Origin of the sequence: Saccharopolyspora sp. NPDC000359 (genome assembly GCF_040300525.1) — a bacterium.
Taxonomy (GTDB): domain Bacteria; phylum Actinomycetota; class Actinomycetes; order Mycobacteriales; family Pseudonocardiaceae; genus Saccharopolyspora.
In genome coordinates this window covers 1-215909 of sequence record NZ_JBEPDU010000003.1, presented here as the reverse complement: position 1 = coordinate 215909, position 215909 = coordinate 1, and the positions used below count along the sequence as shown (strand labels likewise).

191 protein-coding genes, 4 tRNA genes and 5 pseudogenes are annotated in these 215909 nt (G+C 71.1%); 85 read left to right on the top strand and 115 right to left on the bottom strand.

Annotated features, from left to right (window positions below; translation table 11 throughout):
• Nucleotides 1–89: pseudogene (locus ABT324_RS04090) on the bottom strand (hypothetical protein); the annotation flags it as partial.
• On the opposite strand from ABT324_RS04090, the gene ABT324_RS04085 reads away from it, so the two are divergent.
• The 5 genes from ABT324_RS04085 to ABT324_RS04065 all read left to right on the top strand — a co-directional run bounded on the left by ABT324_RS04085 (nucleotide 63) and on the right by ABT324_RS04065 (nucleotide 6767).
• Nucleotides 63–710: an arabinosyltransferase C-terminal domain-containing protein gene (locus tag ABT324_RS04085; RefSeq protein WP_351171253.1), complete on the top strand. Its 648-nt coding sequence runs from the start codon at nucleotides 63–65 to the stop codon at nucleotides 708–710. The pseudogene ABT324_RS04090 and the gene ABT324_RS04085 overlap by 27 nt on opposite strands.
• A gap of 190 nt (nucleotides 711–900) precedes the next feature.
• Nucleotides 901–4086, top strand: coding sequence for an arabinosyltransferase domain-containing protein (locus ABT324_RS04080; protein ID WP_351171250.1), 3186 nt, complete (start codon nucleotides 901–903; stop codon nucleotides 4084–4086).
• A 2-nt stretch (nucleotides 4087–4088) separates the two neighbouring features.
• Nucleotides 4089–5102, top strand: coding sequence for a glycosyltransferase family 2 protein (locus tag ABT324_RS04075; RefSeq protein ID WP_351171247.1), 1014 nt, complete (start codon nucleotides 4089–4091; stop codon nucleotides 5100–5102).
• Nucleotides 5089–5496: a GtrA family protein gene (locus tag ABT324_RS04070; RefSeq protein WP_351171244.1), complete on the top strand. Its 408-nt coding sequence runs from the start codon at nucleotides 5089–5091 to the stop codon at nucleotides 5494–5496. The genes ABT324_RS04075 and ABT324_RS04070 overlap by 14 nt, the downstream gene beginning before the upstream one ends.
• Nucleotides 5493–6767, top strand: a complete 1275-nt coding sequence (locus ABT324_RS04065; RefSeq protein WP_351171241.1) for an NAD(P)/FAD-dependent oxidoreductase — start codon at nucleotides 5493–5495, stop codon at nucleotides 6765–6767. Before ABT324_RS04070 ends, ABT324_RS04065 begins: the two co-directional genes overlap by 4 nt.
• Here the strand turns inward: ABT324_RS04065 and ABT324_RS04060 are convergent, their stop codons facing one another.
• Together ABT324_RS04060 and ABT324_RS04055 are read right to left on the bottom strand one after the other, a co-directional pair.
• Nucleotides 6768–7526, bottom strand: coding sequence for an SDR family NAD(P)-dependent oxidoreductase (locus tag ABT324_RS04060; protein ID WP_351171238.1), 759 nt, complete (start codon nucleotides 7524–7526; stop codon nucleotides 6768–6770).
• Nucleotides 7527–7543: 17 nt separating this feature from the next.
• Nucleotides 7544–8293, bottom strand: coding sequence for an SDR family oxidoreductase (locus ABT324_RS04055; protein ID WP_351171235.1), 750 nt, complete (start codon nucleotides 8291–8293; stop codon nucleotides 7544–7546).
• Nucleotides 8294–8394: 101 nt separating this feature from the next.
• On the opposite strand from ABT324_RS04055, the gene ABT324_RS04050 reads away from it, so the two are divergent.
• Entirely contained in the window at nucleotides 8395–9228 is an 834-nt protein-coding gene (locus tag ABT324_RS04050; RefSeq protein ID WP_351171232.1) for a helix-turn-helix transcriptional regulator, read from the top strand.
• A 42-nt stretch (nucleotides 9229–9270) separates the two neighbouring features.
• Here the strand turns inward: ABT324_RS04050 and ABT324_RS04045 are convergent, their stop codons facing one another.
• The 5 genes from ABT324_RS04045 to glf form a co-directional block, all read right to left on the bottom strand.
• Nucleotides 9271–10851 carry an alkaline phosphatase D family protein gene (locus ABT324_RS04045; protein WP_351171229.1) on the bottom strand — a complete coding sequence of 527 codons (1581 nt, stop codon included), beginning with the start codon at nucleotides 10849–10851 and terminating at the stop codon, nucleotides 9271–9273.
• A 196-nt stretch (nucleotides 10852–11047) separates the two neighbouring features.
• Nucleotides 11048–12007, bottom strand: a complete 960-nt coding sequence (locus tag ABT324_RS04040) for a decaprenyl-phosphate phosphoribosyltransferase (protein ID WP_502949687.1) — start codon at nucleotides 12005–12007, stop codon at nucleotides 11048–11050.
• A gap of 211 nt (nucleotides 12008–12218) precedes the next feature.
• Nucleotides 12219–12800 (bottom strand): phosphatase PAP2 family protein, encoded by a 582-nt coding sequence (locus ABT324_RS04035; protein ID WP_502949684.1) that lies wholly within the window; start codon nucleotides 12798–12800, stop codon nucleotides 12219–12221.
• A 22-nt stretch (nucleotides 12801–12822) separates the two neighbouring features.
• Nucleotides 12823–14784: a glycosyltransferase gene (locus tag ABT324_RS04030; RefSeq protein WP_351171223.1), complete on the bottom strand. Its 1962-nt coding sequence runs from the start codon at nucleotides 14782–14784 to the stop codon at nucleotides 12823–12825.
• Between the two features lies 1 nt (nucleotide 14785).
• Nucleotides 14786–15973 (bottom strand): UDP-galactopyranose mutase, encoded by a 1188-nt coding sequence (gene glf, locus ABT324_RS04025; protein ID WP_351171220.1) that lies wholly within the window; start codon nucleotides 15971–15973, stop codon nucleotides 14786–14788.
• Between the two features lie 289 nt (nucleotides 15974–16262).
• Here glf and ABT324_RS04020 point away from each other — a divergent pair, with 289 nt between their 5' ends.
• Entirely contained in the window at nucleotides 16263–17510 is a 1248-nt protein-coding gene (locus tag ABT324_RS04020) for a glycosyltransferase 87 family protein (protein ID WP_351171217.1), read from the top strand.
• 304 nt (nucleotides 17511–17814) lie between these two features.
• Nucleotides 17815–18834, top strand: a complete 1020-nt coding sequence (locus ABT324_RS04015) for a peptidoglycan recognition protein family protein (RefSeq protein ID WP_351171214.1) — start codon at nucleotides 17815–17817, stop codon at nucleotides 18832–18834.
• A gap of 203 nt (nucleotides 18835–19037) precedes the next feature.
• On the opposite strand, the gene ABT324_RS04010 is transcribed toward ABT324_RS04015, so the two are convergent.
• Nucleotides 19038–19850: an HAD family hydrolase gene (locus tag ABT324_RS04010; RefSeq protein WP_351171211.1), complete on the bottom strand. Its 813-nt coding sequence runs from the start codon at nucleotides 19848–19850 to the stop codon at nucleotides 19038–19040.
• 122 nt (nucleotides 19851–19972) lie between these two features.
• On the opposite strand from ABT324_RS04010, the gene ABT324_RS04005 reads away from it, so the two are divergent.
• A complete protein-coding gene (locus ABT324_RS04005) occupies nucleotides 19973–20845 on the top strand; it encodes an LLM class flavin-dependent oxidoreductase (protein WP_351171208.1) in 873 nt (290 codons plus the stop codon).
• Here the strand turns inward: ABT324_RS04005 and ABT324_RS04000 are convergent, their stop codons facing one another.
• A complete protein-coding gene (locus ABT324_RS04000; protein ID WP_351171205.1) occupies nucleotides 20846–21442 on the bottom strand; it encodes a helix-turn-helix domain-containing protein in 597 nt (198 codons plus the stop codon).
• Between the two features lie 110 nt (nucleotides 21443–21552).
• On the opposite strand from ABT324_RS04000, the gene ABT324_RS03995 reads away from it, so the two are divergent.
• Entirely contained in the window at nucleotides 21553–22188 is a 636-nt protein-coding gene (locus ABT324_RS03995) for an endonuclease (protein ID WP_351171201.1), read from the top strand.
• 47 nt (nucleotides 22189–22235) lie between these two features.
• Here the strand turns inward: ABT324_RS03995 and serS are convergent, their stop codons facing one another.
• The 3 genes from serS to ABT324_RS03980 form a co-directional block, all read right to left on the bottom strand.
• Nucleotides 22236–23498: a serine--tRNA ligase gene (gene serS / locus ABT324_RS03990; RefSeq protein ID WP_351171198.1), complete on the bottom strand. Its 1263-nt coding sequence runs from the start codon at nucleotides 23496–23498 to the stop codon at nucleotides 22236–22238.
• Between the two features lie 79 nt (nucleotides 23499–23577).
• On the bottom strand, nucleotides 23578–24747 hold the full coding sequence (locus tag ABT324_RS03985; protein ID WP_351171195.1) for a glutathionylspermidine synthase family protein: 1170 nt from the start codon (nucleotides 24745–24747) through the stop codon (nucleotides 23578–23580).
• Nucleotides 24748–24750: 3 nt separating this feature from the next.
• Nucleotides 24751–25437 (bottom strand): hypothetical protein, encoded by a 687-nt coding sequence (locus tag ABT324_RS03980; RefSeq protein ID WP_351171192.1) that lies wholly within the window; start codon nucleotides 25435–25437, stop codon nucleotides 24751–24753.
• Nucleotides 25438–25554: 117 nt separating this feature from the next.
• On the opposite strand from ABT324_RS03980, the gene ABT324_RS03975 reads away from it, so the two are divergent.
• Together ABT324_RS03975 and ABT324_RS03970 are read left to right on the top strand one after the other, a co-directional pair.
• Entirely contained in the window at nucleotides 25555–26556 is a 1002-nt protein-coding gene (locus tag ABT324_RS03975) for a septum formation family protein (protein ID WP_351171189.1), read from the top strand.
• A gap of 17 nt (nucleotides 26557–26573) precedes the next feature.
• Nucleotides 26574–26924 carry a metallopeptidase family protein gene (locus tag ABT324_RS03970; RefSeq protein WP_351171186.1) on the top strand — a complete coding sequence of 117 codons (351 nt, stop codon included), beginning with the start codon at nucleotides 26574–26576 and terminating at the stop codon, nucleotides 26922–26924.
• On the opposite strand, the gene ABT324_RS03965 is transcribed toward ABT324_RS03970, so the two are convergent.
• Both ABT324_RS03965 and pheA read right to left on the bottom strand, forming a co-directional pair.
• Nucleotides 26921–27568, bottom strand: coding sequence for a histidine phosphatase family protein (locus tag ABT324_RS03965; RefSeq protein WP_351171183.1), 648 nt, complete (start codon nucleotides 27566–27568; stop codon nucleotides 26921–26923). The two genes, ABT324_RS03970 and ABT324_RS03965, sit on opposite strands and share 4 nt — an antisense overlap.
• Nucleotides 27569–27677: 109 nt before the next feature.
• The gene (pheA, locus tag ABT324_RS03960; protein WP_351171180.1) at nucleotides 27678–28601 is read right to left on the bottom strand and encodes a prephenate dehydratase; all 924 of its coding nucleotides are present in this window, start codon (nucleotides 28599–28601) and stop codon (nucleotides 27678–27680) included.
• A gap of 130 nt (nucleotides 28602–28731) precedes the next feature.
• On the opposite strand from pheA, the gene ABT324_RS03955 reads away from it, so the two are divergent.
• From ABT324_RS03955 to ABT324_RS03945, 3 genes are all read left to right on the top strand, one after another.
• Complete coding sequence (locus ABT324_RS03955) at nucleotides 28732–29331, top strand: macro domain-containing protein (protein ID WP_502949683.1); 600 nt, start codon at nucleotides 28732–28734, stop codon at nucleotides 29329–29331.
• Between the two features lie 69 nt (nucleotides 29332–29400).
• Complete coding sequence (locus ABT324_RS03950) at nucleotides 29401–29910, top strand: DoxX family protein (RefSeq protein ID WP_351171174.1); 510 nt, start codon at nucleotides 29401–29403, stop codon at nucleotides 29908–29910.
• Nucleotides 29911–29966: 56 nt separating this feature from the next.
• Nucleotides 29967–30608 (top strand): response regulator, encoded by a 642-nt coding sequence (locus ABT324_RS03945; protein WP_351171171.1) that lies wholly within the window; start codon nucleotides 29967–29969, stop codon nucleotides 30606–30608.
• 224 nt (nucleotides 30609–30832) lie between these two features.
• On the opposite strand, the gene ABT324_RS03940 is transcribed toward ABT324_RS03945, so the two are convergent.
• The 4 genes from ABT324_RS03940 to ABT324_RS03925 all read right to left on the bottom strand — a co-directional run bounded on the left by ABT324_RS03940 (nucleotide 30833) and on the right by ABT324_RS03925 (nucleotide 38443).
• Nucleotides 30833–31987: a GAF domain-containing sensor histidine kinase gene (locus ABT324_RS03940; RefSeq protein WP_351171168.1), complete on the bottom strand. Its 1155-nt coding sequence runs from the start codon at nucleotides 31985–31987 to the stop codon at nucleotides 30833–30835.
• Nucleotides 31988–32403: 416 nt separating this feature from the next.
• Entirely contained in the window at nucleotides 32404–35658 is a 3255-nt protein-coding gene (gene cydD / locus ABT324_RS03935) for a thiol reductant ABC exporter subunit CydD (RefSeq protein ID WP_351171165.1), read from the bottom strand.
• Between the two features lie 254 nt (nucleotides 35659–35912).
• On the bottom strand, nucleotides 35913–36923 hold the full coding sequence (gene cydB, locus ABT324_RS03930) for a cytochrome d ubiquinol oxidase subunit II (RefSeq protein WP_351171162.1): 1011 nt from the start codon (nucleotides 36921–36923) through the stop codon (nucleotides 35913–35915).
• 20 nt (nucleotides 36924–36943) lie between these two features.
• The gene (locus tag ABT324_RS03925; RefSeq protein WP_351171159.1) at nucleotides 36944–38443 is read right to left on the bottom strand and encodes a cytochrome ubiquinol oxidase subunit I; all 1500 of its coding nucleotides are present in this window, start codon (nucleotides 38441–38443) and stop codon (nucleotides 36944–36946) included.
• 650 nt (nucleotides 38444–39093) lie between these two features.
• Between ABT324_RS03925 and ABT324_RS03920 the strand changes: the two genes are divergently transcribed.
• Nucleotides 39094–39798 (top strand): GOLPH3/VPS74 family protein, encoded by a 705-nt coding sequence (locus tag ABT324_RS03920; RefSeq protein WP_351171156.1) that lies wholly within the window; start codon nucleotides 39094–39096, stop codon nucleotides 39796–39798.
• A gap of 41 nt (nucleotides 39799–39839) precedes the next feature.
• Here the strand turns inward: ABT324_RS03920 and ABT324_RS03915 are convergent, their stop codons facing one another.
• From ABT324_RS03915 to ABT324_RS03900, 4 genes are all read right to left on the bottom strand, one after another.
• Nucleotides 39840–40223, bottom strand: coding sequence for a four-helix bundle copper-binding protein (locus tag ABT324_RS03915; RefSeq protein WP_351171153.1), 384 nt, complete (start codon nucleotides 40221–40223; stop codon nucleotides 39840–39842).
• A 174-nt stretch (nucleotides 40224–40397) separates the two neighbouring features.
• Entirely contained in the window at nucleotides 40398–41090 is a 693-nt protein-coding gene (locus ABT324_RS03910) for an IclR family transcriptional regulator (RefSeq protein ID WP_351171151.1), read from the bottom strand.
• Between the two features lie 4 nt (nucleotides 41091–41094).
• Nucleotides 41095–42300: a fumarylacetoacetate hydrolase family protein gene (locus tag ABT324_RS03905; protein ID WP_351171149.1), complete on the bottom strand. Its 1206-nt coding sequence runs from the start codon at nucleotides 42298–42300 to the stop codon at nucleotides 41095–41097.
• Nucleotides 42297–43163 carry a hypothetical protein gene (locus tag ABT324_RS03900; protein ID WP_351171146.1) on the bottom strand — a complete coding sequence of 289 codons (867 nt, stop codon included), beginning with the start codon at nucleotides 43161–43163 and terminating at the stop codon, nucleotides 42297–42299. The genes ABT324_RS03905 and ABT324_RS03900 overlap by 4 nt, the downstream gene beginning before the upstream one ends.
• Before the next feature lie 280 nt (nucleotides 43164–43443).
• On the opposite strand from ABT324_RS03900, the gene ABT324_RS03895 reads away from it, so the two are divergent.
• Nucleotides 43444–44217, top strand: coding sequence for a DUF2470 domain-containing protein (locus ABT324_RS03895; protein WP_351171143.1), 774 nt, complete (start codon nucleotides 43444–43446; stop codon nucleotides 44215–44217).
• Between the two features lie 73 nt (nucleotides 44218–44290).
• Here the strand turns inward: ABT324_RS03895 and ABT324_RS03890 are convergent, their stop codons facing one another.
• A complete protein-coding gene (locus ABT324_RS03890) occupies nucleotides 44291–44650 on the bottom strand; it encodes a hypothetical protein (RefSeq protein WP_351171140.1) in 360 nt (119 codons plus the stop codon).
• Between the two features lie 122 nt (nucleotides 44651–44772).
• Here ABT324_RS03890 and ABT324_RS03885 point away from each other — a divergent pair, with 122 nt between their 5' ends.
• The 3 genes from ABT324_RS03885 (at nucleotide 44773) to ABT324_RS03875 (ending at nucleotide 47727) form a co-directional block, all read left to right on the top strand.
• Nucleotides 44773–45582: a CPBP family intramembrane glutamic endopeptidase gene (locus ABT324_RS03885; protein WP_351171137.1), complete on the top strand. Its 810-nt coding sequence runs from the start codon at nucleotides 44773–44775 to the stop codon at nucleotides 45580–45582.
• 124 nt (nucleotides 45583–45706) lie between these two features.
• Nucleotides 45707–46915 carry an arginine deiminase gene (locus ABT324_RS03880; protein WP_351171134.1) on the top strand — a complete coding sequence of 403 codons (1209 nt, stop codon included), beginning with the start codon at nucleotides 45707–45709 and terminating at the stop codon, nucleotides 46913–46915.
• 254 nt (nucleotides 46916–47169) lie between these two features.
• Entirely contained in the window at nucleotides 47170–47727 is a 558-nt protein-coding gene (locus ABT324_RS03875) for a ferritin (protein ID WP_351171131.1), read from the top strand.
• A gap of 68 nt (nucleotides 47728–47795) precedes the next feature.
• Here the strand turns inward: ABT324_RS03875 and ABT324_RS03870 are convergent, their stop codons facing one another.
• The 6 genes from ABT324_RS03870 to ABT324_RS03845 all read right to left on the bottom strand — a co-directional run bounded on the left by ABT324_RS03870 (nucleotide 47796) and on the right by ABT324_RS03845 (nucleotide 52204).
• Nucleotides 47796–48281 carry a hypothetical protein gene (locus ABT324_RS03870; RefSeq protein ID WP_351171129.1) on the bottom strand — a complete coding sequence of 162 codons (486 nt, stop codon included), beginning with the start codon at nucleotides 48279–48281 and terminating at the stop codon, nucleotides 47796–47798.
• Nucleotides 48281–48856 carry a SigE family RNA polymerase sigma factor gene (locus ABT324_RS03865; RefSeq protein WP_502949686.1) on the bottom strand — a complete coding sequence of 192 codons (576 nt, stop codon included), beginning with the start codon at nucleotides 48854–48856 and terminating at the stop codon, nucleotides 48281–48283. Before ABT324_RS03865 ends, ABT324_RS03870 begins: the two co-directional genes overlap by 1 nt.
• A 237-nt stretch (nucleotides 48857–49093) precedes the next feature.
• On the bottom strand, nucleotides 49094–50044 hold the full coding sequence (locus ABT324_RS03860; RefSeq protein ID WP_351171126.1) for a DUF5926 family protein: 951 nt from the start codon (nucleotides 50042–50044) through the stop codon (nucleotides 49094–49096).
• Nucleotides 50045–50065: 21 nt separating this feature from the next.
• Nucleotides 50066–50908, bottom strand: a complete 843-nt coding sequence (locus ABT324_RS03855) for a glycerophosphodiester phosphodiesterase (protein ID WP_351171124.1) — start codon at nucleotides 50906–50908, stop codon at nucleotides 50066–50068.
• 73 nt (nucleotides 50909–50981) lie between these two features.
• A complete protein-coding gene (locus ABT324_RS03850; protein WP_351171121.1) occupies nucleotides 50982–51890 on the bottom strand; it encodes a DUF4328 domain-containing protein in 909 nt (302 codons plus the stop codon).
• Nucleotides 51887–52204 (bottom strand): rhodanese-like domain-containing protein, encoded by a 318-nt coding sequence (locus tag ABT324_RS03845; RefSeq protein WP_351171280.1) that lies wholly within the window; start codon nucleotides 52202–52204, stop codon nucleotides 51887–51889. Before ABT324_RS03845 ends, ABT324_RS03850 begins: the two co-directional genes overlap by 4 nt.
• 358 nt (nucleotides 52205–52562) lie before the next feature.
• Between ABT324_RS03845 and ABT324_RS03840 the strand changes: the two genes are divergently transcribed.
• Nucleotides 52563–52781 carry a hypothetical protein gene (locus tag ABT324_RS03840; RefSeq protein ID WP_351171118.1) on the top strand — a complete coding sequence of 73 codons (219 nt, stop codon included), beginning with the start codon at nucleotides 52563–52565 and terminating at the stop codon, nucleotides 52779–52781.
• Between the two features lie 58 nt (nucleotides 52782–52839).
• On the opposite strand, the gene ABT324_RS03835 is transcribed toward ABT324_RS03840, so the two are convergent.
• The 10 genes and pseudogenes from ABT324_RS03835 to ABT324_RS03790 all read right to left on the bottom strand — a co-directional run bounded on the left by ABT324_RS03835 (nucleotide 52840) and on the right by ABT324_RS03790 (nucleotide 63171).
• The gene (locus ABT324_RS03835) at nucleotides 52840–54444 is read right to left on the bottom strand and encodes a monocarboxylic acid transporter (protein WP_502949685.1); all 1605 of its coding nucleotides are present in this window, start codon (nucleotides 54442–54444) and stop codon (nucleotides 52840–52842) included.
• Nucleotides 54445–54716: 272 nt separating this feature from the next.
• Nucleotides 54717–55061 (bottom strand): annotated as a pseudogene (locus ABT324_RS03830) (DUF485 domain-containing protein); the annotation flags it as partial.
• Between the two features lie 305 nt (nucleotides 55062–55366).
• Nucleotides 55367–57109 carry a sodium/solute symporter gene (locus ABT324_RS03825; RefSeq protein WP_351171115.1) on the bottom strand — a complete coding sequence of 581 codons (1743 nt, stop codon included), beginning with the start codon at nucleotides 57107–57109 and terminating at the stop codon, nucleotides 55367–55369.
• A 44-nt stretch (nucleotides 57110–57153) separates the two neighbouring features.
• Nucleotides 57154–57561, bottom strand: a complete 408-nt coding sequence (locus ABT324_RS03820; RefSeq protein ID WP_351171112.1) for a DUF485 domain-containing protein — start codon at nucleotides 57559–57561, stop codon at nucleotides 57154–57156.
• 16 nt (nucleotides 57562–57577) lie between these two features.
• Nucleotides 57578–58408, bottom strand: coding sequence for a LytR/AlgR family response regulator transcription factor (locus ABT324_RS03815; RefSeq protein ID WP_351171109.1), 831 nt, complete (start codon nucleotides 58406–58408; stop codon nucleotides 57578–57580).
• Nucleotides 58409–58739: 331 nt separating this feature from the next.
• Nucleotides 58740–59645: a S49 family peptidase gene (locus ABT324_RS03810; RefSeq protein ID WP_351171106.1), complete on the bottom strand. Its 906-nt coding sequence runs from the start codon at nucleotides 59643–59645 to the stop codon at nucleotides 58740–58742.
• 9 nt (nucleotides 59646–59654) lie between these two features.
• Nucleotides 59655–60908, bottom strand: a complete 1254-nt coding sequence (locus ABT324_RS03805; protein WP_351171103.1) for a histidine kinase — start codon at nucleotides 60906–60908, stop codon at nucleotides 59655–59657.
• A 168-nt stretch (nucleotides 60909–61076) separates the two neighbouring features.
• On the bottom strand, nucleotides 61077–61928 hold the full coding sequence (locus ABT324_RS03800; RefSeq protein ID WP_351171100.1) for an Fpg/Nei family DNA glycosylase: 852 nt from the start codon (nucleotides 61926–61928) through the stop codon (nucleotides 61077–61079).
• 37 nt (nucleotides 61929–61965) lie between these two features.
• The gene (locus ABT324_RS03795; RefSeq protein ID WP_351171097.1) at nucleotides 61966–62403 is read right to left on the bottom strand and encodes a DUF983 domain-containing protein; all 438 of its coding nucleotides are present in this window, start codon (nucleotides 62401–62403) and stop codon (nucleotides 61966–61968) included.
• A gap of 171 nt (nucleotides 62404–62574) precedes the next feature.
• Nucleotides 62575–63171, bottom strand: a complete 597-nt coding sequence (locus tag ABT324_RS03790; RefSeq protein WP_351171094.1) for an RNA polymerase sigma factor — start codon at nucleotides 63169–63171, stop codon at nucleotides 62575–62577.
• Nucleotides 63172–63601: 430 nt separating this feature from the next.
• On the opposite strand from ABT324_RS03790, the gene ABT324_RS03785 reads away from it, so the two are divergent.
• The 3 genes from ABT324_RS03785 to ABT324_RS03775 all read left to right on the top strand — a co-directional run bounded on the left by ABT324_RS03785 (nucleotide 63602) and on the right by ABT324_RS03775 (nucleotide 65406).
• Nucleotides 63602–63674, top strand: a tRNA-Gly gene (locus ABT324_RS03785).
• 533 nt (nucleotides 63675–64207) lie between these two features.
• The gene (locus ABT324_RS03780; RefSeq protein ID WP_351171091.1) at nucleotides 64208–64564 is read left to right on the top strand and encodes a hypothetical protein; all 357 of its coding nucleotides are present in this window, start codon (nucleotides 64208–64210) and stop codon (nucleotides 64562–64564) included.
• A gap of 257 nt (nucleotides 64565–64821) precedes the next feature.
• The gene (locus ABT324_RS03775; protein ID WP_351171088.1) at nucleotides 64822–65406 is read left to right on the top strand and encodes a hypothetical protein; all 585 of its coding nucleotides are present in this window, start codon (nucleotides 64822–64824) and stop codon (nucleotides 65404–65406) included.
• A gap of 7 nt (nucleotides 65407–65413) precedes the next feature.
• Here the strand turns inward: ABT324_RS03775 and msrA are convergent, their stop codons facing one another.
• Nucleotides 65414–66082 carry a peptide-methionine (S)-S-oxide reductase MsrA gene (msrA, locus tag ABT324_RS03770; RefSeq protein ID WP_351171085.1) on the bottom strand — a complete coding sequence of 223 codons (669 nt, stop codon included), beginning with the start codon at nucleotides 66080–66082 and terminating at the stop codon, nucleotides 65414–65416.
• A gap of 21 nt (nucleotides 66083–66103) precedes the next feature.
• Entirely contained in the window at nucleotides 66104–67957 is a 1854-nt protein-coding gene (locus ABT324_RS03765; RefSeq protein ID WP_351171082.1) for an acyltransferase family protein, read from the bottom strand.
• A 228-nt stretch (nucleotides 67958–68185) separates the two neighbouring features.
• Here ABT324_RS03765 and ABT324_RS03760 point away from each other — a divergent pair, with 228 nt between their 5' ends.
• Nucleotides 68186–69427 carry a hypothetical protein gene (locus ABT324_RS03760; protein WP_351171079.1) on the top strand — a complete coding sequence of 414 codons (1242 nt, stop codon included), beginning with the start codon at nucleotides 68186–68188 and terminating at the stop codon, nucleotides 69425–69427.
• 172 nt (nucleotides 69428–69599) lie between these two features.
• Here ABT324_RS03760 and ABT324_RS03755 read toward each other — a convergent pair whose 3' ends face one another.
• Complete coding sequence (locus tag ABT324_RS03755) at nucleotides 69600–72857, bottom strand: glycosyltransferase (RefSeq protein ID WP_351171076.1); 3258 nt, start codon at nucleotides 72855–72857, stop codon at nucleotides 69600–69602.
• 228 nt (nucleotides 72858–73085) lie between these two features.
• Between ABT324_RS03755 and ABT324_RS03750 the strand changes: the two genes are divergently transcribed.
• The 4 genes from ABT324_RS03750 (at nucleotide 73086) to ABT324_RS03735 (ending at nucleotide 76486) form a co-directional block, all read left to right on the top strand.
• Complete coding sequence (locus ABT324_RS03750; protein WP_351171073.1) at nucleotides 73086–73322, top strand: hypothetical protein; 237 nt, start codon at nucleotides 73086–73088, stop codon at nucleotides 73320–73322.
• On the top strand, nucleotides 73312–74790 hold the full coding sequence (locus ABT324_RS03745) for a sensor histidine kinase (RefSeq protein ID WP_351171070.1): 1479 nt from the start codon (nucleotides 73312–73314) through the stop codon (nucleotides 74788–74790). The genes ABT324_RS03750 and ABT324_RS03745 overlap by 11 nt, the downstream gene beginning before the upstream one ends.
• 226 nt (nucleotides 74791–75016) lie before the next feature.
• Nucleotides 75017–75676 carry a response regulator transcription factor gene (locus ABT324_RS03740; protein ID WP_351171068.1) on the top strand — a complete coding sequence of 220 codons (660 nt, stop codon included), beginning with the start codon at nucleotides 75017–75019 and terminating at the stop codon, nucleotides 75674–75676.
• A 69-nt stretch (nucleotides 75677–75745) separates the two neighbouring features.
• Nucleotides 75746–76486, top strand: a complete 741-nt coding sequence (locus ABT324_RS03735; protein WP_351171065.1) for a hypothetical protein — start codon at nucleotides 75746–75748, stop codon at nucleotides 76484–76486.
• A 9-nt stretch (nucleotides 76487–76495) separates the two neighbouring features.
• Here the strand turns inward: ABT324_RS03735 and ABT324_RS03730 are convergent, their stop codons facing one another.
• Nucleotides 76496–77611, bottom strand: a complete 1116-nt coding sequence (locus ABT324_RS03730) for a baeRF11 domain-containing protein (protein ID WP_351171062.1) — start codon at nucleotides 77609–77611, stop codon at nucleotides 76496–76498.
• A 292-nt stretch (nucleotides 77612–77903) separates the two neighbouring features.
• Between ABT324_RS03730 and ABT324_RS03725 the strand changes: the two genes are divergently transcribed.
• From ABT324_RS03725 to ABT324_RS03715, 3 genes are all read left to right on the top strand, one after another.
• Nucleotides 77904–78803 (top strand): DMT family transporter, encoded by a 900-nt coding sequence (locus ABT324_RS03725; RefSeq protein ID WP_351171059.1) that lies wholly within the window; start codon nucleotides 77904–77906, stop codon nucleotides 78801–78803.
• A 181-nt stretch (nucleotides 78804–78984) separates the two neighbouring features.
• The gene (locus ABT324_RS03720; RefSeq protein ID WP_351171056.1) at nucleotides 78985–80490 is read left to right on the top strand and encodes an SLC13 family permease; all 1506 of its coding nucleotides are present in this window, start codon (nucleotides 78985–78987) and stop codon (nucleotides 80488–80490) included.
• A gap of 24 nt (nucleotides 80491–80514) precedes the next feature.
• Nucleotides 80515–81663 carry a glycerate kinase family protein gene (locus tag ABT324_RS03715; RefSeq protein WP_351171053.1) on the top strand — a complete coding sequence of 383 codons (1149 nt, stop codon included), beginning with the start codon at nucleotides 80515–80517 and terminating at the stop codon, nucleotides 81661–81663.
• 693 nt (nucleotides 81664–82356) lie between these two features.
• Here ABT324_RS03715 and ABT324_RS03710 read toward each other — a convergent pair.
• Together ABT324_RS03710 and ABT324_RS03705 are read right to left on the bottom strand one after the other, a co-directional pair.
• Nucleotides 82357–84165, bottom strand: a complete 1809-nt coding sequence (locus tag ABT324_RS03710; RefSeq protein WP_351171050.1) for a gamma-glutamyltransferase family protein — start codon at nucleotides 84163–84165, stop codon at nucleotides 82357–82359.
• Between the two features lie 72 nt (nucleotides 84166–84237).
• Nucleotides 84238–85536: a UDP-glucose dehydrogenase family protein gene (locus tag ABT324_RS03705; protein WP_351171047.1), complete on the bottom strand. Its 1299-nt coding sequence runs from the start codon at nucleotides 85534–85536 to the stop codon at nucleotides 84238–84240.
• A 156-nt stretch (nucleotides 85537–85692) separates the two neighbouring features.
• Here ABT324_RS03705 and ABT324_RS03700 point away from each other — a divergent pair, with 156 nt between their 5' ends.
• The 4 genes from ABT324_RS03700 to ABT324_RS03685 all read left to right on the top strand — a co-directional run bounded on the left by ABT324_RS03700 (nucleotide 85693) and on the right by ABT324_RS03685 (nucleotide 88998).
• Nucleotides 85693–86649 carry an aldo/keto reductase gene (locus ABT324_RS03700; RefSeq protein ID WP_351171044.1) on the top strand — a complete coding sequence of 319 codons (957 nt, stop codon included), beginning with the start codon at nucleotides 85693–85695 and terminating at the stop codon, nucleotides 86647–86649.
• 219 nt (nucleotides 86650–86868) lie between these two features.
• On the top strand, nucleotides 86869–86991 hold the full coding sequence (locus tag ABT324_RS03695) for a hypothetical protein (protein ID WP_351171041.1): 123 nt from the start codon (nucleotides 86869–86871) through the stop codon (nucleotides 86989–86991).
• Nucleotides 86992–87095: 104 nt separating this feature from the next.
• Entirely contained in the window at nucleotides 87096–87854 is a 759-nt protein-coding gene (locus ABT324_RS03690) for an SDR family NAD(P)-dependent oxidoreductase (RefSeq protein WP_351171274.1), read from the top strand.
• Between the two features lie 97 nt (nucleotides 87855–87951).
• The gene (locus ABT324_RS03685) at nucleotides 87952–88998 is read left to right on the top strand and encodes an NAD(P)-dependent alcohol dehydrogenase (RefSeq protein ID WP_351171038.1); all 1047 of its coding nucleotides are present in this window, start codon (nucleotides 87952–87954) and stop codon (nucleotides 88996–88998) included.
• On the opposite strand, the gene ABT324_RS03680 is transcribed toward ABT324_RS03685, so the two are convergent.
• Nucleotides 88999–90630, bottom strand: coding sequence for a TM0106 family RecB-like putative nuclease (locus ABT324_RS03680; RefSeq protein ID WP_351171035.1), 1632 nt, complete (start codon nucleotides 90628–90630; stop codon nucleotides 88999–89001).
• Between ABT324_RS03680 and ABT324_RS03675 the strand changes: the two genes are divergently transcribed.
• Nucleotides 90515–91705: a DUF6474 family protein gene (locus ABT324_RS03675; RefSeq protein WP_502949682.1), complete on the top strand. Its 1191-nt coding sequence runs from the start codon at nucleotides 90515–90517 to the stop codon at nucleotides 91703–91705. The genes ABT324_RS03680 and ABT324_RS03675 overlap by 116 nt on opposite strands.
• 388 nt (nucleotides 91706–92093) lie before the next feature.
• Here ABT324_RS03675 and ABT324_RS03670 read toward each other — a convergent pair whose 3' ends face one another.
• The 6 genes from ABT324_RS03670 to ABT324_RS03645 all read right to left on the bottom strand — a co-directional run bounded on the left by ABT324_RS03670 (nucleotide 92094) and on the right by ABT324_RS03645 (nucleotide 99223).
• Nucleotides 92094–93092, bottom strand: coding sequence for a glycine betaine ABC transporter substrate-binding protein (locus ABT324_RS03670; protein ID WP_351171029.1), 999 nt, complete (start codon nucleotides 93090–93092; stop codon nucleotides 92094–92096).
• Nucleotides 93089–93856 (bottom strand): ABC transporter permease, encoded by a 768-nt coding sequence (locus ABT324_RS03665; protein ID WP_351171026.1) that lies wholly within the window; start codon nucleotides 93854–93856, stop codon nucleotides 93089–93091. Before ABT324_RS03665 ends, ABT324_RS03670 begins: the two co-directional genes overlap by 4 nt.
• Nucleotides 93856–95031: an ABC transporter ATP-binding protein gene (locus tag ABT324_RS03660; RefSeq protein ID WP_351171023.1), complete on the bottom strand. Its 1176-nt coding sequence runs from the start codon at nucleotides 95029–95031 to the stop codon at nucleotides 93856–93858. The genes ABT324_RS03665 and ABT324_RS03660 overlap by 1 nt, the downstream gene beginning before the upstream one ends.
• Complete coding sequence (locus ABT324_RS03655) at nucleotides 95024–95671, bottom strand: ABC transporter permease (RefSeq protein WP_351171020.1); 648 nt, start codon at nucleotides 95669–95671, stop codon at nucleotides 95024–95026. Before ABT324_RS03655 ends, ABT324_RS03660 begins: the two co-directional genes overlap by 8 nt.
• Nucleotides 95672–95674: 3 nt before the next feature.
• The gene (locus tag ABT324_RS03650) at nucleotides 95675–97309 is read right to left on the bottom strand and encodes a BCCT family transporter (RefSeq protein ID WP_351171271.1); all 1635 of its coding nucleotides are present in this window, start codon (nucleotides 97307–97309) and stop codon (nucleotides 95675–95677) included.
• 303 nt (nucleotides 97310–97612) lie between these two features.
• Nucleotides 97613–99223, bottom strand: coding sequence for a BCCT family transporter (locus tag ABT324_RS03645; RefSeq protein ID WP_351171017.1), 1611 nt, complete (start codon nucleotides 99221–99223; stop codon nucleotides 97613–97615).
• A 372-nt stretch (nucleotides 99224–99595) separates the two neighbouring features.
• Between ABT324_RS03645 and ABT324_RS03640 the strand changes: the two genes are divergently transcribed.
• From ABT324_RS03640 to ABT324_RS03630, 3 genes are all read left to right on the top strand, one after another.
• Nucleotides 99596–100120, top strand: a complete 525-nt coding sequence (locus tag ABT324_RS03640) for a hypothetical protein (RefSeq protein ID WP_351171014.1) — start codon at nucleotides 99596–99598, stop codon at nucleotides 100118–100120.
• A gap of 67 nt (nucleotides 100121–100187) precedes the next feature.
• Nucleotides 100188–100922 carry a YcnI family copper-binding membrane protein gene (locus ABT324_RS03635; protein ID WP_351171011.1) on the top strand — a complete coding sequence of 245 codons (735 nt, stop codon included), beginning with the start codon at nucleotides 100188–100190 and terminating at the stop codon, nucleotides 100920–100922.
• Nucleotides 100919–101446: a copper resistance CopC family protein gene (locus ABT324_RS03630; RefSeq protein ID WP_351171008.1), complete on the top strand. Its 528-nt coding sequence runs from the start codon at nucleotides 100919–100921 to the stop codon at nucleotides 101444–101446. Before ABT324_RS03635 ends, ABT324_RS03630 begins: the two co-directional genes overlap by 4 nt.
• A 54-nt stretch (nucleotides 101447–101500) precedes the next feature.
• On the opposite strand, the gene ABT324_RS03625 is transcribed toward ABT324_RS03630, so the two are convergent.
• The 4 genes from ABT324_RS03625 to ABT324_RS03610 form a co-directional block, all read right to left on the bottom strand.
• Nucleotides 101501–104056, bottom strand: coding sequence for an L-tyrosine/L-tryptophan isonitrile synthase family protein (locus ABT324_RS03625; RefSeq protein ID WP_351171005.1), 2556 nt, complete (start codon nucleotides 104054–104056; stop codon nucleotides 101501–101503).
• A 365-nt stretch (nucleotides 104057–104421) separates the two neighbouring features.
• A complete protein-coding gene (locus ABT324_RS03620; RefSeq protein WP_351171002.1) occupies nucleotides 104422–104751 on the bottom strand; it encodes a hypothetical protein in 330 nt (109 codons plus the stop codon).
• A gap of 122 nt (nucleotides 104752–104873) precedes the next feature.
• Nucleotides 104874–105785 (bottom strand): phosphotransferase enzyme family protein, encoded by a 912-nt coding sequence (locus tag ABT324_RS03615; protein ID WP_502949681.1) that lies wholly within the window; start codon nucleotides 105783–105785, stop codon nucleotides 104874–104876.
• A gap of 38 nt (nucleotides 105786–105823) precedes the next feature.
• A complete protein-coding gene (locus ABT324_RS03610) occupies nucleotides 105824–107191 on the bottom strand; it encodes a helix-turn-helix domain-containing protein (protein WP_502949680.1) in 1368 nt (455 codons plus the stop codon).
• A gap of 222 nt (nucleotides 107192–107413) precedes the next feature.
• Here ABT324_RS03610 and ABT324_RS03605 point away from each other — a divergent pair, with 222 nt between their 5' ends.
• Complete coding sequence (locus tag ABT324_RS03605; protein ID WP_351170996.1) at nucleotides 107414–107665, top strand: hypothetical protein; 252 nt, start codon at nucleotides 107414–107416, stop codon at nucleotides 107663–107665.
• A gap of 13 nt (nucleotides 107666–107678) precedes the next feature.
• Entirely contained in the window at nucleotides 107679–108017 is a 339-nt protein-coding gene (locus tag ABT324_RS03600) for a hypothetical protein (RefSeq protein ID WP_351170993.1), read from the top strand.
• Between the two features lie 328 nt (nucleotides 108018–108345).
• Here ABT324_RS03600 and ABT324_RS03595 read toward each other — a convergent pair.
• From ABT324_RS03595 to ABT324_RS03575, 5 genes and pseudogenes are all read right to left on the bottom strand, one after another.
• A pseudogene (locus ABT324_RS03595) lies at nucleotides 108346–108606 on the bottom strand (GtrA family protein); the annotation flags it as partial.
• Between the two features lie 101 nt (nucleotides 108607–108707).
• Nucleotides 108708–109001: a hypothetical protein gene (locus tag ABT324_RS03590; protein ID WP_351170991.1), complete on the bottom strand. Its 294-nt coding sequence runs from the start codon at nucleotides 108999–109001 to the stop codon at nucleotides 108708–108710.
• 21 nt (nucleotides 109002–109022) lie between these two features.
• On the bottom strand, nucleotides 109023–110120 hold the full coding sequence (locus tag ABT324_RS03585) for a glycosyltransferase family 2 protein (protein WP_351170988.1): 1098 nt from the start codon (nucleotides 110118–110120) through the stop codon (nucleotides 109023–109025).
• A 14-nt stretch (nucleotides 110121–110134) separates the two neighbouring features.
• Nucleotides 110135–111664: an ArnT family glycosyltransferase gene (locus tag ABT324_RS03580; RefSeq protein ID WP_351170985.1), complete on the bottom strand. Its 1530-nt coding sequence runs from the start codon at nucleotides 111662–111664 to the stop codon at nucleotides 110135–110137.
• Nucleotides 111665–111985: 321 nt separating this feature from the next.
• Nucleotides 111986–115420 (bottom strand): L-tyrosine/L-tryptophan isonitrile synthase family protein, encoded by a 3435-nt coding sequence (locus tag ABT324_RS03575; protein WP_351170982.1) that lies wholly within the window; start codon nucleotides 115418–115420, stop codon nucleotides 111986–111988.
• 429 nt (nucleotides 115421–115849) lie between these two features.
• Here ABT324_RS03575 and ABT324_RS03570 point away from each other — a divergent pair, with 429 nt between their 5' ends.
• Entirely contained in the window at nucleotides 115850–116539 is a 690-nt protein-coding gene (locus ABT324_RS03570) for a TetR/AcrR family transcriptional regulator (protein WP_502949679.1), read from the top strand.
• Here the strand turns inward: ABT324_RS03570 and ABT324_RS03565 are convergent.
• On the bottom strand, nucleotides 116509–117684 hold the full coding sequence (locus ABT324_RS03565) for an amino acid deaminase/aldolase (protein ID WP_351170979.1): 1176 nt from the start codon (nucleotides 117682–117684) through the stop codon (nucleotides 116509–116511). The two genes, ABT324_RS03570 and ABT324_RS03565, sit on opposite strands and share 31 nt — an antisense overlap.
• A gap of 83 nt (nucleotides 117685–117767) precedes the next feature.
• Here ABT324_RS03565 and ABT324_RS03560 point away from each other — a divergent pair, with 83 nt between their 5' ends.
• On the top strand, nucleotides 117768–119126 hold the full coding sequence (locus tag ABT324_RS03560) for a D-arabinono-1,4-lactone oxidase (RefSeq protein WP_351170976.1): 1359 nt from the start codon (nucleotides 117768–117770) through the stop codon (nucleotides 119124–119126).
• A 6-nt stretch (nucleotides 119127–119132) separates the two neighbouring features.
• Here the strand turns inward: ABT324_RS03560 and ABT324_RS03555 are convergent, their stop codons facing one another.
• The 5 genes from ABT324_RS03555 to ABT324_RS03535 all read right to left on the bottom strand — a co-directional run bounded on the left by ABT324_RS03555 (nucleotide 119133) and on the right by ABT324_RS03535 (nucleotide 122863).
• The gene (locus ABT324_RS03555) at nucleotides 119133–119789 is read right to left on the bottom strand and encodes an SDR family oxidoreductase (protein ID WP_351170973.1); all 657 of its coding nucleotides are present in this window, start codon (nucleotides 119787–119789) and stop codon (nucleotides 119133–119135) included.
• Nucleotides 119790–120012: 223 nt separating this feature from the next.
• Nucleotides 120013–120645 (bottom strand): hypothetical protein, encoded by a 633-nt coding sequence (locus tag ABT324_RS03550; protein ID WP_351171262.1) that lies wholly within the window; start codon nucleotides 120643–120645, stop codon nucleotides 120013–120015.
• Nucleotides 120646–120876: 231 nt separating this feature from the next.
• Nucleotides 120877–121665 (bottom strand): IclR family transcriptional regulator, encoded by a 789-nt coding sequence (locus tag ABT324_RS03545; RefSeq protein WP_351170970.1) that lies wholly within the window; start codon nucleotides 121663–121665, stop codon nucleotides 120877–120879.
• A gap of 91 nt (nucleotides 121666–121756) precedes the next feature.
• The gene (locus ABT324_RS03540; RefSeq protein WP_351170967.1) at nucleotides 121757–122206 is read right to left on the bottom strand and encodes an HD domain-containing protein; all 450 of its coding nucleotides are present in this window, start codon (nucleotides 122204–122206) and stop codon (nucleotides 121757–121759) included.
• 574 nt (nucleotides 122207–122780) lie between these two features.
• Nucleotides 122781–122863, bottom strand: a tRNA-Leu gene (locus ABT324_RS03535).
• 212 nt (nucleotides 122864–123075) lie between these two features.
• Here ABT324_RS03535 and ABT324_RS03530 point away from each other — a divergent pair.
• From ABT324_RS03530 to pknB, 7 genes are read left to right on the top strand one after another with little or no spacing between them, the layout of a single operon-like run.
• The gene (locus ABT324_RS03530; protein ID WP_351170964.1) at nucleotides 123076–124416 is read left to right on the top strand and encodes an FhaA domain-containing protein; all 1341 of its coding nucleotides are present in this window, start codon (nucleotides 123076–123078) and stop codon (nucleotides 124414–124416) included.
• 44 nt (nucleotides 124417–124460) lie between these two features.
• Nucleotides 124461–124922 (top strand): FHA domain-containing protein FhaB/FipA, encoded by a 462-nt coding sequence (locus tag ABT324_RS03525; RefSeq protein ID WP_150065858.1) that lies wholly within the window; start codon nucleotides 124461–124463, stop codon nucleotides 124920–124922.
• On the top strand, nucleotides 124919–126343 hold the full coding sequence (locus ABT324_RS03520) for a PP2C family protein-serine/threonine phosphatase (protein WP_351170961.1): 1425 nt from the start codon (nucleotides 124919–124921) through the stop codon (nucleotides 126341–126343). Before ABT324_RS03525 ends, ABT324_RS03520 begins: the two co-directional genes overlap by 4 nt.
• The gene (locus tag ABT324_RS03515) at nucleotides 126343–127767 is read left to right on the top strand and encodes an FtsW/RodA/SpoVE family cell cycle protein (RefSeq protein ID WP_351170958.1); all 1425 of its coding nucleotides are present in this window, start codon (nucleotides 126343–126345) and stop codon (nucleotides 127765–127767) included. Before ABT324_RS03520 ends, ABT324_RS03515 begins: the two co-directional genes overlap by 1 nt.
• Nucleotides 127764–129221 (top strand): peptidoglycan D,D-transpeptidase FtsI family protein, encoded by a 1458-nt coding sequence (locus ABT324_RS03510; RefSeq protein WP_351170955.1) that lies wholly within the window; start codon nucleotides 127764–127766, stop codon nucleotides 129219–129221. The genes ABT324_RS03515 and ABT324_RS03510 overlap by 4 nt, the downstream gene beginning before the upstream one ends.
• Before the next feature lie 3 nt (nucleotides 129222–129224).
• Nucleotides 129225–130508 (top strand): serine/threonine-protein kinase, encoded by a 1284-nt coding sequence (locus tag ABT324_RS03505; RefSeq protein ID WP_351170952.1) that lies wholly within the window; start codon nucleotides 129225–129227, stop codon nucleotides 130506–130508.
• A gap of 37 nt (nucleotides 130509–130545) precedes the next feature.
• Nucleotides 130546–132507, top strand: coding sequence for a Stk1 family PASTA domain-containing Ser/Thr kinase (pknB, locus tag ABT324_RS03500; protein ID WP_351170949.1), 1962 nt, complete (start codon nucleotides 130546–130548; stop codon nucleotides 132505–132507).
• Between the two features lie 58 nt (nucleotides 132508–132565).
• Here the strand turns inward: pknB and ABT324_RS03495 are convergent, their stop codons facing one another.
• The 3 genes from ABT324_RS03495 to ABT324_RS03485 all read right to left on the bottom strand — a co-directional run bounded on the left by ABT324_RS03495 (nucleotide 132566) and on the right by ABT324_RS03485 (nucleotide 134243).
• Nucleotides 132566–133207, bottom strand: coding sequence for an aminodeoxychorismate/anthranilate synthase component II (locus tag ABT324_RS03495; protein WP_351170946.1), 642 nt, complete (start codon nucleotides 133205–133207; stop codon nucleotides 132566–132568).
• Between the two features lie 68 nt (nucleotides 133208–133275).
• Nucleotides 133276–133431, bottom strand: a complete 156-nt coding sequence (locus ABT324_RS03490) for a hypothetical protein (RefSeq protein WP_351170943.1) — start codon at nucleotides 133429–133431, stop codon at nucleotides 133276–133278.
• Nucleotides 133431–134243 (bottom strand): class E sortase, encoded by an 813-nt coding sequence (locus tag ABT324_RS03485; RefSeq protein WP_351170940.1) that lies wholly within the window; start codon nucleotides 134241–134243, stop codon nucleotides 133431–133433. The genes ABT324_RS03490 and ABT324_RS03485 overlap by 1 nt, the downstream gene beginning before the upstream one ends.
• A 198-nt stretch (nucleotides 134244–134441) precedes the next feature.
• Here ABT324_RS03485 and crgA point away from each other — a divergent pair, with 198 nt between their 5' ends.
• Both crgA and ABT324_RS03475 read left to right on the top strand, forming a co-directional pair.
• Nucleotides 134442–134708, top strand: a complete 267-nt coding sequence (gene crgA / locus ABT324_RS03480; RefSeq protein WP_351170937.1) for a cell division protein CrgA — start codon at nucleotides 134442–134444, stop codon at nucleotides 134706–134708.
• 163 nt (nucleotides 134709–134871) lie between these two features.
• Nucleotides 134872–135279: a PH domain-containing protein gene (locus tag ABT324_RS03475; RefSeq protein WP_351170934.1), complete on the top strand. Its 408-nt coding sequence runs from the start codon at nucleotides 134872–134874 to the stop codon at nucleotides 135277–135279.
• A 2-nt stretch (nucleotides 135280–135281) separates the two neighbouring features.
• On the opposite strand, the gene ABT324_RS03470 is transcribed toward ABT324_RS03475, so the two are convergent.
• Nucleotides 135282–136211 carry a rhomboid family intramembrane serine protease gene (locus ABT324_RS03470; RefSeq protein ID WP_351170928.1) on the bottom strand — a complete coding sequence of 310 codons (930 nt, stop codon included), beginning with the start codon at nucleotides 136209–136211 and terminating at the stop codon, nucleotides 135282–135284.
• A 34-nt stretch (nucleotides 136212–136245) separates the two neighbouring features.
• Entirely contained in the window at nucleotides 136246–136794 is a 549-nt protein-coding gene (locus ABT324_RS03465; RefSeq protein WP_351170925.1) for a peptidylprolyl isomerase, read from the bottom strand.
• Between the two features lie 287 nt (nucleotides 136795–137081).
• On the opposite strand from ABT324_RS03465, the gene ABT324_RS03460 reads away from it, so the two are divergent.
• The 4 genes from ABT324_RS03460 to ABT324_RS03445 all read left to right on the top strand — a co-directional run bounded on the left by ABT324_RS03460 (nucleotide 137082) and on the right by ABT324_RS03445 (nucleotide 139064).
• Entirely contained in the window at nucleotides 137082–137654 is a 573-nt protein-coding gene (locus ABT324_RS03460; protein WP_351170922.1) for a hypothetical protein, read from the top strand.
• A 105-nt stretch (nucleotides 137655–137759) separates the two neighbouring features.
• Nucleotides 137760–138254: an SRPBCC family protein gene (locus ABT324_RS03455; protein ID WP_351170919.1), complete on the top strand. Its 495-nt coding sequence runs from the start codon at nucleotides 137760–137762 to the stop codon at nucleotides 138252–138254.
• 52 nt (nucleotides 138255–138306) lie between these two features.
• On the top strand, nucleotides 138307–138516 hold the full coding sequence (locus tag ABT324_RS03450; protein WP_351170916.1) for a helix-turn-helix domain-containing protein: 210 nt from the start codon (nucleotides 138307–138309) through the stop codon (nucleotides 138514–138516).
• A complete protein-coding gene (locus ABT324_RS03445) occupies nucleotides 138513–139064 on the top strand; it encodes a Clp protease N-terminal domain-containing protein (RefSeq protein WP_351170913.1) in 552 nt (183 codons plus the stop codon). Before ABT324_RS03450 ends, ABT324_RS03445 begins: the two co-directional genes overlap by 4 nt.
• Nucleotides 139065–139067: 3 nt before the next feature.
• Here the strand turns inward: ABT324_RS03445 and ABT324_RS03440 are convergent, their stop codons facing one another.
• Complete coding sequence (locus tag ABT324_RS03440; RefSeq protein ID WP_351170910.1) at nucleotides 139068–140309, bottom strand: MFS transporter; 1242 nt, start codon at nucleotides 140307–140309, stop codon at nucleotides 139068–139070.
• 143 nt (nucleotides 140310–140452) lie between these two features.
• Here ABT324_RS03440 and ABT324_RS03435 point away from each other — a divergent pair, with 143 nt between their 5' ends.
• Complete coding sequence (locus tag ABT324_RS03435; protein WP_351170907.1) at nucleotides 140453–141004, top strand: TetR/AcrR family transcriptional regulator; 552 nt, start codon at nucleotides 140453–140455, stop codon at nucleotides 141002–141004.
• A 74-nt stretch (nucleotides 141005–141078) separates the two neighbouring features.
• A complete protein-coding gene (locus ABT324_RS03430; RefSeq protein WP_351170904.1) occupies nucleotides 141079–142023 on the top strand; it encodes an NAD-dependent epimerase/dehydratase family protein in 945 nt (314 codons plus the stop codon).
• Nucleotides 142024–142585: 562 nt separating this feature from the next.
• Here ABT324_RS03430 and ABT324_RS03425 read toward each other — a convergent pair.
• From ABT324_RS03425 to dnaA, 11 genes and pseudogenes are all read right to left on the bottom strand, one after another.
• Nucleotides 142586–142658, bottom strand: a tRNA-Ala gene (locus ABT324_RS03425).
• 105 nt (nucleotides 142659–142763) lie between these two features.
• Nucleotides 142764–142871: pseudogene (locus ABT324_RS03420) on the bottom strand (DLW-39 family protein); the annotation flags it as partial.
• Nucleotides 142872–142937: 66 nt separating this feature from the next.
• Nucleotides 142938–143011, bottom strand: a tRNA-Ile gene (locus ABT324_RS03415).
• Between the two features lie 116 nt (nucleotides 143012–143127).
• A complete protein-coding gene (locus ABT324_RS03410; protein WP_351170901.1) occupies nucleotides 143128–143907 on the bottom strand; it encodes a DUF3566 domain-containing protein in 780 nt (259 codons plus the stop codon).
• Nucleotides 143908–143959: 52 nt separating this feature from the next.
• Nucleotides 143960–146455 (bottom strand): DNA gyrase subunit A, encoded by a 2496-nt coding sequence (gene gyrA, locus ABT324_RS03405; RefSeq protein WP_351170898.1) that lies wholly within the window; start codon nucleotides 146453–146455, stop codon nucleotides 143960–143962.
• A 51-nt stretch (nucleotides 146456–146506) separates the two neighbouring features.
• Complete coding sequence (gene gyrB, locus ABT324_RS03400; protein ID WP_351170895.1) at nucleotides 146507–148480, bottom strand: DNA topoisomerase (ATP-hydrolyzing) subunit B; 1974 nt, start codon at nucleotides 148478–148480, stop codon at nucleotides 146507–146509.
• 354 nt (nucleotides 148481–148834) lie between these two features.
• Nucleotides 148835–149380, bottom strand: a complete 546-nt coding sequence (locus tag ABT324_RS03395) for a DciA family protein (RefSeq protein WP_351170892.1) — start codon at nucleotides 149378–149380, stop codon at nucleotides 148835–148837.
• An 82-nt stretch (nucleotides 149381–149462) separates the two neighbouring features.
• Nucleotides 149463–150638 carry a DNA replication/repair protein RecF gene (recF, locus tag ABT324_RS03390; RefSeq protein WP_351170889.1) on the bottom strand — a complete coding sequence of 392 codons (1176 nt, stop codon included), beginning with the start codon at nucleotides 150636–150638 and terminating at the stop codon, nucleotides 149463–149465.
• Between the two features lie 198 nt (nucleotides 150639–150836).
• Complete coding sequence (gene gnd, locus ABT324_RS03385; RefSeq protein WP_351170886.1) at nucleotides 150837–151784, bottom strand: phosphogluconate dehydrogenase (NAD(+)-dependent, decarboxylating); 948 nt, start codon at nucleotides 151782–151784, stop codon at nucleotides 150837–150839.
• Nucleotides 151785–152021: 237 nt separating this feature from the next.
• A complete protein-coding gene (dnaN, locus tag ABT324_RS03380; protein WP_351170883.1) occupies nucleotides 152022–153146 on the bottom strand; it encodes a DNA polymerase III subunit beta in 1125 nt (374 codons plus the stop codon).
• Nucleotides 153147–154551: 1405 nt separating this feature from the next.
• Nucleotides 154552–156300: a chromosomal replication initiator protein DnaA gene (dnaA, locus tag ABT324_RS03375; protein WP_351170880.1), complete on the bottom strand. Its 1749-nt coding sequence runs from the start codon at nucleotides 156298–156300 to the stop codon at nucleotides 154552–154554.
• Between the two features lie 609 nt (nucleotides 156301–156909).
• Here dnaA and rpmH point away from each other — a divergent pair.
• The 8 genes from rpmH (at nucleotide 156910) to ABT324_RS03335 (ending at nucleotide 162354) form a co-directional block, all read left to right on the top strand.
• Complete coding sequence (gene rpmH / locus ABT324_RS03370; RefSeq protein ID WP_093150693.1) at nucleotides 156910–157053, top strand: 50S ribosomal protein L34; 144 nt, start codon at nucleotides 156910–156912, stop codon at nucleotides 157051–157053.
• 12 nt (nucleotides 157054–157065) lie between these two features.
• Nucleotides 157066–157509: a ribonuclease P protein component gene (rnpA, locus tag ABT324_RS03365; protein WP_351170877.1), complete on the top strand. Its 444-nt coding sequence runs from the start codon at nucleotides 157066–157068 to the stop codon at nucleotides 157507–157509.
• The gene (gene yidD / locus ABT324_RS03360) at nucleotides 157509–157835 is read left to right on the top strand and encodes a membrane protein insertion efficiency factor YidD (RefSeq protein ID WP_351170874.1); all 327 of its coding nucleotides are present in this window, start codon (nucleotides 157509–157511) and stop codon (nucleotides 157833–157835) included. The genes rnpA and yidD overlap by 1 nt, the downstream gene beginning before the upstream one ends.
• A 5-nt stretch (nucleotides 157836–157840) precedes the next feature.
• Entirely contained in the window at nucleotides 157841–158782 is a 942-nt protein-coding gene (gene yidC, locus ABT324_RS03355) for a membrane protein insertase YidC (protein WP_351170871.1), read from the top strand.
• A gap of 32 nt (nucleotides 158783–158814) precedes the next feature.
• Nucleotides 158815–159348 carry a Jag family protein gene (locus ABT324_RS03350; RefSeq protein WP_351170868.1) on the top strand — a complete coding sequence of 178 codons (534 nt, stop codon included), beginning with the start codon at nucleotides 158815–158817 and terminating at the stop codon, nucleotides 159346–159348.
• 323 nt (nucleotides 159349–159671) lie between these two features.
• Nucleotides 159672–160364 carry a 16S rRNA (guanine(527)-N(7))-methyltransferase RsmG gene (gene rsmG / locus ABT324_RS03345; protein ID WP_351170865.1) on the top strand — a complete coding sequence of 231 codons (693 nt, stop codon included), beginning with the start codon at nucleotides 159672–159674 and terminating at the stop codon, nucleotides 160362–160364.
• A gap of 101 nt (nucleotides 160365–160465) precedes the next feature.
• Nucleotides 160466–161362 (top strand): ParA family protein, encoded by an 897-nt coding sequence (locus ABT324_RS03340; RefSeq protein WP_351170862.1) that lies wholly within the window; start codon nucleotides 160466–160468, stop codon nucleotides 161360–161362.
• Nucleotides 161359–162354 carry a ParB/RepB/Spo0J family partition protein gene (locus tag ABT324_RS03335; RefSeq protein ID WP_351170859.1) on the top strand — a complete coding sequence of 332 codons (996 nt, stop codon included), beginning with the start codon at nucleotides 161359–161361 and terminating at the stop codon, nucleotides 162352–162354. Before ABT324_RS03340 ends, ABT324_RS03335 begins: the two co-directional genes overlap by 4 nt.
• A gap of 141 nt (nucleotides 162355–162495) precedes the next feature.
• On the opposite strand, the gene ABT324_RS03330 is transcribed toward ABT324_RS03335, so the two are convergent.
• A complete protein-coding gene (locus tag ABT324_RS03330) occupies nucleotides 162496–163446 on the bottom strand; it encodes a D-alanine--D-alanine ligase family protein (RefSeq protein WP_351170857.1) in 951 nt (316 codons plus the stop codon).
• Nucleotides 163447–163523: 77 nt separating this feature from the next.
• Complete coding sequence (locus tag ABT324_RS03325; protein ID WP_351170853.1) at nucleotides 163524–164849, bottom strand: aminotransferase-like domain-containing protein; 1326 nt, start codon at nucleotides 164847–164849, stop codon at nucleotides 163524–163526.
• 262 nt (nucleotides 164850–165111) lie between these two features.
• On the opposite strand from ABT324_RS03325, the gene ABT324_RS03320 reads away from it, so the two are divergent.
• Entirely contained in the window at nucleotides 165112–165738 is a 627-nt protein-coding gene (locus tag ABT324_RS03320) for a GNAT family N-acetyltransferase (protein WP_351170850.1), read from the top strand.
• Nucleotides 165739–165822: 84 nt separating this feature from the next.
• On the opposite strand, the gene ABT324_RS03315 is transcribed toward ABT324_RS03320, so the two are convergent.
• From ABT324_RS03315 to ABT324_RS03275, 9 genes are all read right to left on the bottom strand, one after another.
• Complete coding sequence (locus ABT324_RS03315) at nucleotides 165823–166971, bottom strand: N-acetylmuramoyl-L-alanine amidase (protein WP_351170848.1); 1149 nt, start codon at nucleotides 166969–166971, stop codon at nucleotides 165823–165825.
• A gap of 311 nt (nucleotides 166972–167282) precedes the next feature.
• Nucleotides 167283–167609 (bottom strand): thioredoxin, encoded by a 327-nt coding sequence (gene trxA / locus ABT324_RS03310; RefSeq protein ID WP_351170845.1) that lies wholly within the window; start codon nucleotides 167607–167609, stop codon nucleotides 167283–167285.
• 23 nt (nucleotides 167610–167632) lie between these two features.
• Nucleotides 167633–168619, bottom strand: a complete 987-nt coding sequence (gene trxB / locus ABT324_RS03305; protein WP_351170842.1) for a thioredoxin-disulfide reductase — start codon at nucleotides 168617–168619, stop codon at nucleotides 167633–167635.
• Nucleotides 168620–168816: 197 nt separating this feature from the next.
• Complete coding sequence (locus tag ABT324_RS03300) at nucleotides 168817–169611, bottom strand: RsmA family anti-sigma factor (RefSeq protein WP_351170839.1); 795 nt, start codon at nucleotides 169609–169611, stop codon at nucleotides 168817–168819.
• A complete protein-coding gene (sigM, locus tag ABT324_RS03295; protein ID WP_351170836.1) occupies nucleotides 169608–170216 on the bottom strand; it encodes an RNA polymerase sigma factor SigM in 609 nt (202 codons plus the stop codon). The genes ABT324_RS03300 and sigM overlap by 4 nt, the downstream gene beginning before the upstream one ends.
• A gap of 63 nt (nucleotides 170217–170279) precedes the next feature.
• A complete protein-coding gene (locus ABT324_RS03290; protein ID WP_351170833.1) occupies nucleotides 170280–171845 on the bottom strand; it encodes a protein kinase family protein in 1566 nt (521 codons plus the stop codon).
• A gap of 99 nt (nucleotides 171846–171944) precedes the next feature.
• The gene (murJ, locus tag ABT324_RS03285; RefSeq protein ID WP_351170830.1) at nucleotides 171945–173795 is read right to left on the bottom strand and encodes a murein biosynthesis integral membrane protein MurJ; all 1851 of its coding nucleotides are present in this window, start codon (nucleotides 173793–173795) and stop codon (nucleotides 171945–171947) included.
• A gap of 101 nt (nucleotides 173796–173896) precedes the next feature.
• A complete protein-coding gene (locus ABT324_RS03280; RefSeq protein ID WP_351170827.1) occupies nucleotides 173897–176119 on the bottom strand; it encodes a DUF6049 family protein in 2223 nt (740 codons plus the stop codon).
• Complete coding sequence (locus tag ABT324_RS03275; RefSeq protein WP_351170824.1) at nucleotides 176116–176673, bottom strand: NUDIX hydrolase; 558 nt, start codon at nucleotides 176671–176673, stop codon at nucleotides 176116–176118. Before ABT324_RS03275 ends, ABT324_RS03280 begins: the two co-directional genes overlap by 4 nt.
• 241 nt (nucleotides 176674–176914) lie before the next feature.
• On the opposite strand from ABT324_RS03275, the gene ABT324_RS03270 reads away from it, so the two are divergent.
• Nucleotides 176915–178411, top strand: a complete 1497-nt coding sequence (locus ABT324_RS03270; protein ID WP_351170821.1) for a CCA tRNA nucleotidyltransferase — start codon at nucleotides 176915–176917, stop codon at nucleotides 178409–178411.
• Nucleotides 178412–178567: 156 nt separating this feature from the next.
• Nucleotides 178568–179140, top strand: a complete 573-nt coding sequence (locus ABT324_RS03265; protein WP_351170818.1) for a YqgE/AlgH family protein — start codon at nucleotides 178568–178570, stop codon at nucleotides 179138–179140.
• A 133-nt stretch (nucleotides 179141–179273) separates the two neighbouring features.
• Here ABT324_RS03265 and ABT324_RS03260 read toward each other — a convergent pair whose 3' ends face one another.
• Nucleotides 179274–179690 carry an SdpI family protein gene (locus tag ABT324_RS03260; protein ID WP_351170815.1) on the bottom strand — a complete coding sequence of 139 codons (417 nt, stop codon included), beginning with the start codon at nucleotides 179688–179690 and terminating at the stop codon, nucleotides 179274–179276.
• A 340-nt stretch (nucleotides 179691–180030) separates the two neighbouring features.
• Between ABT324_RS03260 and ABT324_RS03255 the strand changes: the two genes are divergently transcribed.
• Complete coding sequence (locus tag ABT324_RS03255) at nucleotides 180031–181098, top strand: esterase-like activity of phytase family protein (protein WP_351170812.1); 1068 nt, start codon at nucleotides 180031–180033, stop codon at nucleotides 181096–181098.
• On the opposite strand, the gene ABT324_RS03250 is transcribed toward ABT324_RS03255, so the two are convergent.
• Together ABT324_RS03250 and ABT324_RS03245 are read right to left on the bottom strand one after the other, a co-directional pair.
• Nucleotides 181079–183271 (bottom strand): N-6 DNA methylase, encoded by a 2193-nt coding sequence (locus ABT324_RS03250; protein WP_351170809.1) that lies wholly within the window; start codon nucleotides 183269–183271, stop codon nucleotides 181079–181081. The two genes, ABT324_RS03255 and ABT324_RS03250, sit on opposite strands and share 20 nt — an antisense overlap.
• Complete coding sequence (locus tag ABT324_RS03245; protein WP_351170806.1) at nucleotides 183271–183933, bottom strand: hypothetical protein; 663 nt, start codon at nucleotides 183931–183933, stop codon at nucleotides 183271–183273. The genes ABT324_RS03250 and ABT324_RS03245 overlap by 1 nt, the downstream gene beginning before the upstream one ends.
• A gap of 458 nt (nucleotides 183934–184391) precedes the next feature.
• On the opposite strand from ABT324_RS03245, the gene leuS reads away from it, so the two are divergent.
• The 3 genes from leuS to ABT324_RS03230 all read left to right on the top strand — a co-directional run bounded on the left by leuS (nucleotide 184392) and on the right by ABT324_RS03230 (nucleotide 190841).
• A complete protein-coding gene (gene leuS / locus ABT324_RS03240) occupies nucleotides 184392–187256 on the top strand; it encodes a leucine--tRNA ligase (protein WP_351170803.1) in 2865 nt (954 codons plus the stop codon).
• Nucleotides 187257–187499: 243 nt separating this feature from the next.
• A complete protein-coding gene (locus ABT324_RS03235) occupies nucleotides 187500–189425 on the top strand; it encodes an acyl-CoA dehydrogenase family protein (RefSeq protein ID WP_351170800.1) in 1926 nt (641 codons plus the stop codon).
• A gap of 489 nt (nucleotides 189426–189914) precedes the next feature.
• Nucleotides 189915–190841 (top strand): hypothetical protein, encoded by a 927-nt coding sequence (locus tag ABT324_RS03230; protein WP_351170797.1) that lies wholly within the window; start codon nucleotides 189915–189917, stop codon nucleotides 190839–190841.
• Here the strand turns inward: ABT324_RS03230 and ABT324_RS03225 are convergent.
• Nucleotides 190766–191668, bottom strand: coding sequence for a GOLPH3/VPS74 family protein (locus ABT324_RS03225; RefSeq protein ID WP_351170794.1), 903 nt, complete (start codon nucleotides 191666–191668; stop codon nucleotides 190766–190768). The genes ABT324_RS03230 and ABT324_RS03225 overlap by 76 nt on opposite strands.
• Nucleotides 191669–191797: 129 nt before the next feature.
• Between ABT324_RS03225 and ABT324_RS03220 the strand changes: the two genes are divergently transcribed.
• On the top strand, nucleotides 191798–193924 hold the full coding sequence (locus tag ABT324_RS03220; RefSeq protein ID WP_351170791.1) for an ATP-binding protein: 2127 nt from the start codon (nucleotides 191798–191800) through the stop codon (nucleotides 193922–193924).
• Here the strand turns inward: ABT324_RS03220 and ABT324_RS03215 are convergent.
• From ABT324_RS03215 to ABT324_RS03205, 3 genes are all read right to left on the bottom strand, one after another.
• Nucleotides 193914–194021 (bottom strand): DUF397 domain-containing protein, encoded by a 108-nt coding sequence (locus tag ABT324_RS03215; protein ID WP_351170788.1) that lies wholly within the window; start codon nucleotides 194019–194021, stop codon nucleotides 193914–193916. The two genes, ABT324_RS03220 and ABT324_RS03215, sit on opposite strands and share 11 nt — an antisense overlap.
• A gap of 107 nt (nucleotides 194022–194128) precedes the next feature.
• Complete coding sequence (locus tag ABT324_RS03210) at nucleotides 194129–194323, bottom strand: DUF397 domain-containing protein (RefSeq protein WP_502949678.1); 195 nt, start codon at nucleotides 194321–194323, stop codon at nucleotides 194129–194131.
• A complete protein-coding gene (locus ABT324_RS03205; protein ID WP_351170785.1) occupies nucleotides 194320–195192 on the bottom strand; it encodes a helix-turn-helix domain-containing protein in 873 nt (290 codons plus the stop codon). Before ABT324_RS03205 ends, ABT324_RS03210 begins: the two co-directional genes overlap by 4 nt.
• A gap of 186 nt (nucleotides 195193–195378) precedes the next feature.
• Here ABT324_RS03205 and ABT324_RS03200 point away from each other — a divergent pair, with 186 nt between their 5' ends.
• Nucleotides 195379–195609, top strand: coding sequence for an HC3 family zinc finger protein (locus ABT324_RS03200; RefSeq protein ID WP_351170783.1), 231 nt, complete (start codon nucleotides 195379–195381; stop codon nucleotides 195607–195609).
• Nucleotides 195610–195648: 39 nt separating this feature from the next.
• A complete protein-coding gene (locus tag ABT324_RS03195; RefSeq protein ID WP_351170781.1) occupies nucleotides 195649–196053 on the top strand; it encodes a hypothetical protein in 405 nt (134 codons plus the stop codon).
• 33 nt (nucleotides 196054–196086) lie between these two features.
• Here the strand turns inward: ABT324_RS03195 and ABT324_RS03190 are convergent, their stop codons facing one another.
• A complete protein-coding gene (locus ABT324_RS03190) occupies nucleotides 196087–196782 on the bottom strand; it encodes a TetR/AcrR family transcriptional regulator (protein WP_351170778.1) in 696 nt (231 codons plus the stop codon).
• Nucleotides 196783–196947: 165 nt separating this feature from the next.
• On the opposite strand from ABT324_RS03190, the gene ABT324_RS03185 reads away from it, so the two are divergent.
• Nucleotides 196948–197277: a glutaredoxin family protein gene (locus tag ABT324_RS03185; RefSeq protein WP_351170775.1), complete on the top strand. Its 330-nt coding sequence runs from the start codon at nucleotides 196948–196950 to the stop codon at nucleotides 197275–197277.
• Nucleotides 197278–197556: 279 nt separating this feature from the next.
• On the opposite strand, the gene ABT324_RS03180 is transcribed toward ABT324_RS03185, so the two are convergent.
• Nucleotides 197557–197811 (bottom strand): hypothetical protein, encoded by a 255-nt coding sequence (locus ABT324_RS03180; RefSeq protein ID WP_351170772.1) that lies wholly within the window; start codon nucleotides 197809–197811, stop codon nucleotides 197557–197559.
• A gap of 281 nt (nucleotides 197812–198092) precedes the next feature.
• Here ABT324_RS03180 and ptsP point away from each other — a divergent pair, with 281 nt between their 5' ends.
• Entirely contained in the window at nucleotides 198093–199733 is a 1641-nt protein-coding gene (gene ptsP / locus ABT324_RS03175; protein WP_351170769.1) for a phosphoenolpyruvate--protein phosphotransferase, read from the top strand.
• A 141-nt stretch (nucleotides 199734–199874) separates the two neighbouring features.
• On the opposite strand, the gene ABT324_RS03170 is transcribed toward ptsP, so the two are convergent.
• The 6 genes from ABT324_RS03170 to macS all read right to left on the bottom strand — a co-directional run bounded on the left by ABT324_RS03170 (nucleotide 199875) and on the right by macS (nucleotide 204982).
• The gene (locus ABT324_RS03170) at nucleotides 199875–200648 is read right to left on the bottom strand and encodes an AfsR/SARP family transcriptional regulator (RefSeq protein WP_351170766.1); all 774 of its coding nucleotides are present in this window, start codon (nucleotides 200646–200648) and stop codon (nucleotides 199875–199877) included.
• Nucleotides 200649–200877: 229 nt separating this feature from the next.
• A complete protein-coding gene (locus ABT324_RS03165; protein WP_351170763.1) occupies nucleotides 200878–202236 on the bottom strand; it encodes a hypothetical protein in 1359 nt (452 codons plus the stop codon).
• Nucleotides 202237–202357: 121 nt separating this feature from the next.
• On the bottom strand, nucleotides 202358–202552 hold the full coding sequence (locus ABT324_RS03160; protein WP_351170760.1) for a hypothetical protein: 195 nt from the start codon (nucleotides 202550–202552) through the stop codon (nucleotides 202358–202360).
• Nucleotides 202553–202637: 85 nt separating this feature from the next.
• Nucleotides 202638–202838: a hypothetical protein gene (locus ABT324_RS03155; RefSeq protein WP_351170757.1), complete on the bottom strand. Its 201-nt coding sequence runs from the start codon at nucleotides 202836–202838 to the stop codon at nucleotides 202638–202640.
• 309 nt (nucleotides 202839–203147) lie between these two features.
• On the bottom strand, nucleotides 203148–203807 hold the full coding sequence (locus tag ABT324_RS03150; RefSeq protein WP_351170754.1) for a response regulator: 660 nt from the start codon (nucleotides 203805–203807) through the stop codon (nucleotides 203148–203150).
• Entirely contained in the window at nucleotides 203804–204982 is a 1179-nt protein-coding gene (gene macS, locus ABT324_RS03145; RefSeq protein WP_351170751.1) for a MacS family sensor histidine kinase, read from the bottom strand. Before macS ends, ABT324_RS03150 begins: the two co-directional genes overlap by 4 nt.
• A 215-nt stretch (nucleotides 204983–205197) precedes the next feature.
• Here macS and ABT324_RS03140 point away from each other — a divergent pair, with 215 nt between their 5' ends.
• Nucleotides 205198–206394 carry a GGDEF domain-containing protein gene (locus ABT324_RS03140; protein WP_351170748.1) on the top strand — a complete coding sequence of 399 codons (1197 nt, stop codon included), beginning with the start codon at nucleotides 205198–205200 and terminating at the stop codon, nucleotides 206392–206394.
• A gap of 330 nt (nucleotides 206395–206724) precedes the next feature.
• Here ABT324_RS03140 and ABT324_RS03135 read toward each other — a convergent pair whose 3' ends face one another.
• Nucleotides 206725–207894 carry an AI-2E family transporter gene (locus ABT324_RS03135; RefSeq protein ID WP_351170745.1) on the bottom strand — a complete coding sequence of 390 codons (1170 nt, stop codon included), beginning with the start codon at nucleotides 207892–207894 and terminating at the stop codon, nucleotides 206725–206727.
• Nucleotides 207895–208099: 205 nt separating this feature from the next.
• Between ABT324_RS03135 and ABT324_RS03130 the strand changes: the two genes are divergently transcribed.
• The gene (locus ABT324_RS03130; RefSeq protein ID WP_351170742.1) at nucleotides 208100–208888 is read left to right on the top strand and encodes a hypothetical protein; all 789 of its coding nucleotides are present in this window, start codon (nucleotides 208100–208102) and stop codon (nucleotides 208886–208888) included.
• Nucleotides 208889–209036: 148 nt separating this feature from the next.
• Nucleotides 209037–210359 carry a hypothetical protein gene (locus ABT324_RS03125; protein WP_351170739.1) on the top strand — a complete coding sequence of 441 codons (1323 nt, stop codon included), beginning with the start codon at nucleotides 209037–209039 and terminating at the stop codon, nucleotides 210357–210359.
• A 57-nt stretch (nucleotides 210360–210416) separates the two neighbouring features.
• Here the strand turns inward: ABT324_RS03125 and ABT324_RS03120 are convergent, their stop codons facing one another.
• Nucleotides 210417–211718 carry a glycosyltransferase 87 family protein gene (locus ABT324_RS03120; protein WP_351170736.1) on the bottom strand — a complete coding sequence of 434 codons (1302 nt, stop codon included), beginning with the start codon at nucleotides 211716–211718 and terminating at the stop codon, nucleotides 210417–210419.
• 299 nt (nucleotides 211719–212017) lie between these two features.
• Between ABT324_RS03120 and ABT324_RS03115 the strand changes: the two genes are divergently transcribed.
• Nucleotides 212018–212869, top strand: a complete 852-nt coding sequence (locus tag ABT324_RS03115) for a sensor domain-containing diguanylate cyclase (RefSeq protein WP_351170734.1) — start codon at nucleotides 212018–212020, stop codon at nucleotides 212867–212869.
• Between the two features lie 75 nt (nucleotides 212870–212944).
• On the opposite strand, the gene ABT324_RS03110 is transcribed toward ABT324_RS03115, so the two are convergent.
• Complete coding sequence (locus ABT324_RS03110) at nucleotides 212945–214042, bottom strand: inositol-3-phosphate synthase (RefSeq protein WP_351171256.1); 1098 nt, start codon at nucleotides 214040–214042, stop codon at nucleotides 212945–212947.
• Nucleotides 214043–214062: 20 nt separating this feature from the next.
• Nucleotides 214063–214632, bottom strand: coding sequence for a PadR family transcriptional regulator (locus ABT324_RS03105; protein WP_351170731.1), 570 nt, complete (start codon nucleotides 214630–214632; stop codon nucleotides 214063–214065).
• Between the two features lie 222 nt (nucleotides 214633–214854).
• Here ABT324_RS03105 and ABT324_RS03100 point away from each other — a divergent pair, with 222 nt between their 5' ends.
• Together ABT324_RS03100 and ABT324_RS03095 are read left to right on the top strand one after the other, a co-directional pair.
• Nucleotides 214855–215259 carry a DUF5318 domain-containing protein gene (locus ABT324_RS03100; RefSeq protein WP_351170728.1) on the top strand — a complete coding sequence of 135 codons (405 nt, stop codon included), beginning with the start codon at nucleotides 214855–214857 and terminating at the stop codon, nucleotides 215257–215259.
• Nucleotides 215260–215362: 103 nt separating this feature from the next.
• A pseudogene (locus ABT324_RS03095) lies at nucleotides 215363–215909 on the top strand (hypothetical protein); the annotation flags it as partial.

The window sequence follows — 215909 nt, the reverse complement described above, 5'->3', positions numbered from 1 at the left end:
CCGAGCCGGTGCGACAACAGCGCGGCGTTGTAGCCGGTGCCGGTGCCGATTTCCAACACCCGGTGTCCGTCGCGCACGTCGAGTGCTTCGCCGCCGCAGGCCGCTCGCTGGGCGTCCGCGAACTGCACGACCCGCCGCCGACGGAGCTGCCGTTCGAGGACCCGCGCCACGGGCGCCCCCTCGACTGGCGCGACTTCCGCGCCTGGCGGCTGCACAACATCGACGCCCGCGACCTCCCGCGCGGCGCGGACCGCGTGCGCATCCTCGCCGAGGACCGCACCACCGACGCGCAGGGCTGGCTGTCGGTGAGCGGCCCGGTGGTGCGCGACGTGGTGCCGCTGCGGCAGGCGCTCGACGTCCAGCAACCGGTGCTGATCGACTGGACGATGAGCTTCCTGTTCCCGTGCCGCGACTCGTACCCGCAGGTGGCGGGTGGTGTGGCGAGCAGCCCGCGGCTGATGGTGACCCCGCCGCCCGGCGACTGGGGGATGGCCGTCGACCCGGACTGGGGCGGGGTCTTCGCGGGCGCGACGATGCAGTCCCGCCGCATCGAGGTGCCCACCCGCCTCCGCGACGCCCCCGGCCACACCTGGGGCCACCTCTACGCGGTCAACTACGGGATCCAACGGGACGCCTACACCACAACCCGCCACCGGGACCTGATCAGCGGCACCCGGGGCGACCCGCCGTACCCCTTCGAAGAGCACTGAGTGGCACCACGTCCGGGTGCACGCACCTCGCAGTTTCAATTGAAACTGCGACCACGCCCCCTGGGAATCCGCAGTTTCAATTGAAACTGCGGGCTCCGGGTGGGGACGTCCCGGTCAGCTGCTGCGGGAAGCGGTCGGCTGGCTGAAACTGGTTCGCATTGCGTTTTCAGCCAGTTGACCGGGGGGCATCGTGGCGGACGGGGTGGGGCAAGCAGCAGAACTCGACCGGCCCCTGCCCGCACCGCCCCCGCGCCAGCGCCGGAAGCTCCGCGTCGTCGGGCTGGTCATCGGGCTGCTCGGCGTGCTGGTCGCCCTCGCCGTGCCGTTGGCGCCCGTGATCACCCAGCAGGTCACCGTGACCTGGCCGAAAGCCGGGCAGCTGCCCGAGAGCACGTTGGCGTTCGTGGTCCCGTACCACCCGGCCGAGGTCCACGTGCGGGTCCCGTGCCCGGTGGTCCGCAACGGGCAGCAGCGCGACTCCCCGACCACGCTCGTCGCCGGGCGCCCGCCCGGCCAACCCACCGAGAACTTCGCCGTCACCACCGCGAACGACTACGTCATCGCCCTGGTCGGCGGCCGCGAGGCGCTGCGCGCGCCGATCACCGCGGGTTGCGACGTGACCATCGACGGCGACACCGCGGGCAGCCGGGCCCGGATCGGCGACCGGGTGGTGGAGCTCCCCGGCGTGCGGATGCGCGACATCGTCGCGTTCGCCACCGACCTCTCCCCCGCCGAGGCGGCGGGCCTCGAAGTGCGGGTGACCACGGCGAACTGGTTCGAGAACTCCTCCACCAGCTTCAAGGAACTCCTGGTCATCGCCCAGATCGCGCTGGTCGTCCTGGCTTTCGCCGCCCTCCTCGCCCACGACCGGGCCCGCCGGGAGCGAGCGATTCCAACGGCGACCAGACATCCGATTTCCCTTGAACTCGCGGAACTCACCACCCAGGACCACCCGACCGGGGGAATCCACGCACGACCTCCCACCGGAGGTCCCCCGGACCTCGGATCGTCGGCGGGGCCAGGACCGGAGTCGTCGACCAAGCCGAGCTCGGGGCCTCGGCGGGGATCGCTGGCCCTGGCGAGCTTGGTCGATTTCGGGGTCCTGGTCATGCTCGGCGGGTGGTGGGTGCTGGGGCCGACGACGGCGGATGACTCGTTCGCCGCGATGACGGTGCGCAACGGGCTCCTGACCGGGGACATCGGCAACTACTACCGCTGGGAGAACTCCTCCGAGGCCCCGTTCACGCTGGTCCAGCACCTGCTCGAGCCCGTCGCCGCGTGGAACATCAACCCGCTCGCGATGCGCATCCCGAGCGTGGTCGCGGCCGCGCTGACCTGGTTCGTGCTCAGCCGCGGCATCCTCGGCGCGGTGCTGCCGGGGCTCGCCCGGCGCAGTTCGGTGCGGTTGTTGGCCGCGGTGAGCTTCTTGGCCTGGTGGCTGCCGTTCGGCTTGGGCGTGCGGCCGGAACCCTTCGAGGCGTTGGGCTTGGCCGCGGTGCTGGCCAGCGTCCTGCAGGCGGTGCGGCGCGAGCGGGTCGCGTGGCTGGGCCTCGCCGCGCTCGCCGCTGGGTTGTCGGTCGCGGTGAACCCGATGGGCATCACCGCTGTCGTCCCGTTCGCGGTGCTCGCCCCGCAGTTCCGTCGGTTGCTCAGCGCGCCGGTCGTGGCGCTGCTCGGCGGCATCGCCGCCGTGGGCGTGGTGGCGATGTTCGCCGACCAGTCCCTGTTCGGCGCCCGCCAGGCCACCGAGCTGCACGCCCACTACGGGCCGGACGTGCCGTGGTTCCAGGAAGTGCTGCGCTACCAGTACCTGCTGGGCTTCGACCTGCAGGGCGACGTCGCGCGCCGCGCCCCGGTCCTGCTGACCGCGGTCGTCGTGGTGTTCAGCGGGGTGCTGCTGCTGCGCGGCGCCCGGCGGCTGCCCGGCATGTCCCTGGCGCACGTGCCACCGCTCTGTCTGCTGCTGAGCGTCCTGCTGATGACCGCGACACCCTCCAAATGGACGCACTACTTCGGCGCGCTCACCGGGGTCGGAGCCGCTACCCTTACCGCGGGTGCGGTGCTGATCACGCTCGGTGCCCGTCGCTTCGCCCACGACCGGGTGGTGCTGGTCGCGGGTGCCCTGTGCACCGCCCTCGCCGTGCTCGCCGCGGCGCTGGCGTTCGCCGGGAAGAACAACTGGTTCCTGCACTCCCAGTACGGAGTGCCTTGGGGAGAGCAGCCGGTGCGGCCGCTGAACAGCCCGCTGTGGTGGCTGGTCGCGGTGGCCGCGCTGTTGGCGGCGTCCGTCCTGCTGGGACGCGGAGCCGCGCGGCTGCTCATCCGGATGCCCGCGCTGGTCGGCGTGGGCGCGGTGGGGGTGACGGTGGCGCTCGTGCTCGGTTCGTTCGTCGTCGCGCCCATCCGCCAGCTCGGCGCCTACTCCATCGGCGGCCAGGGCCTGGCCGCGATCGCCGACGGCAGCTGCGGCATCGCCGACCACGTGGTCGCCACCCCGGACGTCCCCGGTGGCGCGCTGGTCGCGCGCGGTCCCGCCGCGGCCCACGGCTTCGCCGCCGGGACCGGGCACGCGCGCGAGTTCGCCCCGCCGGAGGGGGTCCGCGAGTTCTGGGGCAGCCTCGGCGGTGGGCAGATCGCCACCGGCGAGCTCACCACCGGCTGGTACGAGCTGCCCGAGCTCGCGCCGGACCAGGAGCTCGCGGTGGCGGTCGCCGGGCGCAGCGGGGACGGCAACCGGGTGGTGCTGGAGTTCACCTCGCCCACCGGTCCGCTGGGCGGGCGCGTCCTGGACGACACCTGGCTGGACGCCGACGAGCGCCCCGCCTACCCCACCGACCACGCGGTGCCGGACCGCCCGCAGGACCACCCGGCGTGGCGCGACCTGCCGGTGCCCGCCGGGGAGGTCCCGGCCGGGGCGACCGCGGTGCGGATCCGCGCGGTGGACGGCACCACCGACCCGGCGGGCTGGGTCGCGGTGGCCGGGCCGCGCATCCGGGATGTGGTGCCGCTGCCGGAGTACCTGCGGGGCAAGGCGCCGGTCCTGGTCGACTGGTCGATGACCTGGAACGCGCCGTGCCTGCGGGACATGCCGCGGGTTTCCGGCGGGCTGGTCGAACCGCCCGCCTACCTGGTCACCCCGCCCAGCGGGATGGGTTTCGGCGGCACCGCGGCTTTCGCGCGCGGCATCGGCGGGACCTTCGCCGCGGTGAACGAAGTCGGTCACCGGAAAGAGGTGCCGACCCGACTACTCGGCGTCGAGAAAGCCCCTGATTACCCCGAATGGGGACACCTGATCGAAGTGGATTACTCGATGCCAGGCAACGAATACGACGTGCGGAGCGTTCCTGCTCCACGGTGGGGTTGGCGAGGGGAGTGACCATGGCCGACACGATGCGCCAGCAGGTCCGGATTCCGGTGCCGCAGCAGCAACCGCGCAACGACGCCGCGGACGGCCCCCCGCTGGTCTCCTACGTGCTGCCGGTCTACAACGAGGTGGACGGAATCCGCCGCTTCCACGAGGAGCTGTCCACGACCACCGCCACCCGGCCCGAGTTCGACTACGAGTTCATCTACGTCAACGACGGGTCCGCGGACGGTTCGCTGGGGGTGCTGCGCGACATCGCCAAGAACGACCCGCGGGTGCGGGTGGTGGACTTCGCGCGCAACTACGGCCACCAGATCGCCATCACCGCCGGGCTGGACCACGCCCGGGGCGACGCGGTGATCGTGATGGACACCGACCTGCAGGACCCGCCGCAGGTCAGCCTGGAGCTGATCGACGCGTGGGTGGCCGGGGCCGAGATCGTGTCCGCGCGGCGCCGCACCCGCCAGGACACCCGGTTCAAGCGCGCCACCGCGGCCGGGTACTACCGGCTGCTGCGGCGCTGCGCCGAGGTCGACATCCCGGTGGACACCGGCGACTTCCGGCTGCTCAACCGGCGCGCCGCCGAGGAGCTGCGGGGGTTCCGGGAGCGCAGCCGGTTCATCCGCGGCATGGTCGCCTCGATGGGCTTCAAGCAGCACGAGGTGCTGTTCGACCGGGACGAGCGGGTCGCGGGCGAGACCAAGTACCCGATGCGCAAGATGCTGCGGCTGGCCGCCGACGGCGTCACCGGGTTCTCCACCGTCCCGCTCAAGATGATCACCCGGATGGGGTTCATCACCCTGGGTCTGGCGCTGCTCGGCATCATGTACGCGGTGACCCTCCGGCTGTTCTTCCCCGCGGTGACGGTGTCCGGGTGGACCATGCTGATGGTCGCCATGCTGTTCCTCGGCGGGCTGCAGATGCTCTCGCTCGGGGTGATCGGCAGCTACGTCGGCCGCATCTACAGCGAGGTGCAGCAGCGGCCCCTCTACATCGTGCAGGATGTGATCCGGCATGACGCGGACTGAGCAGCTGGCGCGGCGCGAACCGCTGGTCAGCCGCCAGCTGCTGCGCTACGCGCTGATCGGCGGCAGCGGGGTGCTGCTGGACTACCTGTTGTTCCTGCTGCTGTTCAACGCGGTCGGGATGCACGAGCAGCTGGCCAACGCAATCAGCACCACCGCAGGGATCACCAACAACTTCGTGCTCAACGCGCTGTTCAACTTCCGCAAGCGAGACCGGATCGTGGTGCGGTTCCTGCGTTTCTACGCGGTCGGGCTGACCGGCATCGCGTTGACCTTCCTGCTGCTGCAGGTGTTCTCCGGCTGGCTGGGCATCGACCCGAACCTGGTCAAGGCCGGTTCGCTGCCGGTCGTGCTGCTCCTCCAGTACACCATCAACAAGAAGTGGAGCTTCGGATGAGAGTGGGCATCGTCGGTGCGGGTGCGACCGGGTTGACCGCCGCCTACGACGCGGTCAAGGCCGGGCACGACGTGACGGTGCTGGAGGCCTCCGCCGAACTGGGCGGGCTGGCCGCGTCGATCGAGGTCGGCGGCACCCCGCTGGAGCGGTTCTACCACCACAGCTTCCGCACCGACCGGGCGATGATCGGGCTGGTCGAGGAGCTCGGGCTCGGCCACCTGCTGTGGTTCCACCGCCCCACCACCGGGGTCTACGCCGACGGGCAGCTGCACGACTTCGGCACCCCGCAGGAGATGCTGCGGTTCCCCGGCTTCTCGGTGCTGGACAAGCTGCGCTTCGGTGCCTCGGCGGCGGCGCTGAAGGCGGTGCGCGACGGGCAGCGGTTCAACTCGGTGCGGGCGCTGGAGTGGATGCGCCGCTGGGCTGGTCGCCGCGTCACCGAGAGCATCTGGGAACCGCTGCTGGTGGGCAAGTTCGGCATGCACGCCGAGCAGATCTCGATGGCCTGGCTGTGGGCGCGGATTCACTACCGCACCTTCGAACTCGGGTACGTGCACGGCGGTTTCGAGCAGGTCTACCGCGCGCTGCTGGACGCGGTCACCGAGCGCGGCGGGAAGGTCGAGTTCAACAAGCCGGTGGCCACCATCCGCCAGCCCGGCGCGACGGTCCTGGTCGGCGCCGGGGACGGCAGCAGCTACGAGTTCGACCAGGTGATCGCAACGGTTCCGCAGCCGGTGTTCGCGAAGGCCGCCGGGGTGGAGACCGACGACGTGCTGTGGCGCAACCAGTACCTGGGCGCGACGTGCTTCGTCCTGGAGTGCGACCGCAGCGTGATCCCGCACTACTGGCTGAACATCAACGACACCGCGTTCCCGTTCCTGGCGGTCGTGGAGCACACCAACATGGTGGACCGCGAGGAGTACGGCGGTCGGCACATCGTCTACGTCGGCAACTACGTGCCGCGCGAGGACTGGCGCTTCACCACCGACCCGGCGGAGCTGCTGGAGCGCTACGTCCCCTGGCTGCGCAAGCTGAACCCGGACTTCGACCGCTCCTGGATCCAGAAGTGGCACTTCTCCAAGGCACCCTTCGCGCAGCCGATCGTGACGCCGGAGTACCGCGCCCTGATCCCCGGCCACCGCACCCAGATGCCCGGCGTGACCCTGGCGACGATGTCACAGGTCCACCCCCAGGACCGGGGCCAGTCCTACGCCATCGCGATGGCCCACGAGGTGACCGACCGCCTCGGTCTCAGCAACCGGCGCCCGTAGTCACCGGGCCGTCCACCCGCCGTCGACGGCCACCAGCGCGCCGGTGATGAAGCTCGCCGCGTCGGAGGCCAGGAACGCCACCGCCTCGGCGACCTCGTCGGGCCGTCCGATGCGGCCAACCGGGTGAGACGGGCCGAAGGAGGCGAGCATCTCGCGGCCGTTGTCGACGACGCCCTCCATGATGTCGGTGTCGATCACGCCGGGCAGCACGGCGTTGGAGCGGATGCCCTTCGGCCCGCCCTCGATGGCGAGCACGCGCGTGATCTGCGCCAGAGCGCCCTTGGACGCGGCGTAGGCGGTCTGGGTCTCGAAGGCGACGACCGAGGACACCGAGGCGATCGAGACGATCGAGCCACCGCTGTCCATCGCCCGGAACGCCTCGCGCGCCTGGACGAAGTTCCCGCGCGCGTTGACCCGCATGATGGCTTCGAAGTCGTCGGTGGTGGTCTCGGTGACCGGCTTGTTCAGGGTGCGGCCCGCGTTGTTGACCAGGATGTCGAGGCGGCCGAACCGGTTCCGGGCCAGTTCCGCGGTCCCGCGCGCCAGGTCCTCGTCGGCGACGTCGCCGACCAGGGCGGCCACGCCGTCGGGGTCCGCTTCGGCGAGCTGCGTGACGGCCTCGGCCTGGTCGGTGACGACCAGCCGGGCGCCGCGTGCCCGGAGCAGCTCGGCGGTGGCCCGGCCGATGCCGCGGGCGGCTCCGGTGACGACCGCCACCCGGCCGGTGAGGTCCCAGCTCGTGGGGAGTGCGTTGGTCATGATGGCTTCTCCTCGGTTCAGCGCTGTCGGGTCGGGCGGACGACGACCTCGTTCACGTCCACGTCGTCGGGCTGGTCCAGCGCGTAGGACACGGCACCGGCGATGGCCTCCGGCTCCATGGCGTGCTGGCGGTAGGTGCGCATCGCCGCGGCCGCTCCCCGGTCGGTGATGGAATCCGCGAGCTCGGAGGTGACCACGCCCGGCGAGATGGTGGTGACGCGGATCGTGGGATCGGCTTCCTGGCGCAGGCCCTCGGTGATCGCCCAGGCCGCGTACTTCGTCCCGGAGTACACGGCGCTGGTGGGCACTACTTGGTGGGCTCCGATGCTCGCGATCGTCACGAAGTGCCCGGAGCCCTGCGCGGTGAAGTGCGGCAGCGCCGCGGCGATCCCGTGCAGCAGGCCGCGCACGTTCACGTCGACCATCCGGTCCCACTCGTCGACGAGCAGGCTGTCCAGCCGCGACAGCGGCATCACCCCGGCGTTGTTGACCAGGACGTCGACGCGCCCGAACCGGTCGCGGGCGAACTCGACGAACGCGGCCACCTCCGCCCGGTCGGTGACGTCGAGCCGCACCGGGTGCAGGCTCCCGCCCGCGCGACGCGCCTCCGCCGCGGTGCGCTCAGCGAGGTCCTGCAGCCGGTCCTCGCGCCGCGCACCGGCGACGACGTGGTGCCCGCTGCCGAGCAGGCGGGTGGCGATGGCCTCGCCGATCCCACTGCTGGCCCCGGTGACGAGCACGACCTTGCGCTTTTCGTTGTTCGGCATGCCCCGACGATGGCCGGGCCCGCCGCCGCGCGGGAGGCCGCGCCGTCCCTGGGAGTAGCGCACCCAGGACAGCTGCCGCTGCGCTCACCTACGCTGCTGACGTGGGACGATCCGAACTCGGCGAGTACCTCAGCGGGCGGCGGGCGCAGCTCGGCCCGGGCGAGGTGGACCTGCCCAGCACCGGCCCGCGCCGGGTCCCGGGGCTGCGGCGCGAGGAGGTCGCCCTGCTGGCCGGGGTGAGCGTCGACTACTACATCCGGCTCGAGCAGGGCCGCGAGCGAACACCGTCGGCCCAGGTCGTCGATGCCCTCGCCACCGCGCTCCGGCTCGGCGAGGACGGCCGCCAGCACCTGTTCCGGTTGGCCGGGCTCAGCCCGCGCGCCCGCGCGGCCGCGGTGCCCGACCGGGTCGACCCGAGCCTGCTGGAGCTGATGTCCGCGTGGCCGCACAACCCGGCCATCGTCTACAACCGGGCGTTCGACGTGTTGGCGTCCAACGCCATCGCGGACGCGCTGTTCCACGACTGGACGCACTCGCGGAACCTGATGCACGTGGTGTTCACCGACCCGGCGGCGCGGACCTTCTACCGGGACTGGCCCGAGGTCGCGCGGAACTCGGTGGCGGGCTTCCGCCTCGGCCACGGCAAGGCTCCCGACGACCCGCGGATCCAGCGGGTGCTGGCGGAACTGCTCGACGCCAGCCCCGCGTTCGCCGAGCTCTGGAGCAACCACGACGCCCGGGGCAAGGCGTTGGCGCGCAAGAGCTTCGAGCACCGCGACGTCGGCCCGCTGACGCTGACCATGCAGACCTTCGACGTGCGGTCCAGCCCCGGCCAGGAACTCGTCGTGTACCACGCCGAACCCGGCTCACCGAGCAGCGAAGCCCTGGCGCTGCTCGGCAGCCTCGCCGCCACGCGCCAGCGCACCGACTCGTGAGCGGCGATGGTGGCCCTAACGACCATCGCCACTCACGAGTGGTCAGGCCTTGTTGAGGCCCGGCTTGCCGTCCTCGATCACGAAGGTGGCGAGAGTTTCGACCGGCGCGCCGGGCTTGGAGACGTACGGCAGGACGCGGTAGTCCGCCCGCAGCGAGTCCGGCGTGATCTTGGTGCTGATGTAGCCGCGCTGGTTGCGGTAGAGGCGGACGTGCGGGTTCTCCGCCAGGTAGGCCTCCTCCCGGTCCGTGAGCTCGGCCGAGCCGTCGCCGCCGCTGGTGATGGACGTCGTGGTCAGCTCGGTGCCGACGACCTCGTCCCGGTAGTGGATGTCGTTGGCCCAGTGGGTGTGCACGTCACCGGTCAGCACCACGGGGTTGCGCACCTTGGCCCGCTGCCAGCCCTGGATGACGCGCTCGCGGGAGCCCACGTAACCGTCCCAGGCGTCCGGGTTGAAGCCCTCCCCGTCGCCCTGGAGGTAGTCGATCTCGGCGAACATGACCTGCTGGCCGAGCACGTCCCAGCGGGCGTGCGACCGCTGCAAGTTCTTGAGCAGCCAGCGCTCCTGCTCCGCGCCGGTGAGGCTGCGCTTCGGGTTCAGCCGCTCCGGGTCCTGGGTGGGCACCTCGTCGCCGCCCACCTGGTCGTCGCGGTACTGGCGGGTGTCGAGCATGTGGAAGTTCGCCAGCCGCCCCCACTGGATGCGGCGGTGCAGGCGCAGGTCGATGCCGCGCGGGACCTGCGCGCGGCGCAGCGGCATGTTCTCGTAGTACGCCTGGAAGGCGGCCTTGCGGCGCTCCAGGAAGTTCGGCTGCGGGACCTCCGGCTTCTCGGGGACCTCGTCGGCCCAGTTGTTGTCCACCTCGTGGTCGTCCCAGACCACGACCCACGGGGCCGCCGCGTGCGCGTGCTGGAGGTCCGGGTCGGTCTTGTACTGGGCGTGCCGCTGCCGGTAGTTGGCCAGCGTCTCGGTCTCCGGACCGGCGTGGTCGCGCGGGTTGCCACTCGGCGCGACGTAGTCGCCCGCCTGGTACTCGTACTGGTAGTCGCCCAGGTGCAGCACCAGGTCGGGGTGCTCGTCGGCGAGGTGGCGGTAGGCGGTGAAGTAGCCGTGCTCGTACTGCGCGCACGACGCGAACGCCATCGACAGGCTGGTCAGCGCGCCGGGCAGCGGCGCGGTGCGGGTGCGGCCGGTCGGCGACAGCGCACCCTCGGCGCGGAAGCGGTAGAAGTACTCGCGGTCCGGGCGCAGCCCGGTCAGCTCGACGTGCACGCTGTGCCCCAGCTCCGGCGCGGCCTGCGCCTCGCCGCGCTGCACGACGCGCGTGAACTTCGCGTCCTCGGCGACCTCCCACTGCACCGGGAGGGTCTTGTTCGGCATCCCACCCATGCCGTCCTCGGCCAGCGGATCGGCGGCCAGGCGGGTCCACAGCACCACGCCGTCCGGCGCGGGATCACCAGACGCGACGCCCAGCGTGAAGACCTCACCGCGCCGGGCGGCACCAGCACCGGGCAGCGCGGCGACCGGCAGCGCGGTGGCAGTGGTCAGCGCGGCAGCACCGGCGAGCGTTCCACCCAGCAGCACACTGCGCCGCGAGAGGGATTCGGGCACGACGACCTCCATGGTTCGGGAACGGGAACCACCCTCACCCCGAACGATGAAGCTCCGCTGCCCTCCGGGTGATCGCCAGGTGAACAACCCGCCACTCACCGCGGCAGCAGTGCCGACGGGTCGACGGTCAACCCCGCAGGAGTCTGGCCAGCGGGGTTGGACGCGACAGCGCCCCCGGTCCGGGGACCGGGGGCGCTGTTCGGTGAGGTCAGAGGTAGAAGGCGAGGAAGAGGCAGCCCGCCAGGATCAGGCCGAGGACCATCAGGACCTTGTCCTTCAGGACCACTTCCTCCGGCTCGCCCGCCACGCCCTTGTCGATGTCCACCGCGTACCGCAGGATCGCCACCACCATCGGGACGATCGAGATCAGGCCCCAGCGCGACATCTCGAACTCGCGGATGTCGTAGGCCCACAGGGCGTAGGACATGATCGTGATCGCGGCCGCGATGGCCCACACGAACCGCAGGTAGGACGGCGAGTACGCCTTCAGCGACTTGCGGATCTTCGCGCCGGTCTCCAGCGCCAGCTTCACCTCGGCGTAGCGCTTGCCCGCCACCATGAACAGCGAGCCGAACGCGACGATCAGGTAGAACCACTGCGTGATGACCAGCCCGGCGGCGGCACCACCGGCGATCGCGCGCAGCAGGAAGCCGGACGCCACGATGCACAGGTCGATCACCGGCTGGTGCTTCAGGCCGAAGCAGTAGCCCAGCTGCACCGCGATGTAGACCGCCATCACCACCAGCAGCGGGGTGCTGGTGAAGGCCGAGATCAGCAGTGATCCGCCGAGCAGCAGCACGCACACCGCGTAGGCGATCGGCACCGGGATCAGCCCGGCCGCGATCGGGCGGTTGCGCTTGGTGGGGTGCTGGCGGTCCGCCTCGACGTCGATCGCGTCGTTGACGAAGTAGATGCCGGAGGCGGCCATCGAGAACACGATGAACGCCACCACGGCGTGCCAGAGCACGACCGGGTCCAGGATCTCGCCCGCCGCGAACGGCACGGCCAGCACCAGGACGTTCTTCACCCACTGCTTGGGGCGCAGCTCCTTGACCAGCCCGGTGACCAGGCCCGCCGTGGTGCCGGCCTTCGCGGTCACCTTCGCGTGGTAGGCGTCCGAGGACTTGTCCTTGATGTCGTCGGACTTCTCCGGCGCGGGCTCCAGCACCTCGTCGCCGAACTCGGCGCCGATGGTGCCCTCCGCGTCGGTCTCCACCTCGACGCGCTTGGCCGCGGCCTCCGCCGACTCGGCCTCGCCGTCCGTGCTGGCCACTTCGCCGTTCCCGCTCAGCAGCGCATCGCCGACGTGGGCACCGTTGCTGCCGTCGGCCTCGGCCGACGCATCGGTCCTGCCGGTGTCGGCCTCGGTTTCGTTCTTGTCAGCCACGGTTCCTCCGCCGTCTCATGAATCGCCGCACGCCCCACGCCACGGCACCGCCCAGCGCAGAACCGGCGACCACATCGCTCGGATAATGAACCCCCAGGACAAGGCGGCTGACCATCATCGGCGGCACCAGCGCCGGGGTCAGCTTCTTGCCCGTCAACCCGCCGTAGAGCACCGCGGCGGCCGTCGTGGACGTCGCGTGCGAGGACGGGAAGCTCAACTTGCTCGGCGTGCCGACCAGCACCTGCACCTCGGGGTCGGACGGCCGACGGCGCCGCACCACGCGCTTGACCGCGATCGAGGCCGCGTGCGCGGCGGCGACCCCGGCGGCGGCGGTCAGCCACTCGCCGCGGCGCTCGCGGTCCACCAGCGCGCCGACCGCGCCGATGGCCAGCCAGCCACCGGCGTGCTCGCCGAACAGCGACATCGCCCGAGCGGTCTTGACCACGGCCGGCTTGGCCAGCGCGCCCTGCACCTTGCGCAGCGCGACGGTTTCGGGCGTGACCGTCGCCGGTGCTTCGTCGGCGGATGCGGCGACCGCTTCTTCGGAACCGGTCGCCGTCGTCAGCTCTGCCACATCGTCTCCGGGTGGATCGGGGTCACTTCTGGTCGAAGACCTGTTTCCAGGACTCCGGGCTGGTCAGCTCGGGCAGCGCCGCACGGTAGACGGCGCACAGCCTGGTCCACTCCTGCCCCAGCCGCTTGTAGTTGGCCAGGGCCCGCATGCCGAGGCGGCGGAACTCCTCCGGGTCGCGGCGCCGGAACGCCACCCCGCTGCCGTCCGCGTTCGACACCGTCGCGCTGTCGAGGTTGCCCAGCAGGAACCACCGGGCGCTGGCCGCGGGCACGTTCAGCTGCGGCCGCTCGCCCGCGTCCTTGGCCGGTTCCTTGAGGTTGTGCAGCAGCGCCTTGGACGCGCGCGCCGCGATCACCGCCGGGTTCACCGGCGGCTTGAGCAGGCCCTCGGCCATGATCGGGTTCGCCGTGGGCGGCGGGAACTCGCGGGCGGACGGCAACGTCTTGGCGTCGTCGTAGCCCTTGCGCAGTTCCCGGACCTCCGGCAGCGCCGTGCGGAGGCTGTCGAACAGGCCCTCCGGGCCCGCCATGAAGTCCTCCAGCGCCTTCTGCTGCACCGCCACCGTGGAGTACTCCATCGACAGCAGGTGCCGCAGGGTGAGCTTGAGGCCCTGCTTGATGATGTTGGCCTTGACCTCGTCCGGGCTGTGCAGCGCGGCAAGGATCAGCCGGTTGCGGGTGTGGAAGTACGCCGTCCAGTCGGTGGCGTCGTTCTTGTCCGTCCACGGCATGTGCCAGATCGCCGCGCCCGGCAACGTCACCGTCGGGTACCCGCGCTCACCCGCGCGCAGCGAGTACTCCGAGTCGTCGTGCTTGATGAACAGCGGCAGCGGCAGCCCGGTGCGCTCGATCACCTCGCGCGGGAACAGGCACATCCACCAGCCGTTGTAGGTGGAGTGGATGCGCGGGTGCAGCTTGGTGGTCTTGCGCAGCGGCTTCTTCGCGAAGTCGTGGTCGGTGACCGCGCCCGGCGCGGCCCGCCAGATGCCCTGGCCCAGGTCCACGACCTCGCCCATGGTGTGCAGCCGCGAGCGGGCCTGCAGGTTCAGCATCTGGCCACCGACGATGACCGGGTTGGTCGCGGCGCGGGCGAAGGCGTTCGCCCGCAGCACGCCGTCCGGCTCCAGCGCGATGTCGTCGTCGATGACCATGACCTGGTCGGCGTCGGAGTTGTGGATGCCCTCGTACATGACGCGGCCGAAGCCGCCCGAGCCGCCGATGTTGTCCTGCTCGATCACCTGCAGCTTGTCGCCGATGCGGCGGGCCGCCTCGTCGAAGCCCTCGGTGTCGCGAATCTTCTGCGGGCCCTGGTCGGCCACCACGACGCGCTGCACGACCTCCATGACCTGCGGGTCCTCACCCAGCGTCTGGAGCGCGAGCACGCAGTCGGCGGGCCGCATCGTGGTGGTGCCGATGACGACCTTCTGGTCCGGCAGCGGCACGTCGGTGGTCCACGCCGCCTCGTCGACCTCCAGCGGCGCGTCGTTGGTGAACAGGTCGAACCAGATCCACCCGCCGTCCTCGAACGGCGTCAGCGACACCCGGAACTCCAGCGAGGTCCAGTCCGCGCTGTCCACCGGGGTGCCCTGCAGGTGGACGCTGTCGCCGTTGGCCTTCGAGCGGTAGACGTCGAGCCGACCGGCCCCCTTGACCTTCAGCCGCAGCACGACCTCGTCGACCTTGGTCCAACGCTTCCAGTAGCTGGCCGGGAACGCGTTGAAGTAGGAGGCCAAGGAGATCTTGCGGTGCGCGGGCACCAGCAACCGGCGCCGCGACACCACGGTCGCGGCGCTGTCCAGCGACGCCGGCTCGTCGATGTACAGCGGGCGCACGTCCAGCGGGTCCTCACTGCGCGGGAACACCACGCGCTGCAGGACCTGCTGGTTGGGCACGTCCGGCGTACCGGAGCGCATCGACGTCACGTCGCTGAGCTTGCTCTCCCCCGCGGCGGGAGAACGGTCCTCTCGGGGGGTCCGGTCGGTCACGTCAGTCCTCCAACGAGCCGTCCAGCGAACGACCCTCGGTAAAGTAGGGGGCGATCTTGTTGTCGAACATGCTCAGCGCCGAGCCGATGGCCATGTGCATGTCCAGGTACTTGTAGGTGCCCAACCGCCCACCGAAGATGACCTTGTGCTCCTTGGCCTCCTTCTTGGCCAGCTCGCGGTAGGCCTCCAGCTTGCGCCGGTCCTCCGGGGTGTTGATCGGGTAGTACGGCTCGTCCCCGCTCTCCGCGGACCGGGAGTACTCGCGGACGATGACCGTCTTGTCCTTCGGGTAGTAGTCCCGCTCCGGGTGGAAGTGCCGGAACTCGTGGATCCGGGTGTACGGGACCTCTTCGTCGGCGTAGTTCATCACCGAGGTGCCCTGGTAGTCGCCGGTCTCGACGACCTCGGTCTCGAAGTCCAGGGTGCGCCAACCCAGCTCGCCCTCGACGTAGTCGAAGTAGCGGTCCAGCGGACCGGTGTAGACGACCGGGACGTCGGCGGGCAGCTCACCGCGCACGTCGAAGAAGTCGGTGCTCAGCCGCACGTCGATGTTGTCGTGGGCGGCCATCTTCTCCAGCCACGCGGTGTAGCCGTCGACCGGCAGGCCCTCGAAGCTGTCGTTGAAGTACCGGTTGTTGAACGTGTAGCGGACCGGCAGGCGGGTGATGATCGACGCCGGCAGTTCCTTGGGGTCGGTCTGCCACTGCTTGGCGGTGTAGCCGCGGAACAGCGCCTCGAACAGCGGGCGGCCCACCAGGGAGATGCCCTTCTCCTCGGCGTTGTCCACCTCGCCCTGGATCTCGGCGGCGTGCTCGGCCACCCACTCGCGGGCCTGGTCCGGGCTCAGGTACCGACCCGCGAACTGGCTCATGGTCGCCAGGTTCGGCGGCATCGAGTAGACCTGCCCCTGGTACTGCGTGAACACCCGGTGCTGGTACTCCGTGAACTCGGTGAACTGGTTCACGTAGTCCCACACGCGCTTGTTCGAGGTGTGGAAGAGGTGCGCGCCGTAGCGGTGCACCTCGATGCCTGTTTCGGGCTCCGCCTCCGAGTAGGCGTTGCCCCCGATGTGGTCACGTCGGTCCAGCACCAGCACCCGCTTGTCCAGCTGGGTGGCGGCGCGCTCTGCGATCGTGAGGCCGAAGAATCCGGAACCAACAACGATCAGGTCATAGCCTGCGAAGCTCACAGCCGTCGAGGGTAGCGGGGGCAGAACGCCACCCCGAAACCGCGTTGACGTTCGCCACTACGCATCGCTACAGGGCGTGTCGATATCGCCGCAAATGGCAGTTTGTCCGCCTTCACCGGGGGACGGCGGGTGAACTCCGGGTGAATGCGGCGGTACAGCAAGCAACTATTCGCCACTGTTATTACTCGTCAGGCGACCCGCCCGGCGTGTCGTGCGCCAAGTACGATCGCACCTCACGTCGACGCGCCCTGCTCCTGCACGCGAGCGCGGGCGCAAGGATCCTGGGGTGGTGAGCATCGGGTTGGCACGTGCTCGTGACGGGCGGCACCTGCTTGTCGTGGCGATCGTGATCGAGATCCTCGCGATCTACTACGTGCAGTGGAACAACTCGCACGGCTTCCTCGACACCGACGTCTACCGCCTCGGTGCCCGCGCCTGGCTGCTCGGCTACGACGTCTACGGCGACGACCTCACCCCGGAGTCACCGGACTCCGGCACCCTGCCGTTCACCTACCCGCCGTTCGCGGTCCTGCTGTTCGTGCCGCTGAACTGGCTGTCGGGCGAGGGTGGTGGCATCGCCGTCTCCGTGCTGTCGCACCTGTCGATCCTGGTCACGGCGTACGCGCTGGCCCGCTCCTCGCACCACCTGGCACCGCGGGCCGGGCAGGTGGCGGTGGCCACCGCGCTGCTGCTGCCGTGGTTCACGCTGATCGAGCCGACCCGCGAGACGATCGGCTACGGGCAGATCAACCTCATCCTGATGGCGCTGGTGGCGGCCGACTGCCTGCTGCCGCACACCCGCTGGCCGCGCGGCCTGCTGGTGGGCATCGCGGCCGGGATCAAGCTCACGCCGCTCGGGTTCCTGCTGCTGTTCCTGCTGCGCCGGGACTTCCGCGCGATGGCCGTGACCGGCGTCACCTTCGCGGCGACCATGCTGGTCGGGTTCATCGCCATGCCGAAGGACGCGGCGGACTGGTGGCTGCGCGCCATGTGGAACAACGGCGACAACCTCGGCACCGTCTACGTGGGCAACATGACCCTGCGCAGCACGCTGGCCAAGCAGGAGCTGACCGGCTTCGCGCTGAACTCGCTGTGGGTGCTGGGCTCGGTGCTGCTGCTGGTGCTGGCGGTGCTCGGCATGCGGTACGCGCTGAAGGTGGCCAACGTGCCGCTGGCACTGTGCCTGAACGCGATGTGGGTGCTGCTGGCCTCGCCGATCTCGTGGTCGCACCACTGGGTGTGGGCGGGCCCGACGCTGGCGCTGCTGTTCGCCATGGCGGTGCGGCACCGCTGGTACGGAGTGCTCTACGCGGTGGTGATCTGCGCGTTGAACGTGGTGTTCGCGCCGCAGTGGTACCTGCCGAACACCAACGACCGCGAGCTGGACTGGACGTTCTCGCAGCAGGTCGTCGGCAACTCATACACGCTGATCGGCATCGGGTTCCTGGTGGCCGCCGCCGTGGCGTACGCGCGGTTCCGACCCCGCGCCGACCGCACCCCGGAGCCCGTCGCCGCTGCGCCGCAGGAGATCCGCTGAGCACTGCGCGCTCCTGGACTGAGTCGCGCGAGTCGTCCACCGGTGTGTCGGGTCCCGGCGCACCGAAGACCCGCGATCTCCACTGAAATCGCGGTGACCCGGTCAGGAAGAATTGCCCCCGAACGGTGCGCGGGGCGGAAAGGCGTGGCGGAGCGAGGGAAGCCCGGGGCCACAATGGACGGCGGCGGGTCACCCGGAAAGAGCAGTTGACCGGCGGCCGATCGGAGTCGCCCGCATACTCGCTTCGGCCCCCGAACCGGTTGGCGGTTTTCGGCCGGTCCCCCTGCTCGGAAGCGAGGTACGCATGCGCCCACGGCTGGGTTTCCCGATCGCACTGCTGCTGGCCGCCGCGGCGCTGCCCGCGGCCAGCGCCGCCACCCCGGAGTCCAGCACCCGGATCCCGCTGCGCGACGTGCCGCTGGACCGCTCGCAGACCCGCGAGGTGCACACCCCGACGTCGTTCGACCTGGTCGGGTTCAGCTGGCGCGGACCGGCACCGGACGAGGTCGAGGTGCGCACCCGCGGCAGCGGGGGGTGGAGCGAGTGGACCGAGCTGGAAGCGACGGCGGGCGGCAGCGAACCGCTGTGGACCGGACCGGCCGACACCGCGCAGGTGCGCGCCACCCGCGGCGGCGCGGACGCGACCGCCGACCTGGAACTGATCGTGATCAACCCCGGCGCCCGCCCCGCCCCGGATGCGGACACCCGGATCGACGGGTCACCGCCGGTCGTCAGCCGCGCGCAGTGGGGCGCCGATGAAGGCCTGATGACCTGGGCACCCGAACCGACCCGGACCAGGGCGGTGGTCGTGCACCACACCGCGGGCACCAACGACTACGACTGCGCGCAGTCCGCCGACATCGTGCGGGCCATCTACCGCTACCACGCCGTCGAGCTGCAGTGGGGCGACATCGGCTACCACGCGCTGGTCGACAAGTGCGGCACCGTCTTCGAGGGCCGGGCGGGTGGACTGCGCGGCGACGTCGTCGGGGGGCACGCGCGCGGCTTCAACCAGGAGACCTTCGGCGTGTCGATGCTCGGCAACTACGACCGGGTGACGCCGAGCAGCAAGGCGGTCGAGTCGGTCGCGGAGATCAGCGCGTGGAAGCTGGGCACCGCGGGGGTGCGCGCCGACGGCCGGACCGAGCTGGTCGCCGGACCGGCGAACAACTCGCACCACCCGGCCGGTGCCGTGGTCGCGCTGCCGACGATCTTCGGGCACCGCGACGTCAGCAAGACGATCTGCCCTGGCCAACGGGGCTACGAGAAGCTCGGCCTGATCCGCGCCCGCGCGGCCGTCCTGCAACGCCACGCCCTCCCCTGACCCAGCGGTCCCGCAGTTTCAATTGAAACTGCGATTCCCACCCACGCCAACTCGCAGTTTCAATTGAAACTGCGGACCCCACCCACGCCGAGCCGCAGTTTCAACTGAAACTGCGGGGTCACCACCTCACGTTCAGTTACAGTTTCAGTTGAAACTGTGGTCCCCTGCGGGCGACGAGGTTACAGTTTCAGTTGAAACTGTGGTTACCACCAGCGGGTGAGGAGAGTGGCCACGCCGTCGTCGGAGTTGCTGGTGGTCACCTCGTCAGCAGCGGCCAGGGCCGCCGGGTGGGCGTTGCGCATCGCCACGCCGTGGCCCGCCCAGGACAGCATCGGCACGTCGTTGGGCATGTCGCCGAAGGCGATCACGTCCGCCTGCGTGACGCCGAGGTCGGCGGCCACCGCGGCCAGGCCGGTCGCCTTGTCCACGCCCGCCGCGGAGAGCTCGATCAACCCCGCCGACGTCGAGTAGGTCAGCTGCAGCTGGGAGCCGATCACCGCACCCGCCGCCTCGGCCATCTCCGCGCTCGTCATGTGCTCGTGCAGCACCAGCAGCTTCACCGCGGGCCTGCCGGTCAGCTCGTCGACCTCGGCGACCCGGATGTCCGCGTTCGGCCACACCCGGCGGAAACCGGTCTCGGCCAGGAACTGCTCGTGCGGCCGGTCGTGCGCGCCGTCCGTCGTCCGCTCCACCGCGAAGGCGCAGCCCGGCAGCTCGCGGCGCAGCTCGCGGACCACGTCGTGCAGGTCGAGGGAGTCGATCACGTGGCTCTGCAGGACCCTGTCGGCCGCGGCGTCGTAGAGCACCGCGCCGTTGGCGCACACCGCCACCCCGGCCACCCCGAGGCCCGCCACCACCGTCGGGACCCAGCGCGGCGGACGGCCGGTGACCAGCACGAACGGGGTACCGGAGGCGACCACCCGCTGCACCGCGCGCGCAGTTCGCGAGCTCACCCGCTCCATCGGGTCGAGCAGGGTTCCGTCCACGTCGGATGCCACCAGGCCGGGTTTGCGCACCCCGCCATCCTGCCTCCCGGGCTGCGCGGACCCGCCACCCAGCACCCGTCAACGCGACCCGCGCCACTCCGCATCACCTGATCGGGTCGATGCCGGTGGCACTCGACCAGTACGGTCGACATGTGCGAGTTGGGATCGTGATTCTGCCGGAGCACCGTTGGTGGGCCGCCGAGCCGATGTGGCGGATGGCTGAGGAGTACGGCTTCGCCCACGCCTGGACCTACGACCACCTGGGGTGGCGGTCCCTTGTGGACAAGTCGTGGTTCGACGCGGTGCCGACCTTGACCGCGGCCGCCATGGCCACCTCGACGATCCGGCTGGGCACCCTGGTCGCCTCGCCGAACTTCCGCCACCCGGTGCACTTCGCGCGCGAGCTCACCGCGCTCGACGACATCTCCGACGGCCGGATCACCCTCGGCGTCGGCGCGGGCGGCCTCGGCTTCGACGCCCAGGTGTTGGGCCAGCCGGAGCTGACCTCCGGCCAGCGCGTCGACCGGTTCGCCGAGTTCCTGGAGCTGCTCGACCTGATCCTCACCCGCGACAGCACCGACTACTCCGGCACCTACTACTCGGCGGTGCAGGCGCGTCGGCACCCCGGCTGCGTGCAGCTGCCCCGCCTGCCGTTCGTGGTGGCCGCCAACGGTCCCCGCTCGATGCGGCTGGCTGCCCGCTACGGCAGCGGCTGGGTGACCACCGGCCGCGGGGCGGAGGACGAGGAGTCGTGGTGGCGGTCGGTCGCCGAGCTGTCGCTGCGGTTCGCCGAGACCCTCGCCGAGCAGGAGCGGGACCCGGCCAAGGTGGCCCGCTACCTGCAGGCCGACGCCGGTCCGGTGTTCTCGATGTCCAGTGTGGAGCACTTCCGCGACGTGGTGGGCCGCGCCGCCGAGCTCGGGTTCACCGACGTGATCACGCACTGGCCCCGCGCTGACGGCCCGTACGCGGGCAAGGAGTCGACGGTCGAGGAGGTCGCCTCCGAGGTGCTCCCGGAGCTCTGATCACACCTCGCCGCGCGGCGTGGCGAGCAGCGTCGCCCCCACCGCCAGAAACTCGGCGGGCTCGCCGCCCAAGGCCGAAAGCCGGTGCGGGACGCGGGCGCTGAAGCTGACGCTGTCCCCGGCGTGCAGCGTCGTCGCGCCCTGCTCGAAGTCAACGTGCAGCTGGCCGCTGAGCACGTAGAGCCAGTCGTGGCCCTCGTGCTTGACCGGCCGCACACCTTCGCTGGTCGGGGAGATCCGGTAGCGGGCGGCGTAGAGGCCGGGGATCACCGCGCGCGGCGTCAGCACCTGCAGCGCCATGCCGTCGGTGTCGACCGTCGGGACCTCGTTGCCGCGCAGCACCATCGCCGCCGGGCCTGGCTTGCCGTCGGTGAACAGTTGGGACAGGCCGACGTCCAGCGCGGTGGCCAGCTGCGCGAGCACATCCAGCGGCGGTGTCGCGTCGCCCTGCTCGATGTTGACCAGGTGCACCACGTCCAGCGACGCGCGCTCCGCGAGCTCGCCCTGCTCCCAGCCGCGCGCGACCCGCAACCGGCGGATCCGGTCGCCGAGCCCGGCGAGGGCGAGCGCACGCGCGCTACCAGGGGAATCGGACACGCCCCCACCATAAGAGCAGGTTCGTGGACTCGCCTCGCGTGGAGATCTCGCGCGCAGGTGTGCGGTCGGGGGTGGGCGGGTAGCCCTCACCGCGAGAGGTGGTGGTCGAGATGTCGAAGCGCAAGGTCGTCGAAGCGCTGCTGGACGAGGCAGGCACCACCTACGCGGCCGAAGCGGGCATCAAGCTCGAGAACAAGCCCGCGCCGCTGTACCGGCTGCTGGTGATGTCCGTGCTGCTGTCGACCCGGATCAAGGCGGGCATCGCCGTCGACGCGACGCGGGAGCTGCGGGAGTTCGGCACGGCGCAGCGGATGCGGGACGCCACCTGGCAGCAGCGGGTCGACGCGCTCGGCCGGGCGCACTACGTGCGCTACGACGAGAGCACTTCGACCGCGCTGGGAAAGGGCGCGCAGCTGCTGCTGGACCGCTACAACGGCGACCTGCGGAAGCTGCGGGCGAAGGCCGACGGGGATCCGGACGAGGTCCGGGAGCTGCTGCAGGAGGTCCCGCGGCTGGGGCCGGTCGGCGCGGACATCTTCTGCCGTGAGGCGCAGGCGGTGTGGCCGGAGCTGCGGCCCTACTTCGACGAGAAGTCGCTGGCCGCGGCGAAGAAGCTGGGGCTGCCCGCCGATCCCGGCAAGCTCGGCGAGCTCGTCGAGGGCTACGACCTCGCCCGGCTGGCAGCGGCGCTGGTGCGCGTGACCCTGGACAAGGGCCTGGCGGAGGAGATCACCCGAGCGGCCTGACTCGTGAGCGGCGATGGTGGTTCTCGCCACCACCGCCGCTCACGACCTCACTTGGGCTCGAGGACCTCGCGACCGCCCAGGAACGGGCGCAGCGCCACCGGGACGCGGACCGAACCGTCGGCCTGCTGGTGGTTCTCCAGGATCGCCACGATCCAGCGGGTGGTGGCCAGCGTGCCGTTGAGGGTCGCCGCGATGCGGGTGCGGCCCTCCTCGTCGCGGTAGCGGGTGTTCAGCCGCCGCGCCTGGAACGTGGTGCAGTTCGAGGTGGAGGTCAGCTCGCGGTAGGTCTGCTGACTGGGCACCCAGGCCTCGCAGTCGAACTTGCGGGCCGCGCTGGCGCCGAGGTCACCGGCCGCGGTGTCGATCACCCGGTACGGCACCTCGATCTTGGCCAGCATGTCCTCCTCCCAGGCCAGCAGGCGCTGGTGCTCCTCCCGCGCGTCCTCCTCGCGGCAGTAGACGAACATCTCCAGCTTGTTGAACTGGTGCACGCGGATGATGCCGCGGGTGTCCTTGCCGTAGGAGCCCGCCTCGCGGCGGAAGCAGGTCGACCAGCCCGCGTAGCGCAGCGGGCCGTCGGAGAAGTCCAGGATCTCGTCCGAGTGGTACCCGGCCAGCGGCACCTCGGAGGTGCCGACCAGGTACAGGTCGTCGGCCTCCAGCCGGTAGACCTCGGAGGAGTGCGCGCCGAGGAAGCCGGTGCCGTCCATGATCTCCGGCCGCACCAGCACCGGCGGCACGACCAGGCTGAACCCGGCGGCGGTGGCCTGCGCGGCGGCCATGTTCAGCAGCGCCAGCTCCAGCTGGGCGCCGATGCCGGTGAGGAAGTAGAACCGGGCGCCGGACACCTTCGCGCCGCGCTCCATGTCGAAGGCCCCGAGCGCGTTGCCCAGGTCGACGTGGTCCTTGACCTCGAAGTCGAACTCGCGCGGCACCCCGACGTGCTTGAGCACGGCGTAGTCGTCCTCGCCGCCCGGCGGCACGTCCGGCTCGACGATGTTCTGCACGGCCTTCTGCGCCCGCAGCAGCTCCTCGTCGGCCTCCGCCTGCGCGGCCTCGGCCTCCTTCACCTGCGCGGAGAGCTCCTTGGCCTGGGCCAGCAGCGCCTCGCGCTCCTCCCCCTTGGCCTTGCCCACCTTCTTGCCGAGCTGCTTCTGCTCGGCGCGCAGGGTGTCCGCGCGGGACACCGCGGACCTGCGACGCTCGTCGGCGGACAGCAGCGCGTCCACCAGGGACGCGTCTTCACCGCGCGCACGCTGCGAAGCGCGCACGGCCTCCGGGTCATCGCGTAGCGTCTTCAGGTCGATCACAGCTGGTCAGCGTAGCCCTTGCCACGGCTGTCCCGGACACCTGGGTGGCCCAAGCCCGGCTACCCAGGTGCGCGGGCGCTCAGCTGCCGCCGGGGATGCGGTGCGGGACGAAGGCCGCGCCGTCGTCGGTGATCAGGCCCGCGGTCTCGCGGATGCCGAGGCCCGCCGAGGAGTCGCCGACCACCCAGGCGCCGAGGGCCGGGCGCATGCCGTCGAACTCCGGCAGCGGGTCGAACGCCTGGTAGACGTAGCCCTCCTCGCCGTAGATCCCGGCCGTCTCAGTCTCCCAACCCGGCGCCACCACGGAGATGTTGTTGCCCTCGCGGCCCAGCCGGGGCTTGCGGACGTACTCGGTGAGCAGGCCCGGCTGGTCCAGGAACGTCGGCAGCAGGTTCGGGTGCCCGGGGTGCATCTCCCACAGGACGGCCAGCAGCGCCTTGTTGGACAGCAGCATCTTCCACAGCGGCTCGACCCACTGGGTGGCGGGCAGCGTGCCCACCGCGTGCTTGCCGAACTCGTCGTCGACCATCCACTCCCAGGGGTAGATCTTGACGACGGAGTTCATCGGCGCTTCCTCGAGGTCGACGAAGCGCTCCAGCAGGCTGTCCCAGCCGATCTCCTCGATGGCCAGGCCGACGGTGTTCAGGCCCGCCTCCGCCGCGGTCTCCTGCAGGTAGGCGGCGGTGATGTTGTCCTCACCGGTGGTGTCGGCCGAGGACCAGGTGAAGTGCACCTCGGTGGTGGCCAGCTGGTCCTTGATCTCGGCCCAGCGCTCCACCAGCTTCTCGTGGATGGAGTTCCACTGGTCGTCGCCCTCGTGGCACTCGGTCAGCCAGTGCCACTGCACGACCGCGGCCTCCAGCAGCGAGGTCGGGGTGTCGGCGTTGTACTCCAGCAGCTTGGCCGGGCCGGTGCCGTCGTAGCGCAGGTCGAAGCGGCCGTACAGGTGCGGGTCGCCGCGCTTCCAGGACTCCGCGATGTGCGGCCACACCCACTCGGGGATGCCGAAGTCCCGGTACCGCTCGGTGGTGATCACGTGCTCCACCGCGCCCAGGCACATCGAGTGCAGCAGTTCGACGTCGGCCTCCAGGGAGAGGACCTCGTCGAGGCTGAACTCGTAGTGCGCGCCCTCGTCCCAGTAGGGCCGCGCCGAGCCGTCCGCCGCGCGGGCGGGGGTGCCGAAGACCAGCCCCAGCTCCTCGACCTTGGCCTGCCAGTCCGGCCGCCGCTCGGTTGTCCTGCGTCGCACCCGTCAGCTCCCGCTGCTACCGCTCTTGTTGTTGATGCCGAACCCACCGCGCTGGATGGTCTTGCCGCTGGTGTCCTTGATCGTGGAGCCTGACGGCTTGGTGAAGGACGACCCGGTCGCGGGCGATCCCACCGGCGGGGCCGACACACCGGCAGGCGTGTAGGCGTAGCGGTAGGAGTTGTACTGCCCGGAGGGCATGCCGCTCGGCAGGAAGATCGGCATGAAGAACATGCCGCCGGTGACGTGCCCGCCGTGGCTGTGCACGTACTGCTCGTCGCAGAAGTCGTCCTGGTCGCGGACGCCCGGCTGACCGGACTGATCGGTGGCGCAGTACTGCTCGCTGGCGTTGGCCTCGTTGCTGACCTCGGACGCCGAGTACATCGCGGCGACCAGCGCCACCACGCCGACCGTCACGCCACCGCCGATCATCACGCGGCGGCGCTTCTGGCTCTTCTGCTCGGCCGCCTCCAGCTCGGCGCGCTGCTTCTCCTCGCGCCGCTTCTCGGCCGCGATGCGAGCGCGCTGCTCGGCCAGCGTCGGTTCGCGCGGGGTCGTGCTGTCCGGATCCTGGTACCGGATCTGACCACGCGCCGATTCCGCCGTCGACCGCTCGGGCTGCTCCGGGGGGGTCGGCGACGTCCCCCCGCCCGACTGCTCGTCGTCTGCCACTGGCTTGCCATCTTCCGTCATAACCCCACTCCCGGAAGCAACATTACCCATCCTGCAGACGGCCCCGGCAACGAATCGGTTCCGAACCGGCCGCAGGTAGCCGCGCACCGGCCTGTCGGACCAGGCATCATGTCCTCGATGGCCGCGCCCGATGCACCCCAGAGCTCCAGCCGGAAGAAGCCCAACACCCGGCTGGTGATGATCTGCGCCGTGCTCGGCGCCCTGCTGGTCCTGGTGGTCAGCGCGCTGCTGAACTGGCCGAGCGGCGGGACCTCGCAGAGCGGTCGACCCAACCAGCTCGGCTCCGCCCCGCTGCCCCGGGAGGTGTTCACCGCGCCGCCCGGCAGCTGCCTGAACTGGGCCGAGCCCGGCGCGGCCGACATCCGCAAGGTCACCTGCGCCGAGCCGCACCTGTTCGAGGTCACCGGCACCGCCGACCTGCGCCCGCAGTTCGGCGACGACGCCCCGTTCCCGGGCACCGAGCAGTGGCAGCAGATCAAGCAGGAGCGCTGTGTGGAGGTCTCCACCGGGTTCCTGTCCGGCCGGTTCGACCCCAACGGCCGGTTCAGCGTCGGCGCGTTCACGCCGAGCGAGGACGGCTGGGCCGACGGCGACCGGACCCTGCACTGCGGCCTCCAGCAGCCCGGACCGTCCGGCAAGCTCTACCCGATCACCGGCAGCGCCTCGACGACGGACCAGTCCAACGTCTACCCGGAGGGCCGCTGCCTGGGCATCAACGGCACCGCGGTGTGGGACCCGGTGGACTGCGCGCGGCCGCACTCGGTGGAGATCACCGGCGTGGTGGACCTCGGCGACCAGTTCCCCGGCGGCTACCCGGCCGAGCAGGACCAGGACGGCTTCCTGTTCGGCCGGTGCGAGGAGCTGACCGCCGGCTACGCCGGGAGCCCCACCGCGGCCAGGGACAAGGGCCTGGTCGTCTACTGGGACACCCTGCCGCAGGAGAGCTGGGATGCCGGGTCGCGGCAGGTCAACTGCAAGGTCAGCGCGCAGCTGCCGGACGGCAGCGGGTTGGCCCCGGTGACCGGCAGCGTCAAGGGTGACGTGTGGGTCGGCAAGGAACCCGCGCCGCGCCTCACCGCCCCGGGCGAGCCCGGCGCACCCGCCACCGCACCCCGCTGAGCTGGTAGAACGGCACCATGCCGGTGGAGATGACCCGCGCCCGGTTCGAGGAACTCGTCGCGGACGCCCTGGACCTGCTGCCCGCGGAGTTCGCGGCCGCGATGAACAACGTGGTGGTGCTGGTCGAGGACGCCAACCCCGAGGACCCGTCGCTGCTCGGGCTGTACGAGGGCATCGCGCTGACCGAGCGCGACAGCACCTACGCCGGGGTCATGCCGGACCGGATCACGATCTACCGCGAGCCGCTGCTGGACATGTGCGCCGACGAGGCGGAAGTGGTCGACGAGGTCGCGGTGACGGTGATCCACGAGATCGCCCACCACTTCGGCATCGACGACGACAAGCTGCACGCCCTCGGCTGGGGCTAGGCGCTGGGCAGGCCGTCCCAGCTGGTGCAGGTCCAGCCCGTTGCGGAACCGGGGTCGGATTCGAGGGTGATCACGCCGGTGTTGGGCAGGTAGACCGAGTTCGCCATCGAGCCGTCGACGTTCGACGCCAGGACCGACACCGCCAGGCGGAGCATCGCGCCGTGGCTGACCAGGGCCACCGAGCCGTCCCCGGAGCCGTCGATCGCGGTGCGCGCCCCGGCCACGAAGCGGGTCACCGCCTCGCGGCCGGTTTCGCCGTTCGGCATGGGGACGTCGAGCTCGCCCCGGTGCCAGAGCGCGTAGACCTCGTCGAAGGTGCGCAGGGCCGCCGGGTCGCCGCGACGCTCCAGGTCGCCGACGTAGACCTCGTGGGTGCCCTCGACGACCTCGACGGGCAGGTCGTGCCGCTGCGCCAGCGGCTGGGCGGTCTGCTGGGCGCGGAGGGCGCGGCTGGCGTGGATCGAGACGATCTTCTCTTCCGCCAGGCGCACCGCCAGGTCCACCGCCTGCTGCGCGCCGAGGTCGGTCAGCCCGGGACCCGGCGGCAGGGTGTCGAGCACGTGGGCGACGTTGGCCGGGGTCTGCCCGTGGCGGATCAGCACCAGCCGCATCCCGGCGGGGGCGTCCAGTTCGAAGTCGCTCATGCCGTTGGTGCCTCCCCGCGATGCGCAGTGGTGGTTTCGACCGGGATCGAACCCGCGTTCCTCCGGTGGCTGGCTCGCGTCGCGGTGCGGGACCGTGATCCAGAGGTGCTCATGCCAGCCGCCCCGCTCGGACGTCCTCCACCCACTGCGCCGAGGCGCGGAACGCCTGCTCCGAGGCGGTCGGGCGCACGGCGGCCGGGGCCCGGTCGGCCTTCGGGTAGGAGCCGAGGAAGCGGACGGTGCTGCACCGGCGGCGCAGGGCGGTCAGCGCGTCACCGATCCGCGCGTCCGCCACGTGCCCGTCGAAGTCCAGGAAGAACCGGTACTCGCCGAAGCGGTCCTTGATCGGCCGCGACTCGATGCGGCTGAGGTTGATGCCGCGCAGCGACAGCTCGGCGAGCAGGTCGGCGAGCGCACCGACCTCGTCGCTGATCACCGCGCACAGCGAGGTGCGGTCCGCGCCGGTCGGCTCCGGCAGCTTGCCGGGGCGGCGCACCAGCAGGAACCGGGTCACCGCGTCGCACACGTCGGCGATTCCGCCGACCAGCCGCTGCAGCGACGGGTAGTGCTCCAGGGCGACTGGCGCGGAGATCGCGGCGTCGAACTCCCCGGCCGCCACCGCTGCGGCACCGGCCGCGGTCGAGCTGGTGGCGCGCACCTCCGCGTCCGGCAGGTTCTCGGCCAGCCAGCCGCGGACCTGCGCCAGCGCGTGCGGGTGGCTGGCCACGGTGCGAATCGTGCCCAGCTCGGTGCCCGGCCGGACCAGCAGGTCGAACTGCACCGGCAGCAGGGCCTCCTGGACGGCGACCAGTGGTTCGTCCACGGTCAGCGCGTCCAGCGTCGCGGGCACCGAGCCCTCGACGGAGTTCTCCACCGGCACCCCGGCCGCCAGCACCGCACCGCTGCGCACCGCGGCCAGCGCCAGCGGGACGGTCTCGCAGGGCACCAGTTCGGCGTCGAAGTCCCCGGTGAGCGACCTGGTGGCCTGCTCAGTGAAGGTGCCCGCCGGACCGAGGTAAGCGATTTGTGCCACGCGACCAGCCTAGAGAAGCCCGGGACCGGCACGAGCCAGGGCACCCGGGGACCCGCCGAAGATTTCCAACCGGCAAAGGTGTGACCTACCCGATGCCACCCGGACGGGCTTTCCTGCGATGCTGTGTGTCGTGACCGCAGATTCGGAGCGCTCGTCGGAGGGAGCGGAGCCGGAGCTGCAGCTCGTCCTGTGCGCGTTGGACGAGCCGCTGGCCGCAGCCTGGCAGGAGATCGCAGACGACCGCGCCGGACTCGCCGTGCACCGCGGATCGGTGCTGGACCTGTCGGTCGACGCGGTGGTGAGCCCGGCGAACTCGTACGGCTGGATGCGCGGCGGCATCGACGCCGTGTACGCGCAGACCTTCCCGGACGTGGAGGAGCAGGTGCGCAGCGCCGTGCTCGCCTACCACGGCGGGGAGCTGCCGGTCGGGGAGGCGCTGCTGGTGCCCACCGGGGTGCCGAACCCGATCTGGCTGATCAGCGCGCCGACCATGCGGGAACCCGGGGAACTGCTGCCCACCGACACCGTGCACCCCTACCTGGCGGCGCGCGCGGTGCTGCGGCTGTGGGCCGACGCGGTGCTGGAGAGCGGCCCGCCCGTGCGGGACGTGGTGCGGTCGATCGCGATGCCCGGCCTGGGCACCGGCGTCGGCGGGGTGCCGCCGGAGCTGTGCGCGCGGCAGGTCGCCGCCGCCTGGGACGAGGTGTTCACCCGCGTGGACCAACGCTGACGATCAAGCGGATCCGGGCGGCAGTGAGTACCGTCGGGCGCACCGGTCGACCACCGAGGAGGTTCCCCGATGCTGATTCGCCGTTTGGCCCGACCGATGCTCGCCGCGGTGTTCATCTACGGCGGGATCGGATCGCTGCGCGACGCGCCGAACCACGCCAAGGCGGCGGCCCCGCTGCTGGAGAAGGCCGGACCGATCAAGGACTCGCTGCCGGACAAGGTCCCCACCGACCCGGAAACCCTGGTGCGCATCGACGGCGCGGTCAAGATCGGGGCGGGCGCGATGCTGGCGCTCGGCAAGTTCCCGCGCCTGGCAGCGCTGCTGCTGGCCGGGAGCACCGTGCCGACCACGCTGGCCGCGCACTCCTTCTGGGAGATCTCCGACCCGCAGGAACGGGCGAACCAGCAGGTGCACTTCCTGAAGAACGTCGGCCTGCTCGGCGGCCTGCTGCTGACCGCGGTGGACACCGGCGGCAAGCCCTCGGTCGGCTACCGGGCGAAGCGCCGCGCACGCAAGGTCGCCGCGCAGACCCACCACACCGTCGACACCGTCAAGGGCGCGGCGAAGATCAAGAAGTAGCGCGGGATCCGACCCTCCGCGCACGTGCTGGCGAACACCTCCGTAGCGTGGGAGTTGTGCCAGTCAGCGTGCTGCTAGTCGATGATCATGAGGTGGTCCGGCGCGGTCTGCGCGACCTGCTGGACACCGAGGAGGACGTGTCGATCGTCGCCGAGGCCGGGGGTGTCGGCGAGGCCCTGGTGCGCGCCCAGGCGAGCCGGCCGGACGTCGCCGTCATCGACATGCGGCTGCCCGACGGCGACGGCCTGGAGCTGTGCCGACGGCTGCGGGAACTGCCGGAACCGCCGTACTGCCTGGTGCTGACCGCGTTCGACGACGAGAGCGCGCTGGTCGGGGCGATCAACGCCGGGGCCTCCGGCTACCTGCTCAAGCAGGTCCGGGGCCAGGACCTGGTCAACGCGGTGCGCGAGGTGGCGGCCGGTCGTTCGCTGCTGGACCCGGTCACCACCGGGCGGGTGCTGGCCCGGCTGCGCCAGTCCAGCAACCCGGAGCAGGACGAGCTCGCGGCGCTGACTGAGCGGGAGCGCCGGGTGCTGGAGCTGATCGGCGAGGGCCTGACCAACCGGCAGATCGCCGAGCAGCTGTTCCTGGCGGAGAAGACGGTGAAGAACTACGTGACCTCGGTGCTGGCCAAGCTCGGCATGGAGCGCCGCACCCAGGCTGCCGCCTGGGTCGCCCGCCGCCAGGGCCAGCTCTGAGCCGATCCCCGGCTCGACCCCCCGGGGCGGCCCCCGGGGCGGCCCCCGGGGCGCAGTTTCAATTGAAACTGCGAAACTCCAGGCGTGTGGTTCGCAGTTTCAATTGAAACTGCGGTTTCGGCGTGCGGTCCGCAGCGTTGGTGGGCACCGTGCCCCGGTGGTTCTACAGTTTCAACTGAAACTGTATGTCTACTGTGGACGGGCCGGGGTGAGCTGGGGTGGGTTCAGGTGGTGGTGAGGGGGACTTCCCAGGTGACTGTGGTGCCGCTGTCGGGGGATGAGGTGATCACGCAGCGGCCTCCGGCGGCGACCGCTCGTTCTTCGAGGTTGCGCAGGCCCCGCTTGCTCACGTCCCGGGGGATGCCGCAGCCGTCGTCGACCACCTGGAGGAGGAGTCCGGACTCCGAGCGGCGCACGCGCACCAGGACCGTCTTCGCGCCCGAGTGGCGGACCACGTTGGACAGCGCTTCGCGCAGGGCGGCGCGGGCGTGGTCGGCGACCTGGACCGGCACGTCCGCCAGGTCCCCCTCGATCTCCAGGCGCGGGGGACGTCCCATCAGCTCCCCGGCGATCTGCACCTCGGAGCGCATCGAGTCGTCCAGCGCGGGCGCGTGGTGCGGGGTCTCCGGGTCGGCGGAGCGCAGCGTGCGGGCCGTGGCGCGGACCTCGGCGATCGCCTGGTCGATCTGCTCCATGGTCTCCGACAGCCGGGTCGCGTCGGCCGGCTCCAGCTGGCCGGACAGCCTCCGCTCCAGCACCTCCAGCTGCACGCCCGTGGCGTAGAGGCGCTGCACGATCACGTCGTGCAGGTCGCGGGCGATGCGCTCGCGCTCCTGGTACACCGCGATCCGCTGGCGGGCCGTCGACCCCTCGGCGAGCACGAGCGCCAGCCCGGCCTGCGCGGCGAACGAGGTCAGCACGTCGACCGCGACGCGCGTGAACGTGCTCGCGCCGCGCCTGCGGTACACCGCCAACGCCCCCAGCCTGCGCTCGCGGGTCCCGAACGGGGCGACCGCGAACGGGCCGTACACCCGCAGCGAAGCGGGGACGTACGGGGCCGTGAGCGGGTCGTCGATGAGGTCGTCCACCACGACCGGGACCCCGCTGCGGGCGACGCGGGCCGCCGCCGACCGGGAGGACAGGACGGTGCCGACCGGGTCGGCGAGCGGGCCGATCGCGGACGGCGCGCCGTAGGCCGCTTCGACGGTCAGGCGCCCGTCGTCGGCGCGCACGGTGACGACGCCGAGGTCCGCCTCGGCTAGTTCGGCGGCGCGGCGGACGACCAGCGGCAGCACCGCGTCGGGATCCTCCGCGGACAGCGCCGCGCGGGTGATCTCGGTCGATGCCGCCAGCATTCGCCGGGCGAGGGAAGAATCCATGTCATGCACGAGGCTATAGCTCCCCACCGGTTGCTGGCGCCTCCTGACGACGCAGGTCACAGGCGGTGCACCCCGCCGTCCGCACGATGATCACGACCCGAGTTCCTACCGCGAGCCCACCAACCGGCCCCAACCGCCCTCCCCGAGTCCCCAACCCCGAGCAGCACCCGACCGAAGTCATCCCATCCCCACGAGCCCCCGACCCCGCCCCACCACGCGATTTCGATGGAGATCAGACGTCCAAGTCCCATTCGAATCGCACCCAGAACCGCACGAGGACGAGCGAGGCGGGTCGAGACCTGCCGCCCCAACCGCAGGACGAACCCTCCGACCGGGCTCCGCTGGCCTCTCCCAGGCGATCTCCATGGACATCGCGTCCAGGACGGGGCGGCCGAGGTGGGCAGGACGGGCCGCGCTCAGCGGCTGGCTGCCGTTGGGGTGGTGGTGGTCAGCCTGCCGTTGTCGACTCGTAGGACGACGTCGGCTCGTTGGGCCTCTGACCAGCGGTGTGTCACGTGCACCAGGGTGCGTCCGCGCAGTTCGTGCGACAGGCGGTCCAGGAGGGCTTCGGCCGTCGGGACGTCCAGGTGCGCCGTGGGCTCGTCGAGCAGCACCAGTTCCGCGTCCCGGACCAGCAGCGCTCGGGCGAGCGCCAGGCGTTGTGCTTCGCCGCCGGACATCGCGGTGCTGCCGACCACGGTGCCAAGCCGGTCGGTCCAGTCCGGCAGCCCGGCCGCCCGGAGCGCTTCGGCGAGCTCGTCGTCGCTGGCCCCCGGCGCGGCCAAGCGAAGGTTCTCCCGCACCGTCGTCGACACCAGCTGCGGGTCCTGGGGGCACCACGCGACCCGTCCTGGCGCGCGGACCTCGCCGCGTTCCGCGGGCAGGAAGCCCAGCAGCAGGGACAGGAGCGTCGACTTGCCGCCGCCGGAAGGTCCGACGACCGCCACGTGCGCCCCGGCGGGCACGTGCACGTCGACGCCGCGCAGCGCCGGTTCCACCGCTCCTGGCCAGCGCACGTCGACGTCGGCGAGCTCGACCTCGCCCGCCGACCGGGCGGCCTGTTCGCCGGGAAGGTCACCTGTTCCGGCCGCGAGCAACGGCTCCAGGCGGTCCTGCGCGGAACGCAGCGAACGCCACTGCTGCGCGGCCGGGGGCAGCAGCGCGACCGCCTCGGCGACCGCGAGCGGCACCAGGCCGAGCAGGGGTGCCAGTTCGGGCGCCAACCGCCCTTCGGACACCGCTGCCGCGCCGAGCCACGCACCGCCGAGCACCGCGACTCCGATGAGCAGGGTGATCACCGCCGTGGCCGCACCCGCGCCGAAGGCGGCGCGCCGTGCCCGCGCGGCCAGGCGGGCGTCCTCCGCGGCCAGTTCGGCGCGCTGCCTGGTGTGCGCGCCGAAGGCCAGCAGTTCCGCCGCACCGTCGAGGAGTCCGAGGACGCGGGCCGAGACCCGACGTCGTCCTTCGGCCACGGCGGTCGTCGCGCGGCGTTCTGCCGCGACGGCCGCGAGTGGGCTCGCCAAGCTGGCGATGAGGAGCACGACGCCGAGCAGGACACCGGCTTCCGGCAGCACCAGCGCCTGCAGGACTACCGCGACGACCATCACGGCCACGGCCACCACCGGCGGGAAGACCACCCGCGGCACCAGGTCGCGGACCGCGTCGACGTCGTCGACGAGCCGGGCGACTCCCTCGCCTCGGCGGAACCCGGAAGTGCGCACCGGGCCGAGCCGCACCAGGGCGTCCCACAACCGGCGCCGCATCCGGCCGGACAGCCGGAACGCGGCATCGTGCGTGACCAGCCGCTCCACGTAGCGCAGCACCGCGCGCGACAGGGCGAAGGTGCGGACCCCGACGACCGCGACCGACAGGGTCAGGATCGGTGGCTGCTGCGAGGCGCGGGCGATCAGCCACGCCGAGGTCGCGGCGAGCGCGAGGCCGGAGAGCAGCGACAGCGCGCCGAGCCCGGTGCCGACCAGCAGGCGCGGCGACAGCAGGTCGCGGAGGCGCCCTCGGGCCGTGGGCAGGTCAGGTGCCGCAGCCGGGGTTGCGGCGAGCAGCGGCTCGGAGGGCTCCCCAGCGGCTTCCGGGCGGTGGCTGGCCAGCACCACGATCGCGCCCTCGTCGGCGGCACGGCGGATCGACGCGTTGACCTGGTTGGCCGTGGCCGTGTCGAGGTGGGCGGTGGGCTCGTCGAGCAGCAGGACCGCCGCGTCACCGCGGAGCCTGAGCAGGGCCCGCGCCACCGCGACGCGTTGACGCTCCCCTGTGGACAGTTCGTCGGTGCGGCGGTCCCGCAGGTGCGTCGCCGCCGCAGCGGCCAGCGCCTCCTCGACGTGCGCTGAGAGGTCCGGCTGGTCGGCCGTGGCCACGTCGAGCTCGTCCGCGACGGTGCCGCCGGAGAACGTCGGGCGCTGCGGCACCCAGGCGGTGCGGCGGCGCCACTCCCCCGGCGCGAGCTCCGCGATGTCCACGCCGTCGCAGGTGACGCTGCCGCTGTCCGGTTCGGCGAACTTCAGCAGGACCGCCATGGTGGTTGACTTGCCGCTGCCGCTGGGGCCGATGCCGTCGAACCCCTCCAGCCGCACGACCTCGCCCGCCCGCGCGGTGAAGCTCAACCCGTCCGGCGCGAACCCGTCCCGCCGCCGCACCCGGAGCCCCGCGACGCGCAGCTCCCGGACGGGCAGGTCGTCGCTGCGGCGCGCGGGTGGGCGGTCGTGGGAGCCGCTGACGACCTCGTCGACCCGGCGGACCGCCTCCACACCGTCCTCGCTGGCGTGGTGCGCGGCGCCCGCCGCCCGCAGCGGCAGGTAGCACTCCGGGGCCAGGACCAGCACCAGCAGTCCGGTGGCCAGGTCGAAGTCGCCGGAGACCAGGCGCAGCCCGATGCCCACCGCCACCATCGCCACCGACAGCGCCGAGAGCAGCTCCAGCACCAGCGCGGACAGGAACGCGACGCGCAGCGTGGCGATCGTGGTCCGGCGGTGCGAGTCGCTGACCCGGCCGACCACCTCGCCCTGCGACCGCGCCCGGCCGAACGCGGTGAGCACCGGCAGCGCCCGGATCAGCTCCAGCAGCTGCCCGGACAGCCGCTGGACCGCGTCGGCGGCCTTCGAGGTGCGCTGCTCGGTGTACTTGCCGACCAACCACGCGAACAGCGGGATCAGCGGCACGGTGATGAGGATGACCAGCGCGGACACCCAGTCCGACCACAGGATCCAGGCGCCCACCAGCGGCGGGACCACGGCCGCCGTGACCAGTGCGGGCAGGTACTTGGTGAAGTACGCGTCGAGGGCGTCGAGCCCCTTGGTGGCCAGCGCGGTCAGCTCCGCGGCACCGCGCCGCTGGACCCACTCCGGGCCCCGGCGCAGCGCGGAGTCCAGCAGCAGGCCCCGCAGCTCCTCCTTCGCCCCCGCCGCGGCGCGCGCCGACACCGACTCCGTCGCCCACCCCAGCACGGCCCGCGCCACCACGGCACCGGCCAGTACGACCAGGTAGTCGCCGATCTCGCCCGGCGCGGCACCGCGCGCCACCACGGCCGCGAGCGCGCTGCCCAGCGCCCAGGCCTGCACGATCAGGGCGACCGCGTTGCCGACCGACAGCACGGCACCCACGGCGAGGGCTCGTCGAGCCGACCCCGACAACCGCGGCAACGCACCCAACGGCCCCATCACCTGCTCCTCACCTCCTGCGTTCTCCGCCACCCAGTGTCGGGCCGATCGCCGATACCGCGGTCGTCGACATGCCGCGGCGTGTCGGGCACCCGACACGCCGAAAACCCCGCAACTTCAGTGGGAACCGCACGTCCAACTCCCATTGGGACCGCGTGCCCCGGGTCGACGCGGAACCCGTGCTCCGGCGAAGGCAGCGGGGATTCGGCGGTCCTGCGGAACCCTGATCTCCCTTGGCGGCGCTTGGGTCCGGGTCATGTGGGGGCGTGGATCGGGGGGATGTGCTTGGTGCCGATGCGCTTGCGGAAGACCCAGTAGGTCCAGCCCTGGTAGACCAGCACCGCCGGGGTGCCGAAGGCGGCGACCCAGGTGATCACCGCCAGGGTGTACGGGCTGGACGCGGTGTCCGCGACCGGCAGCGACCACGCGGCGTCCAATGTGGACGGGATGACGTTCGGCCACAGGGCGCCGAAGAGCGTCACGACCACCCCGGCCAGCGCCACGCCCTGCAGCGCGAACGCCTGCCCGTCGCGCCAGCGGACCAGCCGGGCGAGCCCGACCAGCGCCGCCACCAGCGCGATCACCAGCGGCACCCAGGTCCAGGCGGCCCCACTGGTCAGCTGCGCGAGGAACAGCAGCGCGACCACCGGCAGCAGCAGCGGCACGCCCATCCGCAGCACGAACCGCCGCGCCCGCTCGCGGATCTCGCCCTCGGTCTTCAGCGCCAGGAACACCGCGCCGTGCAGCAGCGAGAACCCGCACACCGCAAGGGCACCGACGACGCTCGGCACGCTGAAGATCGTCCACCAACCGCCGACCCGGTCACCGTTGGCGTCCAGCGGCAGCCCGAAGACGTTGGCCGACAGCACCAGCCCCACCACCAGCGGCGAGATCCAGGAGGCGGCCACGATCACCCGGTCCCAGTTGCGCCGCCACCGGGCGGAGTCGACCTTGCCGCGGTACTCGAACGCCACCCCGCGCCCGATCAGCGCCAGCAGCAGCACCAGCAGCGGCAGGTAGGCGGTGCTGAACAGCGAGGCGTACCAGCCGGGGAAGGACGCGAACATCGCGCCACCGGCCACGATGAGCCAGACCTCGTTGCCGTCCCACACCGGGCCGATCGTGTTGATCAGCACCCGCCGCTCGACGTCCCTGCGGCCCAGCACCGGCAGCAGCATGCCGACGCCGAAGTCGAAGCCCTCCAGGAACAGGTAGCCCAGCCACAGCAGGGCGATCACGCAGAACCAGAAGGTGGGCAGATCCATCGCAGGTCCTCTTCAACTCGTCAGTACGCGAAGGTCAGGGCTTCGTCGGCTTCCTCGCCCTCGGGCGGCTTCGGCGGCATCACCGCGTCGAACCCGCCGCGCACGTAGCGCACGATCAGGAAGACCTCCACCACCGCGAGCACCCCGTACAGCGCGGTCAGCGCGATCACCGAGGTCAGCAGCTCGCCCGGGGTCACCCCGGCGGACACCGCCTGCGCGGTGTACATCCACACCCCGTCGACCCCCGACGGGTCGGGGTTGGGCACCACCACGAACGGTTGGCGGCCCATCTCGGTGAACACCCAGCCGGCGATGTTGCCCGCGAACGGCAGCCCGATCGCCGCCACCGCCAGCGGCGCCCACCAGCGGCCCGTGGGGAACTTCTGCTTGCGGGTCAGCCACAGCACCGCCACCGCGCCGAGCGCGGCCAGCGCGCCGAAGCCGATCATGAACCGGAAGCCCCAGTAGGTGACCGGCAGGTTCGGCGTGTAGTCGATGGGCTGCCCGGCGAACCGGCCCAGCCGCGGGTCGTCCGGGTAGTGCGTGCCGTACTTCTCCTGGTACTCGGGGATGAGCGCCTGGACGCCCTTGACCTCGCTGCTGAGGTCGCCGTTGGCCAGGTAGGACAGGATGTAGGGCACGGTGAAGCTCTTCACGCTCTCGCAGTCCTGGCGAGTCACGTCGCCGACCGCGAAGACCGAGAAGCTGGCCGGTGCCTCGCTGTGGCACAGCGCCTCGGCGGAGGCCATCTTCATCGGCTGCTGCTGGAACATCAGCTTGCCCTGCACGTCGCCCGAGATGGCCAGCCCGGCGAAGGCGATCACCGCGACCCAGGCCCCCAGCCGCATCGAGCCGTGCCAGGCCTTGCGGTCCTCGTCGTCGACGTCGGAGTGGCGGTGGTGCCGGGCGATCTGCCAGGCGGCGATGCCGATCAGGAACGACCCGGCGACGGCGAAGCAGCCGAACACGGTGTGCGGGAACGCGGCGAGCACCGTGTTGTTGCCCAGCAGTGCCCAGATCGAGTTCAGCCGCGGCCGCCCGTCCACCACCTCCACGCCGACCGGGTGCTGCATCCAGGAGTTGGCGGCCAGGATGAAGTACGCGGACAGCACGGTGGCCAGTGAGAACGCCCAGGCGCAGGCCAGGTGCACGCCCTTGGACAGCCGGTCCCAGCCGAAGATCCACAGGCCGAGGAAGGTCGACTCGACGAAGAACGCGAGCAGCCCCTCCATGGCCAGCGGTGCGCCGAAGACGTCCCCGACGAAGCGGGAGTAGGCGCTCCACGCCATGCCGAACTGGAACTCCTGGACGATGCCGGTGACCACGCCCATCGCGAAGTTGATCAGCAGCAGCTTGCCCCAGAACTTGGTCATCTTGAGGTAGCGCTGCTTGCCGGTGCGGTACCAGGCGGTCTGCATCCCGGCGACCAGCACCGCCAACCCGATGGTCAGCGGAACCATCAGGAAGTGGTACACGGTCGTGATCCCGAACTGCCACCGGGCGATGTCGAGCAGATCCACGCCCCCACTCTCGCCGCGCGCGCGGAACGTCCGCAGGGGGCGAGGGGCCTCTTCCGACCGGACGAGGGTCCTGCTGCGGGTAGGACCTTGGTCCTGTCGACGCAGCGGGTTGGTCCCTCCGGGCGGATTACTTCTTACCAGCGCTGCGGGGAGGAAGGAAGGTGTTCCGGCGGAATCCGCCTACCCGCGGCGTGCGTACTACCGGGCAGCTCCGATCGAGAGGAGCTGCCACGCGCGGTCCGCGCGCCAGCCGCAGCAGGTGCTCCACCTCGGCGGCACCCGCGAGCACCCTGCCGCGGTCCTCCCACGACGTCCGCCCACCAACCACTGTGGACACCGAACTTCTGGTGCCCACCTGCTGCGAGGGCACCAGGGTCTGGCTGGCCAGCGGCCCGCGTGCGCCGTGGCCGCGCTTCCAGCGCATGGGGATCTCCGACGGGACGACGGGTGCCGGTTCGAGCCTCCCCAGGGTGGCCTGAGGGGGTTGCGCCGTCATCTGGCGGCACAGTGGTCATCGTCCGCATGGGCGCCGTCACCGGGTCCACCAGGACCAAGCGGAACTGCCCGGCGCGGTGACCGCGGGGACGGGAAAGGCAGCAACTTCCGTTGAACGAGCACCATTCTCGGGGCGAGCTGCGAAACTGAGTCGCGTGGACGAGCCCTTGCCGCTTTCCCTGCCAGAGGAATTCCTCCTGCTGTCCCACCTGGACACCGGGAAGGTGAGCCACGAGCACGCGACGAGCCACGGCTGCGCGGCGGCCGAGCTCGGTGAACTCCTGATCCGCGACAAGATCGGGATCTGGCACCACGAACGCCGGTTCTTCGGCCTCACCGTGCAGCTCGGGTCCGGCAAGATCGACGTGCGCGACTCCGGGAGCACCGGGCTCCGCTGGGCCGAGGACGTGCTGAACGCGCTGGTGCGGCAGCAGGCCGCCAGGTCCAAACCGGTCTCCGTGCCCAGCTGGGTCCGCCGCCGCAGCTCGGAGGCGCTGCACCGGCACCGGTCCGGGCTGATCGCCCGCGGCCTGATGCTGCACGCGCCGACATCCCGGTGGAAACCCGACCGCTACTTCCCGCACCGCCCAGCGCGGGAGGCACTGCTCGCCGAACTGCACGCCGCCATCACGGGTCGCCGCCCGCACGACGGCCGCACCTACGTCCTGTCCGAGCTCGCCACCGCCAACGGGCTGGGCGAGGAGTTGCGGGGCGGGCTCAGCGCCTGGAGCGTCTTCAAAGCCAGGCGGGAGGGGATCTTCAACCCCAGCTTCGTCCAGGCCACCAGTGCTCTCACCAGCGCGATCCCCAGGCCTTCGGGCGGCGGGGACGGGGGCGGCGACGGCGACGGCGGTGAATGACAGCCCGGGCCGCGTCCACGAACGCGGCCCGGGGCTGCCGGTCACGCCGACTGCATGGTCTGCGTGGTCATCTGGCGGCACATGGCGGCGCAGCGGGACATCGTGTCCGCCAGCTCCGCCATCTCGCTCGACCCCATGCGGCGGCACATCTCCGCCGTCATGTCGCACATGTCGGCGCACATGCCGCACATCCGCACGCACATCTGCACCATGTCCGAGCTGGCTTTCGCCATGCTCGAACAGCGCATCATCATGTCCGCGCACATCCGGCACATGTCCGCGCAGGAGATCATCACCATGCTCATCCGCATGGACTCCTCGCTGCGCTGCTCCATGCAGTGCGAGAGCATCTGCTCGCACATGTCGTGGCACTTGTGGCACATCTCGATGCACTGCTGCATCTCGGTGGTCATCTGCCGTGTCATCGTCGACTCCCAACGTCCGCAGCGGGGCGCCGCCGGTCCCGGCGCCCCAGCGCTCGGAGTACCCCTGGCCTGGCGAGATCGCACGCCGGTCAGGGTTCGGAAGTCGGGCTCGGCGGTGTGCTGAGCGCCCGACGACGGGCGCACCCCACCCAGCCGTCCTCGCCCCGGCGAACCTCAGCGGAGCGCTTCGGCGACCGATTCGGCCGTCTCCAGGACCAGCGGTCCGACCTCCTCCGGCGCCAGCGGCTGCAGCGCCACCACGCCGACGCTGGCGCGCAGACCGGGCACCCCGCGCACGGGAGCCGCCACCGCGAACGCGCCCGGCTGCAGGTCGCCGCTGCTGGCGACCCACCGCGGCCCGCCCGGCGGCAGGTCCACCGCTCGACCGGCCGCGCCGCGCTGCACCGGGTGGCGGCTGCCCACCCGGTAGGACACGTGGTAGCTGGTCCAGGACGGCTCCACCACGGCCACCGCCTGCGCCTCGCTGCCGTCGGCGACCGTCAGGTGCACCGTCGCCCCGACGCGCTCGGCCAGCGCGCGCAGCGACGGCAGCGACGCGACGCGCAGCTGCGGCAGCACCCGTCCGGCCAGCCACAGCACGCCCAGCCCGAGCCGCACCTTCGAGCCCTCCCGGCGCACCAGGCCACGGCTCTGCAGCGGGCCGAGCAGCCGGTACACGGCCGCGCGGCTGACGCCCACAGTCGCCGCCAGGTCGCTGATCGTCGGCGCTTCGCTCTCCGACTCCGCCACCGCCTGCAGCAGGCTCAGCCCGCGCTCCAGCGTCAGCGAGCTCTCCTTCGTGCTGGGCTGGGGTTCACCGGGCACCAGCGGGGTGCGGATCGGTTCCGGGGTGGGTGGTGGGGCCATCGGGTCACCTCCGAGCGGCGGCCAGCACCGTGCCGGTCACCTCACCGAGCCCGACCACCGTGCCCCCAGGTCCGGGCGCGCTCCCCCGCAGTGTCACCCGGTCCCCGTCCTGGAGGAAGGTGCGCTGCTCGCCGTCCTGCAGCGTGATCGGCTCGGCCCCGCCCCAGGTGAGCTCCAGCAGGCAACCGCGCTGGTCGCGCTCGGGCCCGGACACGGTGCCGGACGCGAACAGGTCACCCGGGCGCACCTCGGCCCCGTTCACGGTCAGGTGCGCGAGCTGCTGCGCGGGCGACCACGTCATGTGCTCGAAGCGCGGGCGGGCCAGCACCGTCTCGTTGCAGGACACCTCCAGCCGCAGGTCGAGGCCCCAGGGCTCGGTCTCCACCAGGTAGGACTGCAGCACGTGCTCCGGCCCCGGCAGCGGGATCCGGGCGTCTTCGAGGGCCGCCAGCGGGGTGATCCACCCGGCGACCGAGGTGGCGAAGGACTTCGCCAGGAACGGGCCCAGCGGTTCGGACTCCCAGGCCTGCACGTCCCGCGCCGACCAGTCGTTGACCAGCACGACGCCGAACACGTGCTCGGCGAAGTCCGCGGTGGCCACCCGGCTGGCCGGTTCCCCGCCGCAGACGAACCCGACCTCCGCCTCGAAGTCCAGCCGCCGGGTCGGCCCGAACGCGGGGTGCAGGTCCCCGGCCGCCTTGCGCTGCCCGCTCGGGCGGTGGACGTCGGTGCCGGAGACGTGGACCGTGCCGGAGCGGCCGTGGTAGCCGACCGGCATGTGTGTCCAGTTCTCCGGCACCGCCGCGGTGGTGCGGCGGAAGATGCGGCCGACGTTCTCCACGTGGTGCCGCGAGGAGAAGAAGTCGACGTAGTCGGCGACGGTGAACGGCAGCACCAGGGTGTGCCAGTCGGTGCGCACCAGGTGCGCGCCCTCGGGCGCGCGGTCCGCCGCAACGATCTCGGTGAGCCGCTCGCGCAGCTCCTGCCAGCAGTCGCGACCGGCCGCCAACAGGGGGTCGAGGGAGTCACCGGAGACCAGCTCGGCGAGTCGAGGACCGAGCGCCCCGGCGATGCCGCGCAGCGGCAGCGCGTGCCGCCCGACCCGCACCGCGACGACGGGACCGTTGCCGGTCACCAGCACCCCGTAGGGCAGCGTCTGCGGGCCGAACGGCTTGTCCGGGGCGAACTCCGGATCCTCGATCCAGGTCAAAGCAGCCCCAATCCCTCGAGGTCGACCACCGGGTCCTTCAGCGAGCGGGCGCCGTAGGAGGCGAACACGTCGCGCACCGCGTTCGCCGCGTCGTCGGACAGCGCGCGGGCCTCCGCGGCCAGCGCGGCGCCGTCGGTGCTGGCCAGCGCCTCCCGCACGTCCTTGCCGGACAGCGAGCGCGCGGTGGCGACCAGCAGGTTGAGGAAGCCGTGCGTGGTGAAACCAGTTTCCGGGTCGGTGCCGCGCACCGCCGTGTGCAGGCCGGTGGTGGCCTTGAACGGCACGTCCAGGCTGGCGGCGACGGCGAGGAAGTCGGTGACCACGTCGACCGAGGGCACCGATTCGGCGGTCTGCCCACCGCAGCGCAGCTTCGGCCAGCAGCCGTGTTCGGCCACCCGGCGGATGCCGTCCAGCCAGCCGTCGCCACCGCGCCGCGGCTCGACGACCCGGATGATGTCCTCCGGCACGAACTCCGACACCCGCTCCAGCCAGATGTCGTCGACGTCCGACGGCGCGGGCATCTCGACCATTCGCAGCGCCAGCAGCTCCTGGCGGCCCTCGATGATCGACAGCGCCTTGGGCACGCCGCCGAGCCCGGTGTCGCACACCAGCGACAGCGGCACCGGCGCGCTGGGCTTGGCCTTGGCCAGCTCGGTGATCAGCTCGGCGAGCCGCGAGGCCTGGCACAGCATCGGCCCCAGCAGACCGGTGAGGGCGCCGCTGCGCGCGTCGAGGTGGTCGGCGACCACCTGCGGGACGGCCGGTGCTCCCGGTGGGAACAACGAGGCGTCGTCGACCAGGCGGGCGAACAGAGGCGGGATGCCGCGCGGACCGGGCGCGCGAAGCTCAACAGCGCTTGACACGGCTGACACGCTAATGCCGTACCAGCCAGTGAACAAAAGTGCCCGATAAACGGACGGCTGGCGGGGTCATCGGCTCCTCCTCGCCTGGTTCAGACCTCATCATCCACCCAGCGCCGACAGCCGCCGGATGCACCCTCGCCCACTGGGCCGGATCGGCTCCCACCGCAGCGCCGCAGCTGGTACTAAGAGCATGTCGGCGACTTCGGGTCGAGATCCCCCGAGCGGACGACTTCCACACCCCAGCAAGATAAGTTAGGCTTACCTAAGTTGGAGGTGAGCGGTGAGCGAGACGACGACCCGGAGGCCCGCCACGCCGAGCCCTGCGGAAAGGGCCAGGAGCATCGCCAAGCGCGGTGGCCGGGCCGCACTCCTGCCGTCCAGCGAGACGTCGGTGCGCGTCGCTCCGCTGCTGCACCACGTGCACGCGGACGGCTCGGCCACCGTGCTGCTCGCCGACGACCACCCGCTGGTCTCCACCGCCTGGCAGGCCCCGCGCAGCGAACTCGCCGCCGTGCTGGAAGTCGCGGACCCGACGCCGGTCCGGCTCCGCGAACCGGTGCGCGGACTGCTGTGGCTGACCGGCTGGGTCCGCCTGCTGCACGGCGCCGACGCCCGCGCCGAAGTGCTCGCGGTCGCCGAGGAGCGCCCGGACCCGCGGCTGCTGGACGCCGGGCACGGCGCGACCGTGCTGAAGCTGGAGGCGGCGTCGCTGGTGCTGGCCGACGCGGAGGGCACCAGCTCGGTCGACCCCACCGAGTTCCAGGCCGCCGCCCCCGACCCCTTCTGCCTGCACGAGGACTCCTGGCTGCGGCACCTGGAGCTGTCCCACCGGGACGTCGTCGGCCTGCTCGGCAGGCACCTGCCGGAGCAGCTGCGCGGCGGCCACATCCGCCCGCTCGGGCTGGACAAGTACGGCCTGCGCCTGCGCGTGGAGTCCGCCGACGGCGACCACGACATCCGGCTGGCCTTCTCCCGCCCGGTCACGACCACCGAGCACCTCAGCGCGGAACTGCGCCGCCTGGTCGGCTGCCCCTTCCTCGCCCAGCAGCGCTGAGCCGCCTGGATCGGGTACCGGGGCCTGAGCCGCCCTCGACCCGGGAAGGGCTGCGACCGGCCGTTCTGGCCTGTCAGTCGTCTTGGACGGGTTCGGAGTCCAGGGGTTCGAGGTGGTGGATCCGACCGTCGCGGAAGCGCAGCAGCGTCTCCCCCGGCCCCACCAGCAGCGCCTCGTCCACGCCATCGCGGCGGGTGATCATCCACAGGAACGAGTGCGCCACCACCGCCGCCCGGCCGGGCCGGGTGCCGTCGACGAACCGCACCAGCAAACCGCCCGGGTCGCTGCGCCGCAGCTCCACCAGGACCCCGTCGCGCACGCCGAACAGGTCGGCCGCGCCCACCGGCCCGTCGAGCACCTCGAACTCGCGCACCGCCCGCAGCACCTGCACCGCGCGTCCGGTGTCGGCCGAACCCCACACGAACACGTCCATGCCCACCTCCGCCGGGCCGTCACCGGTCCGACGCCACCACCGCGCGGCCAGTTCCGCCAGCGGGTTTCCCGGTATTGCCAGACCGCGCGAGCGCTGTCAGCGGTCCGGGTAGGTTCGTCCGGGTGAGCACCCTGCGCGCCTGGCTGACCCCTGCCCGCCCCGGTGACCCCGCCGTCGTCACCGACCGCCAGGAGCGCAAGGCGATCCTCGTCGAGCTGGTCGTGGTGTTCACCGTGACGCTCGGCCTGTCCGGCCTGCAGAGCCTGCTGTCGCTGCTGGACGCGCTGATGCGCCCGGAACCGCTGGCCGACCAGCACGCCGCGATCAACGTCCCGCGCGCAGAGCTGGGGCTGCTCGACATGTTCCAGCAGCTGACCAGCGTGACCCGGCTGATCGCCTGGGGCGCGTTGGGGGCGTTCCTGCTGTGGCGTGGCGGGATCGCGCTGTGGCGGGTCGGGCTCGACCGCACCCAGCCGGGTCGCGACGTCCTCCGCGGCATGGGGCTCGCCGCGCTGATCGGCATCCCCGGCCTCGGCCTCTACCTGACCGCGCACGCGCTCGGCCTCAGCCTGACCGTGCAGCCGTCCACACTGGACGAGGCCTGGTGGCGGGCCCCGGTGCTGGCGCTGGCCGCCTTCGGCAACTCCTTCGCCGAGGAGGTCCTGGTGGTGGCCTACCTGCTGACCCGGCTGCGGCAGCTGGGCTGGTCGGAGAACCGGGCGCTGTGGTTCTCGGCGGTGCTGCGCGGCAGCTACCACCTCTACCAGGGCATCGGCGGGTTCGTCGGCAACGTGGTGATGGGCCTGGTCTACGGCCGGATCTGGCAGCGCTCGAACCGGCTGTGGCCGCTGATCGTCGGCCACGCGCTGATCGACGTGGTCGCCTTCGTCGGTTACGCCGCGCTCCGCGGCCGCGTCGGGTGGCTCCCGTAACCACCTTCCCGATTCCGATGTCTCGCACAACGAATCGCTGCAAAAGACCTCGTTCTCGTTAACGTTCCATCGAAAACAGCGCTGACTGCGGATGTTTTGGTTCGTCCTGGCTACGCTGCTCAACGTGACCGAACCACACGTCCAGAGCGAGGTCGGGCCGCTGCACGCGGTGCTGCTGCACCGGCCGGGCACGGAGCTGAAGCGGCTCACCCCGCGCAACAGCGACCAGCTGCTGTTCGACGCGATCCCGTGGGTCGATCGCGCGCAGGAGGAGCACGACGCGTTCGCCGAGGTGCTGCGTGGCCGAGGTGTCGAGGTGCTGCTGCTGCGCGACCTGCTCATCGACGCGCTGCAGGACCCCCGGGCGCGGGCGGCGGCCGTGCTGACCGGCGTCGACGAGCTCAAGCTCGGCGTCGACATCTCCGACACCCTGCGCTCCCACCTGTCCAGCGTGTCGGACGCCGCGCTGGCCGAGATCCTCATCGCGGGCATGACCTTCGAGGAGCTGCCCGCGGCCGAGGGGCAGTCGCTGGTCCGCCGGATGCACCACCCGCACGACTTCGCCATCGAGCCGCTGCCGAACCTGCTGTTCACCCGCGACTCGTCGGTGTGGGTGGGCGACCGGGTCGCCATCGCCGCCCTGGCGATGCCCGCCCGCCGCCGCGAGTCGGCCCTCACCGACCTGATCTACGCCTACCACCCGCGCTTCTCGCACTCAGCCCGCGCGTACGGCGCGCACTCGGCCCCGGTGGAGGGCGGCGACGTGCTGCTGCTCGCGCCGGGCGTGGTGGCCATCGGCGTCGGCGAGCGCACCACCCCGGCCGGGGCGGAGTCCTTCGCGCGCTCGGTCTTCGCCGACGACCTGGCGCACACCGTGCTCGCCGTGCCGATCGAGCAGGCGCGCGCGTCGATGCACCTGGACACGGTGTGCACGATGGTCGACCGCGACGCGGTGGTGATGTACCCGGCCATCCAGCACTCGCTGCAGGCTTATGCGCTGCGCCCGGCGGGTGACGAGCTGAAGGTGTCCGGCCCGACGCCGTTCCTGACCACGGCGGCGGAGGCGATGGAGATCGACCACCTGCGCGTGATCGACACCGGCCTGGACCCGGTGACGGCGGAGCGCGAGCAGTGGGAGGACGGCAACAACACGCTGGCGCTGGCGCCGGGCGTGGTGGTCGCCTACGAGCGCAACGCGGAGACCAACGCGCGCTTGGAGGAAGCGGGCATCGAGGTGCTGCGCATTTCCGGTTCGGAACTCGGTTCCGGCCGTGGCGGACCGCGGTGCATGTCCTGCCCGATCACCCGCGCCACACTCCCGGAACTCACCTGATCGGGAAATTCCGGGGGTGCCGCCGGGAATTTGTTCACCCAGCGGCACCCCCACCCGAAAACGATCACCCGGGCAAGTGACACACACCGCAATCTCCCCAACACAGCTCGCCTACCAGCCAAAACAGGGCAGGTATGCCTTGCCTTCATTTATTTAGGCATGCCTGCTCAAATGGTTCGGCAGCTTAGGGCAACCACATTTTCCTTAGGGTTCCCTGGAATGAAACTGGACTGATTCCAGAGTATATTGGCGGCATGACTGCCACCGCGAAGATTCAGCACAAGGAATCCAAGTTCGAACACCTGCTCCAGGAGCAGGTGCGCAACGAATTCACCGCCTCCCAGCAGTACGTCGCGGTCGCGGTGTGGTTCGACGACAACGACCTGCCCCAGCTGGCCCGGCACTTCTACCGCCAGGCGCTGGAGGAGCGCAACCACGCGATGATGATCGTCCAGTACCTGATGGACAACAACATCTCGCCGAAGATCCCGTCCATCGAGCAGGTCCGCAACGACTTCACCGAGACCCGGGAACTGGTCGCGCTGGCCCTGGAGCAGGAGCGCGCGGTGACCCGCGAGATCGAGACGCTGGCCCGCACCGCCCGCGAGGAGGGCGACTACCTCGGCGAGCAGTTCATGCAGTGGTTCCTCAAGGAGCAGGTCGAGGAGGTCGCCCAGATGACGACCCTGCTCAACGTGGTCGACCGGGCCAAGGGCAACCTCTTCCACGTCGAGGACTACCTCGCCCGCGAGACGGTCGGTGACGAGGGCGACGACGCCACGGCCCCCAAGGCAGCAGGCGGCACCCTCTGACGGGCCCGCTTCGAGCCGCGGTGCAGCGACCCCAGCCGGTTCCGCCCCTTCGCGGGCGGGACCGGCTGTTACTCGTCCGGGGGTTCGCTGGTGGGGGTGTTGGCTGAGGACGTGGGGTTGGGCTTCGTGGTTTGGGTGGGTTTCGAGGTCGTGGGGTTGGGTTCCGAGGTCTGGGTGCTCCTGAGGATCTCCGGGGGCACCGTGGTGACCTGCGGCGGTTGCGGATGGCGCGGTGGGGCCGGGGGTTGGACCGGGGTGTGCTGGGGCGGCGGCTGGGTGGGCGGTTGCTCGCTGGTCCAGCTCGGTGTCGTGGGCGAGTTGACCACCGGGGGGACCGCTGGGGGCACCGGTTGTTCGGTCTGGTGGTTGGCCAGGACCACACCGCCGCCCGCTAGGAGCAGGGCGGCCAGGGCGCTGCCGGAAGCGGCCAGCATGGTGGTGCGCTGGCGGCGGCGACGTGCGCCCGCGACGACCGACCACTCCGCCCCGGTGCGCACCGGGATGTCCAGGCGGTCGTCCCGGAGGAGCCGGTTCAGCTCGTCCTCCAGGTCCATCACACGTCACCTCCTTCCAACGAGCCGAGCCGCTTGCGCAGCGTCGCCATCGCCTTGCTCGCCTGGCTCTTGACCGTTCCGCAGCTCACGCCGAGGCTCTCCGCGATCTCGGCCTCGGAGAGCCCCTCGTAGTAACGCAGCACCACCACGGCGCGTTGCCGTGGCGGCAGACCCCGCAGCGCCTGCCAGAGCGGCTCGTTCTCCAACCGGTCCGGCTGCGCATGCGCGGGCACGTCCGGGAAGTCGGCGAGCAGCGTCTCGCGGCGGGTGCGCCGCCACCGGCTGACGTGCGTGTTCGCCATCGCCTTGCGCACGTACGCGGTCGGGTCCGCGCAGTTGCGGGTGACCTTGGCCCAGCGGGCACCGACCTTCTCCAGCACCGCCTGCACCAGATCGGCGGCGTCGTGCGGGTTCCCGGTCAACGCGTGGCCGTAGCGCATCAGCCCGGGCAGTGCCACCCGGACGAACTCCGCGAAGTCGTCTTCCGTCGCCGCCATATCCCCCCGGCGCGCCTGCCGCTGACAGGTGCCGGCCGCCTCCGCGGCGGTCGGCACTGCGGGCAGGTGCGCGGTCACCCGGTCCACCCCCGTCCACTTCCGAGTATCGCCGTGGAGGACACGCCGCAAGGCGTCCGGGGGTTGCCCGACCCGCACCGCGATCACCCGTTCGACGTAGTCCGGCACCGAACCCGACCGCGGGAAGCAACAAGCCGTCGGCACGTCGGGGTCCGACGCGCCGACGGCTGCGGCGAACTCGCGCGAGTTCGGTGGGAACCAGACGTGCGATTCCCACCGGAGTCGCGGGAGCGGTGGTCAGCGGATGGTGACCTGGCGGCCTCGGAGGCCGTCGCGGGCGCGGCGCTCGGCCGCGTCGAGGGGCTTGTCGTCGAGGGAGGCGAGGGCCTCTTCGAGGCGGCGTCCCAGGGCCGCGGCGGGTTCGTCCCACTCCCGGGCGTGCTTCTCCCGGTCCAGGTCCCACACCGGGACCAGCAGGCCGTGGGCGCGGAAGGACCCCGCATAGCGGCTGTCCTCGTCGAGCGCGAGCTCACCGCGGGCGGACAGGCGGGCCAGCGCGGCCAGCAGCTTCTCCTCCGGCTCCGGGCGGACCCAGCGCAGGTGCGCCTTCTCCCCCGCGTCCACCCAGTACGCCGATTCCACGCCTTCGGCGGTCAACCGATCGGTGGGCATGATCGCCGCGTTCGCCCGCTCCAGCGACAGCGCCACCTCGCCGGTCGCCTCGACGTCCTCCGGCAGCCACCAGGAGAAGTCCGCGTGCACCTCGACGTCGAGCTTGGCCTCCGGGTCCAGCAGGTCCTGCAGGCGGGTCGGCACGGTGCCCGCGGGCGCGGTCTCCGGCCCCACGACCGACAGCGATTCGCCCAGCTCAGCGCCCTGCACCCACTCGACCGCGCGGGCCAGGTCGCGGCTGATGTCCCCGGAGTGGGTCTGCACCTGCAGCCCGACGAACGACTTGTCGTCGTTGCGGCGCAGCGCCGCGGCGGCCATCGGCAGCACCGTCGCCAGGGCGATCTCGCCGTCGCCGCGCAGCGGCAGCTTCGCCACCGCCGAGGGCACGAACTCGCGCAGCGCGATCAGCTCGCACTCCGCCGCCAGCCCCTCGAAAGGCCTGGTCACGATCACGTCGGCGGCACCACCGGCGGCGCCGTGGCAGGCCTTGTAGCGCTTGCCGGAACCGCACGGGCAGGGCTGGCGCGGCTTGATCCCGGTGTCCGCCTCGGGCTTGGGCGCGGTTCGCTTCGACACTGCAGATCCCCTCGCTCGCGGTTACGTCGCCGTGACGCTACCGAACCGCGGGTTGTCCGAATCAGCCAGGTGGGAGCGGGTCGCGGCGGGCGAGTTGGTGGCCAGGTACCGCACCCCGGCGCGGTCGCAGAGATCGATGTCGGCCGGCTCGTCGACGGTCCAGCAGTAGGTGTCACGCCCCAGAGCCGCGGCGCGCGCGACGAAACCGGGGTCCTCGCGCAGCAACCTGATCCCGGGCCCGGCGATGTCGGCCCACGGCGGCAGCACGCCGTTGCGCCACGAGCTGCGGAACCTGTCGAACAGCAGCACTGTCGGCACCCGCGGGGCGGCGGCGCGGAACCGGCGGACGGCGGACTGGGAGAACGACATCATCAGCACCGGCGAGTGCTCCGGGTCGGGCGGCGTGGCCAGCCCGTGCCGGGCGAGCAGCGCGACGAGCTTGTGCTCCACCAGCCCGCCGTAGCGCACCGGGTGCTTGGTCTCGACGAACAACCGCACCGGCCGCGGGTGGTCGCGGACGAGGCCCAGCAGCTCGTCCAGGGTCAGCACGCCGCGCTCCGGAGCGGGCCGGGACCAGTCCACCAACTCGTCGGCGGAGCCCGGCAGCTCGCGCTGCCAGCCGCCGAAGTCCACATCGGACATCCCGGCGACGGTCAGCTCGCTGACCACGCCCCGGGCGCTGGAGGTCCGGTCGATGCGCCGGTCGTGCACGCACACCAGATGCCCGTCCCGGCTGACCCGGATGTCGCACTCCAGTGCGTGGGCGCCCTGCTCGAGGGCCAGTTCATACGCGCCGCGGGTGTGCTCGGCGCGGTGCGCCGACGCTCCCCGGTGCGCAACGACGTCGGGAGTCGGCTGCCACACGCGGCCGATTATCCGGGTTGCCCAGATCCACTTCCGGCATCTGTGACGCAACGCGCTGGCCCGATCGGGGCCGTCAGCGCCGGGCGGAGGACGGGCGCTCGGCGCGCGGGACCGGCGGGGTCGCGCGGACCGCGCGGACGTGGAGGTGGTGGAGCTCGGTCGGGTCGGGTTCGACCAGCAGCCGCATCACGTACTTGACCAGCAGCGCGGTCTGCACCGCCAGCAGCGTCACGAGCGCGTTGTCCAGGGCGTGCAGGACGACCCCGTCGGCGAGCGCCTGCACGGTGCCGCGGAACCCCCAGAGGATGGTGAACCAGCCGACCAGCAGCGTCGCCACCCACGTCGCCCACCACGCCCGGACGCGCAGCGTCGGGAACGGTCGCGCGCCGCGCTCGCGGTCACCTTCGGCGACCAGCACCGCGTGCTCCAGCTCGGCCACCACCGAGCCGGGCACGAGCAGGTTCAACCCCGGCACCAGCACCCCGACGACCACCTGCCAGTCGGGGCGGGCGCTGCGCACCCCTATCCGCTCGGCGGCCGCGGCGCGGGCCCGCAGGCCCCAGAGCACGACCAGGACCCCGCTCAGCACGCCCAGCACCCACAGCAGCAACCCGGTCGTGGTGACCAGCGCGTCGGACACCGCCAGCGGCGTGCGCGGCAGCGCCCCGTCGCGGCTGATCAGCAGCAGGACGTAGCGCCAGCTCTCGGCCAGGGTCGCCAGTCCGGCGACGCCCGCGGTGAGCCACAGCGCCACCACCGCGGTCCCGGCCGTCGCCACGGCGCGCGCCTCGGCGTTGACGTGCTGGTGCGCGGGCAGGGCGAGCGGCCAGCGCCACGCCAGCATCGGGAAGCCCCAGCGCGGCACCGCCGGGTAGGCGGGTGGGCCGCTGTAGCGGCGCGGCTGCTTGCGCGCCTTGGGGCGGCGCAGGCCGCCGGGCGGGGTGGCGACCCACTGCGTCGGGCGCTGCTGCCGAGGGGTCACAGCACGTACGGCTCACCGTCGTCGGCCACCATCGGCCGGTCGATGGCTGCCCAGCCGTTCATGCCGCGCTCGACGTTGACCGCGTCCCAGCCGTTGGCGTTGAGGTACGCGGTGACCTTCGCCGACCGGCCGCCGGACCGGCAGATCACGTAGACCTGGTCGGCCTCGGGGATCTCGTCGAGCCGCTGCACGAGCTCGCTCATCGGGATGTGCACGGCCTGCGGCGCGTGCCCGGCGGCCCACTCGTTGGCCTCGCGGACGTCCAGCAGCACGCTGCCCTCGGGCAGCTCGGCGGGGAGCTCCTCCGGCTGCACGCCGGGAACCTGATGACCGGGAACTGGAGTAGTCACGCCCCGAATGCTGCCACGCCGGACGTGGTGCCCGCGTGAGACCCGTCCGGTGGGTGCGCCCGCGCTCCGGAACCGCCGCGTCGCCTGCCCGTGGGACTGCCGACCGGCGTCCGAGCGACACCAGGAATCGGACCGGGCCGGGCCGGGAAACCCCGGGGCGTGGGAACCAACGACCCGGCAGGCGCGCTGACCAGGCGAGACGCGAGGCCGTTTCGTGGTTGTTCACGCTTTCTGGTGGTCCTGCCCTCGAAATTGGCGAAGCAAGATCATCACGTGCGAAGGTTTCGCTTGCTCGATTCAGATCTGACTGAGAGGAAGTCCCGTGTCTCGTCGAGTCGTGCTCCGCTGGCCGAACGGCAGCGAATGGGGTCATCTGGCCGAGGTCCCGGACGAAGGCGGGCTGCCCCGCTTCACCGGCTTCATCCGGATGACCGACCCCCGCGTGCAGGACCTGATCAGCCGCGTCGAGCCGCAGCGCGCCGACGGCGACATGTGGGAGGTGCACTTCAGCGCGGCCGAGACCGAGCTCGTCCCCACGTGAGCGGAGCGGAAAAGCGCCCGCCCGGCAGGACCGGACGGGCGCTCTCGGCGGTCGCAGCTCAGTGCGAGATGGCCTTCTCCGCCCCGGTACCGGTCAGCGACCGGACCTCCATCTCGGCGTACTTGGCCTCGTTGGGCGCGTCCTTGCCCAGGACGGTGCCGAGGTAGCCGAGCAGGAAGGACACCGGGATCGAGATCAGGCCCGGGTTCTTCAGCGGGAACCACGCGAAGTCCAGCGCCGGGAACATCGCGTCGTCGTTGCCGGAGACCGCCGGCGAGAACACGATCAGCACGATCGTGACCGCCAGGCCGCCGTAGATGCTCCACAGCGCGCCGGTGGTGTTGAACCGCTTCCAGAACAGCGAGTACAGCAGGGTCGGCAGGTTCGCCGAGGCCGCGACCGCGAACGCCAGCGCCACCAGGAACGCCACGTTCTGGCCGTTGGCCGCGATGCCACCCAGGATGGACACGATGCCGATCACCACCGCGGTGATCCGGGCGACCTTGACCTCCTGGTTCTTGTCGTCCACCTTGCCCTTCTTGAGCACGTTCGCGTAGATGTCGTGCGCGAAGGAGGCGGACGCGGTGATCGTCAGACCCGCGACCACGGCCAGGATGGTGGCGAAGGCGACCGCCGCGATGAAGCCCAGCAGCAGCGGCCCGCCCAGCTCCAGCGCCAGCAGCGGCGCGGCCGAGTTGACCCCGCCCGGCGCCTCCTTGATCGTCTCCGACCCCACCAGCGCCCCGGCACCGTAGCCCAGGACCAGCGTGAACAGGTAGAACAGGCCGATCAGCCAGATCGCCCAGACCACCGAGCGGCGGGCTTCCTTGGCGGTGGGCACGGTGTAGAAGCGCATCAGCACGTGCGGCAGACCGGCGGTGCCGAGCACCAGGGCGATGCCGAGCGAGAAGAAGTCCAGCTTGCTGATCTCGGTCTTGCCGTACTGGGCGCCCGGGTCGAGCACGGACGGCCCGCCGACCTCGGCGGCGTGGCCGAGCAGGCCGGACAGGTTGAAGCCGTACATGGCCAGCACCCAGATGGTCATCACGAAGGCGCCCGCGATGAGCAGCGCGGCCTTGATGATCTGCACCCAGGTGGTGCCCTTCATACCGCCGACCAGCACGTACACGATCATCAGCGCGCCGACCACGGCGATGACCAGGGCCTGCCCGGTCTTGCTGGAGATGCCCAACAGCAGCGCCACCAGACCACCGGCACCGGCCATCTGGGCGAGCAGGTAGAAGAACGTCACGGCCAGGGTGGACAGCGACGCGGCGGTGCGCACCGGACGTTCCTTCATCCGGAAGCTGAGCACGTCGCCCATCGTGTACTTGCCGGTGTTGCGCAGCAGCTCCGCGACCAGCAGCAGGGCCACCAGCCAGGCCACCAGGAAGCCGATCGAGTACAGGAAGCCGTCGTAGCCGTAGACCGCGATCGCGCCGGCGATGCCGAGGAAGGACGCGGCGGACAGGTAGTCGCCGGCGATGGCGATGCCGTTCTGCGGGCCGGTGAAGGCGCGGCCGCCCGCGTAGTAGTCAGCGGCGGTCTTGGTGTTCCGGCTGGCCCGGAACACCACGACCATGGTGACCACGACGAACAGCGCGAAGATGCCGATGTTGAGCGCGCTGTTGTCGGCGGTCCCGCCCTGGGCCAGTGGGGACAGTGCGGCGATCACTTCTGCTGGCCTCCTTCGGCGTCCGCAGTGGGTTCAGCCTTCTCGGCCGACGAGGAGTCCTCAGTGGGTTCGGCCTTCTCGGCCGAGGAAGAGTCCTCAGTGGGTTCGTTCTTTTCGGCCGACGAGGCGTCCTCAGTGGAGTCCGCCGGGGCGTCGTCCGCCGCGGAGCTGCCCTTCTCGGCGTCGTCCGCCGGGGTTTCCGCCTTCTCGGCGTCACCCTTCCCGGACTCCTGCGCGTCCTCCTCGGACACCGTCACCCCGGCGCCCGATTCGAGCGATTCGCGAATTCCCTCTGCGACCGGGTCGAGGTGCCGGTTGGCGTAGCGGACGTACCAGGTGGTGATGGCGAAGGTGGAGACGAACTGCAGCAGGCCCAGCACGAGCCCGATGTTGATGTTGCCGACCACCTTGATGCTCATGAAGCCGTGCGCGTAGTCGGCGAGCAGCACGTAAACCAGGTACCAGGCCAGGAACAGCGCCGAGACCGGGAAGACGAAGTTGCGCAGTCTGCGCCGCAATGCGGTGAATTCGGGGCTGCGTTGCGCAGCTGCCCAGGTTTCGGCGTCGATACCGGACCCGGACCCGACTTGGTCCGTGGTGCTCACGGGGTCCCTCCCAGAAGAAAAAGGCCCCGCCCGGGGTGCACCGGGACGCGAGCCTGAATCGCTTTCAACGCGGGAACGCTACGTAGTCCTCCCCATGACTGTGAAGACCCGTAGGGAGTACACAAGCTAACGATCGAGTGAAGTTGATGGAGGCCAAGCGCAGTCAAGAAACTGCGGCTCAACGGCACGATTTCACTCGTTTGGAGTATTGTATTCGATTGGTTTAGACATTTTATTACCGTGAGTGATCGAATTGCGGATCCAGGACCGGCGAACGGACTAGGCAAACCCCCGGTTGGTCACGCTCAGCGCTGGTGCCGTCCCCCGGACTTCGGCGGCTCGGCAGGCCCCGCGACCAGCTTCCCGTCCAGGAACCCCAGCCGGTCCGGCGCGTGCAACCGCAGCATCACCCGCCCCACCCCGGTCGGCACCCGCGCCGCGGTGGCCCGGCTGACCAGCACCGCGACGGCGAACGCGATCGGCACCGTGACCAGCGCGGGCTGGTTGACCAACGTCGACCACCAGGTCTCCCGGTGACCCGCGAAGTACGCCCCCACCGCGGCGATCAGCACCAGGCTGCCGCCGACCACCATGCCGCTGGCCGCGCCCGCCGCGGTGAGCCCACGCCACCAGATCCCCAGCACCAGCACCGGGCAGAACGTCGAAGCGGCCATCGCGAACGCCAACCCCACGCTGCGCGCGATGTCGTGGCTGTCCGCGGTCAGCGCCAGCAGCGTGGGCACCAGGCACGCCAGCGCGGCCAGCACCCGGACGTCCACCACGCGCCCGCGCAGCACCTCCCGCGACGACAGCACCCCGGCCAGGCTCACGACCAGCCCCGACGAGGTCGACAGGAACGCGGCGAACGCCCCGGCCGCAGTGATCGCCGCCAGCAACCCGCCGAACCAGTTCCCCAGCATCTCGCCCGGCAGCAGCAGGACCGCCGCATCGGTCTCGCCGGTGACCAGCAGCTGCGGCGAGTACAGCCGGGACAGCAGCCCGAAGACCGTCGGGAACAGGTAGAAGGCCCCGAGCATCGCCACCACGTACAGCGTGGTGCGGCGGGCCGCGGTCCCGCTCGGGTTGGTGTAGAAGCGGGCCAGCACGTGCGGCAGGCCCATGGTGCCCAGGAGCGTCGCGACGAGCACCGAGTACGTCTCGAGCAACCCGGCGGCCCCGTCGTGCTGGGGCCGCAACCAGGTGGCGTTGTCCGGTTCGGCGTCCGCCACCACCGGCACCGCGGACCCGGCCGGGAACCGCAGCTCGCTGCCCGCGGGCATGGCGTGCTCCCCCGGCGGCAGGTAGACCGAGCCGTCCTGGTCGGCCAGCCACACCGGTTCGCGCACGGTCAACCGCACGTCGGTGTCGACGTGCACCGCGGTGTCGCGCGGGAAGACTGGCGGCACCGGCGCGTCCAGCGCCTGCCGCTGCGCACCGCCCAGGAACACGGTGAACAGCGCGAAGGCGGGCACCGTGATCGCGAACAGCTTCACCCAGTACTGGAACGCCTGCACCAGCGTGACCGCGCGCAGCACCCCGCTGACCACGACGAGCAGCACGATCACCGCGACGACGAAGATCCCGGCCCAGTGCGGGAAGCCGACGATCGCGGCCAACGTCATCCCGGCGCCCTGCAGCTGCGGTACCAGGTACAACCAACCGATCAGCACCACGAGCACGGTGCACAGCGAGCGCAGCCGCAGCGAGTCCAGCCGCGCCTCGGCGAAGTCCGGCAGCGTGTAGGCGCCCGAGCGGCGCATCGGCGCGGCGACGAACAGCATCAGCGCCAGGTACCCGGCCGCGAAGCCGATCGGGTACCACAGCGCGTCCACGCCGTCCTTCAGCACGAGCCCGGCGATGCCCAGGAACGACGCGGCGGACAGGTACTCCCCGGAGATCGCTGCGGCGTTGTGCTCCTCGCGGACCTCCCGCCGCGCCGCGGTGAAGTCCGTGGTGGCGCGTGCCGACCGGGAACCCCACCACCCGACGGCGAAGGTCGCCGCGACGATCAGCGCGACGCCGACCAGGGACCAGGGATTCGAGGACATCGCTCCGTGCCGTCTACTCGGGTGGGTTGTCGCCGATCATGTTGTCACTGCTCGACCATGTCGAGGAAATCCCGCTCGTGCCGTTCCGCCCGGCGGGTGCACAGGTAGCCGATCAGCACGAAGAACGGGTAGATCAGCACGCCGAGCAGCAGCCACGGCAACCGGACCCCGAGCACCGCGAGGTCGCCGATCGACGGCACCGCCCAGAACAGCACCGGGAGGCCGAACAGCACCGCCACCACCACGCCGGTCAGCACCAGGGCGGTGCGCAGCTGCGCTTTCACCAGGCTGGTGACCAGCACCTCGCCGACGCTGTTCTGCTCCTCCAGCTCCATCAGGGTGCGGGCGACCTGCCGGGTCCGGCGGCGGTCGGCGAGCACCACGCGCTTGCGGCGCGGCCGGGGGGTGGCCTCCCCGAGCCGTCCGCGGAGGTCGAATCCGTCGGGACTCATCCCGCCGAGCCGCGGATCACTGCTGCCCCCAGTTCTGCCGCGGCGCCCGGACCAGGCGGTCCTTGAGCTCGCGGGTGTGCCGTCGGCTGACCGGCAGCTCCTTGGGCTGCCCGCCACCGAGCACCACCGAGTACCCGGACGAGGACATCCGCAGCTCGGTGACCAGTGAGAGCGACACCAGGAAGGAGCGGTGAATGCGCAGGAAACCGGCCTCGGCCCAGCGCTCCTCCAGCTGTGCCAGGGGGATCCGCACCAGGTGCGAGCCGTCGGTGGTGTGCAGGCGCGCGTAGTCGCCCTGCGCCTCGACCCACCGCACGTCCTTGCGGGGGATCATCCGGGTGGTCCCGGCCAGCTCGACCGGGATCACCTCTTCGTCGTCGGGCGCCGGGGCTTCCAGCGCGCGGGGGCCCGTGGCGGCCTGCTGCTTGTTCTTCTCGATGGTGCGCAGCGCGCGGTCGATCCGCTCGGCGTTCGCCGGTTTCATGATGTAGTCCAGCGCGCCGACCTCGAAGGCCTCGAGGGCGTTCTCCTCGTGCCCGGTGATGAACACCAGGGCTGGCGGGTTGCGGAACGCGGTGAGCACCCGCGCCAGCTCCATCCCGCTGAGACCCGGCATCGACACGTCCGCGAACACGGCGTCCACAATGGACTCACCGGGGTCGCGCTGGCCGAACAGGTCCGGGTCGTCGCTGCGGAGCAGACGCAGCGCCTCGGCGGCGTCGAAGGCCGTCAGCACCCGCCCGACCCTCGGGTTGCCGCCGAGCAGGTACTTCATCTCGTCCAGCCCGGCCATCTCGTCGTCAACGGCCAGGACGACGAGTCCCGCGGGGTTGTCTCGTGTACTCACTGCACGCCATATCCTGCCGTCGAATCCCACTCGCCCCGAGTGAGTCCTGTCACGCCTTGCCAACAAAGCTAATTGCTAACGGAGCGCGGTGGTCCTCAGGGGGCTTACCACGAAAATCCCCCCTTGGCGCAACGTTTCTTCGCCCGTTCAGCCCAATGTTCGCCGCCGAACGAGTGACACGCTCAATGAGGGTATCGACGCAGCGCAACGGCCGCGATCACGGTCCGCGCACCGGGCAGGACGGCAGGCCGAGACCGACCGCAGTTTCGATTGCAACTGCGGTCGATCACGTTCCGGGATCACAGTTCCAACTGGAACCGTGCACGTTGACTCAGAGCCCGAAGCGGTTCCACATCGCCCGGTGCTCCAACGCCTCCACAGTGGACAGAACGGCGTCCGCCGGGGAGCCGCCGAGGCGGACCGAGGAGGACATACCGAGGCGGGCCAGCAGCGGCTTGCGCGGCTCGACGGTGTGCAGGTGGGCGTCCGGGAACTTCTCCTTCACGATCTCCCGCAGCGACCCGACGCCGTCCACCAGGCCGAGCTCGGCCGCCTTCGCCCCGGACCACACCTCACCGGAGAACAGGTCGTCGTCGGTGCCGTTGAGCTTGCTGCCGCGCCGCTTGCGCACCCAGTCCCGGAACTGCTCGTGCAGCTCGCCCTGCAAACCGCGCAGCCACTGGACGTCCTCCTCCTTCTCCGGGAAGAACGGGTCCAGCCGCACCTTGTGCTCGCCCGCGGTGTGCACCCGGCGCTCCACGCCCAGCTTCTCCATCAGCCCGGTCAGTCCGAAGCTCGCGCTGACCACCCCGACGGATCCCACGATCGACGTCGGGTGCGCGTAGACCTCGTCGGCCGCGCAGGCCAGCCAGTACCCGCCGGAGGCCGCGACGTCCTCGCAGTAGGCCAGCACCGGCACGTCCTTCTCCGCGGCCAGCTCGCGGATCCGGTCCGCGACCAGCGCGGACTGGGTCGGCGCGCCACCCGGCGAGTTGACCGACAGCACCACGCCACTGAGCCGGTCGTGGCCGAACGCGCGGGTCAACGCCGTCTCCACGGTCTGCGTCGAGATCGTCGGCCGACTCATCGGCGACGGTGTCGAGGTGATGACGCCGTGCAGCTTCACGACCGCCACCACCGGTCCGCGCTCCGCTCGCTCGGCGAGCTTGGCCGGCAACTTAGCGGACAACTTGCCGGACAACAGGTCGGTGAACTTCTGCGGCGCCTTCTCGCTCATACCTCGACGTTACCGGCTCACCGCGGGGCCAGCCGCCAGCCCGATGCCGGTCTCGTCGAAGGCCGGTGGCGGTACCGGCCGCACGCCCGGGGCGAACTTGGGCACCCGCATGATGACCTTCATGCCCGCGTCCTGCTCGGTCTCCACCACCAGGCCGTAGTCGTTGCCGAAGGTGGCCCGCATCCGGTTGTTGATGTTGCCCAGGCCGACGTGCGCCCCGGTCAGGTGCGCGTTGGCCAGCTCCGCGTCGAGGCGCTCCGGGTCCATCCCGATGCCGTCGTCGTCCACGCTGATCAGCGCTTCGGTCCCGTTGTCCTCGGCGGTCACCGACACGGTCCCGCCGCCCGGCTTGTTCGCCAGGCCGTGCCGCACCGCGTTCTCCACCAGCGGCTGCAGCGCCAGGAACGGCACCACCACCGGCAGCACCTCCGGCGCGATCTTGAGCTGCACCTTCAGCCGGTCCGGGCCGAACCGGGCGCTCTCCAGGGTCAGGTAGCGGTCGATGTTGCGGATCTCGTCGGCCAGCGTGGTGTAGAGGCCGCTGGTGCGGAACGAGTAGCGGGTGAAGTCGGCGAACTCCTGCAGCAGGTCCCGCGCGTGCTCCGGGTCGGTGCGGATCAGCGAGCCGATGGTGTTCAGCGCGTTGTAGATGAAGTGCGGCGAGATCTGCGCCCGCAGCGCGCGCACCTCGGCCTGCGCCAACCGCTCCTTGGACTCCTGCAGCTCGGCCAGCTCCAGCTGGGTCGACACGTGGTTGGCGACCTCGGCGGCGGCCCGCAGCAGGCGCTTGCGGTCGCCGTCGGAGATGACCGCCAGCGCGCCGCGGGTCTCGTCCTCCACCTCCAGCGGCACCACGACGGCGTGCCGCATCGGGCACGGCCGGTGCTCGCAGGCCACGTCGCCGTGGTCGAGGAACTCGCGCTTGCCGGTGCGCAGCACCTGCTCGATCTTGGTGCGCAGGTCGGCGTAGTGGTGGTTGGCCTCGCCGTCCCAGCTCAGCAGCGTGCCGTCCGCGTCGACGATGCCGACCGCCACGCACGCCAGCAGTTCCCGGAGGTGTGGCGCGGCCTTGTCCGCCGACGCCGGGGTCAGGCCTGCGCGGAGATGCGGAGCCGCGCTGGTCACGCGGTGCAGCGCGGCCAGCGTCGCGTCCTCCACCGAGGCGCTGACCCGGCGCGCCCTGCACAGCAGAACGAACATGCCGAGCACCGCGAGCGCCGCGAGCGAGGTCAGCACCGTCCGCTCAGTCAACAACTCCGCCACAACATCAATCTGCCCGACGAGCACACCAGGAATCAAGACAGCTACGCTCAGTGCACGCTTTCCATCGGTGAGCGGTACCCCGATCTTCCGTTCAGCGGTATGGGCCAGCTCGACCAGCGGCTGTTCGGCTGTGCACAACCCGCGAAACCATCCACAACCTGTGGACAACTACTTCAGCAGCCGCGAGAGCCGACGATCCGCCAGCGGTTTGCCCCCGGTCTGGCAGGTGGGGCAGTACTGCATCGACCGGTCCGCGTAGGACACCTCCCGGACCGCGTCCCCGCACACCGGGCACGGCAGCCCCGTCCGCGCGTGCACCCGCAACCCGGAGCGCTTCTCCGCCTTCAACCGCGCCGCGTCCTGCTCCAGCGAGCGCCGCACCGCGTCCCGCAGGATCTCCTGGGTGCTCGCGTGCAACCGGGCCACCGCCTCGGCGTCGAGCTTGCCCGCGGTGGCGAACGGCGAGAGCTTCGCGGCGTGCAGGATCTCGTCGGAGTAGGCGTTGCCGATCCCGGCCAGCGCGGACTGGTTGGTGAGCAGCGTCTTGATCCGCTCGGTGCGGCCGGACAGCACGGCGGCCAGCCCGTCGAGGTCCAGCTCCAACGCGTCCGGACCGAGCTTGGCGATGCCCGGCACCTCGGCCGGGTCGGCCACCACCCACACCGCCAGCTTCTTCTGCGTCCCGGCCTCGGTCAGGTCGAAGCCGACGCCACCCAGGTGCACCCGCAGCGCGATCGGCCCCCGGCCGGGCTTCGGCGGGGTCGGCGACAGGTTGTCCGACCAGCGCAACCACCCGGCCCGCGCCAGGTGGCAGACCAGGTGCAGGCCATCGCAGTCCAGGTCCAGGTACTTGCCGCGCCGCGACGCCGCGGTGACGGTGCGGCCGTGCAGCTCGGTCCACGGCGGGCTCGCCGTCTTCAGCACGCTCATCGACGCGACGTCGACCCGGGCGACGACCCGGCCCACGGCGTTGTCGCGCAGGTGCTGGGCCAGCGCTTCTACCTCAGGGAGTTCCGGCACGGCCCCAGTGTGCTGGAAAACCGCGCCCCCGTCCGCCTCACTCCACCGGTTGGAGGCTGCCGTTCATGTCCGGCTCGGCGTAGAGCTCGATGTGGCGCGCCACCTCCGAGACCTCCTTGCGGACGTCGTAGAAACCGCGGACCACGCCCACCCAGGTCTCCGGCGGGTTCTCCTCGTGGTCGCCAGGGGTGGCCGCGGTGACCGTCCACGGCCGGTGCAGCACCCAGCGGACCGGGAAGAACAGCACCGCCACGACCAGCAGCAGGATCAGCCACGGCGGCACGTACACCTCGTCGGGCGTCCACACCGCGAACATCACGACCAGGAACAGCAGCACCGCGCCCATCACCACGGCGGGCCCGGCACCCCCGTTGACGTCGTGCTCGAACTCCTCCGCCGCGATCGGGTTGGACCACTCCAGGTTCGCCTTGATGGTCCACTCGCGGCCGTCGGAGCCCCGCACCACCCGGTTCATCGTCGCCTCCCCGCCCACCCGGGCTGGTCGCCTCACCAACATCGCATCGCCACTCGAACCCCGGCGCTAACCGAGCGTGGAGCAACGGTACCGCGCGCGTCATGGGCCCGACGGGTGATAGTCGTCCCCGAACGGGCCCATTGTCGATCATGTGGAGCAGCCCGACCAGCCTCACGCGCGGCGCAGGCACCCCGGCGCGGCAACCGGCAGGTCCGAAGCCTGGTGATACGCCTCACGCAACCCGCGCCGGGCCCGGTGCGCCAGCACCGCCGTGGCGTTCGGGGTCAACCCCAGCTGGCGGGCGATGCTGGCGGGCCGGTGCCCCTCGACCTCGGTGCGCCACAGCACTTCCCGCCACCGCGCGGGCAACCGCAGGAACGCCCGGGCCAGCAACTCGCCCTCCGCCTGCACCACCTGGTGGTCGCCCTGCCGCGGCACGTGCTCGCCCAGCTCGTCGGAGGTCATCGGCTCGTCCCGCCGCGCGGCCACCCACTCCGCCAGCACCCGCCGCACCACCGTGAACAGGTACGTGCGGACGGCGTCCCGAGGTCCGCGACCGGACCGGACCGCGCGCAGCACGCGCAGGAACACCTCCGCCACCACGTCGTCGACGTCGATCCCCGCCCGCTGCATGCTCAACGCGAAGCGCCGCACCATCGGCGCGTGCCTGCGGTACAACTCCCCGAAGGCGGCGTCGTCGCCCTTCCGCAACCGCGCCAACAGCACCACGTCGTCCAACGACCGCACCGCACCATCACTCGACCCCAACGTTCCTCCCCCAGCCGAGCCGACCGGCGAGGAACCCGTGGCGCCGGTCGGAATCGCTACCGCGGACGCCCCGGACCACAGCACCAGCAGGGGCCGCGGTCGATCTCGACGGAGCACGCGGTCGGCGACCTGCAGCACGCTGCGCGCCGATTCCGATTCCCCCCAGCTGACGCCGGTGCTGGCCTCCGCGGACAGCCCCGGGCACGTCACCGCCAGAACTGTCGCTGGCCCCGTCGAAGACCGCAACCGCCCACCACCCACACGCGTGGCCTGCCCTCCGGCGCCTGGGCAGGAGGCATGTCGCCAGGCCAAGCGGGTTGGGAACGACCCGTTCGGCGGGTGTTCCGACCCGAAGTGGCCCCCCCGGTGAACGGCCCGCGAAGCATGGGCTAGAGTAGTCGTCAACAGCCCACCGGGGCGATGAAGAGATGCGGATGTAGCGCAGCTGGTAGCGCATCACCTTGCCAAGGTGAGGGTCGCGGGTTCGAGTCCCGTCATCCGCTCGGAGCTGGGAGCCTTGTGCCAACGCTTTTGCGTTGGCCTTGGCTCCTTCGCCATTTCTTTGGGGGGTTCGAACCCCCCAAGCCCCCCACGGGGCGGGGGTTACTTTGTCGAGCGCTCCTCGTGGTGGGTGGTGTGCCCGACCTGGGTTCTGGACCAGCGCCTCGCGGACCACCTTTCGGGTTTGTGGTGACTTCGGCTGTCCTGCGCTGTTCGGGCGGCTTCGCTTCTCGGGTTCGCGCTCCTGAGGGGGCTTCGGATTTGGCGTGGGTTCTTCGGTTTGCGGGCTTGTGGTGACTTCGCTTCTGGGGTGGTTTTTTGGGGTTGTGCTTCTGAGGGGGCTTCGGGTTTTTTGGGTTCTTGGTGGGCTTTAGGGGTTGGGTTTGGGGTTGGCACTTCTGGGTTGGTGAATTGCCGGGGAGTTCGCTCGATCTTGGGAACTTGCATGGTCTCCCGGTTTTACCGGGTGCGGTAGTTATCGGGGTGTGATCTTCTCTGGGGGTCTTGTTGTCCTTCTTCTCCTTGGAGGTTTTTCATGCGTCGGGTTGTTGTTGGCGTGCTCGCCGTCGGGGCTCTCGGGATCGCTTTCGGCGGGGTTGCCAACGCCGTCGGCGAGCAGTACCAGCCGGGCACCACGCAGACCTGGAGCTGGCAGACCACCAGCCAGGAGTCCCAGCACTGGCAGGACGGCTGGGGCGCCAGCACCACCAGCAGCACAACCACCTCGTCGACCCAGACCGGCACCACCAGCACGTCCTGGCGGGCCGCGGACACCGGCAACGGCGGCCAGGGCGGCAACGCGCAGGGCGGGTCGTCCTACACCGTCGCCGAGGGCGACGGGTGGGCCTACGCCTTCGCCCAGGGCGAGAGCGTCCAGGGCGCGCACGGCTGAGCCACGCGACTCGGTGCCGCGCTCGGTGCACCGGGCGCGGCACTTCACAGTTCGGGGGGAATCACCGACCCCGCGGATGAATGATCTTGAATCGGCCCGACCCGGCAATTCTGCCCGCGCGGTGAATTCGGGCAGCGAAATTGCCCGAACGACTTCCTGATTCCGTGCGCAGGTCTGATTCCCACCGACCGGACCCGAACGGCGGATCAACCGATAAGATCTCCCCCGGCGAAGCACGAGCCGCGGGGAGGAGTTGCATGTCCGGTGCCACTCGCTCGCGGGTGCGGCGGGCGCTGGCCGTCGGACTGCCCGTCCTCGCCGTCGGCACCGGCATCCTGGCAGCTGGCTGGTTCCTGCCCTCGCCGAGCGCCGTGCCCGGCTACACGGGCGTGCCGAACGCCTGCGAGTCGGTGTCCCAGGAGTCGCTCCGGGAAGCGTTCGAACCGCGCCGGGCGGAGGTCCGCGACCAGCACCACGGCATCGACGGCCAGCGCCACACCTCGAAGTGCCAGTGGCGGACCGAAGGACCGGTGCACAGCGCGCGCAAGACCCGCCTGCAGGTGCAGGTGGCGGTCGAGTTCGACCGCGAAGCCCGCCCCGACACCGCCTACGCCAACCAGTTCCTGGACTACCTGGCCCTGGAACCAGGTGCCGCCGAAGTGCCGGACCTGGCAGGCCGAGCGGTGCTGATCCGCAGCCCCCGCGACGTCCAACTGGTCGCGGCCAAGGCCAACATGACCATCGAAGTCCGCTACAGCGCCGCCAAGCCCACCGCGGAACTCGAACCGGTAGCCCGCACGATCACCGAAGAACTCCTGACCACCGCGGGCGACCCCAAGTAGGCCGAGGTCAGCCCTCGGTGGTGACTCCGGTGCCGATGGGGCAGGAGACCCCGGTGCCGCCGAGGCCGCAGTAGCCGTTGGGGTTCTTCGCATCGCTCAGGTACTGCTGGTGGTAGGTCTCCGCGTAGTAGAACTCCCGCAGCGGGGCGATCTCCGTGGTGATCTCACCGCGGCCCGCCTCGCCCAGCGCCTTCTGGAAGAGGTCCCGGCTGGCCTCGGCCTCGACCCGCTGGGACTCGTCGGTGGTGTAGATCGCCGAGCGGTACTGGGTGCCGACGTCGTTGCCCTGGCGCATGCCCTGGGTCGGGTCGTGGTTCTCCCAGAAGACCTTCAGGACCTGGGCGTAGCTGATCACCGACGGGTCGAAGACCACCAGGACGACCTCGGCGTGGCCGGTGCGGCCGGAGCAGACCTCCTCGTAGGTCGGGTTCGGGGTGTGGCCGCCCGCGTACCCGACCGCCGTGGTCCACACCCCCTCGGTGCGCCAGAAGACGCGCTCCGCACCCCAGAAGCAGCCCATGCCCACGACCGCCGTCGCGAGGCCTTCCGGGAACGGCGGCACGATCCGGCGATCCGGGTGGACCGCGTGGAACTCCGCCACCGGCAGCGGGGTCTCGCGACCCGGCAGGGCCGTCGCCTCGTCGACCAACCTCGTCTTGTCACCGAAGAGCGCCATGCCCCCGAGGGTACGCCCCGATCAGCGGCGATCCTGGTGCCTGGGATGGGGTCGGGTCTCCTCCTCCGGCACCGGCGGCGGCTCCGGGCGCGCGTGGCGACCGCCCGCGCGGCGGGCCGGTGGGCGCGGTCGCCCCGGCGGGGGCTGGCGGAGTTCGGCATCCCCGGACAGGCGCTTGGACAGCGCCGACTCCTCCTGGACCGGTGCCGCGCGGCGGCGCGGCGGCCCGTCGACCGGGCGCGGGGGGCGTGGGTGGGGGCGCCCCGGCACGGCGCCGTTGGGCGGGAGGTCAGCAGGTGGCCGGGCGGCGCCGTTCGGCCGGGGTGCGCGGGTCTGAGGTCCGCCACCGGTCGGGTCCACCGGCCGGGGTGCGCGGGTCTGGGGTGCGCCGCCGATCGGGTCCACCGGCCGCGGTGCGGCGTTGCGCGGGTCGGCGTCGGGAGGTCCGAGCGGGCGGACCGGCCCGGCCGAGCGGTTCGGCAACGAGTCCGCGCGCCTCCGGGGCGGTCGGCCCGGCCTGGGCTCGACGTCCTTCAGCGGGGTCCGCGGCGCGTCGGCGTCCGCCGGTTCCACGCCGCCGACCGGCCTGACCCGGCGCCGCGTCTCGACGTCCTCAGGACTGCGGAGCTCCTGCTCCGGGCGATCGGGCGGCACCGGGGCGCGCGGGCGGCCCGGGCGACCGACCGCGGTCACCTTCGTGGTCCCCTCCGGCTCGCGCTCGGCGGGCTCCTCGTCCGGTTCGTCCTCCTCGAAGTCCTCCTCGAGGTCGTCGACCTCGTCCGGCTCCGCTGGCTCGTCCTTCTTCTTCGGGGCCGGGGTGAGGTAGTGCCGCAGCTTCATCGTGGGGTCCTCGACGAACTTCCACGACAGCGTGCCCGCCACGTACGCCAGCGGTGCCGCGCAGACCAGCATCAGCCACTGGTTGGCCACCCCGGCCATGGCCAGCAGCTGCTGGATCGGGAAGCCCCACACGTACACGCCGTAGCTGCCGTTGACCCACACGCCGGGGACGGTCAGCTTCGCCGGCCAGTAGTGCCCGGCCAGCACCACGGTGTAGCTGACCACGAACGCCATCAGGAACGAGGCCGCGATGCTGTTGGGCATCAGCGCCAGCACCACGATCCCGGCGACCGCGGCCAGCGGCGACAGCGGGATCCGGTAGAGGTTGAGCACCACGCCGAAGGCGAACGCGACCAGGAACGCCACCAGCGACTCGACCGGCACGCTGAGCAGCGAACCCGCCGACTCCGAACCGGGGGTCTGGTCCAGGTGCCGGTCCCAGATGACCAGCCCCACCAGCGCCACCACCGCCAGCCAGCGGTACTTGTCCCGGCCCGCGCCCAGCAGCAGGAGCACGAACAGGCCCGCGTAGGCGAGCAGCTCCATCGGCAGCGTCCACAGCGAGCCGTTCACCGCGTTCGGCCACGGGTTGTCCACGAACACGCCGGGCAGCTCGTGCTTGAGGGTGAGCAGCCCAGCGTTGTTGACGACGTAGCCCCAGGTGCCGTGCGCGGCGAAGTACTCGCCGACCGGGAGGGTGCTGACCATCGGACCGATGACCAGCGCCATGGCCAGGGTCACGGTGAGCATCGGCGGCCAGAGGCGCAGGATCCGCTTCGCCGCGAACCGGCCCGGGTGGGGGTCGCGGAGCCAACTCTCCGTGATCTGGAAGCCGCTCATCGCGAAGAAGCCCATCAGGACCCCTTCGTCGGGCTGCAGCGCCCAGTCCTCGGAGAACAGCACCCCGGTACCGGCCAGCGGCGAGCTGTGACCGTAGATGACCAGCACCGCGCCGATCATCCGGATCCAGGCGAAGCCGTGCGCCGGGTCGGCGAACCACTCCGGACGGGTGTGCACGACCCGCGCATCACCCACCCAGATCACCCCATCAAGTCAAAAGCCCCACCAGTGAAGTCAACGCTGCGTAGCCTAGCTGGGGGCGCGGCGGTTGGGGACCCATTACCTGCTGGCAGCCCGTGACGACCAGACCGCGAGCCGGATCGTTATCCGGCCGGTGCCCCCTGCCCCACCGAACGGGTGCCAGAATGGCGATCGATCGCACGTGGGGGCGTTCGCTGTTCATTCCCGGGAAAGGGCGCATCGGTGACCTGGCAAGACGAGCTGCAGAATCTCGACGCCGAGCTCGCGGCGGGGCGGATTTCCGCCGAGGAGTACCGCCAGCGACGGGACGCGGTGCTCGGTCGCGCGCAGGGTGGGCAGGCCGGCCCTCCCTCCGGCGGGTTCCCGCAGCAGCAGCCCGGGACTCCGTCGGGTGGCTTCCCGCAGCAGCAGCCGGGGACCCCGGCCGGGGGCACGCCGCAGCAGCAGCCCAACCCGTTCCCGCCCGCCTTCAGCTGGGGAGACGCCGCTGCGCAGGGGGCGCAGCAGGCCCAGCAACAACAGCAGCCCAGCACCGGGGGCGAGGCCACGCAGGTCGTGCCGAACCCGGTCGCGGGGGCGCCGCAGCCGCCCAGCGACTCCGAGAGCACGCAGGTGGTCAACCTCAACCAGGCGCAGCAGCAGTGGCCCGCGCCCCAGCCGCCGCAGCAGCCGCAGTGGGGACCGCAGCAGGGCTGGGGCGCGGTGGAGAGCACCGGCACCCCGTGGGGTGACGACCTGCCCGGCGGGCAGCCGGAACACGGCGACGCGGCCTGGATGCGGCAGGGCCCGGAGGTGTTCGACAGCGCGGGCAAGTCCGGCAAGGGCAAGCTGATCGCCGGACTGGCCATCGGTGGTGTGCTGGTGGTCGGCCTGGTCGTCGCGCTGATCTTCTACTTCACCAGCGGCAGCGACACGACCACCACCGCCGACCCGACGCCCACCGAGCAGGCCCCGCCGACGCCGACCACCAAGCCGCTGCCCGAACCGCCCGCGGCCAACCCGGCGCCGCCGGCCGCCCCGCAGGACGTGCTGGTCGGCGTGGACGGCCCGCCGCACCCGTGGAACGGCCCGCTGGACCTGCCCGCGCTGCAGGGGCACAAGGCTGGCGTGCTCCAGCCGCAGGCGGTGCTGGACACCGCGGTCCAGAACGGCCTGACCGACGGCTGGTTCACCAAGACCGACGGCCCACCGCAGGTCACGCTGCTCGCGCTGCGCATGCCGAGCGACGACGCGGCGAGGACCGTAGTGGAGAAGTACCTCGACGCGCAGCAGGGCCTGTCGGTGAACAAGGACCTGTCGTACAAGGGCGTGGAGGTCGTCTCCACCGGCAGCACCTTCCGCACCGCCTACGTGTCGCACGGCTGGGTCGTGATCATCGACTCCAGCGGTGACCAGGCCGAGCAGAAGTTCAAGACGGTGCTGGACCAGCAGCTGGCCCAGACCCCGCCGACCGTCCGCGACTGACGCCCACCCACGAAACGGCCCGCCCACCTCGCCGAGGTGAGCGGGCCGTCCACTTCTGCGCACCCACAGTCGTGAGCGGCAACAGTCGCCAGAGCAACCATCACCACTCACGAGGGGTGGGTGCCGGAGTTGTTAGTGGCGGTGGTTGGGGGAGCGCCGTTGTCGGTTGGGGTCAGGCTTCGTGGTCGGTGGTCTTGAGGAGTTCTCGGAGGGTTGCTCGGGAGACTTCCGGGCCGAACTGGGCGGCGATGCCGGACTTGCCCTCCTCCGCCAGGCGCTGCCAGCCCTCGTCGTCGGTGAGCAGGCGGACCACCGCGTCCGCCAGGCCCGCCGCGTCGTCGGCGACCAGCACCTGCCGACCGTTCTCCAGGTGCATGCCCTCGACCGCCACCGACGTGCCGACCACCGGCACCCCGAGGCTCAGGCTCTCGCCGACCTTGCCCTTCACGCCCGCGCCGAAGCGCAGCGGCGCCAGCGTCACGCGGCTCCTCGCGTAGTGCGGTTCGAGCTCCGCGACCCAGCCGTGCACCTCGACGCCGGGCCCGGCCAGCGCGCGCACCTCGTCGGTCGGGTTGCTGCCGATCACGTGCAGCACCGCGCCCGGGCACTTGTCGCGCACCAGCGGCATGATCTCGCGGGCCGCCCAGCGCACCGCGTCGACGTTCGGCGGGTGGTCAAAGCTGCCCACGAACAGGACGTCCGAGCGGCCGGTCGGCTGCGCCGGGCTCCAGTCCACCTCGTGCACGTTGGACAGCACGCGGACGTCGGCCTCGGGGACGAGTTCACCCAGCAGGGCCTGCTCGGCCTCCGACACCACCAGCGTGACGTCGCAGGCCCGGGTCAGGCCGAGCTCCATCTGCCGGGATGCGAAGGCCTTGCGGCTCAGCGCTTCCGCCTTGTCCGCGTCGCCCTGCTGCTCGGCGACCTCGGCCTGCCGCTCCAGGCGCAGGAAGTGCACGTCGACGGTGTCGTAGGCGATCACCGCCTGCGGCGCGCAGGTGCGCAGCTCCTCCACCAGGCTCCAGGCGACCTGCGGGCGGGACAGCAGCGCCAGCGAGATCTCCGACCCCGCCTCGTGCAGGAACGCCTGCTGCAGCTCCGGCCGGGGCAGGACGGTGACGCCGAGCTGCTGGAGCTCGGTGGTGTAGGGCTCCAGGTGCGCGTGGTTGGCCGGGAAGAACACCACCCGGCAGCCCAGCTCGACGAACTGCTCCAGCACCCGGCGGATCCGCACCGAACCAGAGTCGAAGTCCGGGCGCGGCACCTGGTGGTCCTTGACCAGCACGATCGGCCCGTGGTGGCCGCGGGTGCCGCGGTGCCGGGCCAGCCACAGGTTGCGCGGCGAGGCCTCCGGCAGGTGCTCGGCGCGCAGCGCGTCCGCCCACTTCTCGACGAACGCCCGGCGGTTGATCTCCTGGTGCTTCTTCACCCCGGTGCTGAGGTCGGTGCCGTTGGACACGCCCTCGTGGTGCACCACGACGGCCTTCGGCTGCACCACGGTCCGGTACCCGGCGGCGCGGACCGCGAACGCCAGGTCGGTGTCCTCGTAGTAGGCCGGGGCGTACCGAGTGTCGAAGCCGCCGACCTGCTGGAACACGTCGTTGCGGACCAGGATCGCAGCCCCGGAGCAGTAGTCGACGTCGCGGACCACGTTGAACTCGGCGCCGCCGGGGTCGGTGTTGCGACCGTAGTTCCAACCGGTGCCGTCGGCCCACACGATGCCGCCAGCCTCCTGCAGCCGACCGTCCGGGTAGACGAGCTTGGCGCCGACCAGCCCGATGCGCTCGTCGGAGCGCATGGTGTCCATCAGAGTGTCCAGCCAGGACTCGGTGACCTCGGCATCGTTGTTCAGGAAGAACAGGTACTCGCCGCGGGCGTGCTCGGCGCCTAGGTTGCAGGCGCCGATGAACCCGAGGTTGCGCTCGGCGCGCACCAGCCGCACGCCCTCGCAGGCGGCGAGCTTCTCGGCGCTGTCGTCCGGGGACGCGTCGTCGACGACGATCACCTCGAACGGCACGGACACCACGTGCCCACCGAGGAACCGCAGGCACTGCCGGGTGTAGGGCCACTTGCCGTGCACCGGCACGATCACGCTGACCAGCGGCTGGTCGCTGCGCGGCACCGGCAACGGCCCGGTCTCCACGACCTCGTCGACCTGCGGGATGCCCGGCTTGCGGCCGAGCACGATCTCGTAGGCGTCGCGGCGCGCGGTCCCCCGCGGCGCCACCCGCTCCACGACCTTGCGGTACTTCGTCACCGCGCGCTGCACCAGCGCGGAGTTCTGCGCCGCCAGCTCGGCGTTCGCCGCGCTGAGCTCCGCCGCCTGCCGCTCGGCCTCCGCCACGCGCCCCTCGAGCCGCGCGACGGTGTCGCGCAGCCACTCGATGCGCGCCGCGTCGCGCTCCGCGCCCTGCTGGCGCTCGTGCAGCTCCGCGCCCAGCCGGTCGAGTTCGGCTCGCAGCTTCGCCTGCTCGCGAACTCCCTGGTCGGCGCGCTGCTCCTCACTCTTGCGCAGTTCTTCGAGTCGGCCGATCGTGCTCTTGAGCTCCTCGGCTTCGCCGCGGCTGCGCTGGTAGAGGTCGTTGAGCTTGGCGACGTCGGCGACCGCGGCGTCGCGCTGCTCGATGATCGGCGCGACGTCCCCGCCGCGGCGGGCCAGGGTGAGCTCGGCGTCGGTGAGCACGGCCGCGGCGGGCAGCTTCGGCAGGTGCTTGTCGGAGGCCACGCCGAGCAGGTAGGTGTGCGGCACGCCCTGCTGGACCGACCAGCCGTCCGCGCCGGGGGTGAGGGTCTGCAGCCGGACGCCTTCGATCGCGGTGTCCAGGTCGCCGGGGTCGGCGGGGGTGACCAGCGAGCCGACGGTCACGTTCTGCTTGAGCACCGCCACGTGCCGGAACACGCCCTCCAGCAGGCCTTCGTACTGGTCGGCGGTGAGTTCCTTGACGTGGTACGGGTTCTCGTTGCCGTGCTCGTGCGAGTAGACCGCGGTGTCCGGGGTGCTGCTGAGGAACAGGCCGCCCTGGGCGAGGCGGGACTTGACCAGCTGCAGCACCGCGTCGTGGTCCTCGACGTGCTCGATGGCCTCGAAGCAGACGATGAGGTCGAAGGGCTTGGCGTCGGCGAGCAGCTCGGGGTCGGTGATCGAACCGACCTGGAAGCTGACGTCGCGGCTGCCGTACTTGCGCTGCGCGTGCTCGACGGTGTCGGCGTCGAGGTCCACGCCCACCACCTCGGCACCTTCGGCGGCCAGCAGCGCGGCGCCGTAGCCCTCGCCGCAGGCGAGGTCGAGCACCCGCTTGCCGCGCGCGAACCGGGCGGCCAGCGCGTAGCGATGGTAGTGCTCGTAGATGACCTGGACGTCATCGGTCCACGGCACGCACCGCTCTCCGGTCCACTCGATCAGCCGCTCATCCCTGGGGTCGTTCGACACGTCCCGCAGGTTATCGCCCGGATCGACGCCCCGTGGCGATACGTCCGAACCCGCGGCGCGCGCGTCGCAGTTTCAATTGAAACCGCGGCGCCCAGCCACGCGGATTCGCAGTTTCAATTGAAACTGCGGGTTCGGTGCCGGACCGCCGTGGGTGCCGGGAGCCCACATGAAGAACCTCTCATCCGGGCTTCATGTTCATCGCCCGGTCGGGGGGTCAGAGTGGACGGCATGAGGTCGGTCCCCAAGGTGGTCCTGCTGCTCGCGGCGATGGCGTTGCCCATCGCCGCGGTGCTGGTGAGCTTCGCGCTCACCGACGGACCACGCGCTCCCCACGTCCCCGCCACCGTGCAGATCGGCAGCTCACCCGGACCCGACCCCACCACCACGGCGCCGTCCGCACCGGCGACGGAGATCCCGCCGCCCGCGCCGGACGACGACGATGATGACGACGACGATGACGACTGAGCCCGCCCCGACCCGGTCGTTGCCCAAGCTCCCCGTCCGCCGCGGCACCCGGATACCGGCCCGCGCGCAGATCATGGGCTGGCTGCTGCTGGTGCTGGTCGTGGTCCTGCTGGCCGTGGTGCTGCTGGTCCGCTCGTTCCTGCACAACGACGTCAACGACCAGATCACGGCGTCGCTGGAGCAGGAGGCACACGAGTTCACCACGTTCGCCGCGACCGGCCGCGACCCGAGCACCGGGCAGCTGATCAGCGCCCCGGACGCGTTGTTCGACTCCTACCTGCGCCGCCAGTACCCGGACCGCGACGAGGCACTGATCGGGGTGTGGCAGGCGCCGACCGGCCTGCGCACGCTGGCCCAGGAGCAGGACGACGAGATCGAGCGGTTCGCCGAGGACCCGGCGATGGTGCAGCGCATCGTCGACGACCCGAGCAACTTCGGCGTGGCGACCACCCCGCTCGGGCAGATGCACTGGGTGAAGGTGCGGGCCGAGTCCACGCAGGGTGACCCGGCGTGGTTCCTCGTCCAGCGCTACGCGGACGGGGCGATGGCCGACGCGGACCGCACCGTGCAACTGCTGCTGCTGGTCAGCGGGGTCGGCGTGGTGATCGCGGCGCTGTCCTCGTGGGTGGTCGCCGGGCTGATCCTGGCGCCGGTGCGGGCCGTCCGGCAGACCGCCGCCGAGATCACCGAGCACGACCTGACCAGGCGGATCCCGGTCGAGGGCCGGGACGACATCGCGGCGCTGGCCGACCAGTTCAACGCGATGCTCGACCGGTTGGAGGACGCCTTCCGCATCCAGCGCCAGTTCGTCGACGACGCCGGTCACGAGCTGCGCACCCCGATCACCATCGTGCGCGGCAACCTCGAACTGCTCGGCGACGACCCCGCCGAGCGCGAGGAGGTGGTGCGGCTGTGCACCGACGAGCTGGACCGGATGACCCGCATCGTCAACGACCTGCTGATGCTGGCCAAGGCCGACCGGCCGGACTTCGTCAGCCCGGCCCCGGTGCCGCTGGCCGAGCTGACCAGCGACATCGAGGCGAAGGTCCGGTCGCTGGCGGACCGCCGCTGGGTGCTCGCCGACATCGGTGAGGGCGACGTGGTGGTCGACGAGCAGCGCGTCACCCAGGCGATGGTGCAGCTGGCGCAGAACGCGGTGCAGCACACCGAGCCCGGTTCGGAGATCCGCATCGGGTCGTCGCTGGAGGGCGGCACCGTCTCGCTGTGGGTGGCCGACCGCGGGCCCGGCATCGACCCGGCCGAGGTGGAGAAGATCTTCGACCGGTTCACCCACGGCACCAGCAAGGGCAAGGGCGGCGCCGGGCTCGGCCTGGCGATCGTCAAGGCCATCGCGGACGCCCACCACGGCCGGGTCCGCGTGCTCTCGGAGCCCGGCCACGGCGCGACCTTCCGCCTCGAACTGCCCGCCCACCCCCCGCACATCCCCACCGAGGAGCCCCCAGCATGAGCACCCCGAGGCCCAGGGCTGCCAAGTCGAGCAGCTCGAAGGTCCGCACGCCGACGATGGACCCCGCGAGGCCGAGCAACCCGAGGACCAGCCCCGCGACCGCACCTCAGGGGCCCGTGACGCAACCCAGCCACGAGAACCCGCGGAACGCGAGATTGCACCCCGAACGAAACCACCACTGCGAATCGCGGAGCGGCGGGACTGAACATCCCGGAGAGGCGGCCCGGTGAAGATCCTGATCGCGGAGGACGAGGCGCGGATCGCGGCGTTCATCGAGAAGGGACTGCGCGCCAACGGCTTCACCACCACCGTCGTCGGTGACGGCGACACCGCCCAGGACTACCTGCTCACCGGTGACTTCGACCTGGTGGTGCTGGACCTGGGGCTGCCCGGCAAGGACGGGTTCTCGGTGCTGCGCGCGGTGCGCGCCCAGCACGTGACGGTGCCGGTGATCATCCTGACCGCGCGGGACGGCGTGCACGACACGGTGGCCGGGCTGGAGGGCGGCGCGGACGACTACATGACCAAGCCGTTCCGGTTCGAGGAACTGCTGGCCCGGGTGCGGCTGCGGCTGCGCCCGGTGGACCGGGTGCCGGAGGTGACGGTGCTGCGCGACGGCGAGCTGTCGCTCGACCTGCGCACCCGCCGCGCCCAGGTCCCGAACGGCACGGTGGACCTGACGGCGCGGGAGTTCGCGATGCTGGAGCTGTTCCTGCGGCACTCGGGCCAGGTGCTCAGCCGCGAGCAGATCCTCTCCCACGTGTGGGGCTACGACTTCGACCCGGGCTCCAACGTGGTCGACGTCTACGTGCGGGCGCTGCGGCGCAAGATCGGCGCGGAGCGCATCACCACGGTCCGCGGCATGGGCTACCGCCTCGGCACCTGACGGGTCCCGGCCGGTCGATCGCGCGGAATCCAGCCGCCCCGTGCCACCGCCGCCGTACGATCCGGCCCCGTGCAGATCGACGAACTCCGGTCCGACGCCGAGGCCGGTGTCCCCGGCGCCGCGCGGGAACTCGGCCGGTTGCTCTGCATCCGGCCCGTGGGTGCCGAAGAGGACGACCACTTCCCCGGCGAGCGCTGGTTGCGAGCCGCCCTGGCCGCCGACCAGGACGATCGCATCGCGGCCAACCTGCTCGCCGCACGCCTCACCCAGCAGATCGACCTCATCCAGCAGGCGGAGGCCGATCTGGACGGGGACGGCGACCTCAACGCGGCCGTCGGCCGCAGGCAGCGGGAGGCGGCGGAGCTGTACGGCCGGGTCCTGGCGGCCGACCCGGACGATCCGGGAGCCCGCGTCGGCCTCGCCGTGCTGCGGGAGGTGATCGATGCCGAGGAGCAGGACGCGCCGCCGGACGAGTACAGCTACTACCTCGTGGAGCTCGATTCGGTGTCCGGTTCGGCCGGGTACTACGAGGAACTCGTGGTCACCGACCTCGACGAGCTGCGCTGGGCCTGCGAGCACTGGTTCCGGCGGGTGGACGGCCAGCAGGGCTTCACCCTGCTGCCGGTGGTCTCCGGGAAGGCCGGAGACCGGATCGACCTCGACCCGGTGCACGCCGGATCCGGGCCGAGCGACTGGCGGGCGGTGGAGATCCCGCCGCTGACGGGCGAACTCCTGCCCGTCGGGTGCGCCGCGACGAGCTCGGACGGCAACTGCTACCACTACGGCTACACCCTGCACGTGACCTTCTGACCGCGCAGGTCAGGGGGCGTAGCGGAGGATGGCGGCGATGTCCGCGCCCGCCGGGATGTCGTCGCGGCGGACCGCCAGGACGTCGCCGCCGGTGAGCCAGACGCGGCGGGCGATCTCGTCCTGCACCCCGTAGCTGGCGGCACCGGCCGGCTCGAACTCCACCGATCCGGCCTCGTCGATGACGCCAGTCGTCGTGTCGTCGATGTCCACGAACACCGTGTCCACCGCGCCCATCGTCGCGTAGCGGGCCACGGCAGCGACGTCGCTTACCGCCCGCCCCTGCCCGGTGCGCTGGTCGAACAGCTCGTGCAGCGCGCGCAGCCGGTCCGCGTGCAGGTCGTCCAGGACGCTGCGGGCCGCCGAGGCGAGCTCCCGGTCGGTGCTCTCCTCCGGGTTGCCGGTCAACCCGACCGGGGCCAGCTCGGGGGCGCTGCTGACCGAGCGGAAGATGCTCTGCAGCGGTTCGGTGGCGGCCAGGATCAGCGGCACGTCGCCGCGCAGGACCGGCCGCAGCGCGCGGTCGACCTGCCGGGCGAACTGGCGGATCCGCACCTTCTTGCCCTCGTCGGCCTGCAACCGGCGGACCGGCGAGCGGTCGGACGGTTGCGCCCGCCCGACCGCGCTGTCGACGTCCTCGGGCATCCCGGACACCTCGACGGCCACCGGGTCCAGTTCCGGCAGGACTTCCAGCAGCCGCACCGAGTGCTGCGCCAGCGCCAGCACCAGCGCGGTGCTCGGGAAGCTGATCGAGCGCAGCAGCGGCTTGACGTGGAACCGGTCGGAGACCTCGACCCCGGCACGCAGGTGGGTGGGCAGCCGGAAGGTGGTGATCGACGTCGGCGTGGCGAACACCGCGAGGCTGCGCGCCTGGTAGCGGAAGAACGCCTCGTCGTCGGCGAGGTCCGCGAGCTGGTCGGCGAGCTCGCCGACCTGGTCCTTGTCCGCACCGGCCGCGCGGAGCTGCTCCAGCGCCTCCCCGGTCAGGTTCTTGAGCTCGACGCGCTCGGCGTCGCCGTTGGACGCCGGGTCGGTGGGCAGGTACAGCGACGCGCTGTGCGGGTTGCGCGCGGTCAGCAGCGCATCGACCTGGGAACGCGTCGGGATGTCGGTGTGCAGGATCGCCATCGCAGACCTCCGCGGAACGTCCAGGGCGGGTGGCGCCGGGCGGTGCGGCGCGGAGCACGTTCCGCGCGCCCGGTCGGCCCACTAGGGTGTTCCCCGTGAACTCGTACTGGCGTCGCGTCACCCCGCCGCCGTCCCGCTGACGGGCGGCGCTCCGGACGGCTGAACCGGCCGTCACCTCACCCTGCTGTGCAGTCCCCCGTCGGTCTTGCCTGAAACCGGCGCCCGGAAACCCGCTGCACGCACGCGCCCCCGTTCGACGTGTCCAGTCGGTCCTCGAACGGAAGAGTTCACCGTGTCCCACAACCTCCTCGACGCGCCCGCGCGCGTCCGCACCCCGTTCCTGCCCGGTCCCCTGCTGGTGCTGCTCGCCTCGGCGCTTTGGGGCACCACCGGTACCGCGGCCAGCTTCGCCCCAGCTGGTGCCAGCCCGCTGTCGATCGGCGCCGCCACGATGGGCTTCGGCGGCCTGCTGCTGCTCGCGATCGCGGGCCGGTCCGCGTTCGCTGTCCTCCGCTCCGGGAAGCTCGGCCTGCTGCTCCTGGGCGCGTTGGCGGTGGTCGTCTACCCGCTGGCGTTCTACTCGTCGATGGCGCTGGCCGGGGTCGCGGTCGGCACCGTCGTCACGCTCGGCTCGGCGCCGGTGTTCGCCGCGGTCCTGGAGCGGGTGGTGGACGGCGTCCGGCTGGACGGCCGGTGGGCGGTGTCCGCCGCGTTGGCCGTGCTCGGGTTGCTGCTGATCACCGGGGGTGGCTGGAGCGCCAGCACCAGCACCGTGCTCGGCGCGCTGCTCGGTTTGCTCGGCGGTGCCGGGTATGTCGTGTACTCGTGGTCGGCGTCCCGGGTGATGCGCCGCGGTTTCGGCTCGCGCGCGGTGATGGGCGCGATGTTCGGCGCCGGTGCGCTGGTCCTGCTCGTTGTGCTCGCGTTCACCGGCGGGCCGCTGCTCAGCTCGCCGTCCGGGTTGCTCGTCGCGGGCTACCTGGCGGTGATCCCGATGGGGTTGGCGTACGTGCTCTTCGGCGCTGGGTTGCGGCACACGTCCACCAGCGTGGCGACGACGCTGAGCTTGCTCGAACCGGTGATCGCCGCAGTGCTCGGCGTGCTCGTCGTCGGTGAGCGGCTGGGTGTGGGCGCTTGGTGCGGGATGGCGCTCATCGGAGTCGGGTTGGTGCTGGTCAGCACCCGTCGCTGAGACCTGTGCACAGCTGTGGATAACTAGTCCGCCACAGCGCCCCGAGGGAGACCGTTTTCGCTGGTCAAAACCCTGTGGACAAAGTTGTCCACAGGGGTGTGGAAAACCCGTGCGGCGAACATGAAGGCCCCGTCATGATCTGTTCACGCACACCTCAGCGATCCACCCGATCGTGGTAACCATGAACGGCGACCAGGACACGCAGCGCGTGCGCATCGACTACGCCACGAAGCCGATGCGCACCTCCCGCACGTCCGCCGAGCCGCCGAGCGAGCGGAACTGGGCCATCGCGCTCACCGCGGGCGCGCTCCTCCTGTTCGCGGTGGCGGCCGTGTTCACCGCCCCGGAGACCTCCGGGCCGGGCGAGCTGGACCGGACCGGGCTGACCACCCTGCTGGTCTTCGCCGCCGCGGTGGTCGGGTGGATGAGCAGCCGCCTCGACGACACCTTCGTCGCGCTGACCGCAGCCGCCGCGCTCGTCGTCCTGGGCGCGCTGGACGCCGAGGAGCTGTTCGAGGCGCTCGGGGACGACCAGGTCTGGCTGCTGGTGGCCGCGTTCGTGCTGGCGGCCGGGATCAACCGGACCGGACTGCCCGCCCGGCTGGCCGTCGCGCTCGTCGGCCGGGCCCGGTCCGCCCGCGGCGCGATCCACCTGATCACGCTCGGCCTGCTGGTCACCGCGCTGCTGGTGCCGAGCACGAGCGGCCGGGCTGCGCTGGTGCTGCCCATCTTCACCGCGCTGGCCGAGGTGTTCGCGGCGCGGCGGAGGCTGGTGCGCGCGCTGGCCGTGCTGTTCCCGACGATCGTGCTGCTCTCGGCGGTCGCGACTCTGGTCGGCGCGGGCGCGCACCTGATCACCAGCCAGATCCTGGACGCCACCGTCGACGAGGGCATCGACTTCGGCCAGTGGCTGCTGTGGGGCCTTCCGTTCGCCGCGATCAGCTCGCACCTGGCCGCCGAGCTGGTGCTGCTGCTGTTCACCAAGCACTCCGACCGCAGTGCCGCGCTGCACATCGACACCGCCGACCTGCGGGCCCGCCTGTCCGTTCCGGTGCGGATGCAGCGCGCGGAGGTCCGGGCGGTGACGCTGCTGGGCGCGGTGGTGGTCCTGTGGAGCACCGAGTCCCTGCACGGCCTGCCCCCGGCACTGGTCGCCCTGGGCGGAGCGCTGCTGATCACTTCGCCGCGCCTGGGCACCGTGCGGATAGGCAAGGCCATCGGCGAGATCCCCTGGTCACTGCTGCTGTTCATGGCCGCCACCGCCGCGCTCGGCACGGCGCTGACCTCCTCCGGCGCCGCCGAGTGGCTGGCGTCGCTGGTCCTCGACACGGGCAGCCCGATGACGCTGCTCATCACCGTCGTCGTGCTCAGCACCGCCGCGCACCTGGTGGTGCAGTCCCGCTCCGCGCGGTCGTCGGTGCTCATCCCGCTGGTCGTGCCCGCCGCGGTCGCCGTCGGGATGAACCCGGTGGCGCTGGCCTTCGCCTCGACCACCGCCGCGGGCTTCTGCCACACCATGCCGTCCTCGGCCAAGCCCGTGGCCATGTTCGCCCGGCTCGAGCAGGTGTCCACCTACGAGCCGCGCGACCTGCTCAAGCTGTCCGCGTTCCTCGGTCCCGCGATCGCCGCGCTCGTCGTGCTCTTCACGCTCCACGGCTGGCCGCTGCTCGGCCTGCCGCTGACCTGAACATCCACAGTGGAGGAGATTGCCATGCTGCGCTTCGTCGTCGCCCCCAGCGGCTTCAAGGAGTGCCTGGACGCCGACGGGGTCGCCGCGGCGATCCAGACCGGGATCCGCCGGATCGTGCCGGGCGCGATCGTCGACACCGCCCCCCTGATCGACGGCGGTGAGGGCTCCGCCCGGCTGCTGGCCCGGTCCACCGGCGGTGAGCTGGTGCCGGTCACCGCCACCGGCCCGGTCGGCGAACCGGTGGCGGCGCACTACGCGCTGCTCGACGAGCGCACCGCGTTCGTGGAGATGGCCGCCGTGGCCGGGCTCTCGCTGGTGCCGCCGGACCGGCGCGACCCCGGCGCGACCACCAGTCGCGGGGTCGGTGAGCTGATCGCCGCCGCGCTCGACGCCGGGGTTTCGAAGATCGTCATCGGCTGCGGGGACTCCGGCACCTCCGACGGCGGCGCGGGGGCGCTGCGAGCCCTGGGCGCGCGGGTGCTCGACGCCGACGGCGCGGAGATCGGCGGAGGTGGCGCGGAACTGCTGCGCGCCCGCCGCGTCGACGTCCGCGACCTGGACCCGCGGCTGTCCGACGTGGACATCGTGGTCGCGGTGAACCCGGAGAACGTGCTGTGCGGGCCGAACGGCGTCGCCCGCCGCTACGGGCCGCAGAAGGGGGCCTCTCCGGAGCAGGTCGAGCGGCTGGCCGCCGCCATGCAGATCTGGGCCGACCTGCTGCGCAAGCACAGCGGGATCCGCTGCGCCGCGCTGCCCGGGGCCGGTGCTTCAGGTGGGCTGGCGGCGGGGCTGGCCGGGGTGCTCGGCGCGCAGCTGCAGTCCCGGTTCGACGTGTTCCTGGAGAGCGCCGACCTGGACCGGCGGCTGCGGGACGCGGACCTGGTGATCACCGCGGAAGGGGCGATCGACGCGTCCACCGCGCTGGGCAAGATCCCGACCGAGGTGGCCCGGCGGGCCAAGCTGCACAGCCGCCCGGTGGTCGCCCTGTGCGGCACCATCGGCCCCGGCGCGGACACCAGCTACGACCACGGCATCGACGCGATCACCGGAATCCTGACCGGCCCGGTCGACCTCGCCGACGCGATCACCCGCGCCCCGGACCTCATCGCCGATGCCACGGCCCGAACCCTCCGGATGCTCCTCCTCGGCCGAACGCTGCGAGCCGCCTAACCCTCCACAGAGGACACCCGGGGACACCCCGCACCCCGGCTCAACGACACACCGACAGGCCGCGCGAGTCCACTTGGAATCACGAACCGTCCCGGCACCGCCGGGTGTCGGGTGTCCATGGCAGGACCACGGAGTGCACGACATCCAGACCGGACGGCCGAACCTGGAGGAGGCAGCAACTCCAACGAGCTGATCTCGGTGAAGGCGTCCCGACGCATCACCGGCATGTCGTGTGCCCGACACACCGGTGGTTACAGTTTCAGTTGAAACTGTAACCATCTCTCGCCCCTCCGACGGCGCGTCACCACTCCTGCGCGCCCGAAGTGAAGGTCACCTTTCACCGGCTCGGTCGGCGAAGGCGCCCTTCCTCAACGCCCGAGATCGGCGCTGGGATGCTGGTGGAAGCGGTTTCGGCACTCACCTGGGGTTACAGTTTCAGTTGAAACTGTGAATCACCCGGCGACTCGCCTGTGCGGGGCCGGTGAGATCACCTCGAATGACGACCCTCCCGACACACCGTCGGCGCGTCAGGTGTCAGGTGTCGAACGTCGCGGGTCCGACACACCTCGGCGGCAGGGACTTCGGGGGAAGTTGGCATTCGACTTCCCCCGACGTTGCGGCGGTCCCCGACACGTCGTCGGCGTGTCGGGGACACGAGGCCGCTACGAGCTGCGAGTTCCCCGGGATCGCGGGTCAGCGGCCTGCTGCGTAGCCCTGGGCTCCTCGGGCGTTGGCCGCTGCTCGGAGGAGGCCGGTTTCCGGGTCGCGGGAGACCGCGGAGAGGCGGCCGAGGGCCCAGGGGCCCGCGTCGAGGACGTCGTGACCACGGCGTCCGAGCTCCGCCAGGGTCTCTGCGCCGAGGCGGGATTCCACCACCAGTCGGCCCGGTTCCCAGGCCCGCGGGTAGAACGACCCCGGGAAGGCGCCGGTGTGCCAGGCCGGGGAGTCGATCGCCTCCTGCAGGTTCAGCCCGCCGTGCACGTGCGCCAGCCAGAAGCACAGCTGCCACTGGTCCTGCTGGTCGCCGCCCGGCGTGCCGAACGCCAGGGTCGGCACCCCGCCGCGCAGCGCCAGCGACGGGCTCAGCGTGATGCGGGGCCGCTTGCCCGGGGCCAGCGAGTTCGGCAGGCCCTCGTCCAGCCAGAACATCTGCGCCCGGCTGCCCAGGGCAAAGCCGAGCTCCGGGATAAGCGGCGAGGACTGCAGCCAACCGCCGGACGGGGTCGCCGAGACCATGTTCCCCCAGCGGTCCGCCACGTCGATGTGCACGGTGTCGCCGCGGCTCTCCCCGGTCGGCGACACCGTGGGCTCGCCGATGCCGACGCCGCTCGGGTCCTTCGCGCCGTCCACGCCGCGCCCCTCCGCGACGTGCGCGGCCAGCGCCACCTGCCGCCCGCCCGGCGAGCCGGGGCGCAGCTCCAGCGACGCCCGGTCGCCGATCAGCTCGCGGCGCTGCGCGGCGTACTCGCGGGACACCAGGTCGGTGAGCACGCCGGGGTCGGCCGAGTCGCCGTACCAGGCCTCGCGGTCGGCGAAGGCGAGCTTGGCCGCCTCGACGGAGAGGTGCACGGTGTCGGCGTCGGCGATCCCGTCGACGTAGTTGATCCGGTCGGCCGCTCCCTCCAGCAGGCGCAGCTGCTGCGCCAGCGCCGGGCCCTGCGACCAGATGCCGAACTTCGCCAGCGTCCAGTCGCCGGGCAGGTCGATGGTCAGCGGCGTCTCGTAACCGGCTTCGAACTCGGCCATGTCCTGGGCGGTGATCACCCCGGCGTGGTCGCGCCCGGAGTTGTCCCGGTGCGGGATCCGCGCGAACTTCTCCACCGCTTCCGCGACGAAGCCCTGCGACCAGGCGCGACGGGCGGCGTCGATCTGCGCCTCGCGGTCGGACCCGGCGGCTTCGGCCTCGCCCAGCAGCCGCTCCCAGGTGTCGGCCAGCGCCGGGTTCCGGAGCACGCTGCCGGGCGCCGGGGCGGCACCGTCGACCAGCCACTGCTTCGCCGAGGTGGGCCAGTGCTCCTGGAACATCTCCCGCACGGTGTCGATCGTGGTGCTGATCCGCTCCACGATCGGGTAGCCGCCGCGGGCGTAGCCGATGGCGTACTTCAGCACCTCGCGCAGCGGTTTGGTGCCGTGGTCGCGCAGCAGCAGGAGCCAGCCGTCCCACGCACCGGGCACGGTGGTGGCCAGCAGCCCCGTGCCGGGCACCAGGTCCAGGCCGAGCTCGTCGCGGTAGTGCTCGATGGTCGCCGCAGCGGGCGCCGGGCCTTGGCCCGCGAGGGCGCGCGGGCGCGGGTCGTCGGCGGTGGCGAACAGCGCGGGCACCTCCCCACCGGGGCCGTTGAGGTGCGGTTCGACGACCTGCAGCACGAACCCGGCCGCGACCGCGGCGTCGAAGGCGTTGCCGTCGTCCTCCAGCACCGCCATGCCCGCGGCGGAGGCGAGCCAGTGCGTTGAGGCGACCATCCCGTGCGTACCGGCGAGTTCCGGGCGAGTAGTGAACACGTCAACTACCTTAAGGTCACATCACCCGTTCGATCGATAGCCGAAGTAACAATCACGGCTGCGACCCGCCGTTCAACCGACCGGGGTGCGGCCGACACCGCGCCAGCTCAACCCCGCGCGGCGCAGCACGTCCGGGTCGAGGTGGTTGCGGGTGTCGACGACCACCGGGCCGTCGAGCTCGTGGGCCACCCGGGTCCAGTCCAGGGTCCGGAACTCCTGCCACTCGGTCAGCAGCACCAGCGCCGCCGCGCCCTTCGCCGCCTGGTACGGGTCGGCCGCCAGCGCCACCTCCGGCGGCAGCTCCGGCTCGTCACCGCGCAGGCCCGGGTCGTAGGCCACCAGCTCCGCGCCCCGCCCGGCCAGCAGCCGCGCCACCTCCAGCGCGGGCGAGTCGCGCAGGTCGTCGGTGCCCGCCTTGAACGTCAGGCCCAGCAACCCGACCCGGACGCCGGTCAGCGACCCGCCGCAGGCCTCGACGACCTTGGCGACCATCCGCTCGCGCTGCCGCGCGTTGGACGAGATGGTCGCCTGCAGCAGCGGGAAGTCGAACTCCACGGCCTCCGCGACCTGCAGCAGCGCCGCGGTGTCCTTCGGCAGGCAGGAACCGCCCCACCCCGGCCCGGGCTGCAGGAACGCCTGGCCGATGCGGCGGTCGTAGCCCATCCCCTCGGTCACGTCGGTGATGTCGGCGCCCAACCGCTCGCACATCTCGGCGATCGCGTTCACGTAGGAAAGCTTGGTCGCCAGGAAGCAGTTCGCCGCGTACTTCACCATCTCCGCGCTGGCCGCGTCGGTGAGCACCGTCGGCGCGCCGAGCCGCGCGTACAGCGCGGCCACCCGCTCGGCCGCGTCCTGGGTGTCCGAGCCGACCACGATCCGGTCCGGGTTCAGAAAGTCGTGCACCGCCGACCCCTCGCGGAGGAACTCCGGGTTGCTCACCACGGCGACATCGGATCGGGCGACCAGCTCGCGCAGCCGCGCCGAGGTGCCCACCGGCACCGTCGACTTCGTCACCAGCACGCAGCCCGCGGGCAGCACCTCCCGCACCTCGCGGGCCACCGACTCCACGACCGCCAGGTCCGCCCCGCCGCCGGAGCCCATGGGCGTCGGCACGCACAGGAACACCACCTCGGCGTCGGCCACCGCACCCGCCGAGCCCAGCACGAACTCCAGCCGCCCCGCCGCGATGCCCTCCTGCACCAGCTCGGCCAACCCGGGCTCGTGGATCCGAACCTCACCGCGGGACAACTGCTCGACCTTCTCGGCGTCGACATCGCTGCACACCACCCGGTGGCCCAGCGATGCCAAGCACGCACCAGTCGTCAACCCCACGTACCCGGTTCCGACGACGACGATCCGACGGGCGAACACCAGTCCCCACACCCCTTCGCGCGCACGGCCGCACGGCCGCTCCCCCCACCGGGCATCGTGGCACATCGCTCGACGAGTGGAACCCGCTTGGGCAAACGTTCACGCGCCGTACGTCCAGCGTGACGCGCAGGTGACCAGCCGTTTATGGTCGCCTGCGTGGAACAGCGACGCCTCGGCGAATCCGGTCTGGTGGTCAGCGCGGTCGGCCTCGGTTGCAACAACCTGGGCCGCCCCGGAACGGCGACCGAGTCCCTCTCCGGCGCGCGGGCGGTGGTCGACACCGCGCTCGACGCCGGCATCACCTTCTTCGACGTGGCCGACGTGTACGGCTCGCCGCGCGGGCGCAGCGAGGAGCTGCTCGGGCAGGCGCTCTCCGGGCGCCGGGAGCACGCGATCATCGCCACCAAGTTCGGCATGGACATGCAGGGCGGCAACGGCCCGGACTTCACCGCGCGCGGTTCGCGCCGCTACGTGCGGCGGGCGGTGGAGTCCTCGCTGCGGCGGCTGGCCACCGACTGGATCGACCTGTACCAGCTGCACCGGCCGGACCGGTTGACGCCGCTGGAGGAAACCCTGTCGGTGCTCGACGACCTGGTCCGCGAGGGCAAGGTCCGCTACGTCGGGCACTGCAACCTGGCCGGGTGGCAGCTCGCCGACGCGTCCTGGGTGGCGTCCTCGACCGGGCTGACCGGACCGGTGTCCACGCAGAACCACTACTCGCTGCTGGCGCGCGAGGCCGAGCGCGAGATCATCCCGGCCTGCAAGCGGTTCGGGGTCGGGCTGATCCCCTACTTCCCGCTGGCCAACGGCCTGCTGACCGGCAAGTACCGGAAGGACCAGGAGCCACCGGCGGGCAGTCGGCTGGCCAGCCGCAACCAGGTGCTGGCGGACGCGCCGTGGGAGCGCATCGAGCAGCTGCGGACCTTCGCCGAGCAGCGCGGCATCCCGATGACGTCGGTCGCGGTGGGCTGGTTGGCCGCGCAGCCGGTGGTCGGTTCGGTGATCAGCGGCGCGACCACGCCGGAGCAGGTCCAGGCCAACGCGGTGGCCGGTCAGTGGCGCCCCACCCCGGAGGACATGGACGTCCTCAACTCCATCTGCCCACCGCTGTGACCCGCTCGTGAGCGGCGATGGTCGCCCAAACCACCATCGCCACTCACGACCCCTGACGCTTGCCTCGTGAGTGGCGATGGTCGCTCTAGCCACCATCGCCACTCACGAGTCTCGACGTGATTCCGATCACGTTCGGTGATGATGTTTTCGCTCGGACGGACCGGAGTTCCGCACAGGTGGCCGACGCGGCGGGAGCGGTGAGCGGACCACGCTCTTCACATGGAGCTCATCGGGTTCGCCGCACTGTTCATCGGCCTCGCGCTGCTGGTCGCGCTGCCCCTGGTGGCGCTGCTCGCGCTCGTGGAGGCGACCTCGAACCGGGAGGTGCGCCGCCATCGCTGACCTGCGCCCCGCCCCCTGCCCGTTCCGCGTCAGATGCTGGGCAAGGAAGTTCCCAGGTGTTAGACATGCCCGGGTACCAGCACCGGACGCAAAGGAACGAGCAGATGCAGATCACCGACACCGCGGCGATCGTCACCGGCGGGGCTTCCGGCCTTGGCGCGGCCACCGCCAGAGCACTCGCCGCGCGCGGGGCTCAGGTGTTCGCGGTGGACCTGCCGGACGCCGTGGGCAAGGCGCCAGTGGTCGACGGCGTCACCTACACCGCCGCCGACGTCACCGACGCTGAGCAGGTGCAGACCGCGGTGGACCAGGCCGCGGGCGCCGGGAACCCGCTGCGGATCGTGGTGAACTGCGCGGGGATCGGGCCGTCGGCGCGGATCGTCGGACGGCAGGGCCCGCACGACTTCGACCTGTTCCGCAAGGTCATCGAGGTCAACCTGGTCGGCACCTTCAACGTGCTGCGGCTGGCGGCCGCGGCGATCCGCGAGACCGAGGCCGACCAGGACGGCCAGCGCGGCGTCGTGATCAACACGGCGTCCGTGGCCGCCTTCGACGGGCAGATCGGCCAGGCCGCCTACGCGGCGTCCAAGGGCGGGGTGGCGAGCCTGACGCTGCCCGCGGCGCGCGACCTGTCCTCGGCCGGGATCCGGGTGATGACCATCGCGCCCGGCATCGTGGACACCCCGATGCTGGCCACCGTGAGCGAGGAGTACCGCAAGGGCCTGGCCGACGGCGTGCCCTTCCCGAAGCGCCTCGGCACCCCCGACGACTACGCCCAGCTGGCGCTGGGCATCGTCGAGCACGACTACCTGAACGGCGAGGTCATCCGGATGGACGGCGCGCTGCGCATGGCGCCTCGCTGACCCACGATCGGCGGACCCCCGTTCGCGCTCGGCCGTGCGGGACGGCGCCGGTTCGGCGGAGGATGGCCCGCGTGATCACGCTGCGGGAGGAGTCGCGATGGGCCAGTTCATGAAAGCCGTGCAGTACCAGCAGGTCGGGGCCGGTCCCGCAGTGGTCGAGGTGCCCAAGCCCGAACCCGGTCCCGGCCAGGTGCTGCTGCGGGTGACCGCGGCCGGGATGTGCCACTCCGACCTCGAGATCATGAGCTGGTCCGGCGACCAGTCCCCGTTCGAGCCGCCGTTCACCCTCGGGCACGAAGGCATCGGCACCGTCGCGGAGCTCGGGCCGGGCGTTCGCGGGGTGCGCGAGGGCCAGTCCGTCGCGGTGTACGGGCCGTGGGGTTGCGGGGTGTGCCGGAACTGCGCGCAGGGCAGGGAGAACCACTGCACCCGCGTCGAGGAGCTGGACATCCGGCCGCCGGGGCTCGGCCGACCCGGCGCGATGGCCGAGTACCTGCTGGTGGACGACGTCCGGCACCTGGTCCCGCTGGACGGGCTCGACCCGGTGCAGGCCGCGCCGCTGACCGACGCCGGGCTCACCCCGCACCACGCGGTCAAGCGCTCGCTGCCGAAGCTGGTCGGTGGCAGCACTGCGGTGGTCATCGGCGTCGGCGGGCTCGGGCACTTGGCGGTGCAGATCCTGCGCGCCACCACCGGAGCACGGGTGATCGCGCTCGACGTGGCTGACGAGAAACTGGAGCTGGCGCAGGAGGTGGGCGCGCACGAGGTGGTCCACTCCGACGGATCGGCACCGGCGCGCATCCGGGAACTGACCGGCGGGCTGGGCGCTGACGTGGTGCTGGACTTCGTCGGGACCGCGCCAACGGTGCAGCTCGCCGCGCAGTCGGTGGCGATCGCGGGCGACATCACCATCGTCGGCATCGGCGGCGCCCCGCTCCCGGTCGGGTTCGGCCTGCTGCCGTACGAGGTCTCGGTCGCAGCGCCGTACTGGGGCACCCGCTCGGAGCTGATCGAGGTGCTGGACCTGGCCCGTTCCGGTGCGCTGCGCGCGCACGTGGAGGCCTTCAGCCTGGACGAAGCACCCGAGGTCTACGAGCGCCTGCACGCCGGGAAGATCACCGGCCGCGCGGTCGTCGTGCCGTAGTCAGAGGTCCTCGGCGAAGGGGACCTCGCGGACCGCTTCGGAGGTCATCCAGCGGCGGATCGTCCAGGTCGCCCGGACGTCGTCCTCGTTGTAGCGCAGGATCCGGTCGCGCTGGGACAGCACCGGGACGGTGTCGCCGAGGCCGACCGCGTCCCGGTACCAGCGCATCGAGTTCTCGCCGCTGGCCTCGGCATCCCGCCAGCCGAAACCGGCGCTCGGGGCGATCACCTTCAGGCCCTTGCCGTTCGGGCACAGGAACTGCTCGCGGACCGAGGCGAACAGGTCCACCCACTCCGCGGAGCGGATGAACTCGCGCACCTCGGCCACCGACGGGACACCGGGCTTGCCCGCGAACCGCTCGGCGGAGGCCAGCATCCAGCGGTTCTCCGCCAGCTCGTTGTAGCAGTACGCGCGGAAGCTCAGGCCGCGCTCGTACGCGCGGCGGCGCACCGAGCAGAACCAGGTCCAGAACTCCGCGAAGGAGCGGCCCTCGTCGTCGGACGGCAGCGGCTCCCAGCTGACGAACGCCCGGTACCCGGGCTCGTCGCCGACGTCCGCGCCGGACAACCAACAGCCCCACAGGTAGGCGCCGGAATCGCCGTAGCTCTCCATGTCCACGTCGACTTCCACGTCCGCCCGCGGCACCGACACGTCGCGGACCCGCCGCACCAGCGGCAGGTCCTGCAGCCACGCCTTGGCGAGCAGGATCGCGTCGGTGTTGCGCACGCCGGTCAGCGGCAGCTCGTCGGCCCGCTCCAGCGGCGTCGCCGCCAGCGCATCCACTGTGGACACGCCGAGGTCGCGCAGCGCGGTGGCGTCCTCGCCGCGCACCACCAGGCTGACGTCGCGGCGGTCGCGCAGCTGCTGCTCGCAGACCGGCCACCACGGGCAGCCCTTGCACTCGTTGATCCGGGACGGCTCCGCCAGCGGCTCGGCCCCCTCGTTCGCCGCCGTGGCCACCGCCAACCGGTCGGCGAACCGGACCTCGTACTCGGTCAGCGCGGTGCGCCCGCCCGGCCAGTTCGGGGTCGCCAGGTCGTGCCAGACCACCACGTCGGCGTCCACGCCGATCACGCCGCCCCGGTACCCGGGCGCGCTCATCCCGCAGGCCTCCAGCAGCCGCACCGCGTGCGCCAGCCGGAGCTGGTCGCGGGGCTGCGCGCGCACCTTGCGGGCCTGGTCGGTCGAGGCCGCTTCCGGGACCGGGCGCTCCACCGGCGACACCCGCGCCCCGCGGCCCGGGTCGGTGATCTTGTGCCGCACCACCAGCACCGGCACGTACCCGTCCCCGCTGCGCACCAGCAGGTCGACCGTGCCGCGCCGACCGCCGACCTCGTCGGACGGCAGCTGAGCGGCGGAGATGTAGCGGGTCCCGGCGCGCATCGCGGCCAGCGTGAGCTCCGCGCGGTCGCGGGCCGCGCCGCGCGGGATCTCCGTCCAGTCCGGACCGTGCAGCCTGCTGAGCAGCTTCGCGACGGCGCGGCGGTGCTCGGCGGCGTCGGCGATGCGCTGCTCGATGCCCAGGTCCAGCGGCGCCTGCGGCCGGTCCCGCATCGCGGGGTCGTTCTCGAGGTGCACGCGTCGACGGCAGCGCGTCACCACGCTCGCCTCGAGCAGCACCTTCTCCTTCACGGGTGAAGCGTATGCCGTCGCCATGACAGGTGCGGTCATCCCCCCGGATACACGACCGAGCGGTGTCGTGCGAGGGGTGGCGCTGTGCGGTCGTGCGCGGTTGTGCGCGGTTCTGGGTCCCGCGCGTCGCGCCCTCACCCGAACCGGGGAATTCGGGGCAGTTCTGAGCTCCGGTTTCCCACGAAATCGCGTCATCAGCTCAGGCCGGGACCGCGGGCGCGCTCTTAGAGTTACCGGGAACGCCAACGCCGAGCAGGAGGTCCCGGTGAGGAAGCGCACGTACCGGCGCAGGGCCGCGAAGCGGACCTCGACCGTCCACCTCGAGGCGGCGATGAAGGCGATCGAGCACCGCAGGACGGCGAAGGCAGCGGAGCACCACCGCGCGGCGAAGGCAGCCGAGCGCCGCAGGGCGGCCAAGGCAGCGGAGCACCACCGGCGGACCGAGGCCGCTGAGCACCGCAGGACAGTTAAAGCTGCGGAGCAGCGACGGAGGACCGAGGCGACCGAGCACCGCAGGGCGGTGAAAGCAGCCGAGCGTCGCAAGTCGGCCGAGGTGGCCGAGCAGCGGAAGCTCGCCAAGGCGGAGTTGAAGGCGGACAAGCGGGCCGCGAAGGCGATCAAGAAGGGCGAGCACGGCCGCATCACGCCGGGCAACGCCAAGAAGGTGATCGGCGTGGCCAAGGTGGTCGGCCCGGTGCTGCTCCCGTTCGCGGTCCGAGCGGCGTCCGCCGCCCGCGACACCTACGACCGGGCCCGGGCCCGACGCCTCGGTGTCCCGGTGGACGACCTCGGCACCTTCACCGGCCACGGCGCGGCACTGCACGCCCGCATCGCGGGCGACACCGAAGCACTGCGCGCCCTGCGCGAACAGGCGGGCGACCAAGAGGCGCGCCTGGTCGCGGAGCAGTACGCGGAACGAACGGGCGCACGGCTGATGCAGCTGACAACCGCAGTACGCGCGGCGGAGCGGATGCCCACCCAACGTCGCCGCTCAACCCACCGCGCGGTGAACGCGGAACTCAACCAGATCGAGGGCGACCTCCTCTCCCGCTTCGGCATCAACCCCAAGCACTGACCCACCCCCGGTCCGACGCACACCCTGCACCGGACACGCCCCCGACGATCCACCTGCGGACCCGCAGGCCGTCGCCTCCCACCGCTCGCCGACCACCGGGTTGCAGTTTCAATTGAAACTGCGCACACCGGTGTGTCGGACGTCCGACACACCGGGGAGTGTTGGGGGCCGGATGCGGAGGGGCGACCTCCTGGCCCTGGCTGGACCTCGTCGTGGGGGTTGGGACATGACCAGGGGCACCTGCTGGGTTGTGCAGGTGCCCCTGGTCGTTGGGTTCCAGGTTCAGTTGGGACTGGGGTTCCCCGGTTTGCCGGCGGCCGGACACGCCGGGGTGTGCCGGTCGCGGGAGACGGCGGGGTGTCGCGTGCTCCCCCCGGGATGGGTCGGGTCAGCCGTTGGGGATCTTCACGAAGCCCTTCTCGGCCATCCAGTCGCGGGCGACGTCGGCTGGGTCCCGGCCCTCCACGTCCACCTGGGCGTTCATCTTGACCAGCTCTTCGTTGGTCAGGACCTTCGAGACCTGCTCGAAGATCGCGGTGATCTGCGGGTAGCGCTTGAGCAGCTCGTCGCGGGTCGTGACGCCGATGTTGTAGCGCGGGAAGAACAGCTTGTCGTCCTCCAGCACCTTCAGGTCCAGCGCCTTGATGCGGCCGTCGGTGGTGAACACCTCGCCGAAGGTGCAGGTACCGTTCGCGGTCGCCTGGTAGATGCTGCCCTCGGTCAGCGTCTTCACCTTCGACTTGTCCGCGGTGAAGCCGTACTCCTGCTCCACGCCGGGCAGGCCGTCGTTGCGGTTGGCGAACTCGGTGTCCACGCAGAACGTGGCGTCCTCCGGGTGCTCGGCGACGACCCGCGGGATGTCCGACAGCTTCTGCACGCCCAGGCGCTTGGCCACGTCCTGGTTGACCGCGAACGCGTAGGTGTTGTCCACGTTGTAGTCGATCGCGGTCCAGGCGACGCCGTTGCGCTCCAGGTCCTGCTGCTTGACCGCCTCGTACTGGGCGCGGGCGTCCGGGATCGGGTCGTTGTTGCCGTTGTAGCTGATCCAGGACGTGCCGGTGTAGTCCCACAGGACGTCGATCTGCCCGCTCCGCAGCGCCTGGCGGGCCGTGGACGACCCGACGATGCTGGTCAGGTCCCGCACGTCCGCCCCGGCCGCGGCGAGCGTGAACTCGGCGATGTAGCCGAGCACGATCTGCTCGGTGAAGTTCTTCGACCCCACCGTGACGGTCACGCCCTCCAGCTCCGGGACCGGCTGGATCGAGCCGGGCTCCACCGCCAGCGGCACCGAGCTGCCCGAGCTCAGCCCGCAGCCGGACAGCAGTACCCCGGCCACCGCCAGCGAGGCCAGTTTCAGCGCGCCGCGGCGCGACGTTCGCAGCTTCATCGCAACCCCTTCGGCGACAGGTAGGTCTCGGCCAGCGCGCCCAGCCAGTCGACCAGCAGCGCCAGCGCCATGGCCAGCACCGAGCCGACGATCATGACCGTCCAGTCGTTGAGCTTGTAGCCGGTGTCGATCATCTCGCCGAGGCCACCGGCACCGACGAACAGCGCCAGCGTCGCGGTGCCCACCGCCAGCACCAGCGCGGTCCGCAGACCGGCCAGGATGTAGGGCACGGCCAGCGGCAGCTCGATGCGCAGCAGCACCCCGGCGCCGGACATGCCGATGCCGCGGCCCGCGTCGATCAGCGACCGGTCCACCTGCTGCAGGCCGACGATGGTGTTGCGCAGCACCGGCAGCAGCGCGTAGAAGGCGATCGGCAGCACCGCGATCCAGAACCCGGTGGTACCACCGGTGAACAGGAAGAACAGCACCAGCAGACCGACCGCGGGCGCGGCCTGGCCGATGTTGGCGATGCCGATCACCACCGGTGCCGCCCGGCGCGCCCACGGACGGCTGAGCAGCACGCCCAGCGGCACCGCGACCACGATCACGATCAGCGCCACCGCGAAGCTCATCAGGAAGTGCGCCCAGGTCAGGCCGAGGATGAACGGCGCGTTGATGCTGCGCGCGGTCACCTCGTCGTTGTCCTGGCTGAACGCCCAGCCCAGCACCGCGGCGACCAGCACCACCACCGCGACGGGCTGCGCCAGCAGGCGCAACCGCTCCGCGGTGCGGGATCCGGAGTCGGAGGCGAACTGGCTGCTCATCACTCGTCCCCGGTCGAGTCGTCGGCGTGCTCCTCGCGCAGCGCCTTGATGGTGTTCATCACCGTGTCGATGTCGACCACGCCGACGTACTCGCCGCGCGATCCGACGACCACCGCGACACCGTCGTCGTCGGTGAGGATCGCCTCCAGCGCGTCCTGCAGCGTGGAGGCCAGCGACACGCTGTCCTCGACCGGCCGACCGGCGCGGTCCAGCGCCGACACCGCACCGGCTTCCCGGGCCGAGGCCCAGCGCAGCGGGCGGTTGCGCTTGTCCAGCACCAGGCCGATCGCGCCGCGGCGGGTGCCCAGCTTCTCCTTGAGCACCGACGGCTGCTCGTCCACCTTCGCGGTCGGCACCTGGCCGACCTCGATCTCCCGGACCCGCCGCAGCGTCAACTGCTTGAGCGCGGCACCGGCGCCGACGAACCCGGCGACCGTGTCGTCGGCCGGGTTGGCCAGGATCGCGTCCGGCGTGTCGTACTGCAGGATCTTGGAGCGCTCGCCCAGCACCGCGATCCGGTCGCCGAGCTTGACCGCCTCGTCGAAGTCGTGCGTGACGAACACGATCGTCTTGCCCAGGTCTGCCTGCAGGCGCATCAACTCGTCCTGCAGCACACCTCGGGTGATCGGGTCCACCGCGCCGAACGGCTCGTCCATCAGCAGCACCGGCGGGTTGGCCGCCAGCGCCCGCGCCACGCCGACGCGCTGCTGCTGACCGCCGGAGAGCTGCCGCGGGTAGCGGTCGCGGTACTCGGCCGGGTCCAGGTTGACCAGGTCGAGCATCTCGTCGACGCGCTCGTTGATCCGCTTCTTGTCCCAGCCGACCAGGCCGGGCACCATGCCGACGTTCTCGCCGACCGTCATGTGCGGGAACAGGCCGGCCTGCTGGATCGAGTAGCCGATCTCGCGGCGCAGCTTGTCCGGGTCCAGGCCCAGCACGTCCTGCCCACCGATGGTGATCTTGCCGGAGGTCGGTTCGATCAGCCGGTTGATCATCCGCATGGTGGTGGTCTTGCCGCTGCCGGAGGGGCCGACGAGGACCACCGTCTCCCCGGCGGGGATGGTCATGGTCACCGATTCGACGGCGGGCAGCTTCTGGCCGGGGTAGCGCTTGGAGACCTCCTCCAGGCAGATCTCCACGCCGTGCCCGCTGGGGGTCTTGTTGTCGTCAGCCACGGATACCTCTCGAAGTCGTCAGCCGCCCGATCAGCACGAAGACGGCGTCCAGCAGCAGCGCCAGGATGATCACGCCGACGGTGCCGGCGACGGCCATGTTCAGCGCGTTCGCGCCGCCGAGCTGGCCGAGACCGCTGAAGATCAGGTTGCCCAGGCCGGGGCCCTTGGCGTAGGCGGCGATGGCCGCGATGCCCATCAGCATCTGGGTGCTCACCCGCATGCCCGCGAGGATCGCGGGCCAGGCCAGCCGCAGTTCGACGCGGGTCAGCACGCCGAACCGGCTCATGCCGATGCCGCGGGCGGCGTCCAGGATCGGCTGGTCGACTGTAGACAGCCCAACGATGGTGTTGCGCACGATCGGCAGCAGCGCGTACAGCACGAGCGTGAGCACCGACGGTGCCACGCCCAGCCCCAGCACCGGGATGAGCAGGCCGAACAGCGCGAACGACGGGATGGTCAGGACGGCACTGGAAAGCGCGGTGGCGATCGCCGCCCCGGCGGGGCTGCGGTAGACCGCAACCCCGACCAGGACGCCGACGATCGTCGCCAGCACGATGCACTGCACCACCATGCTGACGTGCTGGTAGGAGTCCACCAGCAGCGACTGCCACCTGGATGCGACGTAGTCCAGGAAGTTCACTCGTTACTCTTTCCCGCCCGCCGAGGACGCGGTGGGCTCCTCGTCGGCCGCCACCGGGGTGGTGACCAGCTGGAAGTCGCCGTCGTGCTCCTCGGTACCGGAGATCACGGCCTGCTCCAGCACCTCGGCGCCCTTGGCGTCGCGCAGCATCATCGGGTCGCTGCGCAGATCCTTGACCAGCGCCACGCACATCGCAAGCACCACGACGACGAACGGCGAGGCCGCGATGATCGTGGTGTTGTTCAGCCCGCTCAGGGCGTCCTCACCACCGGTCAGCAGCATCACGATGGCGACGCCACCGATGACCAGGCCCCAGAACACGACGACGAACTTGTTCGGCTTCGCGCTGCCGCGCTGCGACATCGAGCCGAGCACGACCGACGCCGAGTCGGCGCTGGTGACGAAGAAGTTGATGATCAGCAGCATGGCCAGCACGCTGGCCACCGCGCTCAGCGGCAGGTTCTTGAAGACCTGGAACAGCTGGTCCTCGGCACCGCCGACCTCGGTGAGGTTGGCACCCTCGCGCTCCTGGAACAGCGCGTTGCCGCCGAGGATGGCGAACCAGACCAGGCTGATCACGCTGGGCACGAGCAGCACGCCGCCGACGAACTGGCGGATGGTGCGGCCGCGGCTGATGCGCGCGATGAACATGCCGACGAAGGGCGCCCAGGAGATCCACCACGCCCAGTAGAAGATCGTCCAGGTGGACAGCCAGGTGTGCATGTCCTCGCCGCCGATCGCCCCGGTGCGGGAGATCATCGCGCCGAAGTCGGCGAGGTAGGACCCCACCGACAGCGGGAGCATGTCGAGGATGAACACCGTCGGGCCGGCGAAGAACAGGAAGACTGCCAGCAGCAGGGCCAGGATCATGTTGCTGTTGGACAGCAGCTGGATGCCCTTGGACACACCAGAGACGGCCGAGATCACGAACGCGATGATGAGCACCGTGATGATCGCGACCAGCAGCGTGTTGCCGATCGAGTCGACCCAGCCGACCTCGGTGAGACCGGCCGCGATCTGGGTCGCGCCGATGCCCAGCGACGCGGCGGTGCCGAACACCGTCGCGAACACCGCGAGCGCGTCGATGATCCGCCCCGGCACGCTCTCCGAGGCCCGCTTGCCGAAGAACGGCACGAACGCCGAGCTGATCAGCTGCTTGCGGCCGCGCCGGTAGCTGGCGTAGGCGATGGCCAGGCCGACCACCGAGTAGATCGCCCACGGGTGCAGGGTCCAGTGGAACAGCGAGGTCGCCATCGCGGTCCCGACCGCGGCGTCCGTGCTGCCCTCCACGCTGCCCGGGGGCGGGCTGGTGAAGTGGGTGAGCGGCTCGGACACGCCGTAGAACATCAAGCCGATGCCCATCCCGGCGGCGAACATCATGGCGATCCACGAGGTGGTCCGGAACTCCGGCTTCTCGTCGTCCTCGCCCAGCGGGATCCGGCCGTACTTGCTGAACGCCAACCACAGCGCGAAGACCACGAACGCGGTGCCGGCGAGCACGAAGACCCACCCGCCGTCACGCACCAGCACTTCCAGCGCCGTGCTGGCGAAGGACTGCAGTGATTCGGATCCGAACACGCCCCAGGCGATGAACGCCACCGCGGCGACCGCGGAGATGCCGAACACCACCCAGTCCATCCGACCTGGCTGGTCGACGAGCTTGGTGCTCGCCACCTCGGTCGGCTCTTCTGATCGTTCTAATGCTTCCGTCGACACAGGGTTCCAGCGCCGATCGAACGGCGCCCCTCCTTTCCGGGGGTCGGTCGCGCCCGGTGGGCTCCGGGATCCGGTTCAACCCGGGCCCTGGAACCGATCACGCGCGACCCGTGCAACTTCACCACCCCAGGTGACTGAACAGGACAAAAGCCGCAGGGGTGCATGCAAAGCGCGCCCGACCGCCGCAGCAGCCGGGCGCGCACGCGCTTCGGCCGGGATGACCCGCTACTTCTCCCCGGCCTTGGTCACCTCGGTCTCCCCGTCGTCCTCGACCGGGGTGGTGACCAGCTGGAACTCGCCCTCGTGCTCCTCGGTGCCGATGATCACGGCCTGCTCGAGGACCTCGGCGCCCTTGGCGTCGCGGAGGGTCATCGGGTCGCTGCGCAGGTCCTTCATCAGCGCCACGCACATGAGCACCATGACGATGGCGAAGGGCAGCGCGCCGATGAAGGTCAGGTTCTGGATGCCGTCCAGCGCCTTCTCGGCGTCACCACCGGCGGTGCCGATGACCAGCATGATCGCGGCCACCGCACCGGTCGCGGCACCCCAGAAGATGACCACCCAGCGGCTCGGCTCGATGGAGCCGCGCTGGGACAGCGTGCCCATCACCACGGACGCGGCGTCCGCACCGGAGACGAAGAAGATCGCCACCAGGACCATCACCAGCACGGAGGTGATCAGCGTCAGCGGCAGGTGGTCCAGCACCGCGAAGGTCTGCGCCTCCGCGCTGCCGTCGCCGTAGACGCCGTTGCCCGCCTTCTGGCTGTCGATCGAGGCACCGCCGAAGATCGCGAACCAGACCAGGCTGACCACGCTCGGCACCAGCAGCACACCGCCGACGAACTGGCGGATGGTGCGGCCCCGGCTGATGCGGGCGATGAACATGCCGACGAAGGGCGTCCAGGAGATCCACCACGCCCAGTAGAAGATCGTCCAGGTGGCCAGCCAGTCCTGCATCTCCGCACCACCGGTGGCACCGGCCCGCGAAGCCATCTCACCGAACTCGCTCATGTAGGAGCCGATGGCGGTGGGCAGCAGGTCGAGGATGAAGACCGTCGGACCGACGACGAAGATGAAGACCGCCAGCAGCGCGGCCAGCACCATGTTGATGTTGGACAGCCACTGGATGCCCTTGGCCACGCCCGACACCGCGGAGGCGATGAAGCACACCGTCAGCACCGCGATGATCAGCACCAGGATGGTCGACGAGGTCTCGCCGATCCAGCCCGCGGCCTTCATCCCGGCGCTGATCTGCAGCGTGCCGATGCCCAGCGAGGCGGCCGAGCCGAACAGCGTGGCGAACAGCGCGAGGATGTCGATCAGCTTGCCGATCGGACCCTCGGCGTTGCGCTTGCCGATCAGCGGGCGGAACACGCCGCTGATCAGCTGGCTGCGGCCGCGGCGGAAGCTGCTGTAGGCGATCGCCAGGCCAGCGACCGCGTAGATCGCCCACGGGTGCAGGGTCCAGTGGAACAGCGACGTCGACATCGCCGTCTCGATCGCCGCTTCGCTCTCCGGCGGGACCGTGCCCGGCGGCGGGGAGACGAAGTGCCCGAGCGGCTCGCTGACACCGAAGAACATCAGACCGATGCCCATGCCGGCGCTGAACATCATCGCGATCCAGGAGACCGTCCGGAACTCCGGCTTCTCGCCGTCCTTGCCGAGCGGAATCCGACCATATTTGCTGAATGCCAGGAACAGGGCGAAGACGACGAATCCGGTGGCGGCGAGCACGAAGCCCCAACCCGTGTTCGTCAGCAGCCAGTTCAGGGCGGCCTTCGAGGCGGCGCTCAGCGAGTCAGTGCCGACGGCACCCCAGACGACCACCGCGAACATGATGAGCGCGGTGACGCCGAAGACGACCCAGTCCGTTCGAGGCTTGCCCAGGAACTCGGTCGCGGATAGTTCATTCGTATGGTTCCCCTTGGCGGAGTCACCACTTCGTTCTGTTTCGGTCGACACAGGTTCCGGCGCCGACTTTCGGCGACGCCCCCTCCTCTCCGTCGTCAGTCACGACGATCCGATTCAGCGCCCGGCATTGCGCGCAGCCGTGCTCGGTCCGTCTGCAACCCGTTAAACCGTGACCCAATTGGGTGAACAAGGCAAGCTCGCCCGCGGTCAGCGTGGCCGAACCGACACCTAGACTGGGCTGTTGTGACAGCCGGTCCCACCCCTACGCAGGGCGCACTCCGCGTCCTGCGAGGCGGCGTGCTGGCCACGACATCGGCGTCACTGTCCGTAGCCGCTCACGTGGCCGCGGGCGGGTCGTTACCCGATCTGGGCACGACAACTGTGATCACCATCCTCCTGGCCGGCGCCGGTGTGGCGCTCGCTGATCGCAAGCGCGGGTCGTGGGGCATTCTAGGGGCACTCGGCGTCAGCCAGCTGTCACTTCACGCATTTCTCCAGCTAGTGGCCTCCCACCAGGACGGACCCGGCGCCGTCGGCATGCCGTACTCGCCGTGGGAGATGACCCTGGGTCACATCGGGGTCGTGCTGCTGACCGGGCTGCTGATGGCCCGGGCGGAGCAAGCACTCTTCGTAGTCGCGAGGCTGCTCCGATCGATTCTGCCGCGCCGCCCGAGGCCGCTACTCACCGTCACCGAGGTGCGCTCGGTATGCACCCCGGCGATCACCGTGCGTCCCCTGGTGCACCTCCTCCACAGGCGCATCAACACCCGGCGCGGGCCGCCGGGCCCTCCTGTTCGCGATCAAGTGGAATTCGCCGCCTGATCGTTGTCGTTCCGTCATTTTCCGATCATCGGCGACGGCCGAAATGTGCAGGAGATTCCAAGCAAACATGTCGACAAAACGATTCGCGGCGCGCTCCGCGGCGCTGACCGCTGCCTGCGGGCTCACCGCGCTGCTGGCTGCCGCACCCGCGTTCGCCCACGTCAGCGCCCAGCCGGGGGAGGCCGCCAAGGGCGGCAACGCGAAGGTCGCCCTCCGGGTGCCCAACGAGCGGCCCAACGCCTCGACCGTGCAGGTCAAGGTCACCTTCCCGGAAGCGCAGCCGCTGAGCTCGGTGCGCACCAAGCCGATGCCGGGCTGGACCGCTGAGGTCGAACGGGTCCAGATCGCCCCGGTGCAGGTCGCTGGTGCGGAGGTCAAGGAGGCGGTGCGCAGCATCACCTGGACCGCGCAGCCGGGGAACCGGATCGGGCCGAACGAGTTCAACGAGTTCGAAGCCACCCTCGGCACGCTGCCGGACGACGTGGACGAGTTCGTCATGCCCACCACCCAGACCTACGACAACGGTGAGGTCGTGGAGTGGAACATGCCGACCCCGCCGAACGGCGAGGAGCCGGAGCACCCGGCACCGACGCTCAAGCTGGTCGAGGACGCCGAGGGCGGCCACTCGCACGGCAGCGGCGCGGAGGAGCAGGTCACGGCTGGTGACGACACCGCCCGCTGGCTCGGCGGCGCCGGACTGCTCGTCGGGGCGCTGGGCGTCGGGATCGGGGCTGGTGCCCTGGCCCGCAGCCGCAGCACCCGGTCGGCGGGAGCCGGATCGACCGGGGAGGACGAGTCGTGAAGCGGGTGATCGCGGTCGCGGCGCTGGCGGTGGCCGCGCTGCTCGGTGGCGCGGGGACCGCACTGGCGCACAACGTGCTGGTCGGCAGCGACCCGGCGGAAGGCGCGCAGCTGTCGGTCGGGCCGCGAGAGGTCCGGCTGACCTTCGACCAGCCGGTGCGCTCCGGTGCGGGCTACAACACGGTCAACGTGGTCGGCCCGGACGGCACGTACTGGACCGGCGGTGAGGTCCGGGTCGAGGGCAACGAGGTGGTCGCCCCGGTCCGCGAGCTCGGCCCGGCCGGGACCTACACGGTCGGCTACCGGGTGCTGTCCAACGACGGGCACCCGGTCCCGGGCAAGGTGACCTTCACCCTGACCCAGGCGGGCAACGGCACCCCGGCCCCGGCACCGCAGGACGCGGGCCAGCCGGAGCAGCAGGGCGAGTCCGGCGGCATGCCGGTCTGGCCGTGGATCGTCGGTGCCGTGGTCGTGGTGGCGCTGGGCCTCGTGCTGGCACTCCGCCTCGGCAAGCCGAAGGCCTGATCAGCGGTCGTGAGTGGTTCTGGTCGTTCTTGCGACCAGAACCACTCACGACCCTCACTTGGCCCGCAGCCGGATGCCGGTCAGGAGTTCCTCGGTCGGGCGGCCGGAGGCGTCCAGCAGGTGCGGCGGGGCCATCAGCCAGGGCTGGCGCAGACCTCCCCTGGTCGGTGCGCCTGCCGCGCAGAGCGGGAGGAACCCCTGGTCAACCAGGGAGATCGCGTAGTCCACCGCGACCTCCTGCTGGGGGTTGAGCGCTGCCGTGCCGTGCCAGGGCATCACCCCCGAACCGCCCAGCGGGACGAAGCGGAGCCGTCCCGGGGTCGGGCGGATCGACAGGCTCATCCGGACCCCGTCCCGCCACAGCGCGGCGTAGCCGAGGTCGGCGTCCACGTGCTTGTTCGCCAGGTAGGTGGTGGTTTCCCGCCAGGCCGAGACCAGCAGGTCGGCGCGGGCCCGGCGGACCTCCGGCGGGACGTCGCGGCCGGTCAGGTCGAAGGGGTCCGCGTAGACCCGCTGCGACCAGGCCAGCGGGTCCCCGCCACGGCAAGGCACGTCCACCGCGTGCAGGACCGACCGGAACAGCTCCGCGAACCTCGGCTGGCCGGGGGCGGAGGGGTCGCGGGTCGCCGCCTCCGCCAGCACCGCGCGCGGGTTGCGGCGGATGTCCAGGCCCGCGAAGGCGGCTTCGTACCGCTCGCGGTGCGCCCGCAGCAGCTCCGGCCGCTGGGTCCGGTCGCCGCAGGCCGGGTGCGCGTCCGCCGCGTCGTCGAAGTCCTCGACCACCACCAGGTCCGCCGCGCCGACCGCGGCCACCTGCCGGGCGAACTCCTCGTGGTAGGCCGCGCACCGGTGCGGGTCGCGGAACCGGAAGTGGCTGGCGTCGGTGAGCGCCCGGACCCGGATCCCCGGCGGGTGCACCTGCCGGACCGCCTCGTCCAGCTGCCGGAGCCGGACCAGCATCGCCAACTCGGCCAGGTCGGGCAGGCCACCGAGCGCCTTGAGCCGGGAGCCGTCCTGCTTCAGCGACGGCCCCACCAGCACGAACCTGATCGGCTCGCCCGCCTCGACCGGAGCGCGCAGGTCCCGCTCCGCCACCGCCAGCGGGTAGGCGGTCCGCGACGCGCCGAACGCCTTCGCGGTGATCACCCGCCACACCGCGCGGACCGGGTCGGCCCCAGCCGCCTCCTCGCCGAGCTCATGACCGCAGGTCACCGCGGTCGCCACCAGCGCGTCGACGATCAGCGCCTGGTCGGCTGCGGTCAGCTCCGCACCGCGGTCCCAGATCGTCGGTCGGGTGCTCAGCTCACCGACCCGCAACGCGCTGACCGAGGTCGCGTGCGACAGCTGCGCCTCGCGCGCGTGGCCGCGCCCGAGCGGAGCCGGGTGCGGCAGTGACTCGAACGTCGCGATGCCCTCGGCTGCGTCCGAGGTGAACAGTGGTGCGCGGACCGGGATCACCAGCGCTGCCGGGAAGGCGGAGCGCAGCGCGGCCCGGTTGGCGGCCGAGTCGTCGAACGCGGCGACCAGTTCGTGCCCGTGGAACTCGCGCAGCGCGGCCACCTTCTGCTCGGCGACGCCGCGCGCCGGATCGTCGTCGCAGGTGCGCAGGTCCAGGTGCCCGAGGCCGCGGCAGGCGAGGAAGTCCTCGGTGGCGGCGCGGACCCGGTTCCGGCGCCCGGTCAACCAGACGACGCGGGCCCCGGCCAGCTCCAGGTCCTGCACGTACTGCTTGATGCCGGGGGCGAGCTCGTCGGTCAGCAGCGCCTGCGGGTGCCAGTCGATGTTCTGGCGGAACTCGGTGTGCAGCGCGTCCCAGTCGAGTTCGGGGTACCGCTCCCGCAACCCGTTGCGCTCCAGGAAGGACGGCCACGCCGACGGGTAGAGGCCGGGCAGCACGTCGAGCAGGCCAGGATCGGTGAACTCCGGGATGCCCCCGACCCGGCGCAGCGCGCCGCGGACCCGTTGCACCGGGTGCAGGGCGCAGAAGTCCAGGTCGATCGCGACCAGGGGGCGCGGCAGCCCGCTCTCGCGGCGGCACCGCGCGCTGCGCTCCCGGACCACCCGGAGCACCCGCCGCAGCACGTCGTGCTGGCCTGCTCCCACCACGTGCGTGAACTGGCGCCACGGGTGGTCCCCGGCCAGCGCAGCCGCGGTGTCGGCCGACAGGTTGCGCAGTTCCTGCGCGATGACCCCGTCGAACGCACCGCGGACGCGGTCCCGCTCGTCCCCGGTGACCAGCACCGCGGCCGCCGCCAGCTCGTCCAGCAGGCCGTCCAGCGCGGTGATCGCCGCTGGCACCCCGGTGGCCGGGCGGGTCCCCTCGACGGCGATGCGGCCGGTGGCCGAGGAATCCGCGCCGAGCTCCACGCCCACCTCGCCCACCGGCAGGAAACCCCTGGCCAGCAGTCCGCGGCAGGTGACCAGCAACGGCCGGACCACGAACTCGGCGAGGTGGTCCCGCGGCCGCCAGTCCCCCGGCTGGTCGGCCACGAGCCGCTTCAGCGCCAGCACATCACCGGGGAAGTCGCTGCGCGCCAGGTCACCCAGCGGGAGCCAGTCCTGGGGGGTGGGCGTGCAGTACAGCCGCAGCAGGGGGTCGTCGGCGAGCACGCTCCGCAATCCGGTGCGGGACCCCGGCATTTCTTCCGGACGGCACAAAATCATCTCCCATCAAGGGTTTTCGGCGACATCGGCGAGCGGAATCGCCAGAGCGCGACGAGATCTCAACTTCGGTGAAGCGCATTCGGCGGGGCTGCGGTACTGCTCACCGCGCCCGAGCGCGTGGTGTTGCGCGCCAGTCGGAAGACTGGTCCGAACGGCGGAAGTGGCTCAGTGGAACGGAAAACGGGTCGTGACCGGGGACGACGCGGAGTTCAGCCGGACCGAACGCCGGTGCGCCGATCGGCGAAGTCGCAGGAAGGGAGGCTGGAACGCGCAGCGCGGCAGCGATGACGCGCTGGTCGCCGAGCGGTCATTCAGCGTCGGTGAGTTGCACCGACGTCGAGACCACCGGGTTCTTCGAGGCGGAGCAGCGCGGCCCGGCTGCGCCGCTCGAGTTCCCGCCGGCTGATCCAGCCCTTCGCGTAGTGCCGGTGCACCTGGGCGAGCAGCACCAGTTCGGCGAGGTGGTCGGCGTGCCGCCGCCGGAGGTCCGCTGGCAGCCGGGGCAGCGACGAGACCTGGGTGTCCACCACGTCGTCGAGCACCTGCGCGGCGCGCAACGCGCGCGCCCGGCGCCAGCGCGGGAACAGCTTTCCCAGCAAGAACTCCGCGACCATCATCGACAACCCATCCAGTTGCAACACCCTGACGGTTTAGTTCGCTCGTATGATTTACCCCTTCGGGTCAATGTCGTCACCATGAATGACCAAAAGAGCGCGGCAATTGGGTCAAGATCGCCCATTTGGGTGCATACCCGTCGTTGCGGTCAGCTGTACGGCGCCCACTGCGCGGCCAGGTCGCCGTCGCGCATCGTGCGCAACCGCCGGTGCAGCTGGTCGCGCAGCCCCGGATTGCTGCGCACGATCGGCAGCACCCCGGTAGTGATCTTCAGCTCGCGCAGCTCCCGCAGCACCGGGAAGCCGTCCCACTCCGTGACGTCGAAGCCGTACGCGGCGGCCAGCTCCTCGTACCAGGCCGACGGCTGGCCCATCCGCAGCCGGCCGACCGCCAGCGGCGTCAGGTCCCACTCCGGCGGGCCGACGCACAGCGAGTCCAGGTCGCACAGCAGCGGACCGTCCGGACCACCGATCACGTTGCCCAGGTGCGCGTCCGCGTGGATCACGCACTGCTGCAGCGGGAACCGCAGCTCGGCCAACCGCTCCTCGACGTGGTCGGCGCGCTGCTCCAGGAAGTACCGGTCCGCGGGGTCGATGTCGACCGCGTCGGTCAACCGGCGCCGGATGTCGGCCATCGGCTGCCAGTCCAGGAAGGTCGGCGACAGCGGCTTCGAGTGCATCAACCGCAGCAGCTCGCCGAGGTCCGCCCCGCTCGGCACCGGTCCCAGCTCCGGCACGTACCGCCAGAGCGTCGCCAAGTGCTCCCCCACCTGGACCGGCTGCTCGAAACCGGGCAGCAACCGCACCGCCGGGACCCCGTGCACGGCCAACCAGCGGGCGGCCTCGACGGCGTTGAAAGCTCGGTAACCGAACGACGGGGACAGCACCACGCGGACGATGACGGGATCGTCGCGGAGCAGGAACACCCCGTTGTTGATGAATCGGACCAGTCGCGCACCCCGCGGGTCCAACCCGACGGAGGCGCAGATCTCGGCCAGCGCCAAGCCCAGTTCAGGCGGGACTCGCTGACCCTGTTCCACCTGGTATGTCTGCATGTTCATGGTTCTCAAACCGACGCACCGGTCGCGACGCAGCAGCCTCACGACTGCCGGAACTGCCGGACCTCGTCGAACAGGTCGCGCGCGTCGGAGTTGGCCCGGTGCTTGGCCGCCTCCAGCTCCAACGGCTTGAGCCGGTCGGCGACCCGGGCGGACTTGACCCGCTCGCCGTGCTGCAGCGCGCGGCGGCCGACCTTGATGCCCTCTTGGACGTCACCGGCGCGGAAGTGGTTGGTGGCCTGCAGGCTGAGCCCGAAGACGTGGGTACGCTGCATGTCCGCGCCGTAGGCCTCGTTGCACTTGATGGTCTCGGCGACCGCGATCGAGGCGTGCTTCTTCGGGTCGAACACGGCCAGCGCGTCGTGCGCGGAGCCGATCATGCCGTGCAGGTCGTTCTCGTTGAAGAACCGGACCCAGTCCGGCGCCTCGCTGGCCTGCGCCCGGGCGAACTCGTCCTTGGTGCGGCCCACCATCTTCTGCACCTGGTCGGGCTTGTTCAGCATCCCGTACGCCCAGGCCTCGTTCGCGCACAGCACGGCCACGGTCAGCGCCGAACCGGACTCCTGCGCGGCGATCTGGCCCAGCTGGAACAGCTTCAACGCCTCGTTGGGCTCCTGGTGGTGCAGGTACACCCGGCCCATCCGGTACAGCACGCTGGCCAGCAGCCCGTGGTCATCGGCCTGCTTGGCGAACTCCAGCGCCTTGCCGAAGTGGCCGCGCGCCGGGTCCAGCAGGCCCACGTCGAACGACGTCCACCCGGCGAGGCTGTGCATGTCGGCCAGCGCCACGAACAGCTGCTTGCGCACCAGGTCGGTGGAGGTCGAGTCGAGCAGCTGCTGCGCCCAGGACAGCTGGGCCACCACGGCGTCGCGGCAGGTGCCGCCGCCGTAGCGGTAGTCGAGGTCGCGCAGGGCCTTGGTGGCCGCCTGGATCTGCTGCACGTCGGTCATGCCGATCCGGGCTGGCGCCGGTGTTTGCGCGTTCGCGGGCAGCCAACTGGTGGCCTCCCCGAACACGGCAGCGCCCATGGTCACCTGGGCGGCGTGGGACAAGAACTTCCGCCGCTTCACCGATTCGTCCTCCTCAGCTTCGAGGGCGTTGGTCGCGCTAGCGACCCGCATCGCGGTCGCCCCGTCGTAAGCGAGGCCCATGTAGCCCCGCGGGATGCCCAGCCCGTCGGCGATCCTGGCCAGCACGTCGTAAGCCATGACCTGCCGACCCTTGAGGATCTCGGACACCTCGGACTGCGACTGCCCCGTGGAGGCCGCGATCTGGCGCTGCGAGACGCCGCGTCGGCGCAGTTGCTTGTAGATCTCGCTGACGTCCCGCCGGGCCAGGGCATCCCGCATCTCCCGATCGTTCCAAACGTCGGGTGTAACGGGAGAGCCGCTAGAACCGATGATGTTCATTTAGACCCCCTGACGCTCTGCACGGGCGTTGGTCGCAGAGTAAGGGCACTGCGGCAACCCGGTGAAGTCCGTTTCGGTAGAGGTGATCGGTTGCGCTGAAGTTCGCCGACCGCTCGTCGTCGCCATCGGCCCGGTCACCGCCCGACGACTAGGCGAACGGTGCCGACTGGGACCAATCTAGTCATCAGCAAGCAACCGAGCACGGACGGGACGGTAAGCGAAGTGGACGAGCGGGCGAGCAGGACCGGGGTCGGCCGGATGGCCGAACCCACTGCTACACCTGCCGACCGTCGGCGGTGGTGGCAGGTCGACTGCCGCGACCTGTCGAACGCCCACCGGACCCTGGCCGTGCTGGTCGATCGGGATCAGGTCGAGCTCGTCGGACCGCCCGGCCACGCCGCAGTGCTCTCCCCGCTGGGCGTGCGCCAGTTGTCAACAGCGTTGCGGGATGCCGCGATGCAGGCGAGAAAGTGACGGTGACGTTTCAGTGGACGAGATCCTGGGCCAGGTGCTGCGCAGCGCGGTGCGCGAGCGGCTCGACATGTTGAGCGAGCTCGCGGACCGGGCGGACGCCACCTCCCTGCTCTCCGTGGCGCGTTCCGAACTCCCCCGGCTCACCGAGGGGTGGCGGACGCTGCTCACCGCGCACGAAGCCGACGACAAGGGCAACTGCCCGGAGTGCTCCAGCCGCTGGCGCCCGCAGAAAGCACCGTGCTCGGTGTGGCGCTCGGCGTACGAGCACCTGGTGGCTGGTGCCCTGGCTCCCCGTCCCGCACGGCACCAGCGCCCGGCGCACGCTCTGCGCCCGGTGGCGCCGGTGCCGTAAAGCTGGCGGCCTCGGTCCCGGACAGCAACACCTCCTCCCCGACCCCGGGCAAGACCGAGGAACCGCCAGGTGGCGGCCGATGGGCGACTGGTCGCGTTTCCCCGACCTCGACCACCGCGCATCGGCCGCCACCGAGAAGAACTCCACAGCTTCCGCGGGCTGGTGCTGACGCACTCCCCTCCCCCCGACCGGTGCCGGTCCGCGGAATCCAACTGCTCCGGAACCCGTTTCCCCGGACGGATCCGGAGCGAGGGTGGAAAGGCCCTGGCCGCTCGCTTCCCCGACCGAGCTGCCAGGGCTCTTTCCCGTTCCGGCGGAACACCCACCGGTCCAGCGCGACGTACCGCAGCACGGTGCCGAACCCGCTGGACACCGCCAGCGCCAGCAACTCCAGCGGCAGGTCCGCAGCCGGCACCGCCACGCGCACCAGGAACAGGCCCAGCGCGGTGGCCGAGTAGCTCACGCCGAACGCCAGCAACCCGCCGACCTGCGCTGCCGCAGCGGGTTTCGGGCGGTCGTGGAAGGTGAGGCGCCGGTTCAGTTCGGTGTTCGCCGTGGTCGCCAGGGCCAGCGCGACCAGGTTGGCCAGGCAGGGCCGGGCACCACGTCCGGGACAGCGCGAACAGCGCCGCGTGCAGCAGTGTCGAGAACCCGCCGACCAGCGCGAACGACACCAGCCGCCGCGCGCGGTCAGGACCGGGCGGAGTCCGGATCGAGCACCAGGCCATGCGCGGTCAGCTCCCAGTAGTGCCGTCGTCCCGGGCGCAGCAGCTGGGTCACCGCGCGGAGCGCGGCCACGCTCATCAGCGCCCAGTACAGCGGCATCGTCAGCATCGCGGGCACCGCGCGGTGCAGCCCGGGGCGCACCGCGCACGCGATGAGGAACAGGTAGATCGTGGTCAGGTTGCCGAGCAGCATCACCGCGACGCCCCCGTACAGCGTCGGTCCCGGGTACAGCACCTCGATCCGGCGTGGGCCGTCCACCAGGTACCAGCAGGACAGCGCTTAGAAGACCGGGTTGCACAGCACAGCCAGGGTGCTGACCGCGAAGGTCAGGTGGAAGCTGGCGAACCGGCGCCAGCCCAGCTCGGCCAGCAGCTGGCGCGGGTGCCGCATGTGCACCAGCCAGGTCTGCAGGTGCCCCTTGATCCACCGGCTGCGCTGCCGGATCCAGTTGCCGGTCCGGCTGTTGGCCTCCTCCAGGGTGACCGAGTCGAGCATCCGCACCTGCCAGCCGCGGCGGGCGATCCGGATGCCGAGGTCGGCGTCCTCGGTGACGTTGTGCGGGCCCCAGCCACCGAGTTCGCGCAGCGCGGCGGTGCGCAGGTGGTTCGACGTGCCGCCGAGCGGGATCGGCAGGTCGAGCCGGTCGAGGCCGAGCAGGGTGAGCCGGAAGTTCAGCGCGTACTCGCCGGCGAACATCCGGGTCAGCCAGTTCGTCCACGGGTTCCAGTAGGCGAGTTCGGCCTGCAGGCACACCACTTCCGGCGGGTGGTGGGCGAACGCGGCGGCGGCCGCGCGGAGCTGGTCGGGGTGTGGGCGGTCCTCGGCGTCGAAGATGACGCAGTGCTCGGCGGTGACCCGGGCGAGCCCGACGTTGCAGGCGTTCGGCTTGGTGCGCGGCCCGCCCTCCGGCACCACCACGACCTCGTACTGCGGGCCGAGCTCGTACTCGGCCAGCGCCGCCCGGGTGCTGTCGTCGTCCTCCTCGACCAGCAGCAGGACCTGCAGCTTGACGACCGGGTACCGCAGGGCGTCGAGGTGCGTGAGCAGGCTGGGCAGCACCGCTTCCTCGCGGTGCAGCGGCACGAGCACCGCGTAGCTGGGGAGTTCGGCGTCCGGGACCTGCGCGCCGACCGGCTCGACCGCCCGCGGGGCGATCAGGACCAGCAATGCCCGGTAGCCGATCACCAGCACGTAGGTGGTGGTCATCGCGATCACGCCGATCTGCGCCCAGGTCAGCGGCGAGATGCCGAAGCCGGTGGTGAACCACAGCAGGATCGAGGCGGTGATGCAGGCCGCCACCGCGGTGGCGAACCTGCGCTGACCGGTGCTGAGCAGCTCCCGGGCGCTCAGGTGCGCCGGCAGCGGGGCTATTTTCATTCCACTGTGGACACTCAAGAGCACCTCGCGCGCAGCCTGTAGACCTGGCGGTCGGCGTCGGCGTACACCAGCACGTAGGACTCGTTGAGCACCGGAGAGCCGTGCAACCGCTCCCACACCTGGTCCGGCACCCCGTTCTTGCGTCCCATGTGGACCCACCGGATGCCGCGTGCCGCCGGGTCGGCCAGCGCCGGTTCCCACTGCCGGTAGCTGTCCTCGTAGACGACCTTGCGCAGCGGGATGCCCGACTCGAAGTTGACCGTCTCGTTGTTCCAGGACTGCATCAGCACCCGTCCCCGGTCGTAGTGCTCGCGCAGCCAGGCCGCCCCCGCCGCGCTCGACCGCTCCACCGCGCTGGCCCGGAACGCCCGGGGCTCCTGCGCGGTCGCGATGCCACCCACCGCGACCAGCACCGAAGCGGCCGCGGCCAGCACCGGCACGACCCGGGTCAGCGCCTTCGGCCGCACCTGCGCGGCCAGGTACCCGACGAGCAGCGCGGCGGGCACGACCACGACGATCCCGAAACGCACGTTGTACAGGCCCCCGCTGATCTGCGGGACGTGCAGCGGGCGCTGGCCGGATTGCAGCGCGTAGACGTAGAAGACCGGCAGCACCAGCAGCAGGGCCGGGGCCAGCGCCTCCGCCCGCAGCCGCGTGCGCCGCACCAGCAGCACCAGCCCGCCGACCGCGGCGACCAGCACCACCGGGCCCAGCACCGCGAGCACCGCCCACAGGTAGCTCGCGCCCGCCACCGCCCAGCTCCCCACCGCCGGGTCGTCGGCGGCCACCCACAGCTCCGGCTTGGCGAACTCGCCGCGCAGGAAGTTCAGCGGATCGCCGAAGATGATGGCGTTCCAGCCGATCCAGCCCACCACACCGCTGGCGGCCAGCACGCCGAACAGCACCAGGTCGGCCCGCACCGCGTACCACCACTCCCCGCCCGCGGCGGCCCGTTGCCACGACCGCCAGCCGACCGCGGCGACCAGCGCGGGCAGCAGCACCCAGCCCTCGTAGCGGACCAGCGTGGTCAGCATCGTCGCGAGCGCGCAGAGCAGCAGGTAGCGGAGTTGGTCGGTCCGGCACCACGCGACGAAGCAGGCGGTGGTCGCCGCGATCCCGGCCAGCATCGGCACTTCCGTCATCGGCGTGCTCTGCAGGTAGAGCACGTTGGGGTTGGTGGCGAACACGACGGCGGCCACCACCCCGCCGGTGGTCCTGCCGGTGATCCCCCTCGTGGCCCGGTAGAGCCAGCCGGTCGCCGCGACGAAGCAGGCCATCGACAGGGCGCAGGCGCCGATCCCCGACCTCAGCAGCGGCTCGTACTCGACCAGCGGGGCGGCCAGCAGGTGCGGCAGCGGCAACCAAACCCCACCGAGCTGCGCGGCCCCCGGCGTCGACGCCCCGGAAACCCGGCCGCTGATCAACAGGTGCGACATGGCGTCGGCGTAGGCCAGCGTGCCCCCGGACAGCGCGGTGACCACACAAGCCGCGATCGACAGCAGCGCAGCACCGACCACCACCGCGACCAGTACGGGATCACACACCCGCGCACCACGACGAGACGACATCTCCACCCCCGGAACTCGTGAGCGGCGGTCGTCCGAACCCCAGCCCACGACCCCACGACCCCCGCTCGTGAGGACCACCGCCGCTGCTGAGCTCGCGCGATCACGCCCCCTGGAGGGGCGGAACGGCTTGGTGAGTTCCGAGTGCGACCCAGCACCCGTGCGGCCCGGCGCTTGCCCGGCTCGAGCGGCGTGCCCCCAGCTTCCAGTCCGCTCAGGCCGACCGCAAGGAGAACGCCCCGAGGGGATGCTGTCCCCGGGGCGCGCGTAATCCCCCGCCGGTTCCGACGTCCCAGCCGGTCACTTGCGGCGGAGGCGGGCCTTCGCGATGAACTGCTCGTCCAGCCGCAGCCCGGGGTGCGGGGCCGAACCCCGCGGGGCGGGGACGTGCGAGTGCTCCGCCGGGTGGGTGCGGTCGGCCGGGACCATCGCCCAGGGCTGCCGCGGCCCCAGCAGCGGGGAGTAGACCGGGACGAACCCCTGGTCCAGCAGGGAGATCGCGAAGTCCACCGCCACGTGGCCGCGCGGGTCCAGCACCCCGGTGCCCTGCCACGGCAGCAGCCCCGACCCGCCGAGGTAGGTGAAGCCCGGGCAACCCTTGCGCACCGCGCTCAACGTCAACCGGACCCGGTTCGGGATCATCCGCTCGTAGCCGAACTCCTCGTCCACCTGCATGGTCGCCATGTAGCGGATCACGGTGTGCCACGCCCGGCGCAGCACCGCGCAGCGCGCCTGGCGGACCTCGGCGGAAACGCCCTGGTCCACCAGATTGTAGACGTCGGCGTAGACCGCGGTGGACCACTCCATCCGGTCCACGCCGGTCGGCACCGACACCGGGACCGAGTACACCATCGACATCAGGATCTCCCGGAACAGCCCGATGACGTGCGGCGCGAACTCGTCGGCACCGGCCGTCCACCGGTGCACCCGTTCCAGGGTACGCAGCGGGTTGTCGGTGATGTCGAACTCGCGCAGCGATTCGCCGAGCAGCCGCCGGTACTTCGCGATCCGCTCCGCGCGCTGCGCGGGCAGCCCCGGGCCGAGCCGCTGCTCGGCGACCACGTCGACGTCCTCGACGAGGGTCCGGTCGCCGATCCCGGCCAGGTCCGCGTACTCGCGCAGCTTGCGCTGGTAGGCGTCGGTGATCGCGGCCGGGCGGCTCCGGAAGTGCCGCCCGTCGGTGAGGATGTTGAAGTGCAGGCCGGGCGCGTGCACCGCGCTGATCGCCTGCTGCATCTCGCGCAGCCGGGCCATCGCGCCGAACTCGGCCAGGTCGGGCAGCGGACCGCCCGCCTTGAGCCGGTTCAGGCACTGCTTGACCGGGAAGCCGAGCAGCACCACCTCGATCGGTTCGCCGCGCCGCACCAGCGGTTCGACGTCCGCGCGCAGGTCGGCGAGCTGGTAGTTGGACCGGGAGCCCTTGTAGAACTGCTTGCGGGTGAGCACGTGGTGCACCGCGGCGAGCACCTGCTCGCCGTCCGCCGGGCCCGGCCGGTCGAGGCCGAACTTCGCCGCCGCGCTGTCCCCGGTCCGCAACGCCGCGCGGTCGGCGTCGGCGAGCACCGAGTCCACGATGTCGCGGGTCTCCTGCGCGGTGAGGTGCACGGCCCAGCGCTGCGCCAGGCGGTTCTTGCGCAGCGCGCCGATCTGCAGCTCCTCCAGGGAGTGCGTGTTGGACAGGCGCGGTCCGATGCGCTCGTCGGGGCGCGGGCGGGTCTCGAAGGTGGCGACCACCTCGTCCCGGCCCGCCCGGCGCTCCGCGGCGAACCCGGGGACCTGCACCGCGATCGCGCGCGCACCGCCGAACTCCGCGCTGATCGCGACCCGCTCGGCCCGCTCGTCGTCGAAGACCGCGACCAGGTCCACCTCGCCCAGCTCGGCGGCCTGCAGCGGGCGACCGCCGTCCTCCGGGCGGCAGCACAGGACCGCCTCAGCGATCCCGGCCGCAGCCAGGACCTCCTCGGTCTGCTCGCGGTAGCGCTCCTTGCGCCGGGTGTAGAACACCACCTGGCCACCGGCGTCCTGCACGTCCCACACGAACCGGGCCAGGCCCGCGTTGGCGCTGTCGGTGCGCAGCCGCTCGCGCGGGCGCGCCAGGAACGCGCGGACGAAGTCGGCGCGCACCCCCGCCCAGTCCACCGCCGGGTAGCGCTCGCCCAGCCCGCTCCGCTCGACGAAGTCGTCCCAGGTCCCCGGCGCGCAGGTGGGCAGGACGGGGAGGGTTCCGGCGCTGGCGAGCTCGAGGATGCCCTCCGGGGCGCCGGGCCGCGGACCAGCGGTCGCGCGGGCGGCGTCGAGGACGCGCTGCAGCGGGACGAGCCCGCACAGGTCCACGTCGATGGCGACCGCCGGTTTCCCGAGGCCCGGGTTCCACCGGCGCTGCCGGGTGCGCCGCTGGACCTCGTCGAGCACCGACCGCAGCACCGCGTCCTGCTCCTCCGGCACGGTGTGCGCGTAGCACTGCAGCGGCTGCTCGCCGGAGAGCAGCTCCGCGGTACTCGGGTCGAGGTAGCGCAGCTCCTCGGCGATCACCCGGTCCACCGCGTGCCGGACCTGCCCGGTCCGGCGACCGCCGCCGAGCTCGGCGAACCCGGTGCTCAGCCGGTCCAGCGTGCCGACCAGCGCGCGGACCCCGGCGGCGACCTCGGCGCGGTTCGGGTCCCAGCAGACCCGCTCCTGGTCGGTGACCACGATTCGGCCGGTGGCCTGCAGCTCCGGGGAGAGCTCGATGGCCAGCCCGGTCTCGTCCAGCGCGAACAGCCCGATCCGGTGCACGTCGAGCGCCACCCGGAAGGTGCGCAGCAGCGGGCGGACGAAGTGCTCCAGGAAGTACTCGAGCTCGTCCTCTCGCCACTCGAAGCGGTTGTCCAGCACCACGCGGAGCAGCTCCGGGGTGCCGGCGGCGTCCGGCCGCAGCAGCGCGGAGACCGGGACCGCGATGGTGCCGCCGGGGTGGGAGGGGTGCGCGGGTGCCGGTTCGGCGATCCGGAGCAGCGCCGCCGCGCCGGTGCCGGTGTCGACCACGGCGCCGGGCACCGGGTGGGCGGCGCAGTGCATCCGCAGGTTGGGGTCGTCGGCGACCACCGCGAGGAACTGCTCCCAGCAGTGGAGTTGCTGTTGCGCGCGGTCCCGCGAGGCGACCGCGCGCAGCTGCACGGTGCGCTCCCGGTCGCTGACGCTGACCTGCCCGTCGGGCAGCTGCACGGCCAGGTCCGGGCCGGTCACCGCGGCCAGCAGGCTCGCGGTGTACTCGGGGTCGGCGCCCGGCAGCAGCTCGACCCGGTCCAGCGGAACCCTGGTGCAGCGCCCCGGAGCCGGTGCGGCCACCAGGGACCGGGTCAACCGCTGCAACCAGCTCGCGTCGTACACCTTCCGGGTGCGGCGCAGCCGGACCAGCGCCCGGTACAGGTCGGCCCAGTCCGGTTCCCCGCCCAGCGGCACCCCGCTGCCGATGCCGGTGAGCCGGAGTTCGCCGCGCGGGGCGCGCTCGACGCGCAGCCCGTAGCCGCCGTCGGCCAGCAGCTCGTTGGCCGCGGTGGTGGTCAGCGGGTGGCGGAGCGCCGGGGCCTGCTCCGCGGCGGTCGCGCGGGAGGGCTGCGGGTGGTGGACCGGCTCCGCGGCCAACCGGGCGGTCACGAGGTCGCGGTGCGCGTCGCGCACGGGACAGCGGTGCAGGCACGGGTACCCGCGGCAGGGATGGTGCAGGTCCTCGCGCGCCCCCAGGTCGGAGTCCACCGGGTAAGCACAGCACGTCGAACGACGGGAGGACGAGTGGCAGCCGCGCAGTAACCCACAATGACCTTTCTGTCACGGAGAATGACGACCCGATCACCCTAGATAGTGATGTCGCGCGCTGACAACATGACTCAATGCATATCCGATTCGTGTAACGCGCACGGATCCGCAGGTCAGCGGCACGGCCGTCACCCACCTGATGACCACGCACCCCCCTCCGGTCAAGCAGTTGCCCGAGGAATCACCCGTTCGATTGATACGGTCTTCGGCATGTCCGGAGCGCACGACACCCCGCGGGCCGGGAAACTTGGGGCACCACCGACGACCGGGGCCGTCCCCGGAGCGCATCGGTGAACCAGACCGCCGGGTCGGGCTCGGCACATCTCCCAGGGCCTCCCCCGAACGAGAAGCACGGTCGTGGTCGGCAAGATGGTCAGTGAAGATGATCAAGGAGTTGCCTTGCCAGCCGAAGTCGCCCCACTGCGCCGCAAGCCGGTCCAGCAGCGCAGTGCGCAACGCGTGGAGAAGATGCTCGCCGCCTGCGCCGAGCTGATCGACGAGGTGGGCTACGACGGGTTAACGACCACGCTGATCGCCGAACGGGCCGGGGTGGCCGTCGGCTCGCTCTACCAGTTCTTCCCGGACAAGCGGGCGGTCGTGCAGGAGCTGACGCTGCGCAACCTGGACCGCTTCGTGCGCGCCGTGTCCGCCCGCTTCGACCAGCTGGAGATGGTGCACTGGTGGGACGCCGTGGACGCGGTCTTCGACGTCTACCTGTCCATGCACCGCGAGGTTCCGGCCTTCAGCCGCCTGCACTTCGGCGACGTGGTCGACCTCCGGCTGCTGGACCCGGGCAAGGACAACAACGCGGTCATCGCGGAGAAGCTGATCGGGCTGCTCGCCGAGGAGTTCGGCCTCGACCCGCAGCGCCTGCTGCTCCCGCTCGCGGTCGCGGTCGAGGCCGCGGACGCGGTGCTGCACATGGCCTTCCGCCGCGACCCGGCGGGCGACCCGACGCTGGTGGCGGAGGCCAAGGAGATGGTCCGCGGCTACCTCTCCAACCGGATCCCGGAGGGGCAGCAACCGGATCAGCCGAAGGACCTGCCCTCGCCGCGGTAGGTGGGCACCGAGGTCAACCGCGCGCCGTCGACCAGGTGGTAGTGGGTGAAGCGCTCGGCGAGCTCACCGGCCTTGGCGTGCCGGAACCACACCCGGTCGCCGAGCCGGAGCTGGTCGGCGGCTGCCCCGACGACCGGTGTCTGCACCTCCCCGGCGCCTTCGGTCGCGGTCAGCCGCAGGCCGCGGGGCAGGCTCGGCACCGGCACCCGGTCCGCACCCGGCGGACCGGAGGCCAGGTACCCGCCGCCGAACAGGGTCGCGATGCGCGGCGCGGGCCGGTGCACCACCGGCAGCGCGAACCGCACCGCGGGCCGGGGCTGGAAGGCGCGGTAGGAGTCGAACAGCGACGGGCCGATCAGCCCGGAACCAGCGGCGAGCTCGGTGACCACGGGCTCGGCGGCGGTGCGCTCGAGGCTCCCGGTCCCGCCGCCGTTGACGAACTCCAGCGAGGTCATCGCGCGCACCGCCCGCACCACCGCGGCGCGCCGCTCGACCAGCTCGGCGGCGGACCGGCGCTGGAGCCACCGCACGGCGGCCCCGCGCAGCGGACGGCCGACCGGCGCATCCCCGATCCCGGCGATCTGGCCCTCGTAGGCCATCAGGCCGACGAGCTGGAACCCCTTGCGGCGCAGGATGGTCGCGGCCGAGCGGCGGGCCTGGTCGGCGGTGTGCACCGGGGAGCGGCGGGTGCCGATGTGCAGGCCGGGCAGCGGTCGCCAGGAGGCGTCGACCTCCAGGCAGAGCCGGATGTCCGGGCGGGTCGGGCCGACCGCGGCATCGACGAGGTCCAGGTGCTCGGGCGAGTCCACCACGAGCGCGATGGCCGCGGCCGCGGCCGGATCGGCGGCGAGCTCGCGCAGCGCGCCCCGGTCGACGGTCGGGTAGGCGACCAGGATGTCGTCGCTGATCCCCTCCCGGTGCAGCCACAGGGCTTCGGCCAGGCTGTAGCACATCAGCCCGGCGAAGCCGGGCGTGCGCAGCGCGCGGCTGAGCAGCTCGCGGCAGCGCACCGACTTGGTGGCCACCCGGATCGGCCGACCGGCAGCGCGCCGCACCAGGTCGGCGGCGTTGTGGTCGAACGCGTCGAGGTCGACCACCGCGAACGGCGGATCGAGCTCGCTGGTGATCTCGTCCAATCGGGGCACGCCGACAACCGTAAGCGGAAAGGTCTTGTTATGTGAATCTCATTCACATAATTTCTCGGCGCAAGCACCCGAAGGAGGTGGGCATGCAGCGTTGGACCAACTGGGCCCGAACCGCCACCGGCACGCCGAGCAGCGTCCTCGCACCGCGCGACACCGCCGAAGCGGCGGCCGCGATCCGCGAGGCGGCCGCGGCCGGTCGCACCGTCCGCCCACTGGGCACCGGGCACTCTTTCTCCAGCATCGGGTCCCCGGGCACCGGCTGCGCGCTCGACCTCTCGCACTGGACCGGCATCGTGCGCGCCGAACCCGACACCGGGCTGGTCACGGTCCGCGCCGGAACCCCGCTGCACCAGCTCAACGCCGAACTGGACGGGCTCGGCCTGGCGATGGCCAACCTCGGCGACATCGACCAGCAGACGATCTCCGGCGCCATCTCCACCGGCACCCACGGCACCGGCGCCGGGCTCGGCGGGCTGGCGACCCAGGTGGAGGCGCTGGACCTGCTGCTCGCCGACGGCAGCGAACGCCACTGCTCAGCCACCGAGCACCCCGAGCTGTTCGCCGCCGCGCGCGTCGGCCTCGGCGCGCTGGGCGTGATCACCTCGGTGACCCTGCGCTGCGTCCCCGCGTTCACGCTCGCCGCGGAGGAGCACCCGGCGCCGCTGGACGAGGTGCTGGAGCGCTTCGACCAGCTGGCCGCCGACCACGACCACGTCGAGTTCTACTGGTTTCCGCACAGCTCGAACACGCTGGTCAAGCGCAACGACCGGCACGACGGACCGCCGCGCCCGCTGCACCCGGTCCGGCACTTCCTGGAGTACGAGGTGCTGGAGAACCGGCTGTTCGGCGCGGTCTGCAAACTCGGCCGCGCGGTGCCCGCGCTGGTGCGGCCGCTCAACCGGATCTGCGCCGCGACCTGGTCCGCCCGCTCCTACAGCGACGCCTCGCACCGGGTCTTCACCACCCCGCGCACCGTCCGGTTCGTGGAGTCCGAGTACGCCATCCCGCAGGAGTCTCTGCGCGATGTGCTGCGGGAACTGCGGACGGTGGCGCGCGACCTGGCCGACCCGGTGGTGTTCCCGGTCGAGGTGCGCGTGGCGGCGGCCGACGACATCTGGCTGTCCACCGCCTACCAGCGCCCCACCGCCTACATCGCGATCCACCAGTTCCAGGGCATGCCGCACCGCCGGTGGTTCGACGCCTTCGAGGACATCGCGGGCGCGGTGGGCGGCCGACCGCACTGGGGCAAGGTGCACCGGCTCGACGCCGCCGCGCTGCGCGAGCGCTACCCGCGCTTCGACGACTTCCGCCGCCTCCGCGCCGAGCTGGACCCCGACGGCGTCTTCCGCAACACCTACCTGGACCACGTCCTCGGCCCTGTGGACAACTCGCCGACTTGTCCACAGGCGGAGGGTGGGAACCGGGTGTCCGGTCCCCGGTGAGCCGCCTCAGCGCAGGGCCTGGCGGAGGGCGTCGGCGATCGGAGTCGGACCGTTGACCAACGCCAGCTCCCGCCGGATCGAGGCGGGCTCGTCCAGCAGCGCGACGAGCACCGCGGCGACGTCGGCCCGGGTCACCTCGGCGCGGTCGACCTCCGCCGCCAGCGTCACCCGACCGGTCGGCGGATCGTCGGTGAGCACGCCCGGCCGCAGGATCGTCCAGTCCAGCGGACGCGCCCGCAGGTCCGCCTCGGCGGCCCGCTTGGCGTCCAGGTACGCGCCGAAGACCGGGTCCACGTCGGACGGATTCGGCTTGGTCGTCCCCATCGCGCTGACCTGCAGGAACCGCTGGACTCCGGCCTCCTGGCAGGCGTCGGCCAGCAGCGCCGAAGCGGCGCGGTCCACGGTGTCCTTGCGCGCCGCACCACTGCCCGGACCGGCACCGGCGGCGAACACCGCGGCGTCCACACCGGACAGCGATCCGGCCAGGTCGACCGCGTCGACCGCCTCCAGGTCGGCCACCAGCGGCTCCACCCCGTCGGCGCGCAGGTCCGCGGCGTGTTCCGGGTTGCGGACCAACCCGAGCACCGAGTCGCCGCGTTCGACCAAGCCCCGCCCGAGGTGCCGCGCGATCTTCCCGTGGGCCCCGGCAATCACGATTCGCATGCCGTCCAACGTAGGCCACCGGGCGCTTCTGCACCGATCAACCACAGCCTGTGGACAACTGGGCACCGGCTGTGGACAACTCCTGTGGAGTGTGGATCAGCGGCCCGCCCACCACAACCGGTGGGGGCGGACCGCTCGCCGCACACCGCGGTGCGGCGGAAGAGTGGCGCAGTTCCAGCCGAGGTGGTGCGGCGCGGGCGGCTGGAACTGCGTTCCCCAGGGGTTAGCTCCGGGTGGGCGCCGGGGCCTCGGTGCCGAGCAGCTGCTCGTAGACCACCTCGTTCACCCAGCGCGACACCGCGGTGTGCTCGACCGGTGCCGCGTCGGCGAAGCAGCGGCCCTCGAGCTCGACCTGCACGTCGTCGCCGTCCGCGCTGAGCACCGCGATGCCGAACTGGCGGGCCCGGATCAGGCAGGTCTCGGCGAAGTCCGGCGCGACCGCGACGGTGCGCGGCACCACGATCGCCGCGCTGGTGAACCGGGAGAACGGCACCGCGGCGGTCAGCGCGCTGCGCCAGTGCCGGGCCGGGGCGAGCACGCCGGAGATCTCCGCGGCGGGCGGGGGCACCCGGCCGTCCATCTCCGGCCACACCCAGGTGGCGATCTCCGCGCGGTCCAGCACCGGGCCGCTGCCGAAGCAGAGCCGCTCGGCGTGCGCGTCGGGCAGCAGCTCGGCCGTCGCGATGACCTGCCGCCCGTACAACTTCACCGGTGGGAGCACGCTGCCCGCCCACCCGAGGATGTCCACCGCGCGCTGCGCGAGCCGACCCATGGAGGCGACCGGTCCCAGCGGGGACCGAAGTTGCGTCGTCGAGCAGGCTCGGACCTCGTCCTCGGTCCAGGCACGTCCCGGCATTCCGGTCACGGCGTTCCGCCTCCCTCATGAACTGCGCTTGCACTCCACGGCCACCGACGGCGGGGCCACGTGCTGACTAAAACAGCTCCGGGCGGGTTCTGCGCTGCTCATCAGGGGCCGCTGCGACCGGCGGCGGACATCGGTCGGTGACTGGTCGATGAATGACAACTGGACTTCAGTCCAGCGATGCGGCCATTCAGGTGATGGCAGTACGACGCACGCCGCTGGCGCTCACCGGGACAACAGGTCGAGCTCGGTGCGCTCCAGCTCCAGCAGCCGCTGCCGGATCCCCTCGGCGGCGGGCAGCAGCGCCTTGACCAGCTTCGCGACGTCGGCCCGCGCGCTGTGCGACACCACGCCGAGCGCGGCGACGACCGCGCCCCCGGCGTCGAACACCGGCACCGCCACGGAGCAGTTCCCGAGCGTCATCTCCTCGTTGGCCTGCGCGAAACCGCGGCTGCGCACGGTCTGCAACTCGCGCCCCAGCCGTCCGGGCTCGGTGATGGTGTAAGCGGTGTACCGGACCAGTCCGCGCTCGCAGCACTCGTGCACCACCGTCGTCGGGGCGTGCGCCAGCAGCACCTTGCCGACACCGGTCGAGTGCAGCGGCAACCGCCCACCGCTGCGCGAGATGATCGGCACCGCGCGGGGCGTGGTGAGCTTCTCGACGTAGACGACTTCCAGCCCAGCGCGCACCGCCAAGTGCACGTTGTCGTGGGTGTGGCGGCACAGTTCCTGCATGTGCGGCAGGGCGACCTCGCGCAGCCGGGTGTTCACCGGCGACAGCAGCCCGATCTCCCACAACCGCAGGCCGATCGAGTACCGGCCGTCGCCATCGCGCTCCAGCGCGCCCCAGAGTTCCAGCTCCCGGACCAGCCGGTGGGCGGTGGCCAGCGGGATCTGCGCCCGCCGCGCGATGGCGGTCAGGGTCAGCCGGACGTGGTCGATGTCGAAGGCGGTGAGCACGCTGAGCGCGCGCGCCGTGACCGATCGGCCAGGATCCCGACTGTTTCCCGCCATGTCGCCTCCCGTGGAGCGGCCCGGCCGCTCGGGTGTCACCCGCTGATCCCAAGCCCAGCACAGTAGATCGCTTTCGCCAAGCCCGCGCCGATCATCCGATCCCGAGCAGTTCCCGCATCCGCGCGTACTTCCGCACCAGCCGCTCCCGGGTCGCGGCGTCCAGCACGGCCAACCGCCGCGGATCGGAGTTGTGCGCCAGGTCCGCCTCCTTGACCAGCAACGCACCAGGGGTGGCCAGGATCCGCGCGGCGTACTCGGCGGGCTCCTCCCCGGACCGCTTGGTCACGGCGAGCACGATCGCCTTGGTCTCGGCCGACAGTGGTGCCTCCAGCAACCACTGCTCGGACACCGCCCCGTCCTCCACGGAGTCGTGCAACCAAGCGGCAGCGATCTGCGCCTGGTCACCACCCCGCTCCCGCACCCCGGCAGCAACGGCGGCGAGGTGCTCCACGTAAGGCCGCCCAGCCTTGTCGACCTGCCCCCGGTGCACCCGCCCGGCGAGCTCAGCAACCGCGTCCAACCCCATGACCTGCGCGCCCACAGCGAAACCGTACAAGATCACCCAAACCAGGCGACCGAACCCACACCCCACCCCGAAGAACCAGACAAAAGACCCCCGAACCCAACCAGAGTGGCGATCCCCACACCCACCCCAAGTTCGCTCCCCGCTGAACCCCAAACCACCCATGACAAACCCCACCCCACCAAGGACACACCTCACACCCAACCCGCCCCAACCCAAACAACCTGGAAACCGCAGGGAAGAAGCAAAAAGAACCCGAACCCACCACATCCCAGGTGCCCAGGAAGAACGCCGAAGGCGAAGACAGGGACAACAGACCGAGAGGCCCCACCACAGCGAACAAGGCAACCAAAGCAACCAAACCGACCGAGGAACCAAGGCAACCAACGCGCCCGAAGCCACCGAAGCCACCGAGGTGACCAAGGTGACCAAGGTGACCAAGCGTGCTGGTCCCCACCCAGGCCGGGAACGCCGCGCCGCAAGGAGCAATAAAGAAGGCGCCCACCGCACCGTGGGGGCCTACGGGGGCTCGGCCCCCGTAAAGAAATACGAGGAAGGCCCCCGGCGAAGCATGAGCCGGGGGCCTTCCGAGTGGGCGAGGAGGGAGTTGAACCCTCACGTCCTTTCGGACACACGGACCTGAACCGTGCGCGTCTGCCATTCCGCCACTCGCCCGTGGCTTGGCTGGAAGCCTACACTGCCTACTTCCGGCCTTCGGCACCGGGGTCGCTTTCGCTTCCCTGCTGCCCTGTTGGCGGAAGTAGATTAGCACGGTCGGACGAGGGGCTTCGACGGGGGGTCGGACTTGTTGGGAACTGGGCGGTGTCGCGGCCCGTTGACCCAGATACGATGGGTGCCAGGAGTCGTACGCGTGGAAGGAAATTGCCGTGGGCCTCGTGCAGCGCTTTGAGCGCCGACTCGAAGGCATCGTCGGCAACGGCTTCGCGCGCGTTTTCGGCGGGAAGGTCGTGCCCCAGGAGGTCGCCCAGGCACTGCAGCGGGAAGCCGAGCTGCAGGTCCGGGAGCTCGCCGGGGGTCGGCTGCTCGCGTGCAACCACTACGTTGTGCAACTGAGCCCGTCCGATCACGATCGGCTCACCGACGACGAGGACCGGGTGACCGACCTCCTCGCCGACTGCGTTCAGGAGCATCTCACCGAGCAGGGGTGGGACACATATGGTGACGTCGTAGTCTCCCTGGAGCGCTCTGAGACGCTGCACACGGGACAGTTTCGAATCAGTTCGACCGTCGACCCCGACGTGACTCGACGGCCGGCACAACCGCGTACCGCAGGAGACCGACCCATGAGCCAGCCACCAGGCCACTACCCCCAGGGAGATCCGTACAACCAGCAGGGGCAGTACGGCTACGACCAGGGTTACGGCCAAGGCCAGGACCCCAACTACGGCTACGGCCAGCAGCCCCCGGCCCCCGGCTACGACCAGGGCGGCTACGGCCAGCAGCAGCCCGGTGGGTACGACCAGGGCTACGGCCAGCAGCCCGGCTACGACCAGGGCTACGGCCAGCCCGCCGGTTATGACCAGGGTTACGGTCAGCAGCCGGGTTACGACCAGGGCGGCTACGGCCAGCAGCCGGGTTACGACCAGGGTTACGGCCAGCCCCCGGCGGCCGGGTACGACCAGGGCTACGGCCAGCAGCCCGGTTTCGACCAGGGCTACGGCCAGCCCGCCGGGTACGACCAGGGCTACGGGCAGCAGCCCGGTGGCTTCGACCAGGGTTACGGCCAGCCCCCGGCGGCCGGGTACGACCAGGGCTACGGCCAGCAGCCCGGTTTCGACCAGGGCTACGGCCAGCAGCCGGGCGGTGCCTACCCGCAGTCGGGCGGCTTCCCGGACCAGGGCGGCTACGGCCAGCCCGGTGGCGCCTACCCGCAGAGCGCTCCCGGTGGTTACCCGCAGGGCGGCCCGCGCGGCATGATGACCGCGACGCTGCACCTCGACGACGGTTCGAACCGCTCGTACACGCTGCAGCAGGGCTCGAACATCATCGGCCGCGGCCAGGAGGGGCAGTTCCGGCTGCCCGACACCGGGGTGTCCCGCAAGCACATCGAGATCACCTGGGACGGCCAGAGCGCGATGTTGGCCGACCTCGGTTCCACGAATGGCACCACGGTGAACGGCACTCCGGTGCAGACTTGGCAGTTGGCGGACGGAGACGTGATCAGGGTCGGCCACTCCTCCCTGATCTTCCGGGCTCAGCAGGCCTGAGCCGCGGACCGCGTCAACGACACGAGTAGGAGCGTTCACAACAAGTGCCAGAGCTGGTGATGCAGCTGACCAGAGCAGGGTTCCTCGCCCTGCTCTGGTTGTTCGTGCTGGCTGCGCTTCGAGTGGTTCGTTCGGACCTCTACTCGGCGTCCGGGATGCGGGTCCCGATGCCAGGTGCGGGTCGGGCTCCGGCGAAGGCCAGGGGCAGGAGCAAGGCGCCACGCCAGATGGTCGTGACGCACGGCGCGCTCGCCGGCACGCGCATTTCGCTGGACGGTCGGCCGATCCTGATCGGTCGGGCGGACGACTCCACGTTGGTCCTCGATGACGACTACGCGTCCACGCGGCACGCGAGGTTGTCGCTTCGGGGCTCCGATTGGTACGTGGAGGATCTAGGCTCCACAAACGGCACATACCTCGATCGGGCGAAGGTCACGGGGCCGACCAAGGTCCCGCTCGGCGTTCCGATCAGAATCGGCAAGACGGTGATCGAGCTGCGCTCATGACCCTCGTCCTTCACTACGCAGCCCGCAGCGACCGCGGCCTGGTTCGTTCCAACAACCAGGACTCGGTCTATGCCGGCCCACGACTACTCGCCCTCGCGGACGGCATGGGAGGCCATGCCGCCGGGGAGGTCGCCAGCAAGGTCGTCATCGCGGCGCTGGCGCCGCTGGACGACGACGAACCCAGCGACGACCTGTTGGGTCAGCTCCGCAACGCGGTGCTGACCGGCAACGGCGCCATCTCCGAGCTGGTGGCCAACGACCCGGACCTGGAGGGGATGGGCACCACGCTGACCGCTGTCCTGTTCGCGGGCAACCGGCTCGGCCTGGTGCACATCGGCGACTCCCGGGCCTACCTGGTCCGCGACGGTGAGCTGACCCAGATAACCCACGACGACACCTTCGTGCAGTCGCTGATCGACGAAGGCCGGATCACCGAGGAGGAGGCCGCTAACCACCCGCAGCGCTCGCTGCTGCTGCACGCGTTGACCGGCCACGAGGTGGAACCGAGCCTGGCGATCCGGGAGGCCCGCGCCGGGGACCGCTACCTGCTCTGCTCGGACGGGCTGACCGGCCCGGTGAGCACCGAGACGTTGGCGGAGGCCCTGCGCATCCCGGACCCGCAGCAGTGCGCGGACCGGATGATCGAGCTCGCCCTCAAGGGCGGTGGTCCGGACAACGTGACCGTGATCATCGCCGACGTCGTCGACGTCGAGTTCGGCGACGACGCCCCGATTGTCGGGGGCGCGGCGGGAAATGGCGATGAGCATCCGCAACCCGATTCGTCGGCGGCGCGCGCGTCCGCGGTGACCATGCCGCGACCGCAGCCGCAGCGTTTCGAGCCCACCTCACCGCCGCCGGAGCAGCCGCGCAAGCGGCGTTGGCTGCGCTGGCTGCTGGTGACGTGCGGCGTGCTCATCCTGCTTGGCGGCGGTGCACTGGGCGGGCGTTGGTGGGTGCTCAACCAGTACTACATCGGCGCGAACAGCGCCGACGAGGTGGTGATCTTCCAGGGTGTGCAGGGCAGCGTGCTCGGCGTCTCGTTGAACTGGCAGGTGGAGACCTCCTGCCCGCCGGACTCGGCCGCGGACTGCACCCCGATCAAGGTGACCGACCTGCAGGAGGCCCAGCGCGGTGACGTGCGGAACGGCATCACCGAGGTGAACGGGCTGCAGGACGCCCGCGAGGCGATGCGCCGACTGCGGATGACCGCGCTGCTGCCGGAGTGCGAGAAGCCCGAGCCGCCGGTGACGCAGCCGCCGCCCGACGGGCAGCAGCCGCCCCCGAACGGGCAGCAGCCGCCGACGGACCAGGGCGTGCCGCCCGACCAAGCGCAGCCGCCCGAAGCGCCCGCTCCGGATGACGCAACCCCGCTGCAGACGGAGGAGCAGAAGCCGGGCGTGACCTGCCGGATGGTGAGTTGATGCCCGAACCGGCCGCTCAGACCGGAGCGACCAGCGGCGCCCCGCGAGTTCTCACTCGGCGGGGCACCGAACTGTTCATGCTGGTGTTCGCTGCGGTGATCGTCACCTCCGCACTGCTCATCGTGGAGATCTCCCAGGAGCAGACCGTCACCAAGGAGCTCTTCCTCTACGGTGCGGCGTTCCTGGTGCTCTTCGGCGCCGCGCACTTCGCCGTGCGCCGCTGGGCGCCGTACGCGGATCCGCTGATCCTGCCCCTGGTGGCGTTGATCAACGGGCTCGGACTCGTGATGCTGCACCGGCTCGACCTGGCCGAGGCCACCGGTGGGCCGTTCACCGCGAAGCAGATCATCTTCACCACGGCTGGCGTGGTGCTGTTCGTGCTGGTCCTGAAGTTCGTGCAGGACCACCGGACGCTGGCCCAGTACGGCTACACCTGCGGGTTCGTCGGGTTGGCGCTGCTGGCGCTGCCTGGCCTCCTCCCGTCGAGCATCTCCGAGGCCAACGGCGCCAAGCTGTGGATCCGGATGGGCCCGCTCGGGCAGATCCAGCCCGGCGAGTTCGCGAAGATCCTGCTGTTGATCTTCTTCGCTTCGTTCCTGGTGTCCAAGCGCGAGCTGTTCACCACGGCGGGCAAGCGCTTCCTGGGTGTCGACTGGCCGCGCGCCCGCGACCTGATGCCAGTGCTGGTGGCTTGGATGCTGTCCATCGGCATCGTGGTGCTGGAGAAGGACCTGGGCACCTCGCTGCTGTTCTTCGGCATCGTGCTGGTGATGCTCTACATCGCCACCGAGCGCGCGGTGTGGGTGTTCCTCGGCCTGTCGCTGTTCGCGGTCGGCGCCGTCGTGGCGTTCAACCTGTTCGACCACGTGCAGGTCCGGGTCAACACCTGGCTGGACCCGCTGGCCCCGGCCGTGGGCGAGAGCGACCCCGGTTACCAGCTGCGCACCGGTCTGATGGGCATGGCCAAGGGCGGCATCAACGGCTCCGGGCTGGGCAAGGGCATGCCGGAGAAGACGCCCTGGGCATCCAGTGACTTCATCATCTCCGCAGTCGGCGAGGAGCTGGGGCTGATCGGCCTGATGGCCCTGTTCATGGCCTACCTGCTGCTGATGATGCGTGGTCTGCGCAGCGCGCTGGCAGTGCGCGACTCCTTCGGCAAGCTGTTCGCTGGTGGTCTGGCGTTCACCCTCGCGCTGCAGCTGTTCGTCGTCGCCGGTGGGGTCACCGGGCTGATCCCGATGACCGGTCTGACCGCGCCGTTCATGGCTGCTGGTGGTTCGTCGATGCTGGCGAACTACGTGTTGATCGCGCTGCTGTTGCGGGTCTCCGACGCCGCGCGTCGACCGCAGGCGCCGGCGAAGCCGAAGCCGAAGCAGGCTCCGATTGCCGAAGCGCATACCGAACTGGTGGAGCGACCACGATGAACAAGCCGCTGCGCCGGGTGGCGCTGGCCATGATGGCGATGGTGGTGTTGCTGATGGGCAACGCGACCTACGTCCAGGTGATCCAGGCCGACGAACTCAACGAGGACGGCCGCAACGTCCGCACCCGCTACGAGCGCTACGCCCGCGAGCGCGGTCAGATCATCGCCGAGGGCCAGTCGCTGGCGAGCTCCCAGCGGACCGAGGACCAGCTGTTCAAGTACCAGCGCAGCTACTCCAACGGTCCGGTGTACGCGCCGGTGACCGGTTTCTACTCGTTCCACTACGGCTCCAACGGGGTCGAGCGCGCCGAGGACTCGATCCTCGACGGCACCGACGACAGCCTGGCGTTCCGGCGGTTGTCCGACCTGGTCACCGGTAACTCGCCGCGCGGTGGCAGCGTTGAGCTGACCGTCCGACCGGCCATGCAGCAGGTCGCCTACGAGCAGCTCACCAAGCAGGGCTACCAGGGTTCGGTGGTGGCGCTGGACCCCAAGACCGGCGAGATCCTGGCGATGGTGAACGCGCCGTCCTACGACCCGAACCTGCTGGCCTCGACGGACAACAACGAGGTCGCCGAGCGGTGGAACGAGCTCAACGAGGCCGACGGCAACCCGATGGCCAACCGCTCGGTCTCCGAGATCTACCCTCCTGGTTCGACGTTCAAGCTGATCACCACGGCGGCCGCGCTGCAGAACGGCTACAAGCCGAACAGCAAGGTGGAGACCGCCGCGCGCATCCCGCTGCCCGGCACCGCCAGCGCCACGCTGCCCAACTACGGCAGCACCACGTGCAAGGGCGACACCCTGACGGAGGCCGTGGCGTACTCCTGCAACACGGCGTTCGCCAAGATCGCCGGAGAGCTCGGTCCGGACAAGCTGCGGGAGACCGCGGCCGCGTTCGGCTTCGGTGACGAGTTGAAGATCCCGATGAGCGTGGCCAAGTCCGACCTCGGTGCGATGTCCGACCAGGCGGCGCTGTACCAGAGCGGCATCGGCCAGCGCGACGTGCGGGTCACCCCGATGCAGAACGCGATGATGGCCGCGGCCATCGCCAACGACGGCAAGCTGATGAAGCCGCAGCTGGTGAAGGCCACCCGCGGCCCGGACATGTCGGAGCTGGACTCCTTCCAACCGGAGGAGATGAAGCAGTCCGTCTCGCCGGACGTCGCGCACATGCTGCGCGAGATGATGATCCAGTCGGAGAAGCACACCAAGGGCTCCGGCAAGATCTCCAACGTCCAGATCGCCTCGAAGACCGGTACCGCCCAGCACGGCGACCCCGGCGACAAGCCGCACGGCTGGTACGTGGCGTTCGCGCCCGCCGAGAACCCGACCATCGCGGTCGCGGTGATCGTGGAGAACGGCGGCGACGAGGGCGCGGAGGCCACCGGCGGCTCCATCGCCGCCCCGATCGGCCGGGAGGTCATCCGGGCCGGTCTGCAGGGAGGTGGCTGACCCGTGCTGACCTCCGGCCAGTTACTCGCCGACCGGTACCGCCTCGGCAAGCGCATCGCGGTCGGCGGGATGGGCGAGGTGTGGGAGGCGGTGGACGTCCGGCTGGACCGGACCGTGGCGATCAAGGTGCTCAAGGCCGAGCTGTGCGGGGACGCCGAGTTCCTGCACCGCTTCCGCACCGAGGCGCGCACCACCGCGTCCCTGAACCACCCGGGCATCGCCGCGGTGCACGACTACGGCGAGACCGCCGCGATCCCGGACGGGCCGGAGGACACCGCGTACCTGGTGATGGAGCTGGTCGAGGGCGAGCCGCTGGCGGCGATCCTCGCCCGCGAGGGCCGCATCAACACCGACCACACGCTGGACATGCTGGAGCAGGCGGGCCAGGCGCTGCAGGCCGCGCACGAGCGCGGTCTGGTGCACCGCGACGTCAAGCCCGGCAACATCCTGATCACGCCCGACGGCAAGGTGAAGCTGACCGACTTCGGCATCGCCAAGGCCGCCGACTCGGCGCCGGTGACCCGCTCCGGGATGGTGATGGGCACCGCGCACTACATCGCGCCGGAGCAGGCCCTGGGCAACGACGCGACCCCGTCCAGCGACGTGTACTCGCTGGCCGTGGTCGGCTACGAGTGCCTGATGGGGCACCGCCCGTTCCTGTCCGACAACGCGGTGACGGTCGCGATGATGCACATCCGCGACATCGCCCCGCCGTTGCCGCCGGACGTGCCGCCCGGGGTGCGGGCGCTGATCGAGGCGACCATGGCCAAGGACCCGCGGCGCCGCTACGCCGACGGCGGCGAGTTCGCCGGTGCGGTCGCCGCGGTGCGCGCTGGCCGACCGCTGCCGACGCCGTCCTCGCTGGTCGTGCCGCAGCAGCGACAGCAGCAGCAGATGAGCGTGCCGGTGCCGGGCACCGGCGTCCACCCGATGCCGACGCAGCTCCCGCCGATGGGCAACACCTATCCACCGGGCTTGATCCCGCCGCAGGCCCCGGCCCCGCAGCTGCCACCACCGCAGCCGCCGCCGACCTCCTCGGCCAACAAGGTCGTGATCTGGGTGCTGGTGGCGGTGCTGGCGCTGGCCGTGCTGGTCGCGGTGGGCCTCACCACGTACTGGATCGTCAAGGACCAGAGCCTGGGTGCGCAACCTCACGGCCTGGATTCCACCGCGGTGTTGAGCCACACTGCGCTGCGGAAACCGGACCCGGTGACCCCGCCGGGTACCGCAGTCGGGGAATCACCACTCGCCCAGTCCGCATCGACCGGCGGGGGCGGATCGGCATGATGGGACGATCGTTGACAAGGATCGGAACGACGCTTCGATGAGTTCACCCCGACTTCTGTCCAACCGATACGAGCTCGGTGAGACGCTCGGCTACGGCGGCATGTCCGAGGTGTTCAGCGGCCGCGACACCCGGTTGAGCCGGGACGTGGCGGTGAAGATCCTGCGCGCCGACCTCGCCCGCGACCCCACGTTCCAGCTGCGGTTCCGGCGCGAGGCGCAGAACGCCGCCGCGCTGAACCACCCGGCGATCGTGGCCGTCTACGACACCGGTGAGACGGACTCCGAGAGCGGGCCGCTGCCGTACATCGTGATGGAGTACGTCGACGGCCGGACGCTGCGCGACATCGTCAAGACCGAGGGGCCGCTGTCGCCGCGCCGGGCGATGGAGGTCATGGCGGACGCGTCCGCCGCATTGGACTTCAGCCACCGGCACGGCATCGTGCACCGCGACGTCAAGCCGGCCAACATCATGATCACCCGCTCCGGCGCGGTGAAGGTGATGGACTTCGGCATCGCCCGCGCGCTGGCCGACGGGCAGGCCGCGGTCACCCAGACCGCCGCGGTGATCGGCACCGCGCAGTACCTGTCGCCGGAGCAGGCCCGCGGCGAGGCGGTGGACGCGCGCAGCGACGTCTACGCCTCCGGCTGCGTGCTGTTCGAGCTGCTCACCGGGGAACCACCGTTCACCGGTGACTCCCCGGTCGCGGTGGCCTACCAGCACGTCCGGGAGGAGCCGCGCAAGCCCTCCGACGTCAACGCGACGGTGCCCGCCTCGCTGGACGCGGTGGTGCTCAAGGCGCTGAGCAAGAACCCGGCGAACCGCTACCAGTCGGCCGCGGAGATGCGCGCCGACCTGGTGCGGGTGCTGTCCGGGCAGCGCCCGAAGGCTCCGATGATCATGTCGGACGAAGAGCGCACCGCGATGCTCACGCAGAACCCGGCGACCGAGCTGATGGCGCCGGGTCGGCACCGCTCGGTGGAGCGCGACGCGGAGGAGCCGGTCGACGACGAGAAGGAGCACAAGCGCCGCCGGACCCGGACTGTCGCGCTGGTCACGGTGGCCTGCGTGGCGGTGTTCGCGCTGGCCGCGTGGGCGATCACGCTGCTGATCGGCAACGGTGCGGCGAAGACCGAGACCGTCCCGAACCTCATGGGCATGGTCAAGACCCGCGCCGAGGACGAGGCGCACCGGCTGGGCTGGAAGGTCAAGCTCAACCCGTGCCCGTCCAGTCCGGATCGGGTCGACAAGGTCGTCCAGCAGACGCCCCAGTACCCGGCGCAGCTCAACAGGGAGAGCTCCGAGATCGTGCTGTGCTACGGCACGGGCCCGGAGAGCGTGCAGGTCCCGGACCTCGAGGGCCTGACCATGAGCGAGGCGCAGAAGGCACTGGACGAGGTCGGCCTCAAGCTGGGCCTGTCGCCGGAGCGCAAGGAGACCTCCGACCCCAAGATGGTCCAGAAGATCATGGACTGGGACAGCCGGGGCAGCTCCGTCGCCAAGGGCACCACGATCAACGTCGTGATCGGCATGGAGATCGAGACGGTCCAGCTCCGCGACGTCCGGAACATGTCCTACGAGACGGCCAAGGCCTTCCTCGAAGGTGCCGGGTTCAAGGTGTCGAAGCAGACCCGCGACTCCGACCAGCCACCGGACACGGTGATCGACCAGTCCCCGGCGGGTGGTTCGAAGGTCCGGCCGGGGTCCGAGGTGGTGCTGGTGGTCTCCAACGGCCAGCAGATGACCGTCCCGTCGCTGACCGGCATGTCCCCGAGCGAGGCCGAGGCGGCGCTGCAGGCCCAGGGCTGGACCGGGGAGCTCAACGAGGTCAGCCAGGAGACCTCGGACAAGGACCTGGACGGCAAGGTGATCAGCTCCGCGCCGGGCGCGGGCCAGAAGATCAGCCGGAACCAGACGGTGACGATCTACGTGGGCGACTACAGCAGCTCCCCGACCACCAGTCCCGGCAACGGCGGAGGCCTCTTCCCCCCGTTCGACTGACCCGGAGCAGCGGAAGGGCCACCTCCCCGTTCGGAGGTGGCCCTTTCATCGTCCGTGGTCAGCGCTGGGCGGCCGCGGCGACCTCGCGCATGCCGCGTTCGAGCTCGGCGACCAGCTCCTCCGCCACCGGGTGCCCCGCGTCGGCCATCCAGTTCGCCAGCATGCGGTGGCCGCCGTCGGTGAGCACCGACTCGGGGTGGAACTGGACGCCCTCGACCGGAAGCTCGCGGTGGCGCATGCCCATCACGATGCCCGAGGCGGTGCGGGCGGTGATCTCGAAGTCGTCCGGGATGGTGTCCTCGCGGACGATCAGCGAGTGGTAGCGGGTCGCGATGAAGGGCTCCGGCAGCCCGGCGAACACCCCGGCACCGGAGTGGTGGATCTCGCTGACCTTGCCGTGCAGCAGCTCGGGCGCCCGCTCGACGACCCCGCCCCACACCGCGCCGATGGCCTGGTGCCCGAGGCACACGCCCAACACCGGCTTGCGCTCCGCGGCGCAGCGCTGGATCAGCTCCATCGTGCGCCCGGCGCGGTCCGGCGTGCCCGGGCCGGGGCTGAGCAGCACTCCGTCGGCGGCAGCCACGTCGTCGTCGGTGACGACGTCGTTGCGGCGCACGACGCAGTCCGCGCCCAGCTGCGCGAGGTACTGCACGAGGTTGTAGACGAAGCTGTCGTAGTTGTCGACGACGAGTACGCGCACGCCGCCAGAGTACGCGCGCCCACCGAACCCCGTCCCTCCGGTTTTGCCCCCGTCCGCCGGAGTCGCTCCTAGTGGGTGGTGACCTCGTTGAACGGCAGGAGCGGGTCCAGCCACGGGAAGACAACGAACAGCAGGAGGGCGACGGCCAGCGCCACCAGCAGGACCGCCTGCGCCGCCTTCGCGCCGGTGCCGCCGGGCAGGTGCCGCCAGATCCACCCGTACATCAGCGTTCCTCCAGTTCAGCGGGCCGCAGTTCGGGGTGCGCCGGGTCCTTCGGGTACTCCGTGGTGAGCACGCCGTGGATGATCAGGCGCTGCTCCGCGGAGAACTCCGGGTGGCAGGTGGTCAGCGTGACGAGCCTGGTGCGCTGGTCCGGGGGCAGCAGGTCGACCGGTTGGCCGGGCACCGGGTGGATCACCTCGCCCTGGGACGGCAGCACGATGCGGCGGCCGTGCACCTGCGCGTACGGTCCGCCGATCGGCGCGACGCCCGCGCAGCGCGGGTCCCCGCCGTGCCCGTCCCACCCGGCGACCTCGCTGGCCATCGGCAGCACGCGGTAGACGTACCAGCGGGTCTCGGTCTCCACGACCAGCGGGTCGCAGGAGTTCAGCTGGTCCAGGTCGTTGAACGGGGCGCCCTTCCCGATCCGATGCCCGGCCACCGCGAAGTTGCCGCGCTCACCGGGCCAGGCGGTGCCGGTGTAGTGGCCCGGGCCCGCGGCCAGGGTTGCGCTGTCGGTGCCTTCCAGCACGGCGAACCGGAAGTCGGGGCCGAACTCCGGCAGGTGCAGCTGCGCGAAGCCCTCACCGGTGCTCGGCGGCGGGGGCGGCGCGGCCGGGGGCGGCCGCTGCCACCTGGTCAGCAGCCGGTCGGTGGCCGCGGCCTGCTTGCGCGCGGTGGTCCAGTCGGTGACGTAGACCGCGTAGAACACGAACAGCAGCAGCACCAGACCTGCGGTGACCAGCAGTTCTCCGAGCAACCGCAGCGCGGAGCGGACGCGCCGGCGTTCTGGCGGCGGTGCCTCGGGGTGCTCCACTGCGTGCTCTCCGTCACGGCTCGGACCACGGGGACGGGGACGCCCCCGGGCGAAATGACCACAGGCGGGCTCTAGATCGGCTCTGTGATTACGTTAACGTGGTACCTGGAACAACGAACCGATCCGCAGCTGGTTTCGCGGGTCGCGACCGCCCGAGCACGCGGCCCCCGCGGGGCCGCACCACCTGGCGAGGACACCATGCCGAAGTCCAAGGTCCGTAAGAAGGACTCACCCACCCCGGTGACCGATCGCCGCACGCCGGTGAAGGCGAAGGCGGTCGGCCCGTCGCACCCCATCTACGTCGCAGTGATGCTGGGTCTGATGATCATCGGGCTGCTGTGGCTGGTGATCAACTACATCGCGGGCGAGAAGATCCCGTTCATGGCCGACCTCGGCGGCTGGAACTTCGCCGTCGGGTTCGCCTTCATGATCGTCGGCCTGCTGATGACGATGCGTTGGCGCTGACCGCACCGCAGCGATGCGTGGTCGAGGCCCGGAGGGCGTGCAACCCCCGGGCCTTGCTCATCCCATCGGGCGATTGACGCTGGGTCAGCGAACAACATGGGTGTAAGTCATCCCCAGTGGGGATAACTCCTGTGGATAACTCATCGGTAGCGGGTGGATAACGGTGGACGAGCCCAACGGATCGCAGCAGTGGTCGACCCCGATCGGGTTGGTCGTCACCGGATGGGCGCTGACCGCGGCGGCTGCGGCCTGGTGGTTCGCCGCCGAGTCCGCGGTGGACCGGCTGTTCGTCGGCGTCCTGGTGCTCGCCTTCGCCGCCGCCTCGGCGCACGCCACCCTCTGCCGCCCGCGGCTGAGCGCGAACCGCGGCGGGATCACCGTGCGCGGGGTGGGCGGCCGGCGGCACTGGCCCTGGTCAGCGCTGTCCGTCCGGGTCCGCCGCCACCGGCGCTTCGGCCACGAGGTGCAGTCCCTGGAGCTGGACGCGGACGTGCTGGTCATCCTCACCCGGCTGGACCTCGGCGCGGACCCGCAGGACGTCGCCGACGCCCTGCGGAGCTGGCAGGGCTGACCTCACGAACCGAGCACGCCGCAGCGCGTCTGCGCTCCGGAACCGAAGCAGATCACGTTGCCGAACTGCGCGTCACGCGTGATCAGCACCGCGACCAGCACCACCAGGAGCGCGCCGAGCGCACCGGCCTGGACCAGCACCTGCCGGTTGCGGGGCGCGTAGACCAGCGCACCGGTCGCGAGCACACCGAGCACCAGGCCGCCGATGTGCCCGAGCAGCGAGATCCCGGGGATCAGCACGCTGGCCGCGATGTTCAGCGCGATCACCACCAGCACCGGCCGCAGGCTCACCTTCAGCCGCAGCGCGGCGATGGCGATGCCGCCCATCAGCCCGTACACGGCGCCGGAGGCACCGGCCACCGCCTTCGCCTCCTCGCCGAACAGGAACACCGCAGCGCTGCCGCCGAGCAGCGACAGGCCGTACACCGCGGCGAACCGCACCCGGCCGAGCAGCAGTTCCAGGTCCCGGCCGATCACCCACAGGGCGATCATGTTCATCGCCAGGTGCAGCAGCCCGATGTGCAGGAAACCGGCGGTGAGCAGCCGCCACCACTCGCCACCCGCGACCAGGATCGGCCACAGCGCGAAGTCGCCGAACAGCGGCGCGGTGAAGTTCGCGCCGATGCTGCCCGCCTGCACCGCGGTGAGCGCGAAGACGGCCACGTTCACGGCGATCAGCACCGGCACCAGGATCGGCTTGCTGGCCAGCCGCGCACCGGCGACCGTCACCGGCTGCCGGGTGCCGCGCTGGCCCTGCGCGACGCAGTCGACGCAGTGCTGCCCGACGGAGGCGTCGCGCAGGCACTCCGGGCATGCCGGGCGCTCGCACCGGGTGCAGCGCAGGCCGGTGGGGCGGTCGGGGTGCCGAACGCAGGTCGGCAGCTGCGGCGGCGCCCCGTCCGCCCCCTGTTGAGATCCGGGCGGAACAGTCACGTGTCGGACCTGCCCTCTGCTCGGTTGGCGGTGGTCAGCCGCGCTCGATCGAGACCTTCTCGATGATGACGTCGGTGACCGGGCGGTCACCCGAGCCGGTCGCGGTCTGCGCGATCGAGTCGACGACGCTGCGGGAATCCTGGTCCGCGACCTCGCCGAAGATGGTGTGCTTGTAGTTCAGCCAGGTGGTCGCGGCCACCGTGATGAAGAACTGCGAGCCGTTGGTGTTCGGCCCGGCGTTGGCCATGGCCAGCAGGTACGGCTTGGAGAACTGCAGCTCCGGGTGGAACTCGTCACCGAACTGGTAGCCCGGGCCGCCCCGGCCGGTGCCGGTCGGGTCGCCGGTCTGGATCATGAATCCGTCGATGACGCGGTGGAAGATCACCCCGTCGTAGAACGGGCCGGACTTCTCGCCCTTCGCGTTCGGGGCTGCGTATTCCTTGGTGCCTTCGGCGAGACCCACGAAGTTCTTGACGGTCTTGGGCGCCTGGTCGGGGAACAGGTTGATCCGGATGTCCCCCTGCGAGGTGTGCAGGGTGGCGGTCACCGTCGTCCCAACGAGCGATCCGTTGTCTTCAGCCACTCGACCATCCTGCCATCGAACAGGCCGATCTCGGTTCCTGGGTGCAGTATGGGCCTCGACGCGGCCAGCACGTCGATCGGTGGACGCCGGGTTCGAGGGGGTGCCAGGGGTGGTTCGCACAGCGGTACCGCTAGCGCCCCTGAGCTGCGCCGATTCCTCCCGCGCGTCCGCCGGTGCCGGGCTGTCCTCGCCGGACGTACTCCGAGTACCCGAGTGGTGAACCTGCTCACCGAGCAGCGCGAGCGGCTGGTGCCGCTTGATCGAACAGGGCCCCGAGGAGGCACAGGATGGATGAGGTGAAGGCGATGGCCCGAGCTGGCGAGAGCGTGGGCAAGGCGGTGGGGACCGGCATCAAGTCGGCTCGCCGCAACGCCAGGCGCGCGAGCGAGGTCGGGGTGGCGTTCTCCAAGCACGCCGCCGCGCTGGCCGAGCAGGAACTCGCCAACCGGGGCATCTCGACCGACGAGCTGCAGGAGCGGATCGCGCAGCGCGCCACCGGGATGTCCCGCAAGGAACTCGCCAAGCGCAGCCGCAAGGCGCGCAAGCAGTGGGAGAAGAAGGCCGCGGCGTCCCGCAAGCAGTGGGCCAAGAACACCACGGCCGCCCGTAAGGAGCTGGCCGCGCGGATCAGCCCGCCCAAGCCGAAGCGCCGCAAGTGGCCGTGGGTGCTGCTGGTGCTGGCCGGGTTGGCGGGGGCGGCCGCGGTGGCGTTCTCGCGCCGCCCGGAGGAGCTCCCGGTCGCCTCCGCGGACAACGACTTCACCCGGCGCGACACCCCGGCCCGCCACCGCGCGGACCGCCCCGAGGTCCCGTCCCAGACCGACGGCCAGCACCAGCCCACCTCGGAACGCTCCCACTAGTCCTCGAAAGCCAAGGGCTCCTCCGGGCGCGCCGCCCGGAGGAGCCCTTGGCTGTGACTCGTATCACTGTGCTCCGGGTGTTCGCACGCGGCCAGGATTGTGGGCATGGCAGAAACGATCAGCTACGACTTGCAGGCAACCGTCGAGGTGGCCGCGACCCCGGCCGAGGTGTACCGGGTGGCCAGCGACATCACCCGGATGGGCGAGTGGAGCCCGGAGTGCGTCGGCGGGGAGTGGACCACTGGGGAGCCAGGCGCGGTCGGCGCCCGCTTCAGGGGGCACAACCGCCGCGGTGACCGGTCCTGGTCCGCCGACTGCGAGGTGGTCGCGGCCGAGCCCGGGCGCCGCTTCTCCTGGGCCGTGCTCTCCAACCCCTCGGACCCGGAGGCCTCGGTGTGGTCCTTCGAGATCGAGCCGACCAGCGACGGCTGCGTGCTGACCCAGCGCTACCGGATGAAGTCCCCGCCGGCCCGGCTGCTGGCCATCCGGGACAGCCTCCCGCCGGAGGAGGCGGCCACGTTCGCTGAGTTCCGCCGCGGACTCCTCGAGGAGGGCATGCGGCAGACCCTCGACGGGATCAGGAAGTCCGTCGAGGGCTGAGTCTTCGTCAACCCAGGTTGACACCTCTCGTGCGTCAACGTAAGTTGACGTCATGGCACAAGCGACCGAACTCGCCGCCGCAGCGGGCGACCAGGACCCCGTAGTGGGCCTGCGCGCGGTGGCGGCCCTCCGGAAACTGCTCGAGCAGCTCGAATCCGCGCAGGTGCGCAACGCGCGCAACCAGGGTTGGTCGTGGCAGGACGTCGCAACGGCGCTGGGCGTGTCCCGGCAGGCCGTGCACAAGAAGCACGGGAGGTCATGACCATGTTCGAGAGGTTCACCGCGGACGCCCGTCGGGCGGTGGTCGGCGCTTCGGCGTTCGCCGAGCTGCGCGGGCACCCGGAGATCACCGACGAGCACCTGCTGCTCGCGCTGGCCAGCACGCCGACCACCCGGGCCGGTCAGCTGCTCACCGATCACGGCGTGGACCAAGATGCGGTGGCCGCCGCCTACGAGAAGGCCCGCAAGCTCGGCGGGCTCAGCGACTCCGACGCGTCGGCCCTGCGCGACCTGGGCATCGACGTGCACGAGCTCGTCGCCAACGTCGAACGCTCCCTCGGCCCGGACGCCCTGGTCGACAAGCCGCGCCGACGCCGGTGGCTCCCCAGGGGGCACAAGCGGTTCACCCCCGCTGCCAGGTCCGCGCTGGTCGGAGCGCTGCGCGAAGCCGCTGACCTGCGGCAGCGCCGGATCGGCGACGAGCACGTCCTGCTCGCACTGCTCGGCGGCCGAGGAGTCGCCGCCGACTTGCTGGCCTCCCACGGGGTGGACCGCCAAGCGGTGCGGCGGGCGGTGCGCGACGCGGCATGATCGTCAGGCGCGTTGGGACGCCGTGCTCCCCTGCACCTGCGGGACTTCGGGGCGCCGGACGAACGCCGCTCCGACGGCCCCCAGCGCGCCGACCGCGGCGAAGGCGTAAAAACCCCACGGGTAGGCGATGCCCGCGGTGAGCATCGCACCGCCGAGCAGCGGACCACAGATCGCGCCGATGCGCCCGACCCCGGCCGACCAGCCGAGCCCGGTCGCCCGGTTCGCCGCCGGGTAGAAGCGACCGATGTAGGCGTACACCAGCACCTGCGAGCTGAACACGAAGCAGCCCGCGACCAGGACCGCCACGTGGACGCCGATGCCGGGCAGCTTGATGCTCAACGCCGCCAGGAACACCGCCGACGCCGCGAACCAGCTGATGGTGGACGGCCGCGGCCCGACCCGGTCGGCCACCGCCCCGGCGATCAGCAGTCCGATCACCGCGCCGACGTTCAGCGTCAGCAGCAGCCCCAGCGCCGCCCCGAGCGGGTAACCGGCGGACTTCATGATCTGCGGCAACCAGGTGTTGAGCCCGTAGACCAGCAGCAGGCCCATGAACGAGGTGACCCAGAACGCGATGGTGGCGCGGGCGAACCCGCCGCGGAACAGCGAGGCGACGGCTTCCGCCCCGCCGCTGATCCCGCGCTCCGGCTTCGCGCGCTGGAAGGACTCCGACTCCGGCAGGTGGCGGAGCATGAGCGGCACGAGCACCAGCGCCGGTGCTGCCCCGAGGACGAACATCGCGCGCCACCCCAGGTTCGGCAGGACCGCGATCCCGAGCAGCGCGGTGAGCACGGCTCCGACGTGGTAGCCGGTCATGATCGTGGTGGTGGCGCTCCCGCTGCGGCCGGGACGGGCGTGCTCGGTGACCAGGGCGATCGCGGTCGGCAGGCAACCGCCGAGCCCAAGCCCGGCGAGGAACCGCAGCAGGCCGAACACCCACACCGAGGGCGCGACCGCGCACAGCGCGGTGAGCAGCGAGAAGCTGGTCACGGCGAAGATCAGCGCCTTGCGCCGACCGATGACGTCGGTGACCGTCCCGATGGCCAGCGCGCCGATGGTCATCCCGACCAGCCCGGCGGTCGACACCACGGAGGCGCTGGCTGCGGTCAGCCCCCACTGCTGCCCCTCGAGCAGCACCGGGAGCACGCTGCCGAGCACGACCAGGTCGAACCCGTCCAGCAGCACTGCGGTCCAGCACAGCGGCAGCACCCACCCGCTCCGCCCGGTGGCACCTCGCCCGGCCATCGCCCAACCTCCTCGTTGCGCTGCGGGGATCTGGTGCAGGGATGTTGCCCGCTCAACCACCCCACCCGGCGCTCCTGCTTCCGCTCACTGGAAGAGGTCCAGCCGCTTGCCACGGCCAAGTAGTGAATGTACAGTCACTCACCATGAGTGGTTCGAGGTCGACCGCCGAGGAGCGGCGGCGGGCGGTGATCCGGAGCGCGGTGCACGTGTTCGCGCGGTCCGGGTACACCACCAGCCCGGTCACCAAGGTGGCCGAGCACGCGGGAATCTCCGCCGCGTACGTCATGAAGCTCTTCCCGCGCAAGGTGGACCTCTTCGTCGCCGCCATCGAGGACTGCTACGACCGGATCCTCGAAGCCCTGGCGGAGGCGGCGGACGAGGCCGGAGTAGCAGAGCCCGCCGAGGTCCTCGACCGCATGGGCGCCCGCTACACCGAGCTGATCGCCGACCGCGACCTGCTGCTGGTCCAGGTCCAGGCCCTGGCCTCGACCCAGGTCCCCGAAGTCGCCGCCGCGGTCCGCACCGGCTACGCCCGGATCACCGACTTCGCGATGTCCCGGACCCGGGCCAGTGCCGACCAGGCCCAGGAGTTCATCGCCCGCGGCCAGCTCTGCCACCTGCTGACCGCGATCGACGCGTTCAACACCGACGCGACCTGGGCGAAGGCGCTCACCACCGGCCTCCGCCACACCTGACCAACACCCGCGGCACGGGAGCGCCTCGTGCTGCCCACGAAAGTGAATGACCAGTCATTCACGAAGGAGGAACGATGTCCCCAGCCCTGCACGTCGTGCTCGGCGCCGGGCCCGCCGGAACAACAACGGTGGACGAACTGCTCAGCCGCGGCCTCCGCGTCCGCCACGTCAACCGCGGCCCGATCAAGAACGCCCTCACCGGCGTCGAAGTGGTCCAGGCCGACGTCTCCGACCCCGACCAGGCGAGAGCGGCCACCCAAGGTGCCGCAGCGATCTACCACGCGGTCAACGTCCCGTACCACCAGCAAGTCGACCTGATGCCCGGCATCGCTGGCAGCATCCTCGCGGCGGCAACCCACCACGGAGCCCGCCTGGTCGTCCTCGACACCCTCTACCCCTACGGCGAAGCGGACGGGGAAGCGATCACCGAGAACACCCCCTGGGCAGCAACAAGCCGCAAGGGCCGGATGCGCGCAGCCCTGGACCAGACCTACCTGGACGCCCACCGGGCAGGCGAGGCAGAGGTCGTCCTGGGCCGTTCAGCGGACTTCTACGGCCCCAGGGTCCTGCTCTCCACCCTCGGCGCCACCTTCTTCCCGGCAGCCCTCGCGGGTGAGCCGGTCCTGGCCTTCGGCGACATCGACCTCCCCCACAGCTACACCTACCTCCCCGACGTGGCCCAGGCGCTGGTCGACCTCGGCACGGCCGCCCCCGATGCGACCGGGCGGGTCTGGCACCTGCCGACAGCCCCGGCCATCACCACGAAGCAGGTCCACGACCTGGTCGAACGCCTCACGGGCAGGCCCCTCACCAGGCAGGTCCTCGAAGGCCCCACCCCCACCGGGCCCTTCGACGCCCAGTTCATGGCCGAGTACGCGGAACTCTTCTACCAGCACGAGATCCCGCAGAACATGATCTCCACCGCCTTCGAGGAGCGCTTCGACCGCAGCCCAACCCCACTCGAAGAAGGCATCAAGAACACCCTCGACTGGTACCGGGCCCACCCGCTGAACTTCTGACCGGCTGCGGAGGAGTCCGCGAGTTACTGCTGGGCGGGCGGCGGACCCAGCACGGCGTCGACGGCTGGCAACGCCCGTTCGAGCGAGAGTCCGTTGATGACTGTGCACAGGAAGTGCGCTCGGCGGGCGTTGTCACCGTCCGGCCACGCACCCCTCGACGAGCACGGAAAACCAGTACACGATGCGCCGCTACCCGCACGCGCCATCGCGGTGTACGCCGGAGGGTGTCGCAACGAAGCAGTTCCAGCCAGCCTGGAAGAACCCCCGCCCTAACTGCGACCAGCTCCTGAACACCGCAGGCACTAACCCCGAACAACCAACAACAAAACCCACCCCCACCAAGCCCCCCACAAGACCGGACGGGACCGCCGAGCGGGACCACCGAGCGGAAAGTTCGAAGACCGCTGGTCCATGAGCAGCCCCAGAAGGCTCCCCACGCAAGGAGCAAACAAAAAAGAAACCCCCGCACCGCAGGGGGGCTTGGGGGGAGTCGCTCCCCCCAAAATGATGACGAGGAGTAAAGGCCAACGCATTCCGTTGGCACACTCCACCCAACTCCGAGTGGAGACGAGGGGAATCGAACCCCTAACCCCCGCCTTGCAAAGGCGGTGCTCTGCCAATTGAGCTACGTCCCCTGGACGTCGCCGCGCGACCGGATCGGTGGTGCTGGCGACGAGAACAGCCCGGCTCGGCGGACCGGACCGGGCTGGTTCAGGTGGTTCGCCGGGCGATCAGGCCTCGGCGGTCGCCTCACGCCAGAGGTCGGCCTCGGCCTTGGCAGCGCGGTTGCGCCGGACGACGAACAGCACGACTCCAGCAACTGCGGCGAGTGCGAGCAGCTTCTTCACTTCCGGTCGCCTCCTTGCACGCGGCGCGCGGCCCGTGACGTCTCGGGGTGTTGGCAGGGTTCCCAGTGGGCCTAGAAGGACTTGAACCTTCGACCTCTTCGTTATCAGCGAAGCGCTCTAACCGCCTGAGCTATAGGCCCTTGTTGTGGTTAAGAGACTACATGACGCCTGGAGGCCCTTCGAACGGGGGGTCGCCTAGCGCCCGCCGGGACGTGGCGATTCCGGCCCGGTGCACCGGAATCGCCACGTCAGCGGCTCATTCCCGCTCGGACAGGGTGACCTCGACGCCACCGGCGAAGTCGGCCGCCACGTTGTAGATGAACGCGGCCACCGTCGCCAGCGCGGTCACCAGCACGATGTTGATCGCGCCGATGATCGAGGCGACGCCGAACACCCGGGCGGCGCTGATCAGCGGCTCGGCCGCGGCGTCGTCCGGTTGGGTCAGCTCGCTGAAGGTGCCGTTGAGCTGGTCCCACACGCCCATGCCGTCGAGCACGCCGTAGAGCACCGCCACCGCGATCATCCAGACGAAGAACAGCGCCACGCTGAGCACCAGCGCGAGCTTCAGCACCGACCACGGGTCCAGCCGCTTGACCTGCAGGCTGGCCCGCCGCGGTCCCCGGCTGGGGCGGCGCGCCGACGGGGTCGACGCGGTGCGCCCCGGCCCCGCCGGACCAGTACCGGCCCCGGTGAACGACACCTGGGTCCGGGCGGACTGCGGCACCTTGGTGCGCACCGTCTCCTGGTCCGCGAACTGCTTGGGGATGGTCTGCGTGTCGTCGACCTCCGGCGCCTCCGGCGCCGCCGCGGCGGCTTCGGTGGCCTCCGCCCCGGCCGCCGACGCCGATGCGCGCTGCCACGGCGGAGGTGTCTCCGTGCCGTTCAGCTCCTCACCGCTGGCGCTGGCGGCCTCGGCGGCCGCCGCGTCGGCCCCGGTGTCCGACCCTGCGGTGCTGTCGACTGTCTGCGTGCTGACCGAAGCCTGGTCCGCGTCCTGCTGCGGGCCCGAGGACTCCGGCTTCTCGGAAGATGTCACGAGCGATCCTTCGGTGATCGTCGGCGGTGTGCGGCGTGGTCTCCCACAGGTTTTACTTCTGCTGCTCCGGCCCCGCAGCGTCCGGGTCGGCGGCCTCGTCGGCGTTGCGCGCGATGGCCACCAGCGCGGACCCCTCGTCGAGGTTCATCAGACGAACCCCCTTCGTCTGCCTGCCGGCCTTGCGGACCTCCTTGGCGGTGGTCCGGATGACCCCACCGCTCGAGGTGATCGCGTAGAGCTCGTCGTCGATCTCGACGATGAGCGCCCCCACAAGCCTGCCACGCTTGTTGTCGTACTGGAGAGTCAGCACACCCTTCCCGCCACGACCCTGCACCGGGTAGTCGTCGATCGGGGTGCGCTTGGCGTAGCCGCCGTCGGTGGCCACCAGCACGTACCGGTTCTCCCGCACCACGCCCATGGCCAGCAGCTCGTCGCCCTCGTTGAACCGCATGCCCAGCACGCCCGAGGTGGCGCGACCCATCGGCCGCAGCGCCTCGTCGGTGGCGTGGAACCGGATCGACTGCCCCTCGGCCGAGACCAGCAGCAGGTCGTCGTCGGCGGAGCAGAGCACCGCGCCGACCAGCTCGTCGTCCTCCTTCAGGTTGACGCCGATGAGACCACCCGATCGGTTGGAATCGAAGTCGGTCAACCGGGACTTCTTGACCAACCCCTTCTTGGTGGCCAGCACCAGGTACGGGGCGGCGGTGTAGTCCTTGATCTGCATGACCTGGGCGATCTGCTCGTCCGGCTGGAACGCCAACAGGTTCGCCACGTGCTGGCCGCGCGCGGTGCGGTTGGCCTCCGGCAGCTCGTAGGCCTTCGCGCGGTAGACCCGGCCCTTGTTGGTGAAGAACAGGATCCAGTCGTGGGTCGAGCAGACGAAGAAGTGCGACACGATGTCGTCCTGCTTCAGCTGCGCGCCCTGCACGCCCTTGCCGCCGCGCTTCTGCGCCCGGTACAGGTCGGTGCGAGTCCGCTTGGCGTAGCCGGTGCGGGTGATGGTGACGACGACGTCCTCTTCGGCGATGAGGTCCTCCATGGAGACCTCGCCCTCGAACGGGACGATCTTGGTGCGGCGGTCGTCGCCGTACTTGTCGACGATCTCCATCAGCTCGTCGCGGATGATCTGCCGCTGCCGCTCCGGCTTGGCGAGAATGTCCTTGAGGTCCTCGATCTCGCGCTCGATCTCGGCCAGCTGGTCGACGATCTTCTGCCGCTCCAGGGCGGCCAGGCGGCGCAGCTGCATCTCCAGGATCGCGTTGGCCTGGATCTCGTCCACGTCGAGCAGCTCGATCAGGCCGGTGCGCGCGTCGTCCACCGTGGGCGAGCGCCGGATCAGGGCGATGACCTCGTCCAGCATGTCCAGCGCCTTGACCAGGCCGCGCAGGATGTGGGCGCGCTCCTCGGCCTTCTTCAGCCGGAACTTGGTGCGCCGGACGATGACCTCGACCTGGTGCTTGACGTAGTACCGGATGACCTGGTCCAGGCGCAGCGTGCGCGGCACGCCGTCGACCAGGGCCAGCATGTTGACGCCGAAGGTGGTCTGCAGCTGGGTGTGCTTGTAGAGGTTGTTCAGCACGACCTTCGGGATCGCGTCGCGCTTGAGCGTCACGACGATCCGCATGCCGCGGCGGCTGTTGGACTCGTCGGCGATGTCCGAGACGCCGGTGATCTTGCCTTCCCGGTGCATCGAGGCGATGTTCTCGATGAGGTTGTCCGGGTTGACCTGGTAGGGCAGCTCGGTGACGACCAGCGTGGTGCGCCCCTTGCTGTCCTCCTCCACGTTGACGACGGCCCGCATCTTGATGGAGCCGCGGCCGGTGCGGTAGGCGTCGGCGATCGCGTTGGTGCCGAGGATCAGGCCGTGGGTCGGGAAGTCCGGGCCCTTGATCCGCTCCATCAGCGCGTCGAGCAGCTGGTCGTCGTCGGCGTCCGGGTTCTCCAGCGCCCAGACGACGCCGCTGGCGACCTCGCGCAGGTTGTGTGGCGGGATGTTGGTCGCCATCCCGACCGCGATGCCGCCACCGCCGTTGACCAGCAGGTTCGGGAACCTCGCCGGGAGCACGTCGGGTTCCTGGGTGCGCCCGTCGTAGTTGTCCGAGAAGTCGACGGTGTCCTCTTCGATGTCGGCGAGCATGTGCATCGCCAACGGGGCCAGCCGCGACTCGGTGTACCGCATGGCGGCGGCCGGGTCGTTGCCGGGCGAGCCGAAGTTGCCCTGGCCGTCGATCAGCGGGTGGCGCATCGACCACGGCTGGGCCAGCCGGACCAGCGTGTCGTAGATCGCCGAGTCGCCGTGCGGGTGGTAGTTGCCCATCACGTCGCCGACGACGCGGGAGCACTTCACGTACCCGCGGTCCGGGCGGAAGCCCGAGTCGTACATCGCGTACAGCACGCGCCGGTGCACCGGCTTGAGCCCGTCGCGCACGTCCGGCAGGGCGCGCGCGACGATGACGCTCATCGCGTAGTTGATGTAGGAGTTCTGCATCTCCTGCTGGAGTTCAACCGGTTCGATCCGGCCGTGTTCCGGCGGCAGGATTTCCGTCATGCTCGTCCCTTGCTACTCGAAAGAGTTCGTTGGTGGGCCTGCGCGGCGGCGTCAGACGTCGAGGAAGCCGGCGTCCTTGGCGTTGCGGGTGATGAACGAGCGCCGGGCCTCGACGTCCTCGCCCATCAGCACGCTGAACAGCTCGTCCGCGGTGGCCGCGTCGTCCAGCGAGACCTGCAGCAGCAGCCGGGTCTCCGGGTTCATCGTGGTTTCCCACAGCTCGTCGGCGTTCATCTCGCCGAGGCCCTTGTAGCGCTGGATGCCGTCGTCCTTCGGCAGCTTGCGACCGGCGGCGGCGCCCGCCTCCAGCAGCGCGTCGCGCTCGCGGTCGCTGTAGGCGTACTCCGGTTCCGAACGCGGCCACTTGATCTTGTACAGCGGCGGCTGTGCGAGGAACACGTGGCCGTTCTCGATCAGCGGGCGCATGAAGCGGAACAGCAGGGTGAGCAGCAGGGTCCGGATGTGCTGGCCGTCGACGTCGGCGTCGGCCATCAGCACGATCTTGTGGTACCGCAGCTTGGACAGGTCGAACTCGTCGTGGATGCCGGTGCCCAGCGCGGTGATGATCGCCTGGACCTCGTTGTTCTTGAGGACCTTGTCGATCCGCGACTTCTCCACGTTGATGATCTTGCCGCGCAGCGGCAGGATCGCCTGGAACCGCGACTCGCGGCCTTCCTTCGCCGAGCCACCCGCGGAGTCGCCCTCCACGATGTAGAGCTCGCACTCCTCCGGGCTGTTGGACTGGCAGTCCTTCAGCTTGCCCGGCAGGCCGCCGATGTCCATCGCGCTCTTGCGGCGCACCAGCTCCTTGGCCTTGCGCGCGGCCATCCGCGCCTGCGCCGAGGAGACCGCCTTGTTGACGATCACCTTGGCCTCGGTCGGGTTGCGCTCGAACCAGTCGGTCAGCCACTCGAAGGCGGTGGTCTGCACGAACGACTTGACCTCGGTGTTGCCCAGCTTGGTCTTGGTCTGGCCCTCGAACTGCGGCTCGCGGACCTTCACCGAGACGATCGCGGCCAGCCCTTCCCGGATGTCGTCACCGGTGAGGTTGCCGTCCTTGTCCTTTATAAGCTTCTTGTCCCGCGCGTAGGCGTTGACCACGCGGGTCAGCGCGGACCGGAAACCCTCCTCGTGGGTGCCGCCCTCGTGGGTGTTGATGGTGTTCGCGAAGGTGTAGACCGACTGGTTGTAGCCGGAGTTCCACTGCATCGCGATCTCCAGCTCCTGCCCGTCGCCGGACGCGCTGAAGGCCACCACCTTCTTGTGGATGGGCTCCTTGGTGGCGTTGATGTGCCGGACGAAGTCCTCCAGACCGCCCGGGTAGTGGAAGGTGCGCTCCTTGACGCGGGCGGCGGTGCCGCTGGCGTCCTCCCCGGCCTGGTCCTCGTCGGAGACCCGCTCGTCGCGCAGGATCATGGTCAGGCCCTTGTTCAGGAAGGCCATCTCCTGCAGGCGGCGGGCGATCGTCTCGGCGTTGTACCGGGTGGTCTCGAAGATCGTCGGGTCGGCCCAGAAGGTGATGCTGGTGCCGGACTTGTCGGTCTTCTCCCCGCGCTGGACCTCGGTGACGGGTTTGGAGTCCTCGTAACGCTGCCGCCACACGTGCCCGCCGCTGTGGATCTCGGCCTCCAGCGCGGTGGACAGCGCGTTGACCACCGAGACGCCCACGCCGTGCAGACCACCGGAGACCGCGTACGCGTCGCTGTCGAACTTGCCGCCCGCGTGCAGCACGGTGAGCACGACCTCGAGGGTCGGCTTCTTCTCCACCGGGTGCATTTCCACCGGGATGCCTCGGCCGTCGTCGATCACGCGCACGCCGCCGTCGGCGAGCAGGGTCACCTCGACGGTGGTCGCGTACCCGGCCATCGCCTCGTCGACCGAGTTGTCCACGACCTCCTGCACCAGGTGGTGCAGGCCGCGCTCACCGGTCGAACCGATGTACATGCCCGGACGCTTGCGGACGGCCTCAAGGCCCTCAAGAACGGTGATGGATGAAGCGTTGTAATCGCTCTTCTTCGGTGCCACGGGCCTCGATTTCTCCTTGAGCCGACTGTGGTGCTGTCAGGGTGATCGGTCGATGCCGGTTCGAACGCGCCCCGTCCCGCACCGCTGACCACTTCGGGGCGACTCTCGTCTGCTGGCGCCGCTGCCGGCCCTCGGCCGGTGCCGCGCACCACGCCGATGCGCTTCCTGGCGTGCGCCTCGGCCACACCCGGTTTGATTCTACTGGTCTCCCCGGACAGAAGTGGGGCAAGGACACCCCTGACTTGCTCACAGAGCGAAGAACTCGAATCGACCCACCATCCGAGAGCCGCGAAACAGGACCGGGGGATCTCGGCGGCGATCGGCCGCCCGTCCGGCAGCCCCGGCGCGGACGGCCTAGCCGTAGGTGTCGCGCGGGCCGCGCCCCGAGATGTGCCGGGGGCCGTGCCGCCAGCTCGGGGCCGCCGGACCCTGCACCTTGATGCGGCGGACCACGTCGCGACCGACGCCGTCGCTGATCCGCTTGAGGATCTGCCGCTGCAGCAGCCGCAGCTGGGTGGCCCAGGCGGTGGACTGCGCCTGGACGGTGAGCTCACCGTCCTTGAGCGCGACCGGCTTGGTGTGCTCGGCGACGTCGGCGCCGACCAGCGCGGGCCATTTGGCGAACACCTGGCCGCCGGAGAGGTGCTCGGTCCAGCCCCGCTCCGCGGCGATGCGGGCCGCCAGCCGCCCGAGCGGCTGCGGGTCCCTGTCGTCCGGACCTGGCCCCGACCAGCCACGACGGCGGCGGGTGCGGACCTTGCCGCCCGTCTTCCCGCCGGTCCGGCGGCGGGCGGCGGTCTGTTCGCGGGCGGCCTGCAGGGCGGCTCGGGCCAGGTCCGGGCCGCTCAGCGCGGCGCCGTCGGACCCAACCGGTGGCGCCGGGTTATCCACACCATCCACAGAGTTATCCCCAGCTGTGGGTAGATCCGTGGACCGAGTGACCCCGTTCGTCACGCTCGGTGAACCTGACGGCTGCGTGCGGTCACGGGACACTTCGCACCTCGCCTTCGCGAACGTCGAAACGCGCACCGGTGAGCTCCGGTGGCACGTCCTCGGCCACCGCCGCGGTCACCAGCACCTGCTCGGCCCCGGCGACCAGTTCGGCCAGCCGGGCCCGGCGGCGCCGGTCCAGCTCGGCGAAGACGTCGTCCAGGATCAACACCGGCTCCGCGCCATCCTCGGTGAGCAGGTGATAGGAAGCCAGCCGCAACGCCAGCACGAAGGACCACGATTCGCCGTGGCTGGCGTATCCCTTGGCGGGCAGGTCGCCGAGCAGCAGTTCCAGGTCGTCGCGGTGCGGTCCGACCAGCGAGACGCCGCGCTCGATCTCCTGCGGCCGGACCCGCTCCAGCTCGGCGAGCAGCGCCGCTTCCAGCTGGTCGACGTCGGCCGCCTTGCCCATCGGCTCGCCGAAGCCCTCGGGCAGCGAGGCGCCGAGGCTGCTGCGGTAGCGCAGGTCGGCCACCCGCCCGGACGGCGCGCTGGCCTCGTCGGTCGCGGCGACGCTGGCATAAGAGCTGGTCACATGGGGTGCGATCGCGGCGACGAGGTCGAGCCGACCGGCCAGCAGCTCCGCGCCGAAGCGGGCCAGGTGCCCGTCCCAGACCTCCAACGTCCGCAGGTCCGCCTTGCCACCGCCGCGCCGCGCAGCACCGGCGGACTTCAGCAGCGCGCTCCGCTGCTTGAGCACCCGCTCGTAGTCGGAGCGCACGCCCGCGTACCGGGGTGAGCGCGCGACCAGCAGCTCGTCGAGGAAGCGGCGGCGTTCGCCCGGGTCACCGCGGACGATCGCCAGGTCCTCCGGCGCGAACAGCACGGTGCGCAGGATGCCCAGCACGTCGCGCGGCTTGCCTGCCGCCCCGCGGTTGATCCGCGCCCGGTTGGCCTTGCCCGGCGTGATCTCCAGCTCGACCAGCAGCTCACGACCGCCGTTGACCACGGCGGCCCGCACCACCGCGCGCGGCGCACCGTCGCGGACCAGCGGCGCGTCGCTGGCGACGCGGTGCGAGCCGAGCGTGGCGACGTAGCCGATCGCCTCGACCAGGTTCGTCTTGCCCTGCCCGTTCGACCCGACGAGCACGGTGGTCCCGGGCTCCAGCGCGAGGTCGGCGTGCGGCCAGGACCGGAAGTCGGTCACCTGCAAATGGCGGACGTACACGACGATCCAACTTAGTGGTCGGCCGATCCGCCCCGAGAGCGCTTCGCGTTCTCCGGTGGACCGGTGGTGGGACGAGTGGGTTCGGCACTGCCGAGCGGCAGTGCCGAACCACTCACCAACAACCGGCGATTTGTCGACAAATCGCTTTAACGACGCCTGCGGCGGGAACGCCACCCCGCAACGAGGTCGGGGCTCGGTTCAGTCCGCGTTCTTCTGGACCGCGTGGCCGCCGAACTGGTTCCGGAGGGCCGCGACCGCCTTCATGGCTGGCGAGTCCTCCTGGCGGGAGGCGAAGCGGGCGAACAGGGAGGCGGTGATCACCGGGGTCGGAACCGCGTTGTTGATCGACTCCTCGACCGTCCAGCGGCCCTCGCCGGAGTCGTTGACGTAGCCGCGCAGCTCGTTCAGCTCCGGGTCCTCCTCCAGCGCCCGGACCAGCAGGTCCAGCAGCCAGGAGCGGACCACGGTGCCCCGGCTCCACGCCTTGACCGTCTCCGGCACGTTGGTGACCACGTCCGAGGCGGACAACAGCTCGAAGCCCTCGGCGTAGGCCTGCATCAGGCCGTACTCGATGCCGTTGTGCACCATCTTCGCGTAGTGCCCGGCACCGACCGGACCGGCGTGCGCGAAGCCCTCGTCGCGCGGCCCCTCCGGGCGCAGCGCGTCGAAGATCGGCATGGCGCGCTCGATGTCCTCGGCGTCGCCACCGGCCATCAGGCCGTAGCCGTTCTTCGCGCCCCACACGCCACCGGAGACGCCGACGTCGACGTACTTGATCCCGCTCTCGGCGAGCAGCGCTGCGTTGGCCTGGTCGTCGGTGAACTTCGAGTTGCCGCCCTCGATCACCAGGTCACCGGCGGAGAGCTGCCCGGCCAGCTCCTCGACGGTCTGCCGGGTCGGGTCGCCGTGCGGCACCATGATCCACACGGTCCGCGGGCCGGTCAGCTTCCGCACCAGCTCCGCGATCGAGGCGACATCGCTGACGTCCGGGTTGCGGTCGTAACCGACGACGTCGTGACCAGCGGCGCGCAGCCGCTCACGCATGTTGAAACCCATTCGGCCGAGACCGACAAGTCCGAGTTGCACCGGATCTCCTCTGCGAGCTGTGTTGCTGCTGGGTTGGTCGGCGCGCGAGGTGGACCGCACCAGCTGAATCGATCTGACCGGAGCCTAACCACCGGCAGCCGCGCCCCCGGTCGGGCCGGGCCCCGGGTGTGACCCAGCCCCGGCTTCGATTCTGCTTTCCGGAACCGCGCACGCCACTTGCACCGCCGCGGCTCCTCAGCCGTCGCCTGGCGAGAACAGCCCGGTCAGGGGTCCAGACGGCGCCTGAGGTTCCGCTACCGGCACCGCTGCGCGAGCCGCGCAGCCGTGGGAAGTGGATCAGCCCGGCAGGCGGACCGGCATCAACAGGTACAGGTAGCCCTCCGCCACGTTGCCATCCTCGTCGACCGGCTTGATGAGCGCCGGGCGGTTGGCGGTGGTGAACTGCAGCTGGGCGCGGTCGCTCTTCATCGCACCGAGGCCGTCGAGCAGGTAGGCCGGGTTGAACGCGATGGTCAGCGGCTCGCCGGTGAGCTCCACCGCGAGCTCCTCCTCCGCGCTGCCCTCGTCGTCGCCACCAGCGGTCAGCCGCAGCACGCGGTCGGAGAACTCCAGGCGCACCTGGGTGCCGCGCTCGGCGACCAGCGAGACGCGCTTGATCGCCTCGACCAGCGGGCCGACGTCGACGTTGGCCGTGACCGCGCTCTCCGCGGGCAGCAGCTGGCGGTACTTCGGGAACTCCGCGTCCAGCAGCCGGGTGGTGTTGCGGCGCGCGGTGCCGGACAGGCCGAGCAGGCCGTCTCCGGAGGCCAGCGAGATCTCGACCTTGCTCGCCCCGGCGCCGAGGGTCTTGGCCGAGTCGGCGAGCGTCTTGGCCGGGACCAGCACCGAGGTGTCGCCGATCGTGGTGCCCGGCTCCCAGGTGATCTCGCGCATCGCCAGCCGGAACCGGTCGGTGGCGACCATGGTCAGCTTGTCGGCGTTGATCTCCATCCGGATGCCGGTGAGCATCGGCAGCGTGTCGTCCTTGCCCGCCGCGATCGCGACCTGGCCGACGGCCTCGCCGAAGAGGTCGGTGGGCACCGAGCCGACGTGCTCGGGCATCGCGGGCAGCTCGGGGTAGTCCTCGACCGGCATGGTCGGCAGGCTGAACTTGGAGCTGCCGCAGGTGATGGTGACGCGCGAGCCGTCGACGGTGAGCTCCACCGGGCGGGCGGGCAGCGCCTTGGTGATGTCGGCGAGCAGCCGACCGGAGACCAGCGTCTTGCCGCTGGCGTCGATCGAGGCGTCGATGGTGACCTGTGCGGAGACCTCGTAGTCGAAGCCGGAGATGGTCAGCGCCTCTCCGGAACTCGCATCGAGCAGCACCCCGCCCAGCACCGGAACCGGTGGCCGCGACGGAAGGCTGCGCGCGACCCAAGCGACGGCGTCGGCGAGACCGTCACGTTCCACGCGGATCTTCATGGGTGTCCTTTCGGTTTCAGCCGTGAGCCGGCTGCCGAGAACTGCGTCCGAGCTCCAAGGCTCTTGCCGTGTCGTGGTGCTCCGGCCCGCAGGGGGTGGAGCGGTCCCCGCACGGACGCCCCGAGGCACCGACCGGCCCGAGCACCAGGACTGCGGCGCGAAGTTCGTCGGGGCTGCCTCCGCGGGAGTTCCACCGTAGAGCGTGCGCCGCGATCTCCGCATCCGGGTCCGAGCAGTTCTCCGGTCCGCTCCGGGCCGCCGAGCGGAGTTGTCCACTTATCCACCGGCCCTTACTCCTGTTCTCTTTTTTCTTTCAAGAGAAGAAATGACCGCAGTAGTAGTAAGGCCTGTGAGTTGTGGGGACAAGTGCCGTTTGGGCTGGTCGGGTGGCGTGGTCAGGTGTGGATGAGCACGGGATGTAACCGGGGACTACGACAACCGGGTGGTGGACAACTTCGACCCTCCCCGAATCCATCCACAGCTGTCCCCAGTTGTCCACAGCTCCATCCACAGTTGGACCCCCCGGTTGTACCCAGCCCCTGTGGTTTTCGGCAGTTCCACCGGTCAGGTTGTGGGCAAACCTGTGGGAGACCTGTGGTCAACCGCCGTCCGGGTTGTGGGCAGACCGCCACCACCTGTGCACAGCTTGTGGATGGTCTGGGGAAAACTCCAGGTCAACCCTGGGGATGGCGAAATTGTGGACAGCTCGCCCTCCGGCGGACTTTTTTGCCGCCCGGGTGAGGCGAAGGCCACCCCGCCTCCCAGAAAAGTTCGAGCCCGCGACGCCTCCCCTGTGCGCGCAGAGCGCTCGACCAACCCCGGAAAGTGGTCGTCCACGCCTGTTGTGACGCCCGAACCCCCGCGCCGGGTTGGCACCGAGGCCTCCGAAGCCGCCGTTCGGCGGCAGGTTTTTTCTGTTGGAGGGGGTGTGCCCGGTCGGTGGGGCCCAGCAGAAAGATGTGCGCGACCACGGGGCGGGTCCCACCTCGCGACCGCAGCCGCCCCGGCGGGTACCTGGGGTCCGCCGCACCCGCGCGGAACCTTTCTGCTGGAGCAGGTGCGTCACGCGGGGGTGGTCGGGCAGAAAGGTTCCGCGCGGAGCCCAGGAGTCATCGCACCAGGCGGCCGGAGAGCGCCCGGCAGCGGCCGACCGCTGGTCCGGACGTGGTCGACCACTGCGCGTCGGGTTGCCGGACGGGGCCGCAGCGGTCAGGAATCACTCACGCGCGCCGCCAGGGGCGCAGCAGGTGAGGAGAGGTGAACGAACTGCTCGCACCGGCGGGCCGGGCGAGCAGGTCTGGGGTGCGCCACCGTGAGCGCTCAGCTAGGGCCAGCGGCGCACCTCAGGTGTTGGGTGGTTCGAGGGGGATAAGCACGCGGAGCCCACCACGCGATCAGTCCGGACCTACCGGGACTGCTGCTTGATCCTGGCCGTGAGCTCCTGGACGTGCTCGTAGACGCGGCGCCGCTCGGCCATCTCCTTGCGGATCTTCTTGTCCGCGTACATCACCGTGGTGTGGTCGCGGCCGCCGAAGTACTGGCCGATCTTGGGCAGCGACGAGTCGGTCAGCTCCCGGCACAGGTACATCGCGATCTGCCGCGCCTGGGCCAGCGCCTTGGTCTTGCCCGGGCCGCAGAGGTCGTCGATGGTCACGCCGAAGTAGTCCGCGGTGACCGCCATGATCGTCGGCGGGGTGATCTCGGGGGTCTGCGAGTCCGGGATCAGGTCGCGCAGCACGATCTCGGCGAGCTGCAGGTCCACCGGCTGCCGGTTCAACGAGGCGAACGCGGTGACCCGGATCAGCGCGCCCTCCAGCTCGCGGATGTTGCGCTCGATGCGGGAGGCGATGAACTCCAGCACGTCGGCGGGCGCGTTCATCCGGTCCTGAGCGGCCTTCTTCCGCAGGATCGCGATCCGGGTCTCCAGCTCCGGCGGCTGGATGTCGGTGATCAACCCCCACTCGAAGCGGGTGCGCAGCCGGTCCTCCAGGGTGCGCAGGCCCTTCGGCGGCCGGTCCGAGGACACCACGATCTGCTTGTTCGAGTTGTGCAGCGTGTTGAAGGTGTGGAAGAACTCCTCCTGGGTGCCTTCCTTGCCCTCCAGGAACTGGATGTCGTCCACCAGCAGCACGTCGACGTCGCGGTACCGGCGCTGGAACGCGACCTGGCGGTCGTCGCGCAGCGAGTTGATGAAGTCGTTGGTGAACTCCTCGGTGGAGACGTAGCGCACCCGCATCCCGGGGAACAGGCGCTGCGTGTAGTGCCCCACCGCGTGCAGCAGGTGCGTCTTGCCGAGACCGGACTCGCCCCAGATGAACAGCGGGTTGTACGCGCGGGCGGGCGCCTCGGCGGCGGCCACCGCGGCGGCGTGCGCGAACCGGTTCGACGAGCCGATGACGAAGGTGTCGAAGGTGTACTTCGCGTTCAGCCTGGTCTGCGAGGTCGGCGAGGGGTTCTTCGGCGCGGTGAACGGCTGGCCCGGCTGGGGCTCGGCCATCGGCGGCCCGCCGCGGCCGAAGGTCGGCCAGTTCTCCCCGCTGGACTCCTCGGGCTCGGCCTCCTCGGCCTCCGGCTCGGGTTCCTCGGCGTCGCCGCCGGTCTCCAGCGGCTGCGGGGCCTCCCCGCCGGGCCACTTGAACTCCGCGGTCGGGAAGTCGATCTCCGGCTTCGATTCGGGTGCGGCGTGCCGCCCCTCCCCGCTGGGGATCGAGCCGGTGTGCGCGGTGTTGCCGAAGTTCTCCGGCGACCGGAAGCCCTCCCCGAAGTTCTCCGGCGCGCGCCCGAGACCGGTGGTGGCGAAGTAGGGCGTGGCGGGCTGCTCGCCCGGGGGCACCCGGCCGGACCACTGCTCGGTGGGGGCGGGTGCGGCGACCGGCCTGGTCGGCGCGGGGACCGCGGTGTCCACCTTCACCGCCAGCGACACGTCCCGGCCGAGGCGGCGGGACAGGGCGTCGGTGATGGGGTCGCGCAGCGCGCGCTCGATGGCTTCCTTGGCGAAGTCGCTCGGCGCGGCGAGCAGCGCAGTGCCGTCCAGCAGTCCGATCGGACGGGTCACGCGCATCCAGGCGCGTTGCTGCGGTGAGAGCGTGCCGGAGGACAGCTCCTGCACCACCTCGCCCCAAACGCGAACGAGATCGGCCTGGTGGTCGGACACCGCCTTGCTCCCCTCCCCTCGCTCGCGCAGCCCCCGATCGCGGTCCCGAGGACCGGGCTCCCACAGTGCTCGGGTGCGGCGATGTCACGGGACGGTGGGGCCGAACTCCGGGGATCAACTGTTCGCCGAAGATCTCCACAGAGTTGTCCACAACTTGTGTATGAAGGTACGGCAGGCCGCCGCGGTGGCGCCCCCTGGGGCCGTCGTACCGCTGCGATCGAGGTCAGAGCGCCCCGGCGACCGGTGCTCCCAGCCACCAGCCGCGCATCGCAGAGGGGCACGCTAACAAGGTCGCGCGGCGGTCACAAGCAAGTCCCGGCGGTGTCGGCAAGATCGGGATGTGGCAGCCTGGTCGCCGCGCCCGGGCGGTCGTCCGGCCTTATCCCGACCCCGGTAGTGCGTCCGTCGAGGCCACTGCGTACCCTCGTACAGTCCCCCGCTTTCCTGAGCGGGCATGTCGCTGCGCCGAGATCCCGGCGTCGTGCGCCGCTCGGTTCCGCCGATCATCGCACGGGTTGGCGACCGCGGCTCGGGAAGGAACAGGGACACCTTGACCGAACCGTGGTTCACCGTGGCCATCGGTGCCTGTAGTAACCGGGAGATCCGACCGTGAGCAAGGGCAAGCGCACTTTCCAGCCGAACAACCGCCGTCGTGCCAGGAAGCACGGCTTCCGGCTGCGCATGCGCACTCGCGCCGGCCGGGCCATCGTGGCCTCGCGCCGTCGCCAGGGCCGCGCGCGCCTGACTGCCTGATCGCGTCCGGCCGTGCTTCCCGCGGCAGCCCGGCTGACCAGGAGCCAGGAGTTCCGCCTGGTGGTCCGTCGTGGTCGCCGGTCCGGGCGTTCCCGCTTGGTCGTGCACGTGTTGCTCCCGGACCAGGCGCCGGAGCCCGGGCGGTACCGCGGCGAGGCCCCACCGGAAGCCGAGGCGAATACGGCACCCACCCGGAAATCGACCAGTTCGACCCGGGTGGGTTTTGTCGTGAGCAAGGCCGTGGGCACCGCGGTGGTCCGGCACCGGGTCACCCGCCGCCTGCGCCATCTGATGCGTGACCGCCTGGCGGCGCTGCCCGCTGGCACACTGGTGGTGGTCCGAGCCCTACCAGCGGCGGCCGATGCGTCCAGCCGCGAACTCGGCGCGGACCTGGACGCGGCCTTCCGGAAGCTCCGCGTCCTGTCCCCCGGTGGTCCGGCGACAGGTTCCAGGTGATGGCTCAGGACCAGCAGCACGAAGAACGGCTCCGCGCGCCCGCTCGGCGCCCGAGCCCGTTCGCCTGGGTGCTGCTCGGTCCGGTGCACGCCTACCGCAAGGTGATCTCCCCGCTGCTGCCGCCGATGTGCCGGTTCTACCCGAGCTGCAGCACCTACGCGGTCGAGGCGCTGACCACGCACGGCCTGTTCCGCGGCGGTTGGCTCACCCTGCGCAGACTGCTGCGCTGCGGTCCCTGGCACCCTGGGGGGATCGACCCGGTGCCGCCTGAGCGCGCCGCGGCGCGACCCCCTGCCCGAGCACCCGAGAAACCTGCCGAGGAGTAGCCCGCGTGCTGGACTTCATCTACTACCCGGTGTCAGCCATCCTGTGGTTCTGGCACAAGGTGTTCGGCTTCGTGCTCGACCCGGCCAGCGGGTACGCCTGGGCGCTGGCGGTCATCTTCCTCGTCTTCACACTGCGTGCGCTGCTGTTCAAGCCGTTCGTGCACCAGGTGCGGTCGATGAAGAAGATGCAGGAGTTCGCCCCGCAGATCCGCGAGCTGCAGGCCAAGTACGGCGACGACCGGCAGAAGCTCGCGGTGGAGATGCAGAAGCTGCAGGCCGAGCAGGGCTTCAACCCGCTCAGCGGCTGCCTGCCGGTGCTGGTGCAGGTGCCGGTGTTCTTCGGCCTGTTCCACGTGCTCAACGGGTTCAAGCCGGGGGCGCCGTCGAACTACATCTTCGACGCCGACGACGTGGCGTCCTTCGTCGCTGCGGACTTCTTCGGCGCGAAGCTGTCCAACAGCATCAGCCAGGCCCCCGACGTGCTCGCGGCCTTCGGCACCGACCGCTTCGAGATGATGCTGGTGGGCGTGCCGCTGATGATCGCCGCCGCGATCGCCACGCACTTCACCGCGCGCCACTCCGTGCAGCGCCAGACGGCGGACGCGGCGGCCCAGCCGCAGGCCGCCGTGATGAACCGGATGACGCTGTGGATCTTCCCGACGTTCGCGCTCATCGGCGGTCCGTTCCTGCCGCTGGCGATCCTGATCTACTGGCTGGCCAACAACTTCTGGACGCTGGCCCAGCAGCGGGTGGTGTACAGCCGGATCGACCGCGAGGAGGCAGCGCAGGCCAGCGCGCCCGCGGTCGTCGAGTCCACTGCCGTGGACACCACCCCGGCCCAGGAGCCCGACAGCGCCGCGGACGCGGCCAAGGACCAACCCGGTGAGATCCCCGGGGTGATCGAAGACCGTTCTCGCGACACGGACAAGCCGGGCGAGTCCCGGTGAGTGCGGCGCGAACCCTGGAGAGGAGACACCCAGTGTCCGAAACCGTGCAGGAGTCGAGCCCGGCGGCAACCGAGACCGAAGCTGCCGAAACCCCCTCCAACACCGAGTCCCTGCTGGTGCAGGAGGGTGACATCGCGGGTGACTACCTGGAGCGGCTGCTCGACCTGCTGGACTACGACGGGGACATCGACCTCGACGTGGAGGCCGGCCGGGCGGTGGTGAGCATCGACGGCGGAGATGACCTGGAGAAGCTCGTCGGTGGCCGCGGCCAGGTGCTGGAGGCGCTGCAGGAGCTGACCCGCCTCGCGGTGCAGCAGGAGACCGGCGTGCGCAGCCGCCTCATGCTGGACGTGGCGGGATGGCGCGCCGGCCGCCGCCAGGAGCTCAGCGAGCTCGGCCGCACCACCGCCGAGGAGGTCCTGTCGACTGGCAAGGAGGCCCGCCTCCGCCCGATGACCCCGTTCGAGCGGAAGATCATCCACGACGCGGTGGCGGCGATCGACGGCGTCCACAGCGAGAGCGAGGGCGAGGAGCCCAACCGCAAGGTGGTCGTCTTCAAGAGCTGACGCGCTCCCCCGCTCACGAACCCAATGCCCCCGTCCGGCACGGACGGGGGCATTGTCGTTCTCCGGTCGTGTTTCACGTGAAACGAAGGCCGCGGATTAACGTCACCGTGACACAACTCCTCGGGGTGACGGGATGGGGGTTTTCGTTTGGCGGTGAAGCCCTCTCCCCTGCCTACCGCTGCGGGGCGCGTGGCGAGATCGCCCGAGCCGGTGGCGAAGCGCCCTCGAACGCGCCGGGAGGGGTTGATGGTGATTGCGGAGTGCTATCCGGCAGGCTTGGTCGGAGATTCCTTGGTTCCACGTGAAACATCGGGGTGAATGCTGTGACCGAGCCTGCGGCGGCGCGGGTCGTGTTCGGTGACCGACTGGACTTGGCCGAGCGGTTCCACGAGATGCTCCAGGAGCACGGGATCCGCCGCGGACTCATCGGTCCGCGCGAATTGGACCGGCTCTGGGAAAGACATCTGCTGAACTCTGCTGTGATTGCGGAGTTGCTGCCACCGAATTGCCGGGTGTTGGACGTAGGCTCTGGGGCAGGGTTGCCGGGGATCCCGCTGGCGATCGCCCGCCCGGATCTCACCCTGACCCTGTTGGAGCCGATGGCTCGACGGGTGGCGTGGTTGCAGGAAGTCATCACCGAGTTGGAGCTCACCGTCGAGGTGGTGCGGGGACGTGCCGAGGAGGGCCCGGTGCGCGAACGGCTGGCCGATCAGGACGTCGTGACCGCGCGCGCCGTGGCACCGATGGAACGGCTCGCGAAGTGGTGCCTCCCCCTGCTGCGCCAGGGCGGCCGCCTGCTCGCCATGAAGGGCGAGAGCGCGGCGGAGGAGCTGGAGCGGGATGCGGCCGCGATCGCCGCGGCCGGTGGCGGTCGCGGCGAAGTGGTGTCATGCGGCGTCGGTGCGCTCGAGGTGCCGACGACCGTCGTCGTGGTGGAACGGGTCGCGGCGACCCGAGGTGCGTCCGGTCGGCGTCGTGACGGTGCACGTCGAACGAGAAAGGATCGTGGACGGTGAATCCGGAGTCAAACGGAGCGGGTCGTGTTTCACGTGAAACGAGGGGCCGTGCGGTCGGTGGCATGCGGTTCCCCTCCGGGCCGACGAGCGGTGATCCCGCGATGAGCTTCGGGAAGGACGACATCGGCTGGACTCCGATCATGGAGGAGGCCCAGCGGGCGACGCGGGTGCTGCACCCGGAGACGCTGGAACTCCCCCGCCCCGCCCACCGGCGCATCATCACCGTCGCCAACCAGAAGGGCGGCGTCGGCAAGACGACGAGCACGGTGAACCTGGCCGCCGGTCTCGCGCTGCACGGGCTCAAGGTGCTCGTGATCGACCTCGACCCGCAGGGCAACGCCAGCACCGCGCTCGGTGTCGAGCACCGCTCCGGCACCCCGTCGGTCTACGAGGTGCTGCTCGGTGAGATCAGCGTGGCCGACGCGGCGGCGCAGAGCACCCAGTCGAAGAATCTGTGGTGCGTGCCGGCGACCATCGACCTGGCGGGCTCGGAGATCGAACTGGTCACCATGGTGGCCCGGGAAGGTCGGCTGAAGGAGGCGCTGAACTCCGAGGCGGTCAACGAGTTCGCGCCCGACTACGTCTTCATCGACTGCCCACCGTCGCTCGGCCTGCTCACGGTGAACGCGTTGGTGGCCGCGCACGAGGTGCTGATCCCTATCCAGTGCGAGTACTACGCGCTGGAGGGGCTCGGCCAGCTGCTGCGCAACATCGAGCTGGTGCAGTCGCACCTGAACCCCTCGCTGTGGGTCTCGACCATCCTGCTGACCATGTACGACGGGCGCACCAAGCTGGCCGACCAGGTCACCGCCGAGGTGCGCGGCCACTTCGGGGACCTCGCGCTGCGGACCGTGATCCCGCGCAGCGTGAAGATCTCCGAGGCGCCGGGCTTCGGCCAGACGGTGCTGACCTACGACCCGGGCTCGCGCGGCTCGATGAGCTACCTCGACGCGGCGCGGGAGATCGCCGAACGGGGTGTCGAGAGGACAACGGCATGAGCGAGCGCAGAGGTGGTCTGGGGCGCGGCATCGCCGCCCTGATTCCCAGCGGCCCCCCGGCGGGCGCGGACGGGGCCGCGCTGCGCGGTACCCCGGTGCGCGGCGGACCGGCCTTCGAGCGCCCGGAGCCCCCCACTCCCGAGGTTTCACGTGAAACCAGCGGTGGTGAGGTGGCCGGTGCGGTCTACCGCGAGATCGCCATCTCCGCCATCACGCCGAACCCGAAGCAGCCGCGGCAGGTGTTCGACGAGGAGGCGCTGCACGAGCTGCAGCACTCCATCCGCGAGTTCGGCCTGATGCAGCCGATCGTGGTGCGGGAGCTGGATCGCGACCGGTTCGAGCTCATCATGGGCGAGCGCCGGTGGCGCGCCTCCCAGCTGGCCGGGCTGGAGTTCATCCCGGCGATCGTCCGCAAGACGCAGGACGACGCCATGCTGCGGGACGCCCTGCTGGAGAACATCCACCGGGTGCAGCTCAACCCGCTGGAGGAGGCGGCGGCCTACCAGCAGCTGCTGGACGAGTTCGGCGTGACGCACGACGAGCTGGCGGACCGGATCGGCCGCAGCCGCCCGGTCATCACCAACACCATCCGCCTGCTGAAGCTGCCGCTGGAGGTCCAGCGGCGGGTGGCCGTCGGGGTGCTGTCGGCCGGGCACGCCCGCGCGCTGCTGAGCCTGGACGACGTCGGGCAGCAGGAGGACCTGGCGAAGCGGATCGTCGCGGAGGGGCTGTCCGTTCGCGCGACCGAGGAGCAGGTGACGCTCGCGAAGCGGGAGGCGCCGAAGAAGAAGTCGGAGGCGAAGAAGCCGATCCAAGCCCCTGGCTTCGACCGGCTCGCCGACCGGCTGTCCGACCACTTCGACACCCGGGTCAAGGTCGAGCGCGGGCGTCGGAAGGGGCGGATCGTCGTGGAGTTCGGTTCGGTGGACGACCTGGAGCGGGTTGCCGAGTTGATCTTGGGTGAACAGGCTCGTGGACTCCACGAGGAATGACACCATGGGTTTTCGTCACGGTGACGATGACGCTCGGTAGCTGATTTCCGCGCCTTCCGCCCGGGCTGAGGTGGAAGGCGCGTCGACGAAGAGGGCCGGTCCCCCCGCGGGGACCGGCCCTCGTTTCACGTGAAACATCGGTCAGTGCGCTCGCGAGATCGCCCGCTCGACGAGTCCGGCGAAGACCTCCCCCAGCGACCGGTCCGCGGCCTCCACCGCCATCGGCAGCAGCGAGGTCTCGGTCAGCCCGGGCGACACGTTGACCTCCAAGAAGTGCGGAGTCCCGTTTCGGTCGATGATCGCGTCGGTCCGCGAGACGTCGCGGAGGCCGAGCAGCCGGTGCGCTGCGATCGCGAGCTCCCCCGCTGAGGCAGCCGCCTCCGCCGGGATCTCGGCGGGAGTGCGGTAGCTGGTGAGCCCGGCGGTGTAGCGGGCGGTGTAGTCGTAGACGCCGTCGGCCGGTTCGATCTGCACCGCGGGCAGCGCCTCCGGCCCGTCCGGCCCGTCGATGACGGTGATCGCCACCTCGGTCCCCTCGACGAACCGCTCCACGAGCACCGTGTCGCCGTACGACAGGGCGCCCACCATCGCCGACGGCAGCTCGGCGGCTTCGCGCACCACGTGCGCGCCCAGTGCCGAACCGCCCTGGTCCGGCTTGAGCATCAGCGGCATCCCGAGCTTGGCCACCAGCGCGTCCAGGACGGCCTGCGCGCCCAGCTCGCGGAAAGTCGCGTGCGGTAGCGCCACCCAGTCCGGGGTGCTCAGCCCGGCGCGGGCGAGCTCCGCCTTCGCGGTCGGCTTGTCCCACGCCCGTCGGCACGCGTGTGGGCCGGTGCCGACGTAGGGGATGCCGAGCATCTCCAGCACGGCTTGCACCGCGCCGTTCTCGCCCTCCCCGCCGTGCAGCGCGACCACGACCGCGTCGGGCCGCTCCTGCTCGATGCGGGACAGCAGCCGGGCATCGGCATCCCACTCCGCCACGGTCGTGCCGACCGAGCGCAGCGCCGCAGACAGCCGGCGCCCGGAGCGCAGCGACACCTCGCGCTCGTGCGAGAGACCACCCGCGAGCACGGCGACCCAGCGATCAGACACTTGACAACACCCCTGAAAAGTAGCGGTCCACTGTGCACCGCCGTGCACAGTGGACCCTTTCGGAAACCGGAAGAACTCTACGCCGTGTCGGGCGACGGGGCCTGCGGTCCCGGCACGCTGCGCTGCGGCACGGTGCCGAAGGTGCGGACCAGCTCCATCTCCTCGGTCAGCGTGTTGGCCAGTCGGCGCACGCCCTCGCGGATCCGCTCCGGCGTCGGGTAGCAGTAGGACAGCCGCATCTGGCGGCTGCCGAACCCGTCGCGGTAGAAGCCGGTTCCGGAGACGTAGGCGACCCGCTGGGTCACCGCGCGCGGCAGCATCGCCTTGGTGTCCACGCCCTCCGGCACGGTCAGCCAGACAAAGAACCCGCCGTCCGGCCGCGTCCACGTGCACCCCGGCGGCATGTACTGCTCCAGTGCGCTGAGCATCGCGTCGCGGCGCTCGCGGTACTGCTCCTGGAAGACCTTGATCTGCCCCTGCCAGTCGTGCGTGCTCAGGTAGCGCGACACGATCATCTGGTTCAGCGTGGGCGGGCACAGGGTGGCCGACTCGGCGGTCAGCACCAGCTTCTCGCGAACCGCGTGCGGCGCGAGGACCCAGCCGACCCGCAGGCCGGAGGCGAAGGTCTTGGAGAACGAACCGAGGTAGACCACGTTGTCGGCGTCCATGCTGCGCAGCGCGGGCAGCGCCGCGCCGTCGAAGCCGAGCAGGCCGTACGGGTTGTCCTCCACCACGAGGATGCCGTGCTCGGCGCAGATCTCCAGGACCTCCGCGCGCCGCGGCAGGGCCAGCGTGATGCCGCCCGGGTTGTGGAAGTTCGGGATGGTGTAGAGGAACTTGATCCGCTTGCCCTGCGCGGTGACGTCCTCGATGGCCTGGCGCAGCGCGGTCGGGTCGAGGCCGTCGTCGTCCATCGCCACGTGGACCACCTCGGCCTGGTACGCGGCGAAGGAGCCGAGCGCGCCGACGTAGGACGGGCCCTCGGCGAGGATGACGTCACCCGGGTCGCAGAAGATTCGGGTGACCATGTCCAGGGCCATCTGGGAGCCCGCGGTGACCATCACGTCGTCGGGGTGCGCGGAGATGCCCTCCAGCGCCATCACGTCGCAGATCTGCTCGCGCAGCTCGGGCAGGCCGTGGGCGGAGCCGTACTGCAGCGCCACCTGGCCGTCCTCGGCCACCAGGCGCGCCACCTCGGCGGCCAGCGAGTCCAGCGGGAGCGCCGCCAGGTTCGGCATGCCGCCCGCCAGCGAGACCACCTCGGGGCGGCTGGCGACGGCGAAGAGAGCTCGGATCTCGGAAGCGGTCATCCCTGCGGTCCGCTCGGCGTAGTGCTCCCGGTACGCGTCCAGGTTGCGTGCGGGCTTCTCCGGCGGGTTCGGCTGACTTCCGTGATCCGTCATATCGCGCTCCGGTTTCGGTTGTGCGCACTGCTCGTCCCCGGCTGGGCCGCGAACGATTCCGGCGATTCTACAAGTCCTATCGTCGGCGACCGGTCCAGATGTAACGAGCGCCTCCCGCATACCGACCCGTCGGTAACCCATCTCACCCCATCGGGTCGCTGACGGTGCTCGGCGGAGCTTCCGGTGCCGGGTCGCGGGCGCTTATCCTGGCCACATCCCCGCCTTGCGGTGCGGGTCCGTGCGGGTTATTCCAGGAGGTCAGGTGTCGCGACGCGTCATCGGCGTCACGCTGGACAACCTCGACCACCTGCCCAAGCGGTGTCGCCGGTGCGTGTTCTGGGAACTCGCGCCGCACATCCGGGAGCAGGCCGAGGAGTTCGGCGAGACCGAACTGGAGAAGGAGGCCTGGGTCTCCAGCGTGCTGCTGGAGTGGGGATCCTGCGGCCGCATCATCTACGTGGACGGCGTCCCGGCCGGTTATGCGATGTACGCCCCGCCCGCCGCGGTGCCGCGCGCCTCGGCCTTCCCCACCGCTCCGGTCAGCGCGGACGCGGTGCTGCTGACCGCGCTGCGGGTGCTGCCGGAGTTCGAGCACGGCGGCCTCGGCCGGGTGCTGGTGCAGAACGTGGCGAAGGACCTGACGCGCCGCGGGGTCAAGGCCGTGGAGGCCTTCGGCGACCTGCAGGGCACCGCGGAGAGCTGCGTGATCCCGGCCGGGTTCCTGCAGCAGGTCGGGTTCAAGACGGTCCGCCAGCACCCCAAGTGGCCGCGGATGCGCCTGGAGCTGCGCACCGCGATCTCCTGGAAGGAAGACGTCGAGGCGGCCCTGGAACGCCTGCTGAGCTCGGTGACGATCAAGACCGCCGAACCGGTCATCGGCGGCGCCTGAGTCGACATATCACCAAGTCGACAGGTCGACCTGTGCGCTGGGGATCAGCGGCCCCGCTCCCCTGGGCTCGGGTGGAACCGCAGGTCAGGCGCCCTCGGCGCGGGCGAGCTCGTGGCGCAGGAGGTCGTCGAAGGTGAAGGTGCCGGTCGGCTGGTCGTCCTTGCCCAGCAGGTAGAGCCGCTTCACCGCGACCAGCAGGCCCTCCGCGATGACGTCCCGGAACGCCGGGTCCAGCAGGCGGGCGCGGTCGCGGGCGTTGGTCAGGTAGCCCAGCTCCATGCGCACCGCGGGCATCCGGGTCAGGCGCAGCACCTCCCAGGTCTTGGCCTGGGTGTGGCAGTCCTTCAGCCCGGTCCGCGCGACGATCTCGCGCTGCAGGAAGCCCGCCAGCGCCTCCCCCACCGTCGACGTGGTGCCGTTGCCGGTGCCGAAGTGGAAGCTCGCCACACCCTCGGCCAGCGGCGAGTGGTTGGCGTCGATGTGCAGCGACAGGAACATGTCCGCGCCCGCCTCGTTGGCGAACCCGGCGCGGTCGGCGTCCGGCGGGCAGGCGTTGGGCCCGCGGGTGATCAGCGCCTCCATGCCGGTGGCCACCATCCGGCCCTCCAGCCGGCGGGCCAGGTCCCAGGTCAGGTCGGCCTCGCAGACGTCGCCGATGCAGGCCCCGCGGTCCGCGCCGCCGTGGCCCGGGTCGATCACGATGCGCTTGCCGCGCAGCCGCGGCCCGGCGCGGCGCACCTTCTCCTGCTCGCGCAGGTACACCGGCCGCCCACCCCGGACCTTCGGCGCGAGCTGCCGCAGCGCGCGCAACGTGCTCGGCCCGCAGATGCCGTCCGGGTTCAGGCCGTACTCGCGCTGGAAGCTGCGCAGGGCCTGCTCGGTCTCGCGGCCGAAGATGCCGTCCGGGCGACCCGCGTCGAAGCCCAACTCCAGCAGCCGCTCCTGCAGCGCGAACACGTCGTCACCGCTGATCGGCTTGGACACCAGGAACGCCAGCGAGCGGTCGCCGAGCCGCCACCGGGCCTCGGTCAGCGCCCGGTAGGTCGCCGGGCCCACCACGCCGTCGGTGATCAACCCGCGTTGTTGCTGGAAGACCCGGACCGCCTGTTCCACCGCGTGGTCGAACAGCGCCGGATCGGTTCGGCCGTTGGCGGCCAGCAGACCCAGCGCCGCAAGGGTGTTCCTGATCTCGGCAACGGCCGGACCGACGTCACCGCGGTGGAGCAGCTGCATGCACTCCTCGCTCGATTCAGGCGCCGGGTGGACCGGCGCGGAGGATGGTCGGGTACGTCCCGGTGTCCCGTTCGTGTGACGGGCCGTGGAGGACGAACCCATCGGGTAATTGTGCCTTGTGCGCCCCGACTCGGCGCTGCGGCCCAGGACCAGCAGGCGGACGTGCGACAACGGTGCGTGCGTGCGCGATCTCGACCGGTGCGCAAAAACACGGTCCCGCCGTCACTGTCATATCGACTGGACGGCGGGACCGCGTTATTCGGTTGCGTCGGATGGAGTCCGATTTCACAGACCCCGAGCGGCGAACGAACTCACAGGTAGTCGGCGAGGTCGCTCAGCAGCGCGGCCTTCGGCTTGGCGCCGACGATCTGCTTGACCGGCTCGCCGTCCTTGAACAGCAGCAGGGTCGGGACGGACATCACCTGGTAGTCGCGCGAGATGCTGGGGTTCTGGTCGATGTCCAGCTTGGCGATGGTGATCTTGTCGCCGTGCTCGTCGGCGATCTCCTCGAGGACCGGGGCGACCATCTTGCACGGGCCGCACCAGGTGGCCCAGAAGTCCACCAGGACGGGCTTGTCGCTGTCCAGGACCGTGCTCTTGAAGCTGTCCTTGTCGACGGTCACGGTGTTGCCGGCCATGTCATCTCCCTCGTGGTTGTCAGTCAGTTCGCCGCGCCGTAGCCGCCGCCGACGAGCTCGGTGGCGACCTCAGCGGCCGGCGTGTCGTGTTCGGCGAGCCAGCGCTCGGCGTCGATGGCCGCGGCGCAGCCCGATCCGGCGGCGGTGATGGCCTGCCGGTAGGTGTGGTCCACCAGGTCGCCCGCGGCGAACACGCCGGGCACGCCGGTGTGCGTGGTGGGCTGCTGGACCTGCACGTAGCCCTCGTCGTCGACGGTGACCTGGTCGCGCACCAGCTGGCTGCGCGGGTCGTGGCCGATCGCCACGAACATGCCGGTCACGTCCAGCTCGGAGGTCTCGCCGGTGACCGTGTCGCGCAGCTTGAGCCCGCTGACGCTGCCCTCGCCGACGACCTCGGTGACGGCCTTGTTGGTCAACCACTTGATCTTGTCGTTGGCGCGGGCGCGCTCCAACATGATCTTGGAGGCGCGGAACTCGTCGCGGCGGTGGATGATCGTCACCGACCGCGCGAAGCGGGTCAGGAAGGTCGCCTCCTCCATCGCCGAGTCACCGCCGCCGACCACTGCGATGTCCTGGTCGCGGAAGAAGAAGCCGTCGCAGGTCGCGCAGGCCGACACGCCGTGGCCGAGCAGCCGCTCCTCGCCGGGGACGCCCAGGTAGCGGGCGGCCGCGCCCATGGCCAGGATGACGGCCTTGGCGCGGTACTCCACGCCGTTGGCCAGGACCGTCTTCACGTCGCCGTCGAGGTCGAGGCGCTCGACGTCCTCCGCGCGCAGCTCCGCACCGAAGCGCTCGGCCTGGGAACGCATCTGCTCCATCAGGTCGGGACCCATGATCCCGTCCTTGAAGCCGGGGTAGTTCTCCACGTCGGTGGTGGTCATCAGCGCACCACCGAACTGGGTCCCCTCGAAGACCAGTGGTTCGAGCTCCGCCCGCGCGGCGTACACCGCTGCGGTGTACCCGGCCGGGCCCGAGCCCACGATGATCACGTTGCGGACGTCGCCAGTCACCGCGCCCCTTCCGTCGTAGCGTCCCCGCCGCGCTCGGCGCGCGACCGTATCCGGCTCAACGCGATCCTATTCGGCTCTGTTCCCGATCTTGGAGAGCCGGTGTTCCAGGGCACAGCGGGGCGGGGTGGACGTCCCGGGGAGCGGGAACCGCGCGCGGGTGGGACCGCGGTCCGCACCGGAACCGCGGTCCCCGCCGCTCAGCCGCCGAAGGTGCTGTCAGAGATCTTGGCCGGGTTGTTCGGACCGCAGTCCGGGGCGACCGCTAAGAGCCGGAACTGGCCCGCCTGGCCGGTGGGCAGGACCATCAGCTGCGCGGGCTCGCCGTCCAGGGTGATCTGCCGGGCACCGAGCGGTTTGCCGCTGCTGACGCCGTTGGCCTGCAAGCAGCCGAGGAGCTGCTGCGGGTCGCTCAGCGCGCCGAGGTAGTCGTGGCTCGTCATCGCCTCGGCGAACTGCGCCCCGCTGAGTTTGATCTCGCCGCCCTGCAGGGCCAGCGGTGGTTTCCCGCTGGGTGCCGGGGACGGCGGTTGGGCCTGCGGCACGCCCTTCTCGGTGTTGGTGGGCAGCACCGAGAACACGACGGCGGCTGCTGCGGCGGCGACGCCGACGAGCCCGGCGCCGAGCGTGAAGCGCCGCCGGCGGCGCTGCTTGGCCGCCGCGAAGTCGATCACCTGACCGCCCTGCTCGGCGGGCGGTGCTGCCGGTGCCGCCGCCTGCTGCTGCTCGGTCCAGGCCTGGACCTCAGCCTCCAGCGCGGCGTCGATGCGGGCCGAAACGTCGTCCGGGATCGTCAGCGGCGGCAGGTCGGCGAGCTCCGCGCTGGTGGCGTCCAACGCCGCCAAGATCTCCCTGGCCTCCGGGTCGTCCTGGACCTGGCTGCGGAGCTCCTCAGCGGTCTGCTCGTCCAGCACACCGGCGTGGAGATCGGCTAGCAGGTCCAGGGACCACGGTGGCCCCTGCGGCGCCCCCGTGCGCCGGTGTTCGCCACTCATCGTCCCTCCCGTCGACGCATGGCCATCGCGTCATCTGGGACGTTCGCATCTGCACTTGGGTTCCGCAGGTGTCCCAGAAGTTTGGCGAGCTTGGCGCGCCCCCGTGCGCACCTGCTCTTCACGGTCCCGTCGGCAATGCCCAGGATCGAGGCGGTCTCGGCCACCGAGTAGCCCTCCACGTCGACGAGCACGATCGCGGACCGCTGGTCCTCCGGGAGCGCGGCCAGCGCGTCCTGGACGGCCATCCGGGTGTCCTGCTCGGCGATGGCGTCGCGGGGCACCGCGGGCTCGGCCGGGCCGGTTTCTGGCAGTGGCACGGTCGGGCGGGCTTGCCTGCGCCGGATCCGGTCCAGGCAGGCGTTCACCACGATCCGGTGCAGCCAGGTGGTCACCTGGGATTCGGCGCGGAACGACGAGGCGTTTCGGAAGGCCGAGATCATCGCGTCCTGAAGCGCGTCGGCAGCGTCTTCGTGGTCGCGCATGGTGCGCAGCGCAACAGCCCACAGCCGATCCCGATGTCGGCGGAAGAGCTCGGAGAACGCGTGCGGATCTCCGCTGGTGTGCGCCGCGATGAGTTCGGCGTCCGATCTTGCGGGGACAGACACGGGTCAGCACTCTACTGACCGTGAGAAGCGCCTCAGGTCACAACCCGTGGACGCCCTCCCGGATCAGGCCGCGCTGCCGGTGACCTTGACCTCGTTGAGCTGCGACTCGAAGCCACCGTCCTTGGGCGTGAGCTGGGTGATGACGACCAGGATCTTCTCGCTCGGCGAGTCGGCCTGCAGCGGGATCGCGGTTTCCCCACCGGTCAGCACCGCCGACCCGAGCAGCTTGCTGCCCTCGAGGCTGGGGGCGCCGTTGACCTGGCGGACCTCCACCTTGGCCCCGGCGCTCGGCGAATTGATCAGGACCTCTCGCAGCACCGCCGGGTGGGCCAGCGTCAGCACTGCCCCTGAGCCGTTGCTGATGCCGCCGGGACCGAACTGCTGCTTGTACTTGAAGGTCGACCAGTAGGTGCTCACGTCGCCGTCGAACAGGTTCGGGATGCGGTGCGGCGCGTCCGCGTCGCCGCTGGTGTTGAACGAGGTCCCGGCGGTGATCTGCACCGGGCTCGCCGGCGGCGGGGGTGGCTCCTCGCCGCCCGGGTGGTTGCCCGAGGCGCTGATCTGCTCGCCGGTGGGGCTGTTGCCCCCGGAGTCGGTGAACACGCTGAGCAGCGAGGTCGCGATCCAGGCCACCACCAGCAGGGTGGCCACCGCCAGCACGCCGACGCTGATCACCAGCTTCTTGCGCTTGGTCTCGTCGGGCTTGGGGTCCTCTCGCCGCCAGACCTCGTTGCTCTCGCTCGGCGCGCTCTGCCCCGTGGTGCTGGGCGCTTCGAAGGTGGCGTGCTGCTCCAGGACGCGCAGCACCGCCGCACCGGTCCGCACACCGCCGGTGGTGCCGGTGGAGTCCGGGTTGCCCAGGGCCCGCACCGCCACGGTGGACAGCTCCAGCGGGACGGTCGGGCGCAACGTGCGCGGCGCGACCAGGTTGCCGTCCGGGCCGGTCGGGGCCACGGGCACGCCCTCCGGCGCGTCACCGAGCGCCCACCGGCCGGTGAGCAGCAGGTACAGCGCGGCGCCCAGGCCGCGCACGTCGTCGCTGGAGGTGGCCTGGGACATCGGGCCGGGGAAGGCCATCCGGATCTCGCCGTCCGGCGTCACCCGGATCCGCTGCGGGTGGTCGGCGCCGAGCACCAGACCGGCGTGGTGCGCCGCCTCGACCGCGGCGGCCAGCGGCTGCAGCAGCCGCGCCGCGGTGCCGGGCGGCAGCGGCCCCTCGGCGACCAGGTCGAGCAGGTCCGTGCCGTGCGTCCACTCGGCGATCACGATGCCGAGGACGCCGTCCGGGTCGTTCGAGGACTGCGTGACGACGTCGAGGACGCGGGCCACGCCGATGTGGTTGAACGTGCTCGCGTGCATCGCGCGTTCCAGGGTGCGCCGCGCATTGGACGCCGCCTCGGCGTCCGAGCGGTCGCCGACCAGGATGGTCAGCGCGACGTCCCGCCCCAGCACGCCGTCCTTCGCGCGCCAGAGCTGCGCGTTGCAGCGGTTGTCCGCGCCGACCTGGGAAAGGAGCCGGTACCGGCCGTGGTCCAACACCCGGCCCGGGGTCAGCGCCTGCTCGGCCGAACCCTCGTCGCCGGAATCGTCGCGGTCCGCAGCGATCTGCTCGGTGGGTTTGCTGGTCACCTTCCCTCTCCCGCTCCTCCCGGTCCGCAAGGGGATGCGTACCACCCCTCTTCCCCGCACGGGAGGAGACTTCGACATCGAGGGTACGTGACGCGAAAGTCAGCGACGACGCAGCAAACCGGTGAGCCGCCCGATGGCGGGCTGCAGTTCGGCCACCCGCAGCACCGACATCAGTCCGAAGATCGCTCCGAAGCCGACCACGAGGCCCGCGAGCAGCTGCAGCCAACCGGTTCCGGCGCCCGCCGGTCCGGGGATCAGCGCGTCGACCCCGAGCACGCTCCCCCAGCACAGCAGTCCACCCGCGGCGGAAGCCACCAGCGTCTTCGCCAGCGTGCCGAGGAAACGGCGGCTGCCCAGCGGACCGAGCCGGTGCCGCAGCCAGACCTCGCCGACCAGCCAACCGATGATGAAGGTGAACGAGTTCACGAAGGTGAGCCCGTACACGATCTGCTCCGGCTCCAGCACCGCGGGCAGCGCGAAGGCCATCAGCACCTTGGCCGCGGTCATCACGACCATGATCAGCGTCGGGGTGCGCGCGTCGTTCAGCGCGTTGAACGTGCGCATCTGCATCATCGTCAGCGCGTACGGCAGGACGCCGAAGGCCGAGACCGCCAGCGCCTGGCCCAGCGTGGTGGCCTGACCGGACATGTCGGACTTCAACGCGAACAGCGCCAGCGACAGCGGCACGCCGAGCGCGGTCATCACCGCGCTGACCGGCAGCAGGGTCACAGTGGACAGTCGGTTACCCAGCGAGAGGTCGTCGATGACGCGCTGGTGGTCGCCGTCGGCGGCGGCCGCGCTCATCCGCGGCAGGATCGCGGTCATGATCGAGAAGCCGATGACCCCGTACGGCAGCTGCAGCAGCATCCACGCGTAGCTGTAGGTCGACCACGCGCCCTGGGCGTGCTCGGTGGCCACCCGGCTGAGCGCGATCAGGCCGAGCTGGCTGACCGCGACGTAGCCGAGCATCCACAGCGCGAGCCCGCCGAACTCCGAGAGCCGCCGGTCCCAACCCCAGCGCCAGCGCATCCGGAACCCGGTCTTGCGCAGCGCGGGCACCTGCACGACCGCCTGGCAGACCACGCCGAGGGTGACGCCGAGGCCCAGCACGAGCAGCTGCGGGTTGGTCATCGAGACCGGGTTGACCGAGAACTCACCGGGCATCAACGCGAGCGCGCCGATGGTGGCGATGACCACGAGGTTGTTCACCACCGGCGCCCAGGCCGGCGGGCTGAAGATCTGCTTGGCCTGCAGGACCGCGCCGACCAGCGCGCTGATGCCGTAGAAGAAGATCTGCGGCAGCAGCAGGTACGCGAAGGCGGTGACCAGCTCGCGGTTCGACTCGTCCGAGTCGGAGACCAGCGCCACGGTCAGCAGCGGGGCGGCGATCATGGCCAGCAGGGTGCCCGCGGCCAGCACCACGGCGGCCAGCGTCATCAGCTGCTGCACGAACCGCTCGCCGCCGTCGGCGTCGGCCTTCTTGGCGCGCACCAGCACCGGCACCACGACGCTGGTCAGCACGCCACCGATGAGCAGCTCGAAGAGCATGTTCGGCAGCGTGTTGGCCACGTTGAACGAGTCGTTGACGACCCCGAAGCCGATCACCCCGGCCAGCATCAGCTTCCACAGGAAGCCGGTGATACGGCTGGTCAGGGTCGCGATGGCCATCGAACCGCTGGCCTTGAGCAGGGACGGCTTGCCGCCGCCCGGCGAGACCGGGCGGATCACCTGGGTCTGCTCGGTGGCCTGCTCCGCGGCCTGGCTCATCCCGGGCTCCGGCGGCAGCGCCGGGATCGGCTGGGTCTCCGCGACGTGCCAACCGCCCGGTGCCGTCCTCGGCGGGGCGGGGCGCGTCGGGGCGGTGTCCGGTCGCCGGATCGGCATGGTGGGGTGCGTCCCCGGTTGCGGCGCGCGACCGCCCGCCTGCCCGGCATCCCTGTCTCGGTTCACTGCCTCAATCCTTCGCCCGCGCGGGAACGGCCCGCCCGGTCCTGTCGACTCCGCGGCGTGCCACCCCGGAAGTGTGACGGAACGGCACTCCGCCCAGGATCTCAGCTCGGGTTTCGATCACCTTCGGTGGTGGCGATCTGCGCGGTCTCCGGGGCCTCCTCCGCAGGGGGCTCGCCGGACTGCTCCGCCGCCTGGCGCCGCTGCCTGGCCCGCAGCCGCTTGAGGATGCGCCGCGCGGACATCAGCACCAGCAGCGCGGCAGCGCTCAGCGTGATGACCAGGATGAACGGCCCGTAGTTGCCGGACTTGTAGGACAGCCGCTTGGTGCTGCCGAGCTGGGTGCCGGCCTCGGTGGTCATCTGGACGTCGAGGGTGAACGTGCCGGCCCGCTGCGCGGTGGTCTGCAGCCAGAACCCCCGTCGCCCGTTCGCCGGGATGGTGGCCACGTCGCCGAAGTCGTCCTGCACCTGCACGCCCGGCACCGGGGGGATGCGGAACACCACGGCGACCGTGATCGGCAGTTCGTTGACCACGACCAGCGGGGTCGGGCTGTCCGGGGAGGCGCCCGCCAGCGGGGTCTGGGACTCCTCGATGTCGACCTTGGCCAGGATCGCCTGGATGGTGTCCCGCCCCAGGTCGACCCAGTGCTCGGCGGCACCGGGCTGCCCGCGCCAGGCGCTGGACGCACCGCGCAGCAGCCCGTTGACCAGCGGGGTGGTGATCCGGCTCGGCTCCACGTCGGTGGAGGGGTCCCGCCGGGAGGACCGGTACAGGTCGCCGACCTTGAAGTTCTCCGCGGCGAGGTCCTTCAGCACCGGCTGGGGGATCTCCGAGGCACCGGCTTCCACCGGGTAGTTCAGGTCGGCCTCGGGCAACCCCGCCGGGGCCGGTTCGGGCAGCGCGCGGGGTTGCACCAGTCCGGCGTCGGTGAGGTGCTGCATGCCGTCGAGCAGGCTGCGCAGGTCGTCCCCGCGCAGGTTCCAGCGGCGCGGCGGGACCAGGACCGAGGTGGCGTCGCCGACCGAGCCCCGGGTGGCCCGGAAGGTCAGCGCGCCGAGCGCGTTCTGCGCCGACTCCAGCTGCCCGACCGGCGGCGAGAGGGCGGTGGTCTTGTGCGGGGTGTCCCGCTCCGGGTCGAGCGCGCTGGTCAGCAGCGGGTCGATGGGCACCGCGGTCATGTCCTGGCCGCGGACCTTCACCGGGTCCAGCGAACCGGCCGGGGTGGACAACGACTGCGGCTCCATGAGCACCGTGCGGGGCAGGTTGCCGCTCTCCGGATCGGCCAGCGCCCCCTCGACCGGCCACAGCACGCTGCGCGGCTCGACGCCCAGCAGGCTCTTGTCCTCCAGCAGCTTGGCGCCGTCCATCGCGATGTTGACCAGGTCGGGCAGCCCGGCGCGGGCCAGCGCGGCCACGTCGGCGTCGGCGTAGGGCAGCGCGATCACGCAGCGGCCCGAGGTGGCCTCCCGCAGCTTGCTCAGCCACAGGTTCGCGGCGCCGGTGCCGATCCCCTCGGTCAGCGTGTTGTTCGGCTGCCGCACCTGGTACGGCCCCTGCATCGCGCGGACGGTGATCAGCAGGTCCGGGTCGATGGCGAAGCACAGCGCGCTGCCCAGCGGGGAGCCCGAGGGCGCGCTCTCGGTCACCGCCTGCAGCAGCTCGTACAGCCGCCCGCCGGGGGCCAGCGAGGTGGACAGCGCGTCGTCGACCAGCACCGGGCGCATGCCGGGCAGCGCCTCCCGCTCCAGCCGCGGGTAGTCGACGATCGGCACCAGCATGCTGACGTCGGTGGGCCGCGGGGGCGGCGGAACCGGGTTGCCCGGGGTGCTGAGCACCGGCAGCAGGAAGCGGGACTCGGCGATCCGCGCCCGACCGCCCACGGCCTGCACGCCGTTGACGTTGACCAGCAGCGGGTAGACGCCGGGCTGGGTGAGCTGCAGCGAGTTCGGGCCGGTCAGCGGGATGCGCAGCTCGACGGGGATCTGCTGCCCCGGGGCCAGGCCGTCGGCGACCGGGCTGAAGGCCGGTTCGGTGACCGTCGGCGTCGCGCTGCGCATGGCGCGCTGCACGGCCGGTTCGGTGGTGGTCGAGTCGCCGCGCTGCACGCGCGCCTCGATGTCGTCGATCTGGTTGTCGCTGGTGTTGGTCAACCGCCCGGTGATGACGACCTCGCCGGGCCCACCGTCCGCGACCACGGAAGGTGTGACATTGGTCACATCAAGTTGGACCGGGTTGTCGCCCTGCGCCGCAGCCCGCGGCGCCTGCGCTACCGGGAGCAACGCCATGACCAGCACCGCGACCACCGCGGCCAGCAGAAACCTCACCCCGGCTCCGTCCCGCTACCTCGCACCGGACGGGCCCCGAGCCGATCGGCCCTCCCGTCCGCACCGTCGCCGCGCAGGCTGAGCGCGCGGCGCACCAGCCGACGCTCGTCGGCGTAGGCCAGCACCTCGTCCAGTTCACCAAGCGGCACCCACGCCACCTCGGTGACCTCCACGTCCTCGTCGGAAAGCTCACCGCCCACCGCATCCAGCAGGAAGTGGTGCACGGTCTTGTGTATGCGCCGGTTGCCCGCGACGAACCAGTAGTCGATGGTGCCGATCGCGGTCACGACCCGACCGATGATCCCGGTCTCCTCGGCGACCTCGCGCACCGCGGTCTGCTCCGGGGTCTCACCGGCCTCGATGTGCCCCTTCGGCAGCGACCACAGCAGTCGGCCCTTGCGGTCCAGCCTCCCGATGATCGCAGCGCGCCCCTCGCGGCCGTTCACCACCAGCCCACCCGCGGACGTCTCGTCGACGGTCCGCAGCCTGCGCCGCCGGCGTCGGTTCCGACGCCCCGGCTGGGCACCGCCGGAGCGGCCGGGCGACGGGGGCATGCCGCCGATGGTAGTGCGATCAGGGGCTCCGGGTGGAAATGGTCGGAGTGCGCCGCGGTGCGGGTGGCGCAACGCGATCGCCCGCTTGGGTGCGCGGTTTCCGCTGGTCATGGGTCGTGAGTGGCGGTGGTGGTAAGGGCGACCACCGCCACTCACGACCGCCCACCAGCTGAAACGCCGGTCGGGGCGAGGTCGCGGAGGGGTGCTGGGGCGGGTGCCGGGGCCGATATCCTGGTAAATCGTGTCCTCTCCTTCGCACCACGACTCCGCCACGTCCGCCGAGCTGCAGGCGCGCGAACGCCAAGCGCAGCGCAACGCCGTGGTCGAGCTCGTCCGGGTCGCGCCCGTCGCGGAGGAGCTGGCCGAGCGGTTCGCCGCTGCCGGGCACCGGCTGTTCCTGGTCGGCGGCAGCGTGCGGGACGCGCTGCTCGGCCGGTTGGGCACCGACCTGGACTTCACCACCGAGGCGCGGCCGGAGCAGGTCCGCGACCTGCTGCGCGGCTGGGCCGAGACGATCTGGGACACCGGCATCGAGTTCGGCACCCTCGGCGCCTACCGGCACGGGACGACGGTGGAGATCACCACCTTCCGCGCCGACAGTTACGACCGGGTGGGCCGCAACCCCGAGGTGGCCTTCGGCGACACCATCGAGGGCGACCTGGTGCGCCGCGACTTCACCGTGAACGCGATGGCCATCGAGCTGCCGGGCCGGTCGTTCGTCGACCTGCACGACGGGATGGCCGACCTCGCGGCGCGGCGGCTGGACACCCCGGCCGCCCCGGAGGACTCCTTCGCCGACGACCCGCTGCGCATGCTGCGCGCCGCCCGGTTCGTCTCCCAGCTCGGGTTCACCGCCAGCGACCGGGTGGTCCAGGCGATGACCGACATGGCCGCCGAGATCACCCGGATCACCCCGGAGCGGGTGCAGGTCGAGCTGTCCAAGCTGCTGTGCGGCGAGTTCCCGCGGCGCGGCGTCGAGCTGCTGGTGGACACCGGGCTGGCCGACCACGTGCTGCCCGAGGTCCCGGCGATGAAGCTGGAGATCGACGAGCACCACCAGCACAAGGACGTCTACCGGCACTCGCTGACGGTGCTGGACCAGGCGATCGACCTGGAGCGCGCGGCCGACCCGGACGGCGAGCCGGACCTGGTGCTGCGGCTGGCCGCGCTGCTGCACGACATCGGCAAGCCGGGCACCCGGCGCTTCGAGTCCGGTGGCGGGGTCAGCTTCCACCACCACGAGGTGGTCGGCGCGAAGATGGCCCGCAAGCGGCTGCGGGCGTTGCGCTACCCCAAGGACGTCATCAACCAGGTCGCCGACCTGGTGTTCCTGCACCTGCGCTTCCACGGCTACAGCGACGGCCAGTGGACCGACTCGGCGGTGCGCCGCTACGTCAACGATGCGGGGCCGCTGCTGCCCCGGCTGCACAAGCTGGTGCGCGCGGACTGCACGACCCGCAACAAGCGCAAGGCGGCGGCGCTGCAGCGGGCGTATGACGACCTGGAGGAGCGCATCGCCCGGATCGCGGCCGAGGAGGACCTGGCGAAGGTCCGGCCCGACCTGGACGGCAACGAGATCATGCGGCTGCTCGGCGTCGAGCCCGGGCCGGTGGTCGGCCAGGCCTGGAAGCACTTGAAGGAGCTGCGCCTGGACCGCGGGCCGATGTCCCGCGAGGAGGCCGTCGAGGAGCTGTATGCGTGGGCTCGGGAGCAGGGAATCGAAGTCCCTGGTTCCTGAAACCGCAGGTCAGGCGGTTGGTAATAATATTGACAAGTACTCCTCGCTGTTACGTCTGAGTATTGATCAGTGATCTGTGCGTGGATCGTGCTGGTCGCGGGTCAATGTTCGGTCCAGGTGGGTCCGTGCCCGGGCGACCAGTGAGATCATGCGGTGGTGGGATCAGACGCGGACGTGGAACCGGGGACGCTGCTCGTCGCCGCCCCACAACTGCTGGACCGGAACTTCCGGCGCACCGTCGTGTACGTCATTCACCACCGCGCCGAGGGCACCCTCGGCGTCGTGCTGAACCGGCCGAGCGAGGTCACCGTGGGCGAGGTGCTGCCGAAGTGGGCGCAGCACGCGAGCGAGCCGCAGGCGCTGTTCGTCGGCGGACCGGTCGAGCAGCGCACCGCGATCTGCTTGGCCGCCCTGCGCGCCGGTGAGGACACCGCGGCGATCGCGGGCATGGTCGGGGTCCGCGGCCCGGTCGGGCTGGTCGACCTCGACGGCGATCCCGACGAACTGGTGCCCAAGGCGCGCGGCCTGCGCTTCTTCGCGGGCTACGCGGGCTGGGAGCCGGGGCAGCTGGCGGGCGAGATCGAGCGCGGCGATTGGATCGTGGTCCCGGCGCTGCCGGACGACGTGATCGCCGACCCCGGCGCCGAGCTGTGGGGCCGGGTGCTCCGCCGCCAGGGCCCGCCCCTGGCGTTCCTGGCCACCCACCCCGGCGACGTCCGCGTCAACTGAGCCGCGAGGTTGTCCCCAGGTATCCACAGTTGTCCACAAGGCTGTGGGCAACTTTCTGTGGACAACTCCGGCACCGGCCTGGCGCCGCAGCCCGGTCCGGTGGCCTGGTCACCCGCGCGGTCCCGTGGTCTGGTTATCCGCGCGGGAGGGCGCTGCAGCCGCCGCAGGCGCAGCCGCTGCAGCCACCGCCTGCGGGTGCCGGGGCGGGCACCGCCTCGGCCGCGCGGTTGCCGACCACGCCGCCCGCGGTCATCAGCGCGACCGCCCCGACCAGGCCGAGCACCGAGATCATCACCACGGAGAACGTCGAGGCCAGCAGCGGGACCGACACCCCGGCCAGCAGGGCAGCCGCGCCCCCGGCCAGCATCGCGGGCCCGGCCGCGCGGTTGGCGAGCTCGAAGGCCTCGTCGCTGCTCATGGCGGCGGGGGTGCGGACACCGACGTAGCGGTTGCGGGGCAGCTGTCCCCGCAGTCCCCGGAAGCCGAGCAGCAGCAGCGCAGCTCCGACGAGGACCAAGATCGCGCAGAGGATCACCTGAACAGCGAGCACCTCACCAGACTAGGAGAACACCCGACTTGACCTGCATCACGGTGCGCCCGACCGGCCCGGGCGCGCCCCGGCAGACCGCGAGGCGCGCAACTCCATCGAAATCGCACGCCTGATTCCAAGGGGACGCACTCGCTGGACCCCGCCCGGAAGGTCGCCAGGTGAACCACAGTTTCAATTGAAACTGTAACCACCGGCGTGTCGGGCACCCGACACGCCGGTGCTGCGTCGGCGCGATCGCACCCAGACCCACTCAACGGAAAACGCACCGACGGAGGCGGAGGGGTCGAGGCGCAACGTGGTCGCCACCTGCCGGACACCCTGATCAGGTGTGCTGGCGCGCATGGCGAAGACAACTGCGCTGAGCGGGGCGCTGGCCACGGCACTGCTGGTCGCGGCGGCGGCCCCGGCAGCGGCCGCCCCGGACCAGGTCGAACTGGTCGGCGAGACCACCCTGCCGCACGCGATGCAGTTCGACGGCACCACCGTGGGCGGCCTGTCCGGGCTGGACTACGACTCCCGCACCGGGCAGTGGGTGCTGATCAGCGACGACCGCTCCGACAAGCAGCCAGCCCGGATCTACACCGGCCGCTTCGAGGGCGGCGAGTTCCGGCTGACCGGGACCAAGCCGCTGCTGCGCCCGGACGGCACGCCCTACCCGAAGGGCACCGTGGACCCGGAGGACGTGCGCTGGGACCCGTGGACCGGCGAGATCTGGTGGACCAGCGAGGGCGAGCGCGACCAGCAGCTGATCGACCCGGCGATCCGCCGCGCCACCGCGGGCGGCACCGCCACCGGCGAGCTGCCGATCGCCGACAACCTGCGGATGCGACCGGAGTCCGGGCCGAGGCAGAACGAGGTCCTGGAGGGGCTGACCCTGGCCAACGGCGGTTCCCTGGTGGTCAGCGCGGTGGAGGGCTCGCTGCTCGAGGACGGCGAGTCGCCCACCACCGAGCACGGCGCGCTGTCCCGGATCACGGTGCAGACCCGCACCGGACACGTCCTCGGCCAGTACGCCTACCCGCTGGACCCGGTGTTCGCCGAGTCGCCGACCGGCGGCTTCGGCAACAACGGGGTCACCGCGATCCTGGCCGACCAGGGTGGCGAGTACCTGGTCCTGGAGCGCTCGTTCGTGACCGGCGTGGGCAACTCGGTGCGGCTCTACCGCGTCGACCTGCGCGGCGCCACGAACGTGCGCGACATCGACTCGCTGGCCGACCAGCAGGTCCGCCCGGTCCGCAAGCAGCTGGTGGCGGACCTGGCCGACCTGGGCCTGAGCACGGTCGACAACGTCGAGGGCATGACCTGGGGCCCGTGGCTCCCGGACGGGCGCCGCACCCTGGTGCTGGTCAGCGACGACAACTTCTCCCCCACCCAGACCACCCAGCTGATCACCCTCGCCGTCCGCTGAGCTGGTCGCGGAGCGGGAAGTCGTCGGCGCCGACGAGCAGGCCGAGCTGGTGCTTGAGCCGTTCGGTGGCGTCGGCGACCTCGTCCCGCAGCGCCAGCTGCTCGTCGAGGCTGGCCATGATCTCGACGATCGCCGCCTGCCGGTCTGGCGGTGGTAGCGGGATCGGCAGCTGCCGCATGGCCTTCGCGCTCAGGCTGGGGATGGTGGAACTCGTGCTGTGCTGCTCCACCCAGTCCTGCGCCTGCTCGCTGGCCAGGTAGTGGAGCAGGTAGTGGCTGCTCAGCTCGGGACCGAGCGGACGCAGCCGGAGGAATCCGGGACCGAACAGCGACCCTTCGTGGTCGGCGGTCACGAGCGCCACCCGGCCGACGGTGCCGGTGCGTGAGCAGAGGACGTCGTCGGTCTTGAGCAGGTAACGAGCCAGCCGTTCGCGCGCGGTCGGGGCGACGCCCTTGGCCTGCCCGTGAGCGAGCCGGTTCCGGCGCAAGCTGAGCGGGGTCAACACCGGTACCCCGTGCTCGTCCGCGGGGATCTCGCGCAGCATGCCGCTCGGCCCGGCGGTCACGTCGCAGACCTCGCCGAGCGGCACAGTCGGTGAGGCTTCCGCCGATTCCAGGCTCAGCAGGTCGATGCGGTCGAGCTGCCGGTGGACGAGGGCCTCCACCTCGGTTGCGCGGTGCGCCAAGGTGGCTAGCCGCTGCCGTTGTCCGGCCACCGCAGCAGTGAGCTCCGCCGGGTGGAACCGGGCCTGCGGGCTGGCGAGGTAGGTCCCAGGCTGCAGCTGGAAGTCCTCGCGGCTGATCTCGGAGATGTCGACGGAGCGCGCGAACCCGGGCTCGCGCACGTCCCCCCCACCGAGGTGCCGCTGGTGGGCCGCGACGATGTCGGCGATGTCCTCGGCCGACAGGTCCTGCTGGAACCGGCTGATGGCGTGCCCGCGCTCCTTGGCGCTGATGAACAGCACCCGGCCGTCGGCCCTGGACGGTGCCCGCAACAGCCACAGGTGAACTGGGATCCCCGTGGTGCGGAAGAGCCCCGCGGGCAGTTCGATCACTGCCTCCACCGCCCGGGCCTCGATCATCCGGCGTCGGATCTCGGCTTCTCGGCCACCGCGGAAAGCTGCGCCTGCGGGCATCACCACGGCTGCTCGACCACCCGTCGCCACCTTGTCGAGCACGTGCTGCAACCACGCGAAGTCGGCGCTGCGGCGGGGCGGCGTGCCGTACCGCCAGCGCGGGTCGTCCGGCGGCTCCGGCCAGTCGCCCATGCTGAACGGTGGATTCGTCATGATGACGTCGAACTGCCGACCGCGGTCCACGTCGTGCTGGAGCACGTTGCGGTGGTCGACGTGGAACTCGGCTCCGCGCAGCGCCAGCCGTGCCTGAGCTGCTCGCCAGGGGAACTCCTCCAGCGTCCGGCCGACGATCGCCCCAGGTGTTCCGGCCCGGTCGGCTGCGGCTGCCAGGAAGCCGCCGGTTCCGCAGCACGGGTCGTAGATCTCCTCGCCCGCAGCGGGTTGCAGCAGCTCGACGGCGGTTCGGACGACGGAGCGAGGGGTGTGGAACTCGGTGGTGCGCTGGAACTCGGCGAAGTCCTCCAGCAGGCCGTCGAGGAGAGCCACCAGGTCGGTGTCGTCGACCAGGTCGAGGCTTTCGACGATCAGCATGGTCCGGGTGGGGTCGAGGTGCTCGGTGAACGACAGGCCGAGTGCTCTCAACTGCGTGGCCACCCGCCCAGTCCCCACTGAACGCCGCAGAGTGGCGCGGACGGGTCCCCACTGCCCGCTTGCCCTGATCCGCAGCAGGCGGAGCACCCACTCCTGGTGGGCCGCGCGTGCTGAGTAGCCACGCAGGTCGCGAAGGCTGAGGGTGCTGAACTCCCGCACCTTGGCCGCCGCTCCTCTCGACTGGGAGGTCGGCCGGGACGGCGCCGTCCCGGGAAGGCGCAGCGCGCGGCGGAAGCGGTCGCCGTAGGTGGTCCCCTCCGACTCGCCCGCTCCGAGCGCACTGCGCGGGATCCGGCGCTTGTCGAGCCAGGCCGCGACCTCTTCCGCGGCGAAGCGGCCGGCCTGCGGCTCCGGGAAGTCGGGGTTGCGCTCTCGCCAGTTGCTCACGGCGGCGCGCCCGACACCTGCGGCGCGGGCGATGCCACTGGCGGACAGCCGATCGGGCATCAGGCACCACCGAGGTCGGGGCGCTCGGCGAGCACCTGCGGCACGCGGTCGAGGCGCCTGGTCTCCGCCTTGAGCTTGGTGGACAGGTAGCCGAGCAGCCGGTAGATGTCCCGGTGGTAGTCCAGCAGCCGCCGGTTGAAGATCGGTTCGTAGTGCATGATCCGGTTCCGGAAGAGCCGCACCGGGTTGAGCTCGTCGTGGAGCTTGCGGCGGCGGCCGTCCGAGAAGTTCGGGAACGCGCGGTGCAGCGCCGGGACCCAGAGGGTCCGGTCGTAGCTGTTCCCGCGGGTGACGAGCGAAACCCAGAAGCCGAAGTTCAGCTCGGCCACGACGTCGTCGGCCGTCATGGTGCGTCCGGCCGGGGTGAACCGCTCCTTGAGCTGGGCTTCCACCCTTTCGACCTTCGCCTGCCACGTGCCGACCAGCTGGACCTTCTGCCACCAGAACTCGGTGCCGAAGTGGTCCCGCAGCACGTCGTGCATGGCGTTGCGCGCCGCGACCTCCAGCCAGTGGAGCGGGTCGTAGAACGCGGTGCAGACCGACAGGTTCCACTGGTACAGGCGGAACGCGGCATCCACGTCGCCGTTCGTCTGCGCGAGGTAGGGCGCCATTCGCGCGGGCGACAGCACCTCGATCACCCAGTCGGCGGAACTGCCGGTCATCATCTTCCCCCAGCTGCGCGGTCGGTTCGTGCTAGCCTCGGTCACGTACGCCCCGGGTCCGCCTCTGCGTCAATCCGCATGCCGCCCGGGGCATTCTTGTGCGCCGCAGCTCGTCAGGACTGGTTAGCGCGGCACCCCTCCTTCCCTCCAGTAGATCAGCGCGCCTCACTCGGGTCAAGCGCACTCCACTGCGCGAATCTGTGAACACAGGCGGGCGGGATGCGGGTGATCCGCGCTGGGCTGTGGCGGGGAATTGTGCTGGTGGGGTCGGCTACCCTGGAGGCATGTGCGCGAGGCTGCTCCTTGCGAGGCCGCGTTGACCGTCGGTTAAGGCGACGTCAACGCGGCGACCCCTCATGCCCGGCAGGGCCTGGGGGGTTTTCCATTTTCCGCAGGCGGCACACTAGGAGCGCACGAATCGCGCGTTCGAACCGATGGGCAGGGAAGGACATGAACCGATGAGTGGCCAGGCAGAGACCTCGACCGAAGAGGTTCCGCAGCACCGCTACACCGCGGAGACGGCGGTCGAGATCGAGCAGCGGTGGCAGCGCCGCTGGGAGGAGCGCGGCACCTTCCACGCGCCGAACCCGGCCGGGTCGCTCAAGGGTGACGTGCCCGAGGACAAGCTGTTCGTGCAGGACATGTTCCCGTACCCGTCGGGCTCCGGGCTGCACGTCGGCCACCCGCTGGGCTTCATCGGCACCGACGTCTACGCCCGCTACCACCGGATGCTGGGCCGCAACGTGCTGCACACGATGGGCTTCGACGCGTTCGGCCTGCCCGCCGAGCAGTACGCGGTGCAGACCGGGACCCACCCGCGGACCACCACCGAGCAGAACATCGAGCGGTACCTGCAGCAGATCCGCCGACTGGGCCTGGGGCACGACGAGCGCCGCCGGATCGCCACCACCGACGTCGAGTTCTACCGCTGGACGCAGTGGATCTTCCTGCAGATCTTCAACGCCTGGTACGACACCGAGGCGGACCGGGCGCGGCCGATCAGCGAGCTGGAGGAGCAGTACGCCAGCGGTGCGCGCCAGCCCCCGGACGGCCGCCCGTGGGCCGAGCTGACGCGGGCCGAGCAGCGCGGGATCATCGACTCCCACCGGCTGGCCTACGTGTCCGAGGCGCCGGTCAACTGGGCGCCGGGCTTGGGCACCGTGGTGGCCAACGAGGAGGTCACCGCCGACGGGCTGACCGAGCGCGGCAACTACCCGGTGTTCCGCCGCAACCTGAAGCAGTGGATGATGCGGATCACCGCCTACGCGGACCGCCTGGTCGACGACCTGGACCGGCTGGACTGGCCGGAGAAGGTCAAGACCATGCAGCGGAACTGGATCGGCCGCTCGCAGGGCGCGAACGTGGTGTTCCCGCTGGACGGCTCGGCGCACCACATCGAGGTCTTCACCACCCGCCCGGACACGCTGTTCGGCGTGACCTACATGGTGCTGGCCCCGGAGCACCCGCTGGTCGACGAGCTGACCGCGGACGGCTGGCCCACCGAGGTGGACGAGCGCTGGACCGGTGGCGCGGCCACCCCGGCGGAGGCGGTCGCGCAGTACCGGCGCGCCGCGTCGATGAAGTCCGACCTGGACCGCCAGGAGAACAAGGAGAAGACCGGCGTCTTCACCGGTGCCTGGGCCACCAACCCGGTCAACGGCCAGCAGATCCCGGTGTTCATCGCCGACTACGTGCTGATGGGTTACGGCACCGGCGCGATCATGGCGGTGCCCGGCGAGGACACCCGCGACCACGAGTTCGCCGAGGTCTTCGGGTTGCCGATCATCCGCACCGTGCAGCCGCCCGCCGACTTCGAGGGCGGTGCCTACACCGGCTCCGGGCCGCGGATCAACTCGGCGAACCCGGAGATCGGCCTGGACCTGAACGGCCTGGAGCTGGACGACGCCAAGAAGGCGATCACCAGCTGGCTGGAGGAGCACGGCCACGGCCGCGGCACCGTCCAGTACAAGCTGCGCGACTGGCTGTTCGCCCGGCAGCGCTACTGGGGCGAGCCGTTCCCGATCGTCTACGGCGAGGACGGCCTGCCGCAGGGGCTGCCCGAGGACCAGCTGCCGGTGGTGCTGCCCGAGGTCGAGGACTACTCGCCGCGCACCTTCGACCCGGAGGACGCCGACAGCAGGCCGGAGCCGCCGCTGGCCAAGGCCACCGCGTGGGCGAACGTCGAGCTGGACCTGGGCGACGGGCTGAAGCACTACGAGCGGGACACCAACGTGATGCCGCAGTGGGCCGGTTCCTGCTGGTACCAGCTGCGCTACATCGACCCGGACAACACCGAGCGGTTCGTCGACCCGGCCAACGAGCAGTACTGGATGGGCAAGCGCCCGGCGGAGCACGGCCAGAGCGACCCGGGCGGTGTGGACCTGTACGTCGGCGGCGTGGAGCACGCGGTGCTGCACCTGCTGTACTCGCGGTTCTGGCAGAAGGTGCTGTTCGACCTGGGCCACCTGTCGGCCGAGGAGCCGTACCGGCGGCTGTACAACCAGGGCTACATCCAGGCCTACGCCTACACCGACTCGCGTGGCGTGTACGTCCCGGCCGAGGAGGTCGAGGAGCGCGACGGCAAGTACTTCCACCAGGGCCAGGAGGTCCGGCGGGAGTACGGGAAGATGGGCAAGAGCCTGAAGAACTCCGTCTCGCCGGACGAGATGGCCGACGCCTACGGCGCGGACACGCTGCGGCTGTACGAGATGGCGATGGGCCCGCTGGACTCCTCGCGGCCGTGGGCGACCAAGGACGTCGTCGGCTCGCACCGGTTCCTGCAGCGGCTGTGGCGCAACGTCGTCGACGAGCACACCGGTGAGCTGCGGGTGACCGACGAGCAGCCGGACGTCGAGATGCTGCGCGCGCTGCACAAGACGATCGCCGGGGTCCGCGAGGACTACTCGGAGCTGCGGTTCAACACCGCGGTGGCGAAGCTGATCGAGCTGAACAACCGGATCACCAAGGTGTACTCGGCCGCGGCGGGCACCCCGCGCGCGGTGGTGGAGCCGCTGGTGCTGATGGTGGCGCCGCTGACCCCGCACCTGGCCGAGGAGCTGTGGTCCCGGCTGGGCCACGAGGAGAGCCTGGCGCACGGCCCGTTCCCGGTGGCCGACGAGCAGTACCTGGTCGAGGACACCCTGGAGTACCCGATCCAGGTCAACGGCAAGGTCCGCTCCCGGATCGTGGTCCCCGCCTCGGCGGACCAGGACGCGGTGAAGGCAGCGGCCCTGGCGGACGAGAAGATCGTCGCGGCCCTGGACGGCAAGGACCCGCGCAAGGTCATCGTCGTCCCCGGCCGCCTGGTCAACGTCGTGGCCTGATGAGCCCCCGGAAGCCGCCCCGCTGCACTGCGGGGCGGCTTCCGCACGTCGTGGCCCGACTGCGTGGAGTGGTCGAAGAGGTCGGCTGCTTCCTGCGGCGTGCGCGAACTCGCGTGGTGCACCGCGACTTCGCTGGTTTCCCCGGGGTTGAGGTCGAACCCCGTCGGCGAGGTAGCTCACATGGCGGGGTTACTCGTCGGTAACTACGCTTGGAGCAGCCGGTACCGACGAGTGGAGGCCGCGATGGGATTCGACGCAGGCGAACTCACGACACTGCTGGACGGGCGCTGGAAGCACGTCCGGGACCAGGTTCGGGAGGCGCTGGCCGACGTCGACCTGGCACCGGCCGACGACCTCGACACCGAGAGCCACCGCGCGCACACCCTGGAGCAGCTGCGCCAGCTGGCCAAGACCGGCGTCCCCGCCCTCGGCTTCCCCACCGAGCACGGTGGCAGCGGTGACACCGGCGGTTCGGTGGTGTCCCTGGAGATGCTGCCCGGCAACCTGTCGCTGATGGTCAAGTCCGGTGTCCAGTGGGGACTGTTCGGCGGGGCGGTCGTCGCGCTGGGCACCGAGCGCCACCACGAGCGCTACCTGCGCGACATCATCAGCCTGGAGCTGCCGGGCTGCTTCGCGATGACCGAGACCGGCCACGGCTCGGACGTCCAGAACCTGCGCACCACCGCCACCTACGACCCGGAGTCGCAGGAGTTCGTGGTGCACACGCCGCACGAGTCGGCGCGCAAGGAGTACATCGGCAACGCCGCCCGCGACGGCCGGATGGCCGTGGTCTTCGCGCAGCTGATCACCGGCGGGGAGGGGCACGGCGTGCATGCGCTGCTGGTGCCGATCCGCGACGACAACGGGAACCCGCTGCCCGGCGTGCAGATCACCGACTGCGGCCGCAAGGCCGGGCTCAACGGCGTGGACAACGGCCGGATCGTCTTCGACCAGGTCCGCGTGCCGCGCGAGGCGCTGCTCAACCGCTACGGCGACGTCGCCCCGGACGGCACCTACAGCAGCCCGATCGCCAGCAAGGGCAAGCGGTTCTTCACCATGCTCGGCACCCTGATCCGCGGCCGGGTCTCGGTGGCGGGCACCGCGGGCAGCGCCACCAAGCTCGCGTTGGAGATCGCGCTGCGCTACGGCGAGGCGCGCCGCCAGTTCGGGCGACCCGGCACCGAGGACGAGGTCGTGGTGCTGGACTACCTGGCGCACCAGCGGAAGCTGCTGCCCGCGCTGGCCAAGACCTTCGCCCTGCACTTCGCCCAGGAGGAGCTGGTCGCCAGCCTGCACGACGTGCCCGGTGACGAGCGGGCGCAGCGCGAGCTGGAATCCCGCGCGGCCGGACTGAAGGCCCTCACCACCTGGCACGCCACCCACACCATCCAGACCTGCCGCGAGGCCTGCGGCGGTGCCGGCTACCTGTCGGAGAACCAGCTGGCGCAGCTGAAGGCCGACACCGACGTCTTCACCACCTTCGAAGGCGACAACACGGTGCTGCTGCAGCTGGTCGCCAAGGGGTTGCTGACGAACTACAAGGACCAGTTCGACGACCTCGGCACGCTCGGCATGGCCAAGTTCCTCGCCGACCAGTTCGTTGGCGCGGTCATCGAGCGCACCGCGACCCGCTCGCTGGTGCAGCGGATCATCGACGGCTCCGGCAAGGACGACATCCTCGACCGCGGCTGGCAGCTCAAGGTGTTCGACGACCGCGAGCGCCACGTCCTCGACGGCCTCGGCCGCCGCCTGCGGAAGGCCAACCGCAGCAACGCCTTCGAGGTGTTCAACAACGCGCAGGACCACGTGCTGCGCGCGGGCCGGGTGCACGTCGAACGCGTGGTGCTGGAGGCGTTCGTCGGAGCGATCGAGCGCTGCCGCGACCGGGAGACCGCCGCACTGCTGAACAAGGTGTGCGACCTCTTCGTGCTGTCCACCATCGAGGAGGACCGGGGCTGGTTCCTCGAGCACGAGCGGATCTCGCCGCGCCGGTCGAAGGCGATCACCGAGGTGGTCAACGAGCTGTGCCGCCAGCTCCGCCCGCACGCGGTGGACCTGGTCACGGCCTTCGGGATCCCCCGCCAGTGGCTCACCGCCCCGATCGCCACCGGCGCCGAAGCCGACCGCCAGGAGACCCAACGAGCCCACGACCGCGCCCAACACCCCTGACAGCCCCGCCGTGAACCCGCGACGACCAGCCGCGACCGTCCCGACTTCGGTTCGTCCCGACTTCGGTTCGTCCCGACTTCGGTTCGTCCCGACTTCGGTTCGTCCCGGTCTCGGCCTGTCCCGGCCCCTCCCGCCCGGGTCCGTTCCATCCCGGGAATGACGCGATTCCAATGGAGACCAGACACCCGATTTCCGTTGAAATCGCTGATGATCCGCGCCGAGCGAGGGGTTCGTCCACAACCTCCGGTGTGTCGGGTCCCCGGCCGCCGGAGGGGCGCAGTTTCAATTGAAACTGCGATCACCAGTCACCCGGGTTTGCAGTTTCAATTGAAACTGCGGACCCGGGTGTCACTCGAATGGCTGGTGCGGAGAAATGTGGGATTGCCTGGAACCGATTCGGCTGCGCTGCGTCTCACCGGGGACTGGCCGATGCCGACATGGTTGCGAGGCACGATGAGACACCTGCTCCGGAAGATCACCCTCACCGCGGTGAGTGGTGCGCTCCTGCTGAGCACGGCAGCGACGAGCACGGCCGCGGCGGACGGCGTCGCCGACGAGAGCATCAAGTGCGCGTCGGCGGCCAGCGGCGACGGCCCGTTCTACCCCGGCCCGTCCGCTTCGGACGTCTACGACAAGGCCTTCGGTAAGGGACCGGCGGTGCCGGGCCTGGACAAGTCCACCCCGCAGGGCCTCGCCGCCTGGAAGAACTGGGACGGCGCTGGCCACGACCTGCTGCTGGTCACCTCCTACGGGAAGTCGGGCGAGCACGCGCGGATCATCGGCATCGACCCGGGGACCGGCAAGCATGTCGGCACGGTCGCGATCGCCGCGTCGCACGTCGGCGGGATCGCGGTCAGCAAGGGCTGGGCCTTCGTGCAGGGTCGCAACTCCGGCAGCGAGCACACGATCCGCAAGTACGAGCTCTCCGACCTGCGGGTCGCGATGAAGAAGAGCGGCACCCCGTACCTCAAGCAGGTCGGGAAGGCCCGCAAGGTTCCTGCGGCGTCGTTCCTGGCCGCGGATGGCGGAACCGTCTACGCGGGCAAGTTCAACGCCTCCGGCCGCGGCACGATGCAGTCGTACGCGGTCGGCGCCGACGGTTCGCTGACCAAGCAGAAGACCTACGAGGTCCCGAAGAAGGCACAGGGCCTGATGGTCACCAAGGACCACTTCGTATTCAGCACGTCCCACGGCCGCGACAACCGCAGCAACCTCTACGTGGTGGACAAGGGCGCGACCGACATCGACCGGCCGTCCACCAAGTGCTACCGCGCGCCGAGCATGGTCGAGGGCATCACGCAGCTCGACGGCCAGGCCTACCTGCTCTTCGAGTCGGGCTCCTACAAGTACTCCGACGCGCTCAACGTCATCAAGAACCTGCACGAGGGCAAGGTTTCGGCGGTGACCAACCCCTGACGAGGGCGGCGGCCCGAGCACCCCACGGGCCGCCGTTCTCCCGCTCCACACCGGAACCGGGCCGTGCACCGCGAGTGCACGGCCCGTTCTCGTTGCCAGCTAAGCCGATTCCGACCGCACCAACTCCAGGCGGGCGAGCCGAACAGGCTCACCGGTCGGCGGTCCAGCAACGAAAGCCCCGCCCTCAGCACCCCACGTCCGGGTCGACTGGGCTTCCCGCTCACATGTAGGCCGCCGACTGCCCGCTGATGGACGGTACCGACGGCGTCCCCGAACGCGGTGCTGCGGCTGATCTGTCTGAGCTGCACGCGTTCTGGCGTGGTGAGCGGCAAGTCCCGGTGCAGCCCGGTGGCGTGCACCAGGGTCGCGAGGAGGAAGAGGCGGTTGTCGGCTGGCAGTTCCCGCCGGGCGAAGCCGCGCACCTCGTCCAGCAGGGCGTTCCAGGGCACGGGGTGCGGGTACCAGCAGTCGCGCGGAAAGGCGCCGAGCACCCGCCGCTTGCCGAACCGCAGCTGGTCCCGGCGCGCGAGCGAGGCCTGGTGGATGGCCAGCGCGGAGGAGCCGCCCAGCGAGCCCCGGTCCCGGAGGTACTTCAGCACCGGGACGGGCCTACGCTCGGGACCGGCGCGGTGCTGGAGCGCCGCGAGCCCACCGTCGAACCACGGTGACCCGGTCGGCGCGGCGTCGAGCACCCGAACCTTCCGCCCGACGAAGTCGATGCGCTGCTGCAGCAGGAAGTCACCGAGCTCAGCGGCCCCGGTGTAGTCGGCGGCCTGCACATGCCCACCCCCAAGCCGGTGCGCCAACAACACGAACTGCTCCGACAACGTAGGCTCCACGCCCCCATGATGCGTCAAGCTGGCGCTGAGGAGGAGCGCGTTCGTCGAACCGGAGGTGCCGCCGGTGTTGGCAGTTGTGCCACTCTGGGTGGTGATCTACCGGTAATTGGGGGAACGGTGCGCGAAAGACCAGAAGCGTCCGGCAATGAGCTGGCGGCGCCGGTTCAGGGGCCGGTGGTGCAAGCGGGTTCGATCCACGGGAACGTGCACTTCCACGCCGCCACCGGCTCTGCCGTGCCACGGCAACTCCCCGGTGCGACCCGGCATTTCGTGAACCGAGCGGTCGAGCTGGACCTGCTCACCACGATGCTGGCGGGTGAGCGCAGCGGTGGGGTGGTGCTGCTCTCGACCATCGACGGAACAGCTGGTGTCGGCAAGTCGACCCTGGCTGTGCACTGGGCGCACCGGGTGCGGGACCGCTTCCCCGATGGGGAGTTGTACGTGAACCTGCGTGGGTTCGACCCGATCGCAGACCCCATGACCGCGGGTGAAGCCCTGGGTTTCTTCCTCACCGCGCTGAACATCGCGCCGGAGCGCATCCCGCCGAGCGATGACGCCCGCGCCGCGATGTTCCGCAGCGTCGTCCACGGCAAGCGCATGCTCCTGCTGCTGGACAATGCTCGATCCGTTGAGCAAGTACGACCGCTGCTACCAGGGACGCGAACCTGCCTGGTCGTGGTGACGAGCCGCGACCGGCTCGACGATCTCGCCATCCGGGAAGGCGCTACGCGGTTGACGCTCAAGGTGCTCAGCGAGGACGAGTCACACCAGTTGCTCGCGCACTACCTGGGCCATGACCGGGTCGCGGAGGCGCCGGGTGCGGTGGCGGAGATCGTGTCGCACTGCGCTGGGTTGCCCCTCGCGCTGGGTGTGGTCGCGGTCCGCGCGGCGGAGTTCGTGGACTTCCCGCTCGACGAGCTGGCCGAGGAGCTCCGGAACGAGCGCGAGCGGTTGGACGCCCTGGACCTGGGCGGCGAGACCGGCGTCCGAGCGGTCTTCTCCTGGTCCTACCGCTCCCTCTCCAGCGAGGCTGCCCGGCTGTTTCGCCTGATGGGCTTGCCGACCGGCCCGGACATCGGCCTGGACGCCTTGACCGCGCTCGCCGACCAGACCAGACGCGACCTCCGCCGCCCGCTGGCCGAGCTGCTGAGGGCCAACCTCATCGAACAGCCAGAGCGAGGCCGCTACCGCTTCCACGACCTTCTCCGCGCCTACGCAGCGGAGTGCGCCGCGACCGACGAACCAGACGACACCCGCTACGCAGCCATTCGCCGGCTGATCGACTTCTACCTCCGCACGAGCGTCGCAGCTGATGCCCAGACAACCGGACGCACCAGGCACTTCACCGCGGAGCTGCCGGAGTCCGACGTGCCTGGCCGCAGCTTCGACGACGACGGAAGCGCAATCGCCTGGTGGGAGACCGAGCGCCACAACCTCAGGGCCGCGATCAAGCAGGCTGTGGCATTGGACCTCAAGGAGCACGCGTGGCAGCTGCCCCGCAGCCTCATGTACCTGTGGCACCTGCGCGGATACACCGATGACTGGATCGAGGCGTACAACATCGCGATTGTCGCAGCGCAGCAACTCGGGGACCGGGATGCGCAAGCGAACCTGCTGCACGAGCTCGGGATCGCTCACTACGACCGCAAGGACTTCGACGCGGCTGCGCGGTACGCAGAGCAGTCCCTTCCGCACTTCGATGCGATCGGCGACCGCCAGGGACGCGGCGAGGTGCTCATCGCGCTCGGACACGCTCTGATGGATGCGCAGCGACATGAAGAAGCGGTCGCTCCCCTGGAGAACGCGCTGGAGATCGCGGAGATTTTGGACGACGGCTTCGCGCAGGGACTCGTGCACAACGGGCTTGGGCTCCTCCATGCCGAGTTCGGCCGGTTCGATGCGGCCTTCTCGCACTTCGAGCGGGCGCTGCGGTTCGACCGAGAGGTCGGTGAGGAGATGGGCGAGGGTTTCGCGCTCCACAACCTCGCCGATGCCTACCTCCGCTCCGGCCAGGCTGACCAGGCAATCGAGACGCATCGGCAGGCGTTGGTCGTCCGGCGCGAGATCGGGCACCGGCAAGGGGAAGCAGCCAGTCTCCGCGCGTTGAGTCGAGCCCTGCGGAGCGCTGGTGAGGTGGCAGAAGCCCGACAAGCCCTGCAGGACGCGCTGGCCGTCTTCGAGGAGTTGGGCCACGCCGAAGCAGCCGACGTGCGTGCCGAGCTCGACGGCCTGCCTACTCCTTGATCGAGTTCACGAAGTCGGACCAGCGTCGGGGCGGGAACACCAACGTCCCGCCGTCGCGGTCCTTGGTGTCGCGGACACCGACGGCCTCCGGCGTCATCGCGACTTCGACACACGAGGCGGCGTTGGACGTGTAACTGGCAGTGAACCAACGCGCGCCCTGCAGTTTCGCCCCTGATCCTGTCATCAGCGCCAGGATAGCTATGCCTACCGCTTGACCGCCTCCACGAAGTCAGCCCACCGCTCTGGCTGGAACACCAGCGTCCCGCCGTCGCGGTTCTTGGTGTCGCGGACACCGACGGCCTCCGGCGTCATCGCAACTTCGACGCAGGCTTGGGCGGTCGTCGTGTAGGTCGAGGTGAACCACTGTGCGCCCTGCAGCTTCGTCTCTAAGCTTCTCACCCGGCCAGGTTAGCTTTCTTCAGGCGTTCGCGGATCAGCTCGGCTGTGTCTTCCCTGTTCAAGGCGAATGTTTCTGCTTCCTCGAAAGCAGCGGTGTACTGCGAGACCCGAGCTTGGTCGGAGATGAGGTCCATGGCGACCGCAGTTTCTTGCCAAGCCAGTCTCGGCAGGCGAGGGCTGGGGAAGGTGAGAACGTGGAAGGTCGAGCTCCCCATCGCGCTGAAGCTTCCCGCTGTGAACGGGATGACCCGTAGATCGAGGGTGTCTGGGCATTCGTCGATGAGGGCGAGAAGATGTTCGAGCTGTTCGGCCAGGACCGCGGGTCCGCCTACTTGCTGGCGCAGCGAGGCTTCGCTCATGAGGATCGTTGCCCGCAGCGGCTCGGCGCCCAACAAGCGATCCTTCCGGAGCATTCGCACCGCGACACGGCGTTCCACCTCTGACATCCGCAGGTTCGCCCTGTCGCCTCGATGTACGGCGCGTGCGTAGCTCTCGGTCTGGAGCAGGCCCGAGACCAGTGATTGCTCATAGGTGCGCACCTCCTCGGCGCCGTGCTCGTATCCGAAGAACCGGAGCAGCTCTGCTGGGTAGATGCCGCTGTAGCGGGCCCACCATCCTCGGCTTTCGCAGGTTCCGCGCAGCGCTACCAGTTCGTCCCGCTCCTCGTCGGGAAGCCCGTACACGGTCATGAGCTGGCGGAGCTTGTCCTCGGAGATCGTTCGTCGCCCGTGCTCGACGTTGCTGATGTAGTTCTGCGTGATTCCGATGGCTTTGGCGGCTTCGGAACCGGTCAGGCCGAGGTGTTCTCTGGCTTCCTTCAAGCGCTGGCCCAGTTCCCAACCGGCGAGCGTCGGAGAAGCGGGTGCCATCGAGGTCCCTTCAGTTCGAGCCGCTGATCAGTGCCGACTACATCTAGCACACAACACACTACTGAGCGATACCACTGGAAGTACTTCTCAGATAACTTCGGATCTAGGTGGCGGGCCGGTCGCGCCCTCCCCGACACCCCGTCGGTCCGCCGCCTTCCCCTTCTCCCCCTCCTGGAGGTGTTCTTGGTGCTCTACCCGAACTTGGAGCCGGAGCGGCCGATCGCTTACTGGCGGCCTGTTGGTGGGGTGCGGCACGGGTTGGAGCCGGACGAGCCGCCTTTCCCCGGGCAGGAGCGGGCGACGTTGTGCGGGTTGCGCATCACCGTGGTCCGGGCGAGCGAGGTGGACTGGTTGGCGCCCACCTGCGAGCCCTGCTGGTCCGAATCCAGGTCGCGGCGCGATGCGCGCGCTGGTTAGTCCATTGAGGACACAGAGTTCGAGTGCTTGGAGGTTGACGTGGGTGTTCTGCTCGACTTCATGGGATCGCCGATGGGTGCGCCGGTCGGACTGCTCGCGGCCGCCGTGGTGTTCGCCGCGGTCTTCCCGCTGCGCGGCGGGCGGGGGCAGCACGCGGGAGCCGGTCCAGGCGCGGTCAGCGTGTGGCAGGTGCGGGAGGCGGCGCAACGACTACGGGGGGCCGCGCAGCCCGCTCGACAACCGGTCCGCGATGCCTTCGCCGCCATGACCGATGCGGAGTGCCTGGCCTACCTGGAGGAGCGGACGCGTCGGAAGCTCGCCGCCGTGCCGCCGCCCTACGTGGGCAGGCACCGGCTCGCGATCGAGGACCTGGTCGAGGAGCACCACCCGAAGGTCGACGTCACCCTCGACCACCGCGTACTCCAGCACGGCATCTGGTGCTGAAGCGCCCCTCCTGGGGTCAGGGTGGCTGCGGTGTCAGACCAGTCCGGTTTCGTGGGTGAGTTCCCGGAGCATCGCCTCGAAGAGGCGGTCGGCGTGCCTGAGGTCGAACGGGAAGCGGCCGAAGACCTCCAGGGCCACGTGGCCGTACAGGCGGACCCACCAGCGCAGCAGGAAGTGCACCACGTCCGGGCGCAAAGCTTCCGGCGGCAGTTCGACGCCCGCGGTGGAGAACGCCGCCGCCAGCGACTCCTGGTGGGCGGTCAGGTCCGGCAGCTCGAACGGCAGCGCCGGGTCGGCCAGCTCCGCGCCCTCGGCCAGGAACGGGCCGACGATGCCCAGGAACACCCCGGCGAACTGGTCCGGTCGCTCCGCCTCGGCCTGCGGGGTGGCGAAGACCAGCGCGAACTCCTCCGGGTGCGCCAGCGCCCAGCGGCGGAACGCGCGGCAGATCCCGAAGACCTTGTCCAGGAAGTCCGCGCCCGCCTCGACGGACGCGGCGTGCAGCTCGGTCGCCAGGTCGGTGCAGATGTCGTCGCACAGCTGCCGCAGCAGGCCCTCGCGGGACTCGTAGTACCGGTACAGCGCCGGGGCGGTGATGCCCAGCTCCCGCGCGATGGCCCGCAGGGTGACCGCGTCGCTACCGTGCTCGACCAGCAACGCCCGCGCGTGCTGGCGGATCTCCAGTTCGGTGGCGGCGCGGAGTCGCTCGCGCCGGGTCACCCCGGTCATGTGGCACTCCTCCTGTGGACGCCGGTGGGCCGCAGTGATTGTGTCCCACCCGACCCGTGCCGCGGTCCGGACTTCGCATTCGCACCGGATGCGATCCGCCGCGAATGATCCCGGCGCCCGCCGCGTTGCAGCAGGAGGCCGAAGCAACCGACCTGGAGGCGCCACATGACCACCGGAGTGCAGCAAGTCGTCGTCTACACCCGCCCGGGCTGCCCCTTCTGCACGTCGCTGCGCGCCGGGCTGCGTCGGCAGGGGCTGGAGTTCACCGAGGTGGACATCTGGGCGGACGCGGAAGCGGCGGCGACCGTGCGCGGCATCGCCGACGGCGACGAGACCGTGCCGACGGTGGTCGTCGGCGAGTGGCAGGCGGTGAACCCGTCGGCGGGCAGCGTGCTGGACGCGGTCGGCGAGCACGCGCCGCACCTGCTGCCCGAGCGGAAGCCCGGCCTGGTCGACGGGGCGCTCAAGGCGATGGGGCTGCGCAAGGAGAACTGACCCGGAACGCACCGGGGGCCGACCGCACGGGGGGCGTTGCGGTCGGCCCTCGGGTGGTTGCGATCGTCGGTGGCGCGATACCGGCGAGCAGCAACCCGTTCAGTCTGACGCCGGACAACGTGGAAAAGATCCGCATCCAACGGCAAGTTAGCTCGAACGGTGGACCCCCGGAAGCTCCACAGTGGCCCGCCGGAACAGCGAGCGGCCCGTTCTCCTCGGTGGAGGGGAACGGGCCGGTCGGGCTCTGCTCGGGGTTGTTCCACATGCATCACGCGTCGGTCAGTCCGGCGTTCCGGTCGAGGCGACCGTGGTGCGCTCGGGGTCGGCCTGGCTGGTGTCGACGGTCTCCCCCGCGGTGGGGGGAGCCCAGTCGCGCCACTCGTCCGTCGGCGGCGGGAGCATGCGGCTGGCCGTGCCGGGGGTCTCGGTGCCGTCCGGGAGCTGCGCCGAGAAGAGGCTGCGGAGCGCCGCCAGCGGGTCGGCGAACCAGTCGGTGGTCGGGGTCACGTCGAGGACCTGAGTGCTCGTTGCCATGCCCCACAGCCTGGTGTTCGGGGGGCGTTCGCGGGATCCGTACCTCTACTCAGTTGTTACTCATCGGTAATCAATGCGATGCGACGTTCGGGTGACGTAAGAACCACTGAGGTCACCGCACGTGGGTGCTCCTCGCCTCGCGGCGCGCCGAACGGTGTAGCGGTGCCTACGATCGCCGCAGAGGTCCATTTGACGCGCTGTGTCGGGCGTTGGTTCCCTCCTCCTACGAAGCGCGTCGATGTGGCTTATGCAGAAGGCCTCGGAAAGGTATGGTCTAGACCATGTCGCGTTTGACTGGTGTCGGAGTCAGCTCCGGCCGCGCCTCGGGACCGGTCGCCCGGGTCGCCGAACCACTGCCCGAACCGCCCGCCACTCCCGCGCCGACCGACCCGACCGCTGAGGCCGCGCGCATCCGCCCCGCCGCCGACGCGGTCGCGGAGCAGCTGTTCCAGCGCGCCGCCCGCGTCGAAGGCGACGCGAAGGCCGTCCTGGAGACCACCGCCGCGATGGCCATGGACCCGGCGTTGATCTCGCAGGCCGAGCAGCAGGTCACCACCCGCTCGCTGCCCGCGCCGCGCGCGGTCTTCGAAGCGGCCAACAGCTTCGCCGAAGCACTGCGCGCCGCGGGCGGTTACATGGCCGAACGCGCCCGCGACGTGCAGGACGTGCGGGACCGGATCATCGCCTCGCTGCACGGCGTGACCCCACCAGGGGTGCCCGAGCTGGAGCGGCCGAGCGTGCTGGTGGCCCGCGACCTCGCCCCCGCCGACACCGCCGACCTCGACCCAGAGCTGGTGCTCGCGCTGGTCACCGAGGAAGGCGGCCCGACCAGCCACACCGCGATCCTGGCGCGCGCCCTGGGCATCCCCGCCGTGGTGGCGGTCCGCGGCGTGCTCGACGCGTCCAGCGCCATCGGCGCCATCGTCGACGGCGACAGCGGGGCGGTCGAGCTCAGCGACGAGGACGTGCCGGTGCAGGCCGCGGAGCGGGCCGCAGCCGCCGAGTGGAACGGCGTCGGCGCCACCGCGGACGGCGAGCCGGTCAAGGTGGTCGCCAACGTCGGGTCGCGCACGGACGCGAGCGCCGCGGCAGCGGCCGGGGCGCAGGGCGTCGGGCTGTTCCGCACCGAGTTCTGCTACCTCGGGGCCGACGACGAACCGTCCGTCGAGACCCAGCGCTCGGCCTACCACGAGGTGCTCGCGCCGTTCGCCGGCAAACCGGTCATCGTGCGCACCCTCGACGCCGGGGCGGACAAGCCGCTGGCGTTCCTGGACATGGGAGTCGAACCGAACCCGGCGCTCGGCGTGCGCGGCCTGCGGGTCGCCTTCGACCGGCCGGACGTGCTGGACCGGCAGCTGACCGCGATCGCCGGGGCGGCCGCCGACTCCGGCGCGGAGGTCTCGGTGATGGCGCCGATGGTCGCCACCGCCGCGGAAGCCGCCTGGTTCGCCGACCGGGTCCGCGCGGCGGGCCTGCCCCGCGCCGGGGTGATGATCGAGGTCCCGGCCGCCGCGCTGAACGCCCGGGAGGTCCTGGCCGCCGTCGACTTCGTCAGCATCGGCACCAACGACCTGGCCCAGTACGTGTTCGCCGCGGACCGGATGGCCGGGGCGCTGGCCGAGCTCAACGACCCGTGGCAGCCCGCGCTGCTGCGGCTCATCGCCATGGTCGGCGAGGCCGGGCGGGAGCTGGGCAAGCCGGTCGGGGTGTGCGGCGAGGCGGCGTCCGACCCGCTGCTGGCGGGTGTCCTGGCCGGGCTCGGCGTGACCAGCCTGTCGATGGGCGGGGCGGCGGTCCCGGCGGTCGGCGCGGCCCTGGCCGGGCACCCGATGCCGACCTTCCGCGAAGCGGCCGAAGCAGCCCTCGCGGCGGCCGCCCCGGACGAGGCCCGCGCCGCGGTCAAGGCCGTCCTCGACAGCTGACCCCGCCGATCCGCGATTCCGGCGGAAGACGGACGTCCGACTTCCGCCGGAATCGCGGACCACGCGGTTGCACGCCAGCGCTGGAGGGCCCGGCGCGGTCTCCCCCGGGATTCGATTTCCCCGAGGACGCGCCGCGGCCCGTCAGGTGGTGCTGAGGACCGGGCGGACCAGGTCGCGGAGGTGGTCCGAGGGACGGATGCCCAGCTCCCGGTCCAGCAGCCGCTCGTAGCGGCGGTAGTGGCGGACCGCCTGCGCCGGGTTCGCCTGCTGCAGCAGGACCTTCACCACCGCGCAGTGCGCCGTCTCCCGGAACGGCTCCACCTGGGTCGCCGCCTGCGCGATCTCCAGGGCGCTGGCCAGGTGCCGCGACTGCACCAGCCGCTCGGCCGCGACCTCCAGCGCGTGCACCTGGAGCTGCTGCAGGCGCTCCCGCTCGGTGAGCACCCAGTCGTCGTACCAGCCGGGCAGCAGCGGCTCGTGGCCCGCCAGCGCGCGCCCGATCTCCGCGCAGTCGGCCGGTGAGTCACCCGAACCGTCCTCCAGCAGGTAGCGGCCCGCGGCCACCAGGCCGTCGATGTCCAGCGACACCAGCGGGGCCAGCTGGATCTCGTGCTGCGTGCTGATCACCGCGCCCCGGGCTCGCTGCCGCACCCGCCACAGCGTGGTCCGCAGGTTGGCCAGCGCGTTCTGGTCGTCGCTCTCCGGCCACAGGATCCCCGCGGCGTAGTCCCGCTGGGTGCGTCCGCGCAACGCGAGCAGGGCCAGCAGGCGCTGCCCGCTGCTGGACATCGCCACCGCCTCGCCACCCGCCTGCAACTCCCAGCCACCCAGCAGCGTCAGCCGGAACGGCTGATCGGGCTGCGCTGGTGTGCGCGTCCGTCGCCGCTCCACCGGCTGCACCGTGCCACCGCTCATCGTTCCCCCCTCGACCGGACTGAAGCGGGGCTCCCGACCACCGGTCTCGTGAACCAGGACCGGGAAGCCCACACCCGCTCCCATCGGGGGGTCCCAGTCGGCTGTTACGGCACTACGCAACGTGACCTAAGACCCTGTTGCCGCAGGTGGGTGACCCGCGCGCGAAAGGGACGAACCCCGGCGCCGCCACGCGGTACCGGAGCTCGCCCTCCCCCCTTCGGAACCGGACTCACGCCGCCGTCGGCGGGCGCCACCGTCCGGAGTGCTTGCGGTGCCGGGCCGTCGGCTTGCGCCGCGCCCGCGCCTTGCGCACGGCCTTCGCGATCCGCCGACCCGTCCGGATCGCGAACGCGGTGCCGCCGACCCACGGCACCAGCAGGATCAGCATCGACAGGATCGCCAGTAGCAGGATCCCGACGTTGCCGTGCCCACCCGCGCTGAGCGCGACGTTGCCGTACTCGACGGCCTTCGCCGTCCCGGTCGCCAGGTAGAACGGCAGCCGGATCAGCAGCAGCGTCAAGGCGATGATCAGCAGCGGGACCACGATCAGCACCCAGGCCGTGACCAGCAGCTGCACCCGCGGCCGCAGCGCCTGGTGCATCGCCGCGCTCTCGTCCACCGGCTTGCCGCGCATCCGGCGCCACACCGGGCCCACGAACGCGAACAGGTTCGGCACCCCCACCAGGTCGCCCAGGATCAGGTAGCCGTCCAGCCGCAGCAGCGGCAGCAGCTGCTGGAGGATCTGCAGGTGGTTGAGCACCATGAACACCACCAGCGCCGGGATCCCGGTCACCTGGTAGAGCCCGAACATGGCCACGATGAAGATCGCGTTGAAGTAGATCCCGCCCAGGTCGGTGCGCAGCCGCCCGCGCCGGTCGAGCCGGTAGGCGTCGGTGACGTTGGTGTAGAACGCCGGGTAGAGGACCAGGATGCCGACCCCGATCCCGCCCGGTCGGGCGCCGCCGTAGTGGCACCCGGCGGCGTGGCCGAACTCGTGGAACATCGTCGCGAAGACCCACAGCGCCATCAGCGTCAGCATCAGGACCGGGTCGCCGACCGACCGGTGGAACGCCGCGTCGATGCCGCCGGACATCACCAGCCACACGTCCACGCCGACGAACAGGCACAGCATCAGCGCGATCACCGGCGGCCGGTAGAACGGCGCGAAGACCGCCGCCGCGACCCGGACGAAACCGGGCGGCAGCAGCTGGGTGTTGAACACCAGCGACAGCAGCGGGTCGGAGCGGGGCGGGTCGGGCAGCGGCTCGGACGTGGTCGCGATGCCCATCGGGTACAGCTTCCGGTCCACCAGGAACGCCACGTCCGCGGCGGACAGCTCCGCGCCCAGGTCCTCGTTGACCCGCTCGGCGACCTCGCGCAGGGTCCGCTGCCCGTCGAACCGGCTCGCCACCTCGTGCAGCAGCGGCGACACCAGCACCATCTGCCCGTCGGCCCGCGACACCAGGTAGCGCGGCTCCTCGTACCCGCCGCCCTCGTACTCGCCCAGCAGCGCCACGCCGTCGACGAGCCGGGGAACGGCGTTCTCATCCGTCGAGTCCACGGCCTCGACGTCGGAAACTTCTGACATGACACCCTCCTGAGCCCGCCCGGGGGCGGGCTCCCGGGCGCGCGGCGGTCGCGCGCACCGGCGTGGTCAGGGCGAGCAGCTGGCCGGGAACGGGTTGCTCCGCTCCCGGCCTGGCGGCTCGTCAGTGGTTGAAGTTGATGTCGGCGATGTTGCTGGCCTCGATGTCCTGCGCGATGTCGCCGCCCATGTTGATCGCGATGATGATGTTGAACTGGTTGACGATGGCGATGTCGCCGACGCCGAACCCGCCGCCGCTGAGCGCCTCGCGCGTGGGCAGGAGCTCGACGGACTGGCTCGACAGCTCGAGTTCGTGCATGTCCTTCTCCTCCGTGGATGTGGACCCGGGCCGCTCACCGCGCGCAGCAGCGGTGAGCGGCCCGGAACTCATCAGCTACTGCAAGTCAGTTGGCGCTCTGGTCAACGCTGGCGTTGTTGAACGCCGTCACGTCCACGTCACCGGCGAAGGAGTCGTTGTCAACGTCCACGTCGACGTCCTGGTCGACGTCGAGGTCCTGGTCGATGTCGCCCAGGCTGTCCCACCAGCAGCCGCCCAGGGCCTTGCGCTCGGGCAGCAGTTCAGCGAACTCGTGGGTCTCGAACATGGTGTGCTCCTGTTCGTTCGACGGAATTTCGACTGCGGCTCAGCCGCTGCAGACGAGTACGCCAGAGACCCGTCACCGGGCCGTCACCAGCGCGTCACGCGGAGTCGCCACCCCGCCGCCCGGTCCAGCGATGACGCTGCGTGTTCTGCACCCGACCAGGGGAAACCCGGTCCGGACAAGAGCTTTCCTAGATGGATCGGGTGAATCCGGAAAATCCCACACCGGAAACCCCTCACCCAATGAGAAGCCCCGCACGCCGATGATCGGCTGCGGGGCTCGTGACCAGCGCGAACGCGCTCTGCGGGTGGCCTACGCCTCTTGGTCGAGGCCGTGCTCGATCGCGTAGCGGGCCAGCTCCACCCGGTTGTGCAGCTGGAGCTTGCGGAGGGTGGACTGGACGTGGTTCTCCACCGTGCGGTGCGAGATCACCAGCTTCTTGGCGATCTGCCGGGCCGTCATGCCCTTCGCGACCAGCCGCAGCACCTCGGTCTCCCGGTCGGTCAGCTGCGGGGCCTGCGTCTCCGAGTCCGGGGTGATCGCCATCCGCCGGTACTCCCCGAGCACCAGCCCGGCCAGCCCAGCGGTGAACACCGCGTCCCCGGCGGCCGTGCGCTGCACCGCGTCCACCAACTCCTCCGCCGAAGCAGACTTGACCAGGTACCCCGACGCGCCCGCCTTGACCGCCTCCAGCACGTCGCTGTGCTCCCCGCTGGCCGAGAGCACCAGCACCCGGGTGCCCGGGATTTCCTGGGTGATCTGCAGCGTCGCGGTCACCCCGGAGGTGTCACCCAGGTTGAGGTCCATCAGCACCACGTCGGGCTTGACGGTCCGCGCGATGCGCAGCGCGGACGCGGCGTCGCTGGCGGTGGCCTGCACCTCGAAGCCGCGCTCGGTCAGGTCGCGGGCAACCCCGTCGCGCCACATCGGGTGGTCGTCGACGACCATCACGGACACGGGCGGCTCGCTCATCGCTCTCCTCCTCTGCGGCGCTTGGCCGGTTTGGCAACGGGCAGGGGAACCCGGATCTCCCACTCGGTCCCCTCGCCGGGCTCGGTGTCCAAGGTGATCGTGCCACCTAGACCGGCCACCCGACCGCGGATCGACTTGGCCACCCCGAGCCGCCCCTCGGCGGCCGCCTCGTCGAGCCGGCCCTCGGGGATGCCCGGCCCGTCGTCGCGGACGCTGAGCACGACCTCGTCCGGCAGCTCCTCCAGCAGCACCCAGGCCTGGGCATCCGGCCCGGCGTGCTTGTCGACGTTGGCCAGCGACTCGCGGACCACGGCGAACAGCTCCGAGCACAACGGCTCCTCCAGCAGCACCGGGTTGCCCGGCACCGACACGTGGATCCGCCCGGTGCGCAGCACCTGCAGCCGCGCGGCCAGGTCCGTCTCGCCGTTCTCGGTGGGTTCCTGCGGGGTGGTGGCGACCAGCGCGCGCAGCGCGATCTCCTGCTCCCCGGCCAACTTCGCCAGCTCGGCGGCCTCCCCGCCCAGCTCCCCACCGCGGCGGCGCACCCGCGCCAGCACCTGCAGCACGCTGTCGTGGATGTCGCGGGCCAGCCGCTCGCGCTCGGCCGTCGCGGCCTCCGCGCGCAGCGCGCGGGCCAGGCGCGCAGTGGTGTCGCGGGCACTGCTGGCGGCGATCCCGATAACCGTGCCCACGCCGATCAGCAGCACGGTGTCCAGCGCCATGTCCGGGCTGGTCTTCCAGCGGAGCAGGAAGTTGCAGCCGGCCGCGAAGACCCCGGTGACCAGCCCACCGGGCATGCCCCACTGCGCGGCGGCCGCGGTGATCATCGTCGGGTGCCAGGCGGTGACCACCGTCGGGTCGCTGGCCGCCATCTGCTCCTCGGTGAGGATGAACTCGTTGCTCATGAACAGCGTGGTCACCACGACCTGGTCCATCGCGACGAGCAGGTTGGTGCGCCCGCTCCGCTTCGAGTAGCGCCAGACGGTGAACGCGGTCCACACGCCCATCAGCACGATGACCACGATGGCGAGCCAGGCCCGCTGGTACTCGTGGTACTGGGCGGCGACCCAGGCGCACGCGTACAGGAACGTCACGACGCGGAAGACGTTGTGCCCGCGCCAGAGCGGCGAGCGACCGTCGGTCACCCGCGGTTCGTTCGACGGCGGACTGTCCAAGTTCGCTCCTTCCCAGCGGCCCATCCTGCCGTACCGGACGGTTCGCGGAGACCGCCGGATCGACCACGCTGAGTGTTTGTGATCACCGAGAAGGGTGTGCCGCGTTGGTGTTGGGCCGGATGGTCTCGGCTTCATGACGATGATCACCCGGCATCCGGGTGGCGGACACCACCCGAACCACTCGCTGTGCAAGGCTGCGCACGGGAGGTGATCGGATGGGCGACTGGTTGCTGTGGCGACTCAGGCCCGCGGCGATCGCCTACGTGCTGTCCGTCCAGGCGGTGGCGCTGGTCCTGATCGCGCTGGTGGTCGGCACCAGTCGCGACGCCCGCCAGCAGGACCTGCTGAGCTTCGTGATGCTGGCCGCCATCTCAGGCACGGTCATCGTCGTCACCTCGGTGTCGATCAACGTCAAGCGCCAGGTCCGGCGCAACCCGTGGACGCTGCACATCGCCTACCTGGCCACCGGGATCCTCGTCCTGCCGCCCAACCTGCTGGTGCTCCTGCTGCTCGGGCCGACCCTGCACGGGGTCCTCGACGGCCGCCCGGAGCTGCACCGCTGGCTGTTCACCACGGCGGCGACCACGATCGCGACGCTGTCCGCGCGGCTCGCCATCGGCTGGGCGGAACCCTCGTGGGGCGCAGTGCAGTTCGTGCTGGCCGGGGCGGTCCTGCTGCTGGTGCGCGCGCTGCTGGTCGCCGTCGGGCTCCGGTTGCGCAACCCGGAGGCGCCGCGGCAGCACGTGCTCGGCGAACCGATCGACGTGCTCCTGGGCATCGTCGCGGCGAGCCTCGGCGGGCTGCTGGCGGTGGCGATGAGCCGCGAGCCGACGAGCGCGCTGCTCGCCGGTCCGCCGATGGTGCTGCTGGACCTGGCCGGGCAGCTGCCGCAGTGGCGGCGCTCGGCGCAGCACGACGCCAAGACCGGGCTGGCCAACGTGGCCCACTGGGAGCGCCTGGCGCGCACCGAGCTGGCCCGCGCGCAGGCCCGCAACCAGGCGGTCTCGCTGCTGGTGCTCGACCTGGACCACTTCAAGCGGGTCAACGACGAGATCGGCCACCTGGCCGGGGACACCGTGCTGGCCGCCGTCGCGATGATGCTGCGCAGCAGCGTCCGGCGGGAGGACGTGGTCGGCCGGTTCGGCGGCGAGGAGTTCGTGGTGCTGCTGCCCGCGACCGGCGCGGACCTGGCCTGCGCGGTGGCCGACCGGATCCGGCGCTCGACGGCGGCGCTGTCGGTGCCCGCCCGGGACACCGGCGGGCAGCTCCGCGAGATCGACGACCTGACGGTGAGCATCGGCGTGGCCACCACGACCCGCTTCGGCTACCAGCTCCCCGACCTGCTGATCGCGGCCGACGCGGCCCTCCTCGCGGCGAAGTCGGCAGGCCGCAACGCCGTCACCCTCGCCTGACCAACCCACGACGTCCGCCGAAACCACACCAACACCAGCACCCAGTCGGCCCACCCCGAACCAACTCGGCTCCCGCATCCAACCCGCAGTTTCAATTGAAACTGCGCTCAGCACCCACGCGGATCCGCAGTTTCAATTGAAACTGCACCCCCACCCGTCCACGGGAGGCCAAGTTCCAGTGGCAACTGCACCCCCTGCCGCCCGCGGGAGGCCGCAGTTTCAGTTGAAACTGGGAACCGCACCCAGGGGAGATCGCAGTTTCAATTGAAACTGCGCGGTCGCTCGGCGCCTGGCGCTCGGGTCCTGTGCCGGTTGGTGGGGTGCTGGGGGTCAGCGGTCGGGGGTGGGGGTGGGTTCGGGTTCTTCGTCGGTTTCCGGGGGGTCCGGGGTTTCCTCGGCGGGGGGTTGCTCGGGGGTTGCGGGTTCTTCCTCCTCGTCGACCAGGGAGCGAATCGAGGCGTTGAGGACCGCCACCAGGGGGACCATCAGCAGGGCGCCGACGATGCCGGAGACCACCGCGCCGATGCTGATCGCCAGCACCACGGCCAGCGCGTGCAGCCGCACCGCGCGGCCCAGCAGCAGCGGCTGCAGGATGTTGCCCTCCACCTGCTGCACCACGAGCACCACGCCGACCACGATCAGCGCGGTCACCCAGCCCTTGGTCACCAGCGCGACCAGCACCGCCACCGAGCCCGAGGCCACCGCGCCGACGATCGGCACGAAACCACCGAGGAACACCAGCGCGGCCAGCGGGATCGCCAGCGGTACCCCGAAGATCACCAGGCCCAGCCCGATGCCCAGCGCGTCGACCACCGCCACCAGCGCGGTCGCCCGCACATAGCCGACCAGCGACTCGAAGCCGCGGCAGCCCGCCACGTCCACCTTGTGCCGGACGTGCCCCGGGACCAGCTTGATCACGAACAGCCACACCCGGCGGCCGTCGTGCAGGAAGTAGATCAGCGTGAACAGCGCCAGCACCAGGCCGGTCAGGAAGTTGCCGAAGGTGCCCGCGGTGGACAGCGCACCGCTGGTCAGCATCGCCTGGTTGGCCTGCAGCCAGTCCTGCGCCTGCTGCAGGTAGTTGTCGATCTGGGCGTCGTTGATGTGCAGCGGGCCCTCGGCCAGCTGCACCTTGAGCGCGGTGAGCGAGGCGATGACCTGCCGCTGCAGGTCCGGGAAGCCCTCGATGAACGCGCTGATCACGAAGGTGAGCACCCCGCCGACGACGGCCAGCCCGCCGACCAGCACCAGCGCGGTCGCCAGCGCGCGCGGCACGCCGCGCCGCGCCAGCCCGGCCACCACCGGGGCCAGCAGCGCGGACAGCAGCATCGCGATGGCCACCGGGATCACGACGACGTAGATCCGCCCGATGACCAGGCCGAGCACGTACACCGCGCCAAGGATTACCAGCACCCGCCAGCTCAGCGCGGCAGAAACCCGCAGCACGCGCGGGATCGCCCTGGCCGCATCGTCCCGTTCGGCGATCTTGAGGTCGTTCACCCCATCACCGTAGCGCCGACCGCGACCACCGAGGGGCAGGTGACCACAGCCCGCAACAACCCGCGTACAGCAGTAACACGATGTAGCGAAGCTGTCGCCCAGCGCTTACGCCTGCGGCGGTTGTCCTGAGAGAGTGCGCCACGGCAAGCAGGAGATCGAGTCCTGTGGGGAGTCACCGCTGAGCCGAGGAGGTTCTGGCCCCGAGATGTCCGGCCGCGACCGCACGATGGGAGCCGCCCGACCGTGGCGGCTGCTCGGCCGTGCGCTCGTGGTGGCGGGCGCGACGGTGGCCGGAACCTCCGCGGCTTGGCTGCTCGACCACGGTCCCGCCGACGCGGCGGAGCAGCCCGCGGCCGAGGCCGAGGCGGACCGCGCCGCGGCCGGGTCCCCGGAGACCGGCCGGTCTGGTCCCACGGAGTTCTCGCTCACCCGGCTCGACCCGCTGCGGCTGATCAGCTCCGGCCCGGCCGAGGAGCTGCTCGACGCGGCCGAACCGGTCACCGAGGTGCTGCAGCAGCCCGCCGCCGAGGTCGAGCAGGTCGCCAGCGACGCGCTCGGCGTCACCACCCCGCAGACCAGCACCCCGGACACCGCAACCGACAGCGGTCCGGGAATGCCACCACCGCCACCGGCGGAACCCGTCCAGCCGCCGCTCGCCGCGCCACCGGCCGCCGAGCACCCGGCACCGGGGACCGCGGAGCCCGCTCCCGCGCCGCGTCCGGCCGAACCGCAGGGGTTCGCGGCGCCCGCACCGGAGGAGCCCCCGGCGCAGCCGGATGTCCCGGTCCGCTCCGCGCCCTTCGTGCTGCCCTCCGCCCCGGGCGCGCCCGGCTGCGGCGGCGCCACCGACGGGCCGCACCACAACACCACCGCGCTCGGCTGGTACCCAGCCGCGCCGGTCCGCGTCCCGGCCCTCGCCGGGGCGCCCGCCTGCGACCTCGCGGGAACGCTGGTCAGCGTCCCCGAGCCGCAGCCCGGAACCACTCCTGACTGAGCGCGCGGCCCCCGCTGGTGCGGCGCACCCCGCCGCGCGCCCCCGAAGGCAATTCCCGCAACTGCCCGCCGCCGCGCTCACGCACCCGGTCGGCGGCGTGGCGCTCGCAATCCCTCCCCGCAGGGGACACCTCGTGAAGGAGCAATCCATGCAGACTTGGGCGAAGCGCGGTGTGCAAGCCGCGTTGGTCACCGGTGGGATGCTGGCCGTCGGCAGCGGCGTCGCATCCGCTGATCAGGCCTGCCCGGAGCGTTCGAGCTCGCCGCTGGGCGAGGCGGCGAACGCGCTCGGCGCCGACGGGCGCTGCCAGGCCGGTGACCTGTTCCCCGAGCACGCGCAGCTGAACGCGCCGCTCGTCGAGTCCCGCGCCGCGCACCAGGTGACGGCGCTGGCCGGCACCCTGGACCCGGTGCGGGACCTGCTGCCCGCCATCGAGAACGACATGACCCAGGAGATGCCCGCGCTGCGCGGCTGGCACACCGCGCCGCCGGTCGCCCCGCTGCACCTGGCGGGCTGGGTCGCCGACCCGGCGGACGCCCGCCCGCTGGAGCTGGCGGGCCTGCCGCCGTTCGACGGCAACCGGCCGGTCACCCCGGCCGAGGGCTTCCACCGCTCGCTGAGCTGGGCCGGGCCCATCGGCGAGGTGATCCGAGGAGGTGCGGCCGCCCTCGACGAGGGGACGTTTCGCGCTGGTGCGGTCCTGGATGTCCCTGCAGATCTGCTGACCCCGCACGACGACCTGGTCTACTTCGACGGCTTCGGCCCGGCGAACGGCATCGTCGAGCTGTGGGAGGGCGTGCTCACCCCGCCGCCGGGCGGCCTGCTCACCCCGGACCAGGTGGACCTGACCTCCGCCGAGCTGCCGGGCCTGCGCAACCAGCTGCACACCGTCCCGGGCGAGCTGCTGGTGCACGCGCTGTCCGCGGTGGCGCCGCTGCCGACCCCGCGCGCCGAGTTCGTGCCGCTGGAGGTGCCGGGCGAGCTGCAGGCCAAGGCGAACGAGGTGCCCGACCTCAGCGGGTTGTCCCTGGTCGAGCTGAGCCAGGCGCCGGGCACCGCACCGCGCAGCGAGTCCCCGGGCGTGCAAGCCCCGCTGCCGGTGGTCGGCAACCTCAACGCGCTCGGCGGCGGGCAGACCTCGGTGCCCACCGTGAACCGGATCGCCGCCGCGCTGGAGGACCCGGGTCCGCGCACCGTGAGCTTCACCGACGCGCCGCTGCGGTCGGCGGTCGCGGTGGAGGTCGTCGACGAGCTGCAGGCCGCGACGCCGGTGGACAAGCTCGTCACCCAGAGCCCGCTGCGCCCGGCCCCGGCGCCGCGCGCCGGTGCGATGGCCCTGCCGGTGCTCGGCGGCGGCCTGCCGGACATCACCGCGGTGCAGGACCAGACGCTGCCGCTGCCCGGCCTGACCCAGGACGGCTCGCCGCGCGGCTTCGACAACGCGGACACGATCGTCTTCAGCCGCATCTGATCCGCGAGGACGGGACCGGGGCGGGAGCGCGCGAGCTCCCGCCCCGGTTTTTCGCGTCTACCGGGCCTGAGCGGTGAGCGGAGGTTCGGGCGCCGGGGCGCCCTCGACGGCGGGGGAGCGCCGGGCGCGCCACCACAGGACCGCGTTGTAGAGCAGGAAGCCCAGCCCGAAGTAGACGTAGGCGTTGCCGATCAGGTTCTGCGGCAGGTTCCAGGTCAGCTCCAGGCCCTTGCCCTGCGGCACCTTCCAGTGCGGGCCCATCATGAAGAACCCGGTGATCAGCGCGGCGCCCAGCAGCAGCGCCCAGTCCCGCCGCGCCCACGCCGCGCCGACCAGCAGCACCAACCCCGGGATCGCCCAGACCCAGTGGTGCGACCACGAGATCGGCGACACCAGCAGCCCGAGCACGCCGTTGATCACCACCGCGGTCGGCAGGTCCCGCTGCCGGACCGCGTGCCGCATCCCCAGCACCGCCAGCACCAGCACGACCACTGCGAGCGTGGCCAGCACCAGGGTCGGTTGCGGCACCCCGATCTTGGTCAGCAGCGAGCGCAGCGACTGGTTGCCCGCGTAGACCGAGGCGTCCCCGGTGAACTTCGGGCCGAACGACACGTTGCTGCTGGCGAACATCTCCTGCAGCCAGAAGCGCCGGGCGTTGTCGAAGGTCAGCGCGAAGCCCAGCAGCGCGGTGCCGAGGAAGGTGAGCAGCGCGGTGGCGATCATCCGGACGTCCCGGCGCAGCAGCGGCAGCAGCAGGAACGCCAGCGGGGTCAGCTTGATCCCGGCGGCCAGCCCGATCAGCAGCCCGCGCGGGTAGGGCAGCTTCTTCGCCCCGTCCACCCGCCACAGGCAGTCCACCGCGACCAGCGCCATCAGCACGATGTTGATCTGCGCGTAGGTGATGGTCTCCAGCACCGGCTCGCTGATCGTGGCCAGCGGGAGCACCGCCGCGGTGACCAGCAGCACCCGCTCCTGGTGCGCCCGCAGGAAGGGCGCGGCCCTGAGCACCACGTACAGCGTCGTCAGCAGCGCGAGGTGGCTGACCAGCATGATCACCGCCGTGGAGGCGGCCTTGGGCACCAGCGCCAGCGGGGCGAACAGGATCGCCGCGAACGGCGGGTAGATGAACGGCAGCATCAGCCCGGACTCGGTCGCGGGCAGGTTGTTGTAGAGGTCGCGCCCGCCCAGCAGCGCCTGCGCGCCCAGCCGGTACACCTCGCCGTCGATGTGGTCGTGGGTGTTCACCGTCGACACGACCACGATCGCGATCAGCTCGGCGACCGCGATGACCGCCAGCAGCGCACGATGCTCGCGCAACCGGTCCGCCAGCGGGGTTCGCGCGCTCCCGGTCACCGGCATTCGTCCGTCCTCCTCGCCTGAGCAGTCGCCCCCGGACAGCGTAGAGATCCGGGGGCCGGTGGGGGTCGACGCGGGGGCCGTTTGGGACCGGCACCACTGCGGATGTTTCACCTGCTCGAATCATCAAGGGCCGATCGGCGAGGTGAACCTTCGAGAAGTGGATCGCCAGGAGCTGACTGAGCGTTATCTGCCCTGCGTGAATACCACCATTACGGGTGGCCGCTGTGCTCTTGAAAACGGCCTTGCCGGAGGGGGAGGCTCAGACGGACTGCTCCGTTTGGTGGGGAGGAGGGGGCCGAATGAGCGTCGTCGACGTGGCCGCATCAGCTCAGCTGGCGTCGGTGTGGGACGACAACATCAGCGGGCTCAACATCGGTGTGCTGCTCACCGACGAGCGCGGTCAGGTGCTGGCCACCAACGACGTCGCCGCTGAGCTCATGCAGCTGGCCAAGTCCGACCTGCTCACCGGCGCCCGGCCCGCGGGCTGGCACCTGCGCGACGAGACCGGCGCGGCGATGCCGGACTGGGCGGAGCTGGCCGGGCAGGTGCTGCGCGCCGGTTCCCCGCTGTCCACCCCGATGGTGATCGCCCGCAGCGGCCAGCCGCTGAGCCGCATCTGGGCGGACTACCACGCGGTGCGGGTGCAGGGCCGCAGCCGCGTGCTGATCCTGCTGCAACCGGTGCACACCGACGTCCCGCACAGCCGCGGCCTGCTGGACCCGCTGACCGGGCTGCCCGGTCGAGTCCTGCTGCTGGACCGCCTGGAGCAGTCGCTGGTGCGGGCGCGCAGCCGCGGCACGCTGTCCACGCTGGTGCTGGTCGACGTGCACCAGCTGGCGCGGTTCAACGCCGAGCACGGCTTCGACCGCGGCGACGACCTGCTGACCACGCTGGCCGGGCGGTTGCGGGAGGGGCTCGCCGACGAGCACACCGTGGCCCGCTACGGCGGTGACGAGTTCGCGGTGGTCGCCGAGCACCCGAGCGGCACCGGCGAGGCGATCGCCGAGCAGGCCCGCGAGGTGGCGGGCTGGCCGATGCGCATCGGCCGCCGACGGGTCCGCCCGGGCCTCCGGGTGTCCTGGGTCACCACCGACGGCCACGCCCCGGTCCACTCGGTCCTGGCCAGAGCAGAGCAGCAACTACAGCACTGACCCTCGACCGGGATGAAGGGCATCCCTCGCCGACTCAGCCGACGAGAGGTGCCCTCCTCCAGTGCCCCGATCGGGTCAGCGGTCGGTCCCGCCCGCGATGAAGTCCTCGACCGCCTGGTAGGCGGCGGAGTCGGAGTACTGCTCCGGCGGGGACTTCATGAAGTAGGAGGACGCCGAGAGGATCGGGCCGCCGATGCCGCGGTCCTTGGCGATCTTGGCCGCGCGGATCGCGTCGATGATGATGCCCGCCGAGTTCGGCGAGTCCCAGACCTCGAGCTTGTACTCCAGGTTCAGCGGCACGTCACCGAAGGCGCGGCCCTCCAGGCGGATGTAGGCCCACTTGCGGTCGTCCAGCCACGGCACGTAGTCCGACGGGCCGATGTGCACGTTGCGCTTGCCCAGGTCCCGGTCCACCTGCGAGGTCACCGACTGCGTCTTGGAGGTCTTCTTCGACTCCAGCCGCTCCAGTTCCTTCATGTTCAGGAAGTCCATGTTGCCGCCGACGTTGAGCTGCATCGTGCGGTCCAGGTGCACGCCGCGGTCCTCGAACAGCTTGGCCAGCACCCGGTGGGTGATGGTCGCCCCGACCTGCGACTTGATGTCGTCGCCGACGATCGGCACGCCCGCGTCGGTGAACTTCTGCGCCCACTCGGGGTCGGAGGCGATGAACACCGGCAGCGCGTTGACGAACGCCACCCCGGCGTCGATGGCGCACTGCGCGTAGAACTTGTCGGCCTCCTCCGAGCCCACCGGCAGGTAGGACACCAGCACGTCGACCTGGGCGTCGGTGAGCGCCTGCACGACGTCGACCGGCTGCTCGTCGGACTCCTCGACGGTCTCCCGGTAGAAGCGGCCCAGGCCGTCGAGGGTGTGACCGCGCTGCACGGTGACGCCCAGCGGCGGCACGTCGGCGATCTTGATGGTGTTGTTCTCGCTCGCGACGATGGCCTCGGAGAGGTCCCGGCCGACCTTCTTCGCGTCCACGTCGAACGCCGCCACGAACTCGACGTCGCGCACGTGGTACTCGCCGAACTCGACGTGCATCAGGCCGGGTACCCGGCTGCCCGGGTCGGCATCGGCGTAGTAGTGGACGCCCTGCACCAGCGATGCCGCGCAGTTCCCGACGCCGACGATCGCCACTCGCACCGTACGACCGGGCCGATCTCCGCCCATGGCAGGGCCCTCCTTCTTGGTCATCTGTCGTGTCCTTGCAGTTCTTGCTCGCGCGCCGCAGCGGCCTGCTCGGCGCGTTCGTGTTCGATGATTTCGTCGAGCCAGCGAACCTCGTGCTCGCTGTGGTCCAGGCGGAGCCGGTGCAGCTCCCGCGTGTAGCGGTCGAACCGGTCGTCCTGCGCCAGCGCGCTGCGCAGGCCCTCCCGGCGCTCCTCGACGCGGCGGCGCCGACCCTCCAGGATCCGCAGCCGCGCCTCGGCCGGGGTGCGGGAGAAGAACACCATGTGCACGCCGAACGCGGTGTCGTCGCACGCCTGCGGCCCGCAGTCGCCGACCAGCTCGGTGAAGCGGAACTCGCCGGCCGAAGTGATCCGGTACACGCGGCGGGCCCGCCGCCCCCACCCGCGCGCGTCGGACTCCTCGGGTTGTTCCTCGATCAGTCCGGCGCGCAGGAGCCTGCGCAACGTCGGGTACAAAGATCCGCAGGACAGCGCGCGGAAGGCACCGGGTGTGCCGTGCAACCGCTTCCGCAGCTCGTAGCCGTGCATCGGGGCCTCGTGCAGGAGTCCGAGCACGGCGAGTTCGAGCATCGCACCTCCTCGGCCGAAATCACCGGCGGCCTCGTGCGGAACCGGACTGCGCGCCGTGCGCGCCGCCGCCTAGGCCACCCGGCGGAGTATATCGCGCCGATATATCGGCGACCACGATCGAGCGGCGCTGAGGTGGCCGTCGTCACTGCACGTGGCGGTCGGTGGGTGCGCCTGCCCTGAACGGCGCATGGAGGAGTCGTCACCGACACGTACCCTGTGGTCGTGCGGACCCAACGGCAAGTGGTCGACTACGCGTTGCAGCGCAGGGCGCTGCTCGCGCAGGTCCACGCTGGCCGCGTCGGGGTGATGGAGGTCTGCGACGCCGACCCGTACCTGCTGCGGGCGGCGAAGTTCCACGGCGAACCGAGCGGGGTGACCTGCCCGGTCTGCAGGAAGGAGCCGTTGACCCTGGTCTCCTGGGTCTTCGGCGACGCCCTCAAGCACGCGTCGGGTTCGGCGCGGGCACCTGAGGAGCTGGACCGGATGGCCGCCGTGCACGAGGAGTTCACCGTCCACGTCGTAGAGGTATGCCGCACATGTAATTGGAACCACTTGGTGCAGTCGTACGTCCTGGGAACCGGCGGCTTGAACGAGCGGCGTTCCCGGCGCAAGACTGCGGCGGAGTGAACCCGGTCGTGCCCCCGAACACGGCCGCGCGCCCGGTGCGGCGCAACCCCGACGTAACGCATCACCCGGCGTCGCCCCGGCGCCAAGTCCTGGAGGCCCACTCGTGAACGACGAGCGTGACGACCACTCCCCAGGCCGCCACTCAAGGCAGCCCCAGCCCGACGGTCGTGGCACGCCACCCCCGCCCCAGCGCCCCGGTCCGCCGCGCCCCGGTGACCAGGCGCGCCCGCCGCAGCGCCCCGGACCACCGCCTGGTCCGGGCGGTCCGGCGTGGCCGAGCGAGGAACCGCGGCCCGGCCCGCGGCAGGGCCCCCCGCCGCCTCCGCCGCCGCAGCGCCCGCCGAACCAGCAGTGGCCGGGCGGTAACCCGGACGCGCAGGAGACCCAGCAGCAGCCCGCGGTGCCCGCGAAGTGGCCCGAGGGCGAGTCGGCGCAGGAGCGCACCGGCGCGTGGACGCCGTCGTTCGACGACGACGATGACGACGGCTCGTTGCTGTCCAAGCGGCTGAGCGGGGATTCGGACGATTCGGCCGACAGCGGGCGCAAGGTCGACCTGCCGACCTCGTACACCCCGGTGCCGCCCCCGCCGGGCGCCGGACCGCGCCCGAACGCCGGGCGGGAAGGTCCGCCGCCCCGCACCGCATGTGACA

Excerpts from the sequence above, each read along its gene's own strand:
- ABT324_RS03150 (WP_351170754.1), bottom strand. The coding sequence starts at position 203,807 with ATGAGCGAGCCGCCCGTGTCCGTGATGGTCGTCGACGACCACCCGATG.
- ABT324_RS03450 (WP_351170916.1), top strand. The coding sequence starts at position 138,307 with ATGGCACAAGCGACCGAACTCGCCGCCGCAGCGGGCGACCAGGACCCC.
- ABT324_RS03340 (WP_351170862.1), top strand. The coding sequence starts at position 160,466 with ATGAGCTTCGGGAAGGACGACATCGGCTGGACTCCGATCATGGAGGAG.
- ABT324_RS03125 (WP_351170739.1), top strand. The coding sequence starts at position 209,037 with ATGCAGACTTGGGCGAAGCGCGGTGTGCAAGCCGCGTTGGTCACCGGT.
- ABT324_RS03250 (WP_351170809.1), bottom strand. The coding sequence starts at position 183,271 with ATGCCCGATCGGCTGTCCGCCAGTGGCATCGCCCGCGCCGCAGGTGTC.
- ABT324_RS03140 (WP_351170748.1), top strand. The coding sequence starts at position 205,198 with ATGGGCGACTGGTTGCTGTGGCGACTCAGGCCCGCGGCGATCGCCTAC.
- ABT324_RS03730 (WP_351171062.1), bottom strand. The coding sequence starts at position 77,611 with ATGGCGATCCTGCACACCGACATCCCGACGCGTTCCCAGGTCGATGCG.
- ABT324_RS03130 (WP_351170742.1), top strand. The coding sequence starts at position 208,100 with ATGTCCGGCCGCGACCGCACGATGGGAGCCGCCCGACCGTGGCGGCTG.
- ABT324_RS03160 (WP_351170760.1), bottom strand. The coding sequence starts at position 202,552 with ATGCACGAACTCGAGCTGTCGAGCCAGTCCGTCGAGCTCCTGCCCACG.
- ABT324_RS03650 (WP_351171271.1), bottom strand. The coding sequence starts at position 97,309 with ATGGACTGGGTGGTGTTCGGCATCTCCGCGGTCGCCGCGGTGGCGTTC.
- ABT324_RS03155 (WP_351170757.1), bottom strand. The coding sequence starts at position 202,838 with ATGTTCGAGACCCACGAGTTCGCTGAACTGCTGCCCGAGCGCAAGGCC.
- ABT324_RS03695 (WP_351171041.1), top strand. The coding sequence starts at position 86,869 with ATGGAGCTCATCGGGTTCGCCGCACTGTTCATCGGCCTCGCGCTGCTG.
- ABT324_RS03715 (WP_351171053.1), top strand. The coding sequence starts at position 80,515 with ATGCTGCGCTTCGTCGTCGCCCCCAGCGGCTTCAAGGAGTGCCTGGAC.
- ABT324_RS03825 (WP_351171115.1), bottom strand. The coding sequence starts at position 57,109 with ATGTCCTCGAATCCCTGGTCCCTGGTCGGCGTCGCGCTGATCGTCGCG.
- ABT324_RS03890 (WP_351171140.1), bottom strand. The coding sequence starts at position 44,650 with ATGGACGTGTTCGTGTGGGGTTCGGCCGACACCGGACGCGCGGTGCAG.
- ABT324_RS03170 (WP_351170766.1), bottom strand. The coding sequence starts at position 200,648 with ATGAGCGGTGGCACGGTGCAGCCGGTGGAGCGGCGACGGACGCGCACA.
- ABT324_RS03570 (WP_502949679.1), top strand. The coding sequence starts at position 115,850 with ATGGTCAGTGAAGATGATCAAGGAGTTGCCTTGCCAGCCGAAGTCGCC.
- ABT324_RS03430 (WP_351170904.1), top strand. The coding sequence starts at position 141,079 with ATGTCCCCAGCCCTGCACGTCGTGCTCGGCGCCGGGCCCGCCGGAACA.
- ABT324_RS03810 (WP_351171106.1), bottom strand. The coding sequence starts at position 59,645 with ATGAGCGAGAAGGCGCCGCAGAAGTTCACCGACCTGTTGTCCGGCAAG.
- ABT324_RS03950 (WP_351171174.1), top strand. The coding sequence starts at position 29,401 with ATGCTGATTCGCCGTTTGGCCCGACCGATGCTCGCCGCGGTGTTCATC.
- ABT324_RS03165 (WP_351170763.1), bottom strand. The coding sequence starts at position 202,236 with ATGTCAGAAGTTTCCGACGTCGAGGCCGTGGACTCGACGGATGAGAAC.
- ptsP (WP_351170769.1), top strand. The coding sequence starts at position 198,093 with ATGTCGCGTTTGACTGGTGTCGGAGTCAGCTCCGGCCGCGCCTCGGGA.
- ABT324_RS03875 (WP_351171131.1), top strand. The coding sequence starts at position 47,170 with ATGACTGCCACCGCGAAGATTCAGCACAAGGAATCCAAGTTCGAACAC.
- ABT324_RS03440 (WP_351170910.1), bottom strand. The coding sequence starts at position 140,309 with ATGGCCGGGCGAGGTGCCACCGGGCGGAGCGGGTGGGTGCTGCCGCTG.
- ABT324_RS03610 (WP_502949680.1), bottom strand. The coding sequence starts at position 107,191 with ATGAACATCATCGGTTCTAGCGGCTCTCCCGTTACACCCGACGTTTGG.
- ABT324_RS03910 (WP_351171151.1), bottom strand. The coding sequence starts at position 41,090 with ATGGCCCCACCACCCACCCCGGAACCGATCCGCACCCCGCTGGTGCCC.
- ABT324_RS03720 (WP_351171056.1), top strand. The coding sequence starts at position 78,985 with ATGAACGGCGACCAGGACACGCAGCGCGTGCGCATCGACTACGCCACG.
- ABT324_RS03775 (WP_351171088.1), top strand. The coding sequence starts at position 64,822 with ATGTCCGGTGCCACTCGCTCGCGGGTGCGGCGGGCGCTGGCCGTCGGA.
- ABT324_RS04070 (WP_351171244.1), top strand. The coding sequence starts at position 5,089 with ATGACGCGGACTGAGCAGCTGGCGCGGCGCGAACCGCTGGTCAGCCGC.
- ABT324_RS03110 (WP_351171256.1), bottom strand. The coding sequence starts at position 214,042 with ATGGGCGGAGATCGGCCCGGTCGTACGGTGCGAGTGGCGATCGTCGGC.
- ABT324_RS03235 (WP_351170800.1), top strand. The coding sequence starts at position 187,500 with ATGGGATTCGACGCAGGCGAACTCACGACACTGCTGGACGGGCGCTGG.
- ABT324_RS03665 (WP_351171026.1), bottom strand. The coding sequence starts at position 93,856 with ATGAGCAGCCAGTTCGCCTCCGACTCCGGATCCCGCACCGCGGAGCGG.
- ABT324_RS03510 (WP_351170955.1), top strand. The coding sequence starts at position 127,764 with ATGAACAAGCCGCTGCGCCGGGTGGCGCTGGCCATGATGGCGATGGTG.
- ABT324_RS03190 (WP_351170778.1), bottom strand. The coding sequence starts at position 196,782 with ATGACCGGGGTGACCCGGCGCGAGCGACTCCGCGCCGCCACCGAACTG.
- yidD (WP_351170874.1), top strand. The coding sequence starts at position 157,509 with ATGGCTCAGGACCAGCAGCACGAAGAACGGCTCCGCGCGCCCGCTCGG.
- gyrA (WP_351170898.1), bottom strand. The coding sequence starts at position 146,455 with ATGACGGAAATCCTGCCGCCGGAACACGGCCGGATCGAACCGGTTGAA.
- trxA (WP_351170845.1), bottom strand. The coding sequence starts at position 167,609 with ATGGCCGGCAACACCGTGACCGTCGACAAGGACAGCTTCAAGAGCACG.
- ABT324_RS03105 (WP_351170731.1), bottom strand. The coding sequence starts at position 214,632 with ATGCTCGAACTCGCCGTGCTCGGACTCCTGCACGAGGCCCCGATGCAC.
- ABT324_RS04065 (WP_351171241.1), top strand. The coding sequence starts at position 5,493 with ATGAGAGTGGGCATCGTCGGTGCGGGTGCGACCGGGTTGACCGCCGCC.
- ABT324_RS03300 (WP_351170839.1), bottom strand. The coding sequence starts at position 169,611 with ATGAGTGGCGAACACCGGCGCACGGGGGCGCCGCAGGGGCCACCGTGG.
- cydD (WP_351171165.1), bottom strand. The coding sequence starts at position 35,658 with ATGGGGCCGTTGGGTGCGTTGCCGCGGTTGTCGGGGTCGGCTCGACGA.
- ABT324_RS03545 (WP_351170970.1), bottom strand. The coding sequence starts at position 121,665 with ATGGCGGGAAACAGTCGGGATCCTGGCCGATCGGTCACGGCGCGCGCG.
- ABT324_RS03180 (WP_351170772.1), bottom strand. The coding sequence starts at position 197,811 with ATGGCAACGAGCACTCAGGTCCTCGACGTGACCCCGACCACCGACTGG.
- ABT324_RS03490 (WP_351170943.1), bottom strand. The coding sequence starts at position 133,431 with ATGTACGGGTGGATCTGGCGGCACCTGCCCGGCGGCACCGGCGCGAAG.
- ABT324_RS03435 (WP_351170907.1), top strand. The coding sequence starts at position 140,453 with ATGAGTGGTTCGAGGTCGACCGCCGAGGAGCGGCGGCGGGCGGTGATC.
- ABT324_RS03795 (WP_351171097.1), bottom strand. The coding sequence starts at position 62,403 with ATGAACCGGGTGGTGCGGGGCTCCGACGGCCGCGAGTGGACCATCAAG.
- ABT324_RS03585 (WP_351170988.1), bottom strand. The coding sequence starts at position 110,120 with ATGAAAATAGCCCCGCTGCCGGCGCACCTGAGCGCCCGGGAGCTGCTC.
- cydB (WP_351171162.1), bottom strand. The coding sequence starts at position 36,923 with ATGGATCTGCCCACCTTCTGGTTCTGCGTGATCGCCCTGCTGTGGCTG.
- ABT324_RS03690 (WP_351171274.1), top strand. The coding sequence starts at position 87,096 with ATGCAGATCACCGACACCGCGGCGATCGTCACCGGCGGGGCTTCCGGC.
- pknB (WP_351170949.1), top strand. The coding sequence starts at position 130,546 with ATGAGTTCACCCCGACTTCTGTCCAACCGATACGAGCTCGGTGAGACG.
- ABT324_RS03750 (WP_351171073.1), top strand. The coding sequence starts at position 73,086 with ATGAGGTCGGTCCCCAAGGTGGTCCTGCTGCTCGCGGCGATGGCGTTG.
- ABT324_RS04075 (WP_351171247.1), top strand. The coding sequence starts at position 4,089 with ATGGCCGACACGATGCGCCAGCAGGTCCGGATTCCGGTGCCGCAGCAG.
- ABT324_RS04015 (WP_351171214.1), top strand. The coding sequence starts at position 17,815 with ATGCGCCCACGGCTGGGTTTCCCGATCGCACTGCTGCTGGCCGCCGCG.
- dnaN (WP_351170883.1), bottom strand. The coding sequence starts at position 153,146 with ATGAAGATCCGCGTGGAACGTGACGGTCTCGCCGACGCCGTCGCTTGG.
- ABT324_RS03555 (WP_351170973.1), bottom strand. The coding sequence starts at position 119,789 with ATGCGAATCGTGATTGCCGGGGCCCACGGGAAGATCGCGCGGCACCTC.
- ABT324_RS03335 (WP_351170859.1), top strand. The coding sequence starts at position 161,359 with ATGAGCGAGCGCAGAGGTGGTCTGGGGCGCGGCATCGCCGCCCTGATT.
- msrA (WP_351171085.1), bottom strand. The coding sequence starts at position 66,082 with ATGGCGCTCTTCGGTGACAAGACGAGGTTGGTCGACGAGGCGACGGCC.
- ABT324_RS03120 (WP_351170736.1), bottom strand. The coding sequence starts at position 211,718 with ATGCCGGTGACCGGGAGCGCGCGAACCCCGCTGGCGGACCGGTTGCGC.
- ABT324_RS03820 (WP_351171112.1), bottom strand. The coding sequence starts at position 57,561 with ATGAGTCCCGACGGATTCGACCTCCGCGGACGGCTCGGGGAGGCCACC.
- crgA (WP_351170937.1), top strand. The coding sequence starts at position 134,442 with ATGCCGAAGTCCAAGGTCCGTAAGAAGGACTCACCCACCCCGGTGACC.
- ABT324_RS04055 (WP_351171235.1), bottom strand. The coding sequence starts at position 8,293 with ATGCCGAACAACGAAAAGCGCAAGGTCGTGCTCGTCACCGGGGCCAGC.
- ABT324_RS03115 (WP_351170734.1), top strand. The coding sequence starts at position 212,018 with ATGAGCGTCGTCGACGTGGCCGCATCAGCTCAGCTGGCGTCGGTGTGG.
- ABT324_RS03455 (WP_351170919.1), top strand. The coding sequence starts at position 137,760 with ATGGCAGAAACGATCAGCTACGACTTGCAGGCAACCGTCGAGGTGGCC.
- ABT324_RS03515 (WP_351170958.1), top strand. The coding sequence starts at position 126,343 with ATGCCCGAACCGGCCGCTCAGACCGGAGCGACCAGCGGCGCCCCGCGA.
- ABT324_RS03550 (WP_351171262.1), bottom strand. The coding sequence starts at position 120,645 with ATGCCGGGACGTGCCTGGACCGAGGACGAGGTCCGAGCCTGCTCGACG.
- ABT324_RS03870 (WP_351171129.1), bottom strand. The coding sequence starts at position 48,281 with ATGGACCTGGAGGACGAGCTGAACCGGCTCCTCCGGGACGACCGCCTG.
- ABT324_RS03970 (WP_351171186.1), top strand. The coding sequence starts at position 26,574 with ATGCCGGTGGAGATGACCCGCGCCCGGTTCGAGGAACTCGTCGCGGAC.
- ABT324_RS03325 (WP_351170853.1), bottom strand. The coding sequence starts at position 164,849 with ATGACGGATCACGGAAGTCAGCCGAACCCGCCGGAGAAGCCCGCACGC.
- leuS (WP_351170803.1), top strand. The coding sequence starts at position 184,392 with ATGAGTGGCCAGGCAGAGACCTCGACCGAAGAGGTTCCGCAGCACCGC.
- ABT324_RS03255 (WP_351170812.1), top strand. The coding sequence starts at position 180,031 with ATGGCGAAGACAACTGCGCTGAGCGGGGCGCTGGCCACGGCACTGCTG.
- ABT324_RS03965 (WP_351171183.1), bottom strand. The coding sequence starts at position 27,568 with ATGAGCGACTTCGAACTGGACGCCCCCGCCGGGATGCGGCTGGTGCTG.
- ABT324_RS03915 (WP_351171153.1), bottom strand. The coding sequence starts at position 40,223 with ATGACACGGCAGATGACCACCGAGATGCAGCAGTGCATCGAGATGTGC.
- ABT324_RS03205 (WP_351170785.1), bottom strand. The coding sequence starts at position 195,192 with ATGGCACCCGCTTCTCCGACGCTCGCCGGTTGGGAACTGGGCCAGCGC.
- ABT324_RS03560 (WP_351170976.1), top strand. The coding sequence starts at position 117,768 with ATGCAGCGTTGGACCAACTGGGCCCGAACCGCCACCGGCACGCCGAGC.
- ABT324_RS03675 (WP_502949682.1), top strand. The coding sequence starts at position 90,515 with ATGCCCAGGTCCAGCGGCGCCTGCGGCCGGTCCCGCATCGCGGGGTCG.
- ABT324_RS03645 (WP_351171017.1), bottom strand. The coding sequence starts at position 99,223 with ATGTTCGCGGTGGTCGTCTGGGGTGCCGTCGGCACTGACTCGCTGAGC.
- ABT324_RS03745 (WP_351171070.1), top strand. The coding sequence starts at position 73,312 with ATGACGACTGAGCCCGCCCCGACCCGGTCGTTGCCCAAGCTCCCCGTC.
- ABT324_RS03460 (WP_351170922.1), top strand. The coding sequence starts at position 137,082 with ATGGATGAGGTGAAGGCGATGGCCCGAGCTGGCGAGAGCGTGGGCAAG.
- ABT324_RS03995 (WP_351171201.1), top strand. The coding sequence starts at position 21,553 with ATGTCGAAGCGCAAGGTCGTCGAAGCGCTGCTGGACGAGGCAGGCACC.
- ABT324_RS03635 (WP_351171011.1), top strand. The coding sequence starts at position 100,188 with ATGTCGACAAAACGATTCGCGGCGCGCTCCGCGGCGCTGACCGCTGCC.
- ABT324_RS03975 (WP_351171189.1), top strand. The coding sequence starts at position 25,555 with ATGGCCGCGCCCGATGCACCCCAGAGCTCCAGCCGGAAGAAGCCCAAC.
- ABT324_RS04060 (WP_351171238.1), bottom strand. The coding sequence starts at position 7,526 with ATGACCAACGCACTCCCCACGAGCTGGGACCTCACCGGCCGGGTGGCG.
- ABT324_RS03520 (WP_351170961.1), top strand. The coding sequence starts at position 124,919 with ATGACCCTCGTCCTTCACTACGCAGCCCGCAGCGACCGCGGCCTGGTT.
- ABT324_RS04045 (WP_351171229.1), bottom strand. The coding sequence starts at position 10,851 with ATGGAGGTCGTCGTGCCCGAATCCCTCTCGCGGCGCAGTGTGCTGCTG.
- ABT324_RS03445 (WP_351170913.1), top strand. The coding sequence starts at position 138,513 with ATGACCATGTTCGAGAGGTTCACCGCGGACGCCCGTCGGGCGGTGGTC.
- ABT324_RS03215 (WP_351170788.1), bottom strand. The coding sequence starts at position 194,021 with ATGACGCCGGAGGCCGTCGGTGTCCGCGACACCAAGGACCGCGACGGC.
- ABT324_RS03780 (WP_351171091.1), top strand. The coding sequence starts at position 64,208 with ATGCGTCGGGTTGTTGTTGGCGTGCTCGCCGTCGGGGCTCTCGGGATC.
- ABT324_RS03315 (WP_351170848.1), bottom strand. The coding sequence starts at position 166,971 with ATGCAGCTGCTCCACCGCGGTGACGTCGGTCCGGCCGTTGCCGAGATC.
- ABT324_RS03275 (WP_351170824.1), bottom strand. The coding sequence starts at position 176,673 with ATGCCCCCGTCGCCCGGCCGCTCCGGCGGTGCCCAGCCGGGGCGTCGG.
- ABT324_RS03940 (WP_351171168.1), bottom strand. The coding sequence starts at position 31,987 with ATGGATTCTTCCCTCGCCCGGCGAATGCTGGCGGCATCGACCGAGATC.
- ABT324_RS03685 (WP_351171038.1), top strand. The coding sequence starts at position 87,952 with ATGGGCCAGTTCATGAAAGCCGTGCAGTACCAGCAGGTCGGGGCCGGT.
- ABT324_RS03245 (WP_351170806.1), bottom strand. The coding sequence starts at position 183,933 with ATGACCGGCAGTTCCGCCGACTGGGTGATCGAGGTGCTGTCGCCCGCG.
- ABT324_RS03185 (WP_351170775.1), top strand. The coding sequence starts at position 196,948 with ATGACCACCGGAGTGCAGCAAGTCGTCGTCTACACCCGCCCGGGCTGC.
- ABT324_RS03615 (WP_502949681.1), bottom strand. The coding sequence starts at position 105,785 with ATGAACATGCAGACATACCAGGTGGAACAGGGTCAGCGAGTCCCGCCT.
- ABT324_RS03980 (WP_351171192.1), bottom strand. The coding sequence starts at position 25,437 with ATGACGGAAGATGGCAAGCCAGTGGCAGACGACGAGCAGTCGGGCGGG.
- ABT324_RS03670 (WP_351171029.1), bottom strand. The coding sequence starts at position 93,092 with ATGAAGCTGCGAACGTCGCGCCGCGGCGCGCTGAAACTGGCCTCGCTG.